The 227171-nt window shown below is 71.4% G+C and carries 209 protein-coding genes, 1 tRNA gene, 2 pseudogenes and 1 riboswitch (1 of these 213 running past the window's edge); of the genes and pseudogenes, 134 read left to right on the top strand and 78 right to left on the bottom strand.

The features are described from left to right. Positions 1-154: 154 nt before the first annotated feature. The 3 genes from HHX35_RS43725 to HHX35_RS24565 all read right to left on the bottom strand — a co-directional run bounded on the left by HHX35_RS43725 (position 155) and on the right by HHX35_RS24565 (position 2450). Positions 155-286 carry a hypothetical protein gene (locus HHX35_RS43725; protein WP_259405367.1) on the bottom strand — a complete coding sequence of 44 codons (132 nt, stop codon included), beginning with the start codon at positions 284-286 and terminating at the stop codon, positions 155-157. Positions 287-459: 173 nt separating this feature from the next. Beyond that, positions 460-1899 (bottom strand): MFS transporter, encoded by a 1440-nt coding sequence (locus HHX35_RS24560; RefSeq protein WP_182901108.1) that lies wholly within the window; start codon positions 1897-1899, stop codon positions 460-462. A gap of 104 nt (positions 1900-2003) precedes the next feature. Further along, positions 2004-2450: an ATP-binding protein gene (locus HHX35_RS24565; RefSeq protein WP_182901109.1), complete on the bottom strand. Its 447-nt coding sequence runs from the start codon at positions 2448-2450 to the stop codon at positions 2004-2006. Between the two features lie 151 nt (positions 2451-2601). Between HHX35_RS24565 and HHX35_RS24570 the strand changes: the two genes are divergently transcribed. From HHX35_RS24570 to HHX35_RS24595, 6 genes are all read left to right on the top strand, one after another. Beyond that, entirely contained in the window at positions 2602-3453 is an 852-nt protein-coding gene (locus tag HHX35_RS24570) for a helix-turn-helix transcriptional regulator (protein WP_182901110.1), read from the top strand. Next, positions 3450-3671 (top strand): DUF397 domain-containing protein, encoded by a 222-nt coding sequence (locus tag HHX35_RS24575; RefSeq protein WP_139575792.1) that lies wholly within the window; start codon positions 3450-3452, stop codon positions 3669-3671. The genes HHX35_RS24570 and HHX35_RS24575 overlap by 4 nt, the downstream gene beginning before the upstream one ends. Before the next feature lie 131 nt (positions 3672-3802). After that, complete coding sequence (locus tag HHX35_RS24580) at positions 3803-3949, top strand: hypothetical protein (RefSeq protein WP_159454895.1); 147 nt, start codon at positions 3803-3805, stop codon at positions 3947-3949. Between the two features lie 12 nt (positions 3950-3961). Beyond that, entirely contained in the window at positions 3962-4189 is a 228-nt protein-coding gene (locus HHX35_RS24585) for a DUF6158 family protein (protein WP_079319741.1), read from the top strand. Continuing rightward, positions 4182-4427: a hypothetical protein gene (locus tag HHX35_RS24590; protein WP_182901111.1), complete on the top strand. Its 246-nt coding sequence runs from the start codon at positions 4182-4184 to the stop codon at positions 4425-4427. Before HHX35_RS24585 ends, HHX35_RS24590 begins: the two co-directional genes overlap by 8 nt. Before the next feature lie 267 nt (positions 4428-4694). Then, positions 4695-5288: a hypothetical protein gene (locus HHX35_RS24595; RefSeq protein WP_182901112.1), complete on the top strand. Its 594-nt coding sequence runs from the start codon at positions 4695-4697 to the stop codon at positions 5286-5288. 114 nt (positions 5289-5402) lie between these two features. Here HHX35_RS24595 and HHX35_RS24600 read toward each other — a convergent pair whose 3' ends face one another. Next, positions 5403-5774 carry a hypothetical protein gene (locus HHX35_RS24600; protein WP_139575795.1) on the bottom strand — a complete coding sequence of 124 codons (372 nt, stop codon included), beginning with the start codon at positions 5772-5774 and terminating at the stop codon, positions 5403-5405. Between the two features lie 130 nt (positions 5775-5904). Between HHX35_RS24600 and HHX35_RS24605 the strand changes: the two genes are divergently transcribed. Continuing rightward, the gene (locus HHX35_RS24605) at positions 5905-6897 is read left to right on the top strand and encodes a LacI family DNA-binding transcriptional regulator (RefSeq protein ID WP_182901113.1); all 993 of its coding nucleotides are present in this window, start codon (positions 5905-5907) and stop codon (positions 6895-6897) included. 81 nt (positions 6898-6978) lie between these two features. On the opposite strand, the gene HHX35_RS24610 is transcribed toward HHX35_RS24605, so the two are convergent. Then, positions 6979-9807, bottom strand: a complete 2829-nt coding sequence (locus tag HHX35_RS24610) for a discoidin domain-containing protein (RefSeq protein WP_182901114.1) — start codon at positions 9805-9807, stop codon at positions 6979-6981. A gap of 356 nt (positions 9808-10163) precedes the next feature. Here HHX35_RS24610 and HHX35_RS24615 point away from each other — a divergent pair, with 356 nt between their 5' ends. The 6 genes from HHX35_RS24615 to HHX35_RS24640 all read left to right on the top strand — a co-directional run bounded on the left by HHX35_RS24615 (position 10164) and on the right by HHX35_RS24640 (position 18740). Beyond that, positions 10164-11174, top strand: a complete 1011-nt coding sequence (locus HHX35_RS24615) for a LacI family DNA-binding transcriptional regulator (protein ID WP_182901115.1) — start codon at positions 10164-10166, stop codon at positions 11172-11174. A 580-nt stretch (positions 11175-11754) separates the two neighbouring features. Further along, positions 11755-13134, top strand: coding sequence for an extracellular solute-binding protein (locus HHX35_RS24620; protein WP_182901116.1), 1380 nt, complete (start codon positions 11755-11757; stop codon positions 13132-13134). Between the two features lie 99 nt (positions 13135-13233). Then, complete coding sequence (locus tag HHX35_RS24625) at positions 13234-14157, top strand: carbohydrate ABC transporter permease (RefSeq protein ID WP_182901117.1); 924 nt, start codon at positions 13234-13236, stop codon at positions 14155-14157. Positions 14158-14168: 11 nt separating this feature from the next. Continuing rightward, on the top strand, positions 14169-15146 hold the full coding sequence (locus HHX35_RS24630; protein WP_259405368.1) for a carbohydrate ABC transporter permease: 978 nt from the start codon (positions 14169-14171) through the stop codon (positions 15144-15146). A 52-nt stretch (positions 15147-15198) separates the two neighbouring features. Next, complete coding sequence (locus tag HHX35_RS24635) at positions 15199-16767, top strand: glycoside hydrolase family 13 protein (RefSeq protein WP_182901118.1); 1569 nt, start codon at positions 15199-15201, stop codon at positions 16765-16767. Continuing rightward, a complete protein-coding gene (locus HHX35_RS24640; protein WP_182901119.1) occupies positions 16764-18740 on the top strand; it encodes a glycosyl hydrolase family 28-related protein in 1977 nt (658 codons plus the stop codon). The genes HHX35_RS24635 and HHX35_RS24640 overlap by 4 nt, the downstream gene beginning before the upstream one ends. A gap of 76 nt (positions 18741-18816) precedes the next feature. Here the strand turns inward: HHX35_RS24640 and HHX35_RS24645 are convergent, their stop codons facing one another. The 3 genes from HHX35_RS24645 to HHX35_RS24655 form a co-directional block, all read right to left on the bottom strand. Then, entirely contained in the window at positions 18817-19020 is a 204-nt protein-coding gene (locus HHX35_RS24645; protein ID WP_182901120.1) for a DUF397 domain-containing protein, read from the bottom strand. Between the two features lie 109 nt (positions 19021-19129). Beyond that, positions 19130-19345 carry a DUF397 domain-containing protein gene (locus HHX35_RS24650; protein WP_182901121.1) on the bottom strand — a complete coding sequence of 72 codons (216 nt, stop codon included), beginning with the start codon at positions 19343-19345 and terminating at the stop codon, positions 19130-19132. A 62-nt stretch (positions 19346-19407) separates the two neighbouring features. Next, a complete protein-coding gene (locus HHX35_RS24655; protein WP_139575806.1) occupies positions 19408-20271 on the bottom strand; it encodes a helix-turn-helix transcriptional regulator in 864 nt (287 codons plus the stop codon). Positions 20272-20635: 364 nt separating this feature from the next. On the opposite strand from HHX35_RS24655, the gene HHX35_RS24660 reads away from it, so the two are divergent. Together HHX35_RS24660 and HHX35_RS24665 are read left to right on the top strand one after the other, a co-directional pair. Then, a complete protein-coding gene (locus tag HHX35_RS24660) occupies positions 20636-20914 on the top strand; it encodes a hypothetical protein (protein ID WP_182901122.1) in 279 nt (92 codons plus the stop codon). Then, on the top strand, positions 20911-21504 hold the full coding sequence (locus HHX35_RS24665) for a hypothetical protein (RefSeq protein ID WP_182901123.1): 594 nt from the start codon (positions 20911-20913) through the stop codon (positions 21502-21504). The genes HHX35_RS24660 and HHX35_RS24665 overlap by 4 nt, the downstream gene beginning before the upstream one ends. A gap of 25 nt (positions 21505-21529) precedes the next feature. On the opposite strand, the gene mscL is transcribed toward HHX35_RS24665, so the two are convergent. Continuing rightward, positions 21530-21958: a large conductance mechanosensitive channel protein MscL gene (mscL, locus tag HHX35_RS24670; protein WP_182901124.1), complete on the bottom strand. Its 429-nt coding sequence runs from the start codon at positions 21956-21958 to the stop codon at positions 21530-21532. A gap of 152 nt (positions 21959-22110) precedes the next feature. On the opposite strand from mscL, the gene HHX35_RS24675 reads away from it, so the two are divergent. Next, positions 22111-22701, top strand: coding sequence for a class I SAM-dependent methyltransferase (locus HHX35_RS24675; protein ID WP_182901125.1), 591 nt, complete (start codon positions 22111-22113; stop codon positions 22699-22701). Between the two features lie 144 nt (positions 22702-22845). On the opposite strand, the gene HHX35_RS24680 is transcribed toward HHX35_RS24675, so the two are convergent. Next, positions 22846-24318, bottom strand: coding sequence for a serine/threonine-protein kinase (locus tag HHX35_RS24680; protein WP_182901126.1), 1473 nt, complete (start codon positions 24316-24318; stop codon positions 22846-22848). After that, on the bottom strand, positions 24305-25309 hold the full coding sequence (locus tag HHX35_RS24685) for a LacI family DNA-binding transcriptional regulator (protein ID WP_030510556.1): 1005 nt from the start codon (positions 25307-25309) through the stop codon (positions 24305-24307). The genes HHX35_RS24680 and HHX35_RS24685 overlap by 14 nt, the downstream gene beginning before the upstream one ends. A gap of 436 nt (positions 25310-25745) precedes the next feature. Between HHX35_RS24685 and HHX35_RS24690 the strand changes: the two genes are divergently transcribed. Further along, the gene (locus tag HHX35_RS24690; protein WP_182901127.1) at positions 25746-26402 is read left to right on the top strand and encodes a DUF305 domain-containing protein; all 657 of its coding nucleotides are present in this window, start codon (positions 25746-25748) and stop codon (positions 26400-26402) included. A gap of 27 nt (positions 26403-26429) precedes the next feature. Here HHX35_RS24690 and HHX35_RS24695 read toward each other — a convergent pair whose 3' ends face one another. Then, on the bottom strand, positions 26430-27059 hold the full coding sequence (locus tag HHX35_RS24695) for a hypothetical protein (protein ID WP_182901128.1): 630 nt from the start codon (positions 27057-27059) through the stop codon (positions 26430-26432). Positions 27060-27215: 156 nt separating this feature from the next. On the opposite strand from HHX35_RS24695, the gene HHX35_RS24700 reads away from it, so the two are divergent. The 3 genes from HHX35_RS24700 (at position 27216) to HHX35_RS24710 (ending at position 32633) form a co-directional block, all read left to right on the top strand. Further along, positions 27216-27899, top strand: coding sequence for a response regulator transcription factor (locus HHX35_RS24700; protein WP_182901129.1), 684 nt, complete (start codon positions 27216-27218; stop codon positions 27897-27899). A 52-nt stretch (positions 27900-27951) separates the two neighbouring features. Beyond that, positions 27952-29277, top strand: coding sequence for a sensor histidine kinase KdpD (locus HHX35_RS24705; RefSeq protein WP_182901130.1), 1326 nt, complete (start codon positions 27952-27954; stop codon positions 29275-29277). Positions 29278-29360: 83 nt separating this feature from the next. Next, positions 29361-32633, top strand: a complete 3273-nt coding sequence (locus tag HHX35_RS24710; RefSeq protein WP_182901131.1) for a BTAD domain-containing putative transcriptional regulator — start codon at positions 29361-29363, stop codon at positions 32631-32633. On the opposite strand, the gene HHX35_RS24715 is transcribed toward HHX35_RS24710, so the two are convergent. Further along, entirely contained in the window at positions 32634-33491 is an 858-nt protein-coding gene (locus HHX35_RS24715) for an SDR family oxidoreductase (RefSeq protein ID WP_182901132.1), read from the bottom strand. Positions 33492-33567: 76 nt separating this feature from the next. Between HHX35_RS24715 and HHX35_RS24720 the strand changes: the two genes are divergently transcribed. From HHX35_RS24720 to treZ, 5 genes are all read left to right on the top strand, one after another. Beyond that, complete coding sequence (locus tag HHX35_RS24720) at positions 33568-33939, top strand: helix-turn-helix domain-containing protein (RefSeq protein WP_182901133.1); 372 nt, start codon at positions 33568-33570, stop codon at positions 33937-33939. A gap of 56 nt (positions 33940-33995) precedes the next feature. After that, entirely contained in the window at positions 33996-34742 is a 747-nt protein-coding gene (locus HHX35_RS24725; protein ID WP_182901134.1) for an MBL fold metallo-hydrolase, read from the top strand. 314 nt (positions 34743-35056) lie between these two features. Beyond that, positions 35057-37213 (top strand): glycogen debranching protein GlgX, encoded by a 2157-nt coding sequence (gene glgX, locus HHX35_RS24730; RefSeq protein ID WP_182901135.1) that lies wholly within the window; start codon positions 35057-35059, stop codon positions 37211-37213. 169 nt (positions 37214-37382) lie between these two features. Beyond that, positions 37383-39593, top strand: a complete 2211-nt coding sequence (gene treY, locus HHX35_RS24735; RefSeq protein ID WP_182901136.1) for a malto-oligosyltrehalose synthase — start codon at positions 37383-37385, stop codon at positions 39591-39593. A 28-nt stretch (positions 39594-39621) separates the two neighbouring features. Then, entirely contained in the window at positions 39622-41319 is a 1698-nt protein-coding gene (treZ, locus tag HHX35_RS24740) for a malto-oligosyltrehalose trehalohydrolase (protein WP_220505846.1), read from the top strand. A 4-nt stretch (positions 41320-41323) separates the two neighbouring features. Here the strand turns inward: treZ and HHX35_RS24745 are convergent, their stop codons facing one another. Both HHX35_RS24745 and HHX35_RS24750 read right to left on the bottom strand, forming a co-directional pair. Continuing rightward, entirely contained in the window at positions 41324-42922 is a 1599-nt protein-coding gene (locus HHX35_RS24745; RefSeq protein ID WP_182901138.1) for a GMC family oxidoreductase, read from the bottom strand. Positions 42923-42961: 39 nt separating this feature from the next. Next, positions 42962-43441, bottom strand: a complete 480-nt coding sequence (locus tag HHX35_RS24750; protein ID WP_182901139.1) for a hypothetical protein — start codon at positions 43439-43441, stop codon at positions 42962-42964. Positions 43442-43587: 146 nt separating this feature from the next. Here HHX35_RS24750 and HHX35_RS24755 point away from each other — a divergent pair, with 146 nt between their 5' ends. Both HHX35_RS24755 and HHX35_RS24760 read left to right on the top strand, forming a co-directional pair. After that, positions 43588-45582, top strand: coding sequence for an N-6 DNA methylase (locus HHX35_RS24755; RefSeq protein WP_310739278.1), 1995 nt, complete (start codon positions 43588-43590; stop codon positions 45580-45582). Between the two features lie 11 nt (positions 45583-45593). Then, positions 45594-45953: a nucleotide pyrophosphohydrolase gene (locus HHX35_RS24760; protein ID WP_182901141.1), complete on the top strand. Its 360-nt coding sequence runs from the start codon at positions 45594-45596 to the stop codon at positions 45951-45953. A 122-nt stretch (positions 45954-46075) separates the two neighbouring features. Here HHX35_RS24760 and HHX35_RS24765 read toward each other — a convergent pair whose 3' ends face one another. After that, positions 46076-46309 carry a hypothetical protein gene (locus tag HHX35_RS24765; RefSeq protein WP_139575824.1) on the bottom strand — a complete coding sequence of 78 codons (234 nt, stop codon included), beginning with the start codon at positions 46307-46309 and terminating at the stop codon, positions 46076-46078. Positions 46310-46557: 248 nt separating this feature from the next. Then, on the bottom strand, positions 46558-47910 hold the full coding sequence (locus tag HHX35_RS24770; protein WP_182901142.1) for an MFS transporter: 1353 nt from the start codon (positions 47908-47910) through the stop codon (positions 46558-46560). A 91-nt stretch (positions 47911-48001) separates the two neighbouring features. On the opposite strand from HHX35_RS24770, the gene HHX35_RS24775 reads away from it, so the two are divergent. Next, entirely contained in the window at positions 48002-48559 is a 558-nt protein-coding gene (locus tag HHX35_RS24775; protein WP_182901143.1) for a TetR/AcrR family transcriptional regulator, read from the top strand. Between the two features lie 67 nt (positions 48560-48626). Here the strand turns inward: HHX35_RS24775 and HHX35_RS24780 are convergent, their stop codons facing one another. After that, positions 48627-50129: a cellulose binding domain-containing protein gene (locus HHX35_RS24780; RefSeq protein WP_220505847.1), complete on the bottom strand. Its 1503-nt coding sequence runs from the start codon at positions 50127-50129 to the stop codon at positions 48627-48629. 12 nt (positions 50130-50141) lie between these two features. Continuing rightward, positions 50142-51653, bottom strand: a complete 1512-nt coding sequence (locus HHX35_RS24785) for a cellulose binding domain-containing protein (RefSeq protein ID WP_182901144.1) — start codon at positions 51651-51653, stop codon at positions 50142-50144. A 431-nt stretch (positions 51654-52084) separates the two neighbouring features. On the opposite strand from HHX35_RS24785, the gene HHX35_RS24790 reads away from it, so the two are divergent. From HHX35_RS24790 to HHX35_RS24820, 7 genes are all read left to right on the top strand, one after another. Further along, the gene (locus tag HHX35_RS24790; protein ID WP_182901145.1) at positions 52085-52555 is read left to right on the top strand and encodes a hypothetical protein; all 471 of its coding nucleotides are present in this window, start codon (positions 52085-52087) and stop codon (positions 52553-52555) included. A 230-nt stretch (positions 52556-52785) separates the two neighbouring features. Continuing rightward, positions 52786-54024, top strand: a complete 1239-nt coding sequence (locus tag HHX35_RS24795) for a YibE/F family protein (RefSeq protein ID WP_182901146.1) — start codon at positions 52786-52788, stop codon at positions 54022-54024. Positions 54025-54164: 140 nt separating this feature from the next. Then, a complete protein-coding gene (locus HHX35_RS24800; RefSeq protein ID WP_310739279.1) occupies positions 54165-55124 on the top strand; it encodes a GNAT family N-acetyltransferase in 960 nt (319 codons plus the stop codon). A 167-nt stretch (positions 55125-55291) separates the two neighbouring features. After that, positions 55292-55828 carry an rRNA adenine N-6-methyltransferase family protein gene (locus HHX35_RS24805; protein ID WP_310739280.1) on the top strand — a complete coding sequence of 179 codons (537 nt, stop codon included), beginning with the start codon at positions 55292-55294 and terminating at the stop codon, positions 55826-55828. A 47-nt stretch (positions 55829-55875) separates the two neighbouring features. Continuing rightward, positions 55876-56328 (top strand): NUDIX domain-containing protein, encoded by a 453-nt coding sequence (locus tag HHX35_RS24810; RefSeq protein WP_310739282.1) that lies wholly within the window; start codon positions 55876-55878, stop codon positions 56326-56328. Between the two features lie 246 nt (positions 56329-56574). Further along, a complete protein-coding gene (locus HHX35_RS24815; RefSeq protein WP_182901148.1) occupies positions 56575-57537 on the top strand; it encodes a hypothetical protein in 963 nt (320 codons plus the stop codon). 237 nt (positions 57538-57774) lie between these two features. Continuing rightward, entirely contained in the window at positions 57775-58599 is an 825-nt protein-coding gene (locus tag HHX35_RS24820; protein ID WP_182901149.1) for a hypothetical protein, read from the top strand. Positions 58600-58616: 17 nt separating this feature from the next. Here HHX35_RS24820 and HHX35_RS24825 read toward each other — a convergent pair whose 3' ends face one another. Then, complete coding sequence (locus HHX35_RS24825) at positions 58617-59543, bottom strand: TIGR03564 family F420-dependent LLM class oxidoreductase (RefSeq protein WP_182901150.1); 927 nt, start codon at positions 59541-59543, stop codon at positions 58617-58619. Positions 59544-59765: 222 nt separating this feature from the next. Here HHX35_RS24825 and HHX35_RS24830 point away from each other — a divergent pair, with 222 nt between their 5' ends. Together HHX35_RS24830 and HHX35_RS24835 are read left to right on the top strand one after the other, a co-directional pair. Continuing rightward, complete coding sequence (locus HHX35_RS24830; protein ID WP_182901151.1) at positions 59766-60335, top strand: TetR/AcrR family transcriptional regulator; 570 nt, start codon at positions 59766-59768, stop codon at positions 60333-60335. Further along, complete coding sequence (locus tag HHX35_RS24835; protein WP_182901152.1) at positions 60332-60874, top strand: MOSC domain-containing protein; 543 nt, start codon at positions 60332-60334, stop codon at positions 60872-60874. The genes HHX35_RS24830 and HHX35_RS24835 overlap by 4 nt, the downstream gene beginning before the upstream one ends. A 143-nt stretch (positions 60875-61017) precedes the next feature. Here the strand turns inward: HHX35_RS24835 and HHX35_RS24840 are convergent, their stop codons facing one another. Then, positions 61018-61383 carry a MerR family transcriptional regulator gene (locus tag HHX35_RS24840; RefSeq protein WP_182901153.1) on the bottom strand — a complete coding sequence of 122 codons (366 nt, stop codon included), beginning with the start codon at positions 61381-61383 and terminating at the stop codon, positions 61018-61020. 56 nt (positions 61384-61439) lie between these two features. Here HHX35_RS24840 and HHX35_RS24845 point away from each other — a divergent pair, with 56 nt between their 5' ends. Continuing rightward, positions 61440-62306 (top strand): polysaccharide deacetylase family protein, encoded by an 867-nt coding sequence (locus HHX35_RS24845; RefSeq protein WP_182901154.1) that lies wholly within the window; start codon positions 61440-61442, stop codon positions 62304-62306. Positions 62307-62363: 57 nt separating this feature from the next. Here HHX35_RS24845 and HHX35_RS24850 read toward each other — a convergent pair whose 3' ends face one another. From HHX35_RS24850 to HHX35_RS24875, 6 genes are all read right to left on the bottom strand, one after another. Then, positions 62364-62720 (bottom strand): hypothetical protein, encoded by a 357-nt coding sequence (locus HHX35_RS24850; RefSeq protein ID WP_182901155.1) that lies wholly within the window; start codon positions 62718-62720, stop codon positions 62364-62366. A gap of 24 nt (positions 62721-62744) precedes the next feature. Next, entirely contained in the window at positions 62745-63425 is a 681-nt protein-coding gene (locus HHX35_RS24855) for a uracil-DNA glycosylase (protein ID WP_139575841.1), read from the bottom strand. Positions 63426-63608: 183 nt separating this feature from the next. Next, the gene (locus HHX35_RS24860) at positions 63609-64496 is read right to left on the bottom strand and encodes a carbohydrate ABC transporter permease (protein ID WP_182901156.1); all 888 of its coding nucleotides are present in this window, start codon (positions 64494-64496) and stop codon (positions 63609-63611) included. Further along, positions 64493-66043: an ABC transporter permease subunit gene (locus tag HHX35_RS24865; RefSeq protein ID WP_310739283.1), complete on the bottom strand. Its 1551-nt coding sequence runs from the start codon at positions 66041-66043 to the stop codon at positions 64493-64495. The genes HHX35_RS24860 and HHX35_RS24865 overlap by 4 nt, the downstream gene beginning before the upstream one ends. A gap of 13 nt (positions 66044-66056) precedes the next feature. Beyond that, positions 66057-67385: an ABC transporter substrate-binding protein gene (locus HHX35_RS24870; RefSeq protein ID WP_182901157.1), complete on the bottom strand. Its 1329-nt coding sequence runs from the start codon at positions 67383-67385 to the stop codon at positions 66057-66059. A 2-nt stretch (positions 67386-67387) separates the two neighbouring features. Continuing rightward, the gene (locus HHX35_RS24875; RefSeq protein ID WP_182901158.1) at positions 67388-68650 is read right to left on the bottom strand and encodes an ABC transporter substrate-binding protein; all 1263 of its coding nucleotides are present in this window, start codon (positions 68648-68650) and stop codon (positions 67388-67390) included. Between the two features lie 135 nt (positions 68651-68785). Here HHX35_RS24875 and HHX35_RS24880 point away from each other — a divergent pair, with 135 nt between their 5' ends. The 3 genes from HHX35_RS24880 (at position 68786) to HHX35_RS24890 (ending at position 72388) form a co-directional block, all read left to right on the top strand. Beyond that, complete coding sequence (locus HHX35_RS24880) at positions 68786-69292, top strand: PadR family transcriptional regulator (RefSeq protein ID WP_139575845.1); 507 nt, start codon at positions 68786-68788, stop codon at positions 69290-69292. Next, positions 69289-70038 (top strand): ABC transporter ATP-binding protein, encoded by a 750-nt coding sequence (locus HHX35_RS24885; RefSeq protein WP_182901159.1) that lies wholly within the window; start codon positions 69289-69291, stop codon positions 70036-70038. Before HHX35_RS24880 ends, HHX35_RS24885 begins: the two co-directional genes overlap by 4 nt. Positions 70039-70114: 76 nt before the next feature. Further along, positions 70115-72388 (top strand): FtsX-like permease family protein, encoded by a 2274-nt coding sequence (locus HHX35_RS24890; protein WP_220505848.1) that lies wholly within the window; start codon positions 70115-70117, stop codon positions 72386-72388. Positions 72389-72401: 13 nt separating this feature from the next. Here the strand turns inward: HHX35_RS24890 and treS are convergent, their stop codons facing one another. The 3 genes and pseudogenes from treS to HHX35_RS24905 all read right to left on the bottom strand — a co-directional run. Then, entirely contained in the window at positions 72402-74141 is a 1740-nt protein-coding gene (gene treS / locus HHX35_RS24895; protein WP_182901160.1) for a maltose alpha-D-glucosyltransferase, read from the bottom strand. A 211-nt stretch (positions 74142-74352) separates the two neighbouring features. After that, positions 74353-76041, bottom strand: a complete 1689-nt coding sequence (locus HHX35_RS24900; RefSeq protein WP_182901161.1) for an asparagine synthetase B family protein — start codon at positions 76039-76041, stop codon at positions 74353-74355. Beyond that, a pseudogene (locus HHX35_RS24905) lies at positions 76028-76234 on the bottom strand (helix-turn-helix domain-containing protein); the annotation flags it as partial. The gene HHX35_RS24900 and the pseudogene HHX35_RS24905, both read right to left, overlap by 14 nt. A gap of 145 nt (positions 76235-76379) precedes the next feature. Between HHX35_RS24905 and HHX35_RS24910 the strand changes: the two are divergent. The 4 genes from HHX35_RS24910 (at position 76380) to HHX35_RS24925 (ending at position 82210) form a co-directional block, all read left to right on the top strand. Next, positions 76380-78401, top strand: a complete 2022-nt coding sequence (locus HHX35_RS24910) for a glycosyltransferase (RefSeq protein ID WP_182901162.1) — start codon at positions 76380-76382, stop codon at positions 78399-78401. Between the two features lie 219 nt (positions 78402-78620). After that, positions 78621-79325 carry a DALR anticodon-binding domain-containing protein gene (locus HHX35_RS24915; protein WP_182901163.1) on the top strand — a complete coding sequence of 235 codons (705 nt, stop codon included), beginning with the start codon at positions 78621-78623 and terminating at the stop codon, positions 79323-79325. 128 nt (positions 79326-79453) lie between these two features. Next, complete coding sequence (lysA, locus tag HHX35_RS24920) at positions 79454-80860, top strand: diaminopimelate decarboxylase (RefSeq protein WP_182901164.1); 1407 nt, start codon at positions 79454-79456, stop codon at positions 80858-80860. Between the two features lie 42 nt (positions 80861-80902). Further along, positions 80903-82210 (top strand): homoserine dehydrogenase, encoded by a 1308-nt coding sequence (locus tag HHX35_RS24925; RefSeq protein WP_182901165.1) that lies wholly within the window; start codon positions 80903-80905, stop codon positions 82208-82210. A gap of 82 nt (positions 82211-82292) precedes the next feature. On the opposite strand, the gene HHX35_RS24930 is transcribed toward HHX35_RS24925, so the two are convergent. Continuing rightward, a complete protein-coding gene (locus tag HHX35_RS24930; protein ID WP_220505849.1) occupies positions 82293-83426 on the bottom strand; it encodes a virginiamycin B lyase in 1134 nt (377 codons plus the stop codon). A gap of 153 nt (positions 83427-83579) precedes the next feature. Further along, positions 83580-84158 carry a hypothetical protein gene (locus HHX35_RS24935; protein ID WP_182901166.1) on the bottom strand — a complete coding sequence of 193 codons (579 nt, stop codon included), beginning with the start codon at positions 84156-84158 and terminating at the stop codon, positions 83580-83582. A 283-nt stretch (positions 84159-84441) separates the two neighbouring features. On the opposite strand from HHX35_RS24935, the gene HHX35_RS24940 reads away from it, so the two are divergent. Next, positions 84442-85044, top strand: a complete 603-nt coding sequence (locus tag HHX35_RS24940; RefSeq protein WP_182901167.1) for a hypothetical protein — start codon at positions 84442-84444, stop codon at positions 85042-85044. Then, entirely contained in the window at positions 85037-86059 is a 1023-nt protein-coding gene (locus HHX35_RS24945; protein WP_182901168.1) for a peptidase, read from the top strand. The genes HHX35_RS24940 and HHX35_RS24945 overlap by 8 nt, the downstream gene beginning before the upstream one ends. Positions 86060-86109: 50 nt before the next feature. Here the strand turns inward: HHX35_RS24945 and HHX35_RS24950 are convergent, their stop codons facing one another. Then, a complete protein-coding gene (locus tag HHX35_RS24950; protein ID WP_182901169.1) occupies positions 86110-86472 on the bottom strand; it encodes a GntR family transcriptional regulator in 363 nt (120 codons plus the stop codon). Further along, the gene (locus tag HHX35_RS24955) at positions 86466-87461 is read right to left on the bottom strand and encodes a hypothetical protein (protein WP_182901170.1); all 996 of its coding nucleotides are present in this window, start codon (positions 87459-87461) and stop codon (positions 86466-86468) included. The genes HHX35_RS24950 and HHX35_RS24955 overlap by 7 nt, the downstream gene beginning before the upstream one ends. A 215-nt stretch (positions 87462-87676) precedes the next feature. Between HHX35_RS24955 and HHX35_RS24960 the strand changes: the two genes are divergently transcribed. From HHX35_RS24960 to HHX35_RS24975, 4 genes are all read left to right on the top strand, one after another. Then, the gene (locus HHX35_RS24960) at positions 87677-89158 is read left to right on the top strand and encodes a glycosyltransferase family 39 protein (protein ID WP_310739284.1); all 1482 of its coding nucleotides are present in this window, start codon (positions 87677-87679) and stop codon (positions 89156-89158) included. A gap of 204 nt (positions 89159-89362) precedes the next feature. Then, complete coding sequence (locus HHX35_RS24965; RefSeq protein WP_182901171.1) at positions 89363-90103, top strand: polysaccharide deacetylase family protein; 741 nt, start codon at positions 89363-89365, stop codon at positions 90101-90103. A gap of 122 nt (positions 90104-90225) precedes the next feature. After that, positions 90226-91341 (top strand): glycosyltransferase, encoded by a 1116-nt coding sequence (locus HHX35_RS24970; RefSeq protein ID WP_310739285.1) that lies wholly within the window; start codon positions 90226-90228, stop codon positions 91339-91341. Next, positions 91338-92999: a glycosyltransferase family 2 protein gene (locus HHX35_RS24975; RefSeq protein WP_182901172.1), complete on the top strand. Its 1662-nt coding sequence runs from the start codon at positions 91338-91340 to the stop codon at positions 92997-92999. Before HHX35_RS24970 ends, HHX35_RS24975 begins: the two co-directional genes overlap by 4 nt. Positions 93000-93012: 13 nt before the next feature. Here HHX35_RS24975 and HHX35_RS24980 read toward each other — a convergent pair whose 3' ends face one another. Beyond that, positions 93013-94560: a glycosyltransferase family 2 protein gene (locus HHX35_RS24980; protein ID WP_259405371.1), complete on the bottom strand. Its 1548-nt coding sequence runs from the start codon at positions 94558-94560 to the stop codon at positions 93013-93015. Positions 94561-94747: 187 nt separating this feature from the next. On the opposite strand from HHX35_RS24980, the gene thrC reads away from it, so the two are divergent. The 22 genes from thrC (at position 94748) to HHX35_RS25090 (ending at position 117157) form a co-directional block, all read left to right on the top strand. Next, positions 94748-95806 (top strand): threonine synthase, encoded by a 1059-nt coding sequence (thrC, locus tag HHX35_RS24985; RefSeq protein ID WP_139575861.1) that lies wholly within the window; start codon positions 94748-94750, stop codon positions 95804-95806. A 43-nt stretch (positions 95807-95849) separates the two neighbouring features. Further along, complete coding sequence (thrB, locus tag HHX35_RS24990) at positions 95850-96776, top strand: homoserine kinase (protein WP_182901173.1); 927 nt, start codon at positions 95850-95852, stop codon at positions 96774-96776. 413 nt (positions 96777-97189) lie between these two features. Then, positions 97190-99199: a transcription termination factor Rho gene (gene rho / locus HHX35_RS24995; RefSeq protein WP_182901174.1), complete on the top strand. Its 2010-nt coding sequence runs from the start codon at positions 97190-97192 to the stop codon at positions 99197-99199. A 251-nt stretch (positions 99200-99450) separates the two neighbouring features. Next, positions 99451-99669, top strand: coding sequence for a 50S ribosomal protein L31 (gene rpmE, locus HHX35_RS25000; RefSeq protein ID WP_139575864.1), 219 nt, complete (start codon positions 99451-99453; stop codon positions 99667-99669). 107 nt (positions 99670-99776) lie between these two features. Then, positions 99777-100823, top strand: a complete 1047-nt coding sequence (gene prfA, locus HHX35_RS25005; protein ID WP_030510498.1) for a peptide chain release factor 1 — start codon at positions 99777-99779, stop codon at positions 100821-100823. A 144-nt stretch (positions 100824-100967) separates the two neighbouring features. After that, a complete protein-coding gene (gene prmC / locus HHX35_RS25010; RefSeq protein WP_142560349.1) occupies positions 100968-101822 on the top strand; it encodes a peptide chain release factor N(5)-glutamine methyltransferase in 855 nt (284 codons plus the stop codon). Positions 101823-101889: 67 nt separating this feature from the next. Next, positions 101890-102537 carry an L-threonylcarbamoyladenylate synthase gene (locus tag HHX35_RS25015; RefSeq protein WP_182901175.1) on the top strand — a complete coding sequence of 216 codons (648 nt, stop codon included), beginning with the start codon at positions 101890-101892 and terminating at the stop codon, positions 102535-102537. Between the two features lie 144 nt (positions 102538-102681). Next, entirely contained in the window at positions 102682-105303 is a 2622-nt protein-coding gene (locus HHX35_RS25020) for a hypothetical protein (protein WP_182901176.1), read from the top strand. A gap of 215 nt (positions 105304-105518) precedes the next feature. Next, on the top strand, positions 105519-105908 hold the full coding sequence (locus HHX35_RS25025) for a hypothetical protein (protein ID WP_139575869.1): 390 nt from the start codon (positions 105519-105521) through the stop codon (positions 105906-105908). A 137-nt stretch (positions 105909-106045) separates the two neighbouring features. After that, positions 106046-107308, top strand: a complete 1263-nt coding sequence (glyA, locus tag HHX35_RS25030) for a serine hydroxymethyltransferase (protein ID WP_182901177.1) — start codon at positions 106046-106048, stop codon at positions 107306-107308. A 63-nt stretch (positions 107309-107371) separates the two neighbouring features. Continuing rightward, a complete protein-coding gene (locus tag HHX35_RS25035) occupies positions 107372-108784 on the top strand; it encodes an MraY family glycosyltransferase (RefSeq protein WP_310739287.1) in 1413 nt (470 codons plus the stop codon). Positions 108785-108928: 144 nt separating this feature from the next. Next, the gene (locus HHX35_RS25040) at positions 108929-109351 is read left to right on the top strand and encodes a hypothetical protein (protein WP_139575871.1); all 423 of its coding nucleotides are present in this window, start codon (positions 108929-108931) and stop codon (positions 109349-109351) included. Between the two features lie 62 nt (positions 109352-109413). Then, positions 109414-109629: a hypothetical protein gene (locus HHX35_RS25045; protein WP_079320510.1), complete on the top strand. Its 216-nt coding sequence runs from the start codon at positions 109414-109416 to the stop codon at positions 109627-109629. Between the two features lie 132 nt (positions 109630-109761). Further along, positions 109762-110550 (top strand): F0F1 ATP synthase subunit A, encoded by a 789-nt coding sequence (gene atpB, locus HHX35_RS25050; protein WP_310739288.1) that lies wholly within the window; start codon positions 109762-109764, stop codon positions 110548-110550. An 80-nt stretch (positions 110551-110630) separates the two neighbouring features. Continuing rightward, entirely contained in the window at positions 110631-110870 is a 240-nt protein-coding gene (gene atpE, locus HHX35_RS25055) for an ATP synthase F0 subunit C (protein ID WP_142560345.1), read from the top strand. Between the two features lie 29 nt (positions 110871-110899). Beyond that, a complete protein-coding gene (locus tag HHX35_RS25060) occupies positions 110900-111448 on the top strand; it encodes a F0F1 ATP synthase subunit B (protein WP_182901178.1) in 549 nt (182 codons plus the stop codon). Beyond that, on the top strand, positions 111448-112257 hold the full coding sequence (locus HHX35_RS25065) for a F0F1 ATP synthase subunit delta (RefSeq protein ID WP_182901179.1): 810 nt from the start codon (positions 111448-111450) through the stop codon (positions 112255-112257). The genes HHX35_RS25060 and HHX35_RS25065 overlap by 1 nt, the downstream gene beginning before the upstream one ends. A 24-nt stretch (positions 112258-112281) precedes the next feature. After that, positions 112282-113931, top strand: a complete 1650-nt coding sequence (gene atpA, locus HHX35_RS25070; RefSeq protein WP_139575876.1) for a F0F1 ATP synthase subunit alpha — start codon at positions 112282-112284, stop codon at positions 113929-113931. A gap of 3 nt (positions 113932-113934) precedes the next feature. After that, complete coding sequence (locus tag HHX35_RS25075) at positions 113935-114834, top strand: F0F1 ATP synthase subunit gamma (protein WP_182901180.1); 900 nt, start codon at positions 113935-113937, stop codon at positions 114832-114834. Position 114835: 1 nt separating this feature from the next. Continuing rightward, the gene (atpD, locus tag HHX35_RS25080; protein ID WP_182901181.1) at positions 114836-116263 is read left to right on the top strand and encodes a F0F1 ATP synthase subunit beta; all 1428 of its coding nucleotides are present in this window, start codon (positions 114836-114838) and stop codon (positions 116261-116263) included. A 71-nt stretch (positions 116264-116334) separates the two neighbouring features. After that, complete coding sequence (locus HHX35_RS25085) at positions 116335-116736, top strand: F0F1 ATP synthase subunit epsilon (RefSeq protein ID WP_079320504.1); 402 nt, start codon at positions 116335-116337, stop codon at positions 116734-116736. A 22-nt stretch (positions 116737-116758) separates the two neighbouring features. Next, on the top strand, positions 116759-117157 hold the full coding sequence (locus HHX35_RS25090; RefSeq protein WP_182901182.1) for a DUF2550 domain-containing protein: 399 nt from the start codon (positions 116759-116761) through the stop codon (positions 117155-117157). Positions 117158-117160: 3 nt separating this feature from the next. Here the strand turns inward: HHX35_RS25090 and HHX35_RS25095 are convergent, their stop codons facing one another. The 7 genes from HHX35_RS25095 to nucS all read right to left on the bottom strand — a co-directional run bounded on the left by HHX35_RS25095 (position 117161) and on the right by nucS (position 123215). After that, positions 117161-117751, bottom strand: a complete 591-nt coding sequence (locus HHX35_RS25095) for a cob(I)yrinic acid a,c-diamide adenosyltransferase (protein WP_182901183.1) — start codon at positions 117749-117751, stop codon at positions 117161-117163. Positions 117752-117803: 52 nt separating this feature from the next. Beyond that, entirely contained in the window at positions 117804-118412 is a 609-nt protein-coding gene (locus HHX35_RS25100; protein ID WP_182901184.1) for a TetR/AcrR family transcriptional regulator, read from the bottom strand. Between the two features lie 213 nt (positions 118413-118625). Beyond that, complete coding sequence (locus HHX35_RS25105) at positions 118626-119243, bottom strand: response regulator transcription factor (RefSeq protein ID WP_182901185.1); 618 nt, start codon at positions 119241-119243, stop codon at positions 118626-118628. 4 nt (positions 119244-119247) lie between these two features. Continuing rightward, positions 119248-120666: a sensor histidine kinase gene (locus tag HHX35_RS44750; protein ID WP_182901186.1), complete on the bottom strand. Its 1419-nt coding sequence runs from the start codon at positions 120664-120666 to the stop codon at positions 119248-119250. After that, entirely contained in the window at positions 120624-121466 is an 843-nt protein-coding gene (locus HHX35_RS25115) for an ABC transporter permease (RefSeq protein ID WP_182901187.1), read from the bottom strand. The genes HHX35_RS44750 and HHX35_RS25115 overlap by 43 nt, the downstream gene beginning before the upstream one ends. 150 nt (positions 121467-121616) lie before the next feature. Next, positions 121617-122441, bottom strand: coding sequence for an ABC transporter ATP-binding protein (locus HHX35_RS25120; protein WP_182901188.1), 825 nt, complete (start codon positions 122439-122441; stop codon positions 121617-121619). Positions 122442-122540: 99 nt separating this feature from the next. Continuing rightward, a complete protein-coding gene (gene nucS, locus HHX35_RS25125) occupies positions 122541-123215 on the bottom strand; it encodes an endonuclease NucS (protein WP_139575885.1) in 675 nt (224 codons plus the stop codon). 208 nt (positions 123216-123423) lie between these two features. Between nucS and HHX35_RS25130 the strand changes: the two genes are divergently transcribed. From HHX35_RS25130 to HHX35_RS25140, 3 genes are all read left to right on the top strand, one after another. Further along, a complete protein-coding gene (locus tag HHX35_RS25130; RefSeq protein WP_220505850.1) occupies positions 123424-123750 on the top strand; it encodes an ATP/GTP-binding protein in 327 nt (108 codons plus the stop codon). Positions 123751-123770: 20 nt separating this feature from the next. After that, positions 123771-124475 (top strand): alpha/beta hydrolase, encoded by a 705-nt coding sequence (locus HHX35_RS25135; RefSeq protein WP_182901190.1) that lies wholly within the window; start codon positions 123771-123773, stop codon positions 124473-124475. Between the two features lie 79 nt (positions 124476-124554). Continuing rightward, a complete protein-coding gene (locus HHX35_RS25140) occupies positions 124555-125334 on the top strand; it encodes an alpha/beta fold hydrolase (protein ID WP_182901191.1) in 780 nt (259 codons plus the stop codon). A gap of 89 nt (positions 125335-125423) precedes the next feature. On the opposite strand, the gene HHX35_RS25145 is transcribed toward HHX35_RS25140, so the two are convergent. Both HHX35_RS25145 and mce read right to left on the bottom strand, forming a co-directional pair. Next, a complete protein-coding gene (locus HHX35_RS25145; protein WP_182901192.1) occupies positions 125424-126725 on the bottom strand; it encodes a DivIVA domain-containing protein in 1302 nt (433 codons plus the stop codon). Between the two features lie 181 nt (positions 126726-126906). Beyond that, positions 126907-127329 carry a methylmalonyl-CoA epimerase gene (gene mce, locus HHX35_RS25150; protein WP_139575889.1) on the bottom strand — a complete coding sequence of 141 codons (423 nt, stop codon included), beginning with the start codon at positions 127327-127329 and terminating at the stop codon, positions 126907-126909. 105 nt (positions 127330-127434) lie between these two features. Here mce and HHX35_RS25155 point away from each other — a divergent pair, with 105 nt between their 5' ends. Beyond that, the gene (locus HHX35_RS25155) at positions 127435-128628 is read left to right on the top strand and encodes an acetyl-CoA C-acetyltransferase (RefSeq protein WP_182901193.1); all 1194 of its coding nucleotides are present in this window, start codon (positions 127435-127437) and stop codon (positions 128626-128628) included. A 12-nt stretch (positions 128629-128640) separates the two neighbouring features. Continuing rightward, a complete protein-coding gene (gene meaB / locus HHX35_RS25160) occupies positions 128641-129663 on the top strand; it encodes a methylmalonyl Co-A mutase-associated GTPase MeaB (protein WP_182901194.1) in 1023 nt (340 codons plus the stop codon). 96 nt (positions 129664-129759) lie between these two features. Here meaB and HHX35_RS25165 read toward each other — a convergent pair whose 3' ends face one another. Further along, complete coding sequence (locus HHX35_RS25165) at positions 129760-130479, bottom strand: DUF4230 domain-containing protein (protein WP_310739292.1); 720 nt, start codon at positions 130477-130479, stop codon at positions 129760-129762. A 224-nt stretch (positions 130480-130703) separates the two neighbouring features. After that, positions 130704-132806: a hypothetical protein gene (locus HHX35_RS25170; protein WP_182901195.1), complete on the bottom strand. Its 2103-nt coding sequence runs from the start codon at positions 132804-132806 to the stop codon at positions 130704-130706. A 377-nt stretch (positions 132807-133183) separates the two neighbouring features. On the opposite strand from HHX35_RS25170, the gene HHX35_RS25175 reads away from it, so the two are divergent. Next, on the top strand, positions 133184-133729 hold the full coding sequence (locus HHX35_RS25175) for a MarR family winged helix-turn-helix transcriptional regulator (protein ID WP_139575893.1): 546 nt from the start codon (positions 133184-133186) through the stop codon (positions 133727-133729). Here HHX35_RS25175 and HHX35_RS25180 read toward each other — a convergent pair. Next, complete coding sequence (locus HHX35_RS25180; protein WP_182901196.1) at positions 133719-133904, bottom strand: hypothetical protein; 186 nt, start codon at positions 133902-133904, stop codon at positions 133719-133721. The genes HHX35_RS25175 and HHX35_RS25180 overlap by 11 nt on opposite strands. Positions 133905-133917: 13 nt before the next feature. Further along, positions 133918-135654, bottom strand: a complete 1737-nt coding sequence (locus HHX35_RS25185) for a S8 family serine peptidase (RefSeq protein ID WP_310739293.1) — start codon at positions 135652-135654, stop codon at positions 133918-133920. Positions 135655-135850: 196 nt separating this feature from the next. On the opposite strand from HHX35_RS25185, the gene HHX35_RS25190 reads away from it, so the two are divergent. Further along, entirely contained in the window at positions 135851-137533 is a 1683-nt protein-coding gene (locus HHX35_RS25190) for a methylmalonyl-CoA mutase (protein WP_182901197.1), read from the top strand. A 25-nt stretch (positions 137534-137558) separates the two neighbouring features. Here the strand turns inward: HHX35_RS25190 and HHX35_RS25195 are convergent, their stop codons facing one another. Continuing rightward, entirely contained in the window at positions 137559-138944 is a 1386-nt protein-coding gene (locus HHX35_RS25195) for a pyridoxal-dependent decarboxylase (RefSeq protein WP_182901198.1), read from the bottom strand. Between the two features lie 66 nt (positions 138945-139010). On the opposite strand from HHX35_RS25195, the gene HHX35_RS25200 reads away from it, so the two are divergent. Beyond that, positions 139011-139478, top strand: coding sequence for an Lrp/AsnC family transcriptional regulator (locus tag HHX35_RS25200; RefSeq protein ID WP_182901199.1), 468 nt, complete (start codon positions 139011-139013; stop codon positions 139476-139478). Positions 139479-139496: 18 nt separating this feature from the next. Here the strand turns inward: HHX35_RS25200 and HHX35_RS25205 are convergent, their stop codons facing one another. Further along, positions 139497-140003: a DinB family protein gene (locus tag HHX35_RS25205; RefSeq protein ID WP_182901200.1), complete on the bottom strand. Its 507-nt coding sequence runs from the start codon at positions 140001-140003 to the stop codon at positions 139497-139499. 129 nt (positions 140004-140132) lie between these two features. On the opposite strand from HHX35_RS25205, the gene HHX35_RS25210 reads away from it, so the two are divergent. The 3 genes from HHX35_RS25210 to HHX35_RS25220 all read left to right on the top strand — a co-directional run bounded on the left by HHX35_RS25210 (position 140133) and on the right by HHX35_RS25220 (position 143370). Next, positions 140133-141047 (top strand): tetratricopeptide repeat protein, encoded by a 915-nt coding sequence (locus HHX35_RS25210; protein ID WP_182901201.1) that lies wholly within the window; start codon positions 140133-140135, stop codon positions 141045-141047. Positions 141048-141283: 236 nt separating this feature from the next. Then, positions 141284-142693, top strand: coding sequence for an NAD-dependent malic enzyme (locus HHX35_RS25215; protein WP_182901202.1), 1410 nt, complete (start codon positions 141284-141286; stop codon positions 142691-142693). 101 nt (positions 142694-142794) lie between these two features. Continuing rightward, positions 142795-143370, top strand: a complete 576-nt coding sequence (locus tag HHX35_RS25220) for a YqgE/AlgH family protein (RefSeq protein WP_139575901.1) — start codon at positions 142795-142797, stop codon at positions 143368-143370. A 96-nt stretch (positions 143371-143466) separates the two neighbouring features. Here the strand turns inward: HHX35_RS25220 and HHX35_RS25225 are convergent, their stop codons facing one another. Continuing rightward, positions 143467-144870 (bottom strand): cellulase family glycosylhydrolase, encoded by a 1404-nt coding sequence (locus HHX35_RS25225; RefSeq protein WP_182901203.1) that lies wholly within the window; start codon positions 144868-144870, stop codon positions 143467-143469. 261 nt (positions 144871-145131) lie between these two features. On the opposite strand from HHX35_RS25225, the gene HHX35_RS25230 reads away from it, so the two are divergent. Further along, on the top strand, positions 145132-146124 hold the full coding sequence (locus HHX35_RS25230; protein ID WP_220505852.1) for a leucine-rich repeat domain-containing protein: 993 nt from the start codon (positions 145132-145134) through the stop codon (positions 146122-146124). 15 nt (positions 146125-146139) lie between these two features. Here the strand turns inward: HHX35_RS25230 and HHX35_RS25235 are convergent, their stop codons facing one another. After that, positions 146140-146781 (bottom strand): TetR family transcriptional regulator, encoded by a 642-nt coding sequence (locus HHX35_RS25235; RefSeq protein ID WP_182901204.1) that lies wholly within the window; start codon positions 146779-146781, stop codon positions 146140-146142. 135 nt (positions 146782-146916) lie between these two features. Here HHX35_RS25235 and HHX35_RS25240 point away from each other — a divergent pair, with 135 nt between their 5' ends. The 4 genes from HHX35_RS25240 to HHX35_RS25255 all read left to right on the top strand — a co-directional run bounded on the left by HHX35_RS25240 (position 146917) and on the right by HHX35_RS25255 (position 151277). Continuing rightward, entirely contained in the window at positions 146917-148482 is a 1566-nt protein-coding gene (locus HHX35_RS25240) for a DHA2 family efflux MFS transporter permease subunit (protein ID WP_182901205.1), read from the top strand. A gap of 86 nt (positions 148483-148568) precedes the next feature. Continuing rightward, positions 148569-148829, top strand: coding sequence for a DUF3039 domain-containing protein (locus HHX35_RS25245; RefSeq protein WP_030510937.1), 261 nt, complete (start codon positions 148569-148571; stop codon positions 148827-148829). 71 nt (positions 148830-148900) lie between these two features. After that, entirely contained in the window at positions 148901-150226 is a 1326-nt protein-coding gene (locus HHX35_RS25250) for a M43 family zinc metalloprotease (RefSeq protein ID WP_259405372.1), read from the top strand. 151 nt (positions 150227-150377) lie between these two features. Continuing rightward, entirely contained in the window at positions 150378-151277 is a 900-nt protein-coding gene (locus HHX35_RS25255; protein WP_182901206.1) for a hypothetical protein, read from the top strand. Positions 151278-151525: 248 nt separating this feature from the next. Here HHX35_RS25255 and HHX35_RS25260 read toward each other — a convergent pair whose 3' ends face one another. Next, positions 151526-151876, bottom strand: a complete 351-nt coding sequence (locus tag HHX35_RS25260; protein WP_182901207.1) for a hypothetical protein — start codon at positions 151874-151876, stop codon at positions 151526-151528. A 508-nt stretch (positions 151877-152384) separates the two neighbouring features. Between HHX35_RS25260 and HHX35_RS25265 the strand changes: the two genes are divergently transcribed. The 5 genes from HHX35_RS25265 to HHX35_RS25285 all read left to right on the top strand — a co-directional run bounded on the left by HHX35_RS25265 (position 152385) and on the right by HHX35_RS25285 (position 157357). Continuing rightward, positions 152385-152855: a hypothetical protein gene (locus HHX35_RS25265; RefSeq protein ID WP_182901208.1), complete on the top strand. Its 471-nt coding sequence runs from the start codon at positions 152385-152387 to the stop codon at positions 152853-152855. A gap of 334 nt (positions 152856-153189) precedes the next feature. Beyond that, a complete protein-coding gene (locus tag HHX35_RS25270; RefSeq protein WP_182901209.1) occupies positions 153190-153792 on the top strand; it encodes a hypothetical protein in 603 nt (200 codons plus the stop codon). A 311-nt stretch (positions 153793-154103) separates the two neighbouring features. Further along, positions 154104-155861, top strand: coding sequence for a DEAD/DEAH box helicase (locus HHX35_RS25275; protein ID WP_182901210.1), 1758 nt, complete (start codon positions 154104-154106; stop codon positions 155859-155861). A 171-nt stretch (positions 155862-156032) separates the two neighbouring features. Next, positions 156033-156533: a SigE family RNA polymerase sigma factor gene (locus HHX35_RS25280; protein ID WP_182901211.1), complete on the top strand. Its 501-nt coding sequence runs from the start codon at positions 156033-156035 to the stop codon at positions 156531-156533. Continuing rightward, on the top strand, positions 156530-157357 hold the full coding sequence (locus HHX35_RS25285; protein WP_182901212.1) for a hypothetical protein: 828 nt from the start codon (positions 156530-156532) through the stop codon (positions 157355-157357). The genes HHX35_RS25280 and HHX35_RS25285 overlap by 4 nt, the downstream gene beginning before the upstream one ends. Before the next feature lie 22 nt (positions 157358-157379). Here the strand turns inward: HHX35_RS25285 and HHX35_RS25290 are convergent, their stop codons facing one another. The 3 genes from HHX35_RS25290 to HHX35_RS25300 form a co-directional block, all read right to left on the bottom strand. Next, positions 157380-158048: a hypothetical protein gene (locus HHX35_RS25290; protein WP_182901213.1), complete on the bottom strand. Its 669-nt coding sequence runs from the start codon at positions 158046-158048 to the stop codon at positions 157380-157382. Between the two features lie 114 nt (positions 158049-158162). Further along, entirely contained in the window at positions 158163-158735 is a 573-nt protein-coding gene (locus tag HHX35_RS25295) for a nicotinamidase (RefSeq protein WP_182901214.1), read from the bottom strand. Positions 158736-158799: 64 nt separating this feature from the next. Beyond that, the gene (locus HHX35_RS25300) at positions 158800-160077 is read right to left on the bottom strand and encodes a nicotinate phosphoribosyltransferase (RefSeq protein ID WP_182901343.1); all 1278 of its coding nucleotides are present in this window, start codon (positions 160075-160077) and stop codon (positions 158800-158802) included. Between the two features lie 45 nt (positions 160078-160122). Between HHX35_RS25300 and clpS the strand changes: the two genes are divergently transcribed. The 5 genes from clpS to HHX35_RS25325 all read left to right on the top strand — a co-directional run bounded on the left by clpS (position 160123) and on the right by HHX35_RS25325 (position 162846). Next, a complete protein-coding gene (clpS, locus tag HHX35_RS43735; protein WP_182901215.1) occupies positions 160123-160410 on the top strand; it encodes an ATP-dependent Clp protease adapter ClpS in 288 nt (95 codons plus the stop codon). Then, positions 160410-160934 carry a DUF2017 domain-containing protein gene (locus HHX35_RS25310; RefSeq protein WP_182901216.1) on the top strand — a complete coding sequence of 175 codons (525 nt, stop codon included), beginning with the start codon at positions 160410-160412 and terminating at the stop codon, positions 160932-160934. The genes clpS and HHX35_RS25310 overlap by 1 nt, the downstream gene beginning before the upstream one ends. Positions 160935-160944: 10 nt before the next feature. Further along, complete coding sequence (locus tag HHX35_RS25315) at positions 160945-161361, top strand: Mov34/MPN/PAD-1 family protein (RefSeq protein WP_139575916.1); 417 nt, start codon at positions 160945-160947, stop codon at positions 161359-161361. 258 nt (positions 161362-161619) lie between these two features. Continuing rightward, the gene (locus HHX35_RS25320; protein WP_182901217.1) at positions 161620-161898 is read left to right on the top strand and encodes a MoaD/ThiS family protein; all 279 of its coding nucleotides are present in this window, start codon (positions 161620-161622) and stop codon (positions 161896-161898) included. Beyond that, a complete protein-coding gene (locus HHX35_RS25325) occupies positions 161899-162846 on the top strand; it encodes a PLP-dependent cysteine synthase family protein (RefSeq protein ID WP_182901218.1) in 948 nt (315 codons plus the stop codon). It begins immediately after the preceding gene. A gap of 91 nt (positions 162847-162937) precedes the next feature. Here the strand turns inward: HHX35_RS25325 and HHX35_RS25330 are convergent, their stop codons facing one another. Further along, a complete protein-coding gene (locus HHX35_RS25330) occupies positions 162938-164569 on the bottom strand; it encodes a DUF3352 domain-containing protein (RefSeq protein ID WP_182901219.1) in 1632 nt (543 codons plus the stop codon). 206 nt (positions 164570-164775) lie between these two features. Here HHX35_RS25330 and HHX35_RS25335 point away from each other — a divergent pair, with 206 nt between their 5' ends. From HHX35_RS25335 to HHX35_RS25365, 7 genes are all read left to right on the top strand, one after another. Then, positions 164776-165570 (top strand): thioesterase family protein, encoded by a 795-nt coding sequence (locus HHX35_RS25335; RefSeq protein WP_182901220.1) that lies wholly within the window; start codon positions 164776-164778, stop codon positions 165568-165570. Positions 165571-165682: 112 nt separating this feature from the next. Then, positions 165683-166519 (top strand): glutamate racemase, encoded by an 837-nt coding sequence (gene murI / locus HHX35_RS25340; protein ID WP_396780765.1) that lies wholly within the window; start codon positions 165683-165685, stop codon positions 166517-166519. After that, complete coding sequence (locus tag HHX35_RS25345) at positions 166516-167268, top strand: MBL fold metallo-hydrolase (protein ID WP_182901222.1); 753 nt, start codon at positions 166516-166518, stop codon at positions 167266-167268. Before murI ends, HHX35_RS25345 begins: the two co-directional genes overlap by 4 nt. Positions 167269-167273: 5 nt before the next feature. Next, positions 167274-167990 carry a ribonuclease PH gene (rph, locus tag HHX35_RS25350; RefSeq protein WP_182901223.1) on the top strand — a complete coding sequence of 239 codons (717 nt, stop codon included), beginning with the start codon at positions 167274-167276 and terminating at the stop codon, positions 167988-167990. Positions 167991-168009: 19 nt separating this feature from the next. Further along, positions 168010-168612 (top strand): RdgB/HAM1 family non-canonical purine NTP pyrophosphatase, encoded by a 603-nt coding sequence (rdgB, locus tag HHX35_RS25355; RefSeq protein ID WP_139575924.1) that lies wholly within the window; start codon positions 168010-168012, stop codon positions 168610-168612. 47 nt (positions 168613-168659) lie between these two features. Next, on the top strand, positions 168660-170414 hold the full coding sequence (locus tag HHX35_RS25360) for a molybdopterin-dependent oxidoreductase (protein ID WP_396780768.1): 1755 nt from the start codon (positions 168660-168662) through the stop codon (positions 170412-170414). A gap of 94 nt (positions 170415-170508) precedes the next feature. Further along, positions 170509-172425, top strand: coding sequence for a toxin glutamine deamidase domain-containing protein (locus HHX35_RS25365; protein ID WP_259405373.1), 1917 nt, complete (start codon positions 170509-170511; stop codon positions 172423-172425). Positions 172426-172535: 110 nt separating this feature from the next. Here HHX35_RS25365 and HHX35_RS25370 read toward each other — a convergent pair whose 3' ends face one another. The 4 genes from HHX35_RS25370 to HHX35_RS25385 all read right to left on the bottom strand — a co-directional run bounded on the left by HHX35_RS25370 (position 172536) and on the right by HHX35_RS25385 (position 177881). Then, positions 172536-175025 carry an FtsX-like permease family protein gene (locus HHX35_RS25370; RefSeq protein WP_182901224.1) on the bottom strand — a complete coding sequence of 830 codons (2490 nt, stop codon included), beginning with the start codon at positions 175023-175025 and terminating at the stop codon, positions 172536-172538. A gap of 3 nt (positions 175026-175028) precedes the next feature. After that, the gene (locus tag HHX35_RS25375; RefSeq protein ID WP_182901225.1) at positions 175029-175772 is read right to left on the bottom strand and encodes an ABC transporter ATP-binding protein; all 744 of its coding nucleotides are present in this window, start codon (positions 175770-175772) and stop codon (positions 175029-175031) included. A 113-nt stretch (positions 175773-175885) separates the two neighbouring features. Further along, positions 175886-176551 (bottom strand): response regulator transcription factor, encoded by a 666-nt coding sequence (locus tag HHX35_RS25380; RefSeq protein ID WP_310739295.1) that lies wholly within the window; start codon positions 176549-176551, stop codon positions 175886-175888. A gap of 148 nt (positions 176552-176699) precedes the next feature. After that, on the bottom strand, positions 176700-177881 hold the full coding sequence (locus tag HHX35_RS25385) for a histidine kinase (RefSeq protein WP_310739296.1): 1182 nt from the start codon (positions 177879-177881) through the stop codon (positions 176700-176702). An 826-nt stretch (positions 177882-178707) separates the two neighbouring features. Here HHX35_RS25385 and HHX35_RS25390 point away from each other — a divergent pair. After that, positions 178708-178881, top strand: coding sequence for a hypothetical protein (locus HHX35_RS25390; protein WP_182901227.1), 174 nt, complete (start codon positions 178708-178710; stop codon positions 178879-178881). A 158-nt stretch (positions 178882-179039) separates the two neighbouring features. Here HHX35_RS25390 and HHX35_RS25395 read toward each other — a convergent pair whose 3' ends face one another. The 4 genes and pseudogenes from HHX35_RS25395 to bcp form a co-directional block, all read right to left on the bottom strand. Beyond that, a complete protein-coding gene (locus HHX35_RS25395; RefSeq protein WP_182901228.1) occupies positions 179040-180248 on the bottom strand; it encodes an esterase-like activity of phytase family protein in 1209 nt (402 codons plus the stop codon). Between the two features lie 317 nt (positions 180249-180565). After that, positions 180566-180639, bottom strand: a tRNA-Leu gene (locus HHX35_RS25400). Between the two features lie 36 nt (positions 180640-180675). Continuing rightward, positions 180676-181110, bottom strand: a pseudogene (locus HHX35_RS45190) (HNH endonuclease signature motif containing protein); the annotation flags it as partial. 57 nt (positions 181111-181167) lie between these two features. After that, positions 181168-181635, bottom strand: a complete 468-nt coding sequence (gene bcp / locus HHX35_RS25410) for a thioredoxin-dependent thiol peroxidase (RefSeq protein ID WP_182901229.1) — start codon at positions 181633-181635, stop codon at positions 181168-181170. 135 nt (positions 181636-181770) lie between these two features. On the opposite strand from bcp, the gene HHX35_RS25415 reads away from it, so the two are divergent. Then, positions 181771-182097 (top strand): DUF3618 domain-containing protein, encoded by a 327-nt coding sequence (locus HHX35_RS25415; RefSeq protein ID WP_139575930.1) that lies wholly within the window; start codon positions 181771-181773, stop codon positions 182095-182097. A 108-nt stretch (positions 182098-182205) separates the two neighbouring features. Here the strand turns inward: HHX35_RS25415 and HHX35_RS25420 are convergent, their stop codons facing one another. Further along, positions 182206-183381, bottom strand: a complete 1176-nt coding sequence (locus HHX35_RS25420; RefSeq protein ID WP_182901230.1) for an amino acid deaminase/aldolase — start codon at positions 183379-183381, stop codon at positions 182206-182208. A gap of 201 nt (positions 183382-183582) precedes the next feature. On the opposite strand from HHX35_RS25420, the gene HHX35_RS25425 reads away from it, so the two are divergent. Both HHX35_RS25425 and HHX35_RS25430 read left to right on the top strand, forming a co-directional pair. Further along, positions 183583-184284, top strand: coding sequence for a DUF6286 domain-containing protein (locus tag HHX35_RS25425; RefSeq protein WP_182901231.1), 702 nt, complete (start codon positions 183583-183585; stop codon positions 184282-184284). 1 nt (position 184285) lies between these two features. After that, a complete protein-coding gene (locus HHX35_RS25430; protein ID WP_182901232.1) occupies positions 184286-184777 on the top strand; it encodes a hypothetical protein in 492 nt (163 codons plus the stop codon). On the opposite strand, the gene HHX35_RS25435 is transcribed toward HHX35_RS25430, so the two are convergent. The 9 genes from HHX35_RS25435 to HHX35_RS25475 form a co-directional block, all read right to left on the bottom strand. Next, positions 184706-186133: a hypothetical protein gene (locus HHX35_RS25435; protein ID WP_182901233.1), complete on the bottom strand. Its 1428-nt coding sequence runs from the start codon at positions 186131-186133 to the stop codon at positions 184706-184708. The two genes, HHX35_RS25430 and HHX35_RS25435, sit on opposite strands and share 72 nt — an antisense overlap. A 98-nt stretch (positions 186134-186231) precedes the next feature. Continuing rightward, on the bottom strand, positions 186232-187605 hold the full coding sequence (locus HHX35_RS25440) for an L-serine ammonia-lyase (protein ID WP_182901234.1): 1374 nt from the start codon (positions 187603-187605) through the stop codon (positions 186232-186234). Positions 187606-187629: 24 nt separating this feature from the next. Then, positions 187630-188022 carry a glycine cleavage system protein GcvH gene (gene gcvH, locus HHX35_RS25445; RefSeq protein WP_182901235.1) on the bottom strand — a complete coding sequence of 131 codons (393 nt, stop codon included), beginning with the start codon at positions 188020-188022 and terminating at the stop codon, positions 187630-187632. Further along, a complete protein-coding gene (gene gcvT, locus HHX35_RS25450; RefSeq protein WP_182901236.1) occupies positions 188019-189110 on the bottom strand; it encodes a glycine cleavage system aminomethyltransferase GcvT in 1092 nt (363 codons plus the stop codon). The genes gcvH and gcvT overlap by 4 nt, the downstream gene beginning before the upstream one ends. Positions 189111-189248: 138 nt before the next feature. After that, positions 189249-189346: riboswitch (glycine riboswitch) on the bottom strand. A 95-nt stretch (positions 189347-189441) separates the two neighbouring features. Further along, a complete protein-coding gene (locus HHX35_RS25455) occupies positions 189442-190314 on the bottom strand; it encodes an AfsR/SARP family transcriptional regulator (protein WP_310739297.1) in 873 nt (290 codons plus the stop codon). Between the two features lie 319 nt (positions 190315-190633). After that, the gene (locus HHX35_RS25460) at positions 190634-191323 is read right to left on the bottom strand and encodes a gamma-glutamyl-gamma-aminobutyrate hydrolase family protein (protein WP_182901238.1); all 690 of its coding nucleotides are present in this window, start codon (positions 191321-191323) and stop codon (positions 190634-190636) included. Positions 191324-191333: 10 nt separating this feature from the next. Then, entirely contained in the window at positions 191334-192098 is a 765-nt protein-coding gene (locus HHX35_RS25465; RefSeq protein WP_182901239.1) for a 3-oxoacyl-ACP reductase, read from the bottom strand. Positions 192099-192102: 4 nt separating this feature from the next. After that, a complete protein-coding gene (locus HHX35_RS25470) occupies positions 192103-193410 on the bottom strand; it encodes an aldehyde dehydrogenase (RefSeq protein ID WP_259405404.1) in 1308 nt (435 codons plus the stop codon). A 44-nt stretch (positions 193411-193454) separates the two neighbouring features. Beyond that, on the bottom strand, positions 193455-194792 hold the full coding sequence (locus tag HHX35_RS25475; RefSeq protein WP_310739298.1) for a glutamine synthetase family protein: 1338 nt from the start codon (positions 194790-194792) through the stop codon (positions 193455-193457). Between the two features lie 146 nt (positions 194793-194938). On the opposite strand from HHX35_RS25475, the gene HHX35_RS25480 reads away from it, so the two are divergent. Both HHX35_RS25480 and HHX35_RS25485 read left to right on the top strand, forming a co-directional pair. Then, positions 194939-195742, top strand: coding sequence for a FadR/GntR family transcriptional regulator (locus tag HHX35_RS25480; RefSeq protein WP_259405374.1), 804 nt, complete (start codon positions 194939-194941; stop codon positions 195740-195742). Between the two features lie 44 nt (positions 195743-195786). Then, positions 195787-196647 carry a hypothetical protein gene (locus HHX35_RS25485; protein ID WP_259405375.1) on the top strand — a complete coding sequence of 287 codons (861 nt, stop codon included), beginning with the start codon at positions 195787-195789 and terminating at the stop codon, positions 196645-196647. A gap of 67 nt (positions 196648-196714) precedes the next feature. Here the strand turns inward: HHX35_RS25485 and HHX35_RS25490 are convergent, their stop codons facing one another. After that, positions 196715-197734 carry a hypothetical protein gene (locus HHX35_RS25490; RefSeq protein ID WP_182901242.1) on the bottom strand — a complete coding sequence of 340 codons (1020 nt, stop codon included), beginning with the start codon at positions 197732-197734 and terminating at the stop codon, positions 196715-196717. A gap of 204 nt (positions 197735-197938) precedes the next feature. Between HHX35_RS25490 and HHX35_RS25495 the strand changes: the two genes are divergently transcribed. The 10 genes from HHX35_RS25495 to HHX35_RS25540 all read left to right on the top strand — a co-directional run bounded on the left by HHX35_RS25495 (position 197939) and on the right by HHX35_RS25540 (position 210331). Continuing rightward, positions 197939-198256, top strand: coding sequence for a hypothetical protein (locus tag HHX35_RS25495; RefSeq protein ID WP_139575943.1), 318 nt, complete (start codon positions 197939-197941; stop codon positions 198254-198256). 282 nt (positions 198257-198538) lie between these two features. Beyond that, positions 198539-198991 (top strand): DUF3592 domain-containing protein, encoded by a 453-nt coding sequence (locus tag HHX35_RS25500; protein ID WP_182901243.1) that lies wholly within the window; start codon positions 198539-198541, stop codon positions 198989-198991. Positions 198992-199090: 99 nt separating this feature from the next. Continuing rightward, complete coding sequence (locus HHX35_RS25505) at positions 199091-202663, top strand: WD40 repeat domain-containing serine/threonine protein kinase (RefSeq protein WP_182901244.1); 3573 nt, start codon at positions 199091-199093, stop codon at positions 202661-202663. Positions 202664-202742: 79 nt separating this feature from the next. Then, positions 202743-202937, top strand: coding sequence for a hypothetical protein (locus HHX35_RS25510; RefSeq protein WP_182901245.1), 195 nt, complete (start codon positions 202743-202745; stop codon positions 202935-202937). 38 nt (positions 202938-202975) lie between these two features. Further along, positions 202976-203677 (top strand): hypothetical protein, encoded by a 702-nt coding sequence (locus HHX35_RS25515; RefSeq protein ID WP_310739300.1) that lies wholly within the window; start codon positions 202976-202978, stop codon positions 203675-203677. A 92-nt stretch (positions 203678-203769) separates the two neighbouring features. Continuing rightward, positions 203770-205557 (top strand): ABC transporter ATP-binding protein, encoded by a 1788-nt coding sequence (locus HHX35_RS25520; RefSeq protein WP_182901246.1) that lies wholly within the window; start codon positions 203770-203772, stop codon positions 205555-205557. A 311-nt stretch (positions 205558-205868) separates the two neighbouring features. Further along, positions 205869-206555: an SDR family oxidoreductase gene (locus tag HHX35_RS25525; RefSeq protein ID WP_182901247.1), complete on the top strand. Its 687-nt coding sequence runs from the start codon at positions 205869-205871 to the stop codon at positions 206553-206555. 73 nt (positions 206556-206628) lie between these two features. Beyond that, positions 206629-207972 (top strand): formimidoylglutamate deiminase, encoded by a 1344-nt coding sequence (locus HHX35_RS25530; protein ID WP_182901248.1) that lies wholly within the window; start codon positions 206629-206631, stop codon positions 207970-207972. Between the two features lie 53 nt (positions 207973-208025). Continuing rightward, positions 208026-209174, top strand: coding sequence for an imidazolonepropionase (hutI, locus tag HHX35_RS25535; protein ID WP_182901249.1), 1149 nt, complete (start codon positions 208026-208028; stop codon positions 209172-209174). A 224-nt stretch (positions 209175-209398) separates the two neighbouring features. Continuing rightward, positions 209399-210331, top strand: a complete 933-nt coding sequence (locus HHX35_RS25540) for an RNA polymerase sigma factor RpoD/SigA (RefSeq protein ID WP_182901250.1) — start codon at positions 209399-209401, stop codon at positions 210329-210331. A 118-nt stretch (positions 210332-210449) separates the two neighbouring features. On the opposite strand, the gene HHX35_RS25545 is transcribed toward HHX35_RS25540, so the two are convergent. Next, positions 210450-211316, bottom strand: coding sequence for an SDR family oxidoreductase (locus tag HHX35_RS25545; RefSeq protein WP_182901251.1), 867 nt, complete (start codon positions 211314-211316; stop codon positions 210450-210452). A gap of 96 nt (positions 211317-211412) precedes the next feature. Between HHX35_RS25545 and HHX35_RS25550 the strand changes: the two genes are divergently transcribed. The 12 genes from HHX35_RS25550 to HHX35_RS25605 all read left to right on the top strand — a co-directional run bounded on the left by HHX35_RS25550 (position 211413) and on the right by HHX35_RS25605 (position 226266). Further along, positions 211413-211832, top strand: a complete 420-nt coding sequence (locus HHX35_RS25550; protein WP_182901252.1) for a MarR family winged helix-turn-helix transcriptional regulator — start codon at positions 211413-211415, stop codon at positions 211830-211832. A gap of 351 nt (positions 211833-212183) precedes the next feature. Then, positions 212184-213500: an ammonium transporter gene (locus HHX35_RS25555; RefSeq protein WP_182901253.1), complete on the top strand. Its 1317-nt coding sequence runs from the start codon at positions 212184-212186 to the stop codon at positions 213498-213500. Beyond that, entirely contained in the window at positions 213497-213835 is a 339-nt protein-coding gene (locus HHX35_RS25560) for a P-II family nitrogen regulator (RefSeq protein ID WP_030510869.1), read from the top strand. The genes HHX35_RS25555 and HHX35_RS25560 overlap by 4 nt, the downstream gene beginning before the upstream one ends. A gap of 4 nt (positions 213836-213839) precedes the next feature. Continuing rightward, a complete protein-coding gene (locus HHX35_RS25565; protein ID WP_259405376.1) occupies positions 213840-216176 on the top strand; it encodes a [protein-PII] uridylyltransferase in 2337 nt (778 codons plus the stop codon). Between the two features lie 229 nt (positions 216177-216405). Further along, complete coding sequence (locus HHX35_RS25570) at positions 216406-219708, top strand: nitrate- and nitrite sensing domain-containing protein (protein WP_182901254.1); 3303 nt, start codon at positions 216406-216408, stop codon at positions 219706-219708. Next, positions 219705-220124 (top strand): roadblock/LC7 domain-containing protein, encoded by a 420-nt coding sequence (locus HHX35_RS25575; protein WP_182901255.1) that lies wholly within the window; start codon positions 219705-219707, stop codon positions 220122-220124. Before HHX35_RS25570 ends, HHX35_RS25575 begins: the two co-directional genes overlap by 4 nt. 15 nt (positions 220125-220139) lie before the next feature. Next, positions 220140-220499: a DUF742 domain-containing protein gene (locus HHX35_RS25580; protein WP_030510865.1), complete on the top strand. Its 360-nt coding sequence runs from the start codon at positions 220140-220142 to the stop codon at positions 220497-220499. A gap of 28 nt (positions 220500-220527) precedes the next feature. Beyond that, the gene (locus HHX35_RS25585; protein ID WP_205825892.1) at positions 220528-221064 is read left to right on the top strand and encodes an ATP/GTP-binding protein; all 537 of its coding nucleotides are present in this window, start codon (positions 220528-220530) and stop codon (positions 221062-221064) included. A gap of 382 nt (positions 221065-221446) precedes the next feature. After that, positions 221447-224704 (top strand): nitrate- and nitrite sensing domain-containing protein, encoded by a 3258-nt coding sequence (locus HHX35_RS25590; protein WP_182901256.1) that lies wholly within the window; start codon positions 221447-221449, stop codon positions 224702-224704. A gap of 8 nt (positions 224705-224712) precedes the next feature. Continuing rightward, complete coding sequence (locus HHX35_RS25595; protein WP_205825907.1) at positions 224713-225126, top strand: roadblock/LC7 domain-containing protein; 414 nt, start codon at positions 224713-224715, stop codon at positions 225124-225126. A gap of 119 nt (positions 225127-225245) precedes the next feature. Further along, complete coding sequence (locus HHX35_RS25600) at positions 225246-225683, top strand: DUF742 domain-containing protein (RefSeq protein WP_182901257.1); 438 nt, start codon at positions 225246-225248, stop codon at positions 225681-225683. Positions 225684-225690: 7 nt separating this feature from the next. Next, entirely contained in the window at positions 225691-226266 is a 576-nt protein-coding gene (locus HHX35_RS25605) for an ATP/GTP-binding protein (protein WP_182901350.1), read from the top strand. Positions 226267-226396: 130 nt separating this feature from the next. Here HHX35_RS25605 and HHX35_RS25610 read toward each other — a convergent pair whose 3' ends face one another. Continuing rightward, positions 226397-227171, bottom strand: the 3' portion of a protein-coding gene (locus HHX35_RS25610; RefSeq protein WP_310739301.1) for a methyltransferase. It continues 230 nt past the right edge of the window; only the last 775 of its 1005 coding nucleotides appear in the window; the start codon falls outside the window, past its right edge — the gene reads right to left on this strand; it ends in the stop codon at positions 226397-226399.

The following is a 227171-nucleotide window of genomic DNA, read 5'->3' on the forward strand; positions in this document are numbered from 1 at the left end:
TCCAGAACAAGCGAGATCGGCTCAACGGCCTTCCGAGTATCCAGGACGGAGGGCGGCGTCGCACATGGGGGCGGGGGTGAAGGTGTGGGTGAAGGAGGAGGGCCGGGCCACGGTGGGCCCGGCCCGGATCATGGTGGCACCGGCCGTGCGGCCGTCACTCGCTCGCGCCCTCGGCGGGGCGGTTGGCCTTCTTCGCCTGCTTCGCCGAGCGGGCTTCCTTGATGGCCGTCCTCTTCGCCTTGCCGGTGGACTTCGCGGGCTTCTTCTTCTGACCGTCGTCAGCCATGATTCCCCCGAATGTACGAGGATGCGCCCTATATGCGCATCTGAGGGGGTTGATACCCAAGAGAGCCGTGTGCCATCCGGCATGACTCGTCGACAGGCGAGGCGGGTCGTCACGTTCGGAACGCGCACAGGCACCTGCCGGGGGCAGGTGCCTGTGCCGAAGACTTGGCGCGATCAGACCATCTGGTGCTGCTCGGCGCTGAGTGGTGCGGCGATGTCCTCCAGCGAACGCCGGGCCGCCTCCACGCCCATGAACCACTGCACCAGCCCGGCCGCCATCATCAGGACGGCGCCGATGACGTAGCCGACCACGACGTTGCCGACGACCCCGCTCTCCACCAGGCGGCCGAACAGCACGGGCCCGATGATGCCGCCGAGCCCGGTGCCGACGGCGTAGAACAGCGCGATCGCCAGGGCCCTGGTCTCCATCGGGAAGATCTCCGAGACCGTCAGGTAGGCGCTGCTGGCCCCCGCGGAGGCGAAGAAGAAGACCACCATCCAGCAGGCCGTGAGGGTCACCGGGGTCAGCACGTGTGCGTTGAACAGCACGGCGGTGCCCAGCAGGAGCAGGCCGGACAGCACGTAGCTGCCCGCGATCATCGTCCGGCGGCCGACCGTGTCGAAGAACCGGCCGAGCAGGACCGGGCCGAGGAAGTTCCCGATCGCGATCGGGACGAGGTACCACGGCGTGCTGCCGTCCGGCACCTTGAAGAACTTCGACAGCACCAGCGCGTACGTGAAGAAGATCGAGTTGTACAGGAACGCCTGACCGATGAACAGCGACAGGCCGACGGTCGTGCGCTTGGGATAGCGGCGCAGCAGCGTGGCCGCCACCTCCGACAGCGGGGTGCGCGTCCGCTGGTTGATCCTGATCTCCCCGTGCGCCGGTTCGAGCGTCTTGCCGCTCTCGTCGCGGACCTTCGTCTCGATCTCCCGCACGATCTCCTCGGCCTCTTCTCCGCGGCCGTGGATGAACAGCCAGCGCGGGCTCTCCGGCACAGTCCTGCGGACCAGCAGGATCGCCACCCCGAGGACGGCGCCCAGACCGAACAGCAGGCGCCAGCCGAGACCGGCCGGCAGCAGGCTCGTGTCGAGCGCCGGGATCGCGATGAGCGCGCCGAGCGCGGTGCCGAGCCAGAAGGAGCCGTTCACCACCAGGTCGACCGTGCCGCGTACGCGGGCCGGGATGAGCTCGTCGATCGCCGAGTTGATCGCGGCGTACTCGCCTCCGATGCCGGCGCCGGTGAAGAAGCGGCACAGGTAGAAGTACCAGGCGTCGTGCGAGAACGCCGTGGCCACGGTGGCGGCCAGGTAGAGGGCGAGCGTCACCAGGAAGAGCTTCTTGCGCCCGAACCGGTCCGTCAGGTGGCCGAAGAAGAGAGCGCCGAGGCAGGCTCCCGCGACGTACACGCCGGCGGCGATCCCGACCTCGCTGTCGGTGAGTCCCAGCCCGCTGCTAGGGTCCGTGATCCGGGGGCCGATGACCCCGACGATGGTCACTTCGAGCCCGTCGAGGATCCAGACGGTGCCGAGCCCGATGAGCACGAGCCAGTGCCAACGGGCCCAGGGGAGCCGATCCAGCCGCGCGGGAATGTCGGTGCTTATTTGCGCCATATCGTCCCCTTCTCCGGAAGATATGGCGCCCGTCTACCCCGGATCCGGCCAGAAATTCGTTCTGCTTCTCACCGGTCTCGGCCCGTGGCGGTGCGGACCGGCGTTCAGGCCGTCCTCGTGCTCTCGCTTTCGACGCCCCTGGGCGGCGGTGCGGCGGCGGCGTCGTGCCCGAGCTCGAACCACACGCCGACCCCGGTGCGGCTCGCAGACACGCCCCATCGGCGGGTGAACAGGTCCACGAGGTGGACGCCGCGGCCCGGCGTCAGCTCGGGAGACGTCCAGCACCCGCAGCCCTGTGTCGACAACGTGACGCGTACCGCGGCGGGCGTGGCCAGGACCGACACGCCGTATCCCGGCGGGCGTCCGCAGGAGGCGGCGTGCCGGAGCGACTCGGCGACCAGCTCGCCGATCAGTTGCACGGCGTCGTCGCGGCAGGGGTGGCCGTCGCCGAGCCGGCTCGCCACGAACCGCCGGGCGGCCCGCACCTGGGACGCGTCTCCCGAGAAGGGGCGTGAGATCGCGATTCTCCCCGAGAGGTTGAGAATTGTCATCCCGTGATAACTCCCTGTGCACCCGCCTGCGGATGGCGATTCGAGGTCCGTGCAAGACTTCGTTCATCCTGCACTTTGCAAAACGGCTACGCAATATGGCGAATGCACGATTGCATAGTTTCCTTTTGCGGCGAAAGGGAGAGTTCGGTTCATGAGGGGAGTGGGTGGCCCTACAGTCCGGCTTCGCCGGCTTTCCGGTGAGCTGACGCGTCTGCGGCGAGAGGCCGGGTTCGTCCGCGAGGAGGTCGCGCGACGGCTCGGCGTGGCGGTCTCCACCGTCTACCGGATCGAGGCGGGCCACACCCGCCCGCACACCCGGACCATCCGCGACCTGCTCGACCTCTACGGCGTCGAGGGCTCGGAACGGGACGCGCTGATCGCGCTGGCCAGGGACGCCGCACGGCGGGGATGGTGGCGCGCCTACGACGACGTCCTGCCCGGGCCGTACGTCGGGCTGGAGGCCGAGGCGTCGTCGGTGCGCAACTACGAGCCGCTGCTGGTCCCCGGGCTGCTGCAGACGGAGGACTACGCCCGTGCGGTCATCGGCGCCGCCCTGGTCAAGGACCCGGCGGAGATCGAGCGCCGGGCGGCCGCCCGGATGGAGCGCCAGCGGCGCCTGACCGGGCCCGCCCCACTGGAGCTGTGGGCCGTCCTCGACGAGGCGGCGCTGCGCCGGCCCGTGGGCGGCCCGCCCGTGATGGCCGAGCAGCTGCGCAGGCTGCGGGAGATGGTCGTCCAGCCGAACGTCACCGTGCAGGTGCTGCCGTTCGACGCGGGCGCCTACCTCGGCATGGGCAACTCGACGGCGATCCTGGCCTTCCCCGATCCCGGCGACGCCGACGTGGTGCTGCTGGAGAACATGAGCGGCGAGCTCTACCTGGAGGATCCGGCGGAGATCCGCGGATACGTCCAGGTCTTCGATCATCTTCGTGCCGCCGCGCTCGGCCCGGAGAAGTCCATGGAAATGATCATTTCGGTCGAGAAGGAGATGGCGGGACGATGAGGGGACTTGTACCGGCGGACGACCTGGCCTGCGCGATCTGGCGCAAGGCGGCGCGCTCGAACACCGTCGGCAACCAGTGTGTGGAGGTCGCGCGCCTGCGCGACGGCGTCGCCGTGCGCGACTCGAAGGATCCCCAGGGGCCGCGGCTGATGTTCACCCCCGGCGAGTGGGAGGCGTTCGTCGAAGGGGTCAAGGGCGGGGAGTTCGACCTGTCCTGAAACCTCCCGTCCTCACACGGCCCGTTTCCGTCGCGCACCGTCGCGACGGGGGCGGGCCGTACGGCATTCCGGGGGCGGTCCGGTGCGGCCCGTCCGGAATGGCGGGCGCTCCACCGGGCAGGAGACCTGGCATGCGAAGGGAAGACGACCGATACATCGATACCGAGGACGAGCCGGATATCGCCGGTGAGTGGACCCCGTCCGCCACCGATCCGCCGAACGCGGAGCCGGACGACAAGAACCCCGACGAACGCTGGGACAAGCCGACAGAGGTGTGAGGGAGGACCGCCATGACCATGGGAGTCGACCCGCGGGACCTGGGCGACGAGGACCTGATCCGCGAGTTGCGCCACCTGCACGAGACCCGCTCGGAGACGTTCTTCCACGGATCGGACGACGCGCTGGAGCGCCACACCTCGCGGACGCAGGAGCTGGAAGGCGAGTACCTCGAACGCTACCCGGACCGGCAGGTCGATCCGGAGCGGCTGCGTGAGGGGGCGAGACAGCGCAGTGCCTGACGAGGAGAGCCTGGAAGACGTCCAGGAGATGACGGCGGCGGACATGACGGTCTACGAGGCCGTCGCCGCCCTGAACACGAAGGAACGGCCAGCGACCGCCGCCGAGGTCGCCGCGATGACCGATCTTCCGGAGGACGACGTACGGCGGTGCCTCGACAGCCTGGCCGAGGGCGGCAGGCTGGTGCCCAAGGGCGACGCCTACACCCTCGGCACCCACGACTGGGGCCTCGAGTACTGACGGCGGGGCGTTCAAGAACGGTGCCTTGGCCGGGCGGGTGCTTGAGACGAGCCGTCAGAGGGGGACGGCGGGTGGCTCAGGTCCCTCGGCGGGCTTGAGCAACGATGGAACGGCCAGTGGCGATAGCGGGTCGAAAGCCGGCTATCGCCCTGTCGTCGTGCTGATTCTCGCCACCGTGGGCGCCAAGGCCGCCGGCGGCTATGCACGCCCTCGGTGGGGTGAGACAGTCCGGAAGTGGCAATCGATCTCGAAGCGTGGACTCGGCGATTGTTCGTCCTACGGGACGGCGACGACTTCCCGGACGATCCCCTCGACAGCGTGCTCTCGCTGGCAGAATTCCTCACCGCCGCCGGCCGGGTGGCGGAGACGTACTCGGCCCAGCGGATCGCGGATGGCCTGTGGTTCCTTGCCGGCGACTCCGGGCTGTTCCACGAGCTGTACAACCCGTCCGTGCCCGAGAACCTGCGAGTCCGGTGCGCCGCCGCGATCAGGCAGTTGTACGCCCAATTGTTCGAACCTCTGTGTCAGAACGTATTGAGCCACGGTGATAACGGCGAATCAGTGGAAAACCCACTGAACAGCATCTGCTACATGTGGTGGGACGTCTTTCCCACCTGGGGCAGGCCGGGTGACCCCGTCGCGCGCAGGATCGACGAGGTGCTGCTCGGGGTCATGCGTGACACGCTGCCCAGTGAGAACGTCGCCTGCGTCGAGAGCGCTCTGCACGGGCTGGGGCACTGGCACATCACCTACTCGGACGTGGTCGAGAGCATCGTCGAGGAGTTCCTGCGTCAGCGGCCGGCAATCGGCGTATCCCTGCGCGACTACGCCCGAGCCGCCAGACGTGGCAGGGTGCTGTGAACCGGCGGCCGTCGCGGGCGCGGTGGTATCCGGCACGGTCTTACGCCGGACTCCGCACCCGCCCGCCCCGGCGCTTGGCGCCGGCGGCGAGGCGGGCCGTGAGGCCGGGGGAGGTCAGGAGCAGGCGGAGGCGAGCTGCTGCGTCGCCTGGGTGGCCTTCTGCCCGAACTCGGCGAGCTTGGTCGCGGAGGCCGGGTCCGACAGGTCGATCTTGAAGGACGCCCACGAGTCGGCCATGCCGGCGAGCGCCACCTTCAGATCGCCGTCAGCCTTGCCGGACAGGTCCTTGAGCTGCGCGGCCAGGTCGCCGGTCGCGGTGTTGATGCCCTTGATGTCGCCGGCCGCGGCGGCGGCCTTGGAGCTGTAGTCGGTGAACGCCTTGGTCGCCTCTTCGCAGACGGCCGTCTGGCTCCCGCTGCAGGCGGCGGTCAGACCGAGAAGGGCGGACGCCGCGACGACGGCGAGGCTGTTCCTGAGGATGTTCATGATGCCTTCCTGGGAGATCTGTAACGCGGCAGACACTAGGAATCGCCTCTTTCACGGTGCTTTCAGCCCGCTTGCAACCGTGTCATCGAAGATCCTTGGCCCGGCCGCTCCGCGTCGTATGCTTGCCGCCATGACGCGACGGCTTGCGGAGGTTGCGAAGAAGGTCGGGGTCAGCGAGGCCACGGTGAGTCGCGTCCTCAACGGCAAGGCCGGGGTCTCCGAGGCCACCCGGGAGGCCGTGCTGACGGCTCTCGACGTGCTCGGCTACGAGCGGCCCACACAGCTGCGCGGCGAGCGCGCCCGCCTGGTCGGCCTCGTCCTGCCCGAGCTGCAAAACCCCATCTTCCCGGCGTTCGCCGAGGTCGTCGGCGGGGCGCTGGCCCAGCAGGGGTTCACCCCCGTCCTGTGCACGCGTACGGTCGGCGGGATCTCCGAGGCCGACTACGTGGACCTGTTGTTGCAGCAGCAGGTGTCCGGTGTGGTCTTCGCCGGGGGGCTCTACACGCAGACCGGCGTCGTCCACGAGCACTACCTGCGGCTGGTCGAGCGGCGGCTGCCCACCGTGCTGGTCAACGCGGCCGCCGATCACTGGGACTTCCCCCGTGTCTCCTGCGACGACACGATCGCGGTGGAGCAGGCGCTGGGCCACCTGCGGGCGCTGGGCCACCAGCGGATCGGCCTCGTCGTCGGCCCCGCCGACCACATGCCGTCCATACGGAAACTGGAGGCGTTCCGGGCCGCGGGCGGCGAGCTGGTCGAGCACACGATGCACTCGCTGGAGGGCGGCCACGCGGCGGCGCTGAAGCTCGTGCGGCAGGACGTCACCGGGATCGTCTGCGGCAGCGACCCGCTGGCCCTCGGGGCCATCCGCGCGGCGCGGCGGGCCGGCAGGCGCGTGCCCCAGGACGTGTCCGTCGTCGGATACGACGATTCCGCGCTCATGACGTGCGTGGATCCGCCGCTGACGACGGTGCGTCAGCCGATCGAGGCGATGGGCAGGGCCGCCGTGGAGCTGCTGGTCAGCCAGATCGAGGGCGCCGCGGTCGCGACGGGCGAGCTGTTGTTCGAGCCGGAGCTGGTCGTCCGCTCCTCCACCGGCCGCGTCGGCGTCCCCGTCACCTGACGGCCTGCTGAGGGGGTCATGCTGTGTGGGGGAGCCCGGAGGAGGAGGCGTCCACTCCTCCTCCGGGCGTCCCGTTCCGGGTTACGAGGCGTACGCCTCGAACTCGGAGATCTGGGCGGCCGGCCAGCCGGTGTTACCGGTGACGTTCAGCCGCAGGTGGCGCCGGGCGGCGGCGGGCACGGTGACGGTGACGGTGTTGCCGGTCGCCGGGTCGAACGTGTAGCCCGCAGGTCCGGCGATCGTGGTGTAGTTCGTGCCGTCCGTGCTCGCGAGGACCGTCAGCGTCTGGGTGCGGGCGCCCCAGGCGGTGCTCGGCGGCAGCTTGAGCACCACCCTGCCGACTGTGACGGACACGCCGAGGTCCACGGTGAGCGTCTGCGGGAATGCGTTGTTGGCCGACTCCCAGTAGGTGTTCGCGTCGCCGTCCACGGTGTTGGCCGGGGCGTACGTCTGGGTGCTGCTCGTCGCCGTGACGGCCTTGCCCCGGGCGAGGTTCCCCGTGGGCAGCGGGCTGGGGGAGACGCTGGGTGACGGGCTGGGGGTGCCGCCGGTGCCGTACACCTCGAAGGCCGACAGCTGCCCGGCGGGCCAGCCGGTGTTGCCGGTGACGGTCACCCGGACGTGGCGGACGCTCGCGCTGGTGAAGGAGACGCTCGCCGTGTTCCCGGTGGCCGGGTCGAACGTACGGCCCGCCGAGGGGGACAAGGTGGTGTAGTTCGTGCCGTCCGTGCTGCCGAGGACCGTCAGCGTCTGGGTGCGGGTGGCCCAGGCCGCGCTGGGCGGCAGCTTGAGCACCACCCGCTGGACCGGGGTCACCGCGCACAGATCCACGGTGATCGACTGCGGGAAGGCGTTGTTGGCCGACTCCCAGTAGGTGTTCGCGTCGCCGTCCACGGTGTTGGCCGCGACGTACGTCTGGGTGCTGCTCGTCGCCGTGACCGTCTTGCCCCGGGCGAGGTCGCCGCTGCCGGGAGCGCACGCCGTCGGGCTGGGCGAGGGTGAGGGGGAAGGGGACGGCGAGGTGGACGGCGACGGGCTCGGGCTGGGGCCGCTGCCGTCGTAGATGTAGTTCGGCGCGGGCCACTGGCCGGTGCAGACGGTGGAGTCCGGGCTCCAGCCGGAGTTGCCCGTGCCGTACGCGGGGGCGAATCCGGTGCCGACGCAGTTGTGGATCGCGACGCCCGCGCCGATGTGGGCGGCCCGGACGTCGGTGAAGCTCGCCTTCGCCGCCGCCTGCGCCTGGATCATGTACGTCCCGGTGCCGTCGATGTTCACGTTCGAGAAGTTGACGGTCTGGGTGCTGCCCTCGATGAACTGGATGGCCTCGTAGGAGCTGTCGACGACGTCGGTGTCGGTCACGTTGATCGTCGCGTTGATCGGCTCGTTGAGGCCGTCGAACCAGATCGCGCCGACGCCGAAGTTCCAGTTGTAGTCGCTGTTGCCGGCCCGGATGAGGGTGTTGCGGGCGACGGTGATCGTGCCGGCGACCGCCGTGCCCTGGCCGGAGTTCACCCCCGGATAGCGGTTGGCGACGTGGATGCCGCCGCCGTTGGTGACCGTGTCGCTCACCACGTTGTCGCTGATCTTTATGTCCCGGCCGCCGTACGTCACGATGTTGTTGGCCAGGACCGGCGCGACCACGGTGTTGAACGTGAACGCGTTGTTCACGTTGGCGATCCGGTCGGGCCACATCGCCAGGCCGTCGTCACCGCTGTTGCGGACGAAGGTGTTGGTCACCGTGGAGTTGGTGACACCGGTGTGGAAGTTCACGCCGTCGGCCGTCTGGTCGAGGATGCGGCTGTTCTTCATCGTGAAGTCGTCCATCGGGCCGTCCATCCAGGCCCCGACCTTGGTGTGCTGGAGCCACACGTTGTCGACCACCGAATGGGTCATCGCGCCCCCGAGGGCGTTGACCTGGTCATCGTCCACCCGCTCGGTGATGTCGCCGATGATCGCGAAGTCCCGCAGGGTGACGTTGCGGCTCGGCCCGCCCGCCTCGTGCGGCCGGATCCCGCCGGTGTAGCCGCCGCCGCTGACGTACTTGCCGTAGACGCCGACGGCCTGGTTGCGCTGGGTGGGATGGCGGCCGGTGAGCACGCTGTACCAGGGCCCGGCGCCGCGCAGCGTGACCCCGTCCACGACCACGTGGTCCCACAGGGTGTACGTCCCGGCCGGGATGTAGACCTCCTTGCCCTGGGCCTTCCCGGCGTCGACAGCAGCTTGGAAGGCGGCCGTCGAGTCGCTCGTGCCGTCGCGGTCGGCGCCGAAGTCGTCGACCGACAGCGACCCGGCGGGGCGGGGGATCGCGTCCGGCACGAGCTCGAAGTCGGCGAGGTCCACGACGACCCACGGCGCGACCGAGGTGGAGGCCACCTGGATCCTGACCTTCGTCCCCGCCGCCAGGGTGGACCCGAACATCGTCCGGGTCTCGTCGTAGAAGTGGTGCGGCTTGTCGCCGGGCGTGTTGCCGAACGGATAGCCACCGTAGAACCAGCCGTACCGGGAGGTGAACTGCAGGTCCTTGAGCTTGGTCCCGTTGATCCTCAGATCGACCGGTGCCGTTATGCCCGTTCCGGCCGCGTTGTCCGGCACGCTGTAGCGCACGGTCATGGCGTTGGCGGGCTTGGGCAGGGTGAACTCGACGTACTCTCCCGGCGCGTCGAGGCGTACGGCCCGGCGGCCCGACGCCTCGGACGGCAGGTGGGTGTAGACGCGGTCCGGGCCGATCTGCTCGCCGTTGGTCGCGGCGGCCTCGGCCTCGATCTCCGTGAACGGCACGGTCGCGCCTCTTCCCGGGACGGAGAAGGGCGACGGCGAGGTCGCGGCCGACGACGTGCCGGGGAACGCCACCACACTCCCCACAGCGATCAGCGCCCCCGCCACCGCGACGGCGGCTCCGGATCTTCTCATGAGGTTCCTTTCTGCATGCGAGACCCGGGAGATGCGGCGTGGACGCTGAACCGCCACACCTCCGAAGAAGGTGAGTGGCCCACACGATAAGTTGGTGAACATCCTTCTGCAATATTGCGACGAGAAGTCGCAAGATGACATGCGCATTACGACGACGCATAACCCCAGCCCCGAGCCCTCTGGACCGCTCCGCACATTGGCCGGACGAGGAGCGGGGCCGCGCCGTGCCGATCGCGATCGGCACGAAGGGCCCGCCGGTCCCCGCTTCGGAGCGCGGTAGGCGCCTGACGTGCCGTTCGTGAGCGCATGCGCAAGTGGATGAAAGTGTTTGCGCTCGCTGTCGTATAGTTGCGTCCATGACACGACGGCTTGCGGAAGTGGCCAAGAAGGTGGGCGTGAGCGAGGCGACGGTGAGTCGCGTGCTCAACGGCAAGCCGGGGGTCTCCGACGCCACCAGAGAGGCGGTGCTCACCGCGCTCGACGTGCTGGGATACGAACGGCCCACCCAGTTGCGCGGCGACCGCGGCCGGCTCGTCGGCCTGGTCCTCCCGGAACTGCAGAACCCGATCTTCCCGGCCTTCGCCGAGGTGGTGGGAGGCGCGCTGGCCCAGCAGGGGTTCACGTCCGTGCTGTGCACCCGGACCGTGGGCGGCGTCTCCGAGTCCGACTACGTGGACCTGCTCCTCCAGCAGCACGTCTCCGGCATGGTCTTCGCCGGCGGCCTTTACGCCCAGGGAGACGCCTCCCACAGCCACTACCGCAGGGTCCTCGAACGCAAACTGCCGACCGTGCTCGTCAACGCCGCGGTCGAGCATCTCGGGTTCCCGCAGGTGTCGTGCGACGACGTCGCCGCGGCCGAGATCGCGCTCGCCCACCTCATGGCACTCGGGCACCGCCAGGTCGCGATGCTGCTCGGCCCGCCCGACCACGTGCCGTCCCAGCGCAAGCTCGCCGCGTTCCGCGCGTACGCCGCGGCCAACGGCCTGGAGCTCGGCCCCGACCACGTCGAGCACACGATGTTCTCGCTGGAAGGCGGGCACGCCGCCGCCGCACGCATGGTCGCCGCGGGCGTGACCGGCATCATCTGCGCCAGCGACGTGCTCGCCCTCGGTGCGATCAGGGCGGCCCGCCGGGCGGGGCTGTCGGTGCCCGAGGACGTCTCCGTCATCGGCTATGACGACTCGGCGCTGATGAACTGCGTGGACCCGCCGCTGACCACGGTCCGCCAGCCCATCGACGCGATGGGCAGGGCGGCCGTCGAGCTGCTGGTGGCCCAGATCGACGCGGCCGTGGTGCCGGGGGACGAGCTGCTGTTCGAGCCCGAGCTGGTCGTACGCGCCTCGACCGCCCCCGCGCCCCGCTCCTAGCGGGACGTCCACGAACCTTGGGCGGGCTGGTCGGTGTCATGGACTTTGGCGGATCGGTCACTGCGCCGGAAGGAAACTCTGGTCCTCGCGAAGCCCGCTCCGCTCCCTCGGCCCCGGTGAACGTTTGTGTGGCCCGTCAATCAGCGCGGAGCGCCGGGGGCGGGCGGGTGCGGAGGCCGGCGTAAGACCGTGCCCTGTACCACCGCGCCCGCGATGGCCGCTCCCGAGGCTCACCGGACCGCGACTGTCACGGCCGGCCGGAGCACCCGCCCACGCTTGAGCGCGTCCCTGCTCCCCACGCAGTCGCACATACCTGCTCCTCCAGGCCGTCCCACATTCCTGCTCCCCACGCCGTCCCACATCCCTGCTCCCCACGCCAATGTTCGAGTCCTGTGCACAGCGATGGCATGCCAGCGACAGACCAATCACTGTCACTTTTTTGCAGAGTTAATGACGAACTATTGCTCAGTCCTGCATGCCTCTGTATGTTTCTCGCAACCGAGCGGATCGGGGCGCTCCAGTCGGCCCCGAGCCGTGTGCTTCGACGGGTCGTGGTGCGCGGTTCCAGAAGGGAACGAGGATGAAATCCCACAAGCTCTCGATACTGCTGGTCTCGGGACTTGCCATTGCAGCGGCCGCGGCGTGCGGCACCGACGACAGCGGTAACGGCGGCGACAAGGCCGGCGCGGCGCCCGGCAGCGCAGGGCCGGTGTCGATCTCGGTCAACTGCGAGCCGCCGAAGACGAACAAGGCGGAGCGTGCGACCTTCGAGGAGGACCTGGCGGCCTTCCAGAAGCTGAACCCGACCATCAAGGTCTCGAAGGTCACCGACGCGTTCCCCTGCTACGACCCGCGCACCTTCGAGCCCAAGCTGGCCAGCGGCGAGCTGGAGACGGTGTTCTACGTCAACTTCCCCAACGTGGGCCGGCTGATCGAGAGCGGCCAGGCCGCCGACCTCACACCGTACGTCAACGAGATCAAGACGTTCGCGGACTACAACAGCTCGATCGACCTGTTCAAGAAGGACGGCAAGATCTACGGGCTGCCGACCGACGGCTACGGCATGGGCCTCGTCTACAACAAGGAGGTCTTCACCAAGGCCGGTCTCGACCCGAACAACCCGCCCAAGACGTGGGCCGACGTGCAGGCCGCCGCCAAGAAGATCGCGGGGCTCGGTCCCGGCTACGTCGGATACGGCGAGTACAGCGGCAACAACGTCGGCGGCTGGCACTTCACCGCCTCCATCTACGGCCGCGGCGGATCGGTCGTCACCGACGACGGCAAGAAGGCCGCCTTCAACACCCCTGAGGGCAAGGCCGTGCTGGAGAACCTCCACCAGATGCGGTGGGTCGACAACAGCATGGGCTCCCAGCTCTACATCGACTGGCCGGCCCTGATGAAGGCCATGGCCGGCGGCAAGATGGGCATGATGCTGGGCGCGCCCGACGTGCTCATCTCGCTCCGCAACGACTTCGGCGGCAAGTTCGAGAACTACTCCATCACCGCCCAGCCCGAGGCCAAGGCCCTGTTCAACGGCGGCGCCGGTTACATGATCAACCCGAAGGCCACGCCCGAGCAGATCAAGGCCGGCCTCAAGTGGATCGAGTACAAGTTCCTCACCCCCGGCAAGGGTCAGTTCGACTACGTGCGGGCCAAGGGCGCGAACCTCACCGTCGGCCAGCCGTACCCCGACCTGTACGGCGCGGACACGCCGTCCGGCCAGGCCGTGAACGACCTGCGCAAGGCGAACGCCAACATCGACGCCGCGCAGTTCGCCGGATGGGTGGAGGGCTCCAAGGGCATCCCGCCGAAGGCGGAGCCGGGGCCGTACGCCCAGGAGATCTACAAGATCCTCGACACTCCGATGTCGGCCGTGCTGACCCGCAAGGACGCGAACATCGACCAGCTCCTGTCCGATGCCGAGTCGAAGGTCAACTCCCTGCTGGCCTCGAAGGGCTGACCGCCCTGATAATCCGGGCCTAACCCGGGGCGCCGCCCGCGGTCGTGAGCTTCGCGCGGCCGGCGCCCCGGCAATCACGTCGAGATCGGATTCACAACGATGACCACAGCGAGCATCCCGGCAGCGGGCGGCCGGCGGCGGCAGCCGACGAAACTGCGGCGCGCCGTGCGGCGCAACGTGACCGCCTACGGCTTCCTGTGCGGCGCTCTGATCTGTTTCGCGTTCTTCTCCTGGTATCCGATGATCCGAGAGGTCATCCTCAGCTTCCAGAAGACCAACTTCGTGGACCCGCCCAGATGGGTGGGGCTGGAGAACTTCCGCACCGTCGTCGACGACCCGGCCTTCGGACCGGCCTGGGTCAACACCGCGCTGTTCACGGTGCTCGCCCTGCTGTGCGGCTACGGGATCCCCTTCGTCACCGCGATCGTCCTGAACGAGCTACGGCACGCCCGCGCCTACCTGCGCTTCGTGGTCTACCTGCCGGTCATGCTGCCGCCCGCGGTGAGCGTCCTGCTGTTCCAGTGGTTCTACAACCCCGACTACGGGCTGTTCAACCAGGTCCTGGACCTGTTCCACCTGCCCGGCCTGCAGTGGCTCAACTCGACGAGCACCGCGCTGATCTCGCTGGTCATCGTCTCCACCTGGATGAACATGGGCAGCGGCACGCTGATCTACCTCGCCGCCCTGCAGACCATCCCGAGCGAGCTGTACGAGGCCGCGGAGCTCGACGGCGCCGGCCTGTTCAAGCGGATCCGGCACGTCACGATCCCGCAGACCAAGCTGATCCTGCTGGTGATGCTGCTGTTGCAGATCGTGGCGACCATGCAGGTCTTCATCGAGCCCTACCTGCTCACCGGCGGCGGCCCCGAGAACGCCACGGTCAGCGTCGTCTACCTCATGTACCAGTACGCCTTCAACTTCGGCAACCTCAACGCGGGCAACGCGCTCGGCCTGATGCTCATGATCGTGCTCATGGTGTTCTCCGCGATCTACCTGCGCGTCTCGCGCGACAACACGGTGTGAGGGGAGCGACCATGTCCAACACCACGGTCATGCCCGACCGCTCGACCGGGACGCCGGCCGCCTCCACCCGGCACGAGCGCCGCGGGCAGCGGCGGCCCCGCAAGCCGATGAACACGCAGTTCCGCACCGCCGTCTCGCCGCACCAGCTCAACACGACCCGCGGCCGGATCGTCTACTGGATCGTGCTGGTGATCGTGGTGGTGAGCTTCACCGCCGCGTTCGTCTTCCCGCTCTACTGGATGATCACCGGTGCGATGAAGTCCACCGAGGAACTCAACGCGATCCCGCCGACCTTCCTGCCGTCGCACTTCTCCCTGGACGGCTACCTGGAGGCGTGGGATCTGCTGGGCCTCGGCACGCTGCTCGGCAACACGGCCCTGTACGCCGGGGGCGCCTGGCTGCTGACGCTCGCGGTGGACGTCTCGGCGGCCTATGCCCTGTCGAAGCTCCGCCCGGCGCTCGGCAAGGTCGTGCTGGCCCTGATGCTGTCGACGCTGATGATCCCGCCCATGGTCATCATGCTCCCGGCGTACCTGACGGTGAAGGACGTGCCGTTCTTCCACTGGAACCTGCTCAACACGCCGTGGGCGATCTGGCTGCCGGCGGCGGCCAACGGCTTCAACGTCTTCCTGCTCAAGCGGTTCTTCGACTCGATCCCCAGGGAGCTGCTCGAAGCCGCCGAGATCGACGGCGCGTCACCGGGCCGCATCCTGTGGTCGGTGGTGATACCGATCTCCCGGCCCATCCTCGGCGTGGTCTCCATCCTCACCGTCGTCAACGTCTGGCGCGACTTCGTCTGGCCCCTGCTGGTCCTCCCGGACAGCGACAAGATGTCGGTGAGCATCGGCATCGCCTCGCTCTCCTCCCAGATGCCGCAGAACGTGCTGGTCGCCTCCCTGGTGATCGCGAGCATCCCGACCATCGTCGTCTTCTTCCTGTTCCAGCGGCACATCATGGCCGGCCTCACCGCCGGCAGCCTCAAGGGCTGACCGCCCCTCCCCGTCGCTCTTCACTCGTCACCCGTAAGGAGTTGTATTCAGCATGCCCGGCAACACCTCGACCCCCGATTGGTGGCGCGGGGCCGCGATCTACCAGGTCTACCTGCGCAGCTTCGCCGACGGGAACGGCGACGGGACGGGTGACCTGGCGGGGCTGCGGTCACGCCTGCCTTACCTGGCGGATCTCGGCGTCAACGCCATCTGGCTGAACCCGTGGTATCCCTCTCCCATGGCCGACGGCGGCTACGACGTCGCCGACTACCGCAGCATCGAGCCGGTCTTCGGCACCCTGGCCGAGGCGGAGAAGCTGATCGAGGAAGCCCACGACCTAGGCATCCGTACGATCGTCGACGTCGTCCCCAACCACGCCTCCGACCAGCACGCCTGGTTCCAGGAGGCTCTGGTGGCCGGTCCCGGTTCGGAGGCCCGGGAGCGGTTCTGGTTCCGCCCCGGCGTCGGCGACGGCCCGCCCAACGGCTGGCAGTCGATCTTCGGTGGCCCGGCGTGGACGCGGGTGCCGGACGGCGAGTGGTACCTCCACCTGTTCGCTCCCGAGCAGCCCGACTTCAACTGGAACAACCCCGTCGTACGCGAGGAGTTCCTCGAGGTGCTGCGGTTCTGGTTCGACCGGGGCGTGGACGGCGTACGCATCGACTCCGCGGCCGTGCTCGTCAAGGACCTCGACAGCGTGGAGGAGTCGTACACCGACCACGACGGGGTCCACGAGATCTACCGCGAGTGGCGGCGGGTGTCCGACTCCTACGGCGGGCGGATCCTCATCGGCGAGGTGTGGCTGCCCGACCAGGAGCGGTTCGCCAACTACCTGCGCCCCGACGAGCTTCACACCGCGTTCAACTTCGACTTCCTGTCGAGTGCGTGGGAGCCGGCCGCGCTGCGCGCCAGCATCGACCTGACCCTCGCCACCCACGTGCCGATCGGCGCGCCCGCGACCTGGGTGCTGTCCAACCACGACGTCGCCCGTCCGGTCACCCGCTATGGCCGGGCCGTCACGTCCTGGGACAACGCGGAACGCCGGGACGGCATGCCGTCCGACCTGGAGCTCGGCCGCCGCCGGGCGCGGGCGGCGGCGCTGCTCGCGATGGCGCTGCCCGGGAGCGTCTACGTCTACCAGGGGGAGGAGCTCGGCCTGAACGAGGTCGAGGACATCCCCGAGGAGCTCATCGACGACCCGATGTGGGAGCGTTCCGGCCACACGGTCCGCGGCCGTGACGGTTGCCGGGTGCCGTTGCCGTGGTCGGGCACCGAGCCGCCCTTCGGATACAGCACCGGCGAGCCCTGGCTGCCGCAGCCGGCCCGTTGGCGCGACCTCACGGTGGAGGCTCAGGAGGCCGATCCGGACTCGATGCTCTGTCTCTACCGCTCGGCCCTGCGCCTGCGCCGCGAGCTGCTCGGCGACGGCACGCTGACCTGGCTGCCGTACGGGGACGAGGTGATCGCGTTTCGCCGCGATTCCGGCCTGGTCTGCCTGGTCAACCTCGGCGCCGAGCCGGCCGCGCTCCCGGAGTCGGGTTCGGTGCTGCTGGCCAGCGGTCCCCTCGACGGCGATCTGCTCCCGTCCGACACCGCGGCCTGGATCACGGAGGCCCGATGAGAATCCTGCTGGCGGCGGCCCTGGCCGCCACCGGGCTCGCGGTCTTACAGACGCCCGCGTCCGCCTCGGCGAAGCCCCCCGTCGTGACGCGGGCCGCCCTCGACCCGGCGCTCGTCGCCGGGCGCGGGGCCGGCGTCGACTTCGCCGAGCAGGAGGCGGAGAACGCGGCGACGAACGGCACGGTCATCGGCCCCGGCCGCGACGCGTACACGCTGCCCGCGGAGGCGTCCGGCCGCAAGGCGGTCAAGCTGACCCCCGGGCAGTACGTCGAGTTCACGCTGCCCAAGGCGGCCAACGCGATCACCGTGCGGTACAGCATCCCGGACGCTCCTGGGGGCGGCGGCATCACCGCGCCGCTCGACGTCGCGGTGAACGGCCACAAACGGGCCACCATGACCCTCACGTCGCAGTACGCCTGGCTCTACAACCAATATCCGTTCTCCAACGATCCGAACGCCGGGCTGCTGCACCCCGACTGGTGGATCACCGAGTGCTCCTGCGTGCCGAACGCCACCACGCCGGCCCCGGAGATCGCCAGGCCGTTCCGCCCGAACCACTTCTACGACGAGCAGCGCCTCCTGCTCGGTCGTACGTACCGGGCGGGCGACACGGTGCGGCTGACGGCCCCGGCGGGCGGCGACGCCGCGTGGACGGTCGTCGACCTGCTCGACTCGCACCTCGTCGGCCCGCCGCACGTCGAGGTCGTCGCGGCGAACGTGCTGGTCTTCGGCGCCGACCCCACCGGCAGGCGCGACTCCGCCGGGGCGATCGACAAGGCCATCGCCTTCGCCAGACGGGCGCACCTGAAGGTCTACATCCCGCCGGGCACCTACCAGGTGAACCGTCACATCGTCGTGGACGACGTGACGATCACGGGTGCCGGAAGCTGGTACACGACCATCAAGGGCCGCCAGGTCGACCTGGACACCCCGGCCCCGGACGGCTCGGTGCACACCGGTGCCGGCTTCTACGGCAAGGACGCCTCGGCCGGCGGCAGCCGCAACGTCCACCTGTCCGGCTTCGCCATCGAGGGCGACGTCCGCGAGCGGATCGACACCGACCAGGTCAACGGCGTCGGCGGCGCGATGAGCGACTCGACCATCGACGGGCTCTACATCCGCCATACCAAGGTCGGCATGTGGTTCGACGGCCCGATGCGCAACCTGAAGATCACCAACAACGTGATCGTCGACCAGATCGCGGACGGGCTCAACTTCCACACCGGCGTGACGGGCTCCGTCGTGTCGAACAACTTCTTCCGCAACACCGGTGACGACGCCCTCGCCATGTGGTCAGAGAAGACCGCCGACGCGGGCAACACGTTCGACCACAACACGATCCAGACGCCCGTGCTGGCCAACGGCATCGCGATCTACGGCGGCACGGACAACACGGTCTCGAACAACCTGATCGCCGACCCGATCAGGGAGGGCAGCGCCATCCAGGTCGGCTCCCGGTTCGGCGCCCAGCCGTTCGCCGGCAAGCTCCGCATCGACGGCAACACGACCGTACGGGCCGGCACGTTCGAGCTGAACTGGAAGATCGGCCTGGGGGCGATCTGGTTCTACGCCCTGGAGAGGGACATCGACGCCGGCATCGAGGTCAGCGGCGACCACTACCTGGACAGCACGTACAACGCGATCATGCTGGTCAGCGAGTGGTCGGTGAAGGACCTGTACGCGATCCCGAAGGTCCGCTTCACGGACATCCGGGTCGACGGCACGGGCACCTCGGTGGTCAGCGCCCGCGTGAAGGGCTCGGCGTCCTTCGAGAACGTGGACGCCCGCAACGTCGGCGCGGTGGGCGTCAACAACTGCGGGTCCTTCAACTTCCCGCCCACGGGGTCGGAGTTCTCCCTGACCGACCTCGGCGGCAACGACGGCGGCTGGCTCGCTCCGTGGATGCTGCCCAACACCATCACCTGCGACGACCGCCCACCGGTCGTCCCCCCACCCGCCCCGTCCCCCTGGTGACGGAACACTCGTAGAGGTAGAGGGCTTCCCCGGCCATTCGTCCGGGGAAGCCCTTCGTCCGTTCGCGCGCGGAACGTCAGGGCAGGTCGAAGCGGCCGTCCTTGACGTGCTCGACGAAGGTCTGCCATTCCTCGGCCGTGAAGGTGAGGATCGGGCCCTCGCCGCCTCGCTTTCCGTCACGTACGCCCACGTGTCCATCCTGGAAGGCCACTTCGACGCAGTTCCCGCCGCCGCATGCCCGCCGCCATGTCACCTCGCTGAACGTGGGTCGGCCGGCCATTCACCCTCCCGAATGCTCACCCGCAGGCTGCGTGATTAACCGTGAAAGTACCTAGTTACGCTAAATGTACCTTCGGAGGCCTTGCGCGGATAGTGGCGAGTGAGCCACGTCACCTCGTCACGTCGTAGGCACCCGCCTTCGCGGCCGTCAGGAAAGCGCGCCATTCCTGCGGCGAATAGAAGAGCGTGCCCGCATTGGGATTCTTCGAATCCCGCACTGCGATCCCTCCGTTGACCTCGGCAAACTGTACGCAGTTCCCGCCGCTGCAACGCGAGGAGATACGCCATTCCGGCTCGGTGGCCGGCAACTCGTCGGATGGTTTCATCTGTTCATGTCTCTCGGCTAGAGTGTCCGCAGAGACGTAGGCGCTCCTGAGTGGTCAATATTTCAGGTGGTGCTGAAGTCCGTTTTCGCACCGGCAATGTGCTTGAGGGACTCGTTGGGGGAGAGCGCCACCGCGCGCAGGCGGTCGACCGCTTCCCGATAAATGGCTAACTCGTTCGGCCTCTCCAGGTACTCGACCCGGTCCAGCGACTCCCGGTAGACGACGTCCGACAGGCTCTGGTCCTTGAACTTGAACATCACGAACGGGTCGTCCGCGCACATGTACGGCCCGGCGGTGAACGGGATCACCTGCACCGTCACATGCGGCGCCTGTCCCAGGAGGAGCAGGCGCTCCAGTTGCGCCTCCATGATCGCGGGATCTCCCGTCACCCGGCGCAGTGCCGCCTCGTCGATGAAGGTCCAGTAGCGAGGTGGATCGGTGCCCAGCAGGAGTTTTTGACGATTCATGCGGGCTTCGACCCGTCGTTCCAGCACTTCCTGCTCGATGCCCGGGAGCAGGCCGCGGATGAGAGCGCGGGCGTACTCCTCGGTCTGAAACAGGGCGGGCAGGTAGGTGATCTGCAACTCGGTGATCGAGGACGCGGCCGCCTCCAGATCCATGAAGGTATAGATCGCGTCGTAGCCGAGGTCGCCGTACTCCTGGCGCAGGCCGGGAAGGCGGGATTCCCTCGCCCAGTTCATCAATTGCCGGACCAGGTTCTCGTCCGTCACCCCGTAAATGCGGCACAGGTCGCGCACATCTCGCTGGCTGACGCCCCGTTGCGCCGTTTCCATCCGGCTGATCTTGGCTGGGCTGCACAGCAGTTCCTCGGCTGCCTGCTCCACCGTCAGGTCGGCGGCGTGCCGCAGTTCTCTCAACCGGTTGGCCAGCTGGCGCCGGCGAAGTGTCACGTTCGTCCCGGCCATGTGCGGTCACCTTCTGGGCCCGTGAAGCTTCTAGATCCGCACGTTACCACGCGGCTGGCATGTGCCGCCGGGGAATGCCATTGGCAATTGCCAAAAGACGATTGCCAACGGCAAAGAAGGGGTACGAACACGGCATAAGCCTCAACGTGGTGGCTGCACCAGGCAGTTCCCGAAGGATGCGGCATCGCGTCCCGACGGCACCCGGAGGGCTTCGGATCGCGGCCCTCTCGTTCAAAACGTCGCTGGGCCGATGGTGGCACATCGACCCAGCGGAGAGACCACCCGACCCGCTGCTCGGCGAAGGAATGATCCCATGGGATATAACCACCAGAACACCCGTAATCGTCCACCAATCGGATTACGGATGCGCATCGTCGCTCTCCTGTGGAAGCTCGGCGGCGAGGCGTTCGCCGAGATCGATGCGTTCGCGTGGGTGCAGCGCTGGGAGATCCGGCGCACCTGGCACACGCACACCTACCGCGACACGCGGTTCGACGCTCTCGCCGCCTGCACGATCTGCTCCGCGAAGGGGCGGTGCCCGACGGGGTTGCCGTGCCGCAGATGCCGGGGCACCGGGCGGGTCAACCTGCTCGAACCGCCGGCCTCCCGCAGGCCCGAGCGACCCTCGGGCGGCCGGGCATGAGGCACCAGGTCAGGCGGAACCCGCACCTGGTCCTGCGCTTCATCGAGCGGGAGACCTCTCCCGTCGCGCGGCCGGGACCGCTGCTGGTGCTGTGGAGGTGGCGTTACGAGGCGGTGCTGGTGGTGGGAGGGCCGGCGGTCGTGGTCATCGCCGTGCGGACGGCGGGGCCGGCCGTCACGATCGTCACCGCTTCTCTGGTCTGCCTGCTCGTTCTGCTGTGGCCGCAGGCCCGCCGGGAGGTGGCGGCCCGCTTCTGGTGCGTGGTGACGCCCCACCGCGTACGGAAGGCCTGCGCCGAGGCGTTGATCGTCAACCGGCGGGGCAAGCTGCCCGTGATCCTCCGCACGAGGCCGGAGCCGTTCGGCGAGCGCCTGTGGGTGTGGTGCAGGGCGGGGACCAGCCCGAGCGACCTCGAACGGGCCCGGGACATGATCGCCGCCGCGTGCTGGCTGGCCCACGGGGTGCGGATCACCAGAGACCCGCACCGGACGTCGCTCGTCATCGTGGACGTGCTGCGGCGCGCCGGCCGCCCCGTTCCCCAGGAGCCGGCGGAAGCCGGGGAGCGGACGCTGACCCGGTTCCGGCCCTGACGAGGAGGACGGGCCCGCGGAGAGGTCAGGCAGGGGGCTTCTCGGCGGCGGGGACGGTGGATAGTTCGACCGTGCAGAAGGCGCAGCGGCGGGCGTCGGCGGGGATGTCCGACAGGCACTCGGGGCACTTCTTCTCTGTGGCCTCCTTCTTGGTGTCGAAGAGGCTCAGGAAGCGGGTCATCGGCAGGACGACCAGCCAGTAGACCACGGCGGCGACGATCAGAAACGTCAGCAGGTGGTTGATGAAGTCGCCGTACTTGAACACGGCGCCGTTGACCGTGAACCTGTAGCTGGAGAAGTCGGGTTGCTTCCCGCCCGTGATGGCCGCGATCAGGGGGGTGATCAGGTCCTGCACGAGGGCCTGGATGAGCCCGCTGAACGTCGCGCCCACGACCACGGCGACGGCGAGCTCCACCAGATTGCCCCGCATGAGGAACTTCTTGAATCCGCTCATGGGGCAACGGCCTATCCGATTTTGCCTTGCCTATGCAAGGGCGTGACGGACCCGAAAAGATCGAAACAAGGAAGGGGAAGAAGTTGCCGGAGCGATCGAAAAGCCCCGCCGACGATCCGTACGGCGGGCGGCATCCGACCAGTCATGAACGGATGACGGGACTGCCGTGGGACGCGTCGTACCACGACGGTCCCGCGCCTTGGGACATCGGACGGCCGCAGCCGGCGATAGTGCGTCTGGCATCCGAAGGCGGATTCGCCGGAGCGGTTCTCGACGCGGGCTGCGGAACCGGCGAGAACGCTCTTCACCTCGCCTCGCTGGGGCTGCCGGTTCTGGGCGTCGACGTGGCCGAGACGGCGTTGACGATCGCCCGGGAGAAGGCCGGCGACCGTGGGGTCCAGGTCGAGTTCGCCGCGGCTGACGCCCTCCGTCTGGATCGTCTGGGGCGCAGGTTCGAGACGGTGCTCGACTGCGGGCTGTTCCACACCTTCGACGGCGACGAGCGATCCGGATATGTGACGAGTCTCGCGTCGGTGACAGAACACGGCGGAACCCTGTACGTGTTGTGCTTCAGCGACGACGGTCCCGGCACCGGGCCGCACCCTGTCAGCCGGGAAGAGCTGAGAGCGGCGTTCGATCCCCGCGACGGATGGAATGTCGCCACCATCGAACCGGACCGGGTTCGGACGAGATACCACGACGACGGTGCACCGGCCTGGCTCGCGACGATCAGACGGATCTGACCGCCGGGCGGAGGCGGGACGTCGTCGGCCGGCCCCACGCCAGTAGAAGATAATTTCGGTCGCGAGCTGAACGCTTAACGGACGCGCTCGGACTTTCGGTCCTGACTGAACTCAACAGAGGGTTGTTCTGGGAGCGCTCCCATTTCAGGTGTCGCTGGCCTCGGTGAGGGCGGCTTCGACCCGGTCGAGCGCGGCCAGCAGTTCCTCCTTCAGCGTGGACGGCAGCCGTCCCTCCTGATACCGGACCTCGATTTTGGTGCGTATGGCGGACAGCCCCTCGCCGTTGGCGACGGCGTTGCGCAGCACCTGTTTGAGGTCGAGCGCGACGTCGTCGTCGATGTCGTGGGTGGCCTCGGCACCGTCCACGAGCAGGTTGAACTGCCGGACCGCGGTGTCGACCCGCATCGGCGCGGCCGTGGTGGCCAGCGGCAGCGGCGCCACTCCGGACTTACGGGTGGCCGAGGTCTTCGGCCGCCTGACGGTGTCCTCGGCGTGCCGGTCCTTCTTGACGGCCTTGACGCTGATCGAGGGGGAGGGGTGACGCGGGGCCGGCGCGGCCGCGCGTAACGGGTCCGCGACGGGGGCGACCGTATGCCGGGGTACGGCGACGGCTTCGACCTGCGGCGGCGGCGAGGCGGTGGCCTGCGCGTGCGCGGGTGAAGGGCTGGGCAGCAGAACGACGGCTCCGACCTCCGGGCCGTGTGTCTGGGTGAACCAGAGGATGCCGCCCAGGGCCGCGGCCCCGACGGCGGCGGCGCCCCAGCCGGCCCCGCGTGGTCCCGGCGGCTTCTTCACCGTGGTCAGGGCGGCGGCGACCGCCCGCGCGCTCGGCCGGTCCACGGGGTCGGGGCACAGGCAGCGCCGGCACAGGTCGGCGACCTCCTGCGGCAGGCCCGGCACCCCCTCGGGCGCCGGCGGCGGTCCCTCCCGCCGCGCCGTCTCGATCGCCTCCCAGGTCTTCTCCGGGTAGGGCAGGGCGCCCGTGAGCATCTCGAACAGCAGCACGCCGAGCGCGTAGACGTCCACGGCCGGGTCGGCCGTCGTCCCCTTCAGCCGCTCCGGCGCGACGTACGGCGGAGTGCCGAAGTCGGCGACGAGCTGGTCGTCGGCCTCGCCGATGAACGCGGCGATGCCGAAGTCGAGCAGCTTGGGCCCGTCGTCGGCGAGCAGCACGTTCTCCGGGGTGACGTCCCGGTGGACGATGCCCCGGTCGTGGGCCGCCGCCAGCACCTTGGCCAGCCCGGCGGCGATCTCCACCGCCTCGGCCCAGGGCAGCGGGCCCTCGATGACCCGGTCGGCCAGCGACCGGCCCTCCAACAGGCGCATGACCACGAAGGACGCCAGCCTGCCGCCGTTCGTGACCGTCTCGCCGTAGTCGTAGACCTCGATCGCGTCCGGGTGGATCAGCCGGGCGGTGGCCCTGGCCTCCCGGCGCATGAGTTCCCGTCCGGGGTTGTCGTCGTCGAGCGAGCCGTCCAGCACCTTGATCGCGACCATGCGCTGAAGTGACTGGTCGAAGGCACGCCAGATGACCGACATCCCGCCCGTCGCTATCCGCTCCTGGAGCAGATAACGACGGGTCAGGACGTCGCCTTCTCGAAGCTCAGGCCGATTCACGAACCACCAGTTCCGTGGGCAGCACCGGATTGCCCTTGGGATTGTCCCCGTCCCCGAGTGTCATGAGAAGCAGTCGTGCGGCGAGCGTGGCCATTTCCTCGACGGGCTGCCTGACCGTGGTCAGCGTCGGCGAGGTGTGCCTGGCCACGGGCGCGTCGTCGTATCCGATGACGGCCACGTCGTCCGGCACCTTCCGCCCGGCGCGGCGCAGTGTCTGCATCGCCCCGGCCGCCATCACGTCCGACGCCGCGAACACGGCGTCGAGGTGCGGCGCCCGTTGCAGCAGCCACTGCATGGCGTGCGCGCCCGACGCGTGGGTGAAGTCGCCGTACGCCACGGGCATGTCGAGCACACCGGCGTCGCGGAGCGTCTGCCGGAAGCCCTCCAGCCGGTCGCGGGCGGCCGGCAGGGTCGGCGGCCCGGCGATGGTGGCGATGTGCTTGCGGTTGTTGAGCAGCAGGTGCTCGGCCGCCTGCCGTCCGCCGTCACGGTTGTCCATGTCGACGAACGGGAGGTCGATGCCGTCTGGCGGCCGCCCGGCACAGCGCACCGGGACGCCCGAGGCCGCCAGCGTGACCGCGAGGGGGTGCCGCGCGCGTGCCCCGATCAGAAGGACGCCGTCGACGGCGCCCGCGACCAGCGGCGGCGCGGCGATGGAGGCGGTCGCAGGGGTCGCGGTCATCACGACCATGGGGACCCCGTGCGTCGTCAGCACCTCCTCGCAGGCGGACAGGAGCCTCGCGTAGAACGGCTCGGTGAAAAGGCGTGGACTGTGCTCGCAGACGACCGCGGCGATGATCTGCTCGGCCCGCCTGCCCGCGGATCCCCTGGGGGCGCGGCGCCGTACATAGCCCAGACGCGACATAGCGTCGTGGACTTGTCGGCGGGTCGACGTGGTCACGCGTACCGAGCCGGTCAAGACCCGGGAAGCTGTTGCCGGGGAGACGCCGGCTGCGGCGGCTACCTCTGCGAGGGTGGGAAGATCGGCCATCCGGTCTCCTCGGCCCGAAGGTTCACACGGCTTGGGAGCGCTCCCAAGCGAAAGTATCACTGTTTCGCTCGTGTCAACAGAGGTTTCCTCGGTGTGAAACCTTTCGTAGAGTTTCGCTCCGCTTTGGCACAGTTGGAGGCTAGAGCACAGGGGTGATCCAGGGAAGCGAATGGGAATTTTGACACGTGATGCCCAGCTTGTCCGATAATCACCGTAAATATGCCGAAACGCCATGCGGGGGCGGCCGGAGCCGCCGCTCGGCGGTAGGGTCCTGCGGCAAGGGATCACGGATGGATCCGAACGCGCCCGGCCCCGGCGGCCGTCGCGTCCGTCCGCCAGTCAGAACCGGAAAGGCCCTCCAGTGACGACCACTATCCGCCGGCTTCCCGCTGTGACGGCTCGTGTGACGGCCGCGTTACCGGGAGCGTTAACGGGCGTGCTCGCGACGGCCCTGCTCGCCGGATGCGGCGCGCCGGACCCGGCGGGCGGGGCCGCCTCGCCCGCTCCGGTGGCCGCCTCGCCCGCCACCACCGTCGAGACGCCCCTCACCTCGGAGGCCACGCCGAGCCCCGAGGCCACGCAGACCCCCGGGTCCGCGCTCAGCGCCACGCCGGACGAGACGGGCGCGGCGAAGCCGTCCGCCGGGACCAACGCCGCCGACGTGGCGTTCGCCCGGCAGATGGTCCCGCACCACCTCCAGGCCCTGGAGATGGCCAGGCTCGCGCAGACCCGGGCGGGCGACCCGTGGGTCGGCGAGTTCGCGGCGAAGGTCGCCACGGCCCGCGACACCGACATCCGCACGTTCAAGGGCTGGCTCGACATGTGGGGCGCGGAGCCGCTGCCGCGCGACCACGCGATGCCGGGCACGCAGAAACGGGCCGAGATCGAGGCGCTCGCCAAGCTGAACGGCCCGTCCTTCGACCGGAAGTACGTGACGCTGATGATCGAGCACGACAACGGCGCGATCAAGCTCGCCCGGGCCGAGCAGGCCGGCGGCGCCTTCGAGGGAGCCAAGGCGCTGGCCGTCGCCACCGCCACCTCGCTGGGCGCCGAGATCAAGGAGCTCAAGAAGTACCGCGCCCTCCTGGACTGAGTTCTCCCGGCGGACGGCCGGGGCCCCTCAGTTCTCGTACGTGTCGAGCCTGGGGGGCAGGGCGTTCCACGTGCAGAACGCCGACGACTCATGGGTGTCCCGGAGGAACGCGACCCGCAGCCACTGGTCGGCCTCCCAGACCTTGACCTCGTAGCCGTCGTTCGGGGTCGCCGTCACCACGCGGCAGTCCGCGGAGGTCACCGCGATCGTCGCCCGGCCGCCCTTCAGGGTGAACGTGTGCAGGCTCTCCCCGCCGGCGGCCTTGCGCTGCCGTGCGGCGGGCGAGGGCTCCGCCGATCTCGCCGGCCGCGTGGCACGGGCCGGGCGCGGTGCCGGGGAGGTCCGCGCGGTCCGCACCGGAGTGGCGGTGGGCGGGGAGGGCGACCGATGGCCGGGCGTCGAGCCGGCCGGGGACGGCTGCCCGGGCGGCTCCTCGGACGTGCCGCCGGAGGCTCCGCCGTCCGGGGTGCCCTGCGGGGTGGGGGCGGGGACGCCCGGCGAGGCGGACAGGGGCGCGGCGACGGCCACGACGGGAGCGAGGGGCGCCTCGTCCAGGATCGCGCTGCGCAGCACGTCGCGCACGCCGAGCCAGGACACGCCGACGGCGAGCGCGGTGGCCCCGCACCAGGCGATCAAGTAACCGGCGGCCCTTCTCATGTGGCCGCTCACTCTATCCCGTGACCCGAATTGCCGCTCGGTCCTTTTCGGTCAACCTCTACGGATTTGTGCATGCCTTAAATAGCCGCAAATCCCCGTGTTTCGGATCGCTCTTCTCGGGACGCCGTACCAAGCGGGAGTGTACGTTTCTGCCCCATGGCGACCGTTCTGGTGGTTGAGGACGACGAGTTCGTCCGGTCCGCGATCATTCGCGACCTGACCGGGCGCAGCCACGCGGTCCGCAGCGCGGGCCGGGCGCTCGACGCCCTTCGGGAGATCGCCCACATCGCCCCCGACGTGGTCGTCCTCGATCTGGGGCTGCCCGACCTCGACGGCGCGGAGGCGCTGAAGATGCTCCGGGCGATCTCCGACGTACCGGTTATCGTGGCCACCGCGCGGGACGACGAGGCCGAGATCGTCCGCCTGCTGCGCGACGGCGCGGACGACTACCTGGTCAAGCCGTTCTCCGGCGACCACCTCAACGCCCGCCTGGAGGCCGTGCTGCGCCGGGCCAGGCCCGGGACGCCGTCGTCGGTCGCCAGGGTCGGCGGCCTGGTCGTCGACGCCGATCGCAGGGAGGCCCGCCTGGACGGCGCGCCGCTCGACCTCACCCGCCGGGAGTTCGACCTGCTGGCCTACCTCGCCGCCCGTCCCGACCGCGTGATCTCGCGCAGGGAACTGCTGGCCGAGGTGTGGCGGCAGTCGTACGGGGACGACCAGACGATCGACGTCCACCTGTCCTGGCTGCGGCGCAAGCTCGGCGAGAGCGCGTCCCGTCCCCGATATCTGCACACCGTGCGGGGCGTCGGCGTACGCCTCAGCCCCCCTGCCGAGGGCTGAGCCCCGAAGCGGGAACCGCGATAACGGCACGAGGTCCTGAGCGGGAGCGGCGGTGAGACGGAGCCTGGCCCTGGTGGCGGTGGCCGTGACGGCGATGGTCGCGCTGGCCTTCCTCATCCCGCTGGCCGTCGCGGTCAAGGAGATCGCCGAGAGCCGCGCGCTCGCGGACGCCGAACGCCAGGCCGCCACGATCGTGCCCGCCCTCGTCGTGACCGACGACGCCGCCGCGCTGGAGCGCGCGCTGGCCAGCACCCCGGCGGGGACCTCCCGCCTGGCCGTCCACCTCACCGGCGGACGCACGGTGGGCCGCTCCCGGGTCACGGCCGCCGACGTCGCGAGCGCGGCGGAAAGCGCCAGGACCGTGCCGGTCAGCAGGGGATACGTGCTGCTCAGACCGGTCGCTTTGGGCGACGGACGGCGGGCCGTCATCGAGGCGTACGCGCCCGAGGCGGACGCGAGGAAGGGCGTGTCCACCTCCTGGGCCGTGCTGACCGGCGTCGCGGTCACCCTGGTGGTGGGGTCGGTGGTGGTGGCCGACCGGCTCGGAGCCCGGGTGGTCCGGGCGGCCCGCAGGCTCGGGCAGGCGGCGGCGGCCCTCGGGGCGGGCGACCTGACGGTGCGCATCGTCCCGGACGGCCCGCCCGAGCTGGTGGCCGCCGGGCGCGCGTTCAACGCGATGGCCGACCAGGTGGCGGGACTGCTCGCGGCCGAGCGCGAGCTCGCCGCCGACCTGTCGCACCGGCTGCGCACCCCGCTGACCGCGCTGCGGCTCAACCTCGGCGGCACCGGCCCCGAGGCCGAGCAGCGCAGGCTCGCCATCGACCGGCTCGAGCAGGCCGTGGACGAGATCATCGAAGCGGCCCGGCGGCCGTCCCGGGCCGTGCCTGCGGGCTGCGACGCCGCGCTCGTGCTGCGGGAACGGCTCGCCTTCTGGTCGGCGCTGGCCGAGGACCAGGCGCGGCCCTGGCAGCTCGTCGGCGCCGACGAGCCCAGCCCGGTGCCGGTCGCCGCGGCCGACCTCGGCGCGGTGGTCGACGCGCTGCTCGGCAACGTCTTCCGCCACACGCCGCAGGGCACGGCCTTCCGCGTCACCCTGCATCGGGGGAGCGGCATGGTGGGCATCCTCGTCGCGGACGCGGGCCCGGGCATCCCCGATCCGGAGAAGGCGCTGCGGCGGGGCAACAGCGGGGCCGGCTCCACCGGGCTCGGCCTCGACATCGCCCGGCGCCTGGCCGAGTCGACGGGCGGCGGGGTGCGCATCGAGCCCTCGGCGCTCGGGGGGACCGGCGTCAACCTGTGGCTGCACACCGACGGCCGGGCGGCCGGGCCGCGTCGCCGTCTGCTGCGGCGCACCCGCGTCCGCGGCTCGCGCCACTGACCCTCGCTGACACTTTGCTGCTGATCGTCCGAAAACTCCTACTGCGGCGGGATACATTCGGGGGACCGCAACCGGAGGGGATCGTGTTGGAGTTCCGCGTGCTCGGCCCGGTCGTCGTGCTCGACGACGGGGGGACGCCGCTCGACATCGGGCCGTCCCAGCAGCGGGCTGTGCTGGCCCTGTGCGTGCTGGCGGCGCCGCGTCCGGTGAGCACGGCCAGGATCGTGGACGCGCTGTGGGAGCGGGAGCCGCCGCCGGGGGCGGTCAACACCGTGCAGGCGTACGTGTCGAAGCTGCGGCGCGTGCTCGAACCCGGCCGGGTGCGCAGGGCGAAGCCGTCGGTGCTGCTGAGCAGGCCGGGCGGGTACGCGATCGAGCTGCCGCCCGAGAGCTTCGACCTCGGTCGTGCCGCGGCGGCCGTCGCGGCGGGCAGGCGGCTGCTGGAGGCGGGCGACCACGCGGGAGCCGCCGGGCAGCTCCGCCTGGCGCTGAAGGAGTGGCGGGGCGAGCCGCTGGCGGGGTTCGAGGACGAGCCCTGGGCGCGCGACGAGATCGCCCATCTGGCGGAGCTCAGGCTTTCGGTCGTCGAGGACGTGGCCCAGGCCGAGCTCGCGCTCGGGCTCGGGCCGGCGCTGGTGCCCGAGCTGACGAGGCTTGTGGCGGCGCATCCCCTGCGCGAGCGGCTGCGCAGGCTCGGCGCGCACGCCCTCTACCAGGCCGGCCGTCAGGCGGACGCGCTCGCCCTGCTCACCGAGGGCCGCCGGCTGCTCGTCGGCGAACTCGGCCTGGACCCCGATCCGCGCTCCCGCGAGCTGGAGCGGCGGATCCTGGAGCAGGACCCCGCGCTGACGCCACCGCCCCCGCCCGCGATCGCCCACGACCCCGCCCCCATCGCGCCCCCCGTGCCCGAGGCGGACACCGACGGTCCGGGACGGCGGGAGGGCGCGCTCATCGGGCGGGCCGCCGAATCGCGCGTCCTGCGCCGCGCCGTCACCGCGGACGGCCCGCTGATCGTGCTCGTGGCGGGCGAGCCGGGCATCGGCAAGACCAGCCTGGCGGAGGACGCCGCGGCGCACGCGCCCGTGGCGGTCTTCGGCCGCTGCTGGGACGGCACGGGCGCGCCGCCGTTCTGGCCCTGGGCCCAGGCCGTACGGCAGCTCACCGGACGGCACGGCGAACTGGCCGAGATGCTCGGCGCGACCGGGGAGTTCGCGCTGTACGAGGCGTTCGCCCGGCTCGTCGCGGAGCACGCCGCGGCGCACGGCAGGGTGCTCGTCGTCCTCGACGACCTCCAGTGGGCCGACGCCTCGTCCCTGCGCCTGCTGGAGTTCCTCGCCACCACGCGGGCGTGCCAGGAGCTGACCGTGATCGCGACCTACCGCGACACGGAGGTGAGCGGGCCGCTGGCCCGCACGCTCGCCACGCTCGTACGGCTCCCGCACGTCGAGCGGGTCACGCTGGGCGGCCTCGGCGAGGACGCCATCGCCGAGTATCTGCGGCGGGCGGGCGCGGACGCGACGCGGGCGGCCGAGGTGGCGAGGCGGACCGGCGGCAACCCCTTCTTCCTGGGCGAACTCGTCCACCTGGACGGCGGAGAGGTGCCGGGCGCGGTCGCGGACGTGCTGCGCGGCAGGATGGCGGCGATGCCGCCGGGCGCCCCCGGCGTCCTGTCGGCGGCGGCCCTGCTGGGCCGCGACGCCCCGCTGGACGTGCTGCTCGACGTGGTGCACGACGTGATGGACGTGCCGCGCGACGAGGTGCTCGACGTGCTCGACGCGGCCGTCCGGGCGCGCCTGCTCACCGAGCACGACCTCGTCTACCGGTTCGCCCACGACATCGTCCGCGACGTGCTGCGCGACGGCCTCGCCCCGCTGCGCAGGCGTCGCCTGCACGCCGGCATCGCGGCCGTGCTCGAACGGCGCGGCACGCACCTGGCCGAGCTGGCGCACCACTACCGCGAGGGCCTGGTCATCTCCGGCATGGCGGCCAAGGCGATCGAGTACGCCCGGCAGGCGGCCGCCCACGCCATGGCCCAGTTCGCCTACGAGGACGCCGTCGAGCACCTGCGGCACGCCGTCGCACTCACCGGCCAGCTGCCGGTGGCTGCCTCGAGTGAGAGCCTTGTGCTTCGGTGCGACCTGCTGCTCGGTCTCGCGGAGGCGCAGTCGGCGGCCGGGATGAGCACGCAGGTCCACGCCTCGCTGGAGGAGGCGGCCGAGATCGCCGACGCTCTCGGGGACGACGACCGGCTGGCCCGCGCCGCGCTCGGGTTCTCCGACCCGCTGTCGTGGGCGATGTACGAGGAGTGGGCGGCGGGCGGCGCGCTGACCGGGCGGATCGAGCGGGCGCTGCGAAGCCAGGGGGAGGGCTCGCCCTGGCGGTCCCAGCTCTTGGCGGCCTTCGCCGTCACGGGCTGTTTCACCCGGCCGGTCGAGGAGAGCTGCGCGCTCGCGGCCGAAGCCGTACGGGAGGCCCGCCTGCGGGGGGACGACGGCTCGCTGCTGCGGGCGCTGAGCGCGTACGAGATCCTCTCGCGTGGGGTCGCCGGGCACGCAGAGAGGCAGGCGGCCATCGACGAGATGACCGAGGTGGCCCGCCGGACCGGTGATCTGGTGGCCGAATGGCTGGCTCTGGAGGCCGAGCACGTCGAGCTGGTCAAACAGGGCGAGCTGGAGCGGGCGGACCGGCTGCTGACCTGGCTGTCGGACACCGCGCGCAGGATCAGGCAGCCCGCCCTGCTCAGCCTCGCCGCCTGGCTGTCGGCGATCCACGCCTATCTCCGCGGCGACCCCGGCCGCGCCCTGGCGGAGGCGGAGGAGTCGGTCCGGCTCCATCCGGAGGGCGCGCTCGGCCGCGACCACGCCGAGAGCCGGGCCCGCGTGTTCCGCTGCCTGGCGGCGCGGACGCGGGGCGACGCGGCGGCGGCGCTGGCGCTGGCGGAGGAGGCGCTGGCACGGCGGCCCGGCCAGCCCGGATGGCGGGTGCTGCGCTGCGCGGCCCTGCTCGACCTCGGCAGGAGGGACGAGGCCGCGGAGGTCCTCACGGAGCTGGCCCACGACGGCTTCGCCGGCATGCGGGGCGACATCGCCTACCGGTTCATCCCCGACCTGCTGAGCGAGGTGTGCCTGGCCCTGGCCGACAGGGCCGCGGCGGCGGCGCTGCACGACCTGCTCCTGCCGCATCAGGGCCGCCTGCTCGGCTGGTCGGTGACCGACCTGTGCCTGGCCCGCCTGGCGCTCGCGCGGGACGACCGCGATGCGGCGGGCCCCCGCCTGCGCGCCGCGCTCGCTCTCGTCCGCCGCTCCGGGGTCGCCCTCTACGAGAAGCCGATCCTGGCCCTGCTCAACAGCGTGTGATCATCCGTTCTTCAGGGCTTCGGCGAGGGTGTCGCGCAGCGGCGTGGTCGGCCGGCCGATGAGGCGGGACAGGTCGCCGGGGGTGTCGCCGAGCCAGCCGTCGGCGATGTCGGCGTCGACCTGGGCGAACAGGGCCGCGACCGGTTCGGGCAGGCCGTTCGCCTCCAGCGCCCTGGCGTACTCCGCGACGGGCAGGTCCCGATACTCGACCGGCGTCCCGGACACTTCGGAGACCACGGCGGCCAGCTCGGGCATGCTCCAGGCGACGTCGCCCGTCAGCTCGTACACCGCGTCGCGGTGTCCTTCACCGGCCAGGACGGCGGCCGCGGCGGCGGCGAAGTCGGCGCGCGCCGCCGAGGCGACGCGGCCGTCGCGGGCGCTGCCCGGGATGACGCCGCTCTGCGCGCCCTGCCGGGCCGCCGCGATGTAGTTCTCGTGATACCAGCCGTTGCGCAGGAAGGCGAAGGGCAGCCCGCTCGCGCGGATGTACTCCTCGGTCGCCTTGTGGTCGGGCGCGATGCCCAGTGGGGTGGTGTCGGCGCGCGGGATGCTCGTGTAGGCGAGCAGTTCGACGCCGGCCGCCCGGGCGGCGTCCACCACGGCCTTGTGCTGGTCGACCCGTCGGCCGAACTCGCTGCCGGAGACGAGCAGGACCCTGGTGGCGCCCTCGAACGCCGGTCCCAGCGTGGCGGGCCGGTCGTAGTCCGCCTCGCGCACCTGGATGCCCCGCTCGGCCAGGTCGGCCGCCTTCTCCGGGCTGCGCACCGCCGCGACGATCCGCGAGGCGGGCACGCGTACGGCGAGTTCCTCGACGACCAGCCTGCCGAGGTGTCCGGTGGCTCCGGTCACGACAATCATGGTTTCTCCTCCACAGTGCTTTCCTTCGGTTAGTGCTTTCTATCAGAAAGTACTTCGAGAGCGTAAGCTGACGGCCATGGAGGAGTTCGAGGAGCTCGTCGCCGACGTCTTCTCACGGAAGTGCACCTCGCGCACCGTGCTGGAGACCCTCACCGGCCGATGGGCGATCCTGGCGCTTGCGGCCCTGTACGAAGGGCCCTACCGCTTCAACGCGCTGCGCCGCCGCGTGGACGGGGTGAGCGAGAAGATGCTGTCCCAGACCCTCCAGGCACTGGAACGCGACGGCATGGTGCTGCGGGAGGCCGAGCACACGATCCCGCCCCGGGTCGAATACAGCCTCACCCCGCTCGGCCGTGAGGCCGCCGAGCGCCTGCTTCCCCTCCTCGCCTGGACGGAGGAGCGCATGCCCGAGGTCGTCGCCGCCCGGGAGCGCCACGAGGGACGCTGAACCCCGGCAAGCCCGCGCCAAGTTCGGAACAAGACCGTCAGCCGAGCCTGTGGAGCATGGACACACAGCCGACAGGCCCCTGGCGGATCGCGCCCGACGTGGTGCTCGTCCCGGTGATCGAACCCGTAGCGGCGGGGTACGCGCACATCGACTCGATGGTCATCACCGGACGCGAGCCGGTGATCGTGGACACCGGCGCGGCCGAGCACCGCGAGCGCTGGACCGAGGACGTCTTCGCGGTCGTGGAACCGCGCGACGTGCGATGGATCTTCCTGAGCCACGACGACCCCGACCACGCGGGCAACCTGGAGGTGGCCCTGGAGATGTGCCCGGCCGCGACGCTGGTCACCGGCTCGCCCGCGCGTCCGGGACGCGGCTTCGCGCCGCCGCCGGGCCGTACGCGCCGGATCGCCGACGACGAGTCGTTCGACGCGGGCGACCGGCGGCTGACCGCGGTGCGGCCCCCGCTCTACGACGCCCCGGCGACCCGCGGGCTGTACGACGACCGCAGCGGGGTCTACTGGGCGGCCGACTGCTTCGGGGCCGAGGTGCCGGTCGCGACCGCGGACGCGGGTGACCTCCCGCTGGAGGACTATCTGAAGGCGGTGCGCGCCTTCGGCGCGGGGCTCAGCCCCTGGCACCGCTGGCTCGACCCGCGGATCTTCGGGCGCCATGTCGACCGGCTCGCCGCCATGGAGATCATCGCGATCGCCTCGGCCCACGGGCCGACCGCGACCGGGGACCGCGTCGCCGGGGTGATCGGCGCCGTACGCGGTCTCGCCGGGGCGCCCGATCCCCGTTGAGTCACAGCAGGGCGGCTGCGCTGCGTGACGGACGGGGCGGGCGCCCCGCGTCCGTTCTCGGCGAGTCGGTCCAGGTCACCGGCGCTTTGCTCGCTGATGGCCGGTTCACCCCGTTGCCATACACGCAGTTAACGTGGCGAGACTGTCGAAGCCTTTTCTGGGCAGGCACGATGTCTTGTGAACGACAGTCAGCACCACGATCTCGCACGCGGGGTTCCGGGAAGGGTACGGACCGTGGGCGAGTGCGATCATAGAGCCGGTGGGCTCCGGGACCTTCCCGGCATGACCGCCGAGCCGGAGGGCGAGGAGGTCCAGTGAGGGAGATCTGGCCGGGGGATTCCTATCCGCTCGGGGCGACGTACGACGGAGCGGGCACCAACTTCGCGCTCTTCTCCGAGGTGGCCGAGCGCGTAGAGCTGTGCCTGTTCGACGACGACGGCAACGAGGAGCGCGTCTCGCTGAGCGAGGTGGACGGCTTCGTCTGGCACTGCTACCTGCCCGGGGTGGGGCCGGGCCAGCGGTACGGCTATCGCGTCCACGGGCCCTACTCGCCCGCCGACGGGCTGCGCTGCAACCCCAACAAGCTGCTGCTCGACCCGTACGCCAAGGCGGTGGAGGGCTCGGTCAACTGGGATCAGGCCGTGTACGGCTACCGCTTCGGCGAGCCGGACAGCCGGGACGACAGCGACTCGGCGCCGTACGTGCCGAGGTCGATCGTCGTCAACCCGTTCTTCGGCTGGGGGCACGACCGGCCGCCGGCCACGCCCTACCACGACACGGTGATCTACGAGGCGCACGTGCGCGGCCTCACGACGAGCCATCCGAAGATCCCCGAGCGGATCCGGGGCACGTACGCCGCCCTGGGCCACCCCGAGATCATCGACCACCTCACCTCGCTCGGCGTCACCGCGATCGAGCTCATGCCGGTCCACCAGTTCGTGACCGACCACATGCTGGAGAAGCGGGGGCTGTCCAACTACTGGGGCTACAACACGATCGGCTTCTTCGCGCCGCACAACGCGTACTCCAGCTCGGGGCAGCGCGGCGGGCAGGTGCTGGAGTTCAAGGCGATGGTGAAGGCCCTGCACGAGGCGGGCATCGAGGTGATCCTCGACGTCGTCTACAACCACACGGCGGAGGGCAACCACCTGGGCCCGACCCTGTCCATGCGCGGCATCGACAACGCCAACTACTACCGGCTGGTCGAGGACGACCGGCGCTACTACATGGACACCACCGGCACCGGCAACAGCCTGCTGATGCGCAGCCCGCACGCACTCCAGCTGATCATGGACTCGCTGCGCTACTGGGTGCGCGACATGCACGTGGACGGCTTCCGCTTCGACCTCGCGGCCTCCCTCGCCCGCGAGCTGCACGAGGTCGACCGGCTGAGCGCGTTCTTCGACCTCGTCCAGCAGGACCCGGTGTTGTCGCAGGTCAAGCTCATCGCCGAGCCGTGGGACGTCGGCCCCGGCGGCTACCAGGTCGGCAACTTCCCGGCCCGCTGGACCGAGTGGAACGGCCGCTACCGCGACACCATCCGCGACCTGTGGCGGGGCGAGCCCGCCGCGCTGCCGGAGTTCGCCAGCCGTCTCACCGGGTCGAGCGACCTCTACCAGGACGACAGCCGCCGCCCGGCCGCGTCGATCAACTTCGTCACCTGCCACGACGGCTTCACGCTGCAGGACCTCGTGTCGTACAACGACAAGCACAACGAGGCCAACGGCGAGGACAACCGCGACGGCGCGGACGACAACCGCTCCTGGAACTGCGGGGTGGAGGGCCCGGCGACCGGTCCGGTCGCCCAGCTCCGCGAACGGCAGAAGCGCAACTTCCTGGCCACGCTGTTCCTGTCGCAGGGCGTGCCGATGCTGTCGCACGGCGACGAGATCGGCCGCACCCAGCAGGGCAACAACAACTCCTACTGCCAGGACAACGAGATCAGCTGGGTCGACTGGGGCACGATCCTTGAGGCCGGTGCGCGGGATGACGCGGGAACCAGGGAGAAGCGCCAGCTTCTCGACTTCACCCGGCGCCTGGCCCGGCTGCGCCGCGACCACCCGGTCTTCCGCCGCCGCCGTTTCTTCTACGGCCGGCCCGTACGCGGGTCGCACGACGAGCTGAGCGACATCGCCTGGCTCACGCCGTCCGGCACGGAGATGGCCGACGCCGACTGGACGAACGGCTACGCCAAGGCGCTGGCGGTGTTCCTGAACGGCGACGCCATCACCGAGCCCGACCGCCGCGGCCGGCGGATCAGTGACGACTCGTTCCTGCTGCTGTTCAACGCCCACCACGAGGTCATCAAGTTCACGATCCCCGACGACTACGGCGAGCTGTGGGCGACCGAGCTGGACACGGCGATGCCGGTGCTGAGCGAGTCGCGCGTGTGCCGGGCCGGCGAGGCCGTGCCCGTGAGCGGCCGGTCGGTGCGGGTGCTGCGCAGAGTCCGGCCCGTGCTGGGGTCCTGACCAGCACCGATGCGCGAATAGAGTGCGCTTCGGCGTTAGTCCGCGTCACACCGGGCAGGAGGGGAGCCGCGTTCTGCGCCCCTCCTGCCCGTCGCGGTGCTGGCAGGGGCGCGCCCGCGACGTGCACTATGAACACGACCTCCGGAAACGCGCTGCGAAAGGCGGTTCGGTGACTTCTACCTATCGGGTGCAGCTGACGCCCGACTTCGGATTCGCCCAGGCCGCGAGCCTCGTCGGATACCTCCGTGACCTGGGGGTGGGCCACCTCTACCTGTCGCCGATCCTCCAGGCCTGCAGGGAGTCCCAGCACGGGTACGACGTGACCGACCACGGCCGCGTACGCGAGGAGTTCGGCGGTGAGGAGGGCCTTCGGGCGCTGGCGGCCAAGGGCATGCCGCTGGTCTCCGACATCGTGCCCAACCACATGACCGTGCCGGTGCCGGAGTCGGACAACGCCCAGCTGTGGGCGGCGCTGCGGGACGGCCCGGGGTCGCCGGCCTCCCGGTGGTTCGACTTCCAGTGGCCGGTCACCCTGCCGCTGCTCGGCGACGACGCCGACGAGGCGCTCCGTGTGGACGACGGCGTGGACGGTCAGGTGCTGCGCTACCACGGCCACGTGTTCCCGATCAGGCCCGGCACCGAGCACCTGCCGCTGCCGGAGCTGCTGGAGGCCCAGCACTACCGGCTGGCCCACTGGCGGGAGAGCCCCGGCTACCGGCGGTTCTTCGACGTGTCGTCGCTGATGGGCCTGCGCGTGGAGGACCCCGAGATCTTCGAGGCCACCCACGCCGTCACCTTCCGCCTCATCGAGGAGGGGGTGCTCCACGGGCTGCGCGTCGACCACCCGGACGGCCTGGCCGACCCCCGCGGCTACCTCCGGCGGCTGCGCCCGCACGTGCCCGGTCCCCTGTGGGTGGAGAAGATCCTCATCGACGGCGAGCGACTGCCGACCGACTGGCCGTGCGACGGCACCACCGGATACGACGCGCTCAACATGATCACCCGGTTGTTCGTCGACCCGGCCGGCCGCGACGCGCTGATCGAGACGTTCGGACGCCACACCGGCGTACGCGACGACTACGAGACCGTGCGGCACGACTCCAAGAAGTACGTCATCGACCTGTTCTTCGGGGGAGAGGTCGACCGGCTGACCGACGATCTCGGCGACCCGGAGCTGCGCGAGGCCGTCGTGGAGCTGCTGGCCGCGATGCCCGTCTACCGGGCGTACGTGAACCCGGGCGAGCAGCCGCCCGCCGACTCCGAGGCGATCGTCCAGGAGGCGGCCGGGCGGGCGGCCACCAGGACCGACCCCGACGCGGTGGCCAAGGCCGCCAACCTCGTCCTGTACGGCCCGCCCGAGGCGGTCACCCGCTTCCAGCAGACCTGCGGGCCGGTGATGGCCAAGGGGGTCGAGGACACCGCGCTCTACCGGTGGTATCCGCTGGCCTGCCTCAACGAGGTGGGCGGTGAGCCCGACAGGTTCGGGGTGTCGCCCGCCGAGTTCCACGAGTTCTGCGCCGGGCTGCCGCCGCGGACGATGACCACCCTGTCCACCCACGACACGAAGCGGTCGGAGGACGTGCGCGCCCGCCTCGCCGTGCTGTCGGAGCTGCCCGAGGAGTGGGCGATGGCCGTCGACTCCTGGACCGCGGCCGTGTCGTTCGACCCCAAGCTCGACTATCTCGCCTGGCAGTCGCTGATGGCGGCCTGGCCGATCCCCCTCGACCGCTTCACCGACTATCTGCTCAAGGCGGCGCGCGAGGCCAAGACGTCGATCTCCTGGCTGAACCCCGACCCGGCGTACGAGGAGGGGATCAGGGACTTCGCCCGGCGGGCTCTCGACGCCTGCGGCTACTCGGTCGCCTCGTTCACCGAGGTCGTGGATCGGTATGCCCGGGTCAACTCGCTGGGGCAGAAGGCCGTCCAGCTCCTCATGCCGGGCATCCCGGACGTCTACCAGGGCAACGAGATCACCGACTTCTCGCTGGTCGACCCGGACAACCGCCGGCCGGTGGACTTCGAGCGGCGCCGCCGGCTGCTGGCCGAGCCCGACGACAGCTGGGACGGCCAGAAGATCCGCGTCACCGCCGCCGCGCTCGGCCTGCGGCAGCGGCTCGACCCCGAGGCGCCGTACGCGCCGATCGAGGCGGGAGAGCACGCGGTCGCGTTCACGAGGGGGGTCCCCGGGCAGGGGACGGCCGCCGTCGTGGTCGCGACCCGGTTGCCCGTCGGGCTGGAGCGCAGGGGCGGCTGGGGGAGCGACACGATCACGCTGCCGCGGGGGCGCTGGCGCGACCTGCTCACCGGCGCCGAGCACGCGGGTGAGGTGCGGATGGCCGACCTGCTGTCCGCGTATCCGGTCGCGATTCTCGAAGGCTGACGGCTTCGTCCGATAGGGGGATATGCGCATGTTCGAGGTGTGGGCGCCCGAGGCGGCGCGGGTCGAGGTCGAGCACGGGGGCGCCCGGCATGAGATGTCGCGGGGCGAGGGCGGCCGGTGGACCGCCCCCGGCGACGAGCACGACCTCGACTACGCCTTCTTCGTGGACGGCGACGGGCCGTTCCCCGACCCCCGGACGCGGCGGCAGCCGTACGGGGTGAACGGCCCGAGCCGCGTCTACCACCACGACAGGTTCGCCTGGACGGACCAGGACTGGCACGGCCGCGACCTGCGCGGCGGGGTGATCTACGAGCTGCACGTCGGCACGTTCTCGCCCGAAGGCACCTTCCGGGGAGTGGCCGACCGGCTCGGCCACCTGGTCGGCCTCGGGGTCGACTTCGTCGAGATCATGCCGGTGCCGCCCGTGCCGGGAAGGCGCAACTGGGGCTACGACGGCGTGGACCTCTACGCGGTCTTCGAGGAGTACGGCGGCCCCGACGGGCTCAAGAGCCTGGTGGACGCCTGCCACCGGGCCGGTCTCGGCGTCATCCTCGACGTCGTCTACAACCACCTCGGTCCTTCGGGCAACTACCTGGCCAAGTTCGGGCCCTACTTCCACGACGCCAAGGGGTCCTACTGGGGCGACGCGGTCAACCTGGACGGGCCCGGCTCGGACGGGGTGCGGCGCTACTTCATCGAGAACGCCCTGCAGTGGCTGCGCGACTACCACGTCGACGGGCTGCGCCTCGACGCCGTGCACGCCCTGCACGACAAGCGCGCCGTCCACCTCCTGGAGGAGCTGTCGGCCGAGGTCGACGCGCTGTCCGCCGCCGTGGGCCGCCCGCTGACGCTCATCGCCGAGTCGGACCTCAACGACCCCCGCATGGTCACCCCGCGCGAGGCCGGCGGACTCGGCATGCACGCGAGCTGGAACGACGACGTCCATCACGCCATCCACGCGAACGTCACGGGGGAGACCAACGCCTACTACGGCGACTTCGCCACCCTGTCGTCCCTGGCCAAGGTGCTGACATCGGGCTATTTCCACGACGGCACCTACTCGTCGTTCCGGGGGCGCTCGCATGGCCGACCGGCGACCGGGATTCCCGGCCACCGGTTCGTCTGCTGCGCCCAGAACCACGACCAGATCGGCAACCGGCCCGAAGGCGACCGCATGCGGCCGGAGCAGCTCCGCCTCGCCGCGGGGTTGCTGCTGACCTCGCCGTTCACCCCGATGTTGTTCATGGGCGAGGAGTGGGGGGCGACCACCCCGTTCTACTTCTTCACCGACCACTTCGAGCCGCACCTCGCGGAGGGCGAGGGCGAACGGCGCAGGAAGGAGTTCGAGGGCTTCGGCTACGACTGGAAGGCCCCCGAACCGGGCGAGGAGACGACCTTCCTGCGCTCCAAGCTCGACTGGGAGGAGACGGCCAAGGACGAGCACGCCTCGCTGCTGGGCTGGTATCGCGACCTCATCGCGCTCCGCAGGTCTCATCCCGATCTCACCGATCCCCGCCTGGACCGGGTGCGGGTCGAGGTGGACGAGGACCGGCGCGTCGTGGTGATCGAACGCGGTGCGCTGCGGATCGCCGCCAACTTCGCCGAAGGCCCGGTGCCCGTACGGCTGGCCGCGTCGCGGCTCCTGCTCGCCTCCGACGAGTCCGCCCGCCTGGCCGGCGACGTGCTCGAGCTGCCGGGCCGCTCCCTGGCCGTCGCGGAGGTCTGAGCGGTCAGGCCGCGCCGCGGATGAGGTCCGCGGCGTGCCAGGCCATCGCCATGACGGGGCCGTTCAGGTTGCCGGAGACCATGGTGGGCAGCACGGAGCAGTCGACGATCCGCAGGTTGTCGAGGCCCCGCACGCGCAGCCGCGCGTCGACCACGTCGTCGTCGCCCGGGCCCATGGCGCAGGTGCCCATCGCATGGTAGCCGCAGTAGCCGCCGCCCAGCGCCGCGTCGATGATCTCCTCGTCCGAGCCGACCCGGGGACCGGGAAACGTCTCGGACGCCAGCCGTCCCGCGATCGGCTCCTGCGCGAAGTACTCGCGCATCCGGCGGAACAGGTCGACGCCGACGCGCCGGTCGTGTTCGGAGCCGAAGTAGTTGGGCTCGATACGGAGCGGCGCGCCGGGGTCGGCGGAGGTGATGGCCACGCTGCCCTCCGCGGTCGGGCGGAGGATCTCGGCGACGACCGAGACCCCGGGTTGCCGCTCGACCGTGACCGTCTCGCCCGCACGGTACGTCGCCACCGACCACGGCCCCATCAGCAGTTGGGCGTCCGGCCGGTCCAGTTCGGGCCGGGTCTTGAGGAAGGCGATCACGTCGTAGGCCGGCGCGGCGAGCGGGCCTCCGCGGTTCATCAGGTAGCGCAGCGCGGTGACACCCTGCCGCAGCGGCGTGGACAGCATGCGGTTGTAGCCGAGGTCCTCCTTCAGCCGGAACTTCAGCGCCAGGCACCGGTGCTCGCGCATGCGGGCGCCGACCATCGGCCGGTCCAGCCGGACCTCCACACCGGCCGCCCGCAGCACCTCCGCGGGGCCGATTCCGGACGACTGCAGCAGCGCCGGCGTGCCCAGGCTGCCCAGGGACAGGACGACCTCCCGGGCCGCGCGGTATTCGACGGTGGCGCCGCCGGCGTCCCGGGCGGTGACCCCGACGACCTTGTCGCCGTCGAACAGCAGCCCGGTCACCGTCGTCCCGGTCACGACGGTGAGATTGTCCCGATGGCGTACGGGGTGCAGGAAGGCCCGGGCCGCGCTGAACCGCCGCCCGTCCTTGATGGTCGCCATCGCGTGGCCGACGCGTTCGTCGTCGGACTCGTTGACGTCCGGCATCGCGGTCAGGCCGAGCGCGGCGCCGGATGCGATCATCTCGTCGCAGAGGGGATCGGGGTCGCGCGGAGGGGACACGTGCAGCGGCCCGCCCGCCCCGCGGGTCGCCGTGGCGCCCAGGGCGTTGTCCTCCATCGCCCGGAAGACCGGCAGCATCGTGTCCCAGCCCCAGCCGGGGTTGCCGAGCCGTACGAGTTCGTCGTAGTCGGCGCGGTGGCCGCGGTTGTACACCATGCCGTTGATGGAGCTCGACCCGCCGAGAACCCGGCCGCGCGGCCATATCTCGGCCTGCCCGTCGGGACCGAACGGCTGCGTCCGGTAGTGCCAGACCTTCCGCGGATCGTCGAAGAGCTTTCCGAATCCCTTGGGCACGTGGTAGAGCGGGTGGCGGTCGGCGCCGCCCGCCTCGACGAGCAGGACGCGGACGTCCGGATCCTCCGACAGCCGGTTGGCCAGGACGCATCCGGCCGACCCTGCCCCGATCACCAAATAGTCGATCATGCCCTCATAGTGCCCACGCCGCTCCGGCGAGGGTAGGCCTCAAGCGGCCTGGGGGACGGGCAGTTCGAAGGTGACGGTGTCGGGGACCGCGGTGTAGAGCCGCCAGCTCAGGCAGGTGCGCTGGGAGACGACGGTGACGTGCAGGCCGCAGCCCGCCAGCCAGAGGGCCAGGTCGGCGAAGTAGCCGTCGCCCGACCCGATCACCGCCCGCTCGAACCGCAGGTCCACCCGGGTCGTGCGGGCCGCCTCGTCGAGGGCGCGGTCGGCGCCGTTCGGTCCCGAACGAGCAAGCAACTGCACCCCGCGCAGCGCGATCCCCACGGAGACGAGCGCGTTGTGGTTGACCGCCACGATGAACTGGTCCAGCGGCCCGACCGGCACCGTGCGCTGGTAGGCGCTCATCACCTGCCGTACGTCGGGGGTGGTCGGAAGGGGGGATCCGGTCAGGTTCTCGATGTCCAGGAGATGGATCGCGCGGCCGCGGCGAAGTGACCTGAGGCGAGTGACGGGGGTGCTCACGATCCTTGCTCCCTTCCATGCCGACTTCTGGCGTCAATTAGAGCATGTGTTGACGCGATCAACCAGTCCTTGGTGGGACGTTGCCCATGTCCGGGCCATCGGATATGGTCCGGTCTGATCGAAGAACTGGCGGAAGGCGGAGCGTCGTGCGGCGAGACGTACACGTCACCGCGGCGGACATCGCCCGCTTGGCCGGCGTGGGACGTGCGGCGGTCAGCAACTGGCGGCGCAGGCACGACGACTTTCCCGAGCCCGTGGGAGGCACGTCCACCAGTCCGGCGTTCTCACTCGCGGAGATCCGGGAGTGGCTGCGCGGCCATGCCGAGGGCAGGGACCTCCCTCCGGACGAGTGGCTCTGGCAGGACCTGCGGACCACCGTCGACGACGACGACCTCGCCGACCTGATCGCCGACCTCGGGGCGTTCCTGGTGTACGTGCAGCACGAGGCGGACGACTGGCGCGGGCTCTCGGCCGGGACCGACGAGGAGGTGGCGCGGGGACTTCCGGCCCGGGTGCGCGCGACGTGCGCGAAGACCGTGAGCGCGCAGGCGTTCCCCGAGTCCGTGCCGGTGACCAGGGTGCCGCTGGTCCGCTCCATCGCCCGGCTGGCCGTGGAACGCGGCGTCCGCGACACCTTCGAGTTCCTGCGTGAGCGGTACTTCGAGGTGCACACCCGGCGCGTCTACTCCACTCCCGCCGAGATCGTCACGCTCACGCTCGACCTCGTGGGCGACGGGTTCGGCTCCGTGCTCGACCCGGCCTGCGGCTCGGGCCGCATCCTCGGCCGGGCGCTCGAGCGCTCGCCCGGGGCCCGTCTGCTCGGCCAGGACGTCGATCCGGTGGCCGCCCGGCTCACCGCCGTACGGCTCGCGCTGCGCTGCGACAACGCGCGGATCAGGCCGGGAGACTCCCTGCGCGCGGACGCCTTCCCCGGCGAGCTGGCGGACGCGGTGGTGTGCAACCCGCCGTTCAACGACCGCAACTGGGGCTACGAGGAGCTGACGGCCGACCCCCGGTGGGAGTACGGCCTGCCGCCGCGCGTGGAGCCCGAGCTGGCCTGGGTGCAGCACGCGCTCGCCCACCTGGCGCCGGGAGGCGTGGCCGTGCTCCTCATGCCCCCGGCCGTCGCCACCCGCAGGTCGGGCCGCCGGATCAGGTCCCAGCTGCTGCGGCGCGGCGCGTTGCGCGCGGTCATCACGCTCCCGCAGGGCGCCGTGCCCAACGTGGCGGTCGGCCTGACGCTGTGGATCCTGCGCCAGCCGTCCGAGGGCGGCACGCCGAGCCATGTGCTGATGGTCGACACCTCCGGCAGGCCGGACGACTACGCCGGGGTGGCCGTCGCGGCATGGCGGGAGTTCGGCGCGGGGTGCGAGCTGGACGAGCCGGGCGTCAGCAGGTCGGTCCCGCTCGTCGATCTGCTCGACGAGGACGTGGACCTCACCCCCGCCCGCTACCTGTCCACGGCCGCCGACGACCTGTCACCGGAGCGGATCGCCGGAGCACGTTCGCGGCTCGCCGAGCTCATCGGGACCGTCGCCGGGCTGCTGCCGTCCGTGGCGGCGGCACCACCGGACGAGCTCGCCCTCGTCCCGCTGCCCGAGCTGGTGCGGCGCGGCATACTCGTCGTGGAGCAGCAGACGCCGGCCCGGCCGGGGGAGGAGCCTCCTCTGGGGACGCCCGTGCTCACCGTCGAGGACGTGCTCGAAGACCGGCCCGCGACGGGATCCTCCGAGCACGCCGGGGCGAGGCTGATCGTCACGCGGCCCGGCGACGTCGTGGTGCCGCAGGTCGTGACCGCCCCGGTCGCGCGGGTGCTGACGAAGGGCGACGCCCTGCTCGGTCCCTACCTGTCCCTGCTGCGGCCGGATCCCGAGGTGCTCGACCCCGACTTCCTCGCCGGTTTCCTCTGCGCGTCCGTCAACGTCCGCCACTACACCTCGATGTCCTCGCGCTATCGGGTGGACGTACGGCGTGCGGAGCTGCCGCTGCTGCCGATGGAGGAGCAACGCAGGTACGGCGCGGCGTTCCGGCGTCTGGCCGGTTTCCGGTCGGCCCTGCGCGAGGCGGCGGTGCTCGGCGACGACCTGGCCAGGCTGGTGGCCGACGGCCTCACCCACGGCGCGGTACGGCCGCACGAGTAGGGTCGGGTGCCGTGAGCGGTGAACTGGAGCACCTGGCCGCCCGGCTGCGCGAGTTCGTACGCGTGCGGGACTGGGAGAAGTTCCACACGCCCAAGAACCTGGCGATGGCCCTCGCCGGAGAGGCGGGGGAACTGGTCGCCGAGTTCCAGTGGCTGACGGCCGAGGAGTCGCGCGACCTCGACGAGGACACCCTGCGCAGGGTCCGGGCCGAGCTCGGGGACGTGACGTTGTATCTGGTCAGGCTGGCCGACGCGCTGGGCGTCGACCTCGCCGAGGCCGCGAACGCCAAGCTGGACGACAGCGAGCGCCGGTACGATCCCGAGACCTATCGCGGCTCCGCCAGGAAGGCGCCTCCGCTGACCGCAGACTAGTTCTCCACTCGCTCCATGGGGCGGGCCGGCCCTCCGGCTGCGCCGACTCCGCGGCGGAGGTGCACTACGTGCCCCGTGACCGGCAGGCGGTCGTCCATCAGCGGGGGCCCCGATGACGTCACTCAGTCTGCTTCCGCTGTCAGGTCGCCGGGCATGACCGTGGCGATGAGGCCCGCGACGAATTGGGGCACTTCCTCGGGGGCAAGCACCAGCCGCGGTTCGTTGCCGTCCGGGCCCTGGAAGATCTCGACCGACCGCACATTCGCGTCATCCGGCGAATCGGCGACTCCGATGATCGTCCAGTTTCTGTGCCGCGTGTTGGCGAAGTGGCTGAATTTCCGTTCCGAACCGGCCACCCTTACTCCTGAAAGCTCGTTGTGCTGCTCAGATACTGCCGGACCTCGTCGAAGGCTTACGCACTTGCCCCGCCCGTCGAGCGGGATCGGGTTATTGACCGACCCGGAAGCCGGAGCCGTCGTAGTCGCCCGCTTCGCGATCGACGCTTCGTAACTCTAGCCAGATCGATCACCGTGTCGTCCGGGATCACCCTGAGATTTCCCCTGACACGCCGCCAATGGGTCCGGCGGCCCAGGACGTGCGGTGGTCAGGCCGTGGCCCTGGCACGCGGGAGCCACTGGACGAGAGCGGCGATGGCCAGGGTGATGACGATGAGGTAGACGAGCCCGTGCTGGAACGCCACGGCGACGCCGCCGGACAGGGCGTTGTAGAAGACGATGCCGATGATGCCGACGCCCAGCGCGCCGCCGACCTGCTGGGCGGTGGTGAGGGCGCCCGCGGCGCCGCCGGCGTGGTGCGGGGCGACCCTCGACAGGACGGTGCCCATGATGGGCGACAGCACGAGCCCCATGCCGGCCCCGTCGACGGCCAGCATGGGCACCAGCCAGCCGATCGGCGCGTTCCCCGCGACCGCGACCAGCAGGACGGCCAGGCTGACCGCCCTGGTCAGGCCGCCGATCGCGATGATCTGGCGGCCGAAGCGCGCCGCCAGGCGCGGCGCCAGCAGCGACGCCGCGAGGTAGCCCGCGCCGATCGGTGTGAAGACCAGACCGGCGTGCAGGGCGTCCAGGCCCCGGCCCTCCTGGGAGTACATCGCGAAGATCAAGAAGTACGCCGCCATGCCCATCGAGAACGCGAGGTTGGTGAGCAGCCCCGCCGTGACGGCGCGCTCGCGGAACAGGGCGAGGTCGATGAGCGGTGAGTCGTGCCGCCGCCGCGCGTAGGCCAGCAGCAGTGCGACGGCCAGGGCGAACGACAGCCAGGTCCACACCGGCCATCCCTGCTCACGGCCCTCGATCAGCGGCAGCAGCGTGGCCGCCAGCGCGAGCGTGACCAGGGCGGCCCCGCCGAGGTCGAGCCGTACGGCACCGGCCGCCCGGCTCTCCGGGATCACCCGCCAGGTCGCCGCGAGAGCGGCGGCGCCGATCGGCAGGTTGATCAGGAAGCAGGCCCGCCAGCCGAGCCCGAACAGGTCGGCCTGGATGAGCAGGCCCCCCGCCAGCTGGCCGAACACCGCCGCAAGCCCCATGGTCAGCGCGTACGCGTTGACGGCTCTGGCCTGGGCGGCGCCGCTGTAGGCGGTGCGGATGATGGCGAGCACCTGTGGGGCGAGGACGGCGGCCGCGGCCCCCTGGACGACGCGGGCGGCCACCAGCGAACCCGCGTCGGGGGCCAGCCCGCAGGCGACCGACGCGAGCGTGAACAGGGCGAGGCCGAGGGCGAACATCCGGCGCCGGCCGAACACGTCGCCGAGGCGTCCGCCCAGGACCAGCCCCGAGCCGTACGCCAGGGCGTATCCGGCGACCACCCATTCGATCGCGGCCGGCCCGGCGTGCAGGTCCCGCTGCGTGGTGGGGATCGCCACGTTGACGATGAAGAAGTCGAGGATGGCGACGAAGACGCCGGTCAGCACGGTGGGGAGGGTCCACGCGCGGGCCATCGGCACTCCAAGATAGATAGAACGATCGGTATATGTCGCCTAATTAGATAGACCGATTGATCTACTGTCAAGCGCGTGCCAGAATCGTCATGTGACGACGAGACCCGGCCCCCGCGAGCGGCTGCTCGACGCCGCCAGGGAGCTCACCTACAGCCAGGGCGTTCAGGTGGGCGTCGACGCGATCCTCAAACAGGCCGATGTCGCGAGACGCTCGCTCTACCAGCACTTCGGCGGCAAGGACGGCCTCGTGGCCGAGGTGCTGCGCAGCGACGGCGGGCTGGACCGCTACCGCCGTGTCATGGACGAGGCCGGGGACGACCCGCGCGAGCGGGTGCTGGCCGTGTTCGACGAGCTCGACGCCATCACCTCGCAGCCCTCGTTCCGGGGGTGCCGTTACACCGCGGCCGAGCTCACGCTCACCGACCCCGGACATCCGGCGCACGCGGAGGTGCGGGCCTTCAAGGAGGGACTGCACCGGCTGATGGCGGCGGAGCTGACCCGCCACGGGCACCCCGCTCCCGACGCGGGCGCCGACCAGCTCCTCGTGCTCATCGACGGCGTGCTCGCCCACGCCGTCACCCGGCCCGGCGCCCGTCCCGCCCTGGCCGCGCGGGCGCTCGCGGAGGCCGTCCTCGCGGCACGGGCCTGACGGCGCGGCCTGACCGCCCGCTGCCCCGGCTCCCTGGCCGGGCGCCGCCGCCGTGGGCCGGTCGCGGTCAGCGGACGGCGCAGGGCATGCCGTTGAGGGCGAAGGCGGTCGGCTCGCCGTTCGTGCCGGACTGGCTGGCGATGAAGCCGAACGCCGCCGTGCCGCCGGCCGGGATGGCGGCGTTCCAGCCGGCGTCGGTCACGGTGACGGTGCTGCCGCTTTGGCTGTAGGCGCCGTTCCACGCCTGGCTGATCTGCTGCCCGTTGGGGAAGGACCAGGTCAGCCTCCAGCCGCCGATCGCCGCGCTGCCGGTGTTTCCGATCGTCACATCGCCCTGGAAGCCGCCCTGCCACTGGTTGGTGACGCTGTAGGCCACCGTGCAACTTCCCGCCGTAGTCGGTGTCGGCGTGGGGGTGGGACTCGGACTCGGCGACGGACTGGACGACGGACTGGACGACGGACTGGACGACGGACTCGGCGACGGACTCGGCGACGGACTCGGTGACGGGCTGGGTGACGGCGAGGGGGACCCGCCGAGCTTGGCGGAGATGATCGGGGTCAGGCGGTCGGCGATCGCTTGATGACCGGCGTCGTTGGGATGCACGGAGTCGCTGAGGTCCGCGCTGGTCAGCCATCCCTCGGTGTTGACGTAGTACACGTTGGCGTCGCCGCCGTCGTTGAGGGTCTTGACCGCGGCCTGGGTCTGGGCGGCGAACCGCTTGCTGAAGGTCTCGAGCGCGAAGATGGCTGCCTTGGGGTATTTCGCCCGCACCTGCCGGAGAAGGTTGGTGTAGGAGGTCTGGAATTCCGGTGTGTGAACCCCATGGCCGGAGTCGTTGGTGCCCAGGTTGATCACCACGGCGTCGGCGGTGTAACGGGAGAAGTCCCAGTCGGGGGTGGGCGTGTTGGGGTCGAGCTTGACGAACTGCTTCTCCAAACCGACACAGCCGTCGGCGGTGGCGACCAGACAGGCGCCTCCCTGGGCGATCTGGGTGTGCCGCGCGCTCAACCGCTCTCCGATGAGCCAGCCGTACGCGGTGAGCGCGTTCTTCGAAGTCGTCGTACCCACGGTGATCGAGTCGCCGACGAACTCGATGAGTTTGCGCGGAACCGGCGGGGCGACCGTACCGGCGCCGGGATCGAGGACGAGCCCCCGGAAGACGGCGTCGCCGTGATAGGACCCTGCCACGACTCGGTAGGACACGCGCAGGGTGTGGGTGCCGGCCCTCAGCGGGGTCGGGGTCAGGTTCACCGTGCCGCTGACGTTCGTGTAGTAGGTGTACGGCCCTCCGTCGATGCTGGCGTACAGGTCGATGGTGTTGCGCTGCTTGAGCTTGACGGTGGTGCCGGTGAAGCCGGTGGTGACGTAGGCGCCGGCCCAGTGGGGCGTGTACGCGGTGGGGTCGGTGGTGTCCCACCGTCCGGTGAAGGAGATGTTGGGATCGGTCGGCGAGCCGTCGCCGGTGGCGGCATGTGCACGGTGAGGCAGTGTGATCGAGATCGCGGCGAGGGCCGCGGCCAGTGTGGCGGCGAGCGAGGAGCGAAGCGCCCCTCTCGTGGGGTAGGGCACGGACGGCCTCCGCTAGGGGACGGAAACACCGATCTTGGGTGCGATGACGGGGGCGAGACGGTTGGCGATCTTGATGTGTCCGGCGTCGCTGGGGTGCCCGTCGCCGTCGGCGTAATCGACGCCCGGGGTCAGCCAGCCCTCGGTGTCGATGTAGTAGACGTTGGCGTCGCCGGACGCGTTGCGAGCCGCCACCGCCGCCTTGGTCTCGGCGACGTAGCGCTGCTTGAACGTCTCCATCGCGAACAGGGCCGCTTTCGGGTACTTCGCTCGGATGGCACTCAGGAAGGAGGTGTAGGCCGCTTGGAAGGCGGAGCCGGTGACGTGATGGCCGATGTCGTTGGTGCCGAGGTTGATCACGACGGCGTCGGCGGTGTAGCGGGAGAAGTCCCAGTCCGTGGTGCCCGTGCTCCCGAGCTTGAAATACTGCGTGCTCTGCCCGACACATCCCTCCTGCGCGACCAGGCAGTAGCCGGCGCGGGCGATCTGGGTATGCCGGACGTGGAGCCTCTCGCCCAGGACCCAGCCGTACGCGGACAGCGCGAGCTTCGAATCGAGGTATCCGGCGGTGATGGAGTCGCCGACGAACTCGATGAGCTTGGTGGACGCGTGCGGGTCCGCGGTGGTCGCCCCCGGGTCGAGCACCAGCCCCTGAAAGATCGTGTCCCCTGAGCGGTAGGACACGCGCAGCGTGTGCGTGCCGGCGGGCAGCGGGGTCGGGGTCAGGTTCACGGTGCCCCTGACGCCGGCGTAGAACACGTCGGCGCCCCCGTCGATGCTGACGTACATGTTGACGGCGTCCCGCTGTTTGATCTTCACCGTGGTCCCGGTGAACGCGGTGACGAAGTAGGCGCCCGTCCAGTTCGGCACGTACCCGGTGCTCGATCCGGTGTCCCACCGCCCGACGTAGGTGATGCGGGGGTCGGCCGGGCTGCCGTCGCCGCCGCGCGGGGTCGGAGTTGGGGTGGGGCTCGGTGTCCGGCTCGCGGAAGGGCTGGCGGAAGGGCTGGCGGAAGGGCTGGCGGATGGGCTGGTGGCGGGGCTCGGTGTGGAGGTCGCAGAGCCCGTGCAGGGGGTGCCGTTGAGCGTGAACGATGAGGGCGGGGGGTTGGCGGAGTTGTTCCAGGAGCCGTTGAAGCCGAACGCGGTGGAGCCGCCGGTGGCGAGGGTCGCGTTGTATCCGGCGTCGGCCGCGGTGACCTGGGCCCCGCTCTGCGTGACGGTGGCGTTCCACGCCTGGGTGACCGTCTGACCCGAGGTGAAGGACCACGCCAGCTTCCAGCCGGAGACGGGGTCGCCGAGGTTCGTCACGGTGACGGCGGTGGTGAACCCGCCGGACCACTGCGACGTGACGGTGTAGTCGACCCGGCAACCGGCGGCGGCCGCCCCGGCCACGGCCTGGTGGGACACCGTGCCGATCACTCCGGTGAGGGCGGCCACGGAGCACGCGACGACCGTGCGCACGCGGGCGCGCACACGCGAGCCGTGCGTCCGGATTCCGCTTCGGACCTGGGTGCGCTGTGTCATCTGGCGATGGCTGCTTCCTCTGCCGAGCATTCGACCTCCGTCATGTGCGCGTTAACAGGAGCAGCCGCGAAGACCGCCGTCAGTGTGGCCCCACATGCGAGAGCGGCATGTTCTCTTTGGTCGTGCGCCGCCGGGGGAAGCGTCAACGGTCGACCGGGGCAGGGTCAAGCCTTCGGTGGAAGAGCCCCGCCGTTCGCCTCTTCAGGGGCCGATGAGGGCGTTCCGGGCTGAATGTTTCAGCCGCCGGACCTGCGAGCGACCGGGTGATGCTCCGTCAGGCACTCTGCGGCCTGGCGCCGAGCCGAATGGCGGCCACGCGCGATCCGTCTTGCCCAAATTGACTGTTTCGGTCATCTTTTGGTTGATGATCCGCAAGGATGATCGCCAGGACGCCGCCCGGACGGAGGGCGGCGGTTGGGAAAGGACAACGTATGCGCAGGTCCGCGAGTACGGTCGTCGTCGCCGCGGCGCTGGCCGTCGGAGGGCTCGTCGCCAACCCGGCATACGCGATCTCCGCCGGCTACACCCCCGAGGGGGTGTGCGGCTCCGGCTTCGGCCGGGTGACTCACGACGGCAGCCGGGCGGTGAAGACCCCTTCGGGGCAGGTCTTCGGGCGCGTCTACCTGCTCTACAACCGCTCGACGGGACAGAACTGCGTCGTCACCATCAAGTCGGCGTACGTCGGCACGCCCACCAGGACCTCCGCCCAGCTCATGGTGCGGCTGCCCAACGGGAAGACGGTCGAGAAGATCGACCACCTGAAGAAGTACAAGTACTACGCCGGTCCGGTGAAGTTGAACGCCAAGGGCAAGTGCGTGAAGTACTACGGCACGGTCGCCGACACGCGCGTCGACGGAGAGATCGCGAGCGGTGGCCGCCTGACCTGGGGCAACTGCAAGTGACCCTGGACGTCCCCACCACGGCCCGATAGGGCCGGACGCAGGGGCCGCCCGGCCGGCGCCGGGCGGCGCCTCCGGCGGACAGCCGCCGTGGGCGGCAGGCTCCCGGTGCGGTCAGGTCCCACCGGGAGCAGGCCCCGGCCGCCTCCCTCGGGACACCGCGCCCCAGCCGGGCGAGCCGGACCCCTGGCATCGGTGCGGCACGACCCTGATGCGAGGAGACGTACGTCCAGATGGGCGCCGATCACAGTCACGGCACGACCGCCCTGCCCGTTTCCCGCCGGACCGTGCTGGCGACGCTGGCCGTCATCGTGCCCGTCGCCCTGGTGACGGTGGCCGCCCTGATATGGCTGTGGCCGGGCGACGGCCGGCCATCCGGTTCGTCCTCGTCCTCGCTCCGGCAGGTAAACGGGACGATCGTCGACATCGTCCCCGGGCCGTGCCCCGCCGCACCGGACGAGCGGGCGGCCGGTCCGGCCGCGGCGCCGGGCTCCGATGCCTGCGGGGACGCCCGCGTCACGATCACCGGTGGGCCCGAGGAGGGCCGGACCGTCACCACCGATCTGCCCACCGGTCCCGGCGCGCAGCGGTTCGCGGTGGGTGAGGACGTCGTGCTGGTCCATATGCCGGACGGCGCGCTCGACGCACCCGAGTATCTGCTGTCGGACCACGACCGGTCCGCTCCGCTGTGGCTGTTCGTCACCGCGTTCGCCCTCGCGGTGGTCGCCTTCGGTCGCTGGCGCGGACTGACCGCGCTGATCGGGCTGGCCGTGACCTTCGTCCTGCTGCTGACCTTCGTCGTCCCCGCGATCCTCGCCGGTGAGCCACCGGCCCTGGTGGCGATCGTGGGCTCCGCCGCGATCATGCTGGCGGTCCTCTACCTCACCCACGGCTTCACGATCGCGACCTCGATGGCGGTGCTGGGCACGCTGGTCAGCCTCACCCTCACCGGTCTGCTGTCCGCGTTCGCCATCGACGTCGCGCACCTCGCGGGGGTCACCGACGACAGCTCGTTCCTGCTCGACAGCGACTACCGGATCAACGGGCAGGGCCTGCTGCTCGCGGGAATCATCATCGGCGCGCTCGGCGTCCTCGACGACGTCACCGTGACCCAGGCCGCCACCGTGGGGGAGCTGGCCATGGCCAACCCCGGCTACACCTTCGGGCGCCTCTACCGCGCCGCCGCCCGCGTCGGCCGGGCCCACATCGCCTCTGTGATCAACACGATCGTCCTCGCGTACGCCGGGGCCGCGCTGCCCCTGCTGTTGCTGTTCAGCGTCGGCGACCAGCCGCTCGGAGACGTGTTGCGCAATCCCGTCCTCGCACAGGAGATCATCCGCAGCATCGTCGGCACGCTGGGACTCATCGCGGCCGTCCCCGTGACCACCGCGCTGGCCGCTCTGGCCGCGCCCCGGGGGCCGGCCGGTCCCGCGGCGGAAAAGGGTTGGCCGGCCGAGCGGCGCGTCCGATAGAACAGGTGCGGACAGATCTACGACGACGAGAGGAGGGACGAGCCGATGTGTGCCAAGAACGTCGTGCCGGTTCCTTCCCGGGGTACGGCCGGACGCTGACCCCTGGGCGTGAGCGGGCACACCTCACCTGAGGAAGTGCAGTGAACCCCGAAAACATGATCATGCGCCCCATCTCGGGGCGTGAGGAACTCGACCTTTTCCGCCGCCTGCCCTACGTACTGAACGACGAGCTGGACGACGACCTCGCCGCCGGCCGCCGGCGGCCTGAGTGGATGTGGATGGCGCTGCGCGGCGACCGCCTCGTCGCCAGGCTGGCCTGGTGGGCCCCGCGTGCGGGCGAGGCGCCGGCGCTGCTGGACATCCTCGACCTCGACGACACCACGCCCGGACCGGCGAGCGTCGACGCCGGGGTCCGGTTGTTCGAAACCGCGAGCGCCGCGGTGCTGCCGGTCGGGGTACGTCCGCCGGAATACAACGTGTTCGTCCCCCCGCGGTGGCGTGACGACGCGAAGGCGAGGCCTGCCGTCGAGGACCGCATGGCCGTGCTGGAGCGGACCGGCGCCCGGCTGCTCGTCGAACGGCTGCGGCTGGAGTGGCGTCCAGGCACTCCCATCGCACCGCCGGGCAGGCGACTGGCCTTCCGTCCCGTGGCCGGCAGGGAGGAACTGGTCGCCCTGATGACTCTCGTCCTCGACGGCACGCTCGACGCCCACAGCCGCGCCGACCTCGCCCGCATGCCCGCCGCGCGGGCCGCGGCCCAGCACTACGACGACGAGCTCGCCCACTATCGGAGCCCACGGGAATGGTGGCGGATCGGCACATCACCCGAGGGTGAACCGGTGGGATTCGTCATCCCGGCGCGCAACGAATACAACGCGATGATCGCGTACATCGGGGTCGTGCCCGCCCACCGCGGCAAGGGCTACATCGACGACCTGCTGGCCGAGGGGACGCGCATCCTCGCCGGGCAGGGCGTCCCGCGAATCCGCGCCGCCACGGACGTCGGGAACGTCCCGATGGCCCGGGCGTTCCTCCGCGCCGGATACGAGCTCATCGGGCAGCGCATCGACATGACCTGGAGTGAGGGCGGGCCGCGGTAGGGCGGTGGCTCCCGCGAGAGCGGCGCAGAAGACACGCGCGGAAAACGGTTTGCGGCTCCTCCCGTCGTGCTCGCTAGGGTGACGCCCATGTGCTGCTTCGCATGCTTCACGAGGATCCGCCGCTCGTAGCGGCGGATCCTTCCTCTTGTACGGCTACGCCGCCGTCGGTGACCTCGCCGGTGCGGCGCTTCGCGCTGCCCGGCTCCGATCGCGCACTCGCGGAGCACTTCATGGTTCATCAGAGCGGACGGCACGAGCTCGGCCTCGCGGCGCCCGACTGGAGGACGGCGGTGCTGCTGGTCCAGTGGGAGGTCGCCCGGCGGCGGGCCGGCGTGGGCGGCGCCAGCATGCTGACCGCCGCCTGGTGGCCGTGGTACGCGTTCGAGGTGCATGCGCGGGTGCCGGCCCGCGCGTTCCGGCCTGCCCCCTCGGTCGACGGCGGCCTGCTCACCATGACGCGCAGAGCCGCACCCCTCGTCGCCGAGCGGGGGCCGTACCAGGATCTCGTACGCAGGGTCTTCACCGGGCGCGGTCGCGGCCTCACGGAGATCCTCGAACGCACGGGGTGCCTGGACCGCCAGGCCGTACGCTCCTGGGCGCGTGACGCGCGGGTGACGCCGCACGCGCTGCCCAAGGACCTGACCGCCGGACAGTGGGCGTCCCTCTGGCAGGAAGTGACACGGCGTCGGCGGCCCGGCCTGTGATGATGTCCTTCTCGCTGCCGAGGTCACCGTGGACGAAGGGATACAACGTGAACGATCTGGTCGCCCGGCTGTGGCGGAGCATCGGCGGTTCGGTGCAGTGGCGACTGCTGTGGCTTTCGCAGGCGAAGTTCATGGTCGGTGTCACGGGGATCGTTCGCGACGGAGACGGGCGTGTGTTGTTGCTCCGGCATCGGTTGTGGCCGGAAGGCAGGCAGTGGGGGCTGCCCACCGGCTGCGCCGTCAAGGGGGAGACGTTCCAGGAGACGGTCGTCCGGGAGGTGCGCGAAGAGACCGGCTTGAAGGTGCGTGTCGGTGAGCTCGTCCTGCTCAAGAGCGGCTACCGGCTGCGGGTCGAGGTGGCGTACGAGGCCGAGTTCGCGGGCGGCACGATGAAGATCGACCCCAAGGAGATCCTGGAGGCGCGGTGGTTCGCGCCGGACGACCTGCCGGAAGGAACGCTGGAGTCCCATCGGCTCCTGATCTTCAGTAAGGCCGGTTAGGCGGTCGCCGGGCAGGCCCGTTGACCGGCGACCTGTGGACCAGGGCGATGTGGCGCGGAGATTCGCCCGTTCTGTCCGCCGGCTGTCCACAGAGCGGCGTTCGGGTGGGACGGGCGACGGCGGTTTCGCGCAGGCTGTGGCCCTGCGGAAGTGCGAGGAGCGGTAGGTGCGGAGCCGCCTGCTCCTGCGGCACTTCCCGCGGCCGCTTCGGCGGTTGCAGGTGCAGCACGTCGCGGAGGAGGAGCCATGCGAATCACCTATCCCGTGCCCGCGCAGACCTCGTCGGTCTTCGTCGTCGTCACGGACCGCACGCCGACCGATCTCTCGTCGATCGTCCCCTGGCGGATGGGGCCGTCCCATCGGCGCGCCGCCAGGGACGCGCTCGGCACGCCCCGGCTGACGCTGGAGGCGTTCCGGTCGGCGCGGTCCCCATGGCGGCGGATGGACCTGAACGCCGAGGACCTCAGACGGGTGAGACGGGCCCGTCATCACGTGGTGGTGACGAGCACCGCTCCCGTCGAGGAACAACCCGAGGCCGCCCAGGTCGCCCGGGCGGCCGCGCGCGGGATCGCGGAGGCCTACCACGGCGGGTTGTACGACCCGCTCACGGGAGCGGCCGTCTACCACTGCGCCGAGTGCCCGGGGGAGCGGCGGGACTTCCACCTCGGCGACGACTGGCTGGGCTGGCGGGTGTCGTGCGCCGACGAGGAACACGCCTGCGGCCTCGGCGCTGCCGCATTCGAGGGAGCCGGCGCCGATGCCGACGGGGGCTGCTCGTGCCTCGTCACGACCTCGCGCGGCCTGCGGCGTTTCGGTCTGCCGGAGATCACGCTGACCGGCCTCGCCTGCGCGCACAGCCTGTGCGCGGTCACGGTCCTGCGCACCGTGGCCGAGTCGCTGCTCGCGGGCCACCTCGCCTGGCTGTCCACCGGCCTTCTGACGCCCTGCCGCGGCGTCGCCCGCCGCCTTCGGGTGGCGGGAATGGACTACGCCGTGCTGTCGGGCGGAGCGGACCTGGGAAGCGGGCCCTTCCACATTCCCGGTGCCGAGGACGGGTCCCCGCCCGGCATGCCGGACGCGGAGGGCGGGCTCCTGCGCGTACGCCTCACGCCGGCCGCCGCCACCCGTTCCTGTCTCAGGCTCCGCCCGCCGGGCGGTCACGACGGAAACCCCCACCCCCGTCATTCCCCGGGCCTGTTGGTCGCCTGAGTCGGCTTCCGGGGCACACCGGCAGAACCACCGGCGAGATCGTGCTGATCCCCTGACCAGGTGATCAGGCGGCGGGGGCGGGGAACGTTCGGACGTCTGCCGGACGTCTGTTGAAGTGTGACCCCTTTTGCTGCTGTCGATGACGAGATCCGGGAGGCGCGGGACCGCGCCAGACGCCGGGACCAGCTCACCCGGCAGCGTGCCACTCTCCTGACTCAGATCGAGGAGGTCCGTGGCATGCTCGCGGATCTGGAGCGGCAGCTCGCCAAGGAGGATCGCGACGTCGCCAAGCTGGAACAGGGCGGCTTCGCCGCCTTCCTGGCGGGTCTGACCGGGAGCAAGGAGGAGCGCCTGGCACGGGAACGGGCCGAAGCGGTGGCGGCCCGCCAGCGGGTCACCGGTCAGCGCACCCGCCTGGAGTGGCTCACCGGGGATCTGCGAACCACCGACCAGGGCCTCGCGGAGCTCGGCGACACGCATCACGAGCTGGAGGCGCTGCTCGCCCGCAAGGAACGGATGCTGGTCGAGTCGGGCGATCCGCGCGGGCGGGAGCTGGCCGACATCGCCGCCCGGCTGTCGAGCGTGAGCGCCGACCTGCGCGAGCACCAGGAGGCGCAGCAGGCCGGGGTCGCGGCGGGCGAGGCGGTCGGCTATGTCCTGCGGCATCTGGGCAGCGCCCGCGGCGCCTCTACCTGGGACATGTTCAGCAACGGCGGCGGCTTCGCCGACATGGTCGAGCACGGGCACCTGCGTCAGGCCGACGAGGCGGCCTGGCACGCGCAGGGTGCGCTCGACCGGTTCTCCCGCGAGCTGGCCGACATCGGCGTCGGCGCCGCGCCCCAGTTGCCGAAGGTGGACACGCGCTGGTTCGCCGACGTCTTCTTCGACAACATCATCACCGACGCCATCAAGCACCAGCGGATCGCCCGTACGGCGGAGGCGGTGCGCGAGGTCGCCGAGTGGGTCGCGGCGATGGTCAACCAGGTGTCCGCCCGCTGTGGCGAGCTGACCCGTCAGCAGGAGTCCCTCGCCCGGCGGCGCCAGGAGGTCCTTGGCTCCTGACCGGTCCCGCCCGGCTCTCAGGCCGAGTAGCCGGCTGATCGGGCGAGGCCGGCGAGCATCGCCAGCGTGCGTTCCCGCTCGCGCGCGTCACCGTAGGGCGACGCGGCGAACTCGGTGACACCCGCCTCGGCGAGCCGCCGGATCCGGCGGGCAACCGCCTGCTCGTCGCCGACGACCACGACGTCTTCCGGGCCGTCCACACCCTCCAGGTCGAGCACGGCCCGATACTCGGGCACCTGGCCCGCCAGCCCGAACTCCCCGGCGATCCGCCGCCGGACGCCCTCTTCGTCGTCCGTCACGCAGACGATCAGTCCGGCGACGACGCGGGGAGCTGGGCGCCCGGCGGCGTGGGCCGTCCGCGTGACCGTCGGGACGATGTGGCCGGCCAGGGTGCGGGGGCCGGTCATCCAGGTCACCACGCCGTCCGCGTGCTCGCCCGCCAGGCGCAGCATGGCGGGGCCGAGCGCGGCCAGCAGCACGGGCGGCGGCGCGGCGCCGGGTATGTTCACCGCGCCCTCCGCTGTGAACGTCTCGCCCCGATGACTCACCTGCTCGCCCCTGAGCAGGGGACGGAGCACCGACAGGTAGTCGCGCATCCGGGAGACGGGCCGCTCGGCGGAAAGGCCGAACATCGTCCGCGTCATCATCGCGATCCCGATGCCGATGCCGAGGGTGAGCCGGTTCCCGGTGGCCGCCTGGACGCTCAGGGCCTGGCTCGCCAGCACCAGTGGATGACGCGCGGGCACCGGCACCACGGAAGAGCCCAGAGCGATGCCCGGCACCTGGGCGCCCGCCACGGCCAGCGCGGTCAGCGCGTCCCATCCGAGCGCCTGGGCTGACCAGGCGGTGGCGAAACCGGCGTCCGCCGCCGCACGCACCTGGCCGGTGAACTCCTCCGCCGTCACGGCTCCCCGCACCTCCCCGACGAGAACACCGATCCTCATCGAACACCTCACTTCCACGGTTTCAACCGGAAACCTCTCCGGTTGAGGCGCGGCTAGAATACGGAGAACCTCTCCGGATGGCAATGTGAGGGTGAAGTGACGACCGAGAGTGCCAGGGCCCGTCGGCGGCAGGCGAACCGGACGACGAGCGACGTGGGGTCACCGGCCGCTGGGCCGGCGGGCGCCGCGGGCTCGCCGGCCGATGCTCCCGGGAGCCGGCGGATGCGGGCCGACGCGAGGGACAACCGCGAACGCGTGCTTCGCGCCGCCAGGGCCGCCTTCGCCGAGCACGGAGCCAAGGCGTCGCTCAACAAGATCGCGCAGAGTGCGGGGGTGGGCCCGGGCACGCTGTATCGCCATTTCCCCACCCTCGGAGCCCTGCTCGTGGCGATCATCGGGGACGACGTGGCGGTGCTCTGCGAAAAGGGACGCGGCCTGCTCGACCACGCGTCGCCGGCGGAGGCGCTGCGCACCTGGCTGCGGGCCGTGGCCGAGCACGCGACCGCGATGCGGGGCCTGGTGGCCGCCCGGATGGCCATACCGCCCGCGCCGGACGCCGACGCGGCGCTCGCGGCGTGCCACGAGCGGATCCGGGCCACCGGCGCCGCCCTGCTCGAACGCGCGCAACGAAACGGCGCGGTGCCCGGCGACATCGAGATCGGCGACCTCCTCACGCTGGTCAACGCGATCGCGTGGGTCAGCGAGCAGGCTCCGTGTGACGAATATCTGCTTGACCGCCTCCTCGCCCTCGTGCGCGGAATGGAGCCATCGCCCCAAGAGGAGGAGACATGACGAGCAGAGTGACGGCGGTGAGCCGCAGCGCCACCCATACCTTCAGCAAGACTCCGCTGGAGTCGATCCGGCTGCTGGCGGGCCTGGGCGTCGAGGGGGACGCCCATGCCGGGGTGACCGTGAAGCACCGGTCGCGGGTCGCCCGCGATCCAAGCCAGCCGAACCTGCGCCAGGTGCACCTGGTCCACGCCGAGCTGCACGACGAATTGCGCGAGGCGGGCTTCGCCGTACGGGAGGGGGACATGGGGGAGAACGTCACCACCAGGGGTGTCGATCTGCTCGCGTTGCCCACCGGGACCCGGCTGCACCTCGGCGAGACGGCCGTCGTCGAGGTGACCGGCCTGCGCAACCCCTGCGTGCAACTCGACGGTTTCCAGGACGGGCTGATGAAGGCCGTGCTGGACCGGGATGAGGAGGGCAATCTGGTGCGCAAGGCCGGGGTCATGGGCGTCGTCGTCGCGGGCGGCGAGGTCCGGCCCGGCGACCCCGTTCGGGTGGAGCCGCCGGCCGGACCCCACCAGCCTCTTCGGCCGGTATGAGCGGGGCGGTCGCCTACCCGCGGTCCTGTGACGCCTACGCGGTCCTGCGACGCCTACGCGATCCTGCGACGTGCGACGCCTACGCGATCCTGCGACGTGCGACGCCTACGCGGCCCTGTGACGCCTACGCGGGCCTGCGACGTCTACGCGTGGTCCTGCGAGGCCGCGTTGATCACCTCGTCGAGGACGTCGCGCGAGTTGACCAGATCCGTGATCATGCGGTCGATGCGAGCCCGCTCGGCGACAAGGTCGGTGACCAGCCGGGGGGTGGCGATCGCGGAGGGGCCGCCGTCGCCGTCACGCATGCAGGGCAGCAGCTGTGCGATCTTCTTGCTGTGCAGGCCCGCCGCGAACAGTTCCTGGATCCGGATGACGCGATCGACCGCCTGCTCGGGATACTCTCGCTGGCCGCCGGGCGTACGCTCGGCCACCAGCAGCCCCTGCTGCTCGTAGTAGCGCAGCGACCGCTCGCTCACCCCGGTGCGCCGCGCCAGCTCGCCGATCCGCATCGCATCACCCCCGCGGGCTTGAACCTGACATCGATGTTAGCTCCTACCGTCGGGGCATGGAGAACACGCTCTTCGACTACAGCCCGATCACCGAACGCCCCACGATCAGCTGGCCGGGCGGCGCCAGGGTCGCCGTCTATATCGGCCTCAACGTCGAGCACTTCCTGGTCGACCGCCCGTCCACCAGCATCTGGCCGGGTACGGCCGACCTCGTCCCCGACGCGCTCAACTACGGCTGGCGCGACTACGGGGTCAGGGTCGGCATCTGGCGGGTCGCCGACATCCTGGACCGGCACGGCATCAGGGCCAGCGTCCTGCTCAACTCCGCCGTCGCCGAGCACTACCCCCAGATCGTCAAGGCCGGCCTCGACCGCGACTGGGCCTGGCTCCTGCACGGCCGGACCAACTCGATCCTGCACGCCGGCATGTCCCCGGAGGAGGAACGCCGTCTCCTCACGGAGATGGCCGACACCGTCGCGGAGGCCACCGGCCGGCGGCCACGCGGCTGGATGGGCCCCGGCCTGACCGAGACCTTCGACACGCCGGCGCTGCTCGCCGAGCTGGGGTTCGGCTACCTGCTGGACTGGACCAACGACGACCAGCCGTACCCGTTGAACGTGCCCGGGATGATCAGCGTCCCCTACTCGGTCGAGCTCAACGACCTGCTCCTGTTCGACAGGGGTGTCACGGGGCCGGAGTTCGTCCAGATCGTCAGGGACCAGTACGAGCAGTTGCGTGCCGACGCCGAACACAGCGGCAGGGTCATGGCGCTGGCCCTGCACCCCTTCGTCATCGGGCAGGCGTTCCGGGCCAAGTATCTCGATCAGGCGCTGGCCTATCTCGCCGCGCAGCCGGACGTCTGGCTCACCACCAGCGACGAGATCGCGGCGCACTATCAGCGCACGATCGGCCGGCCCGTGTAAGGGCCCGGCCGGCGGGGCCGGCCCGGCGCCCTCTCGTGGACCGGCCTCAGCGCGGCCTCAGTGGATGTGGCCCGGCTCGTCGTGATCGTGATCGTGTTCGTGGTCGTCCTCGTCCTCCAGGACGCCCTCCGACGGCTCCACGCCGAGCATCGCCTCCCGCGGCTCGACCTCTGCGACGTGCTCGACCAGGCCCAGCACGTGGTCGGGCTCGATCAGCCACTGCAGGGCCGCCGCGCCCGTTTCGTCGGAGTTGACCAGCTCGATCTGCTCCTGCCGCTCGGCGTCGTCCAGCTCGGCCTGGGGGTCGCGGATCTCGGCGAGCGCCGCCGCCTGCAGCGCGTCGACATCGAGGACCTCGACCACCAGGTCGACGGTGAGCCGCAGGTAGCGACCGGTGTCCGTTCCATCGCTCATGGTGGTGATCCTATCGGCAAGCCGTCACGGCAGTTTCCACTCGACCGGCGCCGCGCCCTGCTGCTCCAGCAGGGCGTTGGCCCGGCTGAACGGACGGGAGCCGAAGAACCCGCTGCGCGCCGACAGCGGGCTGGGGTGGGCCGACTCGACGCACGGCACGTCCCCCAGCATGGGCCGCAGGTTGCGGGCGTCACGACCCCACAGGATCGCCACGAGCGGCCCGCCCCGCTCGACCAGCGCCTTGATGGCCTGCTCGGTCACCTCTTCCCAGCCCTTGCCCCGGTGGGAGGCGGGCTTGCCCGGCATCACCGTCAGCACCCTGTTGAGCAGGAGCACACCCTGCTCGGTCCACGGGGTGAGGTCGCCGTTCGAGGGCGGCGTGGGGTGGCCGAGGTCGGCCATGTACTCCTTGAAGATGTTGACCAGGCTGCCCGGAAGCGGCCGTACGTCGGGAGCCACGGAGAAGCTCAGCCCGACCGGGTGTCCGGGGGTGGGGTAGGGATCCTGGCCGACGATCAGCACCCGGACCTCGCTCAGCGGCTGCTGGAACGCGCGGAGGACGTTGTCCCCCGCCGGGAGATACTGGCGGCCTTCCGCGATCTCCTGCCTGAGGAAGTCGCCCATGGCGGCGATCCGCCCGGCCACGGGTGCGAGGGCCTCGGCCCACCCGGCTTCCACGAGTTCGTGCAACGGACGTCCTGACATGTCCGCGCACTCTATCGGCTTTTCGGTCCCCGTACGGCCCGGCGGTGGAAAGATCGGATGCCCGCTTACCCCCGTGAAGCGGGCATCCGACGCCCTTCCGGCACGGCTCGCCACACACGGGACATTTCCCGTGTCGACCGCGGTGATGCCGGAGGCCCCGGACGATTCGGGGCCTCCGGCCGGTCACTTGACCGAGCCCGCGAGCATGCCCTGCACGAAATACCGCTGGAAGGCGAAGAACAGCACCAGCGGGATGATGAGCGACAGGAACGCGCCCGGCGCGAGGATGTCCACGTTCGTGCCGAACTGTCGCATCTGGGATTGCAGTGCCTTCGTCATCGGCTGGTTCTCGGTGTCGGCGAACACCAGCGCGACGAGCAGGTCGTTCCACACCCATAGGAACTGGAAGATGCCGAGCGACGCGATCGCGGGCTTGGCCAGCGGGAACACCACGGTGGCGAAGATCCGCCACTCCGGCGCGCCGTCCATCCGCGCCGCCTCGAGCAGCTCGCGCGGAATGCCCACGAAGAAGTTGCGCAGCAGGAAGATGGCGAACGGCAGGCCGAACGCCACATGGAACAGCACGACCCCGAGAATCGAGCCGAAGATCCCGAGGAATCCGTACAGCTTGGCGATGGGGATCAGGGCGATCTGCACCGGGACGACCAGCAGGGCGATGACCACGAGGAACACCAGGTCCCTGCCGGGGAACTCGATCCAGGCGAACGCGTACCCCGCCATGGCCGCGATGCCGATCACCAGCAGCGTCGCCGGCACCGTGATGAGGACGGTGTTCCAGAACGACGAGCCGAAGCCCGACGCGAGCAGGTTCGAGTAGTTGTCGAACGTGAGCTGCGCGGGTTTGGTGAACAGGGTCCACCAGCCGGAGGAGTTGTTGTCGGTCTCGCCGCGCAGCGAGACGACGAGCAACCCGAGAGTCGGGAGCAGCCAGAAGAGCGCGACCAGGATCATGAAGACCTGGACCAGGCCGCCGCCGAGGCGGTCGACCGCCCGCGTGAACAGGCCGCGCCGCATCGGCTGCGCGTGCAGTGGTTCGGCCAGGGTCGTCATCCCTCGTCCCTCCTGAACCGGCGGATGTTGAAGATCATGAACGGCACCACCAGCACGAGCAGGAAGATCGACAGCGCGCTGCCCAGGCCCTGGTTGCCGCCGCCGCCGAACGACACGCGCCACATCTCGAGCGCGACCACGTTGGCCTGCGGCTGCACCGAGCCGGGGGCGATGATGAACACCAGGTCGAACACCTTCAGCACATTGATGATCATGGTGACGAAGACGACGAGCAGCACCGGCGACAGCAGCGGCACGGTGATCCGGCGGAACACTTGCCACTCGGTCGCGCCGTCGATCCTGGCCGCCTCCAGGGCGTCACGGGGGATCGCCGACAGCCCGGCCGCGATCAGCACCATCGCGAACCCGGCCCACACCCAGATGTACGCGCCGATGATCGCGGGTGTGATCAGCGACGGGCCCAGCCAGGTGAGCCCGTTGAAGGGCGCCGTGAAGTTCGACTGCGGCAGCCGTACGACATAGGAGCCGGCGGGGAGGCCGGAGAAGCGGAACGTGCCGTCGGCCGCCGTCTCGGTCGTCGCCTTGACCGCGCCGCCGGAGACCGCCTCGACCGTGACGCCGGCCAGGCCCTTCTCCTGCTGGTCGATCTGGTTCAGCGTGCCTCCGCCGCCGCGGACGACGTCGAGCCAGACCGTGCCGCTCAGGCCGTCGCCGGCGGGGGCGGCCTTGGCGGGCGCGGTGTCCTTCACCGCGTCCTGGGTCAGGCCGACGAGTGGAATCAGCACCGGAGTGCCGGCCTGCACCTGCTGCCTCGTCACCACCGCGCCGCCCTGCACGACCGCGGGCGCCTGGTCGTTCTCCCGTGGCCGGGCCCCGGGGTAACCCGCGCTGGAGGAGAACGCGTCGTGGACGGTCGTGATGATGGCGTTGGCCACGCCCTTGTCCGGGTCCTGCTCGTACACCAGGCGGAAGATGACCCCGGCGGCGAGCAGGGAGACGGCCATCGGCATGAACAGCACCAGCTTGAACGCCGTGGACCAGCGGATGCGCTCGGTGAGCACCGCGAAGACCAGGCCGAGCGCGGTGACGACGATCGGGGCCACCACGACCCAGATGATGTTGTTCCTGATCGTGGTGAGCGTCGAGGAGTCGGTGAAGATCGAGACGTAGTTGCCCAGTCCGACGAAGCGGTCGCCGGTGGCGTCGAAGAGGCTGCGCCAGATCGAGTAGACGACCGGATAGATCATCCAGGCGACGAGCAGCAGCACCGCCGGCAGCAGGAACGTCACCGCCAGTCTCGGCGACGGGCCGAGGCGCGCGGGCGCCTGCGCCGCGCCCGCCGTGGCGACCGCGCCGGGCGGGGCCGCCGTCGCATACCCCGCCGCCGCCGGACCCGCCGGCGGCTCCTCGGAAGCGGTCAGGGAGTCCGAGGCGGCCGGGGTGTCGGTGTCGGAGCCGGAGAGGGGCGCTCCCGGCTGGGGGGAGTCGGAGGAAGGATCTGCGGGGGTTTCGCTCCGGCCGGAGGAGGCCCCGGCGGCGGATTCTCCGCCGCCGGTGGCCTGCGGGCCGTCCAACCGTTCGGTCACGGCCGTCCTTCCTTTACTTCTTGAAGGCCTTGGCGGCGTCCGCCTCGAGCTTCTCCTGCGCGCCCTTCACGTCGGAGGGGTTGCGGAGGAAGTCCTGCAGGTCCTTCCACTCGCCCTTGCCGTCGGTGCCGCCGAAGGCGCTGGGGGCGAGGTCGGACATGTCGTACCGCACCGACTCACCGGCCGAGATGATCGTCTGGGCGAGCTGCTTGGTCAGGTCGTCGGGGTAGTTGTCGGGGGAGACGTTGCGGTTGGGGGACAGGTAGCCGGGCTGCTTGGCCCAGACCTCGCCGCCCTCCTTGGACGCCAGGTACTCCACGAGCGACTGCGCGCCCTTGTTGTCCTTCATCACCACCGCGACGTCGCCGCCGAGGATGACCGGAGCGGTGTCGCCGGCCTTCGGGAACGGCATGATCTTGGCTTCCTCGCCGACCTTGGCGCCCGACTGGCCCAGGGAGGCGGCGACGAAGTCGGCCTCGATGACCATCGCGGCCTTCTTCTGGGCGTACACCTGAGTGACGCAGGTCGGGAAGTCGGTCTGCAGCGCGCCGGACGAGCCGCCGAGCATGAACTCCTTCTTGCCGAAGATCTGCGCCAGCTTCTCCAGGGCGGTCTTGACCGAGGCGTCGGTCCACGGGATCTCGTGCTTGGAGAGCTTGTCGTAGTTCTCCGGGCCCGCGGTGGACAGGTAGACGTTCTCGAACAGGTCGGTCAGCGTCCAGCCGGAGGCGGCGCACAGCGCGAACGGCGAGACGCCGGAGTCGGACAGCGTCTGGGCGTTCTTGACCAGGTCGTCCCAGGTGGACGCGGGCTGGGCGCCGGCGTCGTCGTAGGCCGACTGGCGATACCAGACGAGCGACTTGTGCGCCGCCTTGACGAGCACGCCGTACACCTGGCCCTTGGCGGATCCGAGCTCCTTCCAGTACGGCGTGTAGTTCTGGTCGATCTGCGCCTGCACCTCGGCGGACAGCGGCTTGAGCGCGTTCTCGTCGGCGTACTGCTGCACCAGGCCCGGCTGCGGCAGGATCGCGACGTCCGGAGGGTTGCCGCCCTGGATGCGGGGGCCGAGGTAGGCGCCGGTGTCCTCACCGGTGGAGGCGTAGGTGACCTTGGCGCCGGTCTTCTCCTCGAACGCCTTGAGCACCTTCTCGAAGTTGGCCTGCTCGTCGCCGGTCCACTTCGCGGCGACCTCGACCTTCACACCCTCCAAGGGCTTGGCGGCGCCGCCACCGGCGGCCGGGGCGCCGCCCGAGGCCGCAGGCTGGCCGCCGGTGTCGCTGCCGCACGCGGCGGCGGCGGCGAGAGCGAGGCACGCGACCATGATGGGGGGAAGTTTCCGCATATCTATCCTCCGAACTGGATGACCTCGCCGAGCCCCTGTTTCAGGTCGGCGACGGTCTCGTCTACGGGTTTGGCGAGAGTGAGCGCGCCGGAGACGGCGCTGGAGATCAGCAGGCTGACCTGGTTGTAGTCGGCGGTGACCGGCCTGGGCCGGGCCGAGACGATCGCCTCCTTGAGCGCGGGCAGGTAGGGGAACCGCTCGATGAGCTCCGGGTCGTCGTACAGCTCCGCCCACACCGGCGGGAACGAGCCCTCGGTGAGCACGAGCCGCTCGTTGTCGAGGCCGGTGAAGTAGCGGATGAAGTCGAGTGCCGACTTCTGCCGCTTCGAGAAGGCGCTGATGGCGAGGTTGTAGCCGCCCAGCGAACTGGATCCGGGCCCGTTCAGGCCGGGCAGCCGGGCGACCGAGAACTTCCCGGCCAGTTTCGAGTGGGCGGCCGGTCCGTACGCGTGGGGCCAGTTGCGGGCGAACAGCAGCCGCCCCTCCTGGAAGGCGAGCCGGGACTCCTCCTCCTTGTACGTCAGCGCCTCGCGGGGGATCCACCCCTCCTTGACGCCGCCGACGAGGAAGTCGAGCGCGGCCCGCGCGCTGCCGAGGTCCATCGTGACCGTGCGGGCGTCCGGGCCGAGGATCGACCCGCCCGCCGACTGGACGGCCTCGGCGAAGTTGACGGTCAGTCCCTCGTACGGCAGGAACTGCCCGGCATATCCTCCGATGTGATACTTCGCGCTCAGGCGGGAGGCCTGTTCGCGCAGTTCCGCCCAGGTCTTGGGCGGCTTCAGGTGCTCTTTCTTCAGGATGTCCGACCGGTAGTAGAGCAGGCCGGCGTTGCTGGTGTACGGCGCGGCCCACAGCCTGTCGCGGTAGATGGCGGTGTCCGCGACGCCCTTGAGCAGCTTGTCCAGGGGGAACAGGCTACGGTCGAGCGGCACGATCCAGCCGGCGTCGGCGAACTCCGCCGTCCAGATCACGTCGAGCGCGAGCACGTCGTAGACGGCGTTGTGCGCCTGCAGGTTGGCCACCATCTGGGCGCGCTGCTCGTCGGCCGCCTCGGGCAGTTCGAGCAGCGACACCGGCTCGTCCGGGTGCGCCTGGTTCCACCGGTCCAGCAGTGGGCGGAGATACGCGGTGGTGTCCCTGCCGATCGCCAGCGTGATCGGCCCGGTGCCGTCGCTGCCCACAGCGGACTCGGCACCGGTGTCGGCGAGCCCGGCGCACCCGGCCACCAGGAAGGTGGCCAGAACGGCGAGGGCTCGGCGAACCATGTGGCCTCCGTATGAAAAGCCGGTTACATACGTGTTAGGTAGGTGCATGCATGTTATGCATAGCGATAATGTGAGCGTCAACGGATGAGCTCGTAACGCTCCGATAACTGCTCGATACGGCTTGGGGGTGGGCGCGTGCGGCAGTCGCTGCTGGCGCTCCTTGCGAAGGAACCTGCCCATGGATACGAGCTGAAACAGGCGCTGGAAACGATCTTCGGTGGTGCCTACCCGTCGCCCAACATCGGCCAGATCTACGTGACCCTGGGCCGGCTGGAGAAGGACGGGTACGTCCGGTCGGTCGACGTCGAGCAGGCCAACCGGCCGAACAAGAAGGTCTACTACATCACCGCCGCCGGCCGGGAGGCGCTGGAGACCTGGGTCGAGGAGCCCACCGAGGGTCCCCGGGTGCGTGACGAGTTCTTCATGAAGCTCGTGCTGGCTCCGATGACCGGGCTGTCCGACCGCATGGCCTTGGTGAACCGGCAGCGACGGCACTACCTTGCGCTCATGAGAGACCTCCGCGAGCTGGCCGAGCGCACCGACCCGGCCAATCGCGTCGCGCTGCTGCTCATCGAGGGAGCCATGCTCCACCTGCAGGCCGACCTCGACTGGCTCGAACGCTGCCAGGAGGACCTGCCATGACCGCCGACGCTCCCGTCGTACGGGCCGTCAACGTGGTGAAGATCTACCAGACCGGCGGGTTGCCCGTGCCCGCCGTACGCGGGGTCGACCTGACCGTCGAGGCGGGGGAGTTCGTCGCCATCATGGGCCCGTCCGGGTCGGGCAAGTCCACGCTCGTCCACATGCTCGGCGGCCTGGACACGCGCACCAGCGGCGAGATCTGGCTGGACGGCAGGCGGGCGGACACGCTCTCCGAGAGCGGGTGGGCGGTGCTCCGCCGGCAGAAGATCGGCTTCGTCTTCCAGTTCTTCAACCTGGTCGCCAACATGACCGTGGCCGACAACGTCGAGCTTCCCGCGCTGCTGGGCGGCGTCTCGCCCCGGCAGGCGAAGGAACGGCGCGAGTATCTCCTCGGCGAGCTCGGCCTGGCCGACCGCGCCGAGGCGTCGCCCGCGCAGCTCAGCGGGGGCGAGCAGCAGCGGGTCGCGCTGGCCCGCGCGCTCGCGAACCAGCCCCGGCTGCTGCTGGCCGACGAGCCGACCGGCAACCTCGACAGCCGCAACACCCGCGACGTGCTGCGCCTGCTCGGCAAGGTGCACGGGCAGGGCCAGACGATCGTGCTGGTCACCCACGACGCACGAGTGGCGAGCATGGCCGACCGCGTCGTCAGCCTGCTGGACGGCCAGATCGTCGACGACGGCGCGATCCCGAAGTCGCGCCGGCGCCCCTTGGGAGCGGCCGGAGACGTCGTGGAGCTGCGCAGTTGAGATCGTCCGGCCACCATGCTTCCCCGGCCACACGCCCGAGGAGTTCGCAGAGCCCGGACCGGTACGAGGGGGCCGCTTGATCACGACGAGGACCGCGGAGCTGCGGTGGATCCGCGCGGACCTGCGGGCGCGCCGGGGCCAGGCCGCGCTCACGGTCCTCGCGGTGGCGGGGATCGTCACCGCCCTGATCATCGCGGCCACGCTGCTGGAGGACGGCACCAACCCCTGGCGCGGCCTGTTCGAGCGCAGCAACAGCGCGCACATCTGGATCCACAGCAAGGACGTCCCCGACGTGTCCGCGCTGCGCCGCCTGAACGGCGTGACCGACGTCGCCGGGCCCTACCACAGCGCGCCCGCCACGCTGGTCACCCGCGGCCGGCGGGTGCCGATCACCCTGCAGGAGACGCCGGCGGCCTTCCCCGCCGTGGCCCGCCCGCTCCTGCGTGAGGGCCGCTGGCTCGACGTGCGCACCCCGAACGGCGTGGTCGTCGAAAGGTCGTTCGCCCGCGCTCTCGGCCTGCGGCCGGGCAGCCCGTTCACCGTCACAGGACTGAACGGCGCGACCCACGCGCTGACCGTCGCCGGGCTGGCGGAAAGCGGCGACCAGGGGTTCTACCCGGAGTGGACCCCGGGCCTGGCCTGGACGCTCGCGCAGACGCTCAACGTGGTCGAGCCCGCGCCGGGCCGCACCGAGACCGTGACCGGGCTGCGCCTCGCCGACCCCGCCACCACCGATCTCGTCGTCCAGAGGGCCGTCTTCACGATGCGCAACCAGGTGCAGCGGGTGACGACCTGGCGCGAGGTGCGGGCCTCCATGGAGCTGGACAACCGGCTGCTCGGCCTGCTGCTCGCGCTGTTCGGCGGCGCGGGCCTGGCCGCCGCCGCGCTGGCGCTCGCCAACGCCGCCGGAGGCCGGGTGCTGATGCAGTTGCGCGACATCGCCACGCTCAAGTCGCTCGGCTTCACCCGGGGCCAGGTGGTCCGGATGCTCGTCACCGAGCACGGCACGCTCGGGTTGCTCGGCATCGCCGCCGGCGCGGTCGTCGCCCGGCTGATCACGGCGTACGCCATGGGGGAGACGGTCGTCGTGCCGCTGTCGGCCGGCCCGCTCGCCGCGATCATCGTGGGGACGTCGCTGACGGTGCTGATCGCGGTGCTGATCCCGGCCTGGCGCGGCGGGCGCACCCCGCCGATCCCGGCCGCCCCGGCGGCGCCCCCGCGCGGGCACCTGTCGCGGCTGGCCCGGGTCGCCCTGCTCGTACGGCTGCCGCCCGCGCTCGTCCTCGGCGCCAGGGACGCCTTCACCCGCAGGACGCCCGCCGCGCTCACGGTGTGCGGCGTCGCCATCCCGATGATGATGATCACGATAGGGCTCGGCTGCTGGACGACCCTGGACGACTTCATCCGCCACCCGGAGAGCGTGGGCCAGGCGGCGGCCCTGACCGTCAGGCCGGGCGAGCTGACCGCCGAGGAGGCGCGCCAGCGCGCGATGGCCGATCAGGACGTGGTCGCGGCCTACCCGGGCGCCGAACTCGACGCGCTCGTGCCCTGGCAGACCAGGACCGTGCGGACCAGGGCGCTCGGCCTGTCCTCCGACCCGTACCCCTTCCCGGTCGTCGAGGGCCGGATGTTCGCCGACCGGGGCGAGGCGGTCGCCGGGCAGGGCCTGCTCGACCTCCTCGGCGTACGGATCGGCGACCGGGTCCGCATGACGATCGGGGGCACCCCGCTGATCGTGCGGATCGTGGGCCGGGTGGTCGAGCCCGAGCAGGACGGCGAGGTGCTGTCGTTCGGGGTGGACAGCCTGGCGGCCAAGGACGCGCTGCCGCCCCAGTTCTACGCCCTGGTGCTGCGGCCCGGCGCCGACGCGGCCCAGGTGCGGGCCCGCCTGCAGGGGCAGGGGCTGGAGGTGGCCCAGGCGGTGAACCCGGCAGACCGGCTCGCGGTCATCCGCGTGATCATCGTCGCGCTGGTCGCCGTGCTGGCCCTGATCGGGCTGGCCAGCCTGCTGACGGCCAGCGCGCTCGGGCTGCGCGACCACGTCTTCGACCTGGCCGTGCTCAAGGCGATGGGCCTGACTCCCCGTCAGGTGACGGCCACGCTGGTCACCGCCACCGGCCTGCCCGCGGCGGTGGGGGTCGTGCTGGGAGCCGCGGCGGGGGCGTCCTGGTCGCGGTGGCTGATCGACCTGGAGGGCCGCGGCAGCGGCGTCGGCGCCGGCATCGGCCGGGCCCCGACGCCCGGCATGCTCGCCGCGACCCTCCTGATCGCGATCGGCGCGGCGTTGCTGGTGGCGTTGATCCCCGCCAGGCGGGCGGCGCGGGCGCGGGTGCCCGTCACCGCCCGCTGAGGCGTGCGGCCCCTCAGGCGTCCGGGGACCTGCGCAGGGACAGCCAGTAGAAGCCGTAGCCCGGCAGCGTGAGCAGGTAGGGCAGGTCGCCGACCGTCGGGAAGGAGACGCCGCCCCGGCACTCGACCGGGGTGACCCCGGTGAAGCGCCGCAGGTCGAGCTCGACCGGCTGGGCGAAGCGCGACAGGTTGTTGACGCACAGGACCACGTCGTCGCCCTCCTCCCGCAGGAAGGCAAGCACGCTGGGGTTCGGCGACCACAGCTCGGTGTAGTCGCCGGTGCCGAAGATCGCGTGCTCGCGCCTGATCTGCAGCATCCGCCGGGTGAAGTGGAGCAGCGACGACTCGCTCTTGGTCTGGGCCTCGACGTTGACCGACTGGTAGCCGTACACCGGGTCCATGACCACCGGCAGGTAGAGCCGGCCGGGGTCGGCCTCGGAGAACCCGGCGTTGCGGTCCGGGGTCCACTGCATCGGGGTGCGGACCGCGTCGCGGTCCTCCAGCCAGATGTTGTCGCCCATGCCGATCTCGTCGCCGTAGTACATGACCGGCGAGCCCGGCATGCTGAGCAGCAGCGCGGTGAACAGCTCGATCTGGTCCCTGTCGTTCTCCAGCAGGGGGGCCAGGCGCCGCCGGATGCCGAGGTAGGCGCGCATGCGCGGGTCCTTGGCGTACTCGGCGTGCATGTAGTCGCGCTCTTCCTCGGTCACCGTCTCGAGTGTCAGCTCGTCGTGGTTGCGGAGGAAGATGCCCCACTGGGCGCTTTCCGGCAGCTTCGGGGTACGCGACATGATCTCGGAGATCGGCTCGCGGCTCTGCCGGCGCACGGCCATGAAAATGCGCGGCATCAGCGGGAAGTGGAAGGCCATGTGGCACTCGTCGCCGCCCACGGTGGGGTCGCCGAAGTACTCGACCACGTCCTCGGGCCAGCCGTTGGCCTCGGCGAGCAGCACCCGGTCGGGGTAGAGCCGGTCCACCTCGGCGCGGATCCTCTTGAGGTAGTCGTGCGTCTCCGGCAGCCCGGCGCAGGAGGTGCCCTCGCGCTCGAACAGGTAGGGCACCGCGTCCAGCCGGAAGCCGTCGACGCCCAGGTCGAGCCAGAAGCGGATGACCTCCATCATCGCGTCCTGGACGGCCGGGTTGTCGTAGTTCAGGTCGGGCTGGTGGTGGAAGAACCGGTGCCAGTAGTACTGCTTGCGCACCGGGTCGTACGTCCAGTTCGACTCCTCGGAGCCCACGAAGACGATGGGAACGCCCGAGTATTTGCCCGGGTCGTCCGACCAGACGTAGAAGTCTCCGTACGGACCGTCCGGGTCGGTGCGGGACGCCTGGAACCACGGGTGCTGGTCGCTGGTGTGGTTCATGACCAGGTCGGTGATGACCCGCAGGCCGCGCTCGTGCGCGGCCTCGATCAGCTTCACGAAGTCGCCGAGGTCGCCGAACTCCGGAAGGATCTTGAGGTAGTCGGAGATGTCGTAGCCGCCGTCCTTGAGCGGGGACTCGTAGAGCGGCAGCAGCCAGAGGCAGTCGACCCCGAGCCAGTTGAGGTAGTCGAGCTTCTCGATCAGCCCGCGCAGGTCGCCGGTGCCGTCGCCGTTGGAATCCTTGAAGCCGCGGACCAGTACCTCGTAGAAGACCGCGCGCTTGTACCAGCGTGGGTCCTGGGAGGTGAAATCGGTGATCTCCGGGAGATCGCCCGTGGTGGCGCCGAACGACCCGGGAACCGGGTCAGGGCAGGGCGCAGCAGCGTTCATCTGGTTCTCGCTTGAGGAAAGAAGGAGCGTGTTGTCAGGTCACACCCGAGCTTTGAAGCTCTCGCCACGATGTTTGGCTCTATTTGACCAAAACTACCACTAGAAGTGGCCTGACCGAAAAGGCTGACGCCGGTCTGACATGCAGTTTTTACCTGTTTTCAGGTGATCACGGACTGCTACCGCACACACGCGCCCCAGGACTGTGCGGGGGCTACCCTCCCGACTGCGCAGGCCAGGGCGGGGTGAGGTCGCCGAGCACGTCCTCGTAGTCGGCCAGCCAGGCCCCGAACGCCACCAGAGCGCGCAGCCAGAACCGCGAGTTCCACGACCCGAAGGCGGTCAGCGCGTCCGGCCCGCCGGCGATCGCGTCCAGCATCTGGGGCGACATCAGCCCGGGGATTCCCGCGGCCTTGACCAGCATCCGATGGTTCCACTCGCGGGCGACCGGCCCGTTGGAGCGCAACGGCACCCGGCGGTTCGGCAGCAGCGGGGTGTTGGTCGAGGGCAGCGCCGCCACGCGGGGGTTGGCGGCCCGGAGGACCTCCCGGTAGAACTTGCCGCCCTCCTTGCGGGCGACCGGCACCGACAGCGCCGCGTCGAAGAACTCCGGGTGCAGGAACGGGAATACCGGGGTCGCCTCGGGGCCGACGAGGTTGACCGGCGACCGGGCGATGCCCCGCACGGTCCGGGTGTGGAGCACGCTCAGCGGCAGCTCGGCCCGGTGCCCGTGCAGCATCGAGGTCGCCCGGGTGAACGCCGTACGGACCCGGTCGTCCATCCACGCGGCGGCGGCCTCGCCGAGCACGGGAATGTGGGCGTCGCCGGTCGCCAGCGCCTTGAGCAGCGCCTCGCGGCGGGACGCGCCCGTCCCCGCGCCCACGGCGTCCGCCGTGATCAGGAAGTTCTTCATCAGCGGGCCGCCCGCCAGGCCGTCCACCAGCGCCCGGCCGGCGCCGTGCACCTCCCGGGCGAAGGGGGAGTACCACGCGTGGTGGCTGGTGAGGAACTCCAGGCGCCGGGCCGCCCACAGCGCCTCCTGCGGGTAGGCGGCCGGGTCCTGCGGCATGATCCGGTGGGGGATGCCCAGCTCGCGGGTGATGTAGCGGGCGAAGTCGATGTCGTTGTCCAGCCCGTCGTCGGGGCTGGTGGTCCACGACTCGACGTCCATCTTCCTGTCCACCGCCACGCTGGCCAGCAGCCGCGAGTCGTACCCGCCGCTCACCGGCACCAGCACCCGCTCGTACGGCTTGAGCGCGTCGTGCAGCAGCGCGACCAGGTCGCCGCCCGTCACGCCCCGGTCCACCGGCTCCTCCCGCACCCAGCGCGGGGCCCGCCGGTCGGCCCGCAGCCTGCGCTCGCGCCGCGACCAGGTCAGCGCGGTCGCGCCGGGCAGGCGCCGGATCTGGCGGTAGGGCGTGTCCTCAAGCAGCGGGTAGGTCAGCGTGAGGATCGCCGCCCACGCCTCCCAGTTCACCTCGTAGGGCCGCCGGGCCAGCGCGAGGAGCGGCTCGATCAGCGAGGAGAAGTAGACGGCGTCGCCGTCCTGGAGGTAGTAGACGTCGACCAGGCCGAGACCGCCCGTGTGCAGGCTCACCGTGTCAGGCTCGTCCACCAGGCCCGGGGTTTCGTACGTCTCCGCGACGCGCAGCCACGCGTTCGCCCGGGGCTCGCCCCCGGTCTCCGGCCGCCGGCCGCCCCACGCGTACGCGGTCGTCCGGGCTCCCGTGGCGTACGGTGCCAGGGCGGACGACGCGAGCAGCGCGGCCTCCGGAGCGGTGTGCACGGCCTGGACGGCCGGCCCCGACCGTGCCAGCAAGTCGAGCGTTGCCTGCTCGAAGGGCCCGACGGCCCCGCAGACGTACGGTCTGGCCTGGAATCGCGGCCACTCACCCTTGCGCACCGTTTGCCCTCCCTTGAACCGCAGCCGAGTCTACGGACCCCCGCGCCTCCGCGTCGTCCGCCATCGGGGTGCGGTCCTGCTCCGGGCCCCGCCTCCACATAGGCATGGTGCCGCCGGCTTCGAAGCGGGCGACCGCAGGTCGCTTGAGACCCGCGCGTTCGGCCGGTTCCGTCTGTGTCAGGCCGAGTTCCTCGCGACGTCGCCGTCGATCGGGCCCTCAGGGGGAGGGAGATGTGGCGGACGAGGTGGACGAGGTCTCGGCTCTGCCTGAGAGCGATCAGGGCGTTCTGCGAATATTGTGACTCTGGTCCTGAAGGTCTACCGCGGAGTCACCCCATATGAGCGAGGTAAGCGAGCCGGCAGCCGGACAGCCCGAGCGGAGCGATCCGGCGGCGCTGCGGCGGGCGCTGGCGGAGGCGGTGGAGCGGGCCTCCGGCGCGGCGGAGCTCGCCCGGCTGATCACCGACTACCAGCGGCGGCTGGAGGAGGTGGCGCGCTCGGAGGCCGAGGCCCTGACCAAGATGCGTGAGGCCGAGGCGCGGTTGAAGACGGTCGAGCGGCAGAACGCGCAGCTCGCCAAGCAGCTCGCGGAGCAGAAGTACCAGACCGAGGTCGCCAACTGGAAGCTCGCCTCGCTCCAGGAGAGCCGGTGGAGCAAACTCGGCGACGCGATCCACAGCAAGAACCCCGGCTCGGTGGCCAGGACGCTCAAGGCGCCGATCAGGAAGCGCCCCGCGCCCAAGCGCTCGGACTTCAAGCCCGAGATCCCCGCCGTCCCCGAGGTGAAGGCGGCCCCCGCCGCGCCCGAGCCCAAGGCCCCGCAGGTCTCCGCGCCGCTCGCCGAGTCGTTCGTGGTCCCCAAGGGCCCGACGGCCCGGCCGTACATGACGGTCGCCGCGATCGTGGACCGGCAGACCGAGGCGCTGCTGCGGTACGAGTGGCGGCTGGTGACCAACTTCGGCCCGGACAACTGGGAGGCCATGCTCGACCAGCAGCGGCCGCACGTGCTGTTCGTCGAGTCCGTACGGCCCGGCCCCCGGCAGGGCAACGGCGGGCGCTGGCTGGAGGCGCTGGCCGGGGAGACGCGGGCGCTGCGCGACCTGGTGGCGGCCTGCCACAAGCGGGGGGTCAAGACGGTCTTCTGGCACTCCGGCGGCGCGGTGTCGCGGGCGTTTCCGGCGGCCGAGCACTTCGAGTACGTGCTGGCCACCACCGAGGCCCGGGCCCGCGAGTGGCGCTCGGCGCTGCGGCACGACCGGGTCGGCGTGCTCCCGCACGCGATCCAGCCCCGCGTGCACAACCCCATCCCCGCCGAGGGCGGCAGGACCGGGGAGATCGTCACCCTCGGCACGGTCACCCCTCCGGCCGGCGGCGCGGCCTGGCAGCCGCTGGCGGGGCAGGACGACGACACGACGGCGTACGACGACGTGCTGACGGCCTACCGGCAGCCGGCCCTGGTGATCGCGGGCGCCGACGCCGAGCCGAGGGTGATAGGGGAGGTCGCGGCCTGCGGCACCCCGGTGCTCCAGGTGCGGGCCGGGGCCAAGGGCGAGGAGATCCTCGCGGCGGCCGAGATCCTCATGGCCGACGCCGGACGGCTGGCCAGGGAGGCCCATCTCGCCTGGCGGGCCCGCGCCGGCGTCACCCCGCTGCTCGACCCGGTCCTCGACACCCTCGGCGTGCCGAGTGTGCGGAACAGCGGCGTGATCACGGCGATCACCGCCGTCTCGGACCCGGCGGAGCTGGACCGCCTGCTCGCCCAGGTCACCCGCCAGGTCGAACGGCCCGGCCAGCTCGTGATCGTGTCGGACGGCCTGGACGCGGGCCTGGTGGACAAGACGGTCCGCCAGGCGTGCCCGGACCTCGACGTCGTGGTCCGCGCCACGCAGGAGCCGGTCACCCGGGGTGCCGCCCTCGACCGCGCGATCAGGCTCGCCGACGGCGACTACGTGGCCGTGCTCGACGCCAGGGACCTGTACGGCGAGCACTACCTGGCCGACCTCGTACGGCACTTCGCCTCCACCGACGCCGAGGTGCTGGGGAAGGCGTCGTTCTACGCCCACCTGCCGGAGACCGGCGCGACCCTGCTGCGCCAGCCGGGGGCCGAGCACCGGTTCCTGCCCGAGGTGGCCGGCGGCACCGTCCTGGCCCGCCGGCAGGTCCTCACCGACCTCGGCTTCGCCGACGTCTCCGAGGAGTGGGGCGAGGTCCTGATGCGGCAGTGCCGTACGGACGGGGTGCGGGTCTACTCGGCCGACCGGTACTCCTACGTCTGCGTCCGCGACTCGGCGGAGGGCTCGCTGCTCGGCTCGGCGCGCATGGAGGGATACGTCCCGGCCGAGCCCCTCGCCCTGCTCTAGGCCACGGGGCCGAGGCTTCAGACCACGGGGCCGAGGTCGAGCACCGCCTTGCCATGGAGGCGGCGGCCGAGGAGGAGCGCCACTCAGTGGCATACTGGCCGCGATGACCACCACATTCGAGCCCGGCGCCGGACGCCCCGTCATCGAGGTCGTGCAGGATTGCCTGCTCGCCGCCGTCGGCTGGATGACCGCCGCACCCGAGGACGGCCCGGCCGCGCCATGATCATGGAGGCGCTCCGCGGCGTCCTCGGCGCGCCGCCGGTGCCGCAGGGGTCGTGGGAGCGGGAGGCGCGGTTCGTCTCCACCGCGGCGCTGCGGGGGGCGGCCGAACCCGCGGCCGAGGCGGCGGAGCGGCTGGCCGTACGGCTGCGCGCGGTGCCGGGGGTGCGGCACGTGGACGTGCGGCCCAACGGTTTCCTGGTCATCGGGATCGCCGCGCCGGGAGAGATCGTCCACGACATCCTCGCCGCCCCGCTCGCCGTCTCCCCGCCGGAGACCGGCCCGGAGGCGGGCTCCGCGGCGCCGTGGCCCGACTTTCCCCGTACGTGGGACAACCCGGGCTTCGCCGTGCGGTACGCGTACGTGCGGGCGGGTGCGGTACAGCGGTGGGCGCGCGACCTCGGCGTGCCGGCCGGTGGGGCGGCACGGCCCGAGCTCCTCGACGGCCCGTTCGACCGGGCCGTGCTGCGGGTCCTGGCCGAACTGCCGAGCAGGAGGGACAGCCGCGATCCGGGATGGGCGGCATACCTCGAACGGCTGGCCGAGGTCTACCACACCGCCGTCGAGCGCGCGTCCCCGATCCCCAGGGGCGACGAGGCGCCGGCGGAGGTCCACACGGCCCGGGTGCGGATGGGGGAGGCGGTGCGCCGGGTGCTCGGAGAGGGACTGGCGGAGCTCGGCGTCGCCCCGCCCGGCAAAATCTGAACAAAACCAGCGGTTGGCTGAAAGTGCTGTCGCCGATGACCTGCGGATGTGAATATCTTCCGTCGAGGCCGTCTCGCAGGGTGAACAGCGGGCGCGAGTGAATCGCCGGGTCGGCTAGCCTCGTTCGGGTGAGTCGATTCGCCCACCCTGCCGGCGACCTGCACGCCGCCTCAACGATCGTCGCCGTGACCGCCGGACTGCCCGAGGAGCGTCCGCATCACGTGCCCGCCGACCTCAACGCGCTCGAACCGGCCATCTGGCCGCGAACGTCCGGCCGGGCCGACGGCGCCGTCACGATCGGCGGAATCGACGTGCGCGACCTGGCGAAGGAGTTCGGCACGCCTCTGTACGTCATCGACGAGGAGGACTTCCGCTCACGCTGCCGCGAGTACCGGTCCGCCTTCCACGACGGCGAGGTCCACTACGCCGCCAAGGCGTTCCTGTGCCGCGAGGTCGCCCGCTGGATCGACCAGGAGGGGCTCGGCCTCGACGTGTGCAGCGCCGGTGAGCTCGCCGTGGCGCTCAGCGTGGGCTTCCCGCCCGAGCGGATCACGATGCACGGCAACAACAAGTCGCTCGCCGAGCTGGAGAAGGCCGTCCAGGCCGGCGTGGGCCACATCGTGGTCGACTCGTACGAGGAGATCGCCCGCCTCGGCTTCCTCGCCGACGAGCACGGCGTGCGGCCGAAGGTGATGATCCGGGTGACCGTGGGCGTCGAGGCGCACACCCACGAGTTCATCGCGACCGCTCACGACGACCAGAAGTTCGGCCTGTCGCTGAGCAGTGGCGCCGCCGCCGAGGCGGTGCGGCGCATCCTCGCGCTGCCGCAGCTCGAACTGGTCGGCCTGCACTCCCACATCGGGTCGCAGATCACCGACACCGGCGGTTTCGAGGTCGCGGCCCGCCGCCTGGCCCGGCTGCTGGTCGAGATCAAGGAGGAGCACGACGTGGTGCTCCCCGAGCTGGACCTCGGCGGCGGATACGGCATCCCGTACGTCGTGGGCGACGACTCCCTGGACGTCAAGGTCATCGCGGACGGTCTGCGGGAGATCGTCACGAAGGTGTGCGAGTCGGCCGGGCTGCCGGTGCCGCGCCTCACGGTCGAGCCGGGCCGGTCGATCGCCGGAGTGTCCGGCGTGACCCTGTACGAGGCCGGTACGGTCAAGGACGTGGAGGGCCTGCGCACCTACGTGAGCGTCGACGGCGGCATGAGCGACAACATCCGCACGGCCCTGTACGGCGCCGACTACACGGCCGTGCTCGCCTCCCGGGTGAGCCAGGCGGCGCCGATGCTGTCGCGCCTGGTCGGCAAGCACTGCGAGAGCGGCGACATGGTCGTGCGCGACCTGTACCTGCCGGGCGACCTGGCCCCCGGCGACCTGATCGCCGTCGCCGGCACCGGGGCCTACTGCCGGTCGCTGGCCAACAACTACAACTATCTGCCCAAGCCCGCCGTCGTCGCGGTGTCCAACGGCCAGGCGCGGGTCATCATCCGCAGAGAGACCGAGGACGACCTGCTCAGGGGGCAGCTGTGACAGGCCGTCCCGGACAGTCCGGCGGCGAAGCGAGGAGGGGTCGTGAGTAAAGCCAAACCGGCGCTCAGGGTCGCGCTGCTGGGCTGCGGCGTCGTCGGGTCGCAGGTCGTGCGTTTGCTCCACGAACAGGCCGGCGACCTGGCCGCCCGCGTCGGCGCTCCGCTTGAGCTGGCCGGCGTCGCCGTACGCAGGCTGGGGCGCAAGCGGGACGCCGACGTGGACCCCGCGCTGCTCACGACCGACGCGGAGGCCCTGGTCACCCGGGACGACGTGGACATCGTCGTCGAGGTGATCGGCGGCATCGAGCCCGCCAGGTCGCTGATCCTCGCCGCGATGGCGCACGGCAAGTCCGTGGTGAGCGCCAACAAGGCGCTGCTGGCCGAGGACGGCGCGACGATCCACGGGGCCGCCCGCGAGAACGGCGCCGACCTGTACTTCGAGGCGAGCGTCGCCGGGGCGATCCCGCTGCTGCGCCCGCTGCGCGAGTCGCTGGCCGGCGACCGGGTGCGCCGCGTGCTGGGCATCGTCAACGGCACGACCAACTACATCCTCGACAAGATGGACTCCACCGGCGCCTCGTTCAACGACGCGCTGGAGGAGGCCCAGGCGCTCGGGTACGCCGAGGCCGACCCGACGGCCGACGTCGAGGGCTTCGACGCGGCCGCCAAGGCGGCGATCCTGGCCGGCATCGCCTTCCACAGCCGGGTGACGGCCGCCGACGTGCACCGCGAGGGCATCACGGAGATCACCGCGGCCGACGTGGCCTCGGCCAGGGGCATGGGGTACGTCATCAAGCTGCTGGCCATCTGCGCCCGCTCCGACGACGGCCGGTCGGTCGGCGTCCGCGTGCACCCCGCCATGATCCCGAGGTCGCACCCGCTGGCCGGGGTGCGCGAGGCGTACAACGCCGTCTTTGTGGAGGCCGAGTCGGCCGGGCGGCTGATGTTCTACGGCGCGGGCGCGGGCGGCGCGCCCACCGCCAGCGCCGTGCTGGGCGACATCGTCGCCGTGGCGCGCAACCGCATCGCCGGCACCCGCGGGCCGGAGGAGTCGACGTACGCCGACCTCAAGGTCCACCCGATGGGCGACAGCGTCACCCGCTACCACGTGTCGCTGGACGTCGCGGACAAGCCCGGTGTGCTCGCCCGGGTGGCCGAGATCTTCGCCGGCCACGACGTGTCGATCCAGACCGTGCGGCAGGAGGGCCGCGGCGACGACGCCCAGCTCGTGCTGGTGACCCACCGGGCCAGCGACGCCGCCCTGTCGGGCACGATCAAGGACCTGCGCGACCTGAACATCGTCCGCGCGGTCGCGAGCGTCATGCGGGTCGAGGGCGACGACACGCCCTGACGCCGAGGGCGGCGGCTTCGTCTGACGCCGAAGGCACTCCCGGGTGCTCTACCCGGGAGTGCCCGCTGCCGCATCGGTCGAGCTAGAGGGCGACCTTCGCGATCTGGTCGACGTAGTTCTCGGTGAGCCAGACGTTGTCGTCAGGCCCGCTGGTGATGTCGAAGGGCCCGGCGAGACTGGTCGGCATGTTGTACTCGATGATGATCCCCGAGGTGGTGACGCTGGCCGCCGCGTTGCCGAGTTGCTCGGACACCCACAGCCTGCCGTCGGAGCCGCTGGTGATGCCCCAGGGGAAGGCGTTGGAATCGTCCAGTGAGTACTCGGTGAAGTCGCCGTCCGTGGTGACGGAGCCGACCTTCCCGTTGGCGTCGGCATACCACAGGTCGCCGTCCGGCCCGGTGGTGATCCCTATGGGCGTCGCCCCCGAGGAGGGGATGGCGAACTCGGTGATGTCCCCGTCCGGGGTGATCTGGCCGATCTTGCCGGCGAACGATTCGGTGAACCACAGGTTGCCGTCGGGACCGGCCGTGATCCGCATCGGGTAGGCGTCGGCGGTCGGCAGGGAGTACTCCGTGATGGTCCCCGAGGTGGTGATCCGCCCGATCTTGTTGCCGATCGTCTCGACGAACCACAGGTTGCCGTCGGGACCCGCGGTGATGCCCCAGGGGTAGGACCCCGCGCTGGGCAGGGCGTACTCCGTGATGGTCCCCGAGGTGGTGATCCGGCCGATCTTGTCGCCGGTCGCCTCGGTGAACCACAGGGCGCCGTCCGGCCCGGTGGTGATGTGCCCCGGCTCGGCGTCGTCCGTCGGCACGGCGAACTCGGTGAAGTCGCCGCCGGTGGTGACGCGCCCGATGTTGCCGGCGTAGTTCTCCGTGAACCACAGCGCGCCGTCGGGACCCGAGGTGATGCCGACGGGCCCGGACGTATGGGTCGGGGTGTCCATCTCCGAGACCGTGGGAACCCGCGCCGCGTCGCCGGAGCCGGACGACCTGGCGAGCGGGCGCGGCCGGTGGACGGGACACCGCATGTGCCGGTGCTCCGGCATCCGCTTCAGCTTCTGGCAGATCCGCACCCACGGCGGTGGCGGCTTCGGACGCTCGCCCGGCCCGGCGGCGGCACCGGCGGGCAGGCCGGTGAACAGGGGCGCGGCCGTCGCCAGGGCCAGCGCCATCGCCGCGAGCGGGCGGCGGAGGTGTCGTGAGAAGCGGGGCATGGCATCCCTTCGGCTGAGGAGCGACACGAGACGCCGGATCGGAAGCCGTGCCGCCGGCCCGGCGGGCCTCACTATGGCCGACCTGCCTGATCGGCCGCCGAGCCGCCGCGTCCGTGGCGGGTCACGAGACCGCCAACTCCTGAGCGGGGACGGTCAGGCGACCGAGTGCGTGATGGTCCCGGTGTAGACACCGGCGGCCGCGTTGGACGGGATGATGATGACCACGGTGGGCTGCCAGCTCGTCGACATCGGCGTCGCCTGCTTGCGCCCGCTGAACGCGGTGACCGGCGAGGTGAGGGCCACCCGGCTCGCCGCGGTGGGCTGACCGGGGTTGCGGGTGCCCACGCCGGACGACGCGGTGACCGGTCCCGACCAGTAGAAGACGTTCGCCGTCGTGATCGTCTGCGCGGGGGTGCCGCTGCCGGTGGTGAAGTTCGTGGCGGACACGGTCGCCGTCCAGGGAGGGATTCCCGCCCTGGAGTCGGCCACGGTCACCGTGCCCATGGAAGCGCTGATCGTGCCACCCTGCGCGACGCTGCCGAGGTTCGCCGAGCCGGGCACGGTGATCGTCAGCGGGTCGGCCCGCAGGGGGACCAGCGCCGTTCCCGTGTCGGCCCGCGCCGCCGGCACGAGGCCGGGCACGGCGGAAAGCGAGGCGGGCGGCGCGACCGGCGCAGCGATCGACGCGACCAGCGTCGCCGTCACGATCACGCCCGCACCGACCTGCCGCATGTGTGGCCTTCCTCGTCGCCCTGCCGTCGTTCCGCCGTCACGCGGCCGATCTCGCCCGTGAACGACCCACGGCAGGTTAGGGCGCCGAAGCGGCGTCCGGCCGTCGCCACGCCGCGACCAGCCGTAACCGTGGACATCGGGCCGCGCGTCCCCGCCGGTCGTCATCTGATCACAAAGGGTCTCCAGACGCCGGCGGAAGAACCGTGTCGTAGGCCCCTGACCGGCCAGGATGTCACCGACCGCGGCCCGGACGGGGCATCGCATCGAGGGAGGAGATCGGCAGATGGGCAAGAGGAGTGTCGCCGCACCGTCGGCGGGTGCCGCGGGACTGGCGCTGGTCGCGGCGCTGACGATGACGCCGGCGGCGCAGCCCGCTCTGGCGGGCACGTGCCCCGCCTCCACCACCTGCCCCACGACCGTCACCTTCACCGTCAACGCCCCCGACGGCCTGACGATCACCGTGCCCGCCGGTCCCGTCAACATCGGCAGCGGCGCGCCGGGAGGCCAGATCAGCGGTTTCCTGGGCCCGGTGACGGTGTCCGACCAGCGCGCGGTGCTCACCGCGACGTGGGTGGCCACGGTGTCGGCCGCCGCGGGGGGCTTCACCACCGGCGGCGGCACCGCTGCGGAGACCGTGCCCAACACCGAGGTCCTCTACTGGTCCGGCCTGGCGACGGCCACCACCGGCGGTGTCCCCGCCGACTTCAGTCCGGGACAGGCGACCGCCGCGGACGCCCAGTCGCTGGACGTGTCGCGCACCGCGTTCAGCAAGACGAGCGGCTCCGGCGACAACTCCGCCACGTGGAACCCGACCATCGTCGTCAACGTCCCCGCCCAGGCCGTGGCGGGCACCTACACCGGCACGGTCAACCACTCCGTTGCCTGACCGCTCCGCCCGCAGGGCCATCGCCTCCGGCCTGCTCGCGATCGTGCTGCACGCGGCGGCCGTCGCGCCGGCGGCCGCCGCCGGCGACCCGCACCGGCACCGCCCGGAGAGGTTCGGCGTCCGGCTGCTGGAGATTCCCGAGAACCGCCTGGACGATCCGCGCTCGCACGCGTTCATCGTCGACCACGTGAATCCCGGCACCACGTTCACCCGGCGTCTCGAGGTCTTCAGCACCTCGTCGGAGCGGCAGCACGTGAACGTGTATCCCGCCGCGGCCCGGGTCGGCGACGAGGGCTTCACGTTCGCCCCCGCGCGCACCGGCAACGAGCTGACCTCATGGATCACGCTCGACCGGACGGCGGTGGATTTGCCGCCGCACGGTCACGTCCCGGTGACGGCCACCGTCGCGGTGCCGCCCACGGCTTCCAAGGGCGAGCGCTACGCCGTCATCTGGGCGGAGATCTCCTCGGCGTCGCCCGGACCGTCGGGCAACGTCGCGCTCGTCAACCGGATCGGCGTCCGCACCTACCTGGACGTGGGCCCGGGCGGCGAACCGCCGACGAGCTTCCGGATCGGCGAGGTGACCGCCGGGCGCACCGACGACGGGCAACCGCGGCTGGTGGCCGAGGTCGGCAACACGGGGGAGCGCGCCGTCGACCTGGAGGGCGAGGTGCGGCTGTCGGAGGGGCCGAGCGCGCTCAGCGCCGGGCCGTTCCGCAGCACCCGCGCCACCACCCTGCCTCCCGGCGGTCACGGCCTGGTGACCGTGCTGCTGGGCCACGATCTGCCGGCCGGGCCCTGGAGGTTCCGGCTCACCCTGCGCAGCGGCCGCGTCAGCCGTACGGCCGGCGGGACGATCACCTTCCCCCCGGCCGGAGAACGGGCGGTGGCGGAGGGCGACCCCAGTGTGCCGGTCCTCGCGGCCTGCGCCGCCGCGGCCCTCGCCGCCGCGGTCCTCCTGGTCGTGAACCTGCGCCGGTTCCGCCGCCGCCCCCTGGACGGGGAGGCGGCCTGACCCGCTCGCCGGCCCGGCCCGTACGGGCACCACACCCGGCGAGGGGCGGATCAGCGCTCCGCCAGAGCCCTGCGGACCGCGTCGAGGGCCTCCTCCTCGGAGGCCCCGAGGTGTCGCACGGCGCCGGCGAACTCCTCGGCGGCCTCGCGCAGGCGCAGGCGACCGCCCTGCGCGGCGAGATCGGTGATCGTCGCCGCGCGACCCCGGCGCAGTTCTACCAGGCCCTCGTCGCGCAGTTGCTGGTAGCCGCGTAGCACGGTGTGCAGGTTGATGCCGAGCGCCGCCGCGACGGCGCGCGCCGACGGCAGTTTGTCGCCGGGGACGGCCGCGCCCCTGGCGACCGCCGCGCGCACCGAGGCCGCCACCTGGTCGGCGAGGGGCTGAGCGGAGGACGGATCGACGACGATCAGCACCCGGCGGCTCCCCTGACACGGGCGAGAGACGCGTTCACCAGCGCGGCGGCCGTATCGGCGGTCCGGGTCGAGTACAGGAACTCCCGGCCGTCGGTGAGCCGGAGGGCCAGCACCGGACCGCGGCCGCTCACGTATCCCCACCCCTTACTGCCGCCGATCAGGCCGCCGGGGCCCATCCCGGATCCTCTCGGCCGCGCCGAAGCGAACTGCACCGCATCGTACGGCAGGGTCCGGCGCAGACCGCCGAGCCAGGGCAGGGTCACCTCCACGCCCCGGTCGTCGACGCGGAGCCGGGTGCGGGCCTGGAGGATCAGGAAGACCCCCAGAAGCGCCGCCATCGTGGGCGGCTGCCAGAAGGGCGAGAAGTCGGGAGCCCAGAACCAGGCCAGGGCGAGGAACGCCGCGCCCTGGAGCAGCGGGGCGCGGTGCCAGGTGGTCACGGCGTAGACGGCCCGCTGATTGGGCGCGAGCGAAAGCATGGGAACCCCCGGGGGCGGCGTGCCGACCGCCCGGGGGACGGAGGGCGGCGGGCCGGCCAGCCACCAGCCCGCGACGGCCGCGAGAAGGGTGAGCGCGATCTCCGCCGGAGTCGCCCACGCCTGTCGCGGCACCGGGTGCTCGGCGTCGATCAGCGCCGCCACCGCGAAGCCGTTCGACGCCCCGATGGAGACGCCAATGGCCAGGGAGCTCGCGGTCACCCAGCGCTGCAACTCCGGCCAGCGCCCGTAGTGCATGAACATGGCGACGCACGCCACTTCGGCGACCCCCGCGATGAAGACGGCGTCGGTCCACCACCGGCGCAGGCCGGCCGATGGGTCGGGGCTCCAGCCCGCCGCGTCCAGCGCCTGGTCCGTCAGCCGGTGCCGGAAGACGACGACGAGCAGCAGCGGGACGAGCGGGATCAGGAACGGGGGCGCCGCGGTCAGGATCAACCGGCGGAGCCGACCGGTGTCGTGCCGGGGGACATCGTGCTGGGGAACGTCGGACACGACCCACCTCCCAAACTGTTTGCATGTCACTATAACAAGCAAACAGTTCTGCGAGGAGTCCCCACGGAGATCTCGTACGGTGGAGCCCGGCATGTCCGGAAGCGCAGGGTGGTCGCGGGCAATGACTCGATCGGATAACGGCCCGCCGATCCGCGCGTCCGTGCGTGTTCGATGTCCTTGATGCGGCCTGAAATGATCAGTTCTTTGGGGGAAGCGTGGTTACGGGCGAGGCGGTCCGGACGTCCGGCCAGAGGACGGGTGCTGACGCGAAGGACTGGCCCCGCTGGACCCCGCTGCTCGCGGGCCTGCTGACCACCTGTGTCGCCGTCTCCGGCACCACGGCGTCGCTGTCGGGCGACGAGGTGGCGACCTACAGCGCCGCGGTGGCCCGGCCGCTGAGCGGGCTGTGGGGACTCGTCCAGCAGATCGACGGCCACTTCCTGCCCTACTACCTGCTCATCCATGTCTGGTCATGGCTCGGGGAGGCCGAGTGGTGGCTGCGCCTGCCCTCTGCCCTCGCGGCCGGTGTGGCGGCGGGCTTCCTGGCCGACCTCGGCCGCCGGCTGGCCGGTCCTCGGGCGGGCGTGCCGGCCGCGGCGCTGTTCGCCGTCCTGCCGTCGGTGTCCTATCACGGTGCCAACGCCCGGCCGTACGCGTTCGCGGCGGCGGCGGCCGTCGTCTCCGCCTGGGCGCTGCACCGGGTGGCCGAGGCGCCCACAGGCTCCCGGATCCGCTGGTACGCGGCGTCGGTGGCGCTGCTCGGCTGCACGCACCTGTTCTCGGTCCTGGTGCTTCCGGCCCAGTTCCTGGCCGCCCTGCTCGTCCTGCCCCGCCGTACGTTCCTGACCAGGATCGTCCCCGCGACGGCGGTGGGGTGCGTCCCCCTCGCGATCCTCGCCCTGGTGGGCTGGGGCGAGCGCCACGCGATCAGCTGGATCCAGCCGCACGGGCCCGACGTGCTGCTGAAGTTCCCCAAGCACGCGGCGGGCTCCGACCTCGCCGGGCCGCCGCTGTTCGCCCTCGCCGTCGTGGGGGTGGTGATCCTGCTGCGCAGGTCGGTCCCCTGGGGCGTCCTCGCCGGCGGCTGGCTCGTCCTCCCGCCCGTGCTGCTGCTCGTGATCGACGCGCTGGTGACCCCGGCGTACGTGGACCGTTATGTGTTCGTCGCGGCGCCCGCCCTGGCCCTGGCGGGAGGCGTGGCCCTGGCCTCGGTCCGCCTGGCCCCCGTCCCCTTCGCGCTGGTCTGCGCGCCCGTCGTCCTGGCCGTCGCGCTGCTGGGGCTGCCCGCACAGGCCGACTACCGGCAGCGCAACGGCCACTACGACGACTTCCCCGGCGCGGTCGGCGTGATCCGGGCGCGGGTGCGCCCCGGCGACGCCATCGTGTACGGCCAGAGCCGGCTGCGCACCGGCTTCGTCTACTACGGCCGCGAGGGCCTCCCCGACGACGTGCTTCTCCGGGGGCCGGGCCCGGCCTTCGAGTACGCGGAGCGGGACGACCTCGCCGAGGCCCTGGCGGGGCGCCGCCGGGTCTGGGTGGTCTGGCGGGGGACGAAGCAGGCCGGGCTGACGGGGAAGAAGATCCCCAAGGTGGCCGCCGTGCGCGCGGCCGGATATCGGCTCTCGACGGCCTGGCACTCGGCGGAGCTGCCGGGCCTGAGCGTCGCACTGTTCGAGCGCGTGCGCGGCAAGGGCTGAGATTTGTGGACCGTTTCATCACGGTTGGACATCGCGCGAAAGAGTAATTGCCAAATGTGAGTAAAGTTTCTCTTCATGCGACTTACGGTGAAGAGACTTCTGCCTGCCTGTCTCCTAACCGCGGCGTCGATCGCGGGACTCCAGGATCCGGCCGCGGCGACGGCAGGCTCCGCCGTCCTCGGACGGGCGGCGGCCCCCGCGCACGTGGATCAACAGCAAGCGCGGGCGGCCAGGGTGCCGACCGTGGTCCTCACCTTCGACGACGGCACGGCCGACCACCTCGCCGTCGCCAGAATGCTGAGCAGGCGCGGCCTCAAGGGCACCTTCTACGTCAACAGCGGCCGCCTCGGCAAGCGCGGCTTCCTGAGCGTCGCCGCACTGCGGGCCATCGCGAAGGAGGGCCACGAGATCGGCGGCCACACTCTTCAGCATCCGCACCTGCCGGAGATGTTCGACGCGGCGCAGCAGACGGAGATCTGCGACGACAGGCGGGCGCTGCTGAAGATGGGCTTCGCCGTGCGGTCGTTCGCCTATCCCTTCGGTGCCTCGGACGAGGCGAGCAAGCGGATCGCGATGAACTGCGGCTACAACAGCGCGCGCGACATCAACGGCCTGTACCGGCCGGACAGCTGTAGCGCCTGCCCGGTCACGGAGACGATTCCGCCCGCGGACCTCGCCGCCGTACGCGTCACGAGCCAGACCCGCCTGCCGCGCACGGCCCGCACGCTGCGTGAGTTCGTCACGCGCGCCCAGCGGGAGGGCGGCCCCGGCATGGTGACCTTCGTGTTCCACGAGATCAAGGACGAGCCGCGGGACAAGTACGCGACGGCGCCCAAGGAGTTCGCCGCCTTCATCGACTGGGTGGCCCGGCAGCGGAAAGCCAAGAAGATCGACGTGAGGACGCTGGGCGACCTCGTCGGCGGGGGCGTGTCGCCCGTTCCGTGATCCCGGCCGCCGCGCCAGGTCACAGCGAGTCGTCAGGTTGACCGCAAGGGTCACAGGGATTCACAAGGTTCGGCTGATAAAAGTTCACCAGCCTGTAAAAACGGACGCGCGGGAGGGACACCGTGACGGTGACGACCGGCATGTGCTCGCCGTACGGCTTCACGCGCAGTCCCACGGAGGAGACCGCGACGCTGTCCTGGAGCGACGGCGGGTGGACGATGGGAGGCCGGCCGTTGGCCGTCCCCCCGCAGGCCGCCGACGTCGCCGCCCTCCGGCCGCTGCGCGGGCTTCGGGTGGAGTGGCCGGAGGAGCCCGCCGCCGAGGCGCTGGACGCGGTCGGCGGCCTGGCCGCCGCGGGGGTGCCGCTCACCTTTCGTGATCCGCCGAGGTGGGTGCGCGAGGCCGATCCCGTGCTCGCCGGCCTGGCCACGGCCTGGACCCCCGAGGCCGGCGACGGCAGGCCCGACTCGGTCGCCGACCTGCGCAGGGAAGAGCACAGCGTGCGCCTGCGCAGGCACGCGCTGCGGGCCAGGGGTGTCGGCACCGGCCTCGCCCCGGTGACCGTCGTCATGGCCACGAGGCGGCCCCACTACGTGGGCCACGCGCTGCGGCAGCTCGCCCGCCAGCGCGGCGTCGGGCTGGAGGCGGTCGTCGCCCTGCACGGGTTCCCGGCCGCGCGGGTGCGCGAGGCGGTCGAGGAGTTCCCCCACCCGATAACGGTGATCGAGGCCGAGCCGGACGCGCCGCTTGGGACCGTGCTCAACATGGCGGCGGCACGGGCGTCCACCGGCATCGTCGCCAAATGGGACGACGACGACTGGTACGGCCCCGAGCACCTGGCCGACCTGCTGCTGGCCATGGCCTATTCCGGGGCGGAGCTGGTCGGGACCGCGCCGGAGTTCTTCTACCTCCAGCCTCTCCACACGACGATCCGCCGCGTGGACTACAGCAGCGAGGTGTGGGCCGACCACGTCGCGGGTGGCACGATCCTGCTCGGCCGCGAGATCTTCGAGCAGGCCGGCGGCTTCGGGCCGCGGGACCGCGGGGAGGACGCGCACCTCCTGCGCGCGGTCGAGGCGGCCGGCGGCCGCGTCTACCGCACCCACGGCCTGGGCTACGTCCTGCGGCGATCGGTCGGCGCCGACCACACCTGGAACCTTCCTCTTGCCCACTTCCTGCGAGTCGCCGCGAACCAGTGGCGCGGCTTTCGCCCGAGTGTGATTTTGGAAGCACGATGACGCCACGCATCAGGGGAAACGACTACACCGTCCTCCAGCCGCCCGCCCTCGGGTCGTCGTGGACGCCCCGCCTGCGGGTCAGCGTGGTGATCCCCGCCTACGCCGACCAGGTCAAGCTCGATCTCACGCTCGCCGGGCTGGCCAGGCAGACGTACCCGGCCGACCTGCTCGAAGTGATCGTGGTCGACAACGGCAGCGAGCCGCCGCTGCGCCTTCCGGAGATCCGGCCCCGCGACACGCGGCTGCTGGTCTGCGCGGCACCGGGCCGGGCCAGGGCGCGCAACACCGGGCTGGCCGCCGCGACGGGCGACGTCATCCACTGGATGGACTCCGACGTCGTTCCCGAACCGGAGGAGGTGGAGGCGCACATGCGCTGGCACCACCTCGCGCCCTATCTGTCGGTCACCTCCTATCTGCGCTTCACCACCGCCCCGCTGCCCTGCCCCGCGGACGTCGCGGGAACGGACGACCTGGCGAAGCTCTTCGAGCCGGCGGAGCCGCACGCCTGGATCGAGGACCTGGTGCAGCGGTCGGACGGGCTGCTCAGCTCGCCGCGGCCGTTCAGCATCCACATCGGCGGCGCCTCGTCGGTCTCCGCACGGCTGTTCGAGCGGGCCGGGCCGATGGACCCCGCGATGATCCTCGGCCAGGACACCGAGATGGGTTACCGGCTCGCGCAGGCGGGCGCGGTCTTCATCCCCGACCCGCAGGCCAGGGCCTACCATCTCGGCCCGTCGATGCGCATGCGCGACAGCGCGCCGATCAGCCGGGTCAGCCACGCCCTGGTCACCGACCGGGTCCCCGGCTACCGGTGGCTGCGCACCCATCCCTCGCGGCAGTGGAAGGTCCCGCAGGTGGAGGTCCTCGTGGACGCCGCCGCGGGGTCGTACGACGACGTCAGGGCCACCGTGGACGGCGTGCTGGCCGGCACGGTGACCGACCTCGCCGTGGTGCTCACCGGTCCATGGGACGAGCTCGCGCCCGAGCAGCGCGCGCCGCTCAAGGACCCGCGCCTCGACCTCGTGCTGCTGCGGGCCCACTACACCCACGAGGGCCGGGTGCGGCTGGCCACGACGGCGTCCGACACCCAGTCGCCCTACCGCCTGCGCATCCCGCCCGGCTGGGTGCCGGAGGAGGACAGCCTCGGACGGCTGCTCGACGTGCTGCGCGGGCGGGAACGCGGACTGGTGAGCGTGCTCCTGGCCGAGGATCCCGAAGGCGTCACCGCCGCCCGCCTGGAACGCACGGAGGCGTTCTCCCGCGCCGCCCTCGTCGCCGAGGAGGGCGAGGACCTCGACGACGCCGTCGACGAGATGTTCGGCACTTACTGGGTCGACGGCGAGACCTTCGGCTTCCGGGCCGCCGCGGAGGCCCCGGCCTATGTGAATCCGCGCACCGCCTATCGCAAGCGGGTGCAGGCGCAGGCCGAGGTCGAGCGGCTGACCAAGGAGGTCGAGCGGCTGCGCGGGCAGGTGACCAGATGGCGCGACGAGGCGGCGCGGTGGCGCAAGTCCGCCGTCGAGTTCCGCCGGGAGATCGGCACCCTGCGGCGGCAGGTCTCGGCGCTGCGCGGGCAGATCTCGGCGCTGCACCGCGCCCGGGGCCTGCGTGGCATCGCCCGGGGTTTCAGCCGGCCCTTCACGTTCAAGAAGAGCTGACCGCCCCGTCCTGTCAGGAGCGGCGGAACAGGCCGCGGCGGCGCGCCGGTGTGGCCTCCGGTTGCGGGGCATGAGCCGACGCCGGTTCCGGGGCCTGGGCCGCGGCCGGTTCCGGGGTGGTCCGCGGCGCGGCGGACGCGGCCGGTTTCGCCGGCGTCCTGGCAGGCTCATCGAACTCGCTCGCCGCGCCGTGCCGCACGCCGTGGGTCTGGGCGATCACGTCGGCCCGGTCCTCGCCTGGCGTGGCGAGCCGGCGGGCGCGCGCGACGGCCTCGGTCCGTTCCAGGGTGGCCGTGCCCCCGCCGGGCAGATCCAGGACCAGCAGGCCGATCCGCTCCTCCGACATCGCCTTGACCGCCCGCTCCAGCAGCGCCGGAGCCGGCGGGGCGTCGACGGGCGCCGTGTAGCGGAAGGGGGCGGGCGCGGCGGTCGGAGCCGCCCGCTCCGCGAACCGCACCCGCGCGTCGTGCCCGAACGCCGCCCTGACCAGGGCGAGGTCGAAGGCGCCGGTTCCCGGCGCCCACCTGCGTCCGCCTTCGAGCGACGACCAGGGGCCGGCCAGCGTCACCACGACGTCGGTGAGTGTGCCGCGCAGCACCGCGTCGACCGCGGCGACGATCCGCCGCTCGTCCGCCCCGGTCACGTCGAAGACGACCTCGACGTACGGCACGAGCCAGCGCCGGCCGGGCTCCTTGCGCAGGTCGCGGCGGAGCGGGACCCGGTGCGCCAGGTGGGCCTCGACGAGCCGGACGATCGACTTGCCGTGTTCACCGCGCTGGGCCGGCAGGCCGAGATGCACGGCGCGGGCCTTCATGTCGGGGACGAACACCGCCCCCGCCTGGGCGAGCCGGTAGGCGAACTCGGTGTCCTGGCCGCGCACCACCTCGGGGTCGAAGCCCCTGACCTCGTCGAGCAGGGCCCGCCGCAGGGAGACCGTCGGGCCGGTGCACACCTGGTAGGGGTTCTTGCTGGCCCGCAGGCCGTCGAGGCGGCGGATGGTCTCCTCGGTCGAGCTGGACACCAGCGCCGACGGGTCGAACAGGTCCTCGGGCGAGCCGTGCCGTACGGCCTCGTGGACCTGCCCGGGGGTGAGGGCCGGCTCCTCGGCGAACTTCTTGCCGCCGATGGTGACGAGGTAGTCGGTGAGGTGATGCCAGCGGAACAGCGCCTCCAGGTGCTCCCGCGAGATCACCATGTCGGCGTCGAGACGCTGCACGATCTCGCCCTCGGCCGCCGCGATGCCGGCGTTCATCGCGTGCCCGGCGCCCCATCCGCCGGGCGGGACGACCACGACACGGGTGTTTTCCGGCCGCAGGTCGGGCAGGCGCAGCGGAGGGTCGCTGCGGTCGTCCACCACGATCACCTCGGTGAGGTGCGCGGGATAGGTCTGCGCGGCCAGCGCGGCCAGCGTCAGGTCGAGGCGGTGCTGCCCGCCGTGCGCGGGGATGACGACACTCGCGCTGAGTATGGGCGTCCAGCCGCCGATGGGCGGCGGCGTGAGCGGAGAGTAGTCGTTGTGGCGAATCCTCGGCCGGGGCTCCACGCCCGTCAGGTGGGCCAATCCTCGTCCTCTACAGCGATGGTCAAAGGGCTGGTCCACACTAGCGAAACCCGCTGACGGTTCCCTAAGGTGACGCCCATTATGTCCATTTGGTGGACAACGGAGTCCGCACGTCAAACGGTTGGCCGTAGACTCGGTGACCGATACCCCTGGTGACACGCGTGTGCGCGCGTGGGAGGAGCGACCAATGTTCAGGGCTTGGCGTGGCCTGATCGAGGAGTACCGCGACCGTCTGCCGGTCTCCACGACGACGCCCGTGGTGACCCTGCTCGAGGGCGGTACGCCTCTCGTCCCGGCCAGGCGGGTGTCCCAGATCACGGGCTGTGACGTCCATCTCAAGGTCGAGGGCCTCAACCCGACCGGCAGCTTCAAGGACCGCGGCATGACCGTGGCGATCAGCAAGGCCGTGGAGGAGGGCGCCCAGGCGGTCATCTGCGCGTCCACCGGCAACACCAGCGCCTCGGCCGCCGCCTACGCCGTACGGGCCGGGCTGACCTGCGCCGTCCTCGTGCCGCGCGGGAAGATCGCGATGGGCAAGCTCGCCCAGGCCCTGGTGCACGGCGCCAGGCTGCTCCAGGTCGAGGGCTCGTTCGACGACTGCCTCGAGATGACCAGGAAGCTGGCGGAGACCTACCCGATCGCGCTGGTCAACTCCGTCAACCCGCACCGCCTGCAGGGCCAGAAGACGGCGGCCTTCGAGATCGTCGACGCGCTCGGCGACGCGCCCGACGTCCACTGCATCCCGGTCGGCAACGCCGGCAACATCTCGGCCTACTGGATGGGCTACAAGGAGTACGCCGACGACGGCGTGGCCACCAAGCGGCCGCGCATGCTGGGATTCCAGGCGAGCGGCGCGGCGCCGCTGGTCGGCGGCAGCCCCGTGACCCACCCGCAGACGATCGCCACGGCGATCAGGATCGGCAACCCCGCCTCGTGGCGCCTCGCCGAGGCCGCGCGCGACGAGTCCGGCGGCGACATCCAGGCCGTGACCGACCGCCAGATCGCCGCGGCGTACAAGCTGCTCGCGCAGGAGGAGGGCGTGTTCGTCGAGCTCGCCTCCGCCGCGAGCGTCGCCGGCCTGCTCCAGGCGCACGAGCAGGGCCTGCTCACGCCGGGGCAGCGGGTCGTGTGCACCGTGACCGGCAACGGCCTGAAGGACCCCGACTGGGCCATCTCCGGCGCTCCGGCGCCCGTGACGATCCCGATCGACGCCTACGCCGCCGCGGCCGCGCTGGGACTGGCCTGACCGGCCCCCTCATTCCCGCCCATCAAAGGGTTCAGGTGACGAATTGACGGACAGTCACGGCGTCGTCGTCCGCGTGCCGGCGACGAGCGCCAACCTCGGCCCCGGTTTCGACAGCCTCGGCCTCGCGCTCGACCTGTACGACGAGGTGGAGGCCGAGATCTCCGGCTCGCCCGGCGTGCGGATCGCCGTGGAGGGCCAGGGCGCCGGTGAGCTGGACGAGGGCGAGGGTCACCTCGTCGTCAGGACGATGCGCGCGACGTTCGACCGCATGGGGTTCGCCCAGCCGGACGGCATCGCGCTGCGCTGCCACAACCGCATTCCGCACGCGCGCGGGCTCGGCTCGTCGTCGGCGGCCATCTGCGCCGGCATCCTCGCGGCCCGCGCCCTCGCACGCGGGCGGGGCGCGGGGGATCTGCCGGACGCCGAGGTGTTCGCGCTGGCCACGGAGCTGGAGGGGCATCCCGACAACGTGGCGCCGTGCCTGGCGGGCGGTCTCACCATCGCCTGGACGGACCAGTCGCGTACGGCGAGTATGGTGAAACTGACTCCGCACGAGGACGTCCGGCCGGTGGTGTTGATCCCGGATTTCCGGTTGTCCACGGAGGAGGCTCGGGGGCTGCTGCCGAAGGACGTACCGCATTCGGACGCGGCGGCCAACGCGGGGCGGGCGGCTCTGCTCGTCGCGGCGCTCACGCAGATACCGGAACCGGATCTCCTGCTCGCCGCCACCGAAGACCGCCTGCACCAGAGGTACCGCGCGCCCGCGATGCCCCGCACCGCCGAACTGGTGCGACGGCTCCGCGAGGCCGGGGTGCCCGCCGTCGTCTCGGGGGCCGGTCCGACGGTTCTCGCGTTGACGACTCGGGATACCAAGGATTTGATCGCGCCAGAAGTGGGTAATGACTGGCACATCCAGCCAATGAACGTCGACCCGCTTGGTGCGTACGTTCGGTTTCCCGAGACACGCTGATGCTTCTTCGACCTTCAGGGAATAGCTGTGCGCGCTGGTGATGTTAGGCTGATAGCCGCACCAGGTGCCCCCGTGTTGGGTGCGTGCTTGTCATTCGCACATCGCTGCACTTCGCCTCGCGTCCTTCGACGCGGGCAGGGCGATTTCCCCGAAACCGTTTCCTCCAGTCGGCACACCCTCGGGTGGCATGGCCGGAGGCGGCGTTCTCGGAGACATGCGCGTTCGAACCACCAAGACATCTGGTCGGTGGCGGCAATCCGGGGGATCGCCCCCGGGCACCTACCGCTCGCGAATCCCGAGGGTCACCGACACATGAGATTCGCGAAGCCCGACCCGGTCTGTCCCGCCGGGTCGCATCACCGGGACGCCTGGACGCACGATTCTGGCGCCCGACCCCTGGGAAGGACCCTTAGTTGAGCGACACCACCGAACTCCTCTCCGACGGCCAGGCCGCCGGCGACACCCCCACTTCCGCCCCGGCCCGTCCGCGACGTCGCTCCGGCACCGGCCTGGCTGGCATGGTGCTCCCCGAGCTTCAGGCCCTGGCGACCAGCCTCGGCATCACGGGGACCGGACGGATGCGCAAGAGCCAGCTCATCGCGGCCATCCAGGAGAAGCAGGGCGGATCGGGAGAGGCCGCGGCCGAGCCGAAGGCCGCCGCCGAAGCGCCCGCCGTCGTCGAGCGCCCCGCCCGTGGCCGTCGGGAACGTTCCCGCGCCGCCGCGGCGCCCGCACCCGAGGCCGCGCCCGCCGCCACGCCTGCCGCCGAGCCCGTCGTCGCGGCTCGTGAGGAGCGTCCCGTGGTCGAGGCCGCGCCGGCCGTGGCCGCCGAGGCCACGCAGAACGGCGTCGCCGCCGTCGCCGAGCCGCAGGCCGAGGCCGCCCAGTCCGAGACCCGCGCCGAGCGGCCCGAGCGCGGCGACCGCCGCGAGCGCCGCACGCGCGGCGAGCGGGGCGAGCGAGGCCGCGAGCGTGACGGCCGCAGTGACCAGCGCGGTGACCAGCGCGCCGCCGACGCTGGAGACGGCGGCCAGGGCCGTCGTGACCAGCAGGGCCGCGGCGACAACCGCGGTGACAATCGCGCCGACGGCCGTGATGGCCGTGACGGGCGTGACGGCCGTGACGGCCGCTCCGACGGGCGCGGCGACAGCCGTACGGACAGCCGCGCCGACGGCAAGGGCGACCAGCAGGGCGAGGACGGCCGCGGGCGCCGTGGCCGCTTCCGCGAGCGTGGCCGCCGCGGGCGCGACCGCTTCGAGGGCAACGAGCCGGTCATCGGCGAGGACGACGTCCTGATCCCGATCGCCGGCATCCTGGACATCCTCGACAACTACGCCTTCGTGCGGACCAGCGGCTACCTGCCGGGCTCGAACGACGTCTACGTCTCGCTCGCCCAGATCCGCCGCAACGGCCTGCGCAAGGGCGACGTCATCACCGGCGCCGTCCGGCAGCCGAGGGACGGCGAGCGGCGCGAGAAGTTCAACGCCCTCGTCCGCCTCGACACCGTCAACGGGATGGACCCGGAGCAGGCCCGTCAGCGGCCCGACTTCAACAAGCTCACGCCGCTCTACCCGCAGGAGCGCCTGCGCCTGGAGACCGAGCCGAACGTCCTGACCACGCGGATCATCGACCTCGTCTCGCCGATCGGCAAGGGTCAGCGCGGCCTGATCGTGTCGCCGCCCAAGGCCGGCAAGACCATGGTGCTCCAGGCGATCGCCAACGCGATCACGCGCAACAACCCCGAGTGCCACCTGATGGTCGTCCTCGTGGACGAGCGTCCTGAAGAGGTCACCGACATGCAGCGGTCGGTCAAGGGCGAGGTCATCCACTCGACCTTCGACCGCCCGGCCGAGGACCACACCACCGTCGCCGAGCTCGCCATCGAGCGGGCCAAGCGCCTGGTGGAGCTGGGCCACGACGTCGTCGTCCTGCTCGACTCGATCACCCGTCTCGGGCGCGCGTACAACCTCGCGGCGCCCGCGAGCGGCCGCATCCTGTCCGGTGGTGTCGACTCGACCGCGCTCTACCCGCCGAAGCGGTTCTTCGGCGCCGCCCGCAACATCGAGAACGGCGGCTCGCTGACGATCCTTGCCACGGCTCTCGTCGAGACCGGCTCCAAGATGGACGAGGTCATCTTCGAGGAGTTCAAGGGCACCGGCAACATGGAGCTCAAGCTCAACCGGTCGCTCGCGGACAAGCGCATCTTCCCTGCGGTGGACGTGGACGCGTCCGGCACCCGCAAGGAGGAGATCCTCATGGCCAAGGAGGAGCTGTCCATCGTCTGGAAGCTCCGCCGCGTCCTCCACGCCCTCGACATGCAGCAGGCGCTGGAGCTCCTTCTCGAGAAGATGAAGGAGACCAAGTCCAACGCCGAGTTCCTGCTCCAGGTGCAGAAGACCACGGTCAGCAACGACCGCGACTGACGCCCTTTCGACCGACGCCCCGGACGGCCGCGCCGTCCGGGGCGTCGGCGTGATCCGCCGATCCGCCGCCCGCCACCACCCCGGCCGGCCCCGGGAATAGCACATGGCCTGGGATGGTTGGAGGATCTGGCACACTGGTAGCCGAACCGCAGCGGTACCGGTTCCCGCACCGCGCATCACAGGTGTGCCGATGCGCGCAGGCCGTGAAGACGGAGCGACCCGGCGACCGCGCCTAGCGTTAGGACTGAGACATGAAGCCCGACATCCACCCGGAGTACGTGGTCACCCAGGTGACCTGCACCTGCGGGAACACCTTCACCACGCGTAGCACCGCCAAGAACGGCGTGCTCCACGCCGACGTCTGCTCCGCCTGCCACCCCTTCTACACGGGCAAGCAGAAGATCCTCGACACCGGTGGCCGGGTGGCTCGCTTCGAGGCGCGCTTCGGCAAGAAGGCCCAGAGCAAGTAGCTCCTCCAGGACGCCGGCTCGGGGGCGCCCCTCTCTTGGGGCGTCTCCGGGTCGGCGTTCTTGGTGATTACGGCCTTTACCGAGGAGCTTGAGCAAAGGAGTGTGCGGTGAACCTCGACGAGATCATGAGTGAGTACGCGGATCTGGAACTGCGGCTCGCCGACCCCGCCGTGCACGCCGACCAGAGCAAGGCGCGGACCTACGGCAAGCGTTACGCGGAGCTCACACCGATCGTCGCGACCTACCGGGAGCTCGAAGGCGTACGGCAGGACCTCGCGGCCGCGCGCGAGCTGGCGGCGGAGGACCCGGCGTTCGCGGAGGAGGCGGCCGAGCTGGAGGGCCGCATCCCGGTGCTGGAGGAGAAGCTCACCCGTCTCCTGGTCCCGCGCGACCCCAACGACGACAAGGACGTCATCATGGAGATCAAGGCGGGCGAGGGCGGCCAGGAGTCGGCTCTGTTCGCCGGAGACCTCCTGCGGATGTACCTCAGGTACGCCGAGCGGATCGGCTACAAGACCGAGATCATCGACGCGCAGCACTCCGACCTCGGCGGCTACAAGGACGTCACCGTCGCCATCAAGGGCAGGGAGGGCGTCTGGTCGCGGCTCAAGTTCGAGGGCGGCGTGCACCGCGTCCAGCGGGTGCCGGTGACCGAGTCGCAGGGCCGCATCCACACCTCGGCCGCCGGAGTGCTCGTCTATCCGGAGGCCGAGGAGGTCGACGTCCAGATCGACCCCAACGACCTGCGCATCGACGTGTTCCGCTCCAGCGGCCCCGGCGGCCAGAGCGTCAACACGACCGACTCGGCCGTGCGGATCACCCATCTGCCGACCGGCGTCGTCGTCTCCTGCCAGAACGAGAAGAGCCAGCTCCAGAACAAGGAGTCGGCGCTGCGCATCCTGCGCGCCCGGCTGCTCGTGATGGCACAGGAGGAGGCCGATGCGGCCGCGATGGCCGAGCGCAAGTCGCAGGTGCGCACGGTCGACCGCTCCGAGCGCATCCGCACCTACAACTTCCCGGAGAACCGCATTTCGGATCACCGCGTGGGCTTCAAGGCCTACAACCTGGACCAAGTCCTGGACGGCGATCTCGACGCGGTGATACAGGCTTTGCTCGACGCCGAACTCGCGGAGAAGCTGGCCGCTCATTCGTGAGCCCGCGGCGAGCCTGATGAGGGGACGATGGGAGAAACGGTGATGGACGTGGGTCGTCGAACGACGGTGGGCCGTCCCGGCGGCCCGTCTGCCCATGACCGACGATTCCCAGGCCACGCCGCGAGGACCGTGCTGTAAGAGACCATGACCTTCCTGCTCGACGAAATCGCCCTCGCCACCGCCCGGCTCGCCGAGGCGGGAGTGCCGTCACCGCGAACGGACGCCGAGGAGATCGCGGCATTCGTACACGGCGTGCCGCGCGGCATGCTGCACACGATCAAGGACGCCGACTTCGACGCGCGGTTCTGGGAGGGCGTCGCCCGGCGCGAAGCACGCGAGCCGCTGCAGCACATCACCGGCCGGGCCTACTTCCGCTACCTCTCCCTCGAGGTGGGCCCGGGCGTGTTCGTGCCCAGGCCGGAGACCGAGGTCGTGGCCGGCTGGGCGATCGACCGGCTGCGCGAGATGGACGTCGCCTCTCCCGTCGTGGTCGACCTCGGCACCGGTTCCGGGGCCATCGCGCTGTCGATCACGCAGGAGGTCGCGCTGGCGCAGGTGCACGCGGTCGAGATCGACCCCGTGGCGTACGGCTGGGCCAAGCGCAACATCCTCGAACACGGCCAGGGCCGCACCACCCTGCATCCGGAGGATCTGGCCGACTGCCTGCCGGAACTGAACGGCCAGGTGGACCTGGTCATCTCCAACCCGCCGTACATCCCGCCCGGAGCGATCCCCCGCGACCCCGAGGTGCGCGACTACGATCCCTCGCGGGCCCTGTACGGGTCGGGTGAGGACGGGCTGGACGAGGTGAGAGCCGTCGAGCGCACGGCGCGGCGGCTGCTGCGGCCGGGCGGGTTCGCCGTGGTCGAGCACGCCGACCAGCAGGGCAACGCCGTCTATTGGCTGTTCGCCGAGGAGAACGGCTGGCGCGACGTGCGGCTGCGCCAGGACCTGACCGGCCGGGACAGGTTCGTCACGGCCCGGCTGACCCAGGACTGACTCGAACGGCCCGGTCGGGTGGCCACGCGGCGGCGGAGCCGGGCGGGACACGTGGAAGGATGGCTTCGTGAGCCGACGGTTTGACTGTGCCGACCAGACGGAGCGGATGACCGGACTGGCCGAGGCGACCTCGGCGGTGCGGCGGGGCGAGCTCGTGGTGCTTCCCACCGACACCGTCTACGGGATCGGCGCCGACGCCTTCACCCCTTCCGCCGTCAACGCGCTGCTGGAGGCGAAGGGCCGGGGCAGGGACATTCCCGTGCCCGTCCTCGTGGGCACCGTACGGGCCGCCAACGCCCTGGTGGAGAGCCTCGGGACGTACGGGCAGGACCTGGTGGACGCCTTCTGGCCCGGGCCGCTCACGCTCATACTCAGAGCCAACCGGTCGCTGTCGTGGGACCTCGGCGACGCCAAGGGAACGGTCGCCGTCCGCATGCCGCTGCATCCGGTCGCGCTGGACCTCCTCAAGGAGACCGGCCCGATGGCGGTCTCCAGCGCCAACCGGTCCGGAAACCCGCCGGCCACCACGGTCGACGAGGCCGAGGAGCAGCTCGGCGAGTCGGTGGACGTCTACCTCGACGGCGGCCCCTGCGACGGCAACGTGCCGTCCACGATCGTCGACCTGACCACCGCCGTGCCCCGGGTGCTGCGCAAGGGCGCGATCCCCGTGGACAAGATCCGCGGCCTCGTGGGATACCTCGCGACCGAGGAGTGACCGCGATCCGAGCGCGCGTCTCATATGGTGAGACGTCGTCAGGGCTCTGATCAGGGCGATCGATGCCGTCTGGCTATCGGGCTTCTTTACTGATGCCACCCCGGCTACCGTGAAGTGCGCCGATATCTCTGTGGAGGCGCGCCCATGGCCAAGCTCGACGGGATGGATCCGAAGCTCGTCCGTGAGTTGCTGTCGGAGGTTCAGCACGCCGCGAAGCAGATGGACGGCATCGAGGCCCGGGTCACCCAGTTGACGCGTACGGCAGGCGTCTCCGTGCACGTGACCCACCGGCCGTCGCAGGTCGCCGACGCGTGCTCGACCATGGTCAAGGACGTCACGAACCGCGTGACCCTGCTGGAGAAGAAGGAGAAACAGCAGAGCACGGGCAAGGTCCCCACGGCCCACGGGGCCTCCTTCACGGAGGAGAGGGACACCACCGCACCGGCGGACGATCCGGCGCCGAAGTCCGGCACGCAGGGCGACAAGGGCGACGCCAAGCCTGACCACAAGGCCGATCACAAGGCGGACGGCAAAGCCGATCACAAGGCGGACGGCAAAGCCGACCACAAGGCCGACCACAAGGCCGACCACAAGGCCGACGGCACATCTGGCCACAAGGCCGACGCGAAGACGGACGACCACAAGGCCGACGGCAAGTCCGACGCGAGGCCGGATGCCAGGTCCGAGGGCAAGGCGGCCCACGACAAGCAGGACGCCATCCGTACGCCGTCGCATGGTTCCGGCGATTCCGGCGCGGCAGCGAAGGGTGAGACCTCCCACCGGGCGCACAGCGCCGCCGACGGCGCGACCCGCGCGAACGGCGACGGCGGAGGTCGCGGCGTGGCCGAAGGGAAGCTCGCGGGCAAGCCCTCCTACGGCACCGTCGAGGGTTCCCTCGCCCAGATGCCCTCCTCGACACACGGTCCGGCCCACCCCGCCGACACCGGTACCGCCACGGGGACGGGGACGGGCACAGGCGCGGGCACGGGGACGCCTCCGGCCACCGGCGCGAGCGGCGACACCGGTGCGGGGACCGGCCCCGGTGCGGGCCAGGCGGGCGCCGGCGGCGCCGCAGGCGGCACCGGCGACACGGGCGCGACCCGCGGCGACTCGGGTCAGGTTCACCAGCCCACCGGCCAGGGTCAGCCGGTCGGCGATGGTCAGGGCGTGGGGCAGGGCGTGGGCCAGGACCAGCCTGCAGGTCCGGGTCAGCCTGCCGGCGGTGATCAGATCGTGGGTCAGGATCAGGGCGCGAACCACGCGCAGCCCGTCGGCGACAGCCAGGGTGCCGCTCAGAGCAAGTCCGACGGCGGCCGGCAGCACCCCGTCGCCCAGGGGCAGGGCCAGAACCCGGTGCAGGACCAGAACCCGGGGCAGGGGATTTCGGTCGATCCGAAAGCGGCCGGGGAGCGACCCTCCACGGCCGGAAACGACTCGGCGTTCTACGACACCCCCGGCAAGGATCACCCGGACGACATCGACCCCGCCGGTCGGCAGGTGACCGTCGTCGACGGGGTCAAGGTCGTCAGCACCCCGATGAACCAGCCCGGCGCCGAGCACCCGCAGGGCGTCCAGCCGGTCGACACGCCCGGCGTGGACGCGCGGACGGCGAGCGCCACCGGTGCGCACCCGGACGGGCCGCCCGGGTTGGTGCCACCCGCCGAGCCGACCAACCCGGCGGCGAACCAGCCTCCGCAACCCGGCCTCGCGCCCGGCGATCCCATGGGCGCCTACGTCGGCACGCCCGCGGACAACCTTTCCGGTGATCCGCTCGCCGGCGACAACCCGAACGCCGTGCAGGGGACTCCCGCCGGCCACGGCGCGGTGACGGCGAGTGCCGGCGGTCATGCGTACACAGGCGACACGGCCGCAAGCGGTACGGCGACCGGGACCGCTCACCCGGCGGGCACGGCCGGCGCGGCACCCGCGGGGACGAATGCGGCGAACGGCGCGGCTCACGCGGCCGGGACGGCAGGTGCCACGGGCACGACCGACGCGGCGCCCGCGACATCGGGCGCGACGGGTACGGTGACCGGCAGCCTGCAGGCGGTGGACGCTCCCGGCACCGGGCACGCGGCGGGAACCGGCACGGCGACCGGCAGCCTGCACGCGGTGGGGACGGCGGCCGGAGGCGGCCACGTGGCCGGGACGGTGGGGGCCGCGGGCGCGACGGGTGCCGGCGGCGATGGCGCGACGGGCCACACCGGGACGACCGGTGTGAGCGACAGGGCCGACGGCGCGACCGGTACGAACGGGCGAGCGTGCGACAACGATGCCGCCACGGGCGCGATCGGGGCAGCCGGGGACGGCGCGGCGACGCATGACTCCGGCGCATACGGTGCGGGAACGCATGGTCATGGCATGCACGGTGCGGGAACGCACCGTCATGGCATGCACGGTGCGGGAACGCAGGGGCACGGCGCACACGGCGCGGCGGCACATGACGCGGGAACGAACAGCGCGGGGACCGACGGTGCGGCGGGGACGCCGGACACCGGCCGCGCTCCGGCTCCCGATCCCCGATCACTCGCCGCCGCGCAGCCCGGGGACGTGCTCACCTACCCCGCTCGCCACTCGGACGACGAGGCCGTGCCGCGCATGCTGGTGGACCACCATCGGGACATCGAGCCCGTGGACATGCCGGACGTCGGCGTCCCGGAAGGGGAGTGGGGCGAGGGCGACTGGGTGGCCAGGAAGATCCAGCCCGACGGGCCCGCCGGCCGCGTCGAAGCCGTCGAGGTCGTCATCGAGAAGCCGGAGAAGTGACGCGTGCGAGTGACGTTCCCGCTCGGGCGGGATCGCCGCCAGGGCCCGCCTCCCGAGGACCGCTTCCGTGCGACTCGGGCGGCCGGGCCAGACGACGGTGCGGGGCGAGGCGACCGGATGAGCAGAGCCGGGCGGCGGCCCGCCGGGGTGCTCGGGGCAGGGCAGGCGATGACCAACGCCGGCGTGCTGGCCGGCTTCGCACAGGAGGCGTGATCGTGAGTTATGTCGACCCGCCGGCGCCGACTCCGCTGCAGCCGGGGGAGACCCCGCCGGCGCCGTCGAGCACCGACCTGCTCTCGCCCGGCGGGCAGCCGACGGGATGGGTGTTCAACCCGGAGTACCAGAAGCTCGTCGACCTGTGGCTACAGGTGGTTCCGCTGATGGACCAGCTCACCAAGTCTCTGGACAAGCCGTACGAGATGGCGCGGAGCAGGGACGTGTGGGACGCTCCGGTCGCCGAGCGGTACGTCCAGGACGTGGCCGAATGGCGCAACCGCCTCGGGATGTACCGCCAGGCGGTGCTGACGGCGATCAGCGACCAGGCGGCGGACACGCCGCGCTGGATTCCGGGCAAGGCCGGCGCGCCGCACGCCTTCACCTCCTGAGCGACGACCTCTGACAACCTCCTGAGCGACGACCGACGACCTCTGACGACCTCCTGAGCAGCGACGACGCCCGCGCGACGGGCCCCGGGCGGTCTACTCTTGGAGCGAAGACCGCCACGGGATTGTGAGCCGGTTCCATGGACAGTTCGGAGCCGTTCTACGGGCCTGATTTCGCCCGGCTCGCCGCGCAGGACCCGGACGTCGCCCAGGTGCTGCTCGACGAGGTCGCCCGGCTGCGCGGCGGGCTCCAGCTCATCGCCAGCGAGAATCTCTCCTCGCCCGCCGTCCTCGCCGCGCTCGGCTCGGCGCTCAACGGCAAGTACGCCGAGGGCTACCCGGGCCACAGGTACTACCGCGGTTGCGAGGTGGCCGACCGCGCCGAGCAGATCGCCGTAGAGCGGGCCAAGCGGTTGTTCGGGGCCGACCATGTCAACGTGCAGCCCTACAGCGGCACCACGGCCATCCTGGCGGCGTACGCGGCCCTTCTACAGCCGGGGGACACCGTCCTGGCGCTCGCACTGGAGCACGGCGGCCACATCACCCACGGGTCCAAGGCCAACTTCTCCGGCAGGTGGTTCCACGTCGTCTCCTACGGCGTGCGGCGGGACACCGAGACGATCGACTACGACGAGGTGAGGGACCTGGCGCTGCGCCACCGGCCCCGCGTGATCGTCTGCGGTGCCACGGCGTATCCCAGGCTGATCGACTTCGCCGCCTTCCGCGACATCGCCGACGAGGCCGGGGCCTGGCTGCTGGCGGACGTCGCCCACGAGATCGGCCTCATGGCCGGCCGGGCCATTCCGTCGGCCGTGCCGTACGCGGACGTCGTGACCTTCACGACCCACAAGTCGCTGCGCGGCCCGCGTGGGGGAGGCGTGCTGTGCACGGACGAACTGGCGTCGGGGATCGACCGGGCGGTCTTCCCCTTCAGCCAGGGCGGGCCGCTGATGCACGTGGTCGCGGCCAAGGCGGTGGCGTTCGGCGAGGCGCTGAGTCCCGAGTTCCGGGCCTACGCCGCGTCGGCGGTGGACAACGCGAGAACGCTGGCGGAGGGGCTGGCGGATGAGGGGCTGCGCCCGGTGTCGGGCGGCACCGACACCCATCTCGCGCTGGTGGACCTGCGCGGCGCCGGGGTGAGCGGGGCGGAGGCGGAGCGGCGCTGCGCCGAGGCCGGGATCCTGCTCAACCACAACGCGATCCCCTACGACCCGGCGCCCGCGACCGTGACCTCCGGGATCAGGGTCGGCACGCTCTGCGCGACCACCCAGGGCATGGGCGCGGCGGAAATGAGGGAGATCGCGTCTCTCGTCGTCCGGGCCATCCGGCAGCCGGGTGCGATAACGTCGGTCCTCGAACGGGTAAAGGGGCTGACCGCGACGCATCCGGCATATCCCCGTTAGGGATAGGGCGATCTATGTCTTTTGCCCGTCACAACCGATCCGCCTATCCAGGAAACTAGGTCCGTGCGCGAATATCTCCTCTTGGCGCTCGTGGCGGCCGCGGTGACGTACCTGCTGGTGCCGCCGGTCAGGGCGTTCGCGCTGCGCATCGGCGCGGCGCCCGAGGTGCGGGAGCGGGACGTGCACACGGTGCCCACCCCGCGTCTGGGCGGGCTCGCGATGTTCGGCGGGATGGCGGCGGCGCTGCTGGTGGCGAGCAACCTGCCGTACGTCGGCGGCGCGTTCGACAGCGGACAGACGGGCCAGACGGTGATCGCCCTCCTCGCGGCCGGCGGCCTGATCGTCGTCACCGGATTCCTGGACGACTGGCTCGGCATGGACGCGCTCGTCAAGCTGGGCGGCCAGATCGCGGCGGGCGGGCTGCTCGTCTACTTCAAGGTGTACCTGCAGTTCCTCCCGCTGCCGCAGTCGATGGGGGGCTCCCAGGCCCTCGACGACACCCTGCACACGATCCTCACCATCATGATCGTGGTCGTCGTGATCAACGCGGTGAACTTCGTCGACGGGCTGGACGGCCTGGCCGCGGGGATCGTCGCGATCGCGGCGATGGCGACCTTCGCCTACTCGATCGTGCTGCAGCAGACCGCGAGCGGTTCGCGGATCAACGGGACGGCCGCCATCGCGGCGATCCTCATCGGGATGTGCGTGGGCTTCCTGCCGCACAACTTCAACCCCGCCAAGATCTTCATGGGCGACACCGGCGCCATGCTGCTCGGCCTGCTGCTCGCCACCTCGCTGATCACGAGCCTGTCGTCGGTCGAGCCGGACGCGGTCGTCGGCAAGATCAACCGGTTCCCGGTGATCCTGCCGCTGGTGCTGCCGATCGCGGTCGTGGTGCTCCCCTTGGCCGACCTGATCATGGCGGTCGTCCGGCGGACATCGGCCGGGATGTCGCCCTTCGCACCCGACCGCGGCCACCTCCACCACCGGATGCTCGACATCGGCCACTCCCACCGGCGCAGCGTGCTGATCATGTACGCGTGGACGTTCCTGTTCGCCTTCGCGATCGTGGGCCTGTCGATCGGCCGCGTGCCGCTCATCGTGTTCCCCTTGACGATCGTGCTCGCGGTGGCGGTACTGGTGATCATGGGTTTGCCGCGGTGGCGGTCGCGCCGCACCGCGTCGCAGGACCCCAAGGACGACCAGAAGATCGGAGCGCGTCCGGCCGGGAGCCGCTCGTCCGGCCCCGGCTCCGCCAGACGCGGGACGACGGAGCACGACACGCTCGTCTACCCCGTCGTCCCCCCGCCCGCCCCGCCCGTCACCCCCGGTCAGGCCGCTCCCGCCGCCTCCGGCCAGGCGATCCCCGGCAGAATCCCGGCGCCGGGCCGGCATCCCTACCCCGGGCAGGGCGCTCCCGGTTCCCAGGGAGTCCCTCCCACCACTTCCCGCGCCGACACCGGGACCTTCCTCTGAGGCGTCCCCGCAGGTCGACGGCGACCCGAAACGCCTGGTAAAGGCGGCACTCCAGGGCTTGTGATAGCTTTCACTAGCAAGGGGCAAGGCCAACGACGCCCCAGCAGGTAGCAATCGCTCGTTTGACAACCGATCTGGAGTCCCATGCAGGCCAACGACGTGCGCGTTCTCAAGGGCGCCGCCGTGCCGACCTTGATCGTCGGTCTCCTCGCCGCGCTCGTCGCGGTGTTCACGACCGGGGCCAAGGGTGCGTTGGGCGCCGGCATCGGTCTCGTCCTCGTCGCCGCCTTCTTCACTGTCGGCCTGGTCGTCGTCTCCTGGGCCGGCCGGGTCTCGCCCATGGCGATGATGGCGGCCGCCGTGCTGGGTTACGTCGTCAAGATCCTCGCGATCATGGCGATGATGAACGCCTTCTCCGGCACGACCGCGTTCGACTCCCGGGTGTTCGCGCTGAGCGTCATCGCGTGCACGCTCGCCTGGACCATCGGTGAGATGCGCGGATTCATGAAACTGAAGATGCTCTATGTGGAGCCTGAGGCGAAGGTTCCCGGGCAGGGCCGCGGATGACCACGCGTACGGGGCAGCCCGATATGACTAGTCCGCATGGCTCCTGCTATCGTCATGGCGCGATGAGCGAACAGGAGCGCAGGCCCGAGACCGACGGCCGCGACTTCGCCGACGCCGCCTGGTCGGTCCCGAGCTATCTGCTGTCCGGGATCCTGGTATGGGGCGGCCTCGGCTGGTTGCTGAGCTGGTGGACCGGCGTGCATGCGTTCATCCCCATAGGCGTCATTCTCGGGGTCGGGCTGGCTGCCTACCTCGTCTATCTGAAGTACGGCCGCTGACAGCCGGCCCGCTTCCCACGCTCTTCTGTTGATCCAATCGTTGAAGGGAACGCCCGTGCGCGAGCGTAGCGAACGGACGAACAAGCACATGCTTCGGGCATTCGGCCCCAAGCAGGCAGGCGAGGTGGCCAAGTGACCCCCCTCATGCTCGTCGCCGAGGACTTCACGGCGCCGGGACCGTCCATCTTCGACTTCCCTCCGCTGTACGAGGGTGCGCCGTCCTGGCTGACCAAGCCGGTGCTCATGGCGCTCTTCGGCGCCCTCGTGGTGACCGCCCTCGCGTGGAGCGCCTTCGCCAATCCGAAGCTCGTGCCCCGGGGCATGCAGAACATCGGCGAGATGGGCTACCAGTTCGTCCGCGACCAGGTCGCCCGCCCGTTCCTGGGCAAGGACGCGGAGCGGTGGATGCCGCTGCTGCTCAGCCTGTTCTTCCTGATCCTGTTGTGGAACCTCTTCGGTGTCGTCCCGCTGATCCAGATCCCGGTCGCGTCGCACATCGCGTTCCCCATCGTCTTCGCGGTCACCATCTACGTGATCAAGATTTACCTGGGCATCAAGCACCAGGGTCTCGGCGGCTACTTCAAGAACATGATGTTCCCGCCCGGACTGCCGAAGCCGATCTACGTGCTGCTCGCGCCGATCGAGTTCCTGTCGAACCTGATCATCGCGCCCTTCACGCACGCCGTCCGACTCTTCGCGAACATGTTCGCCGGACACCTGATCCTGGCCTTCTTCAGCGCCGTCGGATTCTGGTTCCTCTTCGAGAAGCCGACCCCGCTCGGGGCGGGCCTCGGTGTCGTGGGCGTGATCATGACGATCGCGATGACCGGCTTCGAGATGTTCATCGAGTTCCTGCAGGCCTTCCTGTTCACCCTGCTGGCCGCCATGTACATCGGCGGCTCGCTGCACCCCGACCACTGACGGATCTCTGAGACCCGCCCCTTACGTAGACCAGACCGGTGAGGCGACACTCACCGGCCGACCAGTAAAGGAAAAGACGAATGAGCGTTCTCGCTGCGGCCACCGGCGTCATCGGCAACCTTGGTGCCATCGGCTACGGCCTGGCCGCCATCGGCCCCGGCATCGGCGTGGGCATCATCTTCGGCCAGGGCGTGCAGGCCATCGCCCGCCAGCCCGAGGCCTACGGCCTCATCCGGCAGAACATGCTGCTCGGCTTCGTCCTCACCGAGGCGCTGGCCCTCATCGGCCTCGTCGCCCCCTTCATCTACCCCACGAGCTGACGTACCCACTCTGACGGAAGGCTGCACCCATGACTATGGCAGCTACGCTCCTGGCGGCCGAGGGGGCGGAGAACCCCCTCATCCCGCACGCTTACGAGCTGGTCGTCGGCAGCTTCGCCTTCCTCGTCGTCTTCCTCGTCGTCGGAAAGATCCTCACCCCGCGCATCCAGAAGACGCTGGCCGAGCGGACCGAGGCTATCGAGGGCGGCATCAAGAAGGCCGAGGACGCCCAGGCCGAAGCCCAGCGCACTCTGGAGCAGTACCGGGCGCAGCTCGCGGAGGCCCGCCAGGAGGCGGCCCGCCTGCGCGAGGAGGCCCGTGAGCAGGGCGCCGCGATCAAGGCCGAGCTCCGCGAGGAGGCCCAGGCCGAGGCGCGGCGCATCGTCGAGGCGGCTCACGCCCAGATCGAGGCCGACCGCCAGCAGGCGTTCACCCAGCTGCGCGGTGAGATCGGGCGCCTGTCCACCGAGCTGGCGAGCCGGATCGTCGGCGAGTCGCTCGAGGACGAGGCCCGCCAGCGTCGCGTCGTGGACCGGTTCCTCGAGGAGCTCGAGGGCCGTCCGGAGGCGGTCCGCTGATGCGCGGCCTCAGCAGGACCGCCCTCACGGAGGTCGAGGAGCGGTTCAACACCGCCGCCGCGACCGCCGACCTCGGCGCCCTCGCCGAGGAGCTGTTCGCCGTCGCCGACCTCTTCGACCGCGAGCACGGGCTGCGCCGGGGTCTTTCCGACCCCTCGCGCCCTGCGGAGCAGAAGGAGAGCGTCCTGCGCTCCCTGCTTCAGGGGAAGGTCGGCGAGGCCGCGCTGGAGATCGCGGTCGCCGGGGTCAGGGCCAAGTGGTCCAGGGCCGGCGACCTGCCGGACGCCCTGGAGCGCGTCGGCGTGATGTCCGCGGCCGCCGAGGCCGAGTCGGAGCGCCGCCTCGACGACGTCGAGGACGAGCTGTTCCGCTTCGGCCGCATCCTCGCCGCCAACCCGCAGCTGCGCCGCGCGCTCAGCGACCCGGCCGTCCCGGCCGAGCGCAAGCGCGACCTGCTCGCCACGCTGCTCGGCGGGAAGGCCGCTCCCTCCACCGTACGGCTCGTCACGCAGGCTGTTGTGCACCCGCGGGGACGTAGCCTGGAGACGGCACTGGAGGAGTTCGGCTGGATCGTCGCGCGGGCGCGCGAGCGCCTGGTGGGCGTGGTCCGCAGCGCGGTGCCGCTCTCACAGCAGCAGAAGCAGCGGCTCGCGGCCTGGCTGCGAACCACCTACGGGCGAGACGTCCACCTGAACGTCGAGGTGGACCCGGAGGTGCTCGGTGGGTTCTCCGTCAGGGTCGGAGACGACTACATCGACACCACGATCGCCGGACGTATCGAAGAAGTCCGCCGCCGGTTGGCCGGCTGAGGCGAATAGGGAGACAAGAAAGAGATGGCGGAGCTTACGATCCGGCCGGACGAGATCCGGGACGCCCTTGAGCGCTTCGTCCAGGCGTACGAGCCGGAAGGTGCCGCGCGCGAGGAGATCGGGACCGTCGTCGACGCCGGGGACGGCATCGCCCATGTCTCCGGCCTTCCCTCGGCGATGGCGAACGAGCTGCTCGAGTTCGAGAACGGAACCCGCGGCCTGGCGCTGAACCTCGACGTGCGCGAGATCGGCGCGGTCGTCCTGGGCGACTTCAGCGGCATCGAGGAGGGCCAGCAGGTGCGCCGCACCGGCGAGGTCCTGTCGGTGCCGGTCGGCGACGACTTCCTCGGCCGCGTGGTCGACCCCCTGGGCAACCCGCTCGACGGCAAGGGCCCGATCGCCGCGGAGGGCCGTCGCGCCCTCGAGCTGCAGGCCCCCTCGGTGGTCCAGCGCCAGCCGGTGAAGGAGCCGCTGCAGACCGGCCTCAAGGCGATCGACGCCATGACGCCGATCGGCCGCGGCCAGCGTCAGCTGATCATCGGTGACCGCGGCACCGGCAAGACCGCGATCGCGGTCGACACCATCCTCAACCAGAAGGAGAACTGGCTCTCCGGCGACCCGAGCCGCCAGGTTCGCTGCATCTACGTCGCCGTCGGCCAGAAGGGCTCCACGATCGCCCAGGTGCGGGGCCGCCTCGAGGAGGCGGGCGCGCTGGAGTACACCACCATCGTCGCCGCTCCGGCCTCCGACCCCGCGGGCTACAAGTACATCGCCCCGTACACCGGTTCGGCCATCGGCCAGCACTGGATGTACCAGGGCAAGCACGTGCTGATCGTCTTCGACGACCTGACCAAGCAGGCCGACGCCTACCGCGCCGTGTCGCTGCTGCTGCGCCGTCCGCCGGGCCGTGAGGCGTTCCCCGGCGACGTCTTCTACCTCCACTCGCGTCTGCTGGAGCGCTGCGCCAAGCTCTCGGCCGACATGGGCGGCGGTTCGATGACCGGTCTTCCGATCATCGAGACCAAGGGCAACGACGTGTCGGCCTTCATCCCGACCAACGTCATCTCCATCACCGACGGCCAGTGCTTCCTGGAGACCGACCTGTTCAACGCCGGTGTCCGCCCGGCGATCAACGTCGGTGTCTCGGTCTCCCGAGTCGGCGGTTCCGCCCAGGTCAAGGCCATGCGCAAGGTGGCCGGCACGCTCCGTCTGTCGCTGTCCCAGTATCGCGACCTGGAGGCCTTCGCGGCCTTCGCCTCCGACCTGGACGCGGCCTCCCGCGCCCAGCTGGAGCGCGGCGCCCGCCTGGTCGAGCTGCTCAAGCAGCCGCAGTACAGCCCGTTCCCGGTCGAGAAGCAGGTCGTCTCGGTGTGGGCCGGCACCACCGGCGAGCTGGACGACGTGCCGGTCGAGGACATCCGCCGCTTCGAGGCCGAGTTCCTCGACTACCTCGGCACCGCCCAGAAGGGTGTCTTCGACAGCATCCGCGAGACCAAGGAGCTGACGGACGACACGGTGACCACCCTCAAGGACGCCATCACGGAGTTCAAGAAGGGCTTCACCACCTCCAGCGGTGAGCTGCTCGTCAACGACGAGCCGGTGGAGGCGCTGGACGCCAGCGAGGTCGGCCAGGAGAAGGTCGTCAAGCACGTTCGCAAGGCCGAGGCGAAGTAACCCATGGGTGCCCAGCTTCGACAGCTGCGGCGGCGGATCAAGTCGGTCAAGTCCACCGCGAAGATCACCCGTGCGCAGGAGCTGATCGCCTCGTCGCGCATCGTCAAGGCGCAGCAGCGGATGCAGGCGGCCGTGCCGTACGAGCGGGAGATCACTCACGCGGTGTCGGCGGTCCTGTCGAACACGACGAACGTCGACCACCCGCTCACGGTGGCCAAGGAGCAGCCGGCCACGGCCGGCGTCCTGATCGTCACCAGCGACCGCGGCTTCGCCGGCGGCTACAACGCCAACATCCTCCGTGAGGCCGAGGCGCTGAAGGGCCACCTGACCGAGCGCGGCCTGACCGTGAGGCCGTACGTCGTGGGTCGCAAGGGCCTCACCTGGCACCGCTTCCGCAGCCGGGAGATGTTCGGCGAGTGGGACGGCTTCTCCGACAACCCGACGTACGCCAACGCCAAGGAGATCGCCGACGCGCTCATCACGGCGTTCAAGGCGGAGGACGGGATCGACGAGATCCACGTCGTCTACACCGGGTTCGTCTCGATGCTGACGCAGAACGTGATCGTCAAGCGGATCCTGCCGCTCGAGGTCGAGGAGGCGGAGACGCCCCCGGAGGGCATCCCGCCCTACTACGAGTTCGAGCCGACGGCCGGTGACGTGCTCGACTCGCTGCTGCCGCGCTACATCGAGTCGCGCATCTACAACGCGCTGCTCCAGTCGGCCGCCTCCGAGCACGCCGCCCGGCGCCGCGCGATGAAGTCGGCCACCGACAACGCCAACGAGCTCATCCGCGTGTTCACCCAGCAGATGAACCAGGCGCGTCAGGCCGAGATCACCCAGGAAATCAGCGAGATCGTCGGTGGCGCGAACGCGCTGGCTGACGCCGCAGCGGGGAAAGAGTGAAATGACCGCACAGACTGTTGAGACCACCGTGGGCCGTGTCGCCCGCGTCACCGGTCCGGTCGTCGACGTGGAGTTCCCCGTCGAGGCCATGCCGGACATCTACAACGCGCTCACCGTCGACGTCGAGCTCGGCGGCGAGACCAAGATCCTGACGCTGGAGGTCGCGCAGCACCTCGGCGACAACATCGTCAGGGCCATCTCCATGCAGCCCACCGACGGTCTGGTCCGCGGCGCTGCCGTCACCGACACGGGCGCCGCGATCTCGGTGCCGGTCGGCGACGCGGTCAAGGGCCACGTGTGGAACGCGCTGGGCGAGCCGCTGGACGCGCCCAAGGCCTCCATCGAGGTCAACGAGCGGTGGCCGATCCACCGTCCGGCCCCGGCGTTCGACCAGCTCGAGGCCCGTACGGAGATGCTGCCCACCGGCATCAAGGTCATCGACCTGCTCACGCCGTACGTGAAGGGCGGCAAGATCGGTCTGTTCGGCGGCGCGGGCGTCGGCAAGACCGTTCTGATCCAGGAGATGATCCGCCGCGTCGCGCTGAAGTTCTCGGGCACCTCGGTGTTCGCGGGCGTCGGCGAGCGCACCCGTGAGGGCAACGACCTGTGGCTGGAGATGGAGGAGGCGGACGTCCTCAAGGACACCGCGCTCGTCTTCGGCCAGATGGACGAGCCCCCGGGCACCCGTCTGCGGGTGGCGCTGTCCGCTCTGACCATGGCGGAGTACTTCCGCGACGTGCAGAAGCAGGACGTGCTGCTGTTCATCGACAACATCTTCCGTTTCACCCAGGCGGGTTCCGAGGTGTCCACGCTGCTCGGCCGCATGCCGTCCGCCGTGGGTTACCAGCCGACCCTCGCCGACGAGATGGGTGTGCTCCAGGAGCGCATCACCTCCACCCGCGGTCACTCGATCACCTCCATGCAGGCGATCTACGTGCCCGCGGACGACATCACCGACCCGGCGCCGCACAACGCGTTCGCGCACCTCGACGCGCAGACCGTTCTGTCCCGGCCGATCTCGGAGAAGGGCATCTACCCCGCGGTGGACCCGCTCGACTCCTCCTCGCGGATCCTCGACCCGCAGATCATCGGTGAGGAGCACTACGCGGTCGCCCAGGAGACCAAGCGAATCCTGCAGAAGTACAAGGAGCTGCAGGACATCATCGCCATCCTGGGCATCGACGAGCTCTCCGAAGAGGACAAGGTCACCGTTCAGCGGGCGCGCCGCATCGAGCGGTTCCTGTCCCACCCGATGTACGCCGCCGAGGCGTTCACCGGCCAGCCGGGCGAGTTCGTGCCGCTGGACGAGACCATCGCCTCGTTCAAGGGCCTGTGCGCCGGCGAGTACGACCACCTGCCCGAGCAGGCATTCTTCATGGTGGGCGGCATCGAGCAGGCCATCGCCAAGGCGAAGGAACTCGAGCGCTAGGACGCCGTCGACGCCTGTACGGCACGGCCGCGGCCGCGCCGTACAGGCGTCCGTCGAAAGGGAGCTGAGAAGTGGCAAAGCTTCGCGTGGGCGTCGTGTCGCCGGAACGTGAGATCTGGACGGGCGAGGCCGACATGGTCATTGCCAAGACCGTGGACGGCGAGATCGGTATTATGCCGAACCACGCTCCCGTTCTCGGTGTCCTCGTCGAGGGCGGGGTGCTGCGCGTCAAGCGCGGCGACGAAGGCGACCTCGTGGCCGCGGTGCACGGCGGATTCATCTCCGTCGCCGACAACGACGTGTCGATCCTGGCGGAGGCGGCCGAGCTCGGCTCCGAGGTCGACGTCGCGCGGGCCAAGGACGCGCTGCAGCGTGCTCAGGCCTCGATCGAGGCCGACCAGGAGGACGCGGACGCACGACTGCAGGCCAAGCGTGCGGCTGCCCGGCTGCGGGCGGCCGGCGAAGAGGTCTGACGCGACAGGAGGAGGGCGGCCAGTGGCGGCGCTTGGGATACTCACGGGCGTCTTCGCCGTGGCCGCGCTCCTCGTCATCCGGGGCTTCGTCCTGGCACGGGCCCGGGGCACGATCGTCTGCCGAGTACGGGACGGCCAGGGGGGCTGGAAGAGCGGGGTCGCCCGCTACGCAGGGGGAGAGCTCCACTGGATCCCGTTCCTGGGAGTCGGCCTGAGGCCGCGCCACGCGATCGCGAGGCGCGGCCTCACCGTTTCCAGCCGGAGGATGCTCGACACGGGTGAGGGCCCCGCCGGCTACTGGACCGTCGTCTGCTCCGCAGAGCGCGGCCCGCTGTCCCTCGCGATGAGCGAGGACGCCCTCACCGGCTTCCTCGCCTGGCTGGAGTCCGCCCCGCCCAGCGCCCACCTCGACGCCGCGTGACGCTCAGCGGGTGGCGCCGGGCCTCCAGAGGATCTCGTCGCCGGCGGAGGCCACACGGCAGAGGATGAACATCAGGTCGGACAGGCGGTTCAGGTATGTGGCCGTCAGGGGGTTCACGTCGTCGTGCGCCTCCAGCGCCGCCCAGGCCGAGCGCTCGGCCCGCCGTACGACCGTGCGGGCGAGGTGGAGGAAGGCCGTGGCGGGTGCGCCGCCGGGCAGGATGAAGCTGCGCAGCGGCTTCAGCTCCGCGTTGAACCGGTCGCACTGCTCCTCCAGCCAGGCGACGTACGGCTCCTCGACCCGCAGCGGCGGAAATTCCAGGTTCTCGACGACCGGGGTGCACAGGTCGGCGCCGACGTCGAACAACTCGTTCTGCACCCGGCTCAGGACGGCCGTGACGTCCTCGGACAGGCCGCCTGTGGCGAGAGCGACGCCGATGGCGGCGTTGGCCTCCTCCACGTCCGCGTAGGCGGCCAGGCGGGGGTCGGTCTTGCGGGTGCGGCTCATGTCGCCCAGTGCGGTCGTGCCGTCGTCGCCCGTCTTCGTGTAGATCTTGGAAAGGACGACCGGCTTGTCGTTGTCGGCTCGGGTCATGCCGCTCAGCGTAGCCGTGCGCCCTGCTTCATCGGGCGGAGGCCGTCACGGGTCACTGGGGGGAGGCGGCCAGGGGACCGTCGGAGGAGAAGGTGCGGCGGAAGATGTACACGGCGGTCTCGATCAGCTGCTCGGTGGGTGGGGACGGTTCGGTCATCACCCACTCGATGAGTAACTCGGTGATGGCGCCGATGAGGCCGAGAGCAAGCAGGTGGAGGTCGAGGGGAGGCATGCGGGCCGCGCCCCGCGCCGAGGACTCTATGACCTTGGTGAACGACGCCACCGCCTGCTGGCGGGCGCCGCTGAGCACGTTGCCCGCCCGCCGTACCTCCAGGTGCATCAGACGGGCGCGCCGCACGTCCTTGGTGACGAAGCGGATGTATTCGGCGATGCCGGCGACGATCCGGTCGTCGAGCGTGGGCGGGGCCGTGTCGATGGCCTCGGTGACCGACGCGAGGGTCTCCTCGATGCACCGCTCGTAAACCGCGCGCATCAGGTCCTCACGGCTGGAGAAGCATTCGTAGAAGGCGCGATTGGAGATGCGCGCGGTCGCGCACAGCCTCTCGATGGTGGTGGCGTGGAAGCCGGGTTGGGCGAACAGGGTGTATGCGGCCGATATGAGCCTTTCCCTCCTGTCTGCAAGCCTTTCGGCAGCCGACATCCCCCGATAGTCCCGTCCCGCCACTTTTCACCTCACCCTGTCATGGTCCCCCCAGAAGTCCCCATTATGAACGCAAGATCCTTTTTGCGGAAGTGCTGAGAAATAAGCACTTTCGGGCTATGCCAAAGACGGTCATTAGCTTGACAAGGCCGTCAAGAGGTCAGCACGCTTACCAATTGAGATACACAGACCTTGCTGCAATTGCATCGGCAATTACAGCAGCCCGCGCGCCAGGGCGGTCGTCACCGCGGCGGTGCGGTCGGAGACGCCGAGTTTCGTGAAGACCCGCAGCAGATGCGTCTTCACCGTGGTCTCACTGATGAACAACGCCTTGCCGATCTCGGCGTTGGTCAGCCCCCGCGCGACCAGGGCGAGCACCTCCGTCTCACGCCGGGACAGCGTCTCGGTCGCCGGCGCCCGCATCCGGGTCACCAGCCGGGTCGCCACGGACGGCGACAGCACCGTCTCGCCCCGCGCCGCCGAGACGATCGCGGCCAGCAGATCCGCCCGGGAGGTGTCTTTCAGCAGGTAGCCGGCGGCCCCGGCCTCGACCGCGCGCACGATGTCCTGGTCGGCCTCGTAGGTGGTCAGCACGATCACCCGGCTCTCCGGCCGATCCGCCAGGATGCGGGTGGTCGCGCTCACCCCGTCGCCGCCCGGCATCCGCAGGTCCATCAGGATCACGTCGGGTGTGAGCTCCCGGGCCCGGACCACCGCCTCGTCTCCCGAGGCCGCCTCGCCCACCACCGTGATCCCGGGGTCGGACTCCAGCATGCCGCGCAGTCCTTCGCGCACAACGGGGTGGTCGTCGACGATCATCAGGCGCAGCATCGGGTCACACTCCGGACTCGGTGGGGTGGGCGTCGGCTCTTACCACGGCAGGCGCCGTACGGGCGGGAGGGACGGAGGCCGGTCCCACGGCGGCCGCCGCGGTCGCCGTCGCCCCGGGGTGAGTGGCGCCGGGGTGAGTGGCGTCGGGGTGAGTGGCGCCGGGACGGGCCGGGCCGGTCGGCAGGGCGACCTTCAGGAGGGTGCCCGCGCCGGGCGAGCTCGTCACCGTCACGGAACCGCCGGCCTGCTCGACGCGAGCGCGCATCCCGCGCAGGCCGTACCCGCCGGTGGCCGCGGGGTCGAAGCCGCGCCCGTCGTCGCGGACCTCCAGGGCGACCGACTCCGGCCGGTAGGCCACCGTGACCTCGGCCCGGCCCGCCTCCGCGTGCCTGCGTACGTTGGCCAGGGCCTCCTGGGTCGCCCGGAGCAGCACGACCTCCGCCGGGCGGGGCAGCGGCCGCGGCTCGCCGGTGACGGAGAAGCCCGTGACGATCCCGGTCTCCTCACCGAGCCGGTCGGTCAGCCGGCGCAACGCCTCGTCCAGGCTCGGGCCGTCGAGAGGGGCCGGGCTGAGTGCGCTGATCAGGGCTCGGGCCTCGGCCAGGTTCTCCCGCGCGGTCCGTACGGCCAGCGCCAGGTGGCGGGACGGGTCCGGCTGCGCCTCGGCCGCCTGGAGCAGCATGATGATGCTGGTGAACCCTTGAGCCAGGGTGTCGTGGATCTCCCCGGCCAGGCGCTCCCGCTCGGCCATGGCTCCGTGCTCGGCCGAGAGCCGGGCCACCTCGGCCCGCTGGGCCTCCAGTTCCTGGATGAGCGTGGCCCGCTCCTCGCTCTGCTCCATGATCCGCTCCATCCAGATGCCGAAGAGCGAGGAAAAGAAGATCACAGTGGTGATGATGGTCAGGAAGTTGAACGAGCTCCGCTGGTCTTCCTGGACCAGGTAGCGCACCACCAGGGGCAGGTTCAGCGTGATCAGGCCGACGATCGCCCAGCGCGCTCGCAGCACCATGAAGCACTGCGAGCAGAGCCCGAAGAGCGCTATCGACGCCGATGGCTCGATGAGCACGGCCGGGGTGAACAACGCGACGAGCAGGACGATGTAGACGACGCCCCGGCGCCGGTCGCCGTTCCTGATCGCGGGCCGGCCGAACAACACGTAGAGCAGGGGGATCGCGGCCAGCGACCCGGCGGCGAGGATCCGCTGCCACGGGGGAAGGTCCTCCATCGCGATGAACACGGCCGGGAGCAGGGTCGAGGCGGCGAGCAGCAGCTCCCAGCCGAGCCGCCGGTGCCATACATGCGGCCCGGCCGGGTCCGGGCGCTGACGGGTGAACAGGCGGACGGGCCGCGCGCGGCGGTGCGGCCCATCCGCCGGTCCGCTCAACCGTCGCGCCGTCCCTTCCAGCGGAAGGTCGTCAGGCACAGCACCAGCCCTCCAACGAGCCAGGCGCCCAGGACGAGGGCGACCCGGCCGAGTTCGTACGATTTGGCGAGCTCCAGTGTGGCACCGGCGTCACCGAGGAAGACCGACCGGAAACCCTGGCACATCCACTTGAGCGGGAAGAACGAGGCGATCCGCGCCAGTGTGTCGGGAAGCTGGCTGAGCGGGATGAACACCCCCGAGATGAACTGCAGCACCACGAACGGCATCGTGATCACCGCGGCCGCGCTCTTGCCGGATCTGGGCAGGCTGCTGACCGCGACGCCGAGCAGCGACGACCCCAGCACTCCGAGCACGAACACCCAGGCGAAGGTCAGCCAGCTCGACGCGGCGGAGGGCAGCTCCAGGTCGAACATCGCCACCCCGATGGCCAGCAGGATGGCCACCTGGAGGAAGGACACGAGCAGCGTGTTCAGCGCCTTGCCGATGAAGTACGCCGCGGGCGGCATCGGCGTCCCGGCCAGCCGCTTCAGCGTGCCGTCCTCCCGGTCCATGGCGATGCCGATGCCGAGGTTCTGGAAACCGGTCATGGTGGCCGAGCCGATGAGTCCGGCCACGTAGAGCTGGGAGACGCTCAGCCCGGTTCCCTCCATCTGGTCGGAGAAGATCGATCCGAAGATCACCAGCAGGATGATCGGGAACGAGAAGGTGAACAGGACCGCGTCCTTCTCCCGGAAGAACATCCTCGTCTCCAGGGCCGCCCGGGACAGTCCCACACGGAGGGTGGAAGGCATTCGGGCGGGGGCGGCCGTCGCGGCCCTCGGTGCGGCGATTTCGGTCATGGCAGTCAGCAGTCCTCGGCTGTATGGGGGGAGCCGGCGGGGTCCACCACCGGCGGGAGGGAAGAAGGGGCCCGTCCTACGCGGGAGTACGTATACCTCGGGTGTGCCGGGGGAGTCGCCGCCGGGCGGGCGGCTGTGCCCGGCGGCGGCTCAGCCCTCGATGAGGCGGAGGTAGACGTCCTCCAGGGAGGGGCGGATCACGGCCAGCCCGGGGATCTCGCCGTCGAAGCGGCGGCTCAGCTCCAGCACGGTCTTCGTCGGAGTGTCGGTCTCCTCCGAACCGCCGGCCCAGTGGACCGTGGCCTTGGCGGTGGCCCGTCCGCCCAGGGTCGCGGGCGTGCCTTCTGCGACGATCCGGCCGCGGGCCACCACCGCCACCCGGTTGGCCAGCGCCTCGGCCTCGTCCAGGTAGTGGGTGGTCAGCACGATCGTGGTCCCCTGGTGGGCCAGGTCCTGGATCAGCTCCCAGAACCGGCGGCGCGCCTCCGGGTCGAAGCCTGTGGTCGGCTCGTCCAGGAACAGCAGCTCCGGGTTGCCGATCACGCCCAGCGCCACGTCCATCCGGCGCCGCTGGCCGCCGGACAGCTGCCTGATCCGCTTGCCCGCCTTATCGGTCAGGCCGACCCGCTCGATCACCTCGTCCGGGTCCGCCGGGTTCGGGTAGTAGCCCGCGAAGTGCCGGATCGTCTCCCGCACGGTCGCCTCGGCCACGTCGTTGGCCGTCTGGAGCACCACGCCGATCCGGGACCGCCACTCGCGCGTCGGCCGGCCCGGATCGGTGCCCAGGACGCTCACCTCACCGGCGTCCCGGCGCCGGTAGCCCTCCAGGATCTCCACCGTTGTGGACTTCCCGGCCCCGTTGGGGCCGAGGATCGCGAACACCTCGCCCGCCTGGATGTCGAGGTCGATGCCGCCGACCGCCTGCACGTCGCCGTAGCGCTTGGCCAGCCCGCGCACTCTCACCGCTGTCGTCATGACTCAAGATTCGCGTCCGTACGGCTCGTGGAACACCAACGGCCGGTGGACTCGGTTGTCCTCCTTTCGGAGGACAACGGCGGGTGCCACACGCCCGGCTCAGAAGAGCGTCGGATTCTCCGGCTCGATGCCGCGCAAGGCGTCGTAGTCGAGCGTCACGCACTCGATGCCGCGGTCGGCGGCGAGCACGCGGGCCTGCGGCTTGATCTCCTGGGCCGCGAAGATCCCCTTGACCGGAGCCAGGCGCGGGTCGCGGTTGAGCAGTTCGAGGTAGCGGGTGAGCTGCTCCACGCCGTCGATGTCGCCGCGCCGCTTGATCTCGACGGCGACCGCGCCGCCGAGGTGGTCGCGGCACAGGATGTCCACGGGGCCGATGGCGGTCATGTACTCCCTGCGCACCAGCGTCCAGCCGTCCCCGAGCGTGGTGATGTGCTCGGCGAGCAGTTCCTGCAGGTGCGCCTCGACGCCGTCCTTGCGCAGGCCCGGATCGACGCCCAGCTCGTGGCTGGAGTCGTGCAGGATCTCCTCGATCGTCAGCACGAGCTTCTCACCGGTCTTGCCGTGCACGACGGACCAGGTGACAACCCCGTCGATCGTCTCCTCGCGGACCTTGCAGGGAGGGTTCATCCAGTTCAGGGGTTTGAACGCGCGGTCGTCGGCGTGTATCGACACGCTTCCGTCCGCCTTCATCAGGATGAGCCGAGGTGCCATGGGGAGATGGGCGGTGAGCCGTCCCACGTAATCCACGCTGCACCGCGCGATGACCAGCCGCATGTGCGCCAACCCTACCGGGGTTGCGGAGGTCCGGAGGCGTTCTGGGACACTGTCCGGCATGGCATGGACGTCGCGGGCGCTCGGAGTCGCCGGGTCCGGCGGCTCGTCACGGCCCGCGTCCGGGGCATCCGCGCGTACGCCGGCCGAGCCGGTGCTGGAAGAATGGGCCGTCATCTCCCGTTCTGCCTGACATGAACCCCCCGGAAGGATGCCCGCCGTGAGTCCCCGCCGTGCCCGCCGCCGCGGCCCGTTCGAACGCCAGGACGGCCATGCCGTACGGCCGGTGGGCCCCCAGGTGGCCGGGGTGGACCGCGTGGAGAGCGCGCACGACGGCGAGTGGGTCGTCCGCAACGTCTCCGGCGCCGCCCAGGGCAAGGCGTACCGGTGCCCGGGGTGCGAGCAGGAGATCAGGCCCGGGCTGCCGCATGTGGTGAGTTGGCCGGCCTGGTCCGGGGGAGAGGACGAGCGGCGGCACTGGCACACCACGTGCTGGCGCAACCGGGCCAACCGGGGTCCGGGCCGCAGCCGTTACTGACACGAGCTTTCGGAGTGGGAATGGACATCAGGGCGTCCACGGTGCTGCCTGCCCGGCGCGAGGACATCGAGCTGCAGACGGCCGACGGGCTCACTCTCGTCGGTGAGGTGGCGTCGCCGGAGAGCCGGCCGCCGGTGGCGACGCTGGTCTGCCTGCATCCTCTGCCCACCCACGGCGGGATGATGGACAGCCACGTGCTGCGCAAGGCGTCCTACCGGCTGCCCGCGCTCGCCGACATCGCGGTGCTGCGCTTCAACACCCGCGGCACGACCTCCGACCGGGGCACCTCACAGGGGTCCTTCGACGGCGGCGAGGGGGAGCGGTGGGACGTCGCCGCCGCCCTGGAGTACGCCGACTTCCACGACCTGCCGAACCCCTGGCTGGTCGGCTGGTCGTTCGGCACCGAGCTGGCGCTGAAGTGGGGCCGCGACCCGATCGTGCGGGGCGCGATCCTGCTGTCGCCGCCGCTGAAGCGGGCCGGCGAGAAGGACCTCGTCGCCTGGGGCGAGTTCGGCCGCCCTCTGGTGGCCCTGGTGCCGGAGCACGACGACTACCTGCGGCCGGAGGAGGCCGCACGCCGGTTCGCGGCGGCGCCGCAGGCGGAGGTCGTCGGCGTGGAGGGGGCCAAGCACCTGTGGGTCGGCGAGCCGTACGTGCGGATCGTGCTGAACGAGATCGTCAAGCGCGTGAACCCGGCCGCCGCGCCGCTGCCGACCACGGTCTGAGCGTGGCGGGCGGGCCGGCTGGGGTCGCGAATCGGTGACGAACGGCGGCGGCGGGCGCGCGGCGCGTTACCGTGACCTGATGCAGCTCTACTCGCGATCCGCCGGGAGCGGCCTGCCAGTCGTCCTGCTCCACGCGTTCCCCCTGTCCTCCGCGATGTGGCTCGCCCAGCGCGAGGGGCTCGCACCCGTCTGCCGGGTGATCACCCCGGACCTGCGCGGCTTCGGCGGAACGATGCTCGGTGACGACGAGCCCTCGATCGACCTCATGGCCGACGACGTGGTGCACCTGCTCGACCAGGAGGGCGTCGACCGTGCCGTGGTCGGCGGCCTGTCCATGGGCGGCTACGTGGCGATGGCGCTGTGCCGCCGCCACCCGGACCGCGTACGCGGCCTCGTCCTCGCCGACACCAAGGCCCAGGCCGACCCCGAGCCGGCCCGGGCGAACAGAGAGCGGATCGCCGCCGCGGTCCTGGAGAGCGGCACGGGCATCCTCGTGACCGAGTCGCTGCCCCCGATGCTCGGCGCGACCACCAGGGAGCGCAGGGGGATGGTTCTCGGGCGCGTACGCGGGCTCGTCCAGGCGGCGCCGCCCGCGGCCGTCGCGTGGGCCCAGCGGGCGATGGCCGCGCGGCCCGACGCGTTCGGCACGTTGCGGTCTCTGACCGTTCCGGCGCTGGTCGTCGTCGGCGACGAGGACGAGCTGTCGCCGCTCCCGGACGCCCAGGCGATGGCGGAGGCCATCCCGCAGGCACGGCTCGCCGTCATCGAGAAGGCGGGCCACCTGTCCGCCATCGAGCAGCCAGAGGCGTTCAACCGCGTCGTCGCGGAGTTCGTCAAGTCCGTCGACGGACTCGACTAAGCAGGGAAGCGGGCGCGGACACGACAACGGGGCCCGGCGGTGCCGGGCCCCGTTCGTTCAGCCGTCAGACTCCCCGAATGCGCCAGTGACTACTCCTGCCACCACTCCGCGTCGTCGTCGCTCTTGGTGGAGCTGATCGGCTCGACGGACGGCGTGGCGGGCACGGCCGGCTTCTCCACGATCGGCGGAGCCGACAGGGCCGGCTTCGGCGGGGCCGCGGTGACGGGCGCCGGCTCCGAGTCCATGCCCGGCAGCGGGGCGCCGCCGAGCAGCTGACGGAGCTGGGCGAGGTGGCTGGTGATGCTGTCGCGCTGGCGGGTGAGCTCGTCCACCTGGCGCTGCATCGCCGTACGGGTGCGCTCGGCCTCGGTCTTCGCCTCGGTCACGATCGTGTCGGCGCTGGTCTTGGCGTCGGCCACGAGCTGGTCGGCGTTCTTGCGGGCGTTGGCCAGCAGCTGCTTGGCGTGGGTGTCGGCCTCGCGGCGGGTCTGCTCGGCCTGCTGCGTGGCCTTGGCGGCCCGCTGCTCGGCGGTGGCGGCGCGCTGCTCGGCCTCGGCGACCAGCTTCTGGGTGTTGGCCTGGGCGGTGGCGTGCCGCTCGGCCTCCTGACGCTCGGCCTCCTCGCGGCGTGCGGCGAGCTGGATCTCGAACTCCGCCTCGTCCTGGGCGCGCTTGGCCTCCGACTCCTCCAGGATCCGCTGCGCCTGGGCCCGCATCTCGTCCGCCTGACGCTTGGCCGTGGTGAGCACCTCGTCGCGCTCGCGCTTGGTCGAGGCCCGCAGTTGGGCCACCTCGCGCTCGGTCGTGGTGCGCAGCTTGGCGATCTCGCGCTCGGCGTCCGCCCGCTTCTCCGCGACCTCGTGGTCGGCGGTGGCGCGGATCTTGGCGACCTCGCGCTCGGTGGTGGCGGTCAGCTCGTCGGACTCACGCCTGGCCGTCGACCGGATCTCCTCCGCGTCGCGCTCGGCGGTGCTGCGCATCTCCTCGGCCTCGCGCGCCGCCAGCGCCCGCTTCTCCGCCGCCTCGTTCTCCGCTGCCGCCCGCAGGTCGGCGGCGTCCACCTTGGCGGCGGCGCGGATCTCGTTCGCCTCCGACCTGGCCGCCTGGACGAGCTCGGTGGCCTGCTCCTCCGCCAGCCTGAGCAACTGCTCGATGCGGGCGCCGAGACCCGAGTACGTCGGCCGCTCCTGCTCCTGCAACTGGCGCTGCGAGTCGGACAGCTCCCGCTGGAGGGCGCTGACCTGTTCCTTGGCCTGACGCAGTTCGGTGTCGAGGGTCTTCAGGTGGTCGTGGACCTGGTGCCGGTCATAACCCCGGAGCACCACGTCGAATTCGCGAGATGGGGCGTCCTCGAAGAAGTTGTTGAGCTGGGCGTCGATGTCGGACTGCATGAGGCTCGATCCTGGTTGTCGAGACGGCTACAGGGGCCGGACGGGGGGTCGGTTCCGAGGCGAGGAAGCCGGTCTGGCGTCCACGTCCGGTGGTACGCCAGCGTACTCCGGTACTGCCGCCTTGGAGGTCCCCTCCGACTTTCTGCGCGACTTGTTACGAATGAACGTTTCTTGCGTTTGCCTAGCGCCTGGACGTCTCGACGAGCTCGGTGAGAACCCCTCCCACGTCCTTCGGATGCAGGAACGCGATCGAGGCTCCCATCGACCCATGCCTGGGCCGCTCGTCGATCAGGCGCACGCCCTTCGCCCCGATCTCCTCCAGGGCCTTGGTGACGTCCGCCACGCCGTACCCGATATGATGCACGCCCTCGCCCCGCTTGGCGAGGAACCTGCCCACGGCGGTGTCGGGGTGCAGCGGTTCGAGGAGCTGGACATACGACGCGCCCTGGTCGCCGTCGGCCACGTGCAGCATGGCCTCGCGGACGCCCTGCTCCTCGTTCACCTCCCGGCTGACGACGGTCAGGCCGAAGACGGACTCGTAGAACTCGATCTTCTCTTCCAGGTTGTGGCAGGCCACGCCCACGTGGTCGATTCGCAGCAGCATCGCCGTCTCCCCTCGCCGTTCCCGTCCCGCCGCCCGCTTCCGGGCGGCCTTACTACTCATGGGTATGGTGACACCGTCGCCCCGATCTCGTAGTGGAGGGTCTCAATGTCTGGTTCCGTCATCGTCGCCGGAGCACGTACACCGATCGGACGGCTTCTCGGCTCGCTCTCCGACCTGTCCGCCGTCGAGCTGGGCGGGATCGCGATCAAAGCGGCGCTGGAGCGGGCGGGCGTCTCCCCGGACCGGGTCCAGTACGTGATCATGGGGCAGGTGCTCCAGGCCGGGGCGGGTCAGATTCCCTCGCGCCAGGCGGCGGTGAAGGCCGGCATCCCCATGACCGTGCCCTCCCTCACCATCAACAAGGTCTGCCTGTCGGGTCTCGACGCGATCGCGCTGGCCGACCAGCTCATCCGCGCGGGCGAGTTCGACATCGTCGTCGCGGGCGGCATGGAGTCGATGACCAACGCGCCGCACCTGCTGCCGGGTCTGCGCAAGGGCGTGAAGTACGGCAGCGCCGGGATCCTGGACGCGATGGCCTACGACGGCCTCACCGACGCGTTCGACCAGATCGCGATGGGAGAGTCCACCGAGCGCCACAACGCCAGGCTCGGCCTGACCCGGGAGGAACAGGACGAGTTCTCGGCGCGGTCGCACCAGCGCGCCGCCGAGGCCACCGAGAAGGGCCTGTTCGACGACGAGATCGTCCCGGTGCCGCTGCCGCAGCGCAAGGGTGACCCGGTGCTGTTCTCCGCCGACGAGGGCATCCGCAAGGACACCACGGCCGAGGCCCTGGCGAAGCTGCGCCCGGCATTCACCAAGGACGGCACCATCACGGCCGGATCGGCCTCGCAGATCTCCGACGGCGCCGTCGCCGTGGTCGTCATGTCGAAGGCCAAGGCCGAGGAGCTGGGCCTCGAATGGCTGGCCGAGATCGGCGCGCACGGCAACGTGGCCGGACCGGACAACTCGCTGCAGTCCCAGCCCGCCAACGCCATCACGCAGGCGCTGGCCAAGCAGGGGCTGGCCGTCGACGACCTCGACCTGCTGGAGATCAACGAGGCGTTCGCCCAGGTCGTGCTGCAGTCGGCGAAGGAGCTCGGCGTTCCGCTCGACAAGGTCAACGTCAACGGCGGCGGCATCGCGCTCGGCCACCCCATCGGCGCGTCCGGCGCCCGGATCGTGCTGACGCTGGCCCATGAGCTGAAGAGGCGCGGCGGCGGCCTCGGCGCGGCCGGCCTGTGCGGCGGCGGCGGCCAGGGCGACGCGCTGATCATCCGGGTTCCCGCGCCCGGCGCCTGATCGGAGCCGCAGGTGGACGTCCGTGAGCTTGTCGGTCAGGCGCGACAGGGACGGCCGCGCGCGGTGGCGCGGCTGATCTCGCTGGTGGAGAACGCCGTCGAAAACGCCGCGAACGCCGAGAACGCTGCGCAGGCCGCCGGTTCCGCCGGGGGAGACGCGGCGGCGCCCGCGGCGGCGAGCCGCACGCTGCGCGAGGCGATGGCCGAGCTCGCCACCGGGGCCGCCCGGCCGCACCCCGCCAGGGTCATCGGCCTGACCGGCTCTCCCGGCGTTGGCAAGTCGACCTCGACCGGCATGCTCATCCGGGCGTTCCGCAGGCGCGGCAGCACGGTGGGGGTGCTGGCGGTCGACCCGTCCAGCCCGTTCACCGGCGGCGCCCTGCTCGGCGACCGCGTCCGCATGCAGGACCACGCGACCGACCCCGGCGTCTTCATCCGCAGCATGTCGAGCCGGGGGCACCTGGGCGGGCTCGCGTGGGCCACGCCGCAGGCGCTGCGCGTGCTGGAGGCCGCCGGGTGCGACGTGATCCTCGTCGAGACGGTCGGCGTCGGGCAGGCCGAGGTGGAGATCGCCCGCCTGGCCGACACGACCGTCGTCATCCTCGCGCCCGGCATGGGCGACGGCGTGCAGGCCGCCAAGGCGGGCATCCTCGAGGTCGCCGACGTGCTGGTGGTGAACAAGGCCGACCGCGACGGCGTTCAAACGACCGTGCGGGAGCTGCGGAACATGACGGGCCTCGTCGAGACGCCGTGGCGCCCCCCGATCGTCACGACCGTCGCCTCCAAGGGCGAGGGCGCGGACGACCTGCTGGCCGCGCTGGACAAGCACCAGGCATACCTGGAGGAGTCCGGCGAGGCCCGCAGGCGGCGGCTGGCCAGGGCCCGGGACGAGATCGAGGCCATCGCGCTGGCCCAGCTCCGGTCGCGCTTCGCCGTGCTCCACGGTGACCGCCTCGACGCGCTCGCCGAGCGGTTGCTCGGCGCGGAGACCGACCCCTACGCCGCCGCCGACGACCTCATCGCCGCACTGCGCTGAGGTATTCGGGCTGAGGTATTCGAGCTGAGGCATTCGGGCTGAGGTGCCGGGCCGAGCCCCGGCCCGTACGGCTCTCGCATCGCGGCGGCCGACGGGTCAGGGCTCGCCGTCGTACTTGACCTTGATCGTCGTGAAGCCGAGGGACTTCAGCATGCCCTCCATCATGGCCTTGGCGTTCTGGTCGGCCCGGGAGCGCAGGTCGCTGGCGGTGGCCGCGTCGGCGATCTTGCGTTCGGCCAGCACGTAGAGCTCCTGCTGGTTCTGCGGCGAGGACGACAGGAAGTCGGAGATCCGGTCGAAGATGCCCCGCTCCTGCGCGAAGACGTACGACCGCTTGTTGTCGAGGTTGGGCTTTTCCAGCTCTGCGTGCGGCAGCCGCACCGTCACCGCCGTGCGGTCGGGGGAGACGGTGAAGGCGTCCTTGGGCAGCGTGGAGAAGTCCACGTAGGCGTCCACGGTGCCGGCGCCCACGAAGAGCGTGCGGGAGCCCTTGATCGCGTCTGGGAGGAACTTCGCGTCCTTCTCCAGGTCGACGATGACCTGGAAGTCGCCGGTCGCGGCCTCGAAGCGGCTCAGGTTCTGCACCGACCGGAGCAGCGCGGGGCCGCTGCGGTCGATGGTCTGCTCGCCCAGCGGGTTGAGCCAGGACCAGGTCAACCGGGCGCCGACCACGAGCAGCAGGATCACGAACAGCAGGCCGGCGAGCACCCGCCAGCCGCGCCGGGAGCGGGGTGCGGGGGCCCCGGCGCTCGCCGTGGCGTCGGTGGCGGCGCCGGAGTCGGCCGGCGCGAACGAGGGACGAGTCTGACGGTCCACGGGGGGAATCTTCCCGGTATTCCCGCGATCTCACGTTCGACAAGATCAATTCTGTCTGCAGGCCGTGCTTCGGTCCTCCCAAACCCGTCTTTTGTCCGGACCGATGGCCGGATCGGCCTCCGCCGCCACGCTCACGCCCCGGCGCGGGTGGCCGGGCGCGGCCTCGCCCACACATCCGGCGGTCTGCCGCGCCCCGCCCGGTTCTGCCCGGCGCGGGGCGCGGACTATGCGGCGGGGGCCAGAAGCGTGCCGGGTACGCCCGCCACGCCGGGGTCGTCCTGGGGGCTCGCGTCGCGGGCGTCGATGTCGTCCGTGGCAGGCCGGGCGGGGTCCGTGTCACCGGCCCGGTCGCCGTCACGATCGCCGACTCGACCGCCGTCACGTCCCCCGGGGCGGGCGGTGTGTCCGGGGCGCCCGTCGTGCCCGTTCCGGCCGGGAACCGTGCCGCCGGACCGCGGACGGCCGGGCCGGTGGCCCTGGGCGGGTGAGGGGCTCGCGCCGCCGGGCCGTTCCTGCGCGCCGGTCTGCGGGCGGCCGGGCCGGCTCTGCGCGGGTGACGGGCTCGCGCCGACGCCGCCGGGCCGTTCCTGCGGGCCGGGCGCACTAGGCCTTTCTTGTGTTCCGGGCCTTTCCTGTGCTCCGGACCGGTCCGGGGATGCGGCGTCACCGGACCTGCCGGTCCTTCCGGGCCGCCAGGGGTGCGGCGACCGTCCCGGGCCGGGGGCCCAGGGGCCGCCTCTCCGGGCGCCTTCGCCGTTCGGCGTGTCCCACGGACCCGGGTAGTCCGGGTAGCCCGGGCGGCCCATCGGCCCCTGCCCCTGCCCCATCGGGCCCTGCCCCATCGGGCCCTGCCCCGCCGGATCCTGGCCGGCGGCGCTCGCGGCGGGAGACGGCCACACCGGGGCGGCCGGACTCGGGCCGGTCCATCCCGGACCGGTCTCGCCGCGCGGGCCCGTGCCTTGCTCCCAGCCGGGGTCGGGGCCGGTCGGCATGCCGGTGGCGACGACCGTACCCGGAGGTGACGGCTCGACCGGATAGCCCGGCGCGTACGCGGGAGTGGGGTTCACCGGATAACCCGACGCGACGGGGTCGGCGGGCCGGGTGCCGCCGCCGAAGTGCTTGGCCTGCAGGCCGCAGGAGACGAAGTCGGAGTAGAACATGCGAAGCCAGTCGCGCCGCTGGCCGTCGCTCAGTTCGGAGAACCAGATGGCCGCCTCGTGGTGCTCGCGCAACGGCCCGCTGGGCAGCGAGACATCCCGCAGCCAGGCGACCACGATGGCCCGGTAGCCCGCGGCCACGGTTCCCGGGCAGGGGCGGGCCAGGCGGTCGAGGAACTCGGTGGCCGCCTGCTGGGCGTACCCGGACCCGAGGTCGTCGATGTGGACGACGACCACTCCCCGCCCCGCCGGGTCCTCCTCGCCGTATGCCCGTTGCTCGACCCTCTTGAAGGCGGCCGGCGTGCCGTCCAGCTTTATCGCGAGCCTGGTGAACACGCTGGCGAGCTCGGCCAGGCCCCCGCGCAGCGCCGGATGCACGCAGACGCTGATCGGCCATTCCTGGCAGACGAGGCGTTCGCTCACCGTTATCGTCCGCGGCACGGTGACGAGCCGGGCCGCGCCGGTGCCGGCGGCCAGCACGGCGATCACCGCGGCGGCCAGCGCCAGCGTCCGCCGGGTCACCAGGGCCACCCATCCGAGGAGCAGCGCGGTGCTGAGGCCCAGCAGCCACAGCGTCTGGTCCGCGTAGGCGGTCTCGCTGACGCCGGAGAGCAGGTCGTACGGCTCCCCGGTGGCGGGCGCGAGCCGGTCGCCCCAGTTGGGCCCGGTGGCCAGCCAGGTGAACAGCCCGAACGTGCCGGCTCCCGCGATCAGCGGGACGACGACGACCGGCACGAGCCAGCCGAGGATCCAGCCGACCACGACGTACAGCCCCAGCCCGGCGACGGACATCGCGAGACCGCCGGGCAGCAGCGGCCCGCCCTGCCCGGTCAGCGCGGCGCGCAGCCCGAGCAGCAGCACGGTGGCCCCGAAGGAGCCGGTGACGACCGCGATGATCGACAGCGGCGCCCTGGCGGCCCGCCACGGCGTCAGGACACGGCCCTTTTCCGCTCGGCGCCTGCGGAGCGCGACCCAGGCCGCGAACGCGGCTCCGAGCGGCCCCGTCAGGCGCAGCGAGCCGATGACGGCCGCCACTATGTCGTCCCAGTCCATGAAACCGGGAATGAGGACGCTCCACGCGGCGACGAGCGCGAGCACGAACAGCACGGTCGCCGCGACCAGCGCGCCGTGTCTCAGCTCACCGCGTGAACCGCCCCTATGCTCACCCACAGCGGGGCGCGGCCCCCGGCCACGCCGCCGAAGTCCGGCGCGCATGCGGCGCCGGGACAGCGATGCTGTCCATTGAGAATCTCCCCCGTGTCTGTGTGAGCGGTGCGCGAACCCACGCCGTTCCCCGTGGCGCTGGTTCGCCGGCCGGCCTCGCCTCGCCCGCTGTCGGACGCGTCCCCCGCGGACCCCCGTCCGCGAGACGTCCTCTAGCAGACGGGGTTCCCCGTGCCGCCGGGTTTGCCGCCGCCTCACCTTTCGACGTGGCAACCATAACGGAGCGTGACCCGTACGGGGGGAGTTCTGGGGTCAAGGAATGAATCCGGTTACGCTCGGTGCGCCGGTCGATCTTGGCGGGCGTCGCGCTACCGTATATCGCTGTGTCCGTTCCGCCCAGCTCAGAGCCACCGCCCACGGGTGGCCCCCGGCCGCTCAAGCTCCCGTTCGACCCGATCGAGCGGGCTGCCGAGACCTGGCGTTCGACGTTCGGGCCGTCGTCCGCCATGGCCGCCGTCACTTCGATCATGAGAGCCCATCAGATCCTGCTGGCGCAACTGGACACGCTGCTCAAGCCGTACGACCTGACCTTCGCCAGGTATGAGGCGCTCGTGCTGCTCACGTTCAGCCGGGCCGGTTCGCTGCCGCTGTCGAAGATCGGCGAGCGGCTGATGGTGCACCCGACGAGCGTGACCAACACCGTGGACCGCCTCGAACGGGCCGGCCTGGTCCGCCGCATGCGCAACCCGCGGGACGGCCGCGGTGTGCTCGCCGAGATCACCGACGAGGGCCGCGACATCGTGCGGCGGGCCACGGCCGACCTGATGAACGCGGGTTTCTGCCTGGGCATGTACGACGACGCCGAGCTGGACGAGATGTTCGGCCTGCTCAGGACCCTGCGTGTCGCCGCGGGCGACTTCAGCTCCTGACGCGGCCCTGCGACGGCATCTCGAGCGAGCCCCGGATGAGGGCCGGCAGTTCGGGCGCGGCCGAGGTCTCCTCCAGTGCGGCGCGGGGGTCGCCGCGGTCCTCGCCTGTCTCGGCGGTCCGTGATCCGCGCCGCGCGGATGGGCCGGTGGCGCACCGCCGCACGGGGTGCGCCACCGGCGGGCGTGTATCAGTGGCCGACGGCGCGCAGGGCGTCGACGATGCCCCTGCCGTAGAAGCCGTTGTCGTCGGCGGCGCCCTCACAGGTGTGCGTGGCGGTCGCCGTGGTGCCGTCCGGCAGGTGGCGGGTGTAGGTGTAGGCGGACGGGTTCGGGCAGGCCGTCCTGGTGGCCGTGCCCTTGAGGATCGCCTCCACCTTGTCGGGGTCCAGCGTCAGGCCGCCGTGGGCGCGGTCGTGCTTGCCGTACCGGCTGACGATCAGCGCCGCGACGCCGGCCGCGCGCGGTGAGGCCATCGAGGTGCCCTGCAGGTACTGGTAGTAGGCGCAGACCGAGCCCTCGCAGTCCTTCACCACATACGGCACCGTCGGGTCGCCGTTCTCGTCGATCTCGCCGTTGGCGACGGCGAGCGCCTTGGGATAGGCCGAGAGCGTCGCCTTGGTGATGTCCCTCGTGTCGCCGGGGGTGTCGTAGACGTCGCCACCGGGCGAGGCCACGTCGACGTAGCCGTTGCCGTAGCTCGAGTAGTAGGCCTTCCGCTTGCTGATGCCGGTAGAGGAGACCGAGATCACGTGCTCGGCCTCACCCGGGAGCGAGACGCAGGACGGGGGGATGGTCCGGGTCCGCTCCGTCTGCTGGCCCGGGAAGGTGGCGTAGTCGGGGCTGCCGGCGTCGACGTTCGTCTTGGTGTAGTCGATCGCCTCGTTGCCGGCCGCGCTGACGAGCGTCACACCATGCGCGTGCGCGTAGTCGATCGCCCGCTGGGTGGCGGCGATGTACAGCCGCTGCTGGGCCTGCTCCTCCGGGCTGTCGGCAGGGTTGTCGGCGCAGTTGAACAGCCACGGGTCGATGTAGTAGCTCATGTTCACCACGTCGACGCCGATGTCGCCCGCGTAGGTGAGGGCGTCGACGGTGGGCTGGAGGAAGAAGTAGCCCGAGTCCTGGCCGGCTCGCAGGTTCACGATCGTCACCTTCGGCGCGACGCCCGAGATGCCCAGCTTGTTGATGGGCGCGGCGATCGACGAGGCGACGTGGGTGCCGTGGCCGTCCTCGTCCACGTCGTTCGGGTCGGTGCAGGAGCCGTCGGGGTCCTCCTCGCACGGCCCGTCGATCGTTGCGCCGTTGGCGTCGGCGGGCAGGTCGACGGTGAAGTTCCGGCTCAGCCCGCGGTCGAAGTTGGGCGCGATGTCGGGGTGCGAGCCGTCGACACCGGTGTCGAGGATGCCGACGAGGACGCCCTTGTTCCCCTGCTCGAACCTGTGGGCCTGGTCCGCGTGGATCTGCTTCATATCCCACTGCAGGCCGGCGAGCGGCTCGTCCTTGACGCCGCGGCCCCACTTGGGGCCCGTGGCGCCGCCCCGGCCCTCCTTCTCCACGGCCTTGCTCTTGGCCGCCTTCGCCACGGCCTTCCGCGCCGCGGCGGAAGCCTTCGCGTCGTCCGGCACGCTGCCGATTACTCGGTTGCGGGTGACCCCTTCGATGGCCGCCGCGTCCTGCAGGGCGGCCGCGAAGTCGGCGTTGGTGGTGCTGACCGTGGCCAGCCCGACCTCGGTGTTCACCTTGATCACGCTGCCGCCCGCCGCTTCGATCGCCTTCTGGGCGTCCGCGGCGGACGCGCCTTCCTTGTACAGGACCACGTATTCGGTCCGGGCCGCCGACCCGGCGGCCGCTGGTTCGGCCTGCGCGGGTATGGCGAGGGTTGCCGCCACCATCGCCGCGGTCGCGGCGACGACTGTCAAGCGCTTCACATCCACCTCCGTGTGGACTTCAAGGGCGCTGACCATGGTTGAAGATTTCCTCGCTCTGTCAAAGGTCCGTGACAATTCGCGACCAACGTGTGACATAGCCGCGGGGAGGCGGCCGGTCGGCCGGGGGAGCGGTGGTGGCCGAATTTATTAGGACGTCCTAGTATTTTCTCGGAGAGTGAGACCCGGGGAGGGGTACATGAAGCCGGATGCGACGAGCGCCGAGGCGACAGAGGCGGGCAGGGCCCGCTGGCAGGCGCGGTACGACGCCGCCTTCAAACGGGACCGCGAGTTCCGGACCCTGTCGGGGCTGGAGGTGGACCCCGTCTACGGGCCGCCCGGGGAGGACCCCAGGGCCGAGCGCATCGGCTGGCCGGGCGAGTTCCCCTTCACCCGCGGCCTGTACGCCACCGGCTACCGCGGCCGTCCCTGGACCATCAGGCAGTTCGCCGGGTTCGGCAACGCCAGGCAGACCAACGAGCGCTACAAGATGATCCTCGGCGCCGGGGGCGGCGGCCTGTCGGTGGCGTTCGACATGCCGACGCTGATGGGCCGCGACTCCGACGATCCCCGCTCGCTCGGCGAGGTGGGCCACTGCGGCGTGGCGATCGACTCGGCCCTCGACATGGACCTGTTGTTCGACGGCATCCCGCTCGGCGAGGTCACCACGTCGATGACGATCAGCGGGCCCGCCGTGCCGATCTTCTGCATGTACGTGGTCGCGGCCGAGCGGCAGGGCGTGCCGGTGGGGAAGCTCAACGGCACCCTCCAGACCGACATCTTCAAGGAGTACATCGCGCAGAAGGAGTGGCTGTTCGCACCCGAGCCGCACCTGCGGCTGATCGGCGACCTGATGGAGTTCTGCGCCGCCGAGATCCCCGCGTACAAGCCGCTGTCGGTGTCGGGCTACCACATCCGCGAGGCGGGGGCCACGGCCGCGCAGGAGCTGGCCTTCACGCTCGCCGACGGCTTCGGCTACGTCGAGCTGGGCCTGTCGCGCGGGCTCGACGTGGACGTGTTCGCGCCGGGCCTGTCGTTCTTCTTCGACGCGCACATCGACTTCTTCGAGGAGATCGCGAAGTTCCGCGCCGCGCGGCGCATCTGGGCCCGCTGGATGCGCGACGTGTACGGCGCGCGCACCGAGAAGGCGCAGTGGCTGCGCTTCCACACCCAGACGGCGGGGGTGTCGCTGACCGCGCAGCAGCCGGACAACAACGTCGTCCGCACCGCGATCGAGGCGCTGGCGGCCGTGCTCGGCGGCACCAACTCGCTGCACACCAACGCGCTGGACGAGGTGCTCGCGCTGCCGTCGGAGAAGGCCGCCGAGATCGCGCTGCGCACCCAGCAGGTGATCATGGAGGAGACGGAGGTCGTCAACGTCGTCGACCCGCTGGGCGGCTCCTGGTACGTCGAGGCGCTGACCGACCGGCTGGAGGCCGAGGCGGAGAAGACCTTCGCGAGGATCCGGGAGATGGGCGGCGACGGCACGATGACCGCCGGCATCCTCCGGGGCATCGAGGACGGCTGGTTCATGTCGGAGATCGCCGAGTCGGCCTTCGACTACCAGCGCAAGCTGGAGAAGGGCGACAAGCGGATCGTCGGCGTGAACTGCCACACCTCGACCGTGGAGCAGCCGCTGGAGATCCTGCGGATCAGCCACGAGGTCGAGGTCGAGCAGCGCAGGGTGCTGGCCGAGCGGCGCGCCGCGCGGGACCAGGAGGCCGTCGACGCGGCGCTGGCCGCCCTGCGGGCCGCGTCCAAGGGCGACGACAACATGATCCCGCCCATGCTGGAGGCCGTACGGGCCGAGGCCACGCTGGGCGAGATCTGCGACGTCCTGCGCGAGGAGTGGGGCACCTACTCCGAGCCCGCCGCTTTCTAGACTCCGGCCAGGGCGGTTTCCAGAGTCAAGACAGGGCTGCGACGCGGTCAAGGAGGGCTTCGAGGGTCTTGTCGTCCGTGGCCGGGGCCATGACCGTCACCCGCAGGTGGCGGACGCCCCCGAGCTCGGTCGAGGTCAGATGGAAGGAGCCCTCCTCCAGCAGGGTCTCGCGAATGGCGGCCTGGTCCCCGTCGCCGTACCGGAAGCAGACGATGTTGCTCTCCGGCTCGTACGGGCAGTGGAAGCCGGGCCGTTCGCGGGCCAGTTCCCAGAAACGGCGCGCGGTGGCGTACCGCCGCGCCACGTGCTCGCCGAGGCCGCGCTCACCCCGCCAGGCCAGGTTGAGGAAGACCTTCAGCCCGAGCGCGGCCTTGGTGCACTCCACGGTCCTGCCGATCAGGTCGAACCCCTGGTCGCCGTAGAACAGGTAGCTGGCCCGCTGCCGGAACGCGGCGTCCAGGTCGCCCTCGCGCCGGACGAGCACGGCCGCCGCGAGGCCCGAGGTGCGCAGCATCTTGTGCGCATCCCAGATGACGGAATCGGCCAGCTCGACGCCGTCGAGCAGGTGGCGGTGCTCGTCGCTGAGCAGCGCCGACGCGCCGTGCGCGCCGTCCACGTGGAACCACAGGCCGTGCTCGGCGCAGAACTCGCCGATGGGCCGGAGGTCGTCGTACAGGCCGGTGCCGGTGGCGCAGGCGGCCGCGACCAGGGCCATCGGCCGGCGGCCGGCCCGACGCACCCGGTCGAGCCCCTCGGCCAGCCGGGCCACGTCGATCCTGCCCAGGTCGTCCACGTCGAGCGGCACGACCGCGCGCTCGCCGAGACCGAGGATCGCCGCCGCCCGGGTGATCGAGTAGTGCGCCGACGGCGGCGCGAGGACGGCGAGATCGCCGGGCACGCCCTCGGTCCACGCGTCCGGCGCGGCGGCGGCCCGCGCGGCGAGCAGCGCGGTCAGGTTGGCCAGCGACCCGCCGTGGGTGAGCACGCCGCCGCCCTCGGGGAAGCCGACCTTGCCGAGCATCCAGCGCAGCACCTCGAACTCGACGGTCGCCGCCGCGGCGCCCATCTCGTAGATCGCCATCGGGTTGTTGATCGCGCCGTGGACGAAGTCGGCCAGCGCGGCGGGGAAGTCGGGCGCGGCCGTCTGGTGGGCGAGGTAGGCCGGATGATGCAGCCGCGTGCTCTCCGCGAGATACGCGTCGAGCCACTCCCGGTAGCTCTCCGGGGTCATGCCGCCCTCCCGGATCCAGCCGGCGAGCCCGAGCCGCCCGGCCAGTTCCCCGGGCGGCCTGCGGCGGATCACCGGCGCCGCCCCGTCCTGGCTCTCCCGGACGTACGCGGCGAGCCCCTGCACGGTCACCTCTGCGGCGTGGACGAAGTCGTCGATGTCCCATGCGTGATTCGGCGTCATGCCGCGATGATGGCCGTCGCGGACGCCCGTCCGCCATAGAGGCCGAATCGACGAAGGGAACAAGGCGTGAGCGCCGAACTGGATTCGACCGACAGGAAGATCCTGGAGCTGCTGCAGAAGGACGCGCGGCTGCCCAACAAGGATCTCGCCGAGCAGGTCGGCGTCGCCCCCTCCACCGCTCTCGAACGCGTGCGGTCGCTGCGCCGGCGCGGCCTGATCACGGCCTTCCGCGCGGAGGTCGACACCCAGGCGCTCGGACGGCCGCTGGAGGCGCTGCTGGCGCTGCGCGTGCGGCCCCATACGAGCCAGCTGGTGGACCCGCTGCGAGCGTTCGTGCTCGGGCTCCCCGAGACGATCGCGCTGTTCCACGTGGCCGGCCCGCAGGACTTCCTGGTGCACGTCGCGGTGCCCGACGCCGATCACCTGCACCGGCTGATCCTCGAGCGCATCCTGGTCCGCCCGGAGATCGTCCATCTGGAGACGACGCTGATCTTCCGTGTCGAGCGCAGGACCGTCCAGGGCCCGGTCGGCTGAAGGCGGGGACGGTCGGTCTCAGACGCCCACGGTCCCGTCGACGCCCTCGCGCAGGAAGTCGGCGTGGCCGTTGTGCCGGGCGTACTCGTGGATCATGTGCAGCATCACCAGCCGCAGCGAGACCTCCTCATCCCACCGGGGCTGGTAGGCGGTGACGTCGAGCGACTCCGCCGCGCGCTCGATCCTGCGGGAGTGCTCGACCTCCGCCTGCCAGGCGGCGAACGCCTCCGCGCCGGTGGACCCGCTCGGGTCGTACGCCGCCTGGTAGTCGCCCTCCTCCGACCAGACGAGCGGCACGTCCTCCTTGGCGATCACACGGCGGAACCACGCGCGCTCGACCTCGGCCATGTGCCTGACCAGGCCGAGCAGCGTGAGCGTCGACGGGGGCATCGACCTGCGGCGCAGCTCCTCGTCCGACAGGCCGTCGCACTTCAGCGCGAGCGTGGCCCGGTGGTAGTCGAGGAACGCCCGCAGCATCTCGCGCTCACCGGCGACAGTCGGCGGGCCGATGCGTTCCACTGCCATGTCCTGCTCCCTCCATATGGCGTTTTGTGCGTCGTTCACCCTACGGCGGGCGGCGGTCCGCCTCGCTCGCCGGAGGAAGGCGGCGGGGATCGCACGGATCACGCGGGCGGGTACGGCAGGATTGGGGGTATGGCAGCGGAGTTCTCTCGACCTGGATCGCTCTACGGCGCCGTGGACCTCGGCGCGCGCAAGCAGGCACTCGAGGCCCAGGCGCGGCGTGAGGCCGCCGGGCCGTCCGGAGCCGCCTCGGCGGACGTCATCGAGGTGACCTCGGCCACCTTCAACGCCGACGTGGTGGAGCGCTCCCTGAGCGTTCCCGTGATCGTCGAGGCGACGGTGACCAGGGCCGAGCAGGTCCGGCAGTTCAGCGGCGTTATGGAGAAGCTGGCCGCGGAGGCGGCGGGCGCGTGGGTGCTGGCGAGGGTGGACGTGGAGGCCGACCCGCAGCTCGCCCAGGCGCTGCGGATGCGCACCGTGCCCACCGTCTATCTGGCCTTCCAGGGGCAGCTCATGCCCCTGTTCGAGGGCCCGTTGCCGGAGTCGCAGCTCCGGCAGGCGTTGGCGCAGGTGTTCGAGCAGCTCGGCATGGAGCCGGCCGCGCCGGGCGAGGACCAGCCCGCCGAGCCGCCGGTCGACCCCGAGCTCCTGGCGGCCGAGCAGGCCGTGGAGAAGGGCGACCTGGACGCCGCGGCCGCGGCGTTCGAGCGCCTGCTGGCGAGGTCGCCGTCGGACGAGGGCGCGAAGATCGGCCTCGCGGGGGTCGGGCTGCTGCGGCGCACGCAGGACCTCGATCCGGCCGACGTGCTGCGCCGGGCCGCCGGGAACACCGACGACGTGGACGTGCAGACGCAGGCCGCCGACCTGGAGATGGTGAACGGCCAGGTGGACGAGGCGTTCGACCGGCTCGTCGCGCTCGTGCGGCGCACCCGGGGCGCCGACAGGGACAAGGCGCGCGTCCACCTGCTGGGGCTGTTCGACGCGCTGCCCGCAGACGACCCGTCCGTGACGCGGGCGCGCAGGGCGCTGGCCAGCGCGCTTTTCTGACCGGTTCCCGCCCGCGCCCGCCCGGCCCTGGCGGCACGGCGGCGCGCGGGCGGGGGACGGCGCGTGGCGGAACAGCACGGGTAGGGGCTGAAACACCCCGCCGAGGATGGCACGATGGATAGCACCCATGAGCCGTCCAGCCGGATGCGCGAGCGTGGCCGCCCCGCGGAGGCCGCGCCCCACTGGAGCAGCCGGGAGAGCACGGCCAGGCATCACCCGCAAAGGAGCGGATAGACGTGGCCACCGTGCCCAGCGTGTCCTACTCGATCACCGTGCGCCTCGAGGTGCCCGCAGGGGGCAAGGCGGTCAGCCTGCTCACCCACGCGGTGGAGAACGCGGGCGGCGTGGTGACCGCCCTCGACGTGACCAACGCCGGTCACGAGAAGCTCCGCATCGACGTGACGTGCGCGGCCAAGGACGCCGACCACGTGCAGGCGATCGTGGACAGCCTCGGCGCGGTCGAGGGTGTCGCGATCCACAAGGTCTCCGACCGGACCTTCCTCATGCACCTCGGCGGCAAGATCGAGATGCAGTCGAAGGTTCCCCTGCGCAACCGCGACGAGCTGTCGATGGCGTACACCCCGGGGGTGGCGCGGGTCAGCCTGGCGATCGCGCGCAACCCCGAGGACGCCCGCCGCCTCACGATCAAGCGGAACTCGGTCGCCGTCGTCACCGACGGCTCGGCCGTCCTCGGCCTCGGCAACATCGGCCCCGCCGCCGCACTGCCGGTGATGGAGGGCAAGGCCGCCCTGTTCAAGCGGTTCGCCGGCATCGACGCCTGGCCCATCTGCCTCGACACGCAGGACGTGGACGAGATCGTCGCGACCGTGCGGGCCATCGCGCCGGGCTTCGGCGGCATCAACCTGGAGGACATCTCGGCGCCGCGCTGCTTCGAGGTGGAGCGCCGGTTGCGTGAGCTGCTCGACATCCCGGTCTTCCACGACGACCAGCACGGCACCGCCATCTGCGTGCTCGCCGCGCTGACCAACGCGCTGAAGGTCGTCGGCAAGGAGCTTTCCGAGGTGCGGATCGCGATGGCCGGCGCCGGCGCGGCCGGCACCGCCGTCCTGCGCCTGCTGATGGCGGCCGGGGCGAGGAACGTCGTCGTCTGCGACTACCGCGGGGCGGTGCACCTGGGCCGCGACGATCTCGACGACTCGCTGCGGTGGATCGCCGAGCACACCAACAGCGAGGGGTACGGCGGCGACCTGCGCGGCGCGGTCAAGGGCGCCGACGTCTTCATCGGCGTCTCCGCGCCGGGGATCCTGACCGGGGACGACGTCGCCGCCATGGCGAAGGACGCGGTGGTGTTCGCGCTGGCCAACCCCGAGCCGGAGGTCTCCCCGGACGACGCCCGCGAGCACGCGGCGGTCGTGGCCACGGGCCGGTCGGACTACCCCAACCAGATCAACAACGTGCTGGCGTTCCCGGGCGTGTTCCGCGGCCTGCTCGACGCCCAGGCGGACGGCGTCACGCCGGAGATGCTCCTCGCGGCGGCCCGCGCGCTGGCCGCGGTCGTGTCAAGCGAGGAGCTCGGTCCCAACTACATCATCCCCAGCGTCTTCCACCCCGACGTGGCCAACGCGGTGGCGGCGGCCGTACGAGAGTCGGCCGGGGGCAAGGCACGCGGCTTCACCGAGGCCTGATCGGCCACCGATCGGTGACGGCGCCGTCACGATAAGTAATATGACGCGGCAAACCGGGGTCGGCGTACACGAATCCGCAATCCTCCCTCATGATGGGATGTATGGCGGAGGCGATCTACGTCGGCGGGTTGCTTGTAGCGACGCCACTGCTCGACGACCCCAACTTCCGGCGTAGCGTGGTGCTCGTCCTGGAGCACGACGAGGACGGCGGCACTTTGGGTGTGGTGCTCAACCGGCCCAGCGAGATCGCCGTGACCCAGGTCTTACCATCCTGGGACGCCCTGGTCACGGGTCCTCCGGTGCTCTTCGAGGGGGGCCCGGTGCAGACGGACAGCGCGCTCGCGCTCGCCGTCGTGCTCAGCGGCGAGGAGCCGCTGGGCTGGCGCCGGCTGCAGGGCAGGGCGGCGGTCTCACGCCTCGGCACGGTGGACCTCGACGCGCCCCCGGAGATCCTGGCGGGGGAGATCTCCCAGATGCGGATCTTCGCGGGCTACGCGGGCTGGACCGGGGGACAGCTCGAGAACGAGCTCCAGGAGGGCGCCTGGTACGTCGTGGACTCCGAGCCGGGGGACACCTTCCACCCGAACCCGGCCACGCTGTGGCGCACCGTGCTGCGCAGGCAGAAGGGGGACCTCGCACTGGTCGCCACCTTCCCCGACGACCCCCTGCTCAACTGATCCCCCCGGCACGCCCCGCCCGGGCCGCGCGGTGACAGGCGGTGACACGCGGAGGCCGGGCGCGGGGAGCGCGCCCGGCCACATGGGTGAGGCGTCTCAGCTCGCGGTGCAGCTCACCGCCGGCACCGCGTTGGTGCCGTTCCAGGAGCCGAGGAACCCGAACGAGGTGGACGCTCCGGCGCCGAGGCCGCCGTTGTAGCTCACGTTCTTGGCGGTGATCGACGATCCGCTCGACGTCACCGTGGCGTTCCACACCTGGGTGATCGTCTGGCCGTTGGCGTACGTCCAGGTCACGGTCCAGCCGGAGATGGCGCTGGAGCCGGCGTTGACGGTCACCTCGCCCTGGAAGCCGCCGCCCCACTGGTTGGCGACCTTGTACGTCGCCGAGCAGCCCTTGGCGCCGCCGCTCGGGGACGGGCTGGGGCTCGGGCTCGGGGACGCGCTCGGCGAGGCGCTGGGGGACGCGGACGGGCTGGGGGAGGCGGACGGGCTGGCCGACGGGCTCACCGGCGGCTGGCCGCTGTAGATCGTCGCCTCCTTCGCGGTCGACTTGATGCCGTTGGCGCCGTTGAAGAGCCGCTGGCCCCAGGAGGTGAGCTGGTTGACGTTGAAGTTCGTGACCTGGTCCAGGTATTCGACGCCGCCGCCGTTGCCGCTCCACGACCAGCCGAGGTAGCCAACGCCCCGCGACTGGGCCTGCGACATGATCGTGTCCTCGTCCGGGTCGCCGTCCGAGTGCATGTTGCCGAACTCGCCGATCACCAGCGGCAGGCCGGCGGTCTGGAACGCCTGGAGGTAGCCGGTGACCTCGGCCGCCGTGTCGAAGACGCCGTACATGTGGATCGAGAAGACGGTGTTCTTCTGGGGGTCGCTGTCGAAGACCGATGCGGCGTTGTCGCGCATGACGAACTGCCAGTCCTGGCCCCAGTTCGGCGCGTCGACCATCAGCAGGTGCTGGAATCCGGCCGCCCGCATCCTGCTGATCGCGCTCTTGGTCGCGCTGGTCCAGGCGGACGGGTTGTTGTTGCCGTACGGCTCGTTGCCGATGTTGATGACGACGTAGTTCTCCTGGCCGGTCAGCACGCTCTTGAGGCCGACCCAGTAGTCGACCGCCTGGTCGAGCGTGTACGCGCCGCTCTGCTCGCCGTAGCCGGTGGTGTCGTGGTTCTCGAGCACGCAGATTAACCGGTTCTGCTTGCACAGGGAGATGACGTTGGCGACGTCGCTCGCCGAGTTGGCCGTCCAGCGGCCGCCGCTCAGCACGACGCGGACGGTGTTCGCGCCCAGGGACTTGATGTTCGCGAACGAGCTCGTCTGGCTCGGATACCAGGTGTGGGCGTGGCTGGTGCCCCGCATGATGAACTGGTTTCCGTTGGCTTCGAGCACCTTCGTGCCGCTGACATGGAGTCCGGTGGCGGCCTGCGCGTTCTGGGTCATCGCGACCACCGACATCAGGAGGGCGAGGAGGGCCGCGCCCGCGGCGATGAAACGTGTTCTCATTCTGTACCTCGGGTGGGGGGACTCGGCGCCGATGGAAGCGCCGCACGCACCATAGGCAGGGGGAGCCGGGACCGTACAGGAGACGGCACTCGCGCGCTCACCGACGGGCACGGCCCTACTGAACCGGTTCGGCAGCGCGTGCCATCGGACCAGCGCGATCTCCCGCCGCGGGCCCTCACCTGGGCCGTGTCATCCCGATGAAACGTTCACCGAGCGGCCTCCGCGCGGGGGGTGCGGAGGCCGTCTGTAGAGTCGGCTGCCATGCCCGATCTCAGCGTGCCCGAACCCCGTTGGGCGCCCCCGGGCGCCGTACGGTTCGCCGGCGGCGTGCCCGTCGCCCTGGTGGCGCCCGGTGCGGGGCTGCCGTCGCTGCCCGCGGCCGTGGGCGAGATGGCGACGCTGCGCCACATCGACCTCGACGGGAACGCGCTCACGACGCTGCCCGGCTGGATCGGGCGCCTGGAGCGGCTGCGGGTCCTGCTGCTCTACGGCAACCGGATCGCGGCCCTCCCGCCCGGACTGGGCCGCCTCGCCTCGCTCGAACACCTGAGTGCGGGGCGCAACGCGCTGACCGCGGTGCCGGACGCACTGTGGCGGCTCGGCCGGCTGCGGTCGCTCAACCTGGCGGAGAACGAGATCGCCGACCTTCCTCCCGGCCTCGGCCGCCTTCGCGAGCTGCGCATGCTCGACCTGGGGCACAACCGGCTGCGCGAGGTGCCCGCGGAGATCGGCGACCTGCCCTGCCTCACGGACTACCTCTACCTGAGCGACAACGGGTTCACGTCGGTGCCCGCCTCGCTGGGGCGGCTCGACCGGCTCGGCTATCTCAACCTCGCGGAGAACCGGCTGGCCGCGCTGCCCGCGTCGATCGGCGGCATGACCGGCCTGCACGAGCTGCGGGCTCACGACAACCGGTTGACCACGCTGCCGGAGACGATCGGGCGCCTGACCGGGCTGCGCGAACTGCACCTCAGGAACAACCGCCTCGCCGCGCTGCCCGAGGCGATCGGAGGGCTGCGCGCGCTGCGTCACCTGGACCTGCGCGGCAACCCCCTGGAACGGCTGCCCGGCTCCGTCGTACGCCTGACGGAGCTGACCCACCTCGACCTGCGGGCGACCCGCCTCTCCACGCTGCCCGGCGGGCTCGCGGAGCTGCCGCGGCTGGAGAAGCTCGACCTGCGCTGGATCAAGTTCGACGAGGTTCCCGCCTGCGTCCGCCCGCTGCGTGAGCGCGGCTGCGTCGTCCTGCTGTGATGACGCGCCGAGGTGTCAGCCCGGGGCCGAGGCGGGCTCGGCCGCCCCGGAGCGTACGGGCTGGTCCCAGCCGGGACACAGGGAACGCTCGGCCAGCGCGAGCAGGTCCTCATATCGGCGTGCCAGGCCGTGGAGGTCCTCCGTGGGCCCGTTCATGCAGAGCAGGCCGATACTGACGAAGACCGACACGATGAACTGCGGCTGCAGGTCGTCCGGCGCCGCCCCCATCCTGCGGGCCACCTCGGCGACCAGCCTGCGCTCGTTCTGCCTGATCAACCGCATGGCGCCCGCGAGCAGGGGAGGAGTGGTGTGGACGAGTCGCTGGGCCTTCATGATCCTGCTCGCCTCGGCGCCGTCGATCTCTCGTAGGATGCCCAGCATGGCGCGCATCGACTGAGTCAGCGAGGTGAACGGCGACTCCGACAGCGGCCGTGAGACCAGTTCGGTGAGGAACATCTCCTGCTCGTCGGCGGTCAGCGAGAGCGCCACGTCCTCCTTCGACGCGAAGTACCGGAAGAACGTCCTGGGCGAGACCTCCACCTCGGCGGCGATCTGGTCGATCGTGGTCGCCTCGTAGCCCCTGGTGAGGAAGAGGTCGAGGGCCGCGTCGATCAGAGCGTCCCGCGTCCGCTGCTTCTTGCGTTCGCGTAGACCCACGGCGGTCACCTCCTCGAAACTGCCGGTTCACAAACTCTCAGATGTCACCGTATGTCGGATAAAAGGATTTGTCATCTGTCATCGACTGACATAAATTACTGCCGGTCGACACAGTGGTGCTAAGGGGGAATCTCCATGACTCAAGCCGTATCGGTGGACGCCGACGCGCCTCCAGGACGAGGCCAGGGGCATCCATGGCTCACGCTGCTCGCCGTCTCGCTCGGCGTGATCATGGTCATGCTCGACGGCACGGTCGTGGCGATCGCGAACCCGGTCATCGGGGTCGAACTCAAGGCGACGCTGTCGGACCTGCAGTGGGTGACCAGCGGTTACCTGCTCGCGCTGGCGGTCTTCCTGATCACCGCCGGCAAGCTCGGCGACATCTTCGGGCACAAGCGGGTGTTCCTGATCGGTGTCGCCGGCTTCGCGCTTACCTCGCTCGCCATCGGCCTGTCGTCCTCGGTGGGTGTGCTGATCGCGCTGCGCGTGCTGCAGGGCCTGTTCGGCGCGCTGCTCCAGCCCGCCGCGCTCGCGTTGCTCCGGTTGGCGTTCCCCGGTGAGAAGCTCAACATGGCGATGGGCGCGTGGGGCGCGATCATCGGTCTGTCGAGCGCGGCCGGCCCGATCGTCGGTGGCCTCCTGGTGGAGAACGTGAGCTGGCAGTCCGTGTTCTTCATCAACGTGCCGGTGGGCGCGGCGGCCCTGGCCTTCGGGCTGTGGACGCTGCGGGAGAGCAAGGCGCAGATACTGTCCAAGGTCGACTGGCTCGGCGTTGTGCTGCTGACGTGGGTGATGTTCGATCTGGTGTGGGCCATCATCAAGGCTCCCGAGTTGGGCTGGGGCGACGCCCAGACGATCCTCTTCCTCACCGGCGCCGTGGTGTTCGGGGCCGTGTTCCTGTTCTGGCAGTCGAAGGCGCGCGAGCCGCTGCTGCCGCTGAGCCTGTTCCGCAACGCCTCGGTCTCGATCGGGACCGTCCTCATGATCCTCATGTCGTTCGCGATGTTCGGCGCGATGTTCTTCCTCACGTTCTTCTTCCAGGGCGTGCACGGGCTCACGCCGCTCGACTCCGGTCTGCGGATGCTGCCCATGAGCGCCGGCATGATCGTCGCCTCGCCCGTCGCGGGCATCCTCATCGGCAAGCTCGGCCCGAAGATCACCATCGCGGGCGGCATGGTGATCAGCGCCTTCGCGATGTTCCTCATGTCGCGGCTCAGCGTCGATGCCGCCTTCGCCGACAGCGCGATCCCGTTCGTGCTGCTCGCGTTCGGCCTGTCGCCGGTGTTCGTCGGCGCCACCGAGATCATCGTGGGCAACGCGCCGGAGGAGCTGAGCGGCGTCGCGGGCGGCGTGCAGAACTCCGCGATGCAGGTCGGCGGCGCCCTCGGCACCGCCATCCTGGGCGCGGTCGTGTCCGCGAAGGTGGCCGACGTGCTGCCCGGGCACCTCGGCCCGGTGGCGCAGGGCCTCAAGCCCGCGGAGATGGCGGGACTGAAGGCCCTGGCCTCGGTGGGCCAGGCCCCGCCCGGGCTCCCGGCCCAGGTGGCCAAGACGGTCTCCGACGCGGCGCACCTGTCCTTCATGGACGGCCTGCACCTCGGCTTCCTCGTGAGCACGGCGGTCGCCCTCGTCGCGGCGGCCCTGGCCCTGTTCGTCAAGGCCGGCCGCAAGACCGAGGGCGCCCCGGTCCACATGGGCTGACGCCAGGTCCGTTCCGTACGGCCCCCGCCACCCCGGCGGGGGCCGTACGCGCGTCCGGGCCGCAGGTGCCTGCTCGCTCAGTAGACTTGGTATCCGTGAGCGGCACGAAGATTCTTCCCGAGAGCGACGTAACACCCCGGCTCTCGCACGGCGACGGTGACCACGAGCGCTTCTCGCACTTCGCCGACAAGAACAAGATCACTGAGAGCTACGTGACCGGCGCGCCGGTGCGGGCCCTGTGCGGCAAGGTCTGGGTGCCCAGCCGCGACCCGAAGAAGTACCCGGTCTGCCCGGAGTGCAAGGAGATCTACGAGGGGTTGCCCAAGGGCGAGCCCTCCGGCGAGTGAGTGTCGATACGGGATCATCGCCCCCCCGACGGCTAGGGTCTGCCTTCTGACCAGCCGTATCGGGGGAACGAATGGTTCGGCGACCCATCGCCGTCTTCCTTGCATGCCTTTACGCGCTGGGCGGCGCCTGCGCCGCCCCGGCGTCCGCCGGCTCCCGGGCGACCGGTGGTCTCGGCGGCGCCGGACCGCGCGAATCATCGGCCTCCAGGCCGGACACCTGCCTCGCCCACCACGCCGTTCCGCGGCGCCGGCACGGCCTGGGTGCGCTCACGCACGCCCTGGAGCCGCGTGAGCCGGGGCCGGACGAGGTCGCCCGGATGGCGGCCGACCTGGCCCGAAGGATCGGCACAGCGCAGCCGAGAGCAACCGCCCAGCCGAGAGCAACCGCGCAGCCGGGGGCCACGGCGCAGCCCGGAGTCACGGCGCAGCCCGGAGTCACGGCGCAGCCCGGAGTCACGGCGCGGCCTGGGGTCACGGCGCGGCCGGGGAGCGGTGCGAACGACCGGCGGAGCGTTCCCCGGGCCGTCGAGCGGATCACCGTTCCTGTGTGGGTGCACATCATCAGGGACCACGCGCTCGGCCTGCCCGACGCCGCCGTCTCCCGGCAGATCGCCGTGCTGAACACCGCCTACTCCGGCGGGTACGGCGGGGCCGACACCGGCGTGCGCTTCGAGCTCAAGGGCATCACGCACACCGACAACCGGAGCTGGTTCCGCGACCCCCTCGGCTACGAGGAGCCGATGAAGAAGAAGCTGCGGGTCGGGGGTCCCGAGACGCTCAACCTGTACATCGCGCAGCTGAGCCGGCTCGTGCTCGGCTACTCCACCTATCCGTACTGGTACGACGACGAGCCCGTGCTGGACGGCGTGGTGATCGACTGGCGGAGCGTCCCCGGCGGCCCGCTGCGCGACTTCGCCAGAGGCTTCACGGCCGTGCACGAGATCGGCCACTGGCTGGGCCTGCTGCACACCTTCGAGAACGGCTGCAAGGCCCCGGGCGACTCGGTGGACGACACTCCCGCCGAGGCGTACCCGACGAACGGCTGCCCCTCCAAGAAGGACACCTGCCCCGCCCCGGGTGGCGATCCGACGCACAACTTCATGGACTACGCCCAGGACCGCTGCATGCGCGAGTTCACCGCGGGCCAGGGCGTACGGGTCCACCAGATGTGGGACGCCTATCGCCGCCCCGCGCCGCAGGGAGCCGACGCGGGGCTGCAGAAAGCCGCCGCCGCTGGGCTTCAGGGGGTCGCCGCGGACGGCGCGGACGGCCCCACCGGCACCACGAACGGCAGCACGAACGACGACTCCATGCCGAGCCTCGCCGCACAGGGCCTTGAGGGCCCGGCCGACGACATACAGGGCGATGAGGAATCGTCAGGAGGAACAGGGCGATGACGAATCGGCCGGAGCCGTTGACGTCGCGGCGCGGGTGTGAGTAACTCCACAGCAGCGTTCATGGTCACGAAGCTTCACGCCCGGTCCTGAGCGCCGAAGTCGCTCGCCGGTTCCGTCCCACGCGCCCGGCCAGGCCGCCCGGGGAGGCTTTGTGGATGACCAGTGGATGCGCCGGGTCTGGCCCCCCGCCGAGGAGGAGTCCCCGCCGTCCAAGGAGGGCCTCACCCGCCCGTACGGCGCCCCGGGCGGGTCGCCGCGGTCGTCCACGCCGGCGTCGCCCCCCCAGTGGCCCACACGGCCGTACGGCGGCCGTGAGCCGGACCGGAACCCCGCAGAGGAGAGCCTTACCGGCCTGTACGGCGCGCCGGTCTCCGAACGGCGGCAGGCCGACCGCCCGGTCTGGCCCTCGCTGGACCTGGAGTCCCCGGAGCCCGAGGACGACCTGCCCCCGTCGGCCCGCCGCTACCGTGCGCCCGAGACGCCTCCCCGCCCGATGCCGCGGTGGCTGCGGCGCCTTCTCGTCGGCGGCCTCGCGCTGGTCTGCTCGGCCGCCGTCATCGGCGCGGTGGTCGTCACGGTCCTGCACCGGGCCGAGAGCGCGCCCCCCACGGTGATCGACGACCAGATCGCCGGGGTCTCCTACACGCTGCCGCCGGAGTGGCGGGAGGGAGTGGTCGCGCCCGTGACCGGCTTCACCTCGGTCGCCGCGCGCGGGGACAGCGCCACGGTCATGGCCCGCTCCGGCGACCGGGTGGACCCGCCCAACCTGCGTTCGGCGGTCATCGACCTGAGCGATCTCTACGCGCAGTTGCTGCTGCACGGGGACAAGGTCGAGGTGCTGGACGACCGCGCGGTGACCGTCGGCGGGCGGCCGGGTCACACGCGGGCCGTACGCGCCGAGTACAGCGACGTGGTGAACGAGCCCGCCTTCATGCGGGTGACCCTGCTGACCCGGCCGGACGGCGGCAGCACGGTCCTGCTCGGGCTGGCCCATCCCGACCGCCCCCAGTCGCGCGCGGAGATCGAGGGCCTGATGTGGGGAGCCCGCTGACCACCCGCCCGGTCCGCCGTCGCGGGGACGGACGGCATGACTGCGGCCTCCCGGAGATCAGGGCGCTCGAACGCCTGGTCGCCGAGAGGCCGTGGCTTCTTTCGGCAGATCGGCTGACGCGGTTCCCCGCCGTAGACGCGGCTCAGCGCATGACGACCCGCACGACGAGATCACGACATCGCCAGATCGGCCATCCGGTTCTCAGCCGGCGTGCGGCCGCGAGTCCCGGTGGCCCGGGATGGGGTCGTTCACCGACCCGGCTGATTGGCGAAGCCGGCGGCTCCGGATGATCCGCTGCCGCCCGGTGCGGTGGGAACGTCGGCGGGACCGAACGACCGGGTGCCGGATGTGGTGGATCCGAGCCCCCCGGAGCCGGGCGCCGGGGTGGGAACGTCGGCGGGTCCGAACGATCCGGGGTTGGCCAGCAGTGTGGTCGGTTCCGGTTCTCCGACGACGCTGATCCGCGCGCCGTCTCGGCGATCGTGCGTCTGCTGCGCCGCGAGGGCGGGCAGGGCGGTCAGGGGCACCAGGCCGGCCGCGACGACGGCCGCTGCCGTGACTGACCGGCTGCGCGTCTCCCTTCGCGGGTTCTCTGTCATGTCTGCGATCCAACGCGTGAACAGCATGTGGGCCTCCTATCGAGATGGCGATCCTGTTCTACGGCGCATGGCCGCGATGATGTTCGCTCGCCACGCCGGGATGGCCGCTCCTGACCGAGAGCTTGATTTGTTCGTGGCGGGTGTCGCGGTCGCACCGCCAAATCCGGGCGTATCGGAACGGCTCCGGCAGTCGGCGGGAAGCGTCGTGAATCGCCACACAAAGGCGACGAGGCGGGCGGGCGTGGAAAAGATTTATAGAAAGTAGTCGGCTTTGAACTAGGCGTAACTTATGTTTGCCGTGCACCGAAAGGTGTCTCAGGGCCTCCGTTCCCGTGAAGAGGTAGCTTCGGGGCTGCATCGCTCGAAAACGCGGTGACCCGGAAAGTCCAATTCTCGTCATTGGGAGGGAAATCAATTGATTTCTCGTAGGAGCACTTCGGTTTCAGGCCCGCACACCGTCGGTCGCCTCCTTACCTGGGCCGCCGCGACGACGGTGGCCGGCGCGCTTGTGGGACTGTCGGCTCCGCTGGCCGCCAGTGCCGACACCGCGACGACGAGGCCCGCCGCCGACCACCAGCTCACCGCGCCGGCCTCGGTGCCGCTTCACCTCGACGGGAACGATCCGAAGGGCGGGAAGGAGCCGATCCGGTGGCTCGACGCCACCATCGTCTCGCGGGGCATGCCGGGCGGTCCGGTCAACTTCGCCGTGTCCGCCAACAACGGGGCCCCGTTCGTCTTCGACCCGCGGAGCGAGCCGCTCGGCTGGCAGAGCCTGCGGCGCGTGCCGGGCAGCCGGGGAGCTTTCGTGACCAACATCACCGCGACCGAGGACGCCGGATCGGCAACCGGCGGGACCCTCGCGATCGTCGCGCGGACGTCCGACAGCAACATCTTCTTCACGATCTGCGACGTGAGGAACGCTCTTCCGCAGGCGCCCGCGCCCTTGCCGTGCAGCCCCTGGCAGCGTCTGCGCGACTGACGGCGGACAGGACGAATTCACGACCACGAACCCACGGCCCGCAGGAGTCATCATCTCCTGCGGGCCGTCGCGGTTGTTTCCGACAATGACTTGTATCGGCCCCATCTTCGTCTCCTGTCTCCGGTGACCGCCGGGACAAGCGTGAACAGCGGCCGATATGACGGTAGGTGGCCGTTTTCGCCCAAACGGCTTTGAGATAGACGTGACATCTGTTTGCCGGTATCCGATAAGTGTCGCGCTGCCCCCGTTTCACCGGCCAGGTATCTTCGATGTCGCATCGCACGAAAACGCGGTGACCCGGAAAGACCAATTCTCACCATGGGGGGAAATCAAATTGATTTCTCGTAGGAGCAGCTCGGCCTCTGGTTCGCGTGGCGCCGGTCGCCTGCTGATGTGGTCCGCCGCGGCGGTGGTGACCTGCGCGACGGTTGGGCTGTCGGGCTCGATCGCGGCGAGCGCCACCACAACGAAGACCGCCCCCGCCACGCAGCCGACGACGAACCCGCAGGGCGGGGAGAAGAAGACCATTCCCTACCCGCGCCTCGACTCGGCGAACGTCGTCACGACTTTCAGCGTGCCGGCATCGACCGGGACCGCCGTGACCCCGCTCACCTCGAACACCTTCACCGGATCGGCGCGCAGGGGTCGCGTGTTCGTCAACGACGGCACGGGCTGGGCCGACCTCAGCTCGGTGTTCAGCCCGGGATACCTGTACGACATCACGCTGGCTCCCTCGCCGAGCACCGGGTTCACGCCCAACGGCACCACCACTCTTTCCAACCTCGCGGCGAGTGGCATCCCGGCGGGGCGGCTGAGGGTCACCGTGCGGAAGGCCGACGGGGGCATCTACTACTCGGACTGCAGTGTCGCGAGCACAAGCGGTGCCTCGACCCTTCCGCTGACCGCCGTCGACTGCACCAAGGCGACGCGTCTGTGACGACGAGCGACATCGGCTAGCCGATGGGGGCGGGGACCCGCGGATGCCGGACGGCTCCGCAGGTCTCCGCCCCGATCGTTTGCCAGAGGCTCGTGCCGATGCGCGGTCTCGGGCGGCGGCTCGGCCGGTACGGAACGGACCGCTCACCATGGCGCCCGATCCGACACTGTGGGGATTGCCACACCGGGCTATTTCGGACCACCCTGCGCGTGGGCGGCACGTCTTGTCGGTCCGGCGGGCTAGTCTGAATCCACTGTGAGGGAGCGAACCGATAGAGACACCAGTGTTCCGATGAGTTCGGGGAGGCGTCGTTGAGCGTTTCGGCCGCGTCCCACCTCTCCCCGTCCTACCCCGACAGAGCCGCCTGGGGCACCGCCCCGAAGCTGCGCGCATGGCAGCAGCAGGCCTACGACCTCTACTTCAGCCGTGAGCCGCGCGACTTCCTGACCGTCGCCACCCCCGGCGCCGGCAAGACGACGTACGCGCTGCGGATCGCCAGCGAGCTGCTCAGCCGCGGGGTCGTGCGCGCGCTGACGATCGTCACCCCCACCGAGCACCTCAAGCGGCAGTGGGCCGACGCCGCGGCCCGGGTCGGGATCGGCATCGACCCCGAGTTCAAGAACAGCCAGGGCGCCACCTCGCGCGACTACGTCGGGGTCGCGGTCACGTACGCGCAGATCGCGATGCACCCGGCGCTGCATCGGGCCCGCACCGAGGCGCGCAAGACTTTGGTGATCTTCGACGAGATCCACCACGCCGGCGACGCGAAGTCGTGGGGCGACGGCGTCCGCGAGGCGTTCGAGCCCGCGACCAGACGACTCGCGCTGACCGGCACGCCCTTCCGGTCCGACGACAGCCCGATCCCGTTCGTCACCTACGTCGAGGACGGCGAGGGGGCGATGCGGAGCGTCTCCGACTACTCCTACGGGTACGGCCCGGCTCTGGCCGACAACGTCGTCCGGCCGGTCATCTTCCTGGCGTACTCGGGAGAGATGAAGTGGCGCACCCGCGCGGGCGACGAGATCGCCGCCACTCTCGGCACGCCGCTAACCAAGGACCAGCTCTCGCAGGCGTGGCGGGCCGCCCTCGACCCCAAGGGCGACTGGATCCGCCAGGTCATCCACGCGGCCGACCGCCGCCTCACCGAGGTGCGGCGGGGCGTTCCCGACGCGGGCGGGCTGGTCATCGCCTCCGACCACGAGTCGGCCCGCGCCTACGCCCGGCACATCCGCACGGTGACCGGGGAAGGGGCCGAGGTCGTGCTCTCCGACGACCCGGGCGCCTCCAAGAAGATCAAGGACTTCGCCACCTCCGACCGGCGCTGGCTGGTCGCGGTCCGGATGGTCTCCGAGGGCGTCGACATTCCCCGGCTGTGCGTCGGGGTCTACGCCACGAGCACCTCGACCCCGCTGTTCTTCGCCCAGGCCGTCGGGCGTTTCGTCCGCGCCCGCAAGCGAGGGGAGACCGCGTCGGTCTTCCTGCCCTCGGTGCCCGTCCTGATGGGCCTCGCGGGCGAGATGGAGGCCGAGCGCGACCACGTGCTGGGCCGCCGCCGCGACGAGGACGGCCTCGACGACATGCTGCTCGAGCAGGCCCAGCAGGAGAAGAAGCAGCCCGACGCGCTCGGCGACGAGCTGCCCTTCCAGACGCTGGAGGCGTCCGCGACCTTCGACCGGGTGCTGTTCGACGGCGGCGAGTTCGGCACCGCCGCCGCGCCCGGCTCGCCCGAGGAGGAGGACTTCATCGGCCTGCCCGGCCTGCTGGAGCCCGACCAGGTGGCCTCACTGCTGCGCAAGCGCCAGGCCGACCAGCAGGCGGCCAAGCGCAAGACCAAGAAGGGGAGCGAGGACAGCGCCCCCGCCCTCGCGCCGCACGAGCAACTCGCCGAGCTCCGCAAGGAGCTGAACGGCCTCGTCGGCGCGTGGAACCACCGCACCGGCCAGCCGCACGGCGTCATCCACGCCGAGCTGCGCCGCGCCTGCGGCGGCCCCGCCATCGCTCAGGCCACCGCCGAGCAGGTCCGCGAACGCATCGCGATGATCCGCAAGTGGGCCACCCAGCGCAGGTGACCCCCGCCGGGCCCGCCTGCCCCAAAGTCTGAGGCGGCGCGCCCGGCCTGCCCAGCACGCGGTCCGAGCCCGGATGCCGGGCGGGCCGGTCTCTTCCGTGATTTCGTCTGTCATCCGATCCCGCCTCCCGGGGCGTAGTCATCGCCGGAGACGACGAGACGGAGATGATCGATGGACGACGGGTTCGCCGAATACGTGGCACAGCGGCATCTACGGCTGTGCCGGATGGCGTATCTCCTCGCCCGGGACTGGGGTACGGCCGAGGACCTGGTGCAGACCGCGCTGGCGAAAGCATGGGTCGCCTGGCGGCGGATCGAGGGCAACCCCGACCCCTACGTCTATCGCATCATCGTGAACACCCACGCCTCCTGGTGGCGCAGGCGCTGGCGCGGGGAGATCCCGGCCGAGACGATCCCCGAGGCGGCCGACCCCCGCGACACGGCGGCGGAGGTGGCCGATCAGGTCGCGCTGTGGAGCGCGATCGGCGCGCTCTCCCCGCGGCAGCGCGCGGTGATCGTCCTGCACTACTACGAGGGACGGACGCTCACCCAGGTCGCCGACATCGTCGGCTGCTCACTGGGAGCGGTGAAGACCCAGCTCAGCCGGGCCCTCGGCCGCCTTCGCGTCGATCCGGACATCCAGACCATGACCATGGAGAGGGCCCAGCGATGAGGTACACCGAGAGCGACCTGCGCACGCTGCTGGATGAGCACGGCCGGGAACGCGACGGCGGGGAACCGGCCGCCCCTCTCGACGCGATCGTGCGGCGGGGCCGACGCATGCGCCGGACTCGGCGGGCCGCGACGGCCGGAGCCGCGGTGGCCTTCACGGTCGCCGCCTTCGCGCTGGGAAACGGCCTGCTGACCGGCCGCTCCGGGGCCGACCGGACGACGGTCGCCGCGCGGCCCACCGGCTCCGCCCAGCCCGCGCGCTGGCCGAAGCTCCCCGACAGGTTTCCCGTGGTGCTGGGAGCCGAGAAGTTCGACCTCCGTCCCATCTATACAGGGCGGTTCGAGACGGTGGGCGCCGGGCAGAGGTTGACCTTCACCCCGACCAGTTACTCCACCGCGATCAAGGTGGCCTGCGACGACCCGCGAGCGTGGGTCGTCGTGGCGATGCCGCTCAAGGGCGGCGAGACGGGCGGCTCGGCCGGACGGTGCGGGGAGTCGGTGGGCGGGCACCACGACCGGAAGTCGGCGCCGTCCGGCTGGCTGAAACGCCCGCAGTCCATCCAGGTCTGGGTCTTCCCCGCGGACGCTCCGATCCGGGAGGTGGCGTGCCGGAAGATGCCGGAGGAGTGCGACGAGTCCGCTCAGGGCCGGGCGTTGCTGCGCCCCGAGGTGCGCGACCAGCTGTCCGCCATGGCCGGCGGACAACCGGGCCGGTGGACCGCCGCGATCTATGACCGGGCCGGCAAGCGTCCGCCCCTGCCGGACGGCGCACCTCTGCCGGACGCCGGCAGCCCGTTCGCAAGCACATCGACGCCGGCCGGCTGAGACCGAACGGGCGGTGGCCGCGTCAGGAGGTGCGGGAGCGCAACGGGATCTTGTCGCCGGTGTGGCCGTCGATCGCCACATAACGCCGGTGGTGCCGGGTGGCCGGGCTGAGCCGGAGGCTGAGGGAGGCCATGCCCTGCTCCACGCGTACGGGAACGTTGCGCGCTCCCTCGTGCTGCCTCGCCTCGACGCCCTCGCGCACCCAGATACGCAGCCGGTGCCCGGCCTGGTGGACGGCCACCGTCGCCGTGTCGCACTGCGCGGGCGACGCGGGCCAGTACACCGTGAGGCCGTGCAGGGCCCTGCCGTGGAACGACAATCGTACGGCCTCGGGGTTGGGGACGCGGGAGTCGCAGGAGGGAGGGCCGCCCTGTGTCGGTGTCGGTGTCGGTGCCGGTGCCGGAGACGGTGTCGCGGCCGCCGCCGCCCGAGGGGGCTGCGCGGCCTGGTCGCCCGCCGGCTGATCGGCGCCGGCGCGTGGGTCGCGTACGGCGACCGTCTGGGCGGGGACCCGGGCGGACTCCTGGCCGAATCCCACGATCATCGTGACCGCCTGCAGGGCCGCCAGCGTCAGCGCGCCCGTGACGCGGAGCACGCCCCGGTGGCCGCGGCCGAAGAGCAGCCAGATGCAGACCGGGGTCAGGACGAGCCAGGTGAGGCCGAGCAGGAACGCGAACATCGGGGCCGCCAATCCACGAAGGGTCGTCGCTCTAGGTAATACACCCGTGACGCTTCGTGGTGAAGACATTGACGTCCGATCCGGCGCGTGTCCCCGCTCAGCCGCCCGGGTCGCCGGATTCGCGGATCAGGAGCGGAGGACGGGCTCCCCGGTGAGCTCCACCCCGGCCTCGGCGAGGCGGGCGAGCGCCGACTCGGTCGTCTCCCTGGCCACGCCGGCCGTCAGGTCCAGCAGGACCCGTACGGCGAAGCCGTCGGCCGCCGCGTCGACGGCGGTGGCCCGGACACAGTGGTCGGTGGCGATGCCGACGACGTCGACGGCCTCCACGCCGCGCTCGCGCAGCCACGCGGCCAGGCCCACGCCGTCGGCGGTGGCGCCCTCGAACCCGCTGTAGGCCGCCTGCCGCGCGCCCTTGCTGAAGACCTCTTCGACCTTCGCGGTGTCGAAGGCCGGGTGGAAGTCGGCGCCGGAGGTGCCCACCACGCAGTGCGGCGGCCAGGAGTCCACGAAGTCGGGCTCGGCCGCGAAATGGGCCCCGGGATCGACGTGGTAGTCGCGGGTGGCGACCACGTGGTCGTACGCGTGCTCGTGGACGTGCCGGCTGATCGCGGCGGCCACCTCGGCGCCGCCGCCGACCGGCAGGCTGCCGCCCTCACAGAAGTCGTTCTGCACGTCCACGACGACGAGCGCGGTCTTCATGGGGTCACCTCACAGTGGCGATCACGGAGGACCGGCGTCGTCCTCATGCGCCGGTCCCCCGCGATCACTTGAAGATAGTAGGGACTGCGGGGTCTCCGGGGGAGAGGCTGCACGCTTCCAGTGGCAACTCGGCCAAAGTCGCCCGGTGGCGGTCGCGGGCGGCCTCCAGGCTCTCGCGCTCGACGACCTTGCCGTCCCGCACGAGTTCCGCCAGCAGCGGGCGGTCCTCCGTCTCCACCGGCTCGCGGGTGACGACCTCGGCGGTCGCCGTGCCGCCGCTGGTCCTGCGGTAGGCCCACTTGCGCCCGCCGACGCTCGGCTTGCCGACCGACGCCTTGGCGACCGGCTGGAGCCGTCCCGTGTGGTCCTCCCGTGCGACGAGCTTGTAGACGAGGCTGGCCGTCGGATGGCCGGAACCCGTGGACAGGGCGGTGCCGACGCCGTAGGCGTCGACCGGCGCCGCGGCCAGCGCCGCGATCGCGAACTCGTCCAGGTCGCTGGTGACGACGATCCGTGTGCGGCTCGCGCCCAGCTCGTCGAGCAGGCGGCGCACCTCCACCGCCACGACCGCGAGGTCGCCGGAGTCGATGCGCACCGCGCCGAGGTCGGGCCCGGCCAGCTCCACCGCGGTGCGTACCGCGTCCGCCACGTCGTAGGTGTCCACGAGCAGGGTGGTGCCGAGCCCGAGGGAGTCGATCTGGGCCCGGAAGGCGTCCTTCTCCGAGTCGTGCAGGAGGGTGAACGCGTGGGCGGCGGTGCCGGCGGTCGGCACGCCGTGCAGGTGGCCGGCCATGAGGTTGGACGTGGAGGCGAAGCCGCACAGGTAGGCGGCCCTGGCGGCGGCGACCGCGGCGTACTCGTGGGTGCGGCGCGAGCCCATCTCGATGAGCGGCCGGTCGCTGGCCGCCTGGGCCATCCGGGAGGCGGCCGCCGCGATCGCGCAGTCGTGGTTGAGTATCGACAGGGCCACGGTCTCCAGCAGCACGGCCTCGGCGAACGTCCCCTCCACCACCATGATCGGTGAGCCGGGGAAGAACGCCTCGCCCTCGCGGTAGCCGTACACGTTGCCCGAGAAGCGGTAGCCGGCGAGGAACTCGCCGGTGGGCTCGTCCACGATCCCGGAGGAGCACAGGAACTCGATGTCCTGCTCCTCGAAGCGGAAGTCCTCGATCGCGTCGAGGAACCGCCCGGTGCCGGCCACCACCCCGTAGCGCCGTCCCCCCGGGAGCCGCCGGGCGAACACCTCGAAGACCGCCCGCCGGTGGGCCGCGCCACTGGCGAGCGCGGCCTGGAGCATCGTCAGTTCGTACTGGTCGGTCAGCAGGGCCGTGCCCGTGGTCATGCGCACGTGTCGAAGACTACGACGGTCGTGGTGCAGGATGGGTACGTGGGTAGCACAGCTCCAGCCGAGGTCGAGCGTCCGTCGTCGGACGTGCGGCCCGATCTGCCGTGGCTCACGATCGTGTGGAACGACCCGGTCAACCTGATGTCGTACGTCACGTACGTCTTCCAGACCGTGTTCGGCTATCCCCGGCAGAAGGCCGAGAAGCTGATGATGGACGTCCACCACAAGGGCAAGGCCGTCGTCGCCAGCGGCACCCGGGAGGAGATGGAGCGGGACGTGCAGATCCTTCACTCCTATGGCCTGTGGGCGACCATTCAGCAGGACACGTGATGAGCACGGGATTTCGGGCGGCGGGCGACGGGGTGACCGTCCAACTCGACGCGGGCGAGGTGTCGATCCTGCGCTCGCTGGTGTCGCAGGTGCTCGGCCTGGTCGAGCCGGGGACCACCGGCGACGACCCGCTGGAGCGCGCCCTGGGCATCGGCTCGGCGGCCCCGCCGGCCGACCCCGTGCTCGCGCGGCTGTTCCCCTCGGCGTACGCCGACGACGAGGACGCGGCGCAGGAGTTCCGGCGCTACACGGAGGCGACGCTGCGCGACGGCAAGCGCGCCGACGCGACCACGCTGCTGGAGACGGCGGCGCCGGGCAGGCTGACGCTGACGGCCGAGCAGGGGCAGGCGTGGCTGCGGGCGATCAACGACGTCCGCCTCGCGCTCGGCGTGCGGCTGGAGGTCACCGAGGAGGTCCACGAGGAGATCGCCTCGATGTCCGAGGACGACCCCCGCTATCCGGCGTTCGTGACCTACGACTGGCTGACCTACCTGCAGGACACCCTTGTCAGGGCGCTTTGGTAGGTTTCCCAGCATGCTGACGATCTCACGCGAGCTGGTCGACAAGATCGTGGCCCATGCCCGGGCCGACCACCCCGACGAGGCGTGCGGCGTCGTGGCCGGGCCCGCCGGGTCCGACCGTCCCGAGCGGTTCGTCCCCATGGAGAACGCCGAGCGCTCCCCGACGTTCTACCGGTTCGACTCGATGGAGCAGTTCCGCGTGTGGCGGGAGATGGACGACCGGGACGAGGTACCTGTCGTGATCTACCACTCCCACACCGCCACCGAGGCGTACCCCTCCCGTACGGACATCAGCTACGCCTCCGAGCCCGACGCCCACTATGTGCTGGTGTCGACCGCCTCCGAGGAGGAGGCGCCCTTCCGGTCCTACCGGATCGTGGACGGCGTCGTGACCGAGGAGGAAGTCAAGATCATAGAGTCGTACGGTTAAACTTGAACCATGGCTAACGATGACGCTCGTCCCGTGTCGTCACCGGCTGTCCTGTCGCGCCGGGTACGCCCGGAATCTCCTGTTCAGGCGTTCCTCTTCGCGCACACGCCGTCTGTCGTCGTCTACGACTGTCGCTGAATCCGGCCGCCTGTTCGGCGCCGGGGAGAAGACCGCTGGAATCGTCGCCCGCCTGCCCCTGTTCAGAGCAGGTGGACGCCCACCATAACGACGACCACTGATCAAGGAGATTGAGCCGACATGGCCATCGAGGTCCGCATTCCTACCATCCTCCGCAGCTACACCGAGGGCGCCAAGGCGGTCAACGCCAAGGGATCGACCCTCGAAGAGCTGATCGGCGACCTGGAGGCGCGCCACCCCGGTCTGAAGGACCGGCTGGTGGACGGGTCCGGGCTGCGCCGCTTCGTCAACGTCTACCTCAACGACGAGGACGTACGCTTCCTCGGCGGGCTCGGCACCCCCGTCGCCGACGGCGACACCGTGACCGTGCTCCCGGCCGTCGCGGGCGGAGCGCGCTGAATGCGCTTCGACTCGTTGATCGACTCGGTCGGGCACACCCCGCTGGTGGGTCTGCCCCGGCTCTCGCCGTCCCCCGACGTACGGGTCTGGGCGAAGCTGGAGGACCGCAACCCGACCGGGTCGGTCAAGGACCGGCCGGCGCTGTGGATGATCGAGCAGGCCGAGAAAGACGGGCTGCTCACGCCGGGCTGCACGATCCTGGAGCCGACCTCCGGCAACACCGGCATCTCGCTGGCGATGTCGGCCCGGCTCAAGGGCTACAAGCTGATCTGCGTCATGCCGGAGAACACCTCCGAGGAGCGCCGCCAGCTGCTGCGCATGTGGGGCGCCGAGATCATCTCCTCGCCGGCCGCGGGCGGCTCCAACGAGGCGGTGCGGGTGGCCAAGGGCCTCGCGGCTGAGCATCCCGACTGGGTGATGCTCTACCAGTACGGCAACCCCGCCAACTGGCGCTCCCACTACGAGTCGACCGGGCCGGAGATCCTCGCGGACCTGCCGACCGTGACCCACTTCGTCGCGGGGCTCGGCACGACCGGCACCCTCATGGGCGTCGGCCGCTACCTGCGCGAGCACGTGCCGGACGTGAAGATCGTGGCCGCCGAGCCGCGATACGGCGAGCTGGTCTACGGCCTGCGCAACGTGGACGAGGGGTTCGTGCCCGAGCTGTACGACGCGTCCGTGCTGACCACCCGCTACTCGGTGACCTCGGCCGACGCGCTGCGCCGGACGCGTGAGCTGCTGGCCGCGGAGGGCATCTTCGCGGGCATCTCGACAGGTTGTGCCCTGCACGCGGCTCTCGGCATGGCCCGCAAGGCCGTCCAGGCGGGCGAGCGGGCCGACATCGTGTTCATCGTGGCCGACGGCGGCTGGAAATACCTGTCCACCGGCGCGTACGAGGGCACCCTCGACGAGGCGGAGGACCGGCTCGAAGGCCAGCTCTGGGCCTGATCGCCGCTGAAGGCCGACCGGCTCACCCCGCCCGCTCCGGCATGGGTGGGCCGGAGATCCGGTTCGGGCGGGATGAGCCGGAGTATGGGGATCAGTTGAACACGACCCGGAGTGTGAAGGTCGAGCCGTCCTCGCCGTGGGTGCCGCTCAGGCCGACCGCCCGCAGTTTCTCGGCGTCGGCGCGCTCCTGGCCGTTCAGGCCGTCCAGGTACAGCTTCTCCAGCCGGTCGAGGTCGGCGTACACGGCGTAGGTGGCGTTCGCGGCGTCCGGGACGGCCAGGCGGAACGTCTCGCTCTCGCCGAGCGTGCCGCCGCCGCCCAGCGTGTCGGCGTACTCCTGGGTGCTCGCGATCACGAACCGCCCGTCGCCCTCGGCGGTGGCGATGTCGGCGGACCTCTCCATGCCGTTCAGGTGGCCCTTGACCCGGTCCACCAGCTCGCGCGCCTTGGCGGTGTCCGTCGTGAGCACGGCGCCCACCCGGGGCTGTGCGCCGTCGAGGTCCTGCTCGTCCAGGGAGAGCGTGAGGGAGCGGCCCAGCAGCGTCGCGAGGTCGTCCGGCAGGGACAGGCCGTACTGCGTCCGCGCCTCGTCGAGGGCCTGCCTGACCGTCTCGCCGCCCGAGCCGTTCGCGGTCTGTTCGATGGACGGCCACTGCTCGCGCAGCAGGTCGCCAAGGCCGGAGATCGAGGCCGCCGCGACCGTGGAGGCGGGCAGCTCGCCGATCTTCACCGGCTCGGGCCGGCCCGACGCGGCCGTCCCGCCGCGGGTGATCCCGGCCAGTTCGGCGTAGTCGCCGGAGAACCGGAGGGCGCCGGCGAACCGCATGCCCCTGATCTGCTGCAGCACGGGCGTCGCGGCGACCTCGCTCCAGCCGGCGTCGGCGACCTTCTCCACGTCCATCCAGAACGACAGCACGCCCTGCTCGCCCAGCGCGCCGAGGTCGGCGGCGAAGCGCGGCTCGCCGGACAGCGGCGCCGCCTTGACGTATTCGTCGGCCAGCTTCTGGCTCATGGCGATGATCGCGTACCCCTCGCGGAACGCCAGGCCGCCCTTGCCGCCGCCGAGGCCCATCTTGGCGATGCCGGTCCGGGCCGCCGCCTCGTCCTTCACCTGGACGGCGAGCGCTCCGACGGGGTCGCCGCCGCCGTCCGCGGGGAGCACGGCGAGGCCGACGCGGTCGCCGAGCCAGGGTTCGACGTCCCTGGCGTAGTCGACCTTGGAGAGGTCCTGGTCGTCCTTCTGCAGCGCGGTGACGAGGGCCTTGCGCGGGTCGTCGCCGCCGAAGGAGTCGCGGGTGGCCGAGAACTTGCGGGCGATGCCGAACAACGCGAGCTTCTGCCCGGCCGACGGGTCGAGGTCGAGCCGGATGTAGGCCATCGCGTTCGCGGGCAGCACGTCCTGCGGTTGCGTGCCGCCGCCGCTCAGCTTCGAGGCGGCCCACACGCCGCCGCCGCCGACCACCCCGACGAGCACGGCGGCCACCAGCGCGAGGATCCAGCCGCGCCCCCGGCGGGCCCGGTCCTGGGGAGGCGCCGGCGGGCCGGGTACGGTGGCGGAGCCGATCTCCTCCGGCTCGGTCCAGGACGGCAGCCGCACGGTGTGCGCCTCGTGCGCCTCGTTCGCGGCGGCGCGGGGAACGCGATAGGCGATGGTGCGGTCCAGGTCGGGTTCGTCACCCGGCTGCCAGGGGCTCGGGGTGTGCGGGGAGATGTCGGGGGACATGGGGCTCACTCACATGCGTCGTCGTCAGGTACGCCGCGACGGTAGGCCGGGCCGGTAGCGACGCGCTTGCAGCCCGCTTGACCGCGAGCCCGGGGAAAGCCCGGTGCCGGACGGGTGCCGACCCCCGCGAGCCCACCGCGCGGTCCGCCGGAGCACCACGCTAGAGTAATGAGCAGAACAATATTCGGTAGAGCGGCGAGGGACGCATGACCAAGTTCGACGAGGCGACGCAGGCCATCCGGGTCGACGACACCACTTATGACGTGTGTCTCGACGACGGATACTCCATCGGAGGGCCGCTGAACGGCGGCTACCTCATGGCCACGATGCTGCGCGCCGTGGTGGACGCCTCGCCGCACGCGCACCCCGTCTCCACGAGCGCCCAGTTCCTGCGGGTGGCCCGCCCCGGCCCGGCCAGGGTGCTGCTCGAGCCGCTCAAGACGGGCCGCACGGCGGCGATGAGCCGGGCGCGGCTCGTCCAGGACGGCGAGTCGTTCATCGAGATGCTCGTCACGACCGCGACCCTGGACGGGGAGGCGGCCCCCGACTGGGCGGACGGCCCGTCCGCCGCGATGCCGGACCTCGCCGACTGCGTGCGCCTGCCCCAACCCAAGCCCCAGTCGAACATGAACTTCAGCGCCCAGATGGAGCTCGCCTTCGACCCGCCCACGATCGGCTGGCTCACCGGCGCGCCGACCGGCCGGCCCGAGTCGCGGGCGTACTTCCGGCTGGCCGAGCCGCAGGACCCCGACCCGTACGTGCTTGCGCTCGCCGTGGACGCGCTGCCGCCGGTCGTGTTCTCGGCGGGGGCGCGGGGATGGGCCCCGACGGTGGAGCTGACCTGGCACCTGCGGGCCCTGCCCGCGCCGGGATGGCTGACCCTGATCGGCGGCGGACGGCTGATCAGCGACGGCTGGTTCGACGAGGAGGTCGAGGTGTGGGACTCGGCGGGCCGGCTGGTCGCCCAGTCCCGCCAGATCGCGCGTCTGGGCCGCGGCTGAGCTGACTTCACTCCGGCGCGCTGTTCGATCGCCGCTCCCGCCCGCCGCCCGGCACGCGGTGTGAGCATTCTTACCGTCAGCGGCGGGGATCAGTCCCCTAACCTTGGGAAGCGTGCCGGAGGACAACACCAGGGCGATCGGGATCTTTGACAGTGGAGTGGGCGGCCTGACCGTCGCCCGGGCGATCATCGACCAGCTGCCCCACGAATCGATCTTCTACGTGGCCGACACGGCCAACCAGCCGTACGGGCCCAAGAGCATCGCCGAGCTCCGCGCGTACGCGCTGGAGGTCATGGACCACCTGGTCGAGCACGACGTGAAGATGCTGGTCATCGCGTGCAACAGCGCGAGCTCGGCCGTGCTCAGGGACGCCAGGGAGCGCTACGACGTCCCGGTCGTCGAGGTGATCCAGCCCGCCACCCGGCGGGCCGTGCGCGCCACCAGGAACGGCAGGGTCGGCGTGATCGCCACGCGGGCCACCATCGAGTCGATGGCCTACCACGACGCCTTCGCCGCCGCCCCCGACGTCGAGCTGGTCGCGGTGGCCGCCCCCCTGCTCGTGGAGTTCGTCGAACGGGGCGAGACGATGAGCGAGGAGCTCATCGAGGTGGTCAGGGGCTATCTCAAGCCGGTCCAGGACGCGGGCTGCGACACGCTCATCCTCGGCTGCACGCACTACCCGCTGCTCACCGGCGCCCTGTCGTACGTCGCCGGGGACGGGGTCACGCTGGTGTCCAGCGCCGAGGAGACGGCCAAGGACGTCTACCGCATCCTGCACGACCGCGGGCTGTCCAACGGCGCGGGCGAGCCGAGGCACCGCTTCCGGGCGACCGGCGACACCGAGCTGTTCGAACGGCTCGGGCAGCGCTTCCTCGGTCCCGAGCTCCAGTCGGTGGAGCGGACCGCCTCCGGCATCGGCGACGTCAGCGGCGTAGGGAGTTCGCGATGAAGTTGACGATCATCGGGTGCTCGGGCAGCTTTCCCGGCCCCGACAGCCCGTCCTCCTGCTATCTGCTGGAGGCCGAGGGCTTCCGGCTGCTGCTCGACTTCGGCAACGGTTCGCTGGGCGCGCTGCAGCGGCACGCCGGGCTCTACGACGTCGACGCCATCCTCCTGTCCCACCTGCACGCCGACCACTGCCTCGACCTGTGCGCCTACCACGTCGTGCGCACCTACACCCCCGACGGCCCGCTGCCGAAGCTGCCCGTCCACGCCCCCTCCGGCGCCTCCAAGCGGCTCAACGCGGCGTACGCGATGCCGGACGAGCCCGTCCTGGAGAACTCCTTCGACTTCGTACGGCTGTCGCCCGGCACCCGGCACGTCGGCCCGTTCGAGGTGACGGCCGCCCCGATGAACCACCCGGTGGAGACCTACGGCTTCCGCGTCACCCACCAGGGCCGTTCCGTCGCGTACTCGGCGGACACCGGCGAGTCGGCCGAGCTGGTCAAGCTGGCCCACGAGGCCGACGTGCTGCTGTGCGAGGCGTCCTTCCTCGACGAGCCGGGCCTGACCCCCGGCCTGCACCTGAGCGGCAGGCAGGCGGCCGAGCACGCCGCCCGCGCCGAGGCCGGCGCGCTCGTTCTCACCCATCTCGTCCCCTGGTACGACAAGTCCCGCATCCTGGAGGACGCCTCGCGCGGCGGCTTCGCCGGCCCGATGGAGTTGGCGCGGAGCGGGGCCGTGTATGACCTAGGGTGACCCGTATGGCTCGTTCACACGGTCGTCGTTCCGACCAGCTTCGCCCCGTGACCATCACCCGGAACTGGCTCGCCCACGCGGAGGGTTCCGTACTGGTGGAGTTCGGGGGCACCAGGGTGTTGTGCGCCGCGACGGTGGAAAGCGGCGTGCCCCGCTGGCGCAAGGGCAGCGGTCTCGGCTGGGTGACGGCCGAGTACGCCATGCTGCCCCGGTCGACCAACACGCGCAACGACCGCGAGTCGGTCCGCGGCAAGATCGGCGGGCGCACCCACGAGATCTCCCGGCTGATCGGCAGGTCCCTGCGGGCCTGTGTCGACTACAAGGCCCTGGGGGAGAACTCCGTCCTGCTCGACTGCGACGTGCTGCAGGCCGACGGCGGCACCCGCACCGCCGCCATCACCGGCGCGTACGTCGCCCTCGCCGACGCGATCGCGTGGATGCGGCAGCGCCGGATGTGTCCCGGCGACCCCCTGGTGAACTCGGTCGCCGCCGTCTCGGTCGGCGTCGTCGGCACCGAGCCGATGCTCGACCTCGACTACAGCGAGGACGTCAAGGCCGAGACCGACATGAACGTGGTGATGACCGGCAGGGGCGACTACGTCGAGGTGCAGGGCACCGCCGAGGGCACGCCGTTCGACCGGACGACGCTCAACGGCCTGCTCGACCTCGCCGCGACCGGCTGCGCGGAGCTCACCCGCCTGCAGGCCGAGGCCCTCGCCTGATCCACGGGAGAACGACAGCATGAACAAGGTGGTTCTGGCCACCCGGAACGCCGGGAAGATCGTCGAACTGCGCCGGATCCTCGCCGACGCCGGCGTGCCGGTCGAACTCGTCGGCCTGGAGGCGTTCCCCCACATCGGCGACGTGGCGGAGACCGGCCTCACGTTCGCGGAGAACGCGCTGCTCAAGGCGCACGCGGTCGCCTCGCAGAGCGGCCTGCCCGCCATCGCCGACGACTCCGGCCTGTGCGTCGAGGCGCTGAACGGCATGCCGGGCATCTTCTCCGCCCGCTGGTCGGGCCGCCACGGCGACGACGACGCCAACCTCGACCTGCTGCTCGCGCAGATCGCCGACGTGCCGGACGGCCGCCGTCAGGCCCACTTCGCCTGCACGGCCGCGCTCGCGCTGCCGACGGGGGAGGAGCACGTGGTGGAGGGGGCCGTGCACGGCCACCTCATCCGCGAACGGCGCGGCACGGGCGGCTTCGGCTACGACCCGATCTTCGTGCCGGACGGCGAGACCCGCACGACGTCCGAGATGTCGGCCGAGGAGAAGAACGCGATCAGCCACCGGGGCAAGGCGTTCCGGGCGATCGCCCCGGTGATCGCCGAGGTCGTCTCGTAATACCGCCGTAAGACCGCCGGCGGCCGGACGGGCGTAGCGTTCGGAACGTGAACGCAGCAGGCACCCGCATGCCCGCCTGGGCGGCCGCGCTGACCGGCCTCGTCGCCGGCGCGGTGGCGCTCGGGGCGGCCCAGATCGTCGCCGGTCTGATCGACCCCGGCGCCGCGCCGGTCGTCGCCGTGGGTGGCGCGGTGGTCGACGCCACGCCCGCCGGCCTCAAGGAATGGGCGATCCGCACCTTCGGCTCCAACGACAAGCCGGTCCTGCTCGGCGGCATCGTCGTCGTGCTCGCGCTCGTCGCCGCCGGTCTCGGCCTGCTCGCCCGCCGCCGGGCGGCGTACGGCACGGTGGGACTGGCCCTGTTCGGCCTCGTCGGCGCCGCCGCGGCGCTGTCCCGTCCGGACGCCGGGGTGGCGCACGTCCTGCCCTCGATCGCGGGCGCCGCGGCCGGCGCCTGGACCCTGTCGCGCCTGACGCGCCGCGCCATGGGCAGCGGCGAGGAAGAGTACGTGGCCGCCAGCCGGGCCGCCGACCAGGGCACGGGCGACACGGTCCTGGCGGCGCCCGCGCCGGCTGGATCGTCGTCGGCTGAGCGCACGAGAGCCGCGAGCCCACGGGAGGAGAGCCGTGCGGCGGAGCCCGGCCCCGCCCTGCCAGCCGTCATGCGGGCGGGCACGGGCACGGGCCCGGGCGCGGGATCGGGCGCGGGATCGGACTCCGCGCCGTACGCCTTCGACCGGCGCAGGCTTCTGACCGGGGCGGCCGCGGGGGTCGCGGTGGTGGGCGCCGCCGGTCTCGGCGGATGGCTGCTGTCGGGCACCAAGGACGCCGAACTGGCCCGGCGCGGCGTGGCCAGGTTGCTGCCGCGCGCGGCGCGCCCGGCCGCGCCGATCCCCGCCGGGGCGGACCTGCGGATTCCCGGCCTCACGCCGTTCGTCACGCCCAACGCGGAGTTCTACCGTGTGGACACCGCCCTCGTCGTGCCGTCGGTGGACCCGGCCCGCTGGACGTTGAAGATCCACGGGCTGGTGGACAAGCCGGTCGAGCTGACCTTCGCCGATCTGCTCAAACGCCCCCTGACGGAGGCGGACGTCACGCTGACCTGCGTGTCCAACGACGTCGGCGGGCCATACGCCGGCAACGCCCGTTGGCTCGGCGCCCGGCTCGCCAACGTGCTGCGCGAGGCCGGGATCCGAAGCGAGGCCGACATGCTGCTCAGCGTCTCCGAGGACGGCTGGACCTGCGGCACACCGGTCGACGTGGTCATGGACGGCCGCGACGCGCTGCTCGCCGTCGCCATGAACGGCGAGGTGCTCCCGGAGGCCCACGGCTTCCCGGTCCGTCAGGTCGTGCCCGGACTGTACGGGTACGTATCGGCGACGAAGTGGGTCACCGAGATCAGGGTCACCCGGTTCGACCGGGAGGAGGCCTACTGGACGCCGCGTGGCTGGGCCCCCCGGGGCCCGATCAAGACCCAGTCCAGGATCGACCTGCCCCGAGACGGGGACGAGGTCACGGCGGGCCGTACGACCGTGGCGGGCGTCGCCTGGGCACAGCACCGCGGCGTCGACGCGGTCGAGGTGCAGGCGGACGGCGGCGCGTGGCGGCAGGCGAGGCTCGCCGACGTGCCCGGCCCCGACACCTGGCGGCAGTGGTCGCTCGACCTGGACCTGACGCCGGGCCGGCACACGATCTCCGTGCGGGCCACCGACGCGACCGGCTACACCCAGACCGCGGACGAGGTCCCGCCCGCCCCCGACGGCGCGACCGGCCACCACACCGTCACCGTCACGGCCCGCTGACCGTCCCCCGCGCGGTCTCCCGATGGAGAGCCGGGTCTGGAGTTGGGAAAACCCGCCGTGCCCCGGACGGCCCGCCTCTACCATCGGCACCCTGATGGGCGCGAGGAGGGGGGCCAAGCGCGTGAACCAGGACAGGGCGCGCCGGCATGCGAGGTGGCGGTTGCCGTCCGGTGTGTACAACCCGGTCGTGTCGGCCGACGGCCGGCGATGGCGGGACTACGAGCAGGCCGCCGAGGCGCCTGCTCCCTCGCTGGAGGACCGCCGCCTGGAAGTGCGGCTCGCGGCGCTGCCGCTGGGCGTGGACACCGTGACCATGCCGGTGGTGCCGGCCGCCAGGAACGGCGAGATCGGGGGACGCGGGGGCCATGGACTGGGGGTGCCGGCCGGACGGCGCGCAGGGTCGCCAGACCCCAGGGAGGCAGGGTCGCCAGACCCCAGGGAAGCAGGGTCGCCAGACCCCCGGGAAACCGTCCCCGCCGCGACGCCCGCCGACGCCGGGAACACTCGGAACACCGGGGACCCGGAAGACGCCGAGGACTCTGAGGAGTTCGGGGACTTCGAGGACGCCGGGGAGGCTCCGGAGGCGGCGGGAGAGGTGACAGAAGAGGCGGCGGCCGCGGACACCACCGGGGAAGCTGCCGCGGGGACCGCCGCCGACGCCGCACCCGACGGCTCGCCGTCGCCGGAAGAGCCCGGCTCGGGGGAGCCCGGCTCGCCTGACTCGGGCCCGTGTGACGCGGGTCCGGGGGAGTCCGGCTCGCCTGACTCCGGTGACCTCGCGCACGTGGAAACGCGCCCGGCCGCCGGGATCGAGGCGGCCGACACCGAGGCCGACACCGAGGCCGACACCGAGGCCGACACCGAGGCCGACGCGGGGGCCGACGACGCCGAGCACGGGGACGACATCGAGGATCCGGCCGAGCCCGGGGATCACCTGGAGATCGCCGTCGTCGGAACGCGGGACGGTGCGGCGGCAGACGAGACCTCGACGGCCGTGGCGTCCGCCGAAGGCGATCGGCCGGGCGAGCCGCTGCCCGAGCCGCTGCCCGAGCCGCTGCCCGGGCCCCTGCCCGGGGCGGGACACGACGCCGGTGCCCAGACCGGACAGGGCGAGTGGCTCGCGGAGACCGCGCCCGCGCCGAGAATCACCGCGCAGGCGGACAGGGCCGCGGCCGAGGCGGGGCGTTCCGGACACCCGAACGGAACCGACGGCGGGGCCGGACAGGGGCGACCGCCCGGTGAAACGGCGCCTGCGGCGGCGTTCGGGGCGGCGGGGACGGGCCGGGACGAGCGGCACGAGGAGACACCCGGCGGGGCCGTGGACGACGGTCCGGAGACGGGCGACTTCGCGGACGCCGACGACTTCTGGTCGGCCGTGCTGCACGACGAGACCGAGCGCGACTGGCTGGACGGTTCGGGCCGCCCGCGACGGCTGGAGGAGACCCGCCCGTACGGCAGGCCCGGCGGCCTGGCCGAGGCGGATCCGGACGGCCAGGTGAGCCTCGTGCAGGCGGTGAACGGGCGCTTCCCGGACCCGCGCGGCACCTGGATCCGCCTGATCAACGCCGAAGGCCCGACGGAGGACGCGTTCAGGTCCAACAACGCCGTCGACTGCGCGCTGTCGGTGATGTCCACCTGGCATGGCGAGCCCGTCGTGGCGGCACGCAGGCAGCCGGAGTACGACGGGTCGGGACGCCCGCTGCTGACCGGGGAGACCGGAGGCGTCGCCCGCGCCGAGGAGTGGCTCGGGCACCGCTTCGAATACGTGGGCCACGGCCGCCGGGCGTACGTGGCGATCGCGCAGCGGCTGATCTTCGGCGGTCACGGTGCCGCCGCCGTCCTCATCACCCGCTGGGCCGGGGGAGGCAGCCACGCGTGGAACGCCGTCAACTGCCGGGGCGAGGTCCTGTGGATCGACGCCCAGCGGGGTCACATGGCCGTGGAACCGCCGTACGAGGACGTCACGGGGGTCTTCGCCGTGGTGATCGACCGCCAGGGCCGCCGCCTGTGACGGCCCGTGTGTGAGCGCCGCCCGCGCCGCTCGCGCCGCCCGGGGCACCCGCTCGCGCGGGTGGCCCGGGCGGCCCCGTACCGACCCGGCCGGGACGGGGCGAGCGGCGGTCAGGAGGCGGCCAGCGCCCCGACGACCGAGGCCCGGGCCGCACGGCGGGCGGGCAGCACCGCGGCGAGCACTCCGGCCAGGCCCGAGGCGGCGATGAAGATCAGGATCTGCCCGATCGGGAGCTGGAAGGAGACGTTCTCCGTGAGCGTCGCCGTCGCCGCCCAGCCGTACGCGATGCCGAGCAGGACGCCGACGATCGCGCCCACCAGGCCGAGGATCAGCGCCTCGACCGAGAGCATGCCCCGCAGTTGCGGCCGGGTCAGGCCCAGGGCGCGCAGCAGCGCGGACTCGCGGGTGCGCTCGTGCACCGACAGCGACAGCGTGTTCGCGATGCCGAGCAGTGAGATCACGATCGCGAGGGCCAGCAGCCCGGTGATGATCATGAGGATCGAGTCGATGGCCTCGTCGAACTGGCCGCGGATCTCGGTGGTGCTGCCGACCTTGACCGCCGGGTAGGCCGCCGTGGCGTCGTCCACGACCTTGCGCGCCCGCTCGGGGGCCACGCCGTCGGCGGCGTCCACCAGGATCTGCGCGTCGCCCACCGTGCCGAACTGCCGCTCGAACGCCTGCTCGGTCATGGTGAACGCCGGCAGCAGGGACACGTCGGCCTTCAGCACCGCCACGACCTTGAGGGGGGTCCTCCGGCCGCCTGACGCGACGGTCACGGTGTCGCCCACCTTGACGCCGAGGTCCCGGGCCACGTAGTCGGCCACCGCGACCTCGCCCGCGCCGAAGCCGTCCATGGTGCCGGACGACGCCTCCGGCTTGATGGCGGTGCCGATGGCCGACTGGGTGACCGTGCCCACCGCGAACTCGCGGCCGTTCACCTTGGCCTTCTTCCCGCGGAACTCGGTCACCGCGGCCAGATCGCGGTTCGCGCGCAGCGTGTCGGCGACCGAGCGGGGGATCGTGCCCGTCTGCGAGGACAGGATGTAGTCGGCGGGGAACTGCTGGTCGAGCTGGCCGCTCACGGTGGTCCGCACCGTGGAGGTCAGGACCGCCATGAACGTCATCAGCGTCACGCCGACGGTCAGGGCCACCGTCGTGGTCGCCGCCCGCTTGGGATTGCGCCGCGAGTTGTCCACGGCGAGCCGCCCCGGCACGCCGAACAGCCGCGCAGGCACCCAGCCGGCCAGCCCGCTCAGCGGCCGTACGATCACCGGACCGAGGATGAGCACCGCGAAGAACACGAGCACGCCGCCCGCCATGACCGCCAGCAGCGCCGCCTGGCCCGGCTTCTGCAGCATCCCCGCCGCGGTGAGGCCGGCCCCGGCCAGCACGAACAGGGCGGCGACGACCACCCGTACGACCCCGGTGCGGAACGCGTGCTCCTCCACCTGCGTGCGCAGCGCCGCGACGGGCGGCACGCGGGTGGCCTGCCGTGCCGGGAGCAGCGCGGCGGCCATCGTCACGACGACGCCGGTGCACATGCCGACGGCGATCGTCTGCGGGGACAGGCTCACGGTGCCCGTGGGGATGTCCGTTCCGACGGCCCGCAGCACGGCGACCGCGGCGGCCCCGAGGCCGAGGCCCGTCAGCAGGCCGAGCACCGACGACAGCAGGCCGACCACGGCCGACTCCAGCACGATCGAGCCGAAGACCTGCCGCTTGGTGGCGCCGATGCAGCGCAGCAGCGCCATCTCGCGCATCCGCTGCGCGACCAGGATGTTGAAGGTGTTGTAGATGACGAGCGCGGCGACGAGCAGCGCGACCGCGCCGAACAGCAGCAGGCCCAGCCGGATGAAGGACGTGTCCATGTGGTTGCGCTTGGCGACCTCGTCGGCGCGTTCCCGCCCGGTCACGGCCTTCGCGTCGCCCACGGCCGCCGCGACGGCCGTACGCAGGCTCTCCGGCGAGGGTCCCGAGGAGACGACGTCGATCTCGGTGAAGCCCTTGGCGCCGGTGACGCGCCGCGCCGTGTCGGGAGTGAAGGCGACCGCGCCCCGGTAGGCGAGGTTCTGGTCGAGGCCCACGTCGAAGATCCCGACGAGGTGGAACTCCTGTCGCTTGCCGGCCTGGTCGAGCACCGTGACGGTGGCTCCGGGCGCGAAACCCTGCGTCTTGGCGGTGTTCTTGTCGAGCACCGCCTCGCCGGCGGCGGAGGGGGCCCTCCCAGAGGTGATCTTGATGCGGTTCGCCGGGATGGACACCCCGGCGGTGGGGGAGTCCCCCACGACCTTGCCGTCCTTGCCGATCAGCGGCGCGTCCCCGGACACCATCGGCTGGGCGTCCTTGACACCCTGCACCGCCCTGACCGCGGCGAGCGCGCTCTCGGGCAGGTTCCCGTCGGGCCCGGCGTCGTCCTTGGGCGTCACCACCACGTCCACCTTGTCGGCGTCCGCGGCGAACGACTGGGTGAACCCGGCGTCGATGGTGTCGGTGAGCACAAACGTGCCCGCGATGAAGCCGACCCCGAGCACGATCGCCAGGGAGGTGAGCACCAGGCGCAGGCGGTGCGCCAGGAGCCCGGTGAGGGTGGTCCTGAACACGGCTCAGGCCTCCAGCGCCATCAGCGTGTCGAGCACGGTCTGCGGCGTCGGCCGTTCGACCTCGCTCACCAGCAGCCCGTCGCGCAGGAAGACCACCCGGTCGGCGTACGACGCCGCCACGGGATCGTGCGTCACCATCACGATCGTCTGCCCGAGCTCGCGTACGGACCTGCGCAGGAACGCCAGCACCTCGGCGCCGCTGCGCGAGTCGAGGTTGCCGGTCGGCTCGTCGGCGAAGATCACCTGGGGCTTGCTGATGAGCGCCCGCGCCACGGCGACGCGCTGCTGCTGCCCGCCCGACAGCTCGCTCGGCTTGTGCCTGAGCCGGTCCCGCAGGCCGACCGTCTCGATCACGCGGTCGAACAACGCCTGGTCGGCCTGGCGGCCCGCGATCTCCAACGGGAGCCGGATGTTCTGCTCGGCCGTCAGCGTCGGCAGCAGGTTGAACGCCTGGAAGATGAAACCGACGCGCTCGCGCCGCAGGAGCGTGAGCTGCTTGTCGTTCAGACCGGTGATCTCGACGTCGCCGATGATCACCTGCCCGTCCGTCACGGTGTCCAATCCGGCCAGACAATGCATCAGTGTGGACTTGCCGGAGCCGGACGGCCCCATGATCGCGGTGAACTCCTCCGCGGCGAAGCCGACATCGATGCCGCGCAGCGCGTGCACGGCCGCGTCGCCCTCGCCGTACACCTTCGTCACTCCCCGCGCGACGACGGCGGTGCGAACCTGGGTTGTTGTGGTCATGACGCCACGCTATGGCCGTGATCAGGGCGTTTCCTCGGCCTCGCGGACGTTCTCGGCGTGCGGCCCCGGGACCGCCCCGCCGGGACGTGTGCGACTTGTGAGGTAGTCCGGTCTCAGCCCCGCGGATGATCGGGGGAGACCGCACCCGTCTCGTACGCGTAGACGACCACCTGGGCCCGGTCGCGAAGCCCCAGCTTGGCCAGGATGCGGCCGAGGTGGGTCTTCACGGTCGCCTCCGCGAGATGCAGCCGCGCCGCGATCTCGGAGTTCGACAGGCCGCGAGCCACGTTGACCATCACCTCCCGCTCCCGCGCCGTCAGCACGCCCGCGTCCTGCCGCCGCACGTCCCCGTCCGGCAGGAGCACGGCGAAACGGTCGAGCAGGCGGCGGGTCGTGCTCGGCGCGACCACCGCGTCCCCGGAGTGGACCGACCGGATCGCACTGATCAGCTCGGCCGGCGGCACGTCCTTCAGCAGGAACCCCGCCGCGCCCGCCTTGATCGCGGCGAACGCGTACTCGTCGAGGTCGAACGTCGTCAGGATCAGCACCTTGGGACCGTCCGGCGCCGCGCAGATCACGCGGGCCGCCTCCACCCCGTCCATCCGCGGCATGCGGACGTCCATGAGGACCACGTCCGCCTCGACCGTGCGCAGCGCCTCGACGGCCGCCAGCCCGTCCGCCGCCTCGCCCACGACCTCGATGTCCGGCTGCGCCCCGAGGACCATCCGGAACCCGGTCCGCACCAGTTCCTGGTCGTCCACCAGCATGACGCGTATCACTGCCGCTCCGCTCCGCTCGTCATCGCCGCGATCCCCGTAACCGTACGCGGCCGGGGGACGACCGGGTCACTGTGGTCCGGGGACGGCCGGTCACCGCGGCCGGGGGGCGGCCGGACACCGCAGTCGGGGGACGGCCGGTCACGCCGGGTCACGCGGCCACCCCGACGGGAATCCGGACGACCACCCGGAACCCGCCGCCCGGCCGGGGGGCCGCCTGGACGCTTCCGCCGTACATCGCCGCCCTCTCCCGCATGCCGATCAGCCCGTGCCCGCCGACCAGACGCGGCGCCGCGGCGCCCCTGCCGTCGTCGCTGATCCTCAGCTCGATCTCGCCCCTGCCGTACGTCATCTCCACCCAGGCCCGCGTGCCCGGACCGCCGTGCTTGAGCGTGTTCGTCAACGCCTCCTGCACGATCCGGTAGACGGCGAGCTGCTCGCCCTCCGGCAGGGTTCGCGCGGTGCCGGACACGGTGAACTCGGTCGGCAGCCCCGAGTCCCTGACCTGCCTGATCAGGTCGCCGAGCTGGGCGACGCCGGGCTGCGGAGCGTACTCCTCCGCCGGGCTGCCCGCGTCCTGCCGCAGCACGCCCACCAGCCTGCGCATCTCGGCCAGCGCCTGCCGCCCGGTCGCCGAGATCGCCTGCATCGCGCGCCGCGCCTGCTCCGGGTCGCCGTCGATGGCGTATCCCGCGCCGTCGGCCTGGACGACCATCACGCTGACGTTGTGCGCGACCACGTCGTGCAGCTCGCGGGCGATGCGGGCGCGCTCGGCCGCGGCGGCGATGCGCGCCTGCTGGTCGCGTTCCCGCTCGGCCCGCTCGGCGCGTTCGACCAGGCCCTCCACATAGCGGCGGCGGGTGTTGGCGTAGATCCCGGCGATCCAGACGGCGACGATGAAGGCCGAAGACGACGGCCATGCCTGGCCGGCGTCGGGAGACCAGCGCAGCATCGCCAGCAGCAGCCCGAGTTCGGCGACCGCCCCGGCGGCCAGCGCCCACCGGAGCGTGCAGCGCGAGGCGACGCCGTACACGGCGACGAGCACCGCGATGTTGGCGGGCAGGACGACGACGTCGAGCAGCCACTGGACGAAGCTGACGGCGGCGACCGCCGCGAACACCTCACGGGGGTGGTCGCGGCGCCATGTCAGCGGAACGATGAGCGCGGCCGACAGCAGCAGCAGCCCGGGCACGCCGACCTGCCGCGCCCCGAGCGAGCCGGTCCGGCTGAAGACCTCGACGGTGACCAGACTCAACAGCGCCAGCGGGGAGACCGTGAGCGCGTCCACGAGCTTGCTGTGGCGCCGGGTCCAGGCGCGCAGTCTGCCGAACACGTACCCAACCATATGTATCGGCTGCTCAGAAAGGTCTCACCCTTGCGGCGGATACGGCGGTACGACTCAGGTCGCAGCCGCCCGCCGCGCTTACGCCGTTCTTACGGATCGCGACGCATCCTTGTCCTCGGGAACGCTTCTGTGAAGCGGGTAAAGGGAGATTTGGATGGCGGATCAGGACGCGGCGTCGCGCGGCGCAGGGGACGAGCCGCGCGGCCCGCGCCCGGAGCCGGAAACCGGGCCGGCCGGGCCGAGTGAGCCGACCGCGACCAGCGGATCAGCAGAGCCCGCTGCGCCGGGCGCGCCGACCGGGCCGGCCGGAGCGGGGTTGATCGCACCTGGGCCCGCCGGGTCCACTTCGCCGGCTGGGCCGAACGGGCCGACCGGGCCACCGCCACCTCGGAGCAATCCCCCATCATCTTGGACCAGCCCGGCGAACACGCCCGGGGGCGTTGGGCCGGGTTCGGCCTGGCCCGGCCCGGGGAGCACGCCCGGGGGCGTTGGGCCGGGTTCGCCATGGTCCGGCCCCGGGAACAGGCATGGCGCGGCAGGGCCGTATTCGACCTGGGCAGGCCCCGCGGGCCCGGGCCGGCCCGGATCGGGACCCGCGAGCGCGCCCCCGACCGGCGGCGGGTATGCCTTCGGCCCCGGCGGCGCGGGATGGAACGCCCCGGGCTGGCAGGACCCGCGGCCACGGTTCGCGTCCGCCCCGCGGCCCGGTGCCCCCGCGCGCCTGGCGGCCCGGCTTCCCCGTGGACACGCCGGGCAACTCGTCGCCGTCGGCGTCGCGTCCGCGATCGTCGGAGCACTCCTCGGCGGTGGCATCGTGGCCGTCACCAGCATGGCCTGGGACCGGGCGGACGTGGGGACGAGCTGGGACGGTGGAGGAGACCGGCAGTTCCCTCGCGGCTACGGTCAGGACGCGCCGCAGTCCCAGGACGGTCTGCCTCCCTGGTGCAGGCAGACCGACGCCGGAGTGCGCTGCCAGGCGCCCGGCTGAGACTTCCTTCCGGAGTTCCGGTAGGTGCGCGCCGGCGGAGGGGCCGGCGCGCGCCTACGGGATTTCCGTGCGTATTCACGACGCCTACGGGATCACCGCGTTCACGGGATCCGTGCGGTCACCGGATGAGCGACCCCCCGGGTTTGTCGCCCGGCCGATCACTGGAGCGCACGCCGGTCGGCGTGCAGGTGACGCGAGAGCCGTACGGTGATGAACTCGTCGTCGTCGGCCTTGCCCGCCGCACGGCCGGACGAGAACGGGAAGTTGTTGTCGTTCAGCACCGCGAGAGTGCGGTCGTCGAGCAGGGCCACGTCCTCGATCGTCTGGAACGGGAAGCGGAACGTCCGGCCGAAACCGCCGATGCCCTTCGGGTTGGCGAGGTTCAGCAGGTCGGCGACGAGGGTCTTGTCCATGCGGCCGTCGTGGTCCCGGTCGGCCGCGTCGGCCAGGTAGATGCGCTTGAAGGCGGCGGCGTCACCCTGCTCGTTGTCCCGCTCGATGACCAGGAACCGCTGGTCGTCGACCGCGATCGCGTCTCCGATGGCGTTCGAGGGCGACTCCAGCCGGTAGGTCCACCAGGTCGCGCCGTACCTGCCCGTGCGCAGGTCGAAGTCGTACATGCGCAGGTCGCCGGGCGTGTCGCCGTCCACCGTCCCCTCCAGCAGGGGGTGGAGGCGGCGGCCGTCGACCGAGCGGGCCATGCCCTCGAACCCCTTGCTGCTGCGGGTGTTGGGCTGGCCGCCGTTCAGGTTCGGATTCTCCGGCGCCATCACACCGGGCAGCGGGATCGGGGCCTGGAGGAGTCGCCCGGAGGACGAGAAGTGCAGCAGGAACGGGCCGAACTCGTCGCCGATCCAGTAGGTGCCGTCGGACGCCCGCACGATCGACTCCACGTCGAAGTCGGCGCCGGTGAGCACCCGGTCCGCCCGGGTCAAGGCGAACGGCACGCGCCTGTCCGGATCGCTCAGGTCGAACCCGCCGAGCACCTCCAGCTTCCCGGTCCTGAGATCGGGCTTGACGCGGTGGACGCGCAGCTGGAAGTCGGCGCTGTTGGCCTTGTTTCCATAGCCGTTGTCGGACAGCACGTCGTAGGTGCCGTCACCTCTTTTCACGACACCGCTGAAGCCCTGGACGGGCTGCCCAGGGAAGGGCGCGGCGATGCCGTTGAACGGCCCGGCCCCGATGGCCGAACCCGAGGGCTCGCTGCCGGGCACGAAGGTCTGAGCAGGCAGGACGGCGAAACCCGTGAGCGTCGCCTGGCCGAAGCCGGCGGGCCGAGGGGCGGCCAGCACGGGGGACGACAGCGCGGATGAGGTCAACCCCACGGCCAGGGCCGCGGCGCTCAAGGTGATCGAAAAGCGTCTCATGCCGGGCACAGTAGGGACGTAGAGTGACAAAAGCCTCAACGCCAGGCGGCCGCGGACGAACAACTGAGCCGTTTCGGGCGAGCGGGATTTCCCATGACGGTCACCCCCGCTCGCTCTGAGCGCGGAGCAGGGCGATCGCCGTCCGGATCGCCGCGGTCCGTGAGCGCGCTCCTCCGCCGGACACGAACCGCTCCAGGAAAGACAGATCGTCGGCCCCGAGCATCAGGTTCAGCTTCGCGAGCGCCGGCCGCTCGGAATTCGGCGACTTCCGAGTGCTTGAACAAGTTCGCGGCTCGCCATTTCTATCTGAATCGCAGTGGGGTCGACGAGATTCGAACTCGCGCTGGACGGTACCTAAAACCGTTGCCTCTGCCGATTGGGCTACGACCCCTTTTCCTCTTCCTTTGCCTGCGAAATTCTCCGTCTGAGAATGGCAGTTAGGGCAAAGGAATCGGAGGTTCTCTTTTCTGTTGTCCAGCCAATTGCCATTGATGTGGTCGATGTGCAATGTCAGCGGCCGACCCTGCCAGGCGCCGCCTATCCTACAGTCTGCGCAGACGTATGGGACTCCTACTTCCCGCAGTGCCCGCCTGAGCTTGCGAGGCTTCTCGCGACCGGATCCCGGAGGCAGCAGCACGAGGATCTCCACAGGCAGGTATCGCCGGGGCGCCGGGGTGCTCTTGTTCGGCGAGGGCCTGCCGAAGTGGGACGTGTCGATACCGAAGTGCTTGAGGCGGCGGCTGATGTGGGCGTGGGCGCCACCCGACCATGGGATGCCGAGATAGCGCAGCACGTCGGCGATGCTGCTCGCGGCGGCCGCCGCGTCGGCGAGCAACTCGGGGGTGTACTTGTACTTCGCCATGCCCCGGAAGTTATCGGCCGCCGCCGACAATTCCGGGAGCGTGGCGAAAGGGGTATTTCAGGAAATCCCCAGCTCTTTAGTGAGTCGGGCGACGTGGCCGGTGGCCTTCACGTTGTAGAGGGCCTTCTCGACCTTTCCGTCGGGGTCGATGACGAACGTGGAGCGGATGACGCCCATCACGGTCTTGCCGTAGTTCGTCTTCTCGCCGTACGCGCCGTACGCCTTGTGCACGTCCAGGCCGGTGTCGGACAGCAGTGGGAAGGTGAGCGCGTCACGCTCGCGGAACTGCCGCAGCTTGGCGGGCTTGTCCTTGGACACGCCCAGCACCACGAAGCCCTGCTCGGTCAGGGCGCCGAGGTTGTCGCGGAAGTCGCAGGCCTGCTTGGTGCATCCGGGGGTCATCGCCGCCGGGTAGAAGTACAGGATGACCCGCCTGCCGCGGAACGACTCCAGCGCGACCTCGTTGTCGTCGGCGTCGGTCAGGGTGAAGCCCGGCGCGGCGTCGCCGGGCTGGAGCTTGCTCATCACGTCCTCCGGAAAAAGGTGACCCGCGGCGATCGGCGGGCAAGCGTCAACCAAACTACCGGCTCAGCCGCTGTGCGGGGCGACCGCCGGACCTGGCAGACTGATCACACACGAATACCACAGGAGGGGGATCGCATGGCGGACACCGATCCCGATGCGCTGGAACGGAAGATCGAGCGCACGCGGGCGGAGCTCGCTCGCACGGTCGACGCCATCGCGGACCGGGTGAGCCCGAAGCGGGTCGCGGAGCGCGGCGTCGAGAAGGCGAAGGCCAACGCGCGCGACTTCGTCGCGTCCGTGGAGGACATGGTCCTGGGGCCGCGCACGTACGCCCCGGCCGACGGCGAGGGCGAGCAGCCCGCTGAGTATGCGGCGCCCAACATCGCTCCGGTGCTGATCGGGATCGGCGTGGTCGTCGTCGTGGGCGCGGCCATCGTGCTGCTGCGCCGCCGCTCCCGCTGACCCGCCGCCGGACGACGCCGCCGTGACGCGGTTCACGGCGGCGTTCGCGTTCTCGCAGTGACGAGCACAGGGACGAGCACAGAGACGATCACAGGGCCGGGCCGGCCGTCACAGGAACGTCTTGCCCTCGCCGCGGTAGGTCGGGACCTCCTCGGCCACCCGATCGCCCTCGACGAGGTGCAAAGCGGCGAAGCGCTCGCACAGCTCCCCGGCCTTCGCGTGGCGGAACCAGACGCGGTCGCCGAGGCGGAGGTCGGCCGCGGCCTCGCCCAGAAGCGGCGTCTGCACCTCACCCGCCCCCTCGTCCGAGTGATACCTGAGCCCCGCCGGCAGGTACGGCTGGGGCAGCCGGGTGGGGCCGGGGGCCCCGGAGGCGGGGTAGCCCCCTCCGAGCACGGTCACGACGTCCGGAGCCGGCTTGCGCACGACCGGCAGGGCGAACAGCGCCGCCGGACGGCCGGTGAAGCCCCGGTAGAAGTCGAACAGCCGGGGGTGGAAGAACCCCGAACCCGCCGCGACCTCGGTGATCGCCCGCTCGGCGACGGTCTTCTCGATGCTTCCCGTTCCGCCGCCGTTGACGAACTCCAGGTCGGCGACCTGACGTACGGCCTGCACGATCCGGCCGCGCCGCACGATCAGCTCGCGGCGCGACCGCTCCTGCATCCAGCGCACCGCGCGGCCGTACGGTCCCGGAACGTCGTCGCCCACCCCGGCGATCTGCGCCTCGTACGCCATGAGCCCGGTCAGCCGCAGCCCGGGACGCTTGGCGATGTGCGCGGCGATCTCGGCGGCCTGCTCGGGCTCGCGGATCGGCGACCGCAGCGCGCCCGCCCGGAACGCGCCGCCGAAGGCCACGAACCCCGCGTCGACGTCCAGGCACACCCGGATCCGGTGGGGGAGCCGCAGGCTCTCGATGAGGTCGAGGTGCTCGGGCGAGTCCACCATGACGGTGATCTCCCGCGCCGCGACCTCGTCCGATCCCAGGGCGCGTAGCGCGGTCCTGTCGGCCGTGGGGTAGGCCACGAGCACGTCCCGCAGGCCGGTGGAGACCAGCCACAGCGCCTCGGGCAGTGTGAAGGCCATGACGCCCGAGACGCCGTCCATGGCCAGGAGCCGTTCGAGCACGGCCCGGCAGCGGATCGACTTGCTGGCCACCCGGATCGGCTTGCCCCTGGCCCGGCGCACCATGGCGGCCGCGTTCGACCGGAGCGCGTCCATGTCGAGGACGGCGAAGGGCGGCTCAAGGTGGGCCGTCGCCTGGTCGAGGCGCTGTCGGTCGTCCATGGCCGCAGCCTAGTACGGCGTCGCCCGGAAATACATGAGTGAGGTTCACGTTAACCGGGTCCGGGCAAAAACTCCGCCGTGGCGCCGCCATGATCGCGCAAGGCGGCGGGTGACCCGCCCGTCCCGTCACCGCTCCGTGTACCCATGGTGAGGTGACTACCGAGCGGACGCGGCACGGTGAGCGGGAAGGGTGAACGGCTGATGAGCGTCGTGCAGGGAATCCTGGCGGGTTCGTCGGCGAGGAGCGCCAAGGGCGCCGCAAACAACTCGGGCGCCAGAGGCGCGGGCAGCGGCTCCGGCGCCGAGGGCGCCGAGGGCGCCGAGGGTGCCGGAAGCGACACAGGCGGCAGGGGCGCTGCGGCGGGCCGGCGGAGCGCCGTGCGCGTCCTGCGGCCGGGCCGGACCCCGGCCGCCGTCGTGGTCGCCGCCGTGATCGCCCTGCTCGGCTGGGTGCTCACCGCCGTTGTCGTCGCCGTCATGCTCGGCGTGTCCACGCCTTTGCGGCTGCCGCCCCGGCTGCTGAACCTCACGACGGCCGACCCCGCCGTCCCCGTCGCCGCGATCGGCATGATCGTGTGCGGGGCGGGACTGGTGGCCCTCGCGCTCGTTCCCGGCCGTCCCCGGCTCATGCCCCTGGAATGCCGGGACCCGCTGCTCGCGATGGGACTGACCCGCGCCGGTCTGCGCCGGACGCTCGCCGCCTCGGCCCGCGAGGTCGAGCACGTCCGGCGGGCCGACGTCCACATCCTCCGCAGGCGGATCGAGGTCGCCGTGGTGGCCGACGCGGACACGACCGGCGCCCTTCTGCGCGAGGTCGGCGCCGCGGTCGGGGACCGGCTGTCGGGCCTCGGCGTCCGGTCCCGCCAGGAGGTCGTCGTACGGCTGCGCAGGAGAGGGGGCTGACGTGCGTCCGCGTTGGGGAAACCGCGTCGGGCTCCTGCTGGTGGGCCTCGCGCTGGTCGCGGGAGGGTTCGGCCTGTTGACCGCCGTGCGGGGGCGGCCCGGCGCGGCCCTGATCGACGCGAGCGTGGCCGGCGCGAGCGTGACCGAAGGGAAGCCGTGGGCGCTGCCCCTGCTGGCCGGGGCGGCCATGGTGCTCGCCCTGGTCGCGACCCGCTGGCTCTTCATGGCACTCGGCTGGGGCCGGGTCGGCAGCCGCACCGGCGCCGGCATCGCCATGCTCGGCGTGGCGCTGAAGGGGATCGACGGGATCGGCCACATCTCGGTCAGGCTCGTGCGCGACGGCAGGCTGCGGGTGTCGGTGTCGCTCCGGCGGTCGGCCGACCTGCGACAGGTGATCAGGCGGCTGGACGAGTCGGCGGTCTCACGCGTTCGCCGCGCGGTCGGCCGCGACGACGCGCTTGCCGTCGTTCGCCTGCACGTCCGCCGCCGCTGACCGGCCCTCCCTGCGCCATGGCGCGGGGGTCGCGCCCGTGCCGAGGGCGAGCCCGGCGGCCAGGCAGGCGAGCGGCACGACGGGCACCACATAGCGGTGGTCGAAGGCGGCGATCAGGGGTGGCAGCAGGAGCAGGACCGCCGCCGCGGCCCAGGGCAGCAGCGCCGTCCACCGCCGGGCCGCCAGCCCGGCGAGCCCGGCCAGCAGGACCGCCGCCAGCAGCGGCCCGCGCAGGAAGCCCTGCTCCTGGTAGGCGCGCAGCCACCCCGCGAACGGCTCGGCCACCTTCGTGTCCCCGGAGCTCCCCTGGTAGGCGGTGGTCAGCGCGCCCGCCGTACGGCCGCCGGAGGCCACCTTGGAGGTGAACGGCTTCACCGTGGCGGGGAACACGTACGCGCTCTGCGTGCCCGGGGCGGGGTAGACCTTCCGGTCCCATTCGAACGCCCACATGGCGTCGTGCAGCCCTGTCGTCAGGAAGTCGAGGGGCTGGCTGCGGATCGCCAGCGAGGCGAACTCGCTCGCCAGCCGGTCCTTGTCCTTCTTCACCCGCTGGATGGGCGAGTCGGCGGCCCAGATGTAGGCGGGCGCGGCGAGCCTGGGCTCCGACGGGCACAGCACCGCGAGCTCCTTCGGCGGCTTCATCACCGAGCAGTCGGCGAAGGTCATCGTGCGCGACCACAGCCATGTGCTGCTGCCGCCCATCCCGTACGACCCGTGGGCGTCGTGGAACCAGACGGCGTACCCGCCGAGCACGGCGGACGCGGCGGCGAGCCCGGCGAGCGCGGTCCTCCAGCGTCCGGCGAACAGGACGGGCAGCAGCGCCAGCGCGATCAGGGGCAGCCCGAGGGTGCGGGTGACCGTGGCGAACCCGAGCAGCAGCAGCGCCGCGACGACGGACCACGCGCCCGGGCGAGGGCGCCACAGCAGGATCGTCACGGCGGCCACGACCAGCGCGGTGAACAGCAGGTCCGCCATGACGAGGTGTTCGAGCTGGATCTGGTGGACGTCGAGCAGCACCGGCGCCGCCGCCAGCGCCGCTCCCCAGCCCGGCAGCCGTGTCCGCCGGCGCAGCACCGCGTAGACGCAGACGGCCATGCCGAGACCGAGCAGGTGCTGGACGATCACGACGGCGGTGATGCTCCCCAGCGGGCTCAGCGCCGCCAGGAACAGCGAGTAGCCGGACGGCCGCGAGGGCAGCGGCCGCAGGTCGAGGGCCGAGCTGAGGTAGGCGAAGGAGTCGGCCCAGAACCACAGCGCGGGCCGGTAGCCGAGCACGGCGAGCGCGCGCAGCGCGACGCCCGCCGCCAGCACGACCAGGAACGCCCGATGTGGGCGCAGCGCCTCGCGCCACCTCACGTGACGGCCCTCCTCCTCGACGGGAAGTCACCACGATATTGGCGAGCCGCACATGCGTCACATCCGCGACATCATGGCGCTCGCTGGCGGCGCGAGGTTCAGCACTCGATGACGTTGACGGCGAGGCCGCCGCGCGAGGTCTCCTTGTATTTGTCGAGCATGTCCCTGCCGGTGTCGCGCATCGTCTTGATCGCCTTGTCGAGCGACACGAAGTGGCGGCCGTCGCCGCGCAGCGCGATGCGGGCGGCGGCGATCGCCTTGATCGAGGCGACGGCGTTGCGCTCGATGCACGGGATCTGGACGAGCCCGCCGATCGGGTCGCAGGTCAGGCCGAGGTTGTGCTCGATGCCGATCTCGGCGGCGTTCTCGACCTGCTCCGGCGTCCCGCCGAGCGCCTCGGTGAGGCCCGCCGCCGCCATCGAGCAGGCCGAGCCGACCTCGCCCTGGCAGCCCACCTCCGCGCCGGAGATGGAGGCGTTCTCCTTGAACAGCACGCCGATCGCGCCCGCGGTGAGCAGGAAGCGGACGACGCCGTCCTCGCCGGCACCCGGGAGGAAGCGCATGTAGTAGGACAGGACGGCCGGGACGATGCCGGCGGCGCCGTTGGTCGGCGCGGTGACGATCCGGCCGCCCGCGGCGTTCTCCTCGTTGACGGCCAGCGCGAACAGCGTGACCCAGTCCATCGCCCGCAGCGGGTCGGTCCCGTCGGCCTCGCCCTGCAGCCGCCGGTGCAGCTGGTGGGCCCGGCGGCGCACCTTGAGCCCGCCCGGCAGGACGCCCTCGCGGCCGATGCCGCGCCGAACGCACTCGGCCATCACCGACCACAGGTGCAGCAGGCGCGCCCGGATCTCCTCCTCCGTACGGCCGAAGGCCTTCTCGTTCTCCATCATCAGGCCGGAGATCGACAGGCCGGTCTCGGCGCAGTGCGCGAGCAGTTCGTGCGCGGTCGTGAAGGCGTACGGCAGCACCGTGTCGTCCGGCTTGATCCGGTCGGCGCCGGTGGCGTTCTCGTCCACCACGAAGCCGCCGCCGACCGAGTAGTACACCTTCTCGCGCAGCACCGTGTCGTCGGCGTACGCCGTGAACCGCATGCCGTTCGGGTGGTGGGGGAGCGACAGCTTGCGCTCGAAGACGAGGTGCTCGCCGACCACGAACGGGATCTCGTGCATCCCGTACAAGGTGACCGTGCCGCTCGCCCGCATCGCCGCCAGCCGTTCGTCTACGGTGTCGACGTCGACCAGTTCGGGCTTGTCGCCGGACAGGCCCAGCAGGACCGCCTTGTCGCTGCCGTGGCCCTTGCCGGTCAACCCGAGCGAGCCGTACAGGATGGCATCGACCCGGGTCGCCTTCTCCAGCAGCCCGTCCTGGTGCAGCCCGCGGACGAACTTGTGCGCCGCCGCCATCGGGCCGCCCGTGTGCGAGCTGGACGGCCCGATCCCCACCTTGAACAGGTCGAAGACGCTGATCGCCATTGACCCTCGCCTCTCAGCCGGCTGTCAGGACTCGCCGGAGGTCAGCGCGGTGTACTCCGCGGCCGACAGCAGGTCCTCCGGCGCCTCCTCCACGCGCACGCGGAACAGCCAGCCCTCGCCGTACGGGTCGGAGTTGACCAGCGAGGGGTTGTCCACGACGGCGGAGTTGATCTCGACGACCTCGCCGCCGACCGGCGCGAAGATGTCGCTCACGGACTTGGTGGACTCCACCTCGCCGACCGCGTCGCCGGCCGCGACCGTCGAGCCGACCTCCGAGTGCACCTCCACGTAAACCACGTCGCCGAGTTGCTCGGCCGCGTACGCCGTGATGCCCACCGTCACGGTGAGGCCGTCCTCGATCCCGGCCACCCACTCGTGTTCCTTGGTGTAGCTCAGGTCGTCCGGAATGGTGCTCACTTGCTCCTCCTGTAGAAAGGCAGATCGACGACGTCGACCGGTTCTTGGCTGCCCCGGATGTCCACGGCCAGGCCACCCTTCTCCAGGGCGCCCTCGTCGACGTACGCCATGGCGATCGGGCGGCCGAGGGACTGCGACGGGGCGCCGCTGGTCACCTCGCCGACGACGGCGCCCTCGCGGGTGACCGGGTAGCCGTGGCGGGGCACGCGGCGGCCGCGCGCCACCAGCCCGACCAGGCGCCGCCTGGTGCCGTTCTCCGCCGCCCGTTCGAGGGCGGCCTTACCCACGAAGTCGCCGGGCTTGTCGAAGCGGACGACCCGGCCGAGTCCCGCGTCGAACGGCGTGATCGCCGCGCTCAGCTCGTTGCCGTACAGCGGCATGCCGGCTTCCAGGCGCAGCGTGTCGCGGGCCGACAGCCCGGCGGGGACGAGCCCGGCGTCCTTGCCCGCCTCGGCGAGGGCGTTCCACAGGGGCACGGCGTGCTCGTTCAGCACGAAAAGCTCGAAGCCGTCCTCGCCGGTGTATCCGGTGCGTGCGATCAGGGCGGGCGTGCCCGCGACGACGCCGGGGACGATGGCGTAGTACTTCAGATCGTCGAGGTCGGCGTCGGTCAGCGCGGTCAGGATCTCGGCGCTGCGCGGGCCCTGCACCGCGACCAGCGCGTACTCGTCCGACCGGTCGGTCACCCGCGCGTCGTGGCCCCGGACCCGGTCGGCGAGCTCACGGGCGACGAGGGCGTAGTTGGAGGCGTTGGCGACGACCATGTACTGGTCTTCGTCGAGGCGGTAGACGATGAGATCGTCGAGGATGCCGCCGGTCTCGTTCACGATCATCGTGTAGCGGGCGCGGCCGGGCGCGAGGACGCTGAGATGTCCCACGAGAGCGTGGTCGAGCGCCTCGCCCGCCTGCGCGCCGACGACGAAGATCTCCCCCATGTGGGACAGGTCGAACAGCCCCGCGGCCGTGCGCACCGCGTTGTGCTCGGCCGACTCACTGCCGTAGCGCAGGGGCATCTGCCAGCCCGCGAAGTCGGTCAGGGTCGCGCCGAGACTTTCGTGGACCTCGCGGAGCGGGGTGGTTCGGGACATGCGCACCTCGGAAGGACGGATGCTGCGTTTGACTATCGGGCATCCTCCCCCTCTGTCATCGGCGCCTGAGAGCTTCGTCCGATCTTTGCCGGACTTTCACCTTCGGCGAGGCCTTCCGGCCTTCTTTCCAGAGGTCACCTGGCCCGCACGGTCCTTTGCCTTGAGAGGTTCGCGGGGAGGGCTTGCTCCTTCAGGGGCCCTGACCGGATGCCAGGACGCTCTCCCGCACGGGATCACCGGTGTGCTGCAAGCCTAGTGGTTCGCCGCCATCCCCGTAACCGGCGGATCGTCCCGATTTCCTCGATCGAGATTCCGTCCTTGCGGGCTTTCGTTACGGTCTGTGATCGCACTCGCGTGCCAGCCGATGCCCCGCGCGGAGGCGCATCAGGGCGGACGGAAGGTCGTCGCCGGTGAGGATCCGCTGGTGGAGGGCCTGCGTGTCGGGGGACGGCTCGGTGCCGAGGCGGTCGACCAGGGTGCGGCGCAGTCGCTGGTAGGACGCCGAGGCGTCGTGGGTGCGGCCCGACCGGTGCAGCGCCAGCATGAGCTGCCGGTGCGGCCGTTCGCGCAGCGGGTGGCGCCGGGCCCACTGGGCAAGGCCGCCGACGATCTCGTGATGGTGCCCGAGCGCCAGCCGTACGTCGAAGAGGTCCTCGGTCACCGCGCGCCGGTCCTCGTCGAGCCGTTCGGCCCACGCGGAGAGCTCGTCCACATGCCTCATGGCGAGCAGGGCGTCGCCCCGCCACAGGCTCAGCGCGTTCTCGAACATCCTCGCCGCATTGTGGTAATCGCCATTTTCGCGAGCGATTCTGCCCTGTGCCGCGAAATGGTTGAATACTGCAGCATCCACGGATCCCGGCGGGACGGAAAGAAGGTAGCCGCCGTCCACGGTGTGCAGCGGAGAAAGGCCGGGGTCGCGTGGCGAGAGCCGCCGCCGCACCTGTGCGATGTAGGTGGTAAGATTCCGCGGCGCCGATTTAGTGGGACGGCCATTCCACAACAGATCGATGAGCCGGTCCCGGTGAACCGCGATATTCGGATTGAGCAGGAACAGTGCGAGGAGCTGCCGGTGCCTCGGGGCGAGCCCGGCGATGACATCCCCTGAGGGTTTCATGGCCAGGAACGGTCCGAGCACGGCGTATAACACGGTTCCCCTCGCACGAAAGCAGCGTGAACGCGCCGACGATGCGGCTTTGATCGCCATTTGACCATATCTCTCTCCGGCGGCTTGAGTCAAAAAATAGTCGTTTGTATGTCGGCCGCTCCGGAGTCCATAAACGCCGCTCTGTGGGTCGCAATGCCCGGCCCCGTGCGCGCCGATACGCCGATAACCTAAATGAAATCGGTTACAGATCAAGCTCTCGCCGACTGTCCATGCGGGCGGAGTGGGAGTGTGACGCCGATTACGCGGTGATCGGCGCGGGCCCGGGGAGGTGCGGCTTATGACGGACGAGGATTTCCGGGAGCCGGTCGGCACGCTCGGCGGGATGGCCGGCGAAGACGGCGCCGATCCCGCGGGACCCTCAGTGGCGGGCGGCGGCGACGAGGGCGTGGAACAGCGGGCCGTCCTCGTCGGCCTCCGGGTGCCACTGGACGGCCAGGGCGAACGCCGCGCCCGTGACCTCGACGGCCTCGATCGTGCCGTCGTCCGAGCGGGCGGTGACCTCCAGCCCGTCCGCCAGGCGGTCGATCGCCTGGTGGTGGTAGTGGGCGGGCGTCAGGTCCTCGCCGTCGTAGATCTTGGCCAACCCCGGCGACAGCCGTACGGGGAGGCGGCCGAACGTCCCGGGGGCGGGGGAGTGGGCGGTGTGGCCGACCAGGTCGGGCAGGTGCTGGTGGAGGGTGCCGCCCAGCGCCACGTTGAGCACCTGCAGGCCCCGGCAGATGCCGAGGAACGGCAGGCCGGTGCGCAGGGCGGCGTCCATCAGCCCGAACTCCGCCTCGTCGCGGAACTCCCGGACATATCCGGTCTGTTCGGCGGGTGGCGCGCCGTACCGGGCGGGGTCGATGTCGCCCCCGCCCGCGATGATCAGCCCGTCCAGCCGCCCGGCCAGCGCGGCGGGCTCCCCTGCGGGCGGCAGGATGACCGGCTGGCCTCCCGCCCGCGCGATGTGGTCGACGTACATGTACGGCAGCAGCGCCGCCTGCATGTCCCAGACGGTGAACCTCGCCGGCTCGACGTAGCACGTCACGCCGATCACGGGACGGGCCATGGCATACCCCTTACAGCGGAGTGACGTACGCGCCGGAGATGCCGCCGTCGACCAGGAACTCCGAGGCGGTGATGAACGACGCGTCGTCGGAGGCGAGGAACGCGACCGCCGCGGCGATCTCCTCGGCCCGGGCGAAACGGCCGATCGGCACGTGGACGAGACGGCGCTGGGCGCGCTCGGGGTCCTTGGCGAACAGTTCCCGCAGCAGCGGGGTGTCCACAGGCCCGGGGCACAGCGCGTTGACCCGGATGCCCTCGCGGGCGAACTGGACGCCCAGCTCGCGGCTCATCGCGAGCACGCCGCCCTTGGAGGCGGTGTAGGAGATCTGCGAGGTGGCCGAGCCCAACACCGCGACGAACGACGCGGTGTTGACGATCGAGCCCTTGCCCTGCCGCTGCATGTACGGGATCACGTGCTTGCAGCACAGGTAGACGCTGGTGAGGTTGACCTCCTGCACCCGGCGCCAGGCGTCGATGCCGGTCTCCAGGATGGAGTCGTCGTCCGGTGGCGAGATGCCCGCGTTGTTGAACGCGATGTCGACGCTGCCGAACTCCTCGAACGCGGTCCGGTACATCCGGGCCACGTCGTCCTCGTTCGCCACGTCCACCTTGACGAACAGGCCGCCGACCTCCCCTGCCGCCTTCGTGCCGGCCTCCTCGTCGAGGTCGGCCACCACGACCTTGGCGCCCTCCTGGGCGAACCGGTGGGCCGTGGCCAGCCCGATGCCGCTGCCCGCCCCGGTGATGACGGCGACGCGGTCCTGCAAACGCTGCATTGATCTACTCCGTGGAGATGAAGACGTTCTTGGTCTCGGTGAAGGCCGACAGGGCGTCCGGGCCGAGCTCCCGGCCGAGGCCCGACTGCTTGAAGCCGCCGAACGGGGTCCAGTAGCGGACGCTGGAGTGCGAGTTGACCGACAGGTTGCCCGCCTCGACGGCCCGCGCCACGCGCAGCGCCCGGCCCACGTCGCGGGTCCAGATCGACCCCGACAGGCCGTACGCCGTGTCGTTGGCGATCCGTACGGCGTCGGCCTCGTCCTCGAACGGCACGACGGACACCACGGGCCCGAAGATCTCCTCGGTGAACGCCCTGCGGAAGGACTCCGAGGACGAGCCGGCCAGCACCGTGGGCGGGAACCAGTAGCCGGGGCCGGTCGGGCACGACCCGGCGGCGTACACGTCGGCCTGGGTGACGAACGACGCGACGCGCTCCCGGTGCTCGGCGCTGACCAGCGGGCCCATCTGGCTCGCCGGGTCGTTCGGGTCGCCGACCCTGACCTCCCGCACGGCCTGCGACAGCCGCGCGAGGAAGTCGTCGTAGACGGAACGCTCCACCAGGATGCGCGAACGGGCGCAGCAGTCCTGGCCGGAGTTGTCGAAGACCGCCATCGGGGCGGACTCCGCCGCCCGGGAGAGGTCGGCGTCGGCGAAGACGATGTTGGCGCTCTTGCCGCCCAGCTCCAGCGTCACCCGCTTGACCTGCTCGGCCGCCTTGGCGCCGATCAGTTTCCCGACCTCGGTCGAGCCGGTGAACACGATCTTCCGTACGTCCGGGTGCTCGACGAGCCGGGCGCCGGCGACCTCACCCTCGCCGGGGACGACCTGGAGCACGCCCTCGGGCAGCCCGGCCTCCAGGGCGAGCTCGGCCAGCCGCAGCGCGGTCAGCGGGGTCCACTCGGCGGGCTTCACGATCACCGTGTTGCCGGCGGCGAGGGCCGGGGCGACTCCCCAGGTCATGATGACCATCGGGAAGTTCCACGGCACGATGATCCCGACCACGCCCAGGGGCTCGGCGAACGTGACGTCCACCCCGCCGGGCACCGGAATCTGCTTGCCGTGGTCGCGCTCGGGCGCGCCCGCGTAGAAGTTCAGCACGTCGCGGACGTTGCCCGCCTCCCAGCGGGCGTTGCCCACCGTGTGGCCGGCGCCTGTGATCTCCAGCCGCGCCAGCTCCTCCGCGTGGTCCTCCACGACCTGCGCGAAGCGGCGCAGCAGGCGGGCCCGCTCGCCCGGGGCGACCGCACGCCAGGCGGGGAAGGCCCGGGCGGCCCGCTCGACCGCGCGGTCCACCTCGGCGGCGTCCGCCATCTCGACCTCGGCGATCACTTCCTCGGTCGCCGGATTGACTATCTTCACAGCCGTTCGAACCCCCGATAGAGCTCCCAGTCGGTGACCGCCGCGTCGAAGGCGGCCAGCTCGACCCTCGCGTTGTTGGCGTAGTGCTCGACCACGTCCTTGCCGAACGCCTCCTCGGCGATCGGCGAGCCTTCCCACAGCGCCAGGGCGTCGCGGAGCGTGGCGGGCACCCGCTCCGCTCCGGAGTCGTACGCGTTCCCGGCGAACGGCTCCTCCAGCTCCAGCCCGGCGTCGATGCCGCGCAGCCCGGCCGCGATCATGGCCGCGACCGCGAGGTAGGGATTGACGTCGCCGCCCGGCACCCGGTTCTCGATCCGCAAGGAGGGGCCGTGGCCGACCAGCCGCAGCGAGCAGGTGCGGTTGTCCACGCCCCACTTGACGGCGGTCGGGGCGAAGCTGCCGGGCACGAACCGCTTGTAGGAGTTGACGTTGGGCGCGTAGAGCATGGTCAGCTCCCGCATCGCCGCGAGCTGCCCGGCCACGAAGCGCCGGCCGGTCTCCGACAGCCCGTACGGCTCGCCGCCCGCCATCACGGGGGTGCCGTCGGCGTCGCGCAGCGAGATGTGGATGTGGCAGGAGTTGCCCTCGCGCTGGTTCGGCTTGGCCATGAACGTGATCGACCTGCCCTCCTGGGCGGCGATCTCCTTGGCGCCGTTCTTGTAGAACACGTGGTTGTCGCACGTGGTCAGCGCGTCGGCGTACCGGAAGGCGATCTCGTGCTGGCCGAGGTTGCACTCGCCCTTGGCGGACTCGACGTACAGCCCGGCGCCCTCCATGCCGAGCCTGATCTTGCGCAGCAGCGGCTCGATGCGGGAGGTGCCGAGCAGCGAGTAGTCGACGTTGTAGAGGTTGGCCGGGGTCAGGTCGCGGTAGCCCCGCTGCCAGGCCTGCTCGTAGCTGTCGTCGTAGACGACGAACTCCAGTTCGGTGCCGACGTACGCGGTCCACCCGCGTTCGGCGAGCCGGGCGAGCTGGCGGCGCAGGATCTGCCGGGGGGAGGCCACGACGTCCGCGCCGTCCTCCCACACCAGGTCGGCCAGCAGCAGCACGGTGCCCTCGTGCCAGGGCACGCGGCGCAGCGTCGACAGGTCCGGCCGCATGACGAAGTCGCCGTAGCCGCGCTCCCAGGACGACATGGCGTAGCCGTCCACGGTGTTCATGTCGACGTCCACGGCGAGCAGGTAGTTGCAGCCCTCGGCGGCGTGGTCCAGCACCTCCTCGAGGAAGTACCGCGCCGACAGCCGCTTGCCCTGCAGCCGCCCCTGCATGTCGGTGACCGCGAGCAGGACCGTGTCCACGCGGCCCGCTTCGACGTCATCGCGGAGTCGCTCCACGCTGAGCACGGTGCCTCCCGTCCAAAAGTCTGGAATCAGACCATTGAGGGCATGCAAGCACCATGTTCCCCTCGTCGTCAACAATGTCCGGGGGGTTTAACCTCGATCGCAGGGACGGGGGACCCGTGGTGACGGGTGGAGGGACGATGCGCATGGAGATCACCCCGGCGGAGGCGTCCGTCTCCGGCCCCCGGACTCCGGCCGCGCCCGCGTCGCGGGACGCGGCCGTGGGGATCACCGGCGCGGTGTCGCTGCTGCGGCCGGTGCGGGCGGGCAACGCGTTCGAGGAGACCGTCGAGCGCCTGCTGCAGGCCATCAAGCTCGGCGTCGTCCCGCACGGCGAGAAGCTGCCGCCGGAGCGCGAGCTGGCCACCCGGCTCGGCATCAGCAGGGTCACGCTGCGCGAGGCGATCCGCGCCCTGCAGGAGGCCGGCTACCTCGACGTACGGCGCGGCCGGTATGGCGGGGCCTTCGTCGTCTACCGGCCGCCGAGCCCCCGCAAGGGCGACCTGCGCAGGGCCGTCACCCTCATGGGCGAAGACGATCTCGAGGACGCGCTGACGTTCCGGATGGCCGTCGAGTGCGGGGCGGCCCGGGTGCTCGCGACCACCGAGCTGACCCCGCGGCAGCGGGAGACGCTGGCCGCCCGGCTGTCCGGGGTGAACGACGCGGCGCCGGCCGACTACCGCCGGATGGACATCGCGTTCCACCTGGCGATCGCGGAGCTGAGCGGCTCGCCGCTGCTGGCCGCCGCGTGCGCCGACGCCCGGCTGCGGGTGACCGACCTGCTCAACGCGATCCCCGTGCTGCGGCCCAACATCGAGCACGCGGCCGTCCAGCACGCCGCCATCGCCGCCGCGATCCTGGACGGCGACCCCGAGGCGGCCGAACGGGCGGTGGCCGAGCACCTGGAGGGCACGGCGGCCCTGCTGCGCGGCTTTCTCGCCTGACCACTCCCGCCGCGTCGTAGCATCGGAGGCCGGGGGATCGCTTCATGACCTACTGGTTTCGCGAACGCATCATCGAGGCGCACCGCCTGCCGCTCTTCTGCTTCTTCGTCGCGCTGATCACGGCGTTCGTCTTCACGCGGGTGAACGTACGGCTGATCAGGGCGCGGGCGCGGTGGCTCGGCAACGTGAGCGTGGGCGAGATGCACATCCACCACGTGGTGTTCGGCGTGGTGCTGACGCTGCTCGGCGGGGTGGCCGGGCTGGTCCTGTCGGACGTGTCCACAGGGTGGTACTCCTTCTCCTCGGCCGTGTTCGGCGTGGGCGCCGCCCTCGTGCTCGACGAGTTCGCGCTGATCCTGCACCTGCGCGACGTCTACTGGCAGGAAGAGGGCCGCACCTCCGTTGACGCGGTCTTCGTGGCGATCGCGGCCACCGGCCTGCTGCTGCTCGGGCTGCGCCCGCTCGCCTGGAACGGCGCGGACGGCCGAGGCGGCTGGACGGCCCCCGCTTTCCTCTTCGTCAACCTCGTCTTCGCCATGATCACCCTGCTGAAGGGGAAGATCTGGAGCGGCCTGCTGGGACTGTTCGTGCCGCCGCTGCTGTACGTGGGGGCGGTGCGGGTGGCCCGTCCCGGCTCGCCCTGGGCCCGCTGGTGCTACTCGGAGCGGGCGAGGCGGCCCCGGCCGCGCCTGATGGCCAAGGCGATCCACCGGGAGGAGCGCTGGCGGCGCCCGGTCATCCGCGCGAAGATCGCGGTGCAGGAGTTCGTCTCCGGCCGCCACGACCTGCCCGCGCCCGCGCTGCCCGCCCGGCACCAACGGCGGCGGGTCGTCTCCCCGCGTCCCCGGCCGGGGGCGGACCACCCCGGGCGCCCCTGGCGGTCGGGCCGGCCTCGCGCCCGCTGAGACCACGCCGCCGTTCGAAAGCCGGGTGGCGTGTGCGGTGATCCGTGACAAGGCTGGTGGAGCCGACCTACGTAGCGGACCGGGATCTTCCGGTCGGCACCGTCGGGGCCGATGACGTCTCCACGGTCGCCTGCCGCCGGGAGGCGGTGACGACGTAGCAGGGGGGCAGGGGCGCCGGAACCACCGCAGCCGGGTCCAGGACGGCGCGACGCTTGCCCTTCTCGTCCGGAGGGCAGCGGTAGTCGCGGCTGATGCGGATCTCGGCCACCCCCGGGGCGAGCCGGTAGGTCGCGAACGGCATGGTGCACTCGCTGTGACCGTCCTCCCAGCGCAGCCACACCACGTCGTCCTTGCGCGGGTTGACCATGGCCACCGTGTCACGGCTGTCGTTGAGGGATTGGTAGTCGTCGGTGACGTCGTGGAACCGGCCGGTCTGTCCGCGGTCGTAGAAGCAGACGCTGGGCGCGTCGCACCGGTTGGGATCCTCACCACGGACCAAGGGGATCTCGCTGTCGGCGGGCCTCAGGAACAGGGTCACAACCGTGGCGATCAGTGCGCCCGCCACGAGCCCGGCGAGGCCGGCCGACAGGACGCGGGGACGGCTCGGCCCAATGGACGACGGCCCGGTGAGAGTCGGCCCGGTGAGAGTCGGCTCGGAGGACGGGCCCGGGGCGTCATCCGAGGGTGTCGTCTCCTCGGCCTGTCCCTTGGTCTGCTCCATGGCGGGCTCGTGATCACCAGGGCTGGCTATTCGCCGCCAGGCGTCCTGCCACCGGGCGATCTGAGCCTCGATCTCCGCGGACGACAGCTCGCAGGCGGACAGGCAGGCCGCCACGTAGGCCTCGACGAAGGCCAGCCGCGGCAGGCCGGGCAGCCCCCGTCCGTTGAGGGTGTAGGACACGGTGCTCGACGGCAGGGCGTCCACCTCGTGGCCGTCGGAGGTGGTCGAGCGGCCGGCCAGGTGACGCAAGCGGCGCAGTGAGGGCTGCCCTGCCCAGGTCCTGAGCCGCTTGAGTAAGTCGATGAATTCCTGAGCGCTGTCTGCCGACGCCGGATCCGGCGGAGGCGAGGTCACCGCGTCGCCCATGTATGGACCCACCTTTCCAGGGACGGGAACGGGACGGTCACATGGTCCCCTCTTGCGTTTCACTTCTACGCCTGCCGTACAAGATCGGCCAATCGCGTCCAATTCTGTTGCGTCGCTTGTTGGACACCTGTCTTCCCAGGTGAGCTGGCCATGCCTGGCCCGAGTCCAGGCGAACTGCTTCACCGGAGACAGGAGAAAGAAGCCATGCGACTCAGTAAGAAGATCGCACTCCCCATCGCGGCGTCCGCGGGAGTCGCCGCGCTGCTCTTGCCCACGGGCGGAGTGGCCTCCGCGGCCACGGCCCAGGCGCGCAGCCCCCTTCCGGGGTGCGTGCACTGGCACCTGTCGAGCAGCGGCGTCACGGACCACCTCAGCGTGACCAACGGCTGTGGCGCGGGGCACTGGTTCAAGGTGATCCTGGCCCATCGCAGGGACTTCAAGTGCACGTACTACGCCCCCGGGCACACCTGGAACTGGTCCTGGAAGTGGCCGGGCAAGTTCTCCGCCCTGCACAACTGCTGACGCGGAGCGGCTCCGCGGCGGCACCGCGCGCGGGAACATCCCACGGGCCCGGGTGTTTCCGCGCGCCTGCGCGACAGGTGCCGAGCCGTGCCGAGCTCTCCGGCGATCAGGCCGGGTGCGCCCCGGGGCGCACAGTCCCACCGGCCACCCCCGAAGCCGGGACCACTCCCCCCGCGGCGACTGTGAACCGTCACCGAACCTCCGGGGCCGGGGAGGAGTCGTAGGAGACAGGGCGGCAGCCGCGCCTTTCCGAATCGCCTTCGCCAAGGGGGCCTGTGACTGATGGCTCGATGGTTATCCCGGCGTTCTTTATCGGGTGTCGGGTCGTTCGCGTTCTTCGCGGCCTGGTTCGGCATCCTGATCGTGATGCTCGTCACTCAGGTCTTCGACATCGTGTCGGCCCTGGACCTCGGGCGGCACGGCGTCCGCACCACCGGCGTCGCCCTCTCCACCCGGTCGGAGACATGGAACGACACGGACGGCCACCCCATCACCGTGAACTACACCAAGATCGGTTTCACGGTGGGCACGCAACGGCACATCGAGGAGATCTCCGGCTGGTACGCGACAGGGGAGAAGGTCCGCATCGTCTACGACCCCGAGAGCGTGAACGTCGTCAGGAGCGAGGAGGACACCGGCCTCGGCGGGCTGGCCGGAAATTTCGTGGGGATCGCCCTCCTGCTCGCCATGCTCGTCTTCGGCGTCAGCTTCGTCTTCTCCTGGCACCGATGGTGACGATGCCCGTCGCGATGTGATCGAAATCCGCGTACGCGCCGAGGATCCGGCAGAACCCTTTCGCGCCCGTCGGCGTCCAATCCCGGCGAGGGGTGATCGATGACGGGGACGCTGCTGCCAGAGGATCCGGAGCGGCTGGGGGACTACTGGCTGTCGGGGCGGCTCGGCTCCGGCGGCCAGGGCGTCGTTTACGAGGCGTACGACGGCCAGGGCCGCCGGGTGGCGGTCAAGGTGCTGCACGGCGACGCCGCGGCGGATCCGGAGCTCAGGGAGCGGTTCGGCCGGGAGGCCGCGGCCGCCCGGCGGGTGGCGTCGTTCTGCACCGCGCCGGTCATCGCCGCCGAGCTGGACGGGCCCAGGCCGTACATCGTCAGCGAGTACGTCGAGGGGCGGAGCCTGCGGCGGGCCGTGCTGGAGGGGCAGGTCTTCGCCGGGGACGGCCTGCACCGGCTGGCGACCGCGATCGCCACGGCGCTGACCGCCATCCACGACGCCGGCGTCGTCCACCGGGACCTCAAACCCGACAACGTGCTGCTCGGTCCGGACGGCCCCCGTGTGATCGACTTCGGCGTCGCCAGGACTCTGGAGATGTCGCTGACCAGCACCGGCCTGGTGGCCGGAACGCCGACGTACATGGCGCCGGAGGTGTTCACCGGGCAGCGCGCGGGGCCGGCCGCCGACGTGTTCGCCTGGGGCGGGATCGTGCTGTTCGCGGCCACGGGCGAGGATCCGTTCCGCGCGGAGAGCCTGGGCGGGGTGATGCACCGCGTGCTGTCGGTCGATCCCGACCTGTCCGTGCTGCCAGAGCCGATCCGCCCGCTGGTCGGCGCGGCCCTCGTCAAGGAACCGTCCGCCCGCCCGTCCGCCCGCGACCTGCTGATGGCGCTGATCAGCGGGGGTTCGCGGGTGGACACGGCGCGGCTGCTCGCGGAGGGCAGCCGGGCGGCGCGGGCGGTGCACGCGGAGGGCGGTCCCGACCCCGCGCTGGGCGCGCTCGCCGAGGACGCGTACGACGCGCTGGGCCCCGCGGAGCGCGACCTGGTGCCGCAGATCTTCCTCCGGCTGGTCGCGGTGGGCCCGGAGGGCGAGCTCGTCACCCGCAGGGCGGCCGAGGACGAGTTGCCGCCCGGATCGGGCGAGGTGCTCAGGATGTTCGCCTATGTGCTGTCGCGCAAGGACGGCGAGGTGGGCCTCGGCCGCCCGGCGCTGCTGCGCGCCTGGCCCAGGCTGCGGGCCTGGCTCACCGACGAGTGGGACGGCCTGCCGGTGCACGCGGAGATCCGCCTGCGGGCCCGGCAGTGGGCCGCGGCGGGTCGCCGTTCCGCCGACCTCATGCAGGGCGGCCGCCTGGACGCGGCCGTGGGCTGGGCGGCCACCGGCCGCCGGCGTCTCGCCCTGAACGCCCTGGAACGCGAGTTCCTCGACGCGTCGGCCGCACTGACCCGCCGGCGTGCCCGTGGTCGCCGCCTGCTCACGACCGCCCTGGCCGTGCTGCTCGCGCTGTCGCTCGCGGGCGGCGGCCTGGCGGCCTACCAGGGCAGCCGGATAGCCGCCCAGCGCGACCAGATATCCGCGCAGCGCGACCGGGCCAACGGCCGGGAGGCGGCGCTGCGCGCCGGGACCCTGCGGACCACCGACCCCGCCGCCGCCATGCTGCTGAGCGTGGCGGCCTGGCGTCTCGACGGCGGCTCCGAGGCCCGGTCGAGCCTGATGGCCGCCTATGAGCAGCCGGAGGTCGCCGTCTTCCGCCCGCCTGGGGACGGGCTCGAGGCGCTGAGCCCGGACGGGCGGCGACTCGTCACGGTGTCGGATGACGAGATCCGCCTCTATGACCTGGTCAGCGGGCGGGAGCTGCGGCGTGTGCCGGCTCCGGAGCTCCGCGAGGAGATCCAGACAGACGCGGCGCTGAGCCCCGGCGGGAAGGCGGCCGCCGTGTTCACCGAGCGCTGGATCCTGGTGTGGGATCTGCGGACCGGCAGGCTCAGTGCCCGGCTCCGCACGCCTGCCGGCGTCGACGGCGACGTGGACTTCGGGGACGGCGACCGGATGCTCGCAGTGCGGGGGGGCTCCAACGGTTTCGTCTGGGACCTAGTGAGCGGCGCGACGTTCGGCCGGGCGGTCGGCGGCGAGGGCGGCTGGCCCATGTCCGTGCCCGTCGTGTCGCCCTCGGGAAGGCTCGCCGCCGTCCTCGACAGGGAGACCGGCAGGCTCGCCGTGCGGCGCCTCCCCTCGGGGACGGCGGACCCGCGCTTCCGGAAGGCGTGCCCGGGAGTCCTGGGCGCGGTGGCGGTCAGCAGGGACGGCCGGTCGCTGGCCTGCGCGGGCCGGACGGTCACCCTCGTGTCCACGGCCACGGGCAGACCCGTGCCCCTCGACGTGGACGAGTGGCGCTGGGCGGACAAGGGAGCGGCCGGACCCGGCGGCGCGGCGACGTCCGGGCTGAGGTTCGGCCCGGACGGCGCGTTCCTGCTGGGGTTCGCGGGCAGGACGATGCGCGTGTGGCGGACCGCCGACCAGCGGCAGGTGTTCGCCTACCAGGCCGAGGACGACGTCCAGGACGCCCGTCTCGACCCGGACGGGCACACCCTGCGCTATCTCCTCGAGGACAACACCGTCGTCACCCTCGACATCCGCCTCCGGGCGGAGGCCGTTCACCTGCCCGGGAAGGCCATGGACAGCGTGGTGGGGCCCGGTGGCCGCTGGGTGGTCGCACGGGCGGGCGAAACGGGTCCCCTCCGGCTGTGGGACGCGCGGCGGCGCCGATACGCCGGTGTGCTGCCGGACTCGTCGGACTGGGAATATCTGGCCGCCGACCCGGCGGGCCGTACGCTGATCACGCAGAACACGGTCCACGAGCGGTTGCGGGCATGGGACGTCGCCACCCTGAAGCCGCTGTGGGAGCACGGGATGCCGCCCGGCTTCGTCCTGTACGGCGGCGCCTTCACCCCTGACGGGCGGCTGTTCGCCGCGTCGCTCAGCCGCGTGAACCAGGAGGCCGACGGGAACGCGCAACTCCGGGAGGAGTCGAACGACCACATCACCGCTCAGAACGAGAGCCGTCTGGGCGAGTGGGACGCCAGGACCGGCCGGCCGGTCGCGAGCACGCGGGTCGACAAGGAAGTCGCCGACATCGCCTTCGAGCCCGACGGCCGGACCGTCGTCACCGACGGCGGACTCGTCGACGCGGTCACCGGCAAGCAGGCCGGAGGCTCCTTCACCTCCGATACCACTCTCGCGGTCAGCCCCGCCGACGGGCTGATCGCCGTGGGCGGGTACACCGGGCGCGTCTTCCTGTGGAGTGCGAAGGGACCCACCCCGCTGCCGCCGGCGCTGCACGGGGCGATGGAGACGATCGGCGCGATGGCCTTCTCCCCGCGTGGGGACGTTCTCGCGACGGTGAGCGAGAGCGCGACGCTCCAACTCTGGGACGTCCGGGGCAGGCGCCGTATCGGCGCCGCGCTCAGGCTGCCGGAGGACGTCGTCGTCGTGACCCTCGCCTTCGCCCCGGACGGATCCCGCCTTCACATCGCGGACACCGGCGGCACGCTCTACACGCTGCCCGTGGGCGGCGACCCGATGGTGCGGGCGGTGTGCGCGCGGGCGGGGCGGACCCTGACCAGGGAGGAATGGGCGCGCTACCTGCCAGGAACGCCCTACCGGGACGTCTGTTGATCGCTCGAAGAGCATTTCGGCCTGATCTGTGGGTATTTCACGCTGTGTAAGAGCTGTTGGGGGGGCGGGAGGGACGGCAATGGAGTCTCGCGAGCGGTTCGTGTTCCAACGGATGGCGGCACAACTCAAACGGGAGGCGGCCCTGCTGACAGGGGACCGGCTGATGGCGGCGGAGGCACGCGGCGAGGAGGCCGAGGCCGACCTGTGCCTCACCTGGTACGAGATCATGGACACCATCCGGGAGATCCGCCTGTTCTACGGGGTGCCGGGATGAGGGATCATCACGGTGGGTGCGCGGGCGATACTGAGGTGGTGACCGCGTCCTCCGCCTTCCCGGCGCCGCCGTTCCACCTGCGCCTCATCGAGGACGCGCGGCCCGTCCTCGACCGGTACGGCCTGCTGCTCGCCGGCGGCTACGCGCTGCTGGCGCACGGCTGTACCTCGCGCCCTGTCGACGACCTCACCTTCGCCACCGGCGGCGAGGCCCCGCTGGCGGAGGCCGGCCGGGCGCTGGCCGAGGCGTTCGGGAGCACCGGCCTGTCGGCCGAGGTGTGCGAGGCCGGCGCCCGCATCGGCCGCGTCGTCGTCACCGACGAGATCACCGGCCAGTCGTGCGAGGTCGCCCTGCTCCGCGAGCCGCTGCGCGACCGCCCCGCCGACATCGGCCCCTGCCGGGTGCTCGGCCTGGACGACGCGGTGGGCCTCAAGGTCCGCGCCCTGCAGGACCGCGGGCTGCCGCGCGACTTCGCCGACGTGGCCGCGGTGTCCGGCCTGTACTCCTTCCGCCTGCTCGAACAGCTCGGCGCGCGCTACGACGACGAGTGGCGGGTGGAGGACCTGGTCGAGCGGCTGGAGACCGTCGACCTGCTGGCCGACGAGGCGTTCGGCGGCCTGGACGAGGAGGGCGTCGCCGCCGTACGCCGCTTCGCATACGCCTGGGCGGAGGACATCAAGCTGCGCCGCGTCGACGACGGCGACGCCGAGTTCGACCTCGACGTCCCCGGCGTGGACTGATCCAGGACGTCGAAATCCCCGCGCGCACCGGCGTTTCCGGTGAACTAGGGTCTCCGGAAGATCGCACGCCGGGTTCGCGCGAAGGGGGCTCCATGGGGATGGAGGGCGACGGCCCTGACGGTGGTCGGCCCGCGCCACGGCCGAAGGCGTCCCTGGGGGAGCGCGCCTCCTGGCGGCTGCTGCTCGACCAGGTGCGCCCCCACCGGCGGGTGCTCCTGCTGGGCGGCCTGCTCAGCCTCGTCGGCAGCCTCGCCGGGCTCGCCATGCCGGTCATGGCCAAGCGGGTGATCGACGCGTTCGGCGCGGGCGGCGCGCTGGCGGGCCCGGTGCTCGGGCTGTCGGCCGCGGTTCTGGTCGGCGCGCTGATCTCGGCGGCCGGGCGGTTCCTGCTGGAGCGGATGGGCGAGACGATCGTGCTCGACTCGCGACGGGGCCTGGTGGACCGCATCCTGCGGCTCACGGTCTCCGACGTGGACCGGCTCAAGCCCGGCGATCTGCTGTCGCGGGTCAGCTCCGACACCACCCTGCTGCGGGCCGTGTGCACGGACGCGCTCGCGTCCCTGGTCGGGGCGGTCTTCATGTTCCTCGGCGCCGCTGTGATGATGGCGATCATGGACGGCCTGCTGCTCGGGGTCACGCTCGCCGTCGTCGGCCTGGTCGCCGTCATGGGCGCGGCCATCGCGCCGCGCATCCGGCGGGCCTCGCTCCAGGCGCAGGTGGCGCTCGGCGAGATGAGCTCGGGGCTCGACCGCGCCCTCCAGGCGTTCCGTACGGTCAAGGCCAGCGGCGCGGAGGCGCGGGAGACCGCGGTGGTGGGCGCGGCGGCCGTCGAGGCGCGCGACCGCGGCGTGACCGCCGCCGCGTGGACCTCGCTGGCCGGCATCGGCGCCTGGATGTCGGTCCAGCTCGCGTTCCTCGCGGTGCTGGGGGTGGGCGGCGCGCGGGTCGCGTCGGGGGAGATGGAGATCTCCACCCTGATCGCCTTCCTGCTGTACCTGTTCTACCTGGTCTCCCCGATCGGCCAGATCATCCAGAGCCTCACCCAGATCCAGAACGGCCTGGCCGCGGTGACCCGCATCCAGGAGATCGCCACGCTGCCCACCGAGCCCGCCGCCGCACCCGTGGCGCGGGCCGGCGGCGAGCCTGTCGGGGTGACCTTCTCCGGGGTCGTCTTCCGCTATGGCGAGGACCGGCCCGTGGTCCACCACGACGTGACGTTCGAGGTGCCGGCCGGCGGCATGACCGCGCTCGTCGGCCCCTCGGGCGCGGGCAAGTCGACGGTGTTCGGCCTCATCGAGCGGTTCTACGAGCCGCAGGAGGGGGCGATCACGATCGGCGGGCGCGACATCCGCGACTGGCCGCTCGGCGAGCTGCGGGCCATGCTCGGGTACGTCGAGCAGGACGCCCCCGTGCTCGCGGGGACGTTCCGGGAGAACCTCGTCTTCGGCGCGCCCGGTGCGACCGACGAGGAGGTCGCCCGCGCCCTCGCCCGTACGCGCCTGGACGACCTGGTCGAGCGGCTGCCCGAGGGACTGGAGACGCCGGTCGGTCATCGTGGCATCCTGCTGTCGGGCGGCGAGCGGCAGCGGGTCGCCATCGCCAGGGCGTTGCTGCGCAGGCCCAGGCTGCTGCTGCTCGACGAGGCGACATCCCAGCTCGACGCGGTCAACGAGATGCGGCTGCGGGAGGTCGTGGCGGAGGTGGCGCGCGAGACGACGGTCCTGGTGATCGCCCACCGCCTGTCCACCGTGACCGGAGCCGACCGGATCGTGGTCATGGAGGCCGGTCGCGTGCGGGCCTGGGGCACCCACGACGAGCTGGTCGCCGCCGACGCGCTCTACCGCGAGCTCGCCGCCACGCAGTTCCTCGTCTCGTCCTGACCGGCGGTCATCTCCGCACACGCCGATGGCGAAGCCGTGAGCAGCCCTTACACCGGGCCACAGCTTCTTTCGACCGGGAACCGGGAACGTCGCAGGTGCGTAACCTCTCCTTCACCACCGCCCGGTTGCCGGTGCCATCGCGCGTGCGGGCGCGTCCGGCGACCCGGGTCGGAGGCGGGGCGCCCGGCCGGTTCGGCCGGGTGCCCCGCCGCTCACCTCTCACGGTTCGCCCGGCAGGCGCAGGTCTGGGACACTGCGCCCGCGGCGGTGAGATGCGCGCAAGATCCGCGCGGCGTTCTAAGGTGAGGTCCATGCGACCCACGGCTCTGATCACCGGCGCCTCGAGGGGTGTGGGGGCGGCGATCGCCCGTGCCCTCGCCCCCACCTGCGATCTCTTCCTGGGCGGGCGGGACGGCACGGCGCTCGACGCGCTGTGCGCGGAACTGCCGGCGGCCCGCCCCTGGGCGGTGGAGCTCACCGAGCTCACCCCCGCGGATGTGGAGGGGATCGACCGGCTCGACCTGCTGGTCCACAGCGCGGGCGTCGCCAGTGTGGGGCCCCTGGCCGGCACCCCGGCCGACGAGTGGCGGCGGCTGATGGAGGTCAACGTCATCGCGGTCGCAGAGCTGACCCGGCTGCTGCTGCCCGCGCTGCGGGCGGCCCGCGGGCACGTCGTGCTGATCAACTCGGGATCCGGGCAGCGGGCCAACGCCAACTGGGGCGCCTACGCCGCGAGCAAGTTCGCCCTGCGCGCGTTCGGCGACGCGCTGCGCGAGGAGGAGCACGCCAACGGCGTCCGGGTCACCGCGATCTTCCCCGGGCGGGTGGGCACGGATATGCAAAGAGGCATCCGCGCCCAGGAGGGAGGGCCGTACGAGCCGGGAAGATACCTGGAGCCGGAATCGGTGGCGCGGGCCGTGCTGGCCGCGCTGACGGCCACGCCCGACGCCCACGTCACCGAGATCACCGTACGGCCGGCTGGGGGACCGACCCGCTGACGGCCGCACGAGGCGCGGGGGACGGACGTTCATTACAGTGGCAATACCGCCACGCCGCCCATCTGGAGGACCGGTGCACGTGACTTACTGGTGCGAGATGGCGTGGCTGCCGCCCGGCGAGGTCGTCGAGAGCGTCGTCGTCGGCGTCGAGGGCCGCCGCATCGTGGAGATCAGGCCCGAGGCGGCGCCTCCCCCGGGAGCCGTACGGCTGGCCGGGCTCACCCTGCCCGGCCTGGCCAACTGTCATTCGCACGCCTTCCACCGCGCCCTGCGCGGCCACACCCAGACCGGCCGCGGCAGCTTCTGGACCTGGCGCGAGCGGATGTACGCGGTCGCCGAGGCGCTCGACCCGGACCGCTACCTCGCCCTGGCCACCGCGACGTACGCCGAGATGGCGCTCGCCGGGATCACCACCGTGGCCGAGTTCCACTACCTGCACCACGGGCCCGGGGGCAGGCCGTACGCGGACCCGAACGCGATGGGCCACGCGCTGGTCGAGGCGGCCAGGAGGGCCGGGCTGCGCATCACCCTGCTCGACACCTGCTATCTGACCGGCGGCATCGGCGACGCACTCACCGGCACCCAGCTGCGTTTCGGCGACGGGGACGCCGAGCGCTGGGCGGCCAGGGCCGACGATCTCGCCCGGGCGCACGAGGGCGAGGAGGACGTGGAGATCGGCGCGGCCATCCACTCCGTGCGCGCGGTGCCCCCCGAGCAGATGCACGTCGTCGTCGACTTCGCCCACCGGCACACCGGGCCGCTGCACGCGCACGTGTCGGAGCAGCAGGCCGAGAACGAGGCGTGCGTCGAGGTCTACTCGGCGACGCCCGTCCAGGTGCTGCACGACCACGGCGCGCTGGGGCCGCGCTCGACCGCGGTCCACGCCACCCACCTGTCCGACGTGGACGTGGCGCTGCTCGGCGGCTCCACCACCCACGTGTGCATGTGTCCCACCACCGAACGCGACCTCGCCGACGGCGTCGGCCCCGCCCGCAGGCTTCTGGAGGCCGGCTCGCCCGTCACGCTCGGCACCGACAGCCAGGCGGTCATCGACCTGTTCGAGGAGGCCAGGGCGGTGGAGCTGGACGAGCGGCTGGTCACGGGCGAGCGCGGGCACTGGCCCGCCGCGCAGCTCCTGCACGCCGCGACCGCCGCCGGGCAGGCGTCGCTGGGCTTCCCCGACGCCGGGTGCCTGGTGGCGGGGGCCTGGGCCGACCTCGTCTCCGTCCGGCTCGACTCGGTCCGTACGGCCGGCGCGACCAAGGCGTCGGCGGTGGAGTCCGTGGTGTTCGCCGCCACCACCGCCGACGTGCACACGGTCGTCGCCGGCGGGCGGCGCATCGTGGAGGACGGGCGGCACGTGCTCGGCGACATCGGCGCGTTGCTGCGCGACGCGCTCGCCCCGCTGCACCGGTGAGGTTTGCGCCGTTCGCGGGGTGGCGAGGATCAGGAGACGTGGGGCCGAGCGGCATGACATCAGTCGTTTTCACGGGGATCGGGTTGCTGTACACGGCAGACCCCGGGCGAGAGGAGATCGAGGACGCCGCGCTGGTCGCGGAGAACGGCGTGGTCCGGTGGATCGGCCGTTCCGCCGACGCCCCGCCCGCCGACGAGCGGGTCGACGTGGAGGGGCGCGCCGTCATCCCGGGATTCGTGGACAGCCACGCGCACCTGGTGTTCGCCGGCGACCGCACCGAGGAGTTCGCCGCGCGGATGGCCGGACGGCCCTACACCGCGGGCGGCATCCGCTCGACCGTCGCCGCCACCCGCCGCGCCACCATCCCCGAACTGGTGTCCACCACCGCGCTGCTGGTCTCGGAGATGACCATGCAGGGCACGACGACGTTCGAGATCAAAAGCGGCTACGGCCTCACCGTGGAGGACGAGCGCCGCAGCCTGGAGATCGCCTGCCAGTTCACCGAGGAGACCACGTTCCTCGGGGCGCACGTCGTCCCGCCGGAGACGACCGCCGACGACTACGTCCGGCTCGTGACCGGTCCGATGCTGGAGGCGTGCGCGCCGTACGCCAAGTGGGTGGACGTGTTCTGCGAGCGCGGCGCGTTCGGCGAGGAGCACAGCAGGGAGGTGCTCGCGGCGGGCCGCAAGTCCGGGCTGCAGCTCAGGGTCCACGCCAACCAGCTCGGACCGGGGCCGGGCGTGCGGCTGGCCTGCGAGATGGGGGCGGCCTCGGCCGACCACTGCACCCATCTCACCGATGCCGACGTGGACGCGCTCGCCACCGGCGGGGTGGTCGCCACCCTGCTGCCGGGCGCCGAGTTCTCCACCAGGTCGCCCTACCCGGACGCGCGGCGGCTGCTCGACGCGGGCGTCACGGTGGCCCTGGCGACCGACTGCAACCCGGGCTCCTCGTTCACCACCTCGATGCCGTTCTGCGTCGCCCTGGCCGTGCGCGAGATGGGCATGACGCCGCTGGAGGCCGTGCGGGCGGCCACCCGCGGCGGCGCGCGGGCGCTGCGGCGCACCGACGTCGGCACCCTGTCCATCGGCTCCCGCGCGGACCTCGTCATCCTGGAGGCGCCGTCGTACGTCCACCTCGCGTACCGGCCGGGAGTGCCGCTGGTGGCGCAGGTGTGGCGGATGGGGCGCCGCCTCGTTTAGGCCCTCGCAACCTGGGTAATCGCCTTTTTTCCCGGCCTCGCATCCTCCTTGGGGAGGAGAAAGAAACCATTCCCCGGTCGTATCCGTTTGGGGAATCTTTGCCATGGACCGGCCGTTGTCCGGGTCAGGAGCAGGAAGCCGGGGGCCGTGCCGAGCGGGGCGGACACGTCCGGCTCACCGGCTCACATATTGCATATCGCGGCGGCGGAACGAGGTGCCATCGGATGGCGACGGGGAATCGGACGCAGGAACAGCACGTCTCTGACCGGGATCTGCTGGGGACTTATCTGGCCGAAATCGGCCGTGTCCCGCTGCTGACCGCGGAGCAGGAGGTCGAGCTGGCCAAGCGCATCGAGGCGGGGTTGTTCGCCGAGCAGTTGCTCGACAGCGGACGGCGTGAGCCGAAGATCGCGGACGCGACCGACGAGGAGCTGGAGCGCATCGCGGTCTCGGGGCGGCGGGCGAAGGACGAGTTCATCCAGGCCAACCTGCGGCTCGTGGTCGCGGTCGCGAGGAAGTACTCCGGACGGGGGATGCCGCTGATCGACCTGGTGCAGGAGGGCAACCTCGGGCTGGTCCGCGCCGTGGAGAAGTTCGACTACCGCCGGGGGTACAAGTTCTCGACCTACGCCACCTGGTGGATCCGGCAGTCGGTGGGCCGCTCGATCCACGAGCAGGCGCGGCCTGTGCGGCTGCCCACCCACGCGGGCGAGCAGATGACGCGGCTCATGCGGGTGCGCAGGGACATGCTGGCGGAGTTCGACGCCGAGCCGACCGACGCCGACCTCGCCGAGGTGCTCGACCTGCCGATCGAGCGGGTGCAGGAGCTGCGGCGCTGGGCCTCCGACCCGGTCTCCCTCCAGCTCGGCGTGGGTGACGAGGACGAGACCGAGCTCGGCGACATGATCGCCGACGAGACCTGGGCGGACCCCGAGCAGCAGGCCATGGACACGCTGGAGAAGGAGCGCCTGGAGCAGTGGCTGACCGGCCTGGAGGGCCAGATGCGCGACATGCTGCGCTGGCGGTACGGCCTGGTGGACGGCCGCGAGCACACCCTCACCGAGGTGGGGGAGCGCTACGGCATCGGCCGCGACCGCGCCCGGCGCATCGAGCGCGACGCGCTGGTGCGGCTGCGCAAGATGGCCAGCGCCGCGTAACCGGCGGCCTGCGCTCGGCCGACTGACGAAGGCCGGTGTCCGCGGTCGTCCGTGGGGGTTCCAGGTCGTCACGCGGTCACGCAGAGAGGGGGCGTCCCCGTCTGCCGGCCGGCTGCCTCTACTCGGGTTCGCCGTCGAGCCGCAGCGCGTGCGCGTTCCGGGCGCACCAGTCGGAGAAGGTGCGGGGGCGGCGGCCGAGCAGGTGTCGCACGGTGTCGGTGCAGACCCCGGTCGTGTCCGCGCGCATGAGCGCCGCGGCTTCGAGGATCGCGTCGGCGAGGGGCTTCGGCGCGCCGTTGGGGTAGCGGGACCGGACGATCTCCTCAGGGGTGGCGGCCGCGCGGACCTCTATGTGGCGGCCGATGGTGGCGGCGATGATCTGGACCTGCTCGGCGATGGTGAGTGTCTCGTCACCGGTAAGGGTGTAGGTCTGGCCTTCATGGCCGTTCTCGGTCAGCACGAGGGTGGCGACGGCTGCTATGTCGGCCGGATCGATCGGGGCGGACCGGCCCGGCCCGATCGCGTCGAGGACGTACCCCTCCTCCCTGATGGACGGCACCCATTCCAGGACATTGGTCATGAAACCGCCAGGACGCAGGATCGTGGCCGGTATGCCGGACGCCCGCAGAAGTCGCTCGCGTTCGTGGTGCCAGCGGCCCATGGCGGGCACCGGATCTCCGAAGACCCAGATGGACGACAACAGCACGATGTGGCGCACTCCGGCGACGCGTGCGGCGGTGACGGCGTTCGCGGCCTGGTCCACGCCGATGCCCGGGGTGAGCAGGAAGAGCCGGTCGACGCCGTCGAAGGCGGGGGCCAGCGTCGAGGGCTCGTCCAGGTCGCCGAGCACGCGCTCGGCGCTTGCGGGCAGGCCGGCCGCGCGGGCGGGGTCGCGGACGAGGATGCGAAACTCCGCGTTCCTCGCGTCGAGCCCGCGGACCAGCTCACGGCCGATTCTGCCGGTGGCTCCGGTCACCAGTAACATGACACTCCTAATCGTTTGCCGTCTAGCGAAAACACACAGGGGAACGCTAGCCGGTAAATAATTAGCCGTCAATCGATCTGTCGCCCGGAGGTGGCGGTGGCCGAGTTCCTCGACCTGCACAGCAAAACGACGAAGGCGCTGCGTGCGCTGGCCGAGACGGCCATGCGCCGCCATGGCCTGCATCAGGGGCAGGATCACCTGCTGGCGGCCTTGTGGGAGCGCGACGGCGGCACACCCGGTGAGATCGCGGCCGCGTTGCACGTCACCACGCCTACCGTCGTCAAGATGGCCACCCGGATGAGCGCCGCCGGCCTGCTCGTCCGCCGCCGCGACGAACGCGACAGCAGGCTCGTGAGGCTCTGGCTGACCGACACGGGCCGAGCGCTTCGGGGACCGGTCGAGGCCGAGCGCCGCAGCCTGGAAGAGAAGATCACCGCTGGTCTCACCGAGACCGAGCGCCGCCATCTGATGATCGCGCTGGCAAAGGTCTACGATTCGGCCAGAGATCTGCTGTGACCAGGGCGTTCGGAGTGGAGAACGGCAGTCCGGTCAGGGCCGGTGGTGGCGCGTACGAATAGAACGCAGCCCTCGGCCGCTTCGCGGCCGGTCGCATCGGCCCGAGTGGAGGGCCGACGACGCGCACCCCTTCCGGGTGCGCGTTTTGTCGTTCTCAGCACGTCCGAAACCGGCCCGAAACACGGTGGTGGCGAGTTTCACACATGTGAAACACGCAGGGTCGTGGGCTGAAACGGCGGAAGAACACGCTGTCGCCAACGTCAGTGCGCCAGCCGGCCAAGGTCGCCCGGGAGGAAGTCACTGCGGGAGTGATAACCGGCCACACGCCAAATTGTAAGGAGGGCCGCGTCGGTGAAGATCGATACCGGCACCACCGCCTGGATGATCACAGCCACCGCTCTGGTGCTGCTGATGACGCCCGGGCTCGCGTTCTTCTACGGGGGCATGACCAGGGCGAAGAGCGTCCTGAACATGATGATGATGTCGTTCGTCAGCATCATCACCGTCACCATCGCCTGGGTCCTGTACGGCCACTCGCTGGCCTTCGACGCCTTCGGCGACGGGGACAACGTCGTCAACAAGCTCATCGGCGGCGGGGACGCCCTGGGTCTGCAGAGTCTCATCGACACGGCCACCAAGGACGACGGAACCGGTATGCCGAGCCTGGTGTTCTCGGCCTTCCAGCTCACCTTCGCCATCATCACCGTGGCCCTCATCAGCGGCGCGATCGCCGACCGGGCGAAGTTCGGCGCGTGGGTCGTCTTCGGCCTCGCCTGGGCGACGCTCGTCTACTTCCCCGTGGCCCACTGGGTCTGGGGCGGCGGCTGGCTGGCCGGCCTGGGCATCGAGGACTTCGCCGGAGGCACCGTCGTCCACGTGAACGCGGGCGCCGCCGGCCTCGCGCTCGCGCTGGTGCTCGGCAAGCGGACCGGGTGGCGCAAGGACCCGATGCGGCCGCACAACCTGACCCTGGTGCTGCTCGGCGTCGGCCTGCTGTGGTTCGGCTGGTTCGGCTTCAACGCGGGCTCCGAGCTCGCCGTCGACGGCACCGCCGGTCTCGCGTTCATGAACACCCAGGTCGCCACGGCGGCCGCCGCCGGCGCCTGGATCCTCGTGGAGAAGCTGCGCGACGGCCACTCCACCACCCTCGGCGTCGCCTCCGGCGCGGTCGCCGGCCTCGTCGCCATCACCCCCGCCTGTGGTTTCGTCGACCCGTGGGCGGCGATCGTGCTCGGTCTCATCGCCGGCGCCGTCTGCGCGTACGCGGTGGGCCTGAAGTACCGCCTCGGCTTCGACGACTCGCTCGACGTGGTCGGCGTGCACCTGGTCGGCGGCGCGATCGGCGCGGTCTCGCTCGGCATCATCGCCCGCTACCCCTTCGCGGACGGTCAGAACGAGGGCCTCCTCTACGGCGGCCCGATCTCCCAGCTCGGCGTGCAGGCCCTGGGTCCTGTCGCGGTCGGCCTCTACTCCTTCATCATGGCGTATGTCATCGGAAAGATCATCGATAAGACGATGGGCTTCCGGATCAACCAGGAGGAGGAGGTCACCGGCATCGACATCACCACCCACGCCGAGACCGGGTACGACCTCGGCACCGTCCACTCCTCGGGAGTGGCCTCCGTCAACGGGCCCGTGCCCGCGCCTGCGAAGAAGGTCGACGCATGAAACTCATCACCGCAGTCATCAAGCCGTTCAAACTGGACGACGTGAAGGCCGCCCTGGAGCAGTTCGGCATCAAGGGCATGACGGTCTCGGAGGCCAGCGGCTACGGCCGGCAGCGCGGCCACACCGAGGTCTACCGCGGCGCCGAGTACCAGGTCGACCTGGTGCCCAAGGTCCGGGTCGAGGTCCTCGCCGAGGAGGACGACGCCGAGGACGTCATCGACGTCATCGTCAAGGCGGCCCAGACCGGCAAGATCGGCGACGGCAAGGTCTGGTCGGTCCCCGTGGACACGGTCGTCCGGGTCCGCACCGGGGAGCGCGGGCCGGAGGCGCTGTAACCGGATGATGAGAGGGGAGGCGCGCTCGTTCGCCGCGGTCCGCAAGGACCGGGCCGCGGACATCGACAGATGGCTCACCGATCTGTTCCGCACGGCGGCCACGCGGCCGTACGCGCGGGAGGGGGGATCGGGAGGGAAGGGCGGCTTCCCCGACGAGCGCGGCCCCGCCGCCTCCCACGGGAACGGCCCAAGCGGGGCCGGCCCCAACGGGATCAGCGGGGTCGCCCTGGTCGCGGTCGGCAGCCTGGGGCGGGGCGAGCTCGCCCCGGGCAGCGACCTCGACCTGGTCCTGCTGCACAACGGCCGCGACGACGTGGCGAGGATCGCCGACCGCATCTGGTACCCCATCTGGGACTCCGGGATCGGCCTCGACCACTCGGTCCGCACGGTGGACGAGGCGGTCAAGGTCGCCAGGGAGGACCTCAAGGCCGTGCTGGGCCTGATCCAGGCGCGGCACGTGGTGGGGGACCCCGAGCTGACCAGGGCCGTGCGGGAGGCCGTGCTCGCCGAGTGGCGGGCGGACTCCCGGCGCAGGCTGGCCGAGCTGCGCGCGTCGGCGGACAAGCGCGCCGAGTCCGGCGGCGAGCTGGCCTTCCTGCTCGAACCCGACCTCAAGGACGCCAGGGGCGGCCTGCGCGACGTGCAGGCGATGCAGGCCGTGGCCGCCGCCTGGGTCGCCTCGGCGCCCGGCCCCCGGGTCCGCGAGGCGTACGAACTGCTGCTGGACATCAGGCACGGGCTGCACCTCGTCACCGCGCGCGGCACCGACCGCCTGGTGCTCCAGGAGCAGGACGCGGTCGCCGGCACGCTGGGCCTGCTGGACGCCGAGGCGCTGATGCGCCGCCTGGCCGAGGCGGGCCGGACCGTCTCCCACGCCTTCGACGCCACCTGGCGGACGGTCGACCGGCTGCTCACCGGTCCCGCGCCCCGGGGCCGCAGGCCGCTCGCCGACGGTGTCGTGGAGCACGGCGGCGAGGTCGTGCTGGCCCGCGGCGCCAACCCGCGCACCGACCCCACGCTCGTGCTGCGCGCGGCCGCGGCCGCCGCCGAGGCCGGGCTGCCGCTCGCGCCCGCGACGGTCTCCGCGCTCGCCGCCCAGTCGCCGCCGCTGCCCGTGCCGTGGCCCCCGGAGGCACGCGGCGCGCTGGTCGCGCTGCTCGGCGCGGGGCGCGCGGCCGTACCGGTCTGGGAGGAGCTCGACCAGGCCGGCGTGCTCGTGAAGCTCATCCCCGACTGGGAGCGCGTACGGCACCGCCCCCAGCGCAACCCCGTCCACCGCTACACGGTCGACCGGCACCTCATCGAGACCGCGGCCGGGGCCGCGGCCTTCACCCGGGAGGTGTCCCGCCCCGACCTGCTGCTGATCTCGGCGCTCCTGCACGACGTCGGCAAGGGCTGGCCGGGCGACCACTCCACCACGGGCGAGATCGTCGCCAGGGACATCGGCACCCGGATGGGCCTCCCCCCGGCCGACGTGGAGATCCTCGCGACCGTGGTGCGGCATCATCTGCTGCTGCCGGAGACCGCCACCCGGCGGGACCTGGACGACCCGGTCACCATCTCCAGGGTCGCGGAGGCCGTCGGGTCCAGGGAGGTGCTCGAACTGCTGTCCGCGCTGGCGGTGGCCGACGGCAACGCCACCGGCCCGGCCGCGTGGAACTCCTGGAAGGCGTCCCTGGTCTCCGACCTGGTCCGGAGGGTGCGGTCGGTGCTGTCCGGCACGCCGCCGGCGCCCGCGCCCGCCCTTTCCCCCGAGCAGGCGGCGCTCGCCCGGCACGGCGGCGGCGCGGTGCGCGTGAACGGAAGCGCGGTCACCGTGGTCGCGCCCGACCGGCCGGGTCTGCTGTGGCGGGCGGCCGGGGTGCTCGCGGCGCACCGCATGGCGGTCCGCTCCGCCTCCGCCGCGTCCGCCGGGTCGACGGCGGTCATCGAGTTCGTCGTCGTCCCCGAGTACGGCACGCCGCCCGACCCCGCGACGCTGGAGGCCGACCTGCGCCTCGTCCTGGCCGGACGGCTCGACATCGAGCAGCGCCTGGCCCGGCGGGCGAGGTCGATGCGCCCGTCCCGGGTGCCGGTCGCGCCGCCCCGGGTCACCCTGGTGGACGACGCGTCCCTCACCGCGAGCGTGGTGGAGGTGCGGGCGCACGACAGACCCGGCCTGCTGTGGCGGATCGGCCGCGCGTTCGGCGAGTGCGGTCTTGACGTACGCGCCGCGCGTGTGGAGACTCTGGGCGCAGAAGCGGTGGATGTCTTCTATGTGGCGGATCGCACAGGCCGTCCCCTCCTCGATGAGCAGCAGCGCATCCAAGTGCGAGAACACGTGCTCGCGGCCCTCAGATGAGGGGGTAACGATCCTCACCTCTTGGTAACAATTGGGGTGCTGCGGCAGGGGTAGGGCCGCTCGCCGTCGTGACCTTGTGGTCGAATTGTCCCCGCTTATACAGCTGTGTCACTTCATGCTGTCCAGACGCGTGAAGGCAGGCCGAACGATGGCGGGGCCGGTGAGCATGGAGCAGTCGAATACCGATAACCGCAGGCGGCGGAGTCGTCTCTCGCCGCGCAACTGGCGAGTGCCCACACGCCTGACCGCGCTGATCGTCGCCCCGACGATCGTGGCCGTGCTCCTCGCCGGCGTCCGTGTCGTGGGTTCGATCGACAGCCTGACCGCCTACCAGCGGACCAGGTCGTCGGCGGAATACTCGGTGCACCTGCGGGACCTGGCCGAGCAACTGGCTCTCGAACGCGACCTGTTCGTCTGGGGTGGCAACAGCAAGCGCAAGTTCGACATCGACGGGGAGACCGAGGTCACCCGTGCCCAGCAGCGCGCGGCGGTCGACCCGCTGATCCAGCAGGTGAAGGCCGACCTCAGGAACATCAACGCGGACTACGGCACGCGTGCGGTGGAGCAGGCACAGCAGCTCACGAGCCGCATCTCGAGCCTCGCGGGCATCCGCGAGAACGGCGCGCCGGAGGACTACAGCGCCGTGATCGCCAACATCCTGCGCCTGCACGACGAACTGGGCAACAACGACGACAACGCCGCGATCGTGGGCAACCTCCGCGCCCTCAGCGCTCTCGCCCACGCCAAGGAGGAGGCGGCCCTGCAGCGGGCCACCCTCACCCGTGAGCTGCTGGAGCGCAACCAGACCTTCACCACGTTCGAGCTGCAGGACTTCCTGGCCTCCCAGTCGCGCCAGCAGAGCTACCTGGCGACGTTCTACACCGAGGCCCCGGCGACCGAGGCGAGCCGCCTGGTCACCCTCTTCGGCGACAAGGACGTGGTCAACAGCGAGCTGACCAAGTCGTGGGCGCTCACGCTCGGCCTGCAGAACCAGTCCCTCAGCCGCTACCGGGGCAGGGACAGGACGACCCAGCAGTGGTTCCAGGACAGCACGAAGGCGATCGAGCAGATGGCGGCCGTCGAGGGCCGCGTGTCGGGGCTGGTGCAAAGCCGCGCCCGCGACCTGCAGTCGGCCGAGCAGCGCAACGCCCTCATCGCCGGCGGCCTGATCCTCGCACTCCTCGTGCTCGTGCTCGCCACGACCGTGCTCATCGCGCGGTCGATGGTCCGGCCGCTGCGCCGCCTGCGGGCGGAGGCGCTCGACATCGCCGGGCGGAGGCTGCCGGAGATCGTCCGTCAGATGCGCGAGTCCGAGGACCCCGAGCGCGAGTCCCACGTGCAGCCGATCGCGGTCGACAGCAGCGACGAGATCGGCGAGGTGGCGCAGGCCTTCGACGAGGTCCACACGCAGGCCGTGCGCCTGGCCGCGGAGGAGTCCCGCCTGCGCGCCAACGTCAACTCGATGTTCGTGAACCTTTCCCGCCGTACGCAGACACTGGTGGAGCGGCAGATCTCGCTGATCGACGGCCTGGAGCGGGGCGAGGAGGACGGCCGGCGTCTGGCCGACCTGTTCAAGCTGGACCACCTGGCCACCCGCATGCGCCGCAACAGTGAGAACCTCCTGGTCCTCGCCGGTCACGAGCCGCCGCGCAAGCGGAGCCAGCCCGCCCGGCTGGTCGACGTGGTCCGCGCCTCGCTGTCGGAGGTCGAGGACTACGAGCGGGTCGTCGTCCGGATTCCCCGTACGATCGCGATCGCGGGGCACGCCGCGAACGACGTCGTCCACCTGCTGGCGGAGCTGGTCGAGAACGCCATCGCCTTCTCGCCGCGCAACACCAAGGTCGTCGTCTCCAGCAGCCCCGTCGAGGGCGGCGCGGTGATGCTCGGCGTCACCGACGCGGGTATCGGCATGTCGCCGGAGGAGCTCGCGGAGATCAACCGTCGTCTGGCCGAGCCGCCCACGATCGACGTCTCGGTGTCCCGCCGGATGGGCCTGTTCGTGGTCGGCCGCCTCGCGTTGCGTCACGGCATCCGGGTGCAGCTGCGCCGGGGTGACGGCGCGGGCGTCATCGCGATGGTCCTGTTCCCCGCGCAGCTCATCTCCAACGCCGACCAGCCCGTGATGCCGCGTCCCTCCGTCCCGGCCGGGCAGACGGCGGCCGGACTGCCGGCCCGGCAGGCGTTCGCCGAGCCGGACCCGCTCGCTCCCGCGCCGGGAGGCGGTTCGTTCGAACCCTGGAGCCCCGGCAACGATGCGGCGGGCGGCGTCGGGTCCCGCAGGCCCCCGGCGACCGGCGGACACGGTCCCGGCGGGAACGGTCCCGGCGGGAACGGGTTCAGCGGAATCGGTGCCGGCGGCAACGGCGCGGGCGGGTTCTCCGCGTTCGGCGCGCCGACGGCGGACGCGCCGCCCGCGCCCGCGGAGAACCCGTACGGGGAAAGCGCGTTCACCGAGCACTCGGGGTCCCATTCGGTTCCGGGCCTGCCCGGGAGGGCGCCGGACGGCGACCCCCGCCGCCCGGCGTTCGGCGAGCAGTCCGAGTCGTCGTGGCCACCGGCGCCCGCCGGGCCCTCGGCGTTGCCGCAGAGGGGATCACAGAGGGGATCACAGGGGGGATCACAGAGCGGAGCCGCGAGCGGGAGCGGCGAGGACCGCTCGGAGCACTCGTGGCCGTCGCTGCCCACCGGGCCGACGGCACTCCCGCAGCGGGGCGGGTCCACCGGACCCACGGCCTTCTCGCCGTCGAGCACAGGACCGACGGCGTTCCCTCAGCCGAGTTCCCCGTCGAGCACCGGGCCGACGGCCTTCTCACCGTCTCCGTCCAGCACCGGGCCGACGGCCTTCTCGCCGTCGGACACCGGACCGACCGCGTTCTCCCCGTCCGCCACTGGACCGACGGCGTTCTCGCCGTCTCCGTCCAGCACCGGGCCGGCCGCCTTCCCCGGCGCCGCGGCCGGGGAGCCGGGGTCGTCGACCGGGCCGCTGCCGTCGGTGGAGGAGTCGCCGCTGGAGCAGGGCGAGGAGTTTCTCCCGATCTTCGCCTCGGTCGAGTCGGCGTGGTTCCGGCGTCCCTCTGACACCGGCCCGCAGGCCGCGCCCGCGGCGCGGACCGGCGCGGAGGCGGACGGGGGAAAGGCCGGAGAGGAGCCCGGAGAGAGCACCGGGGAGATCGCGAGGGTGCCCCGCTCCGCCACCGCCTCCGGGCCCGTCTCCGCCCCGCAGGCGCAGGGCGGAGACCCCGGCGGATGGCGGTCTCGGGCCGACAGCGGCTTCCAGGCCGCGGCGAGCGCCCGGGACCCCCTGCTGGGCGGCGTGACCGCGGCGGGCTTGCCGAAGCGCACGCCGAAGGCCAACCTGGTGCCCGGCTCGGTGGGCGCGGACGGCCCCCCAGCCGCCGCCCCGCGCCCCCCGGTCTCGGCCGAGGCGGTGCGCAACCGCCTGTCCAGCTTCCAGCAGGGTGTAAGGCGAGGCCGGGCCCAGACGTCCGGAGGTCTCGCCGAAGGGTCGGGTAAAGAGGAGGAGGGCTCGTGACTGAGCTGAGCGTGGAAGCACGCAGGTTCGACTGGCTGATCACCGAGTTCGTCGGCAGCACGCCTGGCGTGGCGCACGCGGTGGTGGTGTCGTCGGACGGCCTGCGGCTGGCCCAATCGGACGGGTTTCCGCCTGACCGCGCCGACCAGCTCGCGGCGGTCGCCGCCGGCCTGCTCAGCCTCACCCTCGGCGCCGCACGGGTGTTCGAGGGGGGCGCGGTGTCGCAGACCGTCGTCGAGATGCAGCGGGGACTGCTGCTCGTGATGGCGATCAGCGACGGCTCCTGCCTGGCCGTACTCGCCGCACCGGACTGCGACATGGGCCTGGTGGCCTACCAGATGACCCTGCTCGTCGAGCGGGCAGGCCAGGTGCTCACCCCGGCGCTGCGCGCCGAGCTGCAGACGTCGCGGCGATGACCAGAGGAGAGGGCCGTGCGTGATCGTGACGGGACAGAGGACGAGCCTCTGTTCCGTCCGTACGCCGTCACCGGTGGCCGATCCGAGCCGCGTTACCACATGGCGATGGAAACCCTCGTATCATCGGTGACCTTGAAGAGCAATGACTATTCCCTGCTCAGTCCAGAGCAGGAATCGATCATGATGCTATGTCGTTCCGTACGATCGGTCGCGGAGATCTCGGCACTGCTTCGGGTCCCGCTAGGCGTGGCCCGTGTGCTCATCGCCGACATGGCCGACGAGGGTCTGGTGCGCCTGCACATGCCGCAGCTGAACCAGGGACAGCCAGACCTCAACCTGCTCGAAAGGGTGCTCAGTGGACTACGCAGGCTCTAGCCGTGGTCTTACCTCGACGAAGATCGTCGTGGCGGGTGGGTTCGGCGTCGGGAAGACGACCTTCGTCGGTGCCGTCTCCGAGATCCTGCCGCTGACGACCGAGGCCGTGATGACCGACGCCAGCGCGGGCATCGACGACCTGGGGCTCACGCCGAACAAGACGACCACGACGGTCGCCATGGACTTCGGCCGGCTCTCGCTCGACCAGGACCTCATCCTCTACCTGTTCGGCACGCCGGGTCAGCACCGCTTCTGGTTCATGTGGGACGACCTCGTCCGCGGCGCCATCGGCGCGGTCGTGCTCGTCGACAGCCGCAGGCTCGCCGACTGCTTCCCGGCCATCGACTACTTCGAGGAGGCCCAGCTTCCCTTCCTGGTCGCGATGAACGGCTGGGAGGGGCAGTTCCTCCACTCGGAGGAGGAGGTCCGCGAGGCGCTGTCGCTGGCTCCGCACGTCCCGATCGTCCGTACGGACGCGCGCTCGCGGGATGCCGTCAAGTCCACGCTCATCAGCCTGGTCGAGTACGTGCTGACCGTACGGGCCGCGTACGGCAGACAATACTGAACCTGGAAAAAGCTGTGTTCCCGATGGGCCGCGCCCCGCGGACGGGAGCGGCGAGGGCGGTACCCCGGAGGGTGCCGCCCTCGCGGCGTCCGGCCCGAGCACGCCGCCGGGGTGGCATTCTTTGCCCTCGGGGGTCCGATCCCCGGGACTCGCGGCTACCCGGCAGGGCAGAATTCGGTATTGATGCTGACCCGATATTTAACCAAATAACATCATCTACATGCCTGTCTAGGCTATTTGTGCACGGGTGTTCGGTTGGCCTCCCTGGTGTCGGTGTGCTGCAATTACCCTCGCCTGCAGGACGTCTCGCACGTCACGCCAGCCACACCCGTGCTGAGACACTTCCCCCTGTGCGCACATACGGCGAGAGGTTGCAAAGCCTGTGAGGACACAAGACCCCCGGACCGACGAGAGCCCCGGGACCGGGGTTCCGGCTGAGCAGGAGCCCGACGAGGGAAGTCGTTTTCTCCTGCGCAACTGGCGCGTGCGCTCCAGGCTTGTGGCGCTGATCCTCATCCCGACCCTGGCGGCGCTGCTGCTGGGCGGCCTGCGGGTCGTCACCTCGGTCACCACGGCGTCCGAGTACCAGCAGATCAGCGACCTGGCGCGGCTCGTGGACAATGTCGCGGGCCTCACCCACGAGCTGCAGTCGGAACGCGACCGCGCCGCCTGGAACGCGACGCTCGGCCACCCGGCGAAGGCGACTGCCGCGGTCAAGGCGCAGACGCTTCTCACCAACAAGGCGGCCACCGCCGTCCGGGACCTGGCGAACGAGGTCAGGACGAAGGTGAGCAGCCGCGCCTCCGACGAGATCGATCACGTCCTCGGCAAGCTCGACGGCGTGGAGGTGCTGCGGAGCCAGGCCATGCAGGGGAACCTGCAGCCGAGCGCCGTGCTCGACCAGTACACCCTCGTCATCGAGACTCTGATGGCCCTGCAGGACGAGCTGGCCAAGAGCACGCAGGACGACCGGCTCGCCGCCTCGTCCGTCACGCTGGCCGCGCTCGCCCGCGCGAAGGAGAACGCCTCCCTGCAGCGCGGCCTGCTGACCACGGTGCTGCCCAACACCCGCTTCGAGCAGGTCCAGCTGCAGAACTTCCTCGGCGCCGTGTCCGCCGAGGAGAGCGATCTGCGCGCCTTCCGCAAGAGCGCCACCCCCGAGGAGCGCGCCGACTACGACAACACGGTGACCGGCGGCAAGGTCGACCAGGCGGAGTTCATCCGCACGCTGGTGCTCGACCGCGCCAACGCGGGCTTCCCGCTCAAGGGCTTCGACCAGTCGGTACGCGACGACACCCGCCTCTGGTACGACGCGATGTCGCAGCCCATCAACCGGATGCGCACCGTCGAGGCCAAGCTGACCTCCTCCATCGTGGCGCGGAGCCAGTCGCTCAAGGACGACGAGCAGCAGCGGGCCATCATCGTGGCCGTCGCCGTCGCTCTCCTGCTGATCGCGGTTCTGCTCGTCACCACCGGCGTCGCCCGCTCGCTCGTACGCCCGCTGCGGCGGCTGCGCAGCGAGGCGCTGGAGATCGCCGGCAGCCGCCTCCCCGACACGGTCCAGAAGCTGCGGGAGGCCGGCGACGCCGCCGAGGTCCCGCCCATCGCCCCGATGCGGGTGGTCGGCCGCGACGAGATCGGCGAAGTCGCGCGGGCTTTCGACGAGGTCCACCGCGAGGCCATCCGGCTGGCGGGTGACGAGGCCCGGCTGCGCAGCAACGTCAACGCGATGTTCGTGAACCTGTCTCGGCGCACGCAGACGCTGGTGGAACGCCAGCTGTCCCTCATCGACGGGCTGGAGCAGGGCGAGCAGGACGAGCAGCGGCTCGGGAACCTGTTCAAGCTCGACCACCTGGCGACCCGCATGCGCCGCAACAGTGAGAACCTCCTGGTCCTCGCCGGGCAGGAGCCCGCACGCCGCTGGGGCCAGCCGGTGCCCATCGTCGACGTCGTACGCGCCTCGCTGTCCGAGGTCGAGAACTACGAGCGCGTCGACATCCAGGTGCAGGGTGGGGCGTCGGTCGTCGGCCAGTCGGTCAACGACGTCGTCCACCTCGTGGCCGAGCTGGTGGAGAACGCCATCTCCTTCTCGCCCCGCGACACCAAGGTCACGGTGTCGAGCAACCGCATCGACGGCGGCGGCCTGATCATCTCGGTCAGCGACCAGGGCATCGGCATGACGCCCGAGGAGCTGGCCCAGACCAACTACCGGCTCGCCAATCCGCCGGTCGTGGACGTGTCGGTGTCCCGCCGCATGGGCCTGTTCGTGGTCGGCCGCCTGGCGCTGCGTCACGGCATCCGCGTGCAGCTGCGCCAGCAGGACACCGGTGGCCTGACGGCCATGGTGCTGCTGCCCGAGGCGCTGCTGGCCAACGCCGGCCCGGCGTTCCCCGGAGTGCCGGGCATGCCGCAGCCCGAGCTGACCAGCCCGATGCCGGCGGTCGGAACCGGGCCGCAGTTCGGCGCCGCCATGTTCGGCAACGCGCCGGCCCTCGCCAGCCCGACGCCGTTCGAGAACCCGCCGCGCACTCCGGTGTTCGGCGCGGACGCTCCCGGCGTCGGCGCTCCCGGCGCCGACCCCTTCGAGCGCGGGCCCTTCGAGTCCTTCCCGCGGGAGACCGTCGGCTTCGACCCCGACCCGTTCGCCCGCAACCCCTTCGAGCCGCCGCCGGGCCGCGGCGCCGAAGGCGACCCGTTCGCGCGCAACCCGTTCGAGACGGGCGGTGCGGGGCGGCCGGGCGAGTCCGATCCCTTCGCCCGCAACCCCTTCGACACCGGCGGCTTCGGTCAGGGCGGGCAGCCCGACCCGTTCGCCCGCAGCCCGTTCGAGTCCGGACCGTTCGACCGGGCGGCCTTCGACAAGACGCCGTTCGACAAGGCGCCGTCCGAGCAGACGTCGTCCGAGCGAGACCCGTTCGAGACGACGAACTTCGACTCGGGACCGTTCGACTCCAGCCCCTTCGACACCAACCCCTTCAGCCGGGGTCACGTCGGCGAGGCCCCCGTGGACACGCCCTGGCCCGGCCACCTGCCCCCTCCGGGAGGCGCCTCCTGGCCCGGCACCCCGCAGGACGGCGGCGCCGGCTGGCCCGGACGGACCGGCCGCGGCGGCTTCGAAGGCGACGACAACACCGGCCCTCTGCCGGTGGTGCGGACCTCGCCGCTGGAGTCGGAGGAGGAGTTCCTCCCGATCTTCGCCGCGGTCGAGTCGGACTGGTTCAAGAAGGTCGACATCCCGGCGGAAAAGAGCGACTCGGACGGCGAGACCGCTGCGGACACCAAGACCTGGTCGTCCCCGGCGGACGTCGGCTGGCAGGCGGCCAAGGCGGCCAGCGAGCCGGCACTGGGCGGGGTCACCTCGTCCGGTCTGCCCAAGCGGGTGCCCAAGGCCAACCTGGTGCCCGGCTCGGCCACGGGTTCCACCCCTTCCGCGGAGCCGGCCCCGGCAGCGGCGGCCGCCCCGCCGCCGCCCCCGCCCGTGCTCTCGCCCGAGCGGGTACGCAGCAGGCTCTCCAGCTTCCAGCAGGGCGTCCGGCAGGGCCGGGCGGTCGCTCGCGGGGAGGCCGGGGAGGACCAGGGATATCCCGGGGCGGCGGCCCTGGGCATGCCCGATGCCCAGGACAGTGAGAAGGAGGACTGATGAGGGAAATGAGCCAGGCCGCGCGCGGCATCAACTGGTTGATCACGGACTTCGTGAACAACGTGCCGGGTGTGGCGCACACCGTGGTGGTGTCGGCGGACGGGTTGCCTCTGGCGTTCTCGGACGGGTTTCCCAAGGACCGGGCGGATCAGCTGGCGGCGGTGGCGGCCGGGTTGATCAGTCTGACGCAGGGCGCCTCCCGGGTGTTCGAGGGTGGCCCGGTGACGCAGACGGTGGTGGAGATGCAGCGGGGGTTGTTGCTGATCATGTCGATCAGTGACGGGTCCTGTCTGGCGGTGCTGGCGGCGGCGGATTCCGATCTGGGTCTGGTGGCCTATCAGATGACGTTGCTGGTGGAGCGGGCGGGCCAGGTGCTGACCCCCGCGGTTCGCGCCGAGCTCCAGGCGTCTCACCCGCGGTGACGGAAGACCCCGCGAAGTAAGGCACGCGGTGGAGGACAGATCGGGGAAGACGCCCTGAGCGGGGCGGCCGGGACGGCCGCCGGGTTCCGGAGCGAGAGCGAAAAGGTCAGGAGGACGCTGTGGCAGGCGGCGGCTGGAATAACGAGGCCTATCCGCCGGTGGACGACGCCCACCGGCAGTACGGCGGCACGAACCCGGTCCCGACGCCGGCGCCGACGGAGCAGAGCTCACTGGTGCGGCCGTACGCCGTCACCGGCGGGCGTACGGCGCCGCGGCTCCAGCTCGCCATGGAGGCACTCGTGTCCTCCGCCACGGTGATGCACCAGGACCTTTCCATGCTCACCCCGGAACGCCAGGCGATCAGCACGCTGTGCCGTCAGGTGCGGTCGGTGGCTGAGGTGTCGGCGTTGCTGCGGATTCCGCTGGGTGTGGTTCGCGTGGTGATCGCGGACATGGCGGCGGAGGGGCTGGTGCATGTGCATCAGCCGCAGTTGGAGGCCGGTAAGCCGGATCTGAACTTGCTGGAAAGGGTGCTCAGTGGACTTCGCAGGCTCTAGCCGGGGGTTGACCTCGACGAAGATCGTCGTTGCGGGGGGCTTCGGTGTGGGGAAGACGACCTTCGTGGGGGCGGTGTCGGAGATCGTGCCGTTGACGACCGAGGCGGTGATGACCGATGCCTCGGCGGGGGTGGACGATGTGGGGTTGGTGCCGCACAAGACGACCACGACGGTGGCGATGGATTTCGGGCGGGTGTCGCTGGACCGGGATCTGATTTTGTATTTGTTCGGTACGCCGGGTCAGCATCGGTTCTGGTTCATGTGGGATGACCTGGTGCGGGGGGCGATCGGTGCGGTGGTGCTGGTCGACACGCGGCGGTTGGCCGACAGTTTCCCGGCGGTGGACTATTTCGAGGAGGCGCGTCTGCCGTTCGTCGTCGGCGTCAACGGCTTCGACGGGCAGTACCCGCACGCCGAGGAGGAGGTGCGGGAGGCGATGACGTTGTCGCCGCACATCCCGATCGTCCGCACCGACGCCCGTGACCGCGAATCGGTCAAGAGCACCCTGATCACCCTCGTCGAACACGCGCTGACCATGCGGGTCGCCGTGCCCGGCCCCAATTTCCACCAAGGTCGTGTCTGACAGAGCGCGCTCTGCTGGGCGTGGCCCGGCGGCGCCTGCTCCACCCCATGGAAACTCCTCGCGGGCTCGGACTTTCCATGGGGCCAGGGAAGATCAGCCACGAGGGCGGCCTTCGTGAGGCACTCCCGGCTCAGCGGGGCAGGGCCTCGATCAGGCTCGCTCCGGCCGGCAGCGGCAGGACGCGGGAGAGTGTGAAACCGGCCTCGTCGAGCAGTCGCGTGTGTTCGCTCAACGTGCGCTCCATCCCGCCGTCGGTCACCGCGAGCATGCGCATGTCGAGGTCCTTGCCGATGTGCGGCGTGGCGTCGTCCGGCAGCACCATTTCCAGCAGCAGCACCCGGGCGTGGCGGGGAGCCGCCTTCCGCACGTTGGCGAGGATGCGCAGGCTCGCCTCGTCATTCCAGTTGTGGATGACGCTGGCCAGCAGATAGAGGTCCCCGCCCGCGGGCACGCTCTCGAAGAAGTCGCCGCTCTCGAACTCGCACCGGTCGCCGAGGCCCCGCGCGCTCAGGGACTCCCGGGCGTTCTCCACCACGTGCGCGATGTCGAAGAGCACGCCACGCATGCCGGGGTGCCGGTCGAGCACCGCCGCCAGCAGGTGCCCGGTTCCCCCGGCGACGTCCACGAACGTCTTCACCCCGGTGAAGTCGTAGGTGGTGGCCAGAGCGGCCTCCAGCGGCGCCGCGCGGATGGCCATGTACTCGTTGAACAGGCGGGCCGCCTCGGGATGCTCCTGGAAATAGCCGTACAAGGGGCCGAATCGCGCGATGAAGGCGGACCGCCCGTCCTTCACGGTCCGCGCCAGGTTGCCCATGGCGTACCAGTAGCCGTTCTCGGCCGCGGTACGCAGGGCGGAGCGCATGCTGCCCGGAACGCCGTCGCGCAGCGTCTGACCCTCCTCGGTC

The sequence above is a fragment of the Microbispora sp. H10830 genome (assembly GCF_014161375.1).
In the GTDB taxonomy this organism is placed as follows: domain Bacteria; phylum Actinomycetota; class Actinomycetes; order Streptosporangiales; family Streptosporangiaceae; genus Microbispora; species Microbispora catharanthi.

Excerpts from the sequence above, each read along its gene's own strand:
- HHX35_RS25320 (WP_182901217.1), top strand. The coding sequence starts at position 161,620 with ATGGCCATCGAGGTCCGCATTCCTACCATCCTCCGCAGCTACACCGAG.
- HHX35_RS24870 (WP_182901157.1), bottom strand. The coding sequence starts at position 67,385 with ATGCGGAAACTTCCCCCCATCATGGTCGCGTGCCTCGCTCTCGCCGCC.
- HHX35_RS25240 (WP_182901205.1), top strand. The coding sequence starts at position 146,917 with ATGACTCAAGCCGTATCGGTGGACGCCGACGCGCCTCCAGGACGAGGC.
- hutI (WP_182901249.1), top strand. The coding sequence starts at position 208,026 with ATGACATCAGTCGTTTTCACGGGGATCGGGTTGCTGTACACGGCAGAC.
- HHX35_RS24570 (WP_182901110.1), top strand. The coding sequence starts at position 2,602 with ATGAGGGGAGTGGGTGGCCCTACAGTCCGGCTTCGCCGGCTTTCCGGT.
- HHX35_RS24580 (WP_159454895.1), top strand. The coding sequence starts at position 3,803 with ATGCGAAGGGAAGACGACCGATACATCGATACCGAGGACGAGCCGGAT.
- HHX35_RS24830 (WP_182901151.1), top strand. The coding sequence starts at position 59,766 with ATGCGGGCCGACGCGAGGGACAACCGCGAACGCGTGCTTCGCGCCGCC.
- HHX35_RS25335 (WP_182901220.1), top strand. The coding sequence starts at position 164,776 with ATGACCAAGTTCGACGAGGCGACGCAGGCCATCCGGGTCGACGACACC.
- HHX35_RS25480 (WP_259405374.1), top strand. The coding sequence starts at position 194,939 with ATGCGCATGGAGATCACCCCGGCGGAGGCGTCCGTCTCCGGCCCCCGG.
- HHX35_RS25100 (WP_182901184.1), bottom strand. The coding sequence starts at position 118,412 with ATGTCGGCTGCCGAAAGGCTTGCAGACAGGAGGGAAAGGCTCATATCG.
- HHX35_RS25560 (WP_030510869.1), top strand. The coding sequence starts at position 213,497 with ATGAAACTCATCACCGCAGTCATCAAGCCGTTCAAACTGGACGACGTG.
- HHX35_RS24615 (WP_182901115.1), top strand. The coding sequence starts at position 10,164 with ATGACACGACGGCTTGCGGAAGTGGCCAAGAAGGTGGGCGTGAGCGAG.
- HHX35_RS24885 (WP_182901159.1), top strand. The coding sequence starts at position 69,289 with ATGACCGCCGACGCTCCCGTCGTACGGGCCGTCAACGTGGTGAAGATC.
- HHX35_RS25285 (WP_182901212.1), top strand. The coding sequence starts at position 156,530 with ATGAGGTACACCGAGAGCGACCTGCGCACGCTGCTGGATGAGCACGGC.
- HHX35_RS25260 (WP_182901207.1), bottom strand. The coding sequence starts at position 151,876 with ATGACAGAGAACCCGCGAAGGGAGACGCGCAGCCGGTCAGTCACGGCA.
- HHX35_RS25460 (WP_182901238.1), bottom strand. The coding sequence starts at position 191,323 with ATGGCCCGTCCCGTGATCGGCGTGACGTGCTACGTCGAGCCGGCGAGG.
- HHX35_RS24860 (WP_182901156.1), bottom strand. The coding sequence starts at position 64,496 with ATGACGACCCTGGCCGAACCACTGCACGCGCAGCCGATGCGGCGCGGC.
- HHX35_RS25425 (WP_182901231.1), top strand. The coding sequence starts at position 183,583 with ATGAGCGTCGTGCAGGGAATCCTGGCGGGTTCGTCGGCGAGGAGCGCC.
- HHX35_RS24820 (WP_182901149.1), top strand. The coding sequence starts at position 57,775 with ATGCTCGCGGATCTGGAGCGGCAGCTCGCCAAGGAGGATCGCGACGTC.
- HHX35_RS25065 (WP_182901179.1), top strand. The coding sequence starts at position 111,448 with ATGCGCGGCCTCAGCAGGACCGCCCTCACGGAGGTCGAGGAGCGGTTC.
- HHX35_RS25440 (WP_182901234.1), bottom strand. The coding sequence starts at position 187,605 with ATGGCGATCAGCGTCTTCGACCTGTTCAAGGTGGGGATCGGGCCGTCC.
- HHX35_RS24560 (WP_182901108.1), bottom strand. The coding sequence starts at position 1,899 with ATGGCGCAAATAAGCACCGACATTCCCGCGCGGCTGGATCGGCTCCCC.
- HHX35_RS24845 (WP_182901154.1), top strand. The coding sequence starts at position 61,440 with ATGGAGAACACGCTCTTCGACTACAGCCCGATCACCGAACGCCCCACG.
- HHX35_RS25490 (WP_182901242.1), bottom strand. The coding sequence starts at position 197,734 with ATGGGCGACGCGGTGACCTCGCCTCCGCCGGATCCGGCGTCGGCAGAC.
- HHX35_RS25465 (WP_182901239.1), bottom strand. The coding sequence starts at position 192,098 with ATGCAGCGTTTGCAGGACCGCGTCGCCGTCATCACCGGGGCGGGCAGC.
- HHX35_RS25565 (WP_259405376.1), top strand. The coding sequence starts at position 213,840 with ATGATGAGAGGGGAGGCGCGCTCGTTCGCCGCGGTCCGCAAGGACCGG.
- HHX35_RS24660 (WP_182901122.1), top strand. The coding sequence starts at position 20,636 with ATGCGCATCGTCGCTCTCCTGTGGAAGCTCGGCGGCGAGGCGTTCGCC.
- HHX35_RS25220 (WP_139575901.1), top strand. The coding sequence starts at position 142,795 with ATGGCGGAGGCGATCTACGTCGGCGGGTTGCTTGTAGCGACGCCACTG.
- HHX35_RS25330 (WP_182901219.1), bottom strand. The coding sequence starts at position 164,569 with ATGTCCCCCGACATCTCCCCGCACACCCCGAGCCCCTGGCAGCCGGGT.
- rdgB (WP_139575924.1), top strand. The coding sequence starts at position 168,010 with ATGAACAAGGTGGTTCTGGCCACCCGGAACGCCGGGAAGATCGTCGAA.
- HHX35_RS25485 (WP_259405375.1), top strand. The coding sequence starts at position 195,787 with ATGACCTACTGGTTTCGCGAACGCATCATCGAGGCGCACCGCCTGCCG.
- HHX35_RS25115 (WP_182901187.1), bottom strand. The coding sequence starts at position 121,466 with ATGACCGAAATCGCCGCACCGAGGGCCGCGACGGCCGCCCCCGCCCGA.
- treZ (WP_220505846.1), top strand. The coding sequence starts at position 39,622 with ATGTTCGAGGTGTGGGCGCCCGAGGCGGCGCGGGTCGAGGTCGAGCAC.
- HHX35_RS25105 (WP_182901185.1), bottom strand. The coding sequence starts at position 119,243 with ATGCTGCGCCTGATGATCGTCGACGACCACCCCGTTGTGCGCGAAGGA.
- HHX35_RS25230 (WP_220505852.1), top strand. The coding sequence starts at position 145,132 with ATGCCCGATCTCAGCGTGCCCGAACCCCGTTGGGCGCCCCCGGGCGCC.
- HHX35_RS25145 (WP_182901192.1), bottom strand. The coding sequence starts at position 126,725 with ATGCAGTCCGACATCGACGCCCAGCTCAACAACTTCTTCGAGGACGCC.
- HHX35_RS25280 (WP_182901211.1), top strand. The coding sequence starts at position 156,033 with ATGGACGACGGGTTCGCCGAATACGTGGCACAGCGGCATCTACGGCTG.
- HHX35_RS25365 (WP_259405373.1), top strand. The coding sequence starts at position 170,509 with ATGGGCGCGAGGAGGGGGGCCAAGCGCGTGAACCAGGACAGGGCGCGC.
- HHX35_RS24600 (WP_139575795.1), bottom strand. The coding sequence starts at position 5,774 with ATGAACATCCTCAGGAACAGCCTCGCCGTCGTCGCGGCGTCCGCCCTT.
- HHX35_RS25190 (WP_182901197.1), top strand. The coding sequence starts at position 135,851 with ATGAAGCCGGATGCGACGAGCGCCGAGGCGACAGAGGCGGGCAGGGCC.
- HHX35_RS25140 (WP_182901191.1), top strand. The coding sequence starts at position 124,555 with ATGCAGCTCTACTCGCGATCCGCCGGGAGCGGCCTGCCAGTCGTCCTG.
- HHX35_RS24585 (WP_079319741.1), top strand. The coding sequence starts at position 3,962 with ATGACCATGGGAGTCGACCCGCGGGACCTGGGCGACGAGGACCTGATC.
- HHX35_RS24610 (WP_182901114.1), bottom strand. The coding sequence starts at position 9,807 with ATGAGAAGATCCGGAGCCGCCGTCGCGGTGGCGGGGGCGCTGATCGCT.
- HHX35_RS25020 (WP_182901176.1), top strand. The coding sequence starts at position 102,682 with ATGGCCAAGCTCGACGGGATGGATCCGAAGCTCGTCCGTGAGTTGCTG.
- HHX35_RS24715 (WP_182901132.1), bottom strand. The coding sequence starts at position 33,491 with ATGATTGTCGTGACCGGAGCCACCGGACACCTCGGCAGGCTGGTCGTC.
- HHX35_RS24625 (WP_182901117.1), top strand. The coding sequence starts at position 13,234 with ATGACCACAGCGAGCATCCCGGCAGCGGGCGGCCGGCGGCGGCAGCCG.
- HHX35_RS24975 (WP_182901172.1), top strand. The coding sequence starts at position 91,338 with ATGACGCCACGCATCAGGGGAAACGACTACACCGTCCTCCAGCCGCCC.
- HHX35_RS25345 (WP_182901222.1), top strand. The coding sequence starts at position 166,516 with ATGAAGTTGACGATCATCGGGTGCTCGGGCAGCTTTCCCGGCCCCGAC.
- HHX35_RS24825 (WP_182901150.1), bottom strand. The coding sequence starts at position 59,543 with ATGAGGATCGGTGTTCTCGTCGGGGAGGTGCGGGGAGCCGTGACGGCG.
- HHX35_RS24915 (WP_182901163.1), top strand. The coding sequence starts at position 78,621 with ATGATCATGGAGGCGCTCCGCGGCGTCCTCGGCGCGCCGCCGGTGCCG.
- HHX35_RS25325 (WP_182901218.1), top strand. The coding sequence starts at position 161,899 with ATGCGCTTCGACTCGTTGATCGACTCGGTCGGGCACACCCCGCTGGTG.
- HHX35_RS25300 (WP_182901343.1), bottom strand. The coding sequence starts at position 160,077 with ATGACCACGGGCACGGCCCTGCTGACCGACCAGTACGAACTGACGATG.
- rph (WP_182901223.1), top strand. The coding sequence starts at position 167,274 with ATGGCTCGTTCACACGGTCGTCGTTCCGACCAGCTTCGCCCCGTGACC.
- HHX35_RS24575 (WP_139575792.1), top strand. The coding sequence starts at position 3,450 with ATGAGGGGACTTGTACCGGCGGACGACCTGGCCTGCGCGATCTGGCGC.
- glyA (WP_182901177.1), top strand. The coding sequence starts at position 106,046 with ATGGACAGTTCGGAGCCGTTCTACGGGCCTGATTTCGCCCGGCTCGCC.
- HHX35_RS25310 (WP_182901216.1), top strand. The coding sequence starts at position 160,410 with ATGAGCACGGGATTTCGGGCGGCGGGCGACGGGGTGACCGTCCAACTC.
- HHX35_RS25415 (WP_139575930.1), top strand. The coding sequence starts at position 181,771 with ATGGCGGACACCGATCCCGATGCGCTGGAACGGAAGATCGAGCGCACG.
- mscL (WP_182901124.1), bottom strand. The coding sequence starts at position 21,958 with ATGAGCGGATTCAAGAAGTTCCTCATGCGGGGCAATCTGGTGGAGCTC.
- HHX35_RS24635 (WP_182901118.1), top strand. The coding sequence starts at position 15,199 with ATGCCCGGCAACACCTCGACCCCCGATTGGTGGCGCGGGGCCGCGATC.
- HHX35_RS24630 (WP_259405368.1), top strand. The coding sequence starts at position 14,169 with ATGTCCAACACCACGGTCATGCCCGACCGCTCGACCGGGACGCCGGCC.
- prmC (WP_142560349.1), top strand. The coding sequence starts at position 100,968 with ATGACCTTCCTGCTCGACGAAATCGCCCTCGCCACCGCCCGGCTCGCC.
- HHX35_RS25540 (WP_182901250.1), top strand. The coding sequence starts at position 209,399 with ATGGCGACGGGGAATCGGACGCAGGAACAGCACGTCTCTGACCGGGAT.
- HHX35_RS24685 (WP_030510556.1), bottom strand. The coding sequence starts at position 25,309 with ATGGCCGATCTTCCCACCCTCGCAGAGGTAGCCGCCGCAGCCGGCGTC.
- HHX35_RS24605 (WP_182901113.1), top strand. The coding sequence starts at position 5,905 with ATGACGCGACGGCTTGCGGAGGTTGCGAAGAAGGTCGGGGTCAGCGAG.
- HHX35_RS25045 (WP_079320510.1), top strand. The coding sequence starts at position 109,414 with ATGAGCGAACAGGAGCGCAGGCCCGAGACCGACGGCCGCGACTTCGCC.
- HHX35_RS25225 (WP_182901203.1), bottom strand. The coding sequence starts at position 144,870 with ATGAGAACACGTTTCATCGCCGCGGGCGCGGCCCTCCTCGCCCTCCTG.
- HHX35_RS24650 (WP_182901121.1), bottom strand. The coding sequence starts at position 19,345 with ATGAAACCATCCGACGAGTTGCCGGCCACCGAGCCGGAATGGCGTATC.
- HHX35_RS25395 (WP_182901228.1), bottom strand. The coding sequence starts at position 180,248 with ATGAGACGCTTTTCGATCACCTTGAGCGCCGCGGCCCTGGCCGTGGGG.
- HHX35_RS43725 (WP_259405367.1), bottom strand. The coding sequence starts at position 286 with ATGGCTGACGACGGTCAGAAGAAGAAGCCCGCGAAGTCCACCGGCAAG.
- HHX35_RS25095 (WP_182901183.1), bottom strand. The coding sequence starts at position 117,751 with ATGACCCGAGCCGACAACGACAAGCCGGTCGTCCTTTCCAAGATCTAC.
- HHX35_RS24840 (WP_182901153.1), bottom strand. The coding sequence starts at position 61,383 with ATGCGGATCGGCGAGCTGGCGCGGCGCACCGGGGTGAGCGAGCGGTCG.
- HHX35_RS24675 (WP_182901125.1), top strand. The coding sequence starts at position 22,111 with ATGACGGGACTGCCGTGGGACGCGTCGTACCACGACGGTCCCGCGCCT.
- HHX35_RS24910 (WP_182901162.1), top strand. The coding sequence starts at position 76,380 with ATGAGCGAGGTAAGCGAGCCGGCAGCCGGACAGCCCGAGCGGAGCGAT.
- HHX35_RS24785 (WP_182901144.1), bottom strand. The coding sequence starts at position 51,653 with ATGACACAGCGCACCCAGGTCCGAAGCGGAATCCGGACGCACGGCTCG.
- HHX35_RS24620 (WP_182901116.1), top strand. The coding sequence starts at position 11,755 with ATGAAATCCCACAAGCTCTCGATACTGCTGGTCTCGGGACTTGCCATT.
- HHX35_RS24835 (WP_182901152.1), top strand. The coding sequence starts at position 60,332 with ATGACGAGCAGAGTGACGGCGGTGAGCCGCAGCGCCACCCATACCTTC.
- HHX35_RS25120 (WP_182901188.1), bottom strand. The coding sequence starts at position 122,441 with ATGACGACAGCGGTGAGAGTGCGCGGGCTGGCCAAGCGCTACGGCGAC.
- HHX35_RS24745 (WP_182901138.1), bottom strand. The coding sequence starts at position 42,922 with ATGATCGACTATTTGGTGATCGGGGCAGGGTCGGCCGGATGCGTCCTG.
- HHX35_RS25155 (WP_182901193.1), top strand. The coding sequence starts at position 127,435 with ATGTCTGGTTCCGTCATCGTCGCCGGAGCACGTACACCGATCGGACGG.
- HHX35_RS25375 (WP_182901225.1), bottom strand. The coding sequence starts at position 175,772 with ATGACCACAACAACCCAGGTTCGCACCGCCGTCGTCGCGCGGGGAGTG.
- HHX35_RS25495 (WP_139575943.1), top strand. The coding sequence starts at position 197,939 with ATGCGACTCAGTAAGAAGATCGCACTCCCCATCGCGGCGTCCGCGGGA.
- HHX35_RS24655 (WP_139575806.1), bottom strand. The coding sequence starts at position 20,271 with ATGGCCGGGACGAACGTGACACTTCGCCGGCGCCAGCTGGCCAACCGG.
- HHX35_RS25505 (WP_182901244.1), top strand. The coding sequence starts at position 199,091 with ATGACGGGGACGCTGCTGCCAGAGGATCCGGAGCGGCTGGGGGACTAC.
- atpD (WP_182901181.1), top strand. The coding sequence starts at position 114,836 with ATGACCGCACAGACTGTTGAGACCACCGTGGGCCGTGTCGCCCGCGTC.
- HHX35_RS24930 (WP_220505849.1), bottom strand. The coding sequence starts at position 83,426 with ATGCCCCGCTTCTCACGACACCTCCGCCGCCCGCTCGCGGCGATGGCG.
- HHX35_RS25525 (WP_182901247.1), top strand. The coding sequence starts at position 205,869 with ATGCGACCCACGGCTCTGATCACCGGCGCCTCGAGGGGTGTGGGGGCG.
- HHX35_RS24935 (WP_182901166.1), bottom strand. The coding sequence starts at position 84,158 with ATGCGGCAGGTCGGTGCGGGCGTGATCGTGACGGCGACGCTGGTCGCG.
- HHX35_RS25060 (WP_182901178.1), top strand. The coding sequence starts at position 110,900 with ATGACTATGGCAGCTACGCTCCTGGCGGCCGAGGGGGCGGAGAACCCC.
- HHX35_RS25520 (WP_182901246.1), top strand. The coding sequence starts at position 203,770 with ATGGGGATGGAGGGCGACGGCCCTGACGGTGGTCGGCCCGCGCCACGG.
- HHX35_RS25510 (WP_182901245.1), top strand. The coding sequence starts at position 202,743 with ATGGAGTCTCGCGAGCGGTTCGTGTTCCAACGGATGGCGGCACAACTC.
- atpE (WP_142560345.1), top strand. The coding sequence starts at position 110,631 with ATGAGCGTTCTCGCTGCGGCCACCGGCGTCATCGGCAACCTTGGTGCC.
- HHX35_RS25420 (WP_182901230.1), bottom strand. The coding sequence starts at position 183,381 with ATGGACGACCGACAGCGCCTCGACCAGGCGACGGCCCACCTTGAGCCG.
- HHX35_RS24695 (WP_182901128.1), bottom strand. The coding sequence starts at position 27,059 with ATGAGAAGGGCCGCCGGTTACTTGATCGCCTGGTGCGGGGCCACCGCG.
- HHX35_RS24940 (WP_182901167.1), top strand. The coding sequence starts at position 84,442 with ATGGGCAAGAGGAGTGTCGCCGCACCGTCGGCGGGTGCCGCGGGACTG.
- HHX35_RS25205 (WP_182901200.1), bottom strand. The coding sequence starts at position 140,003 with ATGGCAGTGGAACGCATCGGCCCGCCGACTGTCGCCGGTGAGCGCGAG.
- HHX35_RS24795 (WP_182901146.1), top strand. The coding sequence starts at position 52,786 with ATGGGCGCCGATCACAGTCACGGCACGACCGCCCTGCCCGTTTCCCGC.
- gcvT (WP_182901236.1), bottom strand. The coding sequence starts at position 189,110 with ATGTCCCGAACCACCCCGCTCCGCGAGGTCCACGAAAGTCTCGGCGCG.
- bcp (WP_182901229.1), bottom strand. The coding sequence starts at position 181,635 with ATGAGCAAGCTCCAGCCCGGCGACGCCGCGCCGGGCTTCACCCTGACC.
- rpmE (WP_139575864.1), top strand. The coding sequence starts at position 99,451 with ATGAAGCCCGACATCCACCCGGAGTACGTGGTCACCCAGGTGACCTGC.
- HHX35_RS25250 (WP_259405372.1), top strand. The coding sequence starts at position 148,901 with ATGGTTCGGCGACCCATCGCCGTCTTCCTTGCATGCCTTTACGCGCTG.
- HHX35_RS25130 (WP_220505850.1), top strand. The coding sequence starts at position 123,424 with ATGCCCGCCGTGAGTCCCCGCCGTGCCCGCCGCCGCGGCCCGTTCGAA.
- HHX35_RS24720 (WP_182901133.1), top strand. The coding sequence starts at position 33,568 with ATGGAGGAGTTCGAGGAGCTCGTCGCCGACGTCTTCTCACGGAAGTGC.
- HHX35_RS25315 (WP_139575916.1), top strand. The coding sequence starts at position 160,945 with ATGCTGACGATCTCACGCGAGCTGGTCGACAAGATCGTGGCCCATGCC.
- mce (WP_139575889.1), bottom strand. The coding sequence starts at position 127,329 with ATGCTGCTGCGAATCGACCACGTGGGCGTGGCCTGCCACAACCTGGAA.
- HHX35_RS25135 (WP_182901190.1), top strand. The coding sequence starts at position 123,771 with ATGGACATCAGGGCGTCCACGGTGCTGCCTGCCCGGCGCGAGGACATC.
- nucS (WP_139575885.1), bottom strand. The coding sequence starts at position 123,215 with ATGCGGCTGGTCATCGCGCGGTGCAGCGTGGATTACGTGGGACGGCTC.
- HHX35_RS25455 (WP_310739297.1), bottom strand. The coding sequence starts at position 190,314 with ATGGCGATCAAAGCCGCATCGTCGGCGCGTTCACGCTGCTTTCGTGCG.
- HHX35_RS24640 (WP_182901119.1), top strand. The coding sequence starts at position 16,764 with ATGAGAATCCTGCTGGCGGCGGCCCTGGCCGCCACCGGGCTCGCGGTC.
- HHX35_RS25210 (WP_182901201.1), top strand. The coding sequence starts at position 140,133 with ATGGCAGCGGAGTTCTCTCGACCTGGATCGCTCTACGGCGCCGTGGAC.
- HHX35_RS25040 (WP_139575871.1), top strand. The coding sequence starts at position 108,929 with ATGCAGGCCAACGACGTGCGCGTTCTCAAGGGCGCCGCCGTGCCGACC.
- HHX35_RS24725 (WP_182901134.1), top strand. The coding sequence starts at position 33,996 with ATGGACACACAGCCGACAGGCCCCTGGCGGATCGCGCCCGACGTGGTG.
- HHX35_RS24875 (WP_182901158.1), bottom strand. The coding sequence starts at position 68,650 with ATGGTTCGCCGAGCCCTCGCCGTTCTGGCCACCTTCCTGGTGGCCGGG.
- HHX35_RS24645 (WP_182901120.1), bottom strand. The coding sequence starts at position 19,020 with ATGGCCGGCCGACCCACGTTCAGCGAGGTGACATGGCGGCGGGCATGC.
- HHX35_RS25545 (WP_182901251.1), bottom strand. The coding sequence starts at position 211,316 with ATGTTACTGGTGACCGGAGCCACCGGCAGAATCGGCCGTGAGCTGGTC.
- HHX35_RS24665 (WP_182901123.1), top strand. The coding sequence starts at position 20,911 with ATGAGGCACCAGGTCAGGCGGAACCCGCACCTGGTCCTGCGCTTCATC.
- HHX35_RS24790 (WP_182901145.1), top strand. The coding sequence starts at position 52,085 with ATGCGCAGGTCCGCGAGTACGGTCGTCGTCGCCGCGGCGCTGGCCGTC.
- HHX35_RS25195 (WP_182901198.1), bottom strand. The coding sequence starts at position 138,944 with ATGACGCCGAATCACGCATGGGACATCGACGACTTCGTCCACGCCGCA.
- HHX35_RS25295 (WP_182901214.1), bottom strand. The coding sequence starts at position 158,735 with ATGAAGACCGCGCTCGTCGTCGTGGACGTGCAGAACGACTTCTGTGAG.
- treS (WP_182901160.1), bottom strand. The coding sequence starts at position 74,141 with ATGAACGCTGCTGCGCCCTGCCCTGACCCGGTTCCCGGGTCGTTCGGC.
- atpA (WP_139575876.1), top strand. The coding sequence starts at position 112,282 with ATGGCGGAGCTTACGATCCGGCCGGACGAGATCCGGGACGCCCTTGAG.
- HHX35_RS24855 (WP_139575841.1), bottom strand. The coding sequence starts at position 63,425 with ATGTCAGGACGTCCGTTGCACGAACTCGTGGAAGCCGGGTGGGCCGAG.
- HHX35_RS24770 (WP_182901142.1), bottom strand. The coding sequence starts at position 47,910 with ATGGCCCGCGCGTGGACCCTCCCCACCGTGCTGACCGGCGTCTTCGTC.
- HHX35_RS24565 (WP_182901109.1), bottom strand. The coding sequence starts at position 2,450 with ATGACAATTCTCAACCTCTCGGGGAGAATCGCGATCTCACGCCCCTTC.
- HHX35_RS24700 (WP_182901129.1), top strand. The coding sequence starts at position 27,216 with ATGGCGACCGTTCTGGTGGTTGAGGACGACGAGTTCGTCCGGTCCGCG.
- HHX35_RS25075 (WP_182901180.1), top strand. The coding sequence starts at position 113,935 with ATGGGTGCCCAGCTTCGACAGCTGCGGCGGCGGATCAAGTCGGTCAAG.
- HHX35_RS24850 (WP_182901155.1), bottom strand. The coding sequence starts at position 62,720 with ATGAGCGATGGAACGGACACCGGTCGCTACCTGCGGCTCACCGTCGAC.
- HHX35_RS25500 (WP_182901243.1), top strand. The coding sequence starts at position 198,539 with ATGGCTCGATGGTTATCCCGGCGTTCTTTATCGGGTGTCGGGTCGTTC.
- HHX35_RS25470 (WP_259405404.1), bottom strand. The coding sequence starts at position 193,410 with ATGGCGGACGCCGCCGAGGTGGACCGCGCGGTCGAGCGGGCCGCCCGG.
- thrC (WP_139575861.1), top strand. The coding sequence starts at position 94,748 with ATGTTCAGGGCTTGGCGTGGCCTGATCGAGGAGTACCGCGACCGTCTG.
- HHX35_RS24815 (WP_182901148.1), top strand. The coding sequence starts at position 56,575 with ATGCGAATCACCTATCCCGTGCCCGCGCAGACCTCGTCGGTCTTCGTC.
- HHX35_RS25595 (WP_205825907.1), top strand. The coding sequence starts at position 224,713 with ATGAGCCAGGCCGCGCGCGGCATCAACTGGTTGATCACGGACTTCGTG.